This is a genomic window from Sphingobacterium sp. Ag1 (genome assembly GCF_000988325.1).
Classification (GTDB): Bacteria; Bacteroidota; Bacteroidia; order Sphingobacteriales; family Sphingobacteriaceae; genus Sphingobacterium.
In genome coordinates this window covers 1-230686 of the sequence record NZ_LBGU01000043.1, presented here as the reverse complement: position 1 = coordinate 230686, position 230686 = coordinate 1, and the positions used below count along the sequence as shown (strand labels likewise).

Annotated in this window: 190 protein-coding genes, 1 tRNA gene and 1 riboswitch (1 of these 192 cut by a window edge); of the genes, 92 read left to right on the top strand and 99 right to left on the bottom strand. The window is 40.5% G+C overall.

Features of this window, described 5'->3' with window-relative positions:
• The 4 genes from AAW12_RS18595 to AAW12_RS18580 form a co-directional block, all read right to left on the bottom strand.
• Positions 1–394, bottom strand: partial view of a sterol desaturase family protein gene (locus AAW12_RS18595; RefSeq protein ID WP_046675143.1) — the 5' portion only. Its footprint begins 65 nt before the window's first position; the window shows 394 of its 459 coding nt (coding positions 1–394); the start codon lies at positions 392–394; its stop codon lies beyond the left edge, outside the window.
• Positions 395–403: 9 nt separating this feature from the next.
• Positions 404–1240, bottom strand: a complete 837-nt coding sequence (locus AAW12_RS18590) for a phytoene/squalene synthase family protein (RefSeq protein WP_046675142.1) — start codon at positions 1238–1240, stop codon at positions 404–406.
• Positions 1241–1244: 4 nt separating this feature from the next.
• Positions 1245–2723, bottom strand: a complete 1479-nt coding sequence (locus tag AAW12_RS18585) for a phytoene desaturase family protein (protein WP_046675141.1) — start codon at positions 2721–2723, stop codon at positions 1245–1247.
• A 112-nt stretch (positions 2724–2835) separates the two neighbouring features.
• Positions 2836–3477, bottom strand: coding sequence for a MarR family winged helix-turn-helix transcriptional regulator (locus tag AAW12_RS18580; protein WP_046675140.1), 642 nt, complete (start codon positions 3475–3477; stop codon positions 2836–2838).
• A 275-nt stretch (positions 3478–3752) separates the two neighbouring features.
• Here AAW12_RS18580 and AAW12_RS18575 point away from each other — a divergent pair, with 275 nt between their 5' ends.
• From AAW12_RS18575 to AAW12_RS18560, 4 genes are all read left to right on the top strand, one after another.
• Positions 3753–6215 (top strand): outer membrane beta-barrel protein, encoded by a 2463-nt coding sequence (locus AAW12_RS18575; protein ID WP_046675139.1) that lies wholly within the window; start codon positions 3753–3755, stop codon positions 6213–6215.
• A 201-nt stretch (positions 6216–6416) separates the two neighbouring features.
• Complete coding sequence (locus AAW12_RS18570) at positions 6417–6923, top strand: STM3941 family protein (RefSeq protein ID WP_046675138.1); 507 nt, start codon at positions 6417–6419, stop codon at positions 6921–6923.
• 178 nt (positions 6924–7101) lie between these two features.
• Positions 7102–8121 (top strand): SDR family NAD(P)-dependent oxidoreductase, encoded by a 1020-nt coding sequence (locus AAW12_RS18565; protein WP_046675137.1) that lies wholly within the window; start codon positions 7102–7104, stop codon positions 8119–8121.
• A gap of 92 nt (positions 8122–8213) precedes the next feature.
• On the top strand, positions 8214–9026 hold the full coding sequence (locus AAW12_RS18560) for a helix-turn-helix domain-containing protein (protein WP_046675136.1): 813 nt from the start codon (positions 8214–8216) through the stop codon (positions 9024–9026).
• Positions 9027–9237: 211 nt separating this feature from the next.
• Here the strand turns inward: AAW12_RS18560 and AAW12_RS18555 are convergent, their stop codons facing one another.
• The 6 genes from AAW12_RS18555 to AAW12_RS18530 form a co-directional block, all read right to left on the bottom strand.
• Complete coding sequence (locus AAW12_RS18555) at positions 9238–11127, bottom strand: GxGYxYP domain-containing protein (RefSeq protein ID WP_084823234.1); 1890 nt, start codon at positions 11125–11127, stop codon at positions 9238–9240.
• Positions 11128–11139: 12 nt separating this feature from the next.
• Positions 11140–12792, bottom strand: a complete 1653-nt coding sequence (locus AAW12_RS18550; RefSeq protein WP_046675520.1) for a RagB/SusD family nutrient uptake outer membrane protein — start codon at positions 12790–12792, stop codon at positions 11140–11142.
• A 10-nt stretch (positions 12793–12802) separates the two neighbouring features.
• Positions 12803–15775 carry a SusC/RagA family TonB-linked outer membrane protein gene (locus AAW12_RS18545; RefSeq protein ID WP_046675135.1) on the bottom strand — a complete coding sequence of 991 codons (2973 nt, stop codon included), beginning with the start codon at positions 15773–15775 and terminating at the stop codon, positions 12803–12805.
• Positions 15776–15812: 37 nt separating this feature from the next.
• Positions 15813–16874, bottom strand: coding sequence for a LamG domain-containing protein (locus AAW12_RS18540; RefSeq protein ID WP_156167697.1), 1062 nt, complete (start codon positions 16872–16874; stop codon positions 15813–15815).
• 150 nt (positions 16875–17024) lie between these two features.
• Complete coding sequence (locus AAW12_RS18535; protein WP_046675134.1) at positions 17025–19595, bottom strand: hypothetical protein; 2571 nt, start codon at positions 19593–19595, stop codon at positions 17025–17027.
• 210 nt (positions 19596–19805) lie between these two features.
• Positions 19806–22154 (bottom strand): TonB-dependent receptor, encoded by a 2349-nt coding sequence (locus tag AAW12_RS18530; RefSeq protein ID WP_084823233.1) that lies wholly within the window; start codon positions 22152–22154, stop codon positions 19806–19808.
• 410 nt (positions 22155–22564) lie between these two features.
• Here AAW12_RS18530 and AAW12_RS18520 point away from each other — a divergent pair, with 410 nt between their 5' ends.
• Complete coding sequence (locus AAW12_RS18520) at positions 22565–23203, top strand: isochorismatase family protein (protein ID WP_046675132.1); 639 nt, start codon at positions 22565–22567, stop codon at positions 23201–23203.
• A gap of 209 nt (positions 23204–23412) precedes the next feature.
• Here AAW12_RS18520 and AAW12_RS18515 read toward each other — a convergent pair whose 3' ends face one another.
• Positions 23413–23754: a DUF4377 domain-containing protein gene (locus AAW12_RS18515; RefSeq protein ID WP_084823232.1), complete on the bottom strand. Its 342-nt coding sequence runs from the start codon at positions 23752–23754 to the stop codon at positions 23413–23415.
• Between the two features lie 238 nt (positions 23755–23992).
• Between AAW12_RS18515 and AAW12_RS18510 the strand changes: the two genes are divergently transcribed.
• Positions 23993–24172: a lmo0937 family membrane protein gene (locus tag AAW12_RS18510; protein WP_046675131.1), complete on the top strand. Its 180-nt coding sequence runs from the start codon at positions 23993–23995 to the stop codon at positions 24170–24172.
• Between the two features lie 35 nt (positions 24173–24207).
• Positions 24208–25377 carry a GAF domain-containing sensor histidine kinase gene (locus AAW12_RS18505; protein WP_046675130.1) on the top strand — a complete coding sequence of 390 codons (1170 nt, stop codon included), beginning with the start codon at positions 24208–24210 and terminating at the stop codon, positions 25375–25377.
• A 182-nt stretch (positions 25378–25559) separates the two neighbouring features.
• On the opposite strand, the gene surE is transcribed toward AAW12_RS18505, so the two are convergent.
• Positions 25560–26288: a 5'/3'-nucleotidase SurE gene (gene surE, locus AAW12_RS18500; RefSeq protein ID WP_046675129.1), complete on the bottom strand. Its 729-nt coding sequence runs from the start codon at positions 26286–26288 to the stop codon at positions 25560–25562.
• A gap of 51 nt (positions 26289–26339) precedes the next feature.
• Here surE and AAW12_RS18495 point away from each other — a divergent pair, with 51 nt between their 5' ends.
• On the top strand, positions 26340–27248 hold the full coding sequence (locus tag AAW12_RS18495) for a diacylglycerol/lipid kinase family protein (RefSeq protein WP_046675128.1): 909 nt from the start codon (positions 26340–26342) through the stop codon (positions 27246–27248).
• Between the two features lie 61 nt (positions 27249–27309).
• Positions 27310–27576, top strand: a complete 267-nt coding sequence (locus AAW12_RS18490) for a hypothetical protein (protein ID WP_156167696.1) — start codon at positions 27310–27312, stop codon at positions 27574–27576.
• Positions 27577–27668: 92 nt separating this feature from the next.
• Here the strand turns inward: AAW12_RS18490 and AAW12_RS18485 are convergent, their stop codons facing one another.
• Positions 27669–29687 carry a recombinase gene (locus AAW12_RS18485; RefSeq protein WP_046675126.1) on the bottom strand — a complete coding sequence of 673 codons (2019 nt, stop codon included), beginning with the start codon at positions 29685–29687 and terminating at the stop codon, positions 27669–27671.
• A gap of 194 nt (positions 29688–29881) precedes the next feature.
• Between AAW12_RS18485 and AAW12_RS18480 the strand changes: the two genes are divergently transcribed.
• The 4 genes from AAW12_RS18480 to AAW12_RS18465 all read left to right on the top strand — a co-directional run bounded on the left by AAW12_RS18480 (position 29882) and on the right by AAW12_RS18465 (position 32211).
• Entirely contained in the window at positions 29882–30085 is a 204-nt protein-coding gene (locus tag AAW12_RS18480; RefSeq protein ID WP_046675125.1) for a hypothetical protein, read from the top strand.
• A gap of 5 nt (positions 30086–30090) precedes the next feature.
• Complete coding sequence (locus AAW12_RS18475) at positions 30091–30453, top strand: VOC family protein (protein WP_231585302.1); 363 nt, start codon at positions 30091–30093, stop codon at positions 30451–30453.
• 133 nt (positions 30454–30586) lie between these two features.
• Positions 30587–31258: a hypothetical protein gene (locus AAW12_RS18470; protein WP_046675124.1), complete on the top strand. Its 672-nt coding sequence runs from the start codon at positions 30587–30589 to the stop codon at positions 31256–31258.
• 152 nt (positions 31259–31410) lie between these two features.
• Positions 31411–32211 carry a DUF1080 domain-containing protein gene (locus AAW12_RS18465; protein ID WP_046675123.1) on the top strand — a complete coding sequence of 267 codons (801 nt, stop codon included), beginning with the start codon at positions 31411–31413 and terminating at the stop codon, positions 32209–32211.
• Between the two features lie 177 nt (positions 32212–32388).
• Here AAW12_RS18465 and AAW12_RS18460 read toward each other — a convergent pair whose 3' ends face one another.
• The 7 genes from AAW12_RS18460 to AAW12_RS18430 all read right to left on the bottom strand — a co-directional run bounded on the left by AAW12_RS18460 (position 32389) and on the right by AAW12_RS18430 (position 41451).
• Complete coding sequence (locus tag AAW12_RS18460; protein WP_197084090.1) at positions 32389–33627, bottom strand: Ca2+-dependent phosphoinositide-specific phospholipase C; 1239 nt, start codon at positions 33625–33627, stop codon at positions 32389–32391.
• A 10-nt stretch (positions 33628–33637) separates the two neighbouring features.
• Entirely contained in the window at positions 33638–36442 is a 2805-nt protein-coding gene (locus AAW12_RS18455; protein WP_046675121.1) for a TonB-dependent receptor, read from the bottom strand.
• 247 nt (positions 36443–36689) lie between these two features.
• Positions 36690–37862 carry a helix-turn-helix domain-containing protein gene (locus AAW12_RS18450; RefSeq protein WP_046675120.1) on the bottom strand — a complete coding sequence of 391 codons (1173 nt, stop codon included), beginning with the start codon at positions 37860–37862 and terminating at the stop codon, positions 36690–36692.
• A gap of 103 nt (positions 37863–37965) precedes the next feature.
• Entirely contained in the window at positions 37966–38148 is a 183-nt protein-coding gene (locus tag AAW12_RS18445) for a hypothetical protein (RefSeq protein WP_046675119.1), read from the bottom strand.
• Positions 38149–38347: 199 nt separating this feature from the next.
• Positions 38348–40012, bottom strand: a complete 1665-nt coding sequence (locus tag AAW12_RS18440) for a hypothetical protein (protein ID WP_046675118.1) — start codon at positions 40010–40012, stop codon at positions 38348–38350.
• Positions 40013–40044: 32 nt separating this feature from the next.
• A complete protein-coding gene (locus AAW12_RS26745) occupies positions 40045–40170 on the bottom strand; it encodes a hypothetical protein (protein WP_262506884.1) in 126 nt (41 codons plus the stop codon).
• A gap of 438 nt (positions 40171–40608) precedes the next feature.
• Positions 40609–41451 carry a helix-turn-helix transcriptional regulator gene (locus tag AAW12_RS18430; protein ID WP_156167695.1) on the bottom strand — a complete coding sequence of 281 codons (843 nt, stop codon included), beginning with the start codon at positions 41449–41451 and terminating at the stop codon, positions 40609–40611.
• A gap of 862 nt (positions 41452–42313) precedes the next feature.
• On the opposite strand from AAW12_RS18430, the gene AAW12_RS18425 reads away from it, so the two are divergent.
• The 3 genes from AAW12_RS18425 to AAW12_RS18415 all read left to right on the top strand — a co-directional run bounded on the left by AAW12_RS18425 (position 42314) and on the right by AAW12_RS18415 (position 45199).
• Positions 42314–42691, top strand: coding sequence for a nuclear transport factor 2 family protein (locus AAW12_RS18425; RefSeq protein WP_046675115.1), 378 nt, complete (start codon positions 42314–42316; stop codon positions 42689–42691).
• 31 nt (positions 42692–42722) lie between these two features.
• Positions 42723–43799, top strand: coding sequence for a DKNYY domain-containing protein (locus AAW12_RS18420; RefSeq protein ID WP_197084089.1), 1077 nt, complete (start codon positions 42723–42725; stop codon positions 43797–43799).
• A gap of 218 nt (positions 43800–44017) precedes the next feature.
• Positions 44018–45199, top strand: a complete 1182-nt coding sequence (locus AAW12_RS18415; protein WP_046675114.1) for an MFS transporter — start codon at positions 44018–44020, stop codon at positions 45197–45199.
• Between the two features lie 99 nt (positions 45200–45298).
• On the opposite strand, the gene AAW12_RS18410 is transcribed toward AAW12_RS18415, so the two are convergent.
• Positions 45299–45679, bottom strand: coding sequence for a YidH family protein (locus AAW12_RS18410; RefSeq protein ID WP_046675113.1), 381 nt, complete (start codon positions 45677–45679; stop codon positions 45299–45301).
• A 268-nt stretch (positions 45680–45947) separates the two neighbouring features.
• Here AAW12_RS18410 and AAW12_RS18405 point away from each other — a divergent pair, with 268 nt between their 5' ends.
• The 4 genes from AAW12_RS18405 to AAW12_RS18390 all read left to right on the top strand — a co-directional run bounded on the left by AAW12_RS18405 (position 45948) and on the right by AAW12_RS18390 (position 52983).
• On the top strand, positions 45948–46796 hold the full coding sequence (locus AAW12_RS18405; protein ID WP_197084088.1) for an NAD-dependent epimerase/dehydratase family protein: 849 nt from the start codon (positions 45948–45950) through the stop codon (positions 46794–46796).
• 124 nt (positions 46797–46920) lie between these two features.
• On the top strand, positions 46921–47316 hold the full coding sequence (locus AAW12_RS18400; RefSeq protein WP_046675112.1) for a hypothetical protein: 396 nt from the start codon (positions 46921–46923) through the stop codon (positions 47314–47316).
• A 172-nt stretch (positions 47317–47488) separates the two neighbouring features.
• Positions 47489–51832 (top strand): CusA/CzcA family heavy metal efflux RND transporter, encoded by a 4344-nt coding sequence (locus tag AAW12_RS18395; protein ID WP_046675111.1) that lies wholly within the window; start codon positions 47489–47491, stop codon positions 51830–51832.
• A 2-nt stretch (positions 51833–51834) separates the two neighbouring features.
• Complete coding sequence (locus AAW12_RS18390) at positions 51835–52983, top strand: efflux RND transporter periplasmic adaptor subunit (RefSeq protein ID WP_046675110.1); 1149 nt, start codon at positions 51835–51837, stop codon at positions 52981–52983.
• Between the two features lie 77 nt (positions 52984–53060).
• Here AAW12_RS18390 and AAW12_RS18385 read toward each other — a convergent pair whose 3' ends face one another.
• Together AAW12_RS18385 and AAW12_RS18380 are read right to left on the bottom strand one after the other, a co-directional pair.
• A complete protein-coding gene (locus AAW12_RS18385) occupies positions 53061–54170 on the bottom strand; it encodes a TlpA disulfide reductase family protein (RefSeq protein ID WP_197084087.1) in 1110 nt (369 codons plus the stop codon).
• Positions 54171–54190: 20 nt separating this feature from the next.
• Positions 54191–55489, bottom strand: a complete 1299-nt coding sequence (locus AAW12_RS18380; RefSeq protein WP_046675108.1) for a hypothetical protein — start codon at positions 55487–55489, stop codon at positions 54191–54193.
• A gap of 125 nt (positions 55490–55614) precedes the next feature.
• Between AAW12_RS18380 and AAW12_RS18375 the strand changes: the two genes are divergently transcribed.
• Both AAW12_RS18375 and AAW12_RS18370 read left to right on the top strand, forming a co-directional pair.
• Positions 55615–57021 (top strand): hypothetical protein, encoded by a 1407-nt coding sequence (locus tag AAW12_RS18375; protein ID WP_046675107.1) that lies wholly within the window; start codon positions 55615–55617, stop codon positions 57019–57021.
• 255 nt (positions 57022–57276) lie between these two features.
• A complete protein-coding gene (locus tag AAW12_RS18370) occupies positions 57277–58356 on the top strand; it encodes a fatty acid desaturase (RefSeq protein ID WP_231585301.1) in 1080 nt (359 codons plus the stop codon).
• A gap of 175 nt (positions 58357–58531) precedes the next feature.
• Here AAW12_RS18370 and AAW12_RS18365 read toward each other — a convergent pair whose 3' ends face one another.
• Together AAW12_RS18365 and AAW12_RS18360 are read right to left on the bottom strand one after the other, a co-directional pair.
• Positions 58532–59266, bottom strand: coding sequence for an SDR family NAD(P)-dependent oxidoreductase (locus AAW12_RS18365; protein ID WP_046675106.1), 735 nt, complete (start codon positions 59264–59266; stop codon positions 58532–58534).
• 227 nt (positions 59267–59493) lie between these two features.
• Positions 59494–62307 carry a PAS domain S-box protein gene (locus AAW12_RS18360; protein WP_053003804.1) on the bottom strand — a complete coding sequence of 938 codons (2814 nt, stop codon included), beginning with the start codon at positions 62305–62307 and terminating at the stop codon, positions 59494–59496.
• Between the two features lie 442 nt (positions 62308–62749).
• On the opposite strand from AAW12_RS18360, the gene AAW12_RS18355 reads away from it, so the two are divergent.
• Both AAW12_RS18355 and AAW12_RS18350 read left to right on the top strand, forming a co-directional pair.
• Entirely contained in the window at positions 62750–63472 is a 723-nt protein-coding gene (locus AAW12_RS18355) for a ferritin-like domain-containing protein (protein ID WP_046675105.1), read from the top strand.
• 120 nt (positions 63473–63592) lie between these two features.
• Entirely contained in the window at positions 63593–64327 is a 735-nt protein-coding gene (locus tag AAW12_RS18350) for a ferritin-like domain-containing protein (protein WP_312440498.1), read from the top strand.
• 65 nt (positions 64328–64392) lie between these two features.
• Here AAW12_RS18350 and AAW12_RS18345 read toward each other — a convergent pair whose 3' ends face one another.
• The 3 genes from AAW12_RS18345 to AAW12_RS18335 all read right to left on the bottom strand — a co-directional run bounded on the left by AAW12_RS18345 (position 64393) and on the right by AAW12_RS18335 (position 66405).
• Entirely contained in the window at positions 64393–65229 is an 837-nt protein-coding gene (locus AAW12_RS18345) for an anti-sigma factor domain-containing protein (RefSeq protein ID WP_046675103.1), read from the bottom strand.
• 2 nt (positions 65230–65231) lie between these two features.
• Entirely contained in the window at positions 65232–65798 is a 567-nt protein-coding gene (locus tag AAW12_RS18340; RefSeq protein ID WP_046675102.1) for an RNA polymerase sigma factor, read from the bottom strand.
• Positions 65799–66093: 295 nt separating this feature from the next.
• The gene (locus AAW12_RS18335; protein ID WP_156167694.1) at positions 66094–66405 is read right to left on the bottom strand and encodes a hypothetical protein; all 312 of its coding nucleotides are present in this window, start codon (positions 66403–66405) and stop codon (positions 66094–66096) included.
• A 439-nt stretch (positions 66406–66844) separates the two neighbouring features.
• Here AAW12_RS18335 and AAW12_RS18330 point away from each other — a divergent pair, with 439 nt between their 5' ends.
• The 4 genes from AAW12_RS18330 (at position 66845) to AAW12_RS18315 (ending at position 69940) form a co-directional block, all read left to right on the top strand.
• Complete coding sequence (locus tag AAW12_RS18330; RefSeq protein WP_156167693.1) at positions 66845–67834, top strand: preprotein translocase subunit SecD; 990 nt, start codon at positions 66845–66847, stop codon at positions 67832–67834.
• A 147-nt stretch (positions 67835–67981) separates the two neighbouring features.
• Positions 67982–68425: a hypothetical protein gene (locus tag AAW12_RS18325; RefSeq protein WP_084823231.1), complete on the top strand. Its 444-nt coding sequence runs from the start codon at positions 67982–67984 to the stop codon at positions 68423–68425.
• Between the two features lie 180 nt (positions 68426–68605).
• The gene (locus tag AAW12_RS18320; protein WP_046675509.1) at positions 68606–69664 is read left to right on the top strand and encodes a hypothetical protein; all 1059 of its coding nucleotides are present in this window, start codon (positions 68606–68608) and stop codon (positions 69662–69664) included.
• Positions 69665–69858: 194 nt separating this feature from the next.
• Positions 69859–69940: transfer RNA gene (locus tag AAW12_RS18315), tRNA-Leu, on the top strand.
• Between the two features lie 133 nt (positions 69941–70073).
• Here AAW12_RS18315 and AAW12_RS18310 read toward each other — a convergent pair.
• Positions 70074–70457 carry a hypothetical protein gene (locus AAW12_RS18310; protein ID WP_046675100.1) on the bottom strand — a complete coding sequence of 128 codons (384 nt, stop codon included), beginning with the start codon at positions 70455–70457 and terminating at the stop codon, positions 70074–70076.
• 239 nt (positions 70458–70696) lie between these two features.
• The gene (locus AAW12_RS18305; protein WP_046675099.1) at positions 70697–71665 is read right to left on the bottom strand and encodes an ROK family protein; all 969 of its coding nucleotides are present in this window, start codon (positions 71663–71665) and stop codon (positions 70697–70699) included.
• 396 nt (positions 71666–72061) lie between these two features.
• Here AAW12_RS18305 and AAW12_RS18300 point away from each other — a divergent pair, with 396 nt between their 5' ends.
• Positions 72062–73354: a TIGR00341 family protein gene (locus AAW12_RS18300; protein ID WP_046675098.1), complete on the top strand. Its 1293-nt coding sequence runs from the start codon at positions 72062–72064 to the stop codon at positions 73352–73354.
• A gap of 71 nt (positions 73355–73425) precedes the next feature.
• Here the strand turns inward: AAW12_RS18300 and AAW12_RS18295 are convergent, their stop codons facing one another.
• Positions 73426–74118: a CPBP family intramembrane glutamic endopeptidase gene (locus tag AAW12_RS18295; protein ID WP_053003802.1), complete on the bottom strand. Its 693-nt coding sequence runs from the start codon at positions 74116–74118 to the stop codon at positions 73426–73428.
• A 75-nt stretch (positions 74119–74193) separates the two neighbouring features.
• On the opposite strand from AAW12_RS18295, the gene AAW12_RS25685 reads away from it, so the two are divergent.
• Positions 74194–74631 carry a multiprotein-bridging factor 1 family protein gene (locus AAW12_RS25685; RefSeq protein WP_053003801.1) on the top strand — a complete coding sequence of 146 codons (438 nt, stop codon included), beginning with the start codon at positions 74194–74196 and terminating at the stop codon, positions 74629–74631.
• Positions 74632–74638: 7 nt separating this feature from the next.
• Here the strand turns inward: AAW12_RS25685 and AAW12_RS18285 are convergent, their stop codons facing one another.
• Positions 74639–75127 carry a hypothetical protein gene (locus tag AAW12_RS18285; protein ID WP_046675097.1) on the bottom strand — a complete coding sequence of 163 codons (489 nt, stop codon included), beginning with the start codon at positions 75125–75127 and terminating at the stop codon, positions 74639–74641.
• A 161-nt stretch (positions 75128–75288) separates the two neighbouring features.
• Between AAW12_RS18285 and folE the strand changes: the two genes are divergently transcribed.
• The 5 genes from folE to AAW12_RS26520 all read left to right on the top strand — a co-directional run bounded on the left by folE (position 75289) and on the right by AAW12_RS26520 (position 81843).
• Complete coding sequence (gene folE, locus AAW12_RS18280; protein WP_046675096.1) at positions 75289–75960, top strand: GTP cyclohydrolase I FolE; 672 nt, start codon at positions 75289–75291, stop codon at positions 75958–75960.
• Positions 75961–76026: 66 nt separating this feature from the next.
• Positions 76027–77034 carry a CobW family GTP-binding protein gene (locus AAW12_RS25680; RefSeq protein WP_084823230.1) on the top strand — a complete coding sequence of 336 codons (1008 nt, stop codon included), beginning with the start codon at positions 76027–76029 and terminating at the stop codon, positions 77032–77034.
• A 488-nt stretch (positions 77035–77522) separates the two neighbouring features.
• The gene (locus tag AAW12_RS18270; protein WP_046675095.1) at positions 77523–79562 is read left to right on the top strand and encodes a M13 family metallopeptidase; all 2040 of its coding nucleotides are present in this window, start codon (positions 77523–77525) and stop codon (positions 79560–79562) included.
• 185 nt (positions 79563–79747) lie between these two features.
• The gene (locus AAW12_RS18265; protein ID WP_084823229.1) at positions 79748–81556 is read left to right on the top strand and encodes a glycoside hydrolase family 2 protein; all 1809 of its coding nucleotides are present in this window, start codon (positions 79748–79750) and stop codon (positions 81554–81556) included.
• Positions 81557–81666: 110 nt separating this feature from the next.
• Positions 81667–81843: a DUF6496 domain-containing protein gene (locus tag AAW12_RS26520; protein WP_197084086.1), complete on the top strand. Its 177-nt coding sequence runs from the start codon at positions 81667–81669 to the stop codon at positions 81841–81843.
• A 58-nt stretch (positions 81844–81901) separates the two neighbouring features.
• Here the strand turns inward: AAW12_RS26520 and AAW12_RS18260 are convergent, their stop codons facing one another.
• The 7 genes from AAW12_RS18260 to AAW12_RS18230 all read right to left on the bottom strand — a co-directional run bounded on the left by AAW12_RS18260 (position 81902) and on the right by AAW12_RS18230 (position 87926).
• A complete protein-coding gene (locus tag AAW12_RS18260) occupies positions 81902–82309 on the bottom strand; it encodes a hypothetical protein (protein WP_139145018.1) in 408 nt (135 codons plus the stop codon).
• Positions 82310–82475: 166 nt separating this feature from the next.
• Positions 82476–83090: a DUF417 family protein gene (locus AAW12_RS18255; RefSeq protein WP_046675093.1), complete on the bottom strand. Its 615-nt coding sequence runs from the start codon at positions 83088–83090 to the stop codon at positions 82476–82478.
• 67 nt (positions 83091–83157) lie between these two features.
• Positions 83158–83997 carry a helix-turn-helix domain-containing protein gene (locus tag AAW12_RS18250; protein WP_053003799.1) on the bottom strand — a complete coding sequence of 280 codons (840 nt, stop codon included), beginning with the start codon at positions 83995–83997 and terminating at the stop codon, positions 83158–83160.
• A 32-nt stretch (positions 83998–84029) separates the two neighbouring features.
• Positions 84030–84764, bottom strand: a complete 735-nt coding sequence (locus AAW12_RS18245; RefSeq protein WP_046675092.1) for a YoaK family protein — start codon at positions 84762–84764, stop codon at positions 84030–84032.
• A 48-nt stretch (positions 84765–84812) separates the two neighbouring features.
• On the bottom strand, positions 84813–85625 hold the full coding sequence (locus AAW12_RS18240; protein ID WP_046675091.1) for a family 16 glycosylhydrolase: 813 nt from the start codon (positions 85623–85625) through the stop codon (positions 84813–84815).
• 197 nt (positions 85626–85822) lie between these two features.
• Positions 85823–86674 carry a universal stress protein gene (locus tag AAW12_RS18235; RefSeq protein WP_046675090.1) on the bottom strand — a complete coding sequence of 284 codons (852 nt, stop codon included), beginning with the start codon at positions 86672–86674 and terminating at the stop codon, positions 85823–85825.
• 226 nt (positions 86675–86900) lie between these two features.
• Positions 86901–87926 (bottom strand): NAD(P)-dependent alcohol dehydrogenase, encoded by a 1026-nt coding sequence (locus AAW12_RS18230; protein ID WP_046675089.1) that lies wholly within the window; start codon positions 87924–87926, stop codon positions 86901–86903.
• A gap of 218 nt (positions 87927–88144) precedes the next feature.
• Between AAW12_RS18230 and AAW12_RS18225 the strand changes: the two genes are divergently transcribed.
• The 5 genes from AAW12_RS18225 to AAW12_RS18205 all read left to right on the top strand — a co-directional run bounded on the left by AAW12_RS18225 (position 88145) and on the right by AAW12_RS18205 (position 94799).
• Positions 88145–88369, top strand: a complete 225-nt coding sequence (locus AAW12_RS18225) for a YdeI/OmpD-associated family protein (protein ID WP_053003798.1) — start codon at positions 88145–88147, stop codon at positions 88367–88369.
• A 209-nt stretch (positions 88370–88578) separates the two neighbouring features.
• Positions 88579–89001 (top strand): hypothetical protein, encoded by a 423-nt coding sequence (locus AAW12_RS18220; RefSeq protein ID WP_046675088.1) that lies wholly within the window; start codon positions 88579–88581, stop codon positions 88999–89001.
• A 105-nt stretch (positions 89002–89106) separates the two neighbouring features.
• On the top strand, positions 89107–90192 hold the full coding sequence (locus AAW12_RS18215) for an efflux RND transporter periplasmic adaptor subunit (protein WP_046675087.1): 1086 nt from the start codon (positions 89107–89109) through the stop codon (positions 90190–90192).
• Positions 90193–90208: 16 nt separating this feature from the next.
• The gene (locus tag AAW12_RS18210) at positions 90209–93370 is read left to right on the top strand and encodes an efflux RND transporter permease subunit (protein WP_046675086.1); all 3162 of its coding nucleotides are present in this window, start codon (positions 90209–90211) and stop codon (positions 93368–93370) included.
• Complete coding sequence (locus tag AAW12_RS18205) at positions 93363–94799, top strand: TolC family protein (protein WP_046675085.1); 1437 nt, start codon at positions 93363–93365, stop codon at positions 94797–94799. The genes AAW12_RS18210 and AAW12_RS18205 overlap by 8 nt, the downstream gene beginning before the upstream one ends.
• A 77-nt stretch (positions 94800–94876) precedes the next feature.
• On the opposite strand, the gene AAW12_RS18200 is transcribed toward AAW12_RS18205, so the two are convergent.
• The 3 genes from AAW12_RS18200 to AAW12_RS18190 form a co-directional block, all read right to left on the bottom strand.
• Positions 94877–95410 (bottom strand): hypothetical protein, encoded by a 534-nt coding sequence (locus tag AAW12_RS18200; protein ID WP_046675084.1) that lies wholly within the window; start codon positions 95408–95410, stop codon positions 94877–94879.
• 72 nt (positions 95411–95482) lie between these two features.
• Positions 95483–96424, bottom strand: a complete 942-nt coding sequence (locus tag AAW12_RS18195; protein ID WP_046675083.1) for a hypothetical protein — start codon at positions 96422–96424, stop codon at positions 95483–95485.
• A gap of 59 nt (positions 96425–96483) precedes the next feature.
• Entirely contained in the window at positions 96484–97056 is a 573-nt protein-coding gene (locus AAW12_RS18190) for a hypothetical protein (protein WP_046675082.1), read from the bottom strand.
• A 364-nt stretch (positions 97057–97420) separates the two neighbouring features.
• On the opposite strand from AAW12_RS18190, the gene AAW12_RS18185 reads away from it, so the two are divergent.
• Positions 97421–97918, top strand: a complete 498-nt coding sequence (locus AAW12_RS18185; protein ID WP_046675081.1) for a DinB family protein — start codon at positions 97421–97423, stop codon at positions 97916–97918.
• Positions 97919–97969: 51 nt separating this feature from the next.
• Here AAW12_RS18185 and AAW12_RS18180 read toward each other — a convergent pair whose 3' ends face one another.
• From AAW12_RS18180 to AAW12_RS18170, 3 genes are all read right to left on the bottom strand, one after another.
• Positions 97970–98560: a dihydrofolate reductase family protein gene (locus tag AAW12_RS18180; RefSeq protein WP_046675080.1), complete on the bottom strand. Its 591-nt coding sequence runs from the start codon at positions 98558–98560 to the stop codon at positions 97970–97972.
• 118 nt (positions 98561–98678) lie between these two features.
• Complete coding sequence (locus tag AAW12_RS18175; protein ID WP_046675079.1) at positions 98679–100748, bottom strand: M48 family metalloprotease; 2070 nt, start codon at positions 100746–100748, stop codon at positions 98679–98681.
• A gap of 151 nt (positions 100749–100899) precedes the next feature.
• A complete protein-coding gene (locus AAW12_RS18170; RefSeq protein WP_046675078.1) occupies positions 100900–101826 on the bottom strand; it encodes a 2-hydroxyacid dehydrogenase in 927 nt (308 codons plus the stop codon).
• A 232-nt stretch (positions 101827–102058) separates the two neighbouring features.
• On the opposite strand from AAW12_RS18170, the gene AAW12_RS18165 reads away from it, so the two are divergent.
• From AAW12_RS18165 to AAW12_RS18150, 4 genes are all read left to right on the top strand, one after another.
• The gene (locus tag AAW12_RS18165) at positions 102059–103597 is read left to right on the top strand and encodes an ArnT family glycosyltransferase (RefSeq protein WP_046675077.1); all 1539 of its coding nucleotides are present in this window, start codon (positions 102059–102061) and stop codon (positions 103595–103597) included.
• A 167-nt stretch (positions 103598–103764) separates the two neighbouring features.
• The gene (locus tag AAW12_RS18160) at positions 103765–104322 is read left to right on the top strand and encodes a hypothetical protein (RefSeq protein WP_046675076.1); all 558 of its coding nucleotides are present in this window, start codon (positions 103765–103767) and stop codon (positions 104320–104322) included.
• Positions 104323–104402: 80 nt separating this feature from the next.
• Positions 104403–105197, top strand: coding sequence for a helix-turn-helix domain-containing protein (locus AAW12_RS18155; protein WP_046675502.1), 795 nt, complete (start codon positions 104403–104405; stop codon positions 105195–105197).
• Positions 105198–105387: 190 nt separating this feature from the next.
• Positions 105388–105789: a hypothetical protein gene (locus tag AAW12_RS18150; protein WP_046675075.1), complete on the top strand. Its 402-nt coding sequence runs from the start codon at positions 105388–105390 to the stop codon at positions 105787–105789.
• Between the two features lie 13 nt (positions 105790–105802).
• Here AAW12_RS18150 and AAW12_RS18145 read toward each other — a convergent pair whose 3' ends face one another.
• The gene (locus AAW12_RS18145; protein ID WP_231585300.1) at positions 105803–106594 is read right to left on the bottom strand and encodes an NIPSNAP family protein; all 792 of its coding nucleotides are present in this window, start codon (positions 106592–106594) and stop codon (positions 105803–105805) included.
• Between the two features lie 210 nt (positions 106595–106804).
• Here AAW12_RS18145 and AAW12_RS18140 point away from each other — a divergent pair, with 210 nt between their 5' ends.
• Positions 106805–107164 carry a response regulator gene (locus tag AAW12_RS18140; protein WP_046675074.1) on the top strand — a complete coding sequence of 120 codons (360 nt, stop codon included), beginning with the start codon at positions 106805–106807 and terminating at the stop codon, positions 107162–107164.
• 305 nt (positions 107165–107469) lie between these two features.
• Positions 107470–107982: a GNAT family N-acetyltransferase gene (locus AAW12_RS18135; protein WP_046675073.1), complete on the top strand. Its 513-nt coding sequence runs from the start codon at positions 107470–107472 to the stop codon at positions 107980–107982.
• Positions 107983–108087: 105 nt separating this feature from the next.
• Here the strand turns inward: AAW12_RS18135 and AAW12_RS18130 are convergent, their stop codons facing one another.
• From AAW12_RS18130 to AAW12_RS18120, 3 genes are all read right to left on the bottom strand, one after another.
• Positions 108088–109920: a cytochrome-c peroxidase gene (locus tag AAW12_RS18130; RefSeq protein WP_053003797.1), complete on the bottom strand. Its 1833-nt coding sequence runs from the start codon at positions 109918–109920 to the stop codon at positions 108088–108090.
• A gap of 34 nt (positions 109921–109954) precedes the next feature.
• On the bottom strand, positions 109955–111301 hold the full coding sequence (acpA, locus tag AAW12_RS18125; protein WP_053003796.1) for an acid phosphatase: 1347 nt from the start codon (positions 111299–111301) through the stop codon (positions 109955–109957).
• 158 nt (positions 111302–111459) lie between these two features.
• Positions 111460–111843: a winged helix-turn-helix transcriptional regulator gene (locus AAW12_RS18120; protein ID WP_046675072.1), complete on the bottom strand. Its 384-nt coding sequence runs from the start codon at positions 111841–111843 to the stop codon at positions 111460–111462.
• 311 nt (positions 111844–112154) lie between these two features.
• Between AAW12_RS18120 and AAW12_RS18115 the strand changes: the two genes are divergently transcribed.
• A complete protein-coding gene (locus tag AAW12_RS18115) occupies positions 112155–112838 on the top strand; it encodes a YceI family protein (protein ID WP_046675071.1) in 684 nt (227 codons plus the stop codon).
• A 58-nt stretch (positions 112839–112896) separates the two neighbouring features.
• Here the strand turns inward: AAW12_RS18115 and AAW12_RS18110 are convergent, their stop codons facing one another.
• Together AAW12_RS18110 and AAW12_RS18105 are read right to left on the bottom strand one after the other, a co-directional pair.
• Positions 112897–113574 carry an ATP-binding cassette domain-containing protein gene (locus AAW12_RS18110; RefSeq protein ID WP_046675070.1) on the bottom strand — a complete coding sequence of 226 codons (678 nt, stop codon included), beginning with the start codon at positions 113572–113574 and terminating at the stop codon, positions 112897–112899.
• 451 nt (positions 113575–114025) lie between these two features.
• Complete coding sequence (locus AAW12_RS18105; RefSeq protein ID WP_046675069.1) at positions 114026–115753, bottom strand: tetratricopeptide repeat protein; 1728 nt, start codon at positions 115751–115753, stop codon at positions 114026–114028.
• 278 nt (positions 115754–116031) lie between these two features.
• On the opposite strand from AAW12_RS18105, the gene AAW12_RS18100 reads away from it, so the two are divergent.
• On the top strand, positions 116032–116523 hold the full coding sequence (locus tag AAW12_RS18100) for a GNAT family N-acetyltransferase (RefSeq protein ID WP_046675068.1): 492 nt from the start codon (positions 116032–116034) through the stop codon (positions 116521–116523).
• Positions 116524–116538: 15 nt separating this feature from the next.
• Here AAW12_RS18100 and AAW12_RS18095 read toward each other — a convergent pair whose 3' ends face one another.
• Positions 116539–118068 carry a DUF2931 family protein gene (locus tag AAW12_RS18095; RefSeq protein WP_046675067.1) on the bottom strand — a complete coding sequence of 510 codons (1530 nt, stop codon included), beginning with the start codon at positions 118066–118068 and terminating at the stop codon, positions 116539–116541.
• Positions 118069–118434: 366 nt separating this feature from the next.
• Between AAW12_RS18095 and AAW12_RS18090 the strand changes: the two genes are divergently transcribed.
• From AAW12_RS18090 to AAW12_RS18075, 4 genes are all read left to right on the top strand, one after another.
• The gene (locus AAW12_RS18090; protein WP_197084085.1) at positions 118435–119010 is read left to right on the top strand and encodes a GNAT family N-acetyltransferase; all 576 of its coding nucleotides are present in this window, start codon (positions 118435–118437) and stop codon (positions 119008–119010) included.
• 171 nt (positions 119011–119181) lie between these two features.
• The gene (locus tag AAW12_RS18085; RefSeq protein ID WP_046675066.1) at positions 119182–119661 is read left to right on the top strand and encodes a hypothetical protein; all 480 of its coding nucleotides are present in this window, start codon (positions 119182–119184) and stop codon (positions 119659–119661) included.
• An 85-nt stretch (positions 119662–119746) separates the two neighbouring features.
• The gene (locus tag AAW12_RS18080) at positions 119747–120910 is read left to right on the top strand and encodes a PepSY-associated TM helix domain-containing protein (RefSeq protein ID WP_046675065.1); all 1164 of its coding nucleotides are present in this window, start codon (positions 119747–119749) and stop codon (positions 120908–120910) included.
• A gap of 102 nt (positions 120911–121012) precedes the next feature.
• Positions 121013–121345, top strand: coding sequence for a winged helix-turn-helix transcriptional regulator (locus tag AAW12_RS18075; RefSeq protein ID WP_046675064.1), 333 nt, complete (start codon positions 121013–121015; stop codon positions 121343–121345).
• A gap of 2 nt (positions 121346–121347) precedes the next feature.
• Here the strand turns inward: AAW12_RS18075 and AAW12_RS18070 are convergent, their stop codons facing one another.
• Positions 121348–121806 carry a VOC family protein gene (locus AAW12_RS18070; RefSeq protein ID WP_046675063.1) on the bottom strand — a complete coding sequence of 153 codons (459 nt, stop codon included), beginning with the start codon at positions 121804–121806 and terminating at the stop codon, positions 121348–121350.
• A 382-nt stretch (positions 121807–122188) separates the two neighbouring features.
• Here AAW12_RS18070 and AAW12_RS18060 point away from each other — a divergent pair, with 382 nt between their 5' ends.
• Positions 122189–122812, top strand: a complete 624-nt coding sequence (locus AAW12_RS18060; protein ID WP_046675061.1) for an HPP family protein — start codon at positions 122189–122191, stop codon at positions 122810–122812.
• Positions 122813–122893: 81 nt separating this feature from the next.
• On the opposite strand, the gene AAW12_RS18055 is transcribed toward AAW12_RS18060, so the two are convergent.
• From AAW12_RS18055 to AAW12_RS18040, 4 genes are all read right to left on the bottom strand, one after another.
• On the bottom strand, positions 122894–123157 hold the full coding sequence (locus AAW12_RS18055) for a hypothetical protein (protein ID WP_046675060.1): 264 nt from the start codon (positions 123155–123157) through the stop codon (positions 122894–122896).
• A gap of 255 nt (positions 123158–123412) precedes the next feature.
• On the bottom strand, positions 123413–123817 hold the full coding sequence (locus AAW12_RS18050; protein WP_231585299.1) for a VOC family protein: 405 nt from the start codon (positions 123815–123817) through the stop codon (positions 123413–123415).
• Between the two features lie 131 nt (positions 123818–123948).
• Positions 123949–124470: a hypothetical protein gene (locus tag AAW12_RS18045; RefSeq protein ID WP_046675058.1), complete on the bottom strand. Its 522-nt coding sequence runs from the start codon at positions 124468–124470 to the stop codon at positions 123949–123951.
• Between the two features lie 71 nt (positions 124471–124541).
• Positions 124542–125195 carry a Pr6Pr family membrane protein gene (locus AAW12_RS18040; RefSeq protein ID WP_046675497.1) on the bottom strand — a complete coding sequence of 218 codons (654 nt, stop codon included), beginning with the start codon at positions 125193–125195 and terminating at the stop codon, positions 124542–124544.
• Between the two features lie 187 nt (positions 125196–125382).
• Here AAW12_RS18040 and AAW12_RS18035 point away from each other — a divergent pair, with 187 nt between their 5' ends.
• Complete coding sequence (locus AAW12_RS18035; RefSeq protein WP_053003793.1) at positions 125383–126126, top strand: LytR/AlgR family response regulator transcription factor; 744 nt, start codon at positions 125383–125385, stop codon at positions 126124–126126.
• Positions 126123–128042, top strand: a complete 1920-nt coding sequence (locus AAW12_RS18030) for a sensor histidine kinase (RefSeq protein ID WP_046675057.1) — start codon at positions 126123–126125, stop codon at positions 128040–128042. The genes AAW12_RS18035 and AAW12_RS18030 overlap by 4 nt, the downstream gene beginning before the upstream one ends.
• A gap of 276 nt (positions 128043–128318) precedes the next feature.
• On the opposite strand, the gene AAW12_RS18025 is transcribed toward AAW12_RS18030, so the two are convergent.
• Entirely contained in the window at positions 128319–130787 is a 2469-nt protein-coding gene (locus AAW12_RS18025; RefSeq protein ID WP_046675495.1) for a glutaminase family protein, read from the bottom strand.
• A 272-nt stretch (positions 130788–131059) separates the two neighbouring features.
• Between AAW12_RS18025 and AAW12_RS18020 the strand changes: the two genes are divergently transcribed.
• Positions 131060–132880 carry a mechanosensitive ion channel family protein gene (locus tag AAW12_RS18020; RefSeq protein ID WP_084823228.1) on the top strand — a complete coding sequence of 607 codons (1821 nt, stop codon included), beginning with the start codon at positions 131060–131062 and terminating at the stop codon, positions 132878–132880.
• A gap of 102 nt (positions 132881–132982) precedes the next feature.
• On the opposite strand, the gene AAW12_RS18015 is transcribed toward AAW12_RS18020, so the two are convergent.
• Positions 132983–133477 carry a GNAT family N-acetyltransferase gene (locus AAW12_RS18015; protein ID WP_156167692.1) on the bottom strand — a complete coding sequence of 165 codons (495 nt, stop codon included), beginning with the start codon at positions 133475–133477 and terminating at the stop codon, positions 132983–132985.
• Positions 133478–133629: 152 nt separating this feature from the next.
• Between AAW12_RS18015 and AAW12_RS18010 the strand changes: the two genes are divergently transcribed.
• The 5 genes from AAW12_RS18010 (at position 133630) to AAW12_RS17990 (ending at position 136683) form a co-directional block, all read left to right on the top strand.
• Complete coding sequence (locus AAW12_RS18010; RefSeq protein WP_046675055.1) at positions 133630–134256, top strand: FMN-binding negative transcriptional regulator; 627 nt, start codon at positions 133630–133632, stop codon at positions 134254–134256.
• Positions 134253–134798, top strand: coding sequence for a GNAT family N-acetyltransferase (locus tag AAW12_RS18005; protein ID WP_046675054.1), 546 nt, complete (start codon positions 134253–134255; stop codon positions 134796–134798). The genes AAW12_RS18010 and AAW12_RS18005 overlap by 4 nt, the downstream gene beginning before the upstream one ends.
• On the top strand, positions 134791–135522 hold the full coding sequence (locus tag AAW12_RS18000) for a YggS family pyridoxal phosphate-dependent enzyme (protein ID WP_046675053.1): 732 nt from the start codon (positions 134791–134793) through the stop codon (positions 135520–135522). Before AAW12_RS18005 ends, AAW12_RS18000 begins: the two co-directional genes overlap by 8 nt.
• A 10-nt stretch (positions 135523–135532) precedes the next feature.
• On the top strand, positions 135533–136264 hold the full coding sequence (locus tag AAW12_RS17995) for a type 1 glutamine amidotransferase (RefSeq protein ID WP_046675052.1): 732 nt from the start codon (positions 135533–135535) through the stop codon (positions 136262–136264).
• Between the two features lie 95 nt (positions 136265–136359).
• Entirely contained in the window at positions 136360–136683 is a 324-nt protein-coding gene (locus tag AAW12_RS17990) for a hypothetical protein (RefSeq protein WP_046675051.1), read from the top strand.
• A gap of 143 nt (positions 136684–136826) precedes the next feature.
• Here AAW12_RS17990 and AAW12_RS17985 read toward each other — a convergent pair whose 3' ends face one another.
• On the bottom strand, positions 136827–137117 hold the full coding sequence (locus AAW12_RS17985; protein WP_046675493.1) for a putative quinol monooxygenase: 291 nt from the start codon (positions 137115–137117) through the stop codon (positions 136827–136829).
• Positions 137118–137197: 80 nt separating this feature from the next.
• Entirely contained in the window at positions 137198–137809 is a 612-nt protein-coding gene (locus AAW12_RS17980) for an NAD(P)H-dependent oxidoreductase (protein ID WP_046675050.1), read from the bottom strand.
• Positions 137810–137906: 97 nt separating this feature from the next.
• Between AAW12_RS17980 and AAW12_RS17975 the strand changes: the two genes are divergently transcribed.
• Positions 137907–138803: a LysR family transcriptional regulator gene (locus AAW12_RS17975; protein ID WP_046675049.1), complete on the top strand. Its 897-nt coding sequence runs from the start codon at positions 137907–137909 to the stop codon at positions 138801–138803.
• 37 nt (positions 138804–138840) lie between these two features.
• Here AAW12_RS17975 and AAW12_RS17970 read toward each other — a convergent pair whose 3' ends face one another.
• Both AAW12_RS17970 and lpdA read right to left on the bottom strand, forming a co-directional pair.
• Complete coding sequence (locus tag AAW12_RS17970; protein ID WP_046675048.1) at positions 138841–139410, bottom strand: Crp/Fnr family transcriptional regulator; 570 nt, start codon at positions 139408–139410, stop codon at positions 138841–138843.
• A 173-nt stretch (positions 139411–139583) separates the two neighbouring features.
• Entirely contained in the window at positions 139584–140987 is a 1404-nt protein-coding gene (gene lpdA / locus AAW12_RS17965; RefSeq protein ID WP_046675047.1) for a dihydrolipoyl dehydrogenase, read from the bottom strand.
• 381 nt (positions 140988–141368) lie between these two features.
• On the opposite strand from lpdA, the gene AAW12_RS17960 reads away from it, so the two are divergent.
• Positions 141369–141845, top strand: a complete 477-nt coding sequence (locus tag AAW12_RS17960) for an OsmC family protein (protein WP_046675046.1) — start codon at positions 141369–141371, stop codon at positions 141843–141845.
• An 83-nt stretch (positions 141846–141928) separates the two neighbouring features.
• Here the strand turns inward: AAW12_RS17960 and AAW12_RS17955 are convergent, their stop codons facing one another.
• Both AAW12_RS17955 and AAW12_RS17950 read right to left on the bottom strand, forming a co-directional pair.
• A complete protein-coding gene (locus AAW12_RS17955) occupies positions 141929–142624 on the bottom strand; it encodes a LytR/AlgR family response regulator transcription factor (protein WP_046675045.1) in 696 nt (231 codons plus the stop codon).
• A gap of 3 nt (positions 142625–142627) precedes the next feature.
• Complete coding sequence (locus AAW12_RS17950) at positions 142628–143638, bottom strand: sensor histidine kinase (protein WP_046675044.1); 1011 nt, start codon at positions 143636–143638, stop codon at positions 142628–142630.
• Between the two features lie 171 nt (positions 143639–143809).
• Between AAW12_RS17950 and AAW12_RS17945 the strand changes: the two genes are divergently transcribed.
• The 3 genes from AAW12_RS17945 to AAW12_RS17935 are packed head-to-tail and all read left to right on the top strand — an operon-like array spanning position 143810 to position 149618.
• A complete protein-coding gene (locus AAW12_RS17945) occupies positions 143810–145198 on the top strand; it encodes a TolC family protein (RefSeq protein WP_046675043.1) in 1389 nt (462 codons plus the stop codon).
• Between the two features lie 10 nt (positions 145199–145208).
• Entirely contained in the window at positions 145209–148499 is a 3291-nt protein-coding gene (locus AAW12_RS17940) for an efflux RND transporter permease subunit (RefSeq protein WP_046675042.1), read from the top strand.
• Between the two features lie 21 nt (positions 148500–148520).
• On the top strand, positions 148521–149618 hold the full coding sequence (locus tag AAW12_RS17935; RefSeq protein WP_046675041.1) for an efflux RND transporter periplasmic adaptor subunit: 1098 nt from the start codon (positions 148521–148523) through the stop codon (positions 149616–149618).
• 62 nt (positions 149619–149680) lie between these two features.
• Here the strand turns inward: AAW12_RS17935 and AAW12_RS17930 are convergent, their stop codons facing one another.
• Positions 149681–150721: a linear amide C-N hydrolase gene (locus AAW12_RS17930; protein ID WP_046675040.1), complete on the bottom strand. Its 1041-nt coding sequence runs from the start codon at positions 150719–150721 to the stop codon at positions 149681–149683.
• Positions 150722–150896: 175 nt separating this feature from the next.
• A complete protein-coding gene (locus tag AAW12_RS17925) occupies positions 150897–151730 on the bottom strand; it encodes a hypothetical protein (RefSeq protein WP_156167691.1) in 834 nt (277 codons plus the stop codon).
• Positions 151731–152226: 496 nt separating this feature from the next.
• Between AAW12_RS17925 and AAW12_RS17920 the strand changes: the two genes are divergently transcribed.
• The 5 genes from AAW12_RS17920 to AAW12_RS17900 all read left to right on the top strand — a co-directional run bounded on the left by AAW12_RS17920 (position 152227) and on the right by AAW12_RS17900 (position 155829).
• Complete coding sequence (locus AAW12_RS17920; protein ID WP_046675038.1) at positions 152227–153012, top strand: class I SAM-dependent methyltransferase; 786 nt, start codon at positions 152227–152229, stop codon at positions 153010–153012.
• Entirely contained in the window at positions 152993–153814 is an 822-nt protein-coding gene (locus tag AAW12_RS17915; RefSeq protein ID WP_046675037.1) for an alpha/beta fold hydrolase, read from the top strand. The genes AAW12_RS17920 and AAW12_RS17915 overlap by 20 nt, the downstream gene beginning before the upstream one ends.
• Positions 153815–153887: 73 nt before the next feature.
• A complete protein-coding gene (locus AAW12_RS17910) occupies positions 153888–154811 on the top strand; it encodes a Dyp-type peroxidase (RefSeq protein WP_046675036.1) in 924 nt (307 codons plus the stop codon).
• A gap of 112 nt (positions 154812–154923) precedes the next feature.
• Entirely contained in the window at positions 154924–155286 is a 363-nt protein-coding gene (locus AAW12_RS17905; RefSeq protein WP_046675035.1) for a DUF4180 domain-containing protein, read from the top strand.
• Positions 155287–155289: 3 nt separating this feature from the next.
• Complete coding sequence (locus AAW12_RS17900) at positions 155290–155829, top strand: GNAT family N-acetyltransferase (protein ID WP_046675034.1); 540 nt, start codon at positions 155290–155292, stop codon at positions 155827–155829.
• Between the two features lie 16 nt (positions 155830–155845).
• Here the strand turns inward: AAW12_RS17900 and AAW12_RS17895 are convergent, their stop codons facing one another.
• Positions 155846–156298 carry a VOC family protein gene (locus tag AAW12_RS17895; RefSeq protein ID WP_046675033.1) on the bottom strand — a complete coding sequence of 151 codons (453 nt, stop codon included), beginning with the start codon at positions 156296–156298 and terminating at the stop codon, positions 155846–155848.
• 22 nt (positions 156299–156320) lie between these two features.
• On the bottom strand, positions 156321–156773 hold the full coding sequence (locus tag AAW12_RS17890; RefSeq protein ID WP_046675032.1) for an acetyltransferase: 453 nt from the start codon (positions 156771–156773) through the stop codon (positions 156321–156323).
• A gap of 216 nt (positions 156774–156989) precedes the next feature.
• Between AAW12_RS17890 and AAW12_RS17885 the strand changes: the two genes are divergently transcribed.
• The 4 genes from AAW12_RS17885 (at position 156990) to AAW12_RS17870 (ending at position 161449) form a co-directional block, all read left to right on the top strand.
• Positions 156990–157490 (top strand): GNAT family N-acetyltransferase, encoded by a 501-nt coding sequence (locus tag AAW12_RS17885; protein WP_046675031.1) that lies wholly within the window; start codon positions 156990–156992, stop codon positions 157488–157490.
• 64 nt (positions 157491–157554) lie between these two features.
• Complete coding sequence (locus tag AAW12_RS17880) at positions 157555–158451, top strand: helix-turn-helix domain-containing protein (RefSeq protein ID WP_046675492.1); 897 nt, start codon at positions 157555–157557, stop codon at positions 158449–158451.
• Between the two features lie 96 nt (positions 158452–158547).
• Positions 158548–160488 (top strand): oleate hydratase, encoded by a 1941-nt coding sequence (locus tag AAW12_RS17875; protein WP_046675030.1) that lies wholly within the window; start codon positions 158548–158550, stop codon positions 160486–160488.
• A 64-nt stretch (positions 160489–160552) separates the two neighbouring features.
• On the top strand, positions 160553–161449 hold the full coding sequence (locus AAW12_RS17870; protein WP_046675029.1) for a 3-hydroxyacyl-CoA dehydrogenase: 897 nt from the start codon (positions 160553–160555) through the stop codon (positions 161447–161449).
• A gap of 106 nt (positions 161450–161555) precedes the next feature.
• Here AAW12_RS17870 and AAW12_RS17865 read toward each other — a convergent pair whose 3' ends face one another.
• Positions 161556–162677 (bottom strand): serine hydrolase domain-containing protein, encoded by a 1122-nt coding sequence (locus tag AAW12_RS17865; RefSeq protein ID WP_084823227.1) that lies wholly within the window; start codon positions 162675–162677, stop codon positions 161556–161558.
• Positions 162678–162908: 231 nt separating this feature from the next.
• Here AAW12_RS17865 and AAW12_RS17860 point away from each other — a divergent pair, with 231 nt between their 5' ends.
• A complete protein-coding gene (locus AAW12_RS17860; protein ID WP_156167690.1) occupies positions 162909–163658 on the top strand; it encodes a hypothetical protein in 750 nt (249 codons plus the stop codon).
• 122 nt (positions 163659–163780) lie between these two features.
• On the opposite strand, the gene AAW12_RS17855 is transcribed toward AAW12_RS17860, so the two are convergent.
• Complete coding sequence (locus AAW12_RS17855; RefSeq protein WP_046675027.1) at positions 163781–164305, bottom strand: DinB family protein; 525 nt, start codon at positions 164303–164305, stop codon at positions 163781–163783.
• 162 nt (positions 164306–164467) lie between these two features.
• Between AAW12_RS17855 and AAW12_RS17850 the strand changes: the two genes are divergently transcribed.
• The 8 genes from AAW12_RS17850 to AAW12_RS17815 all read left to right on the top strand — a co-directional run bounded on the left by AAW12_RS17850 (position 164468) and on the right by AAW12_RS17815 (position 175697).
• Complete coding sequence (locus AAW12_RS17850; RefSeq protein ID WP_046675026.1) at positions 164468–165142, top strand: response regulator transcription factor; 675 nt, start codon at positions 164468–164470, stop codon at positions 165140–165142.
• A gap of 9 nt (positions 165143–165151) precedes the next feature.
• Positions 165152–166438, top strand: a complete 1287-nt coding sequence (locus AAW12_RS17845) for a sensor histidine kinase (protein ID WP_046675025.1) — start codon at positions 165152–165154, stop codon at positions 166436–166438.
• A 49-nt stretch (positions 166439–166487) separates the two neighbouring features.
• Entirely contained in the window at positions 166488–167450 is a 963-nt protein-coding gene (locus AAW12_RS17840) for a phosphatase PAP2 family protein (protein ID WP_053003790.1), read from the top strand.
• Between the two features lie 273 nt (positions 167451–167723).
• Complete coding sequence (locus AAW12_RS17835; protein WP_046675024.1) at positions 167724–168404, top strand: response regulator transcription factor; 681 nt, start codon at positions 167724–167726, stop codon at positions 168402–168404.
• A complete protein-coding gene (locus AAW12_RS17830; RefSeq protein WP_046675023.1) occupies positions 168404–169780 on the top strand; it encodes a sensor histidine kinase in 1377 nt (458 codons plus the stop codon). The genes AAW12_RS17835 and AAW12_RS17830 overlap by 1 nt, the downstream gene beginning before the upstream one ends.
• A 68-nt stretch (positions 169781–169848) precedes the next feature.
• Positions 169849–170994: an efflux RND transporter periplasmic adaptor subunit gene (locus AAW12_RS17825; RefSeq protein WP_046675022.1), complete on the top strand. Its 1146-nt coding sequence runs from the start codon at positions 169849–169851 to the stop codon at positions 170992–170994.
• A gap of 35 nt (positions 170995–171029) precedes the next feature.
• Positions 171030–174128, top strand: a complete 3099-nt coding sequence (locus tag AAW12_RS17820; RefSeq protein ID WP_046675021.1) for an efflux RND transporter permease subunit — start codon at positions 171030–171032, stop codon at positions 174126–174128.
• 252 nt (positions 174129–174380) lie between these two features.
• Positions 174381–175697: a TolC family protein gene (locus AAW12_RS17815; RefSeq protein WP_197084084.1), complete on the top strand. Its 1317-nt coding sequence runs from the start codon at positions 174381–174383 to the stop codon at positions 175695–175697.
• Here the strand turns inward: AAW12_RS17815 and AAW12_RS17810 are convergent.
• The 4 genes from AAW12_RS17810 to AAW12_RS17795 all read right to left on the bottom strand — a co-directional run bounded on the left by AAW12_RS17810 (position 175694) and on the right by AAW12_RS17795 (position 180645).
• Entirely contained in the window at positions 175694–177271 is a 1578-nt protein-coding gene (locus AAW12_RS17810) for a beta-carotene 15,15'-monooxygenase (protein ID WP_156167689.1), read from the bottom strand. The two genes, AAW12_RS17815 and AAW12_RS17810, sit on opposite strands and share 4 nt — an antisense overlap.
• Positions 177271–178332: an HlyD family secretion protein gene (locus tag AAW12_RS17805; protein WP_046675019.1), complete on the bottom strand. Its 1062-nt coding sequence runs from the start codon at positions 178330–178332 to the stop codon at positions 177271–177273. Before AAW12_RS17805 ends, AAW12_RS17810 begins: the two co-directional genes overlap by 1 nt.
• Complete coding sequence (locus AAW12_RS17800) at positions 178332–179609, bottom strand: TolC family protein (RefSeq protein ID WP_046675018.1); 1278 nt, start codon at positions 179607–179609, stop codon at positions 178332–178334. Before AAW12_RS17800 ends, AAW12_RS17805 begins: the two co-directional genes overlap by 1 nt.
• Positions 179610–179874: 265 nt before the next feature.
• Positions 179875–180645, bottom strand: coding sequence for a DUF3050 domain-containing protein (locus AAW12_RS17795; RefSeq protein ID WP_046675017.1), 771 nt, complete (start codon positions 180643–180645; stop codon positions 179875–179877).
• 210 nt (positions 180646–180855) lie between these two features.
• A riboswitch (SAM-I-IV-variant riboswitch) is annotated at positions 180856–180949 on the top strand.
• Between the two features lie 66 nt (positions 180950–181015).
• Between AAW12_RS17795 and AAW12_RS17790 the strand changes: the two genes are divergently transcribed.
• Positions 181016–181279 (top strand): hypothetical protein, encoded by a 264-nt coding sequence (locus tag AAW12_RS17790; RefSeq protein WP_046675016.1) that lies wholly within the window; start codon positions 181016–181018, stop codon positions 181277–181279.
• Between the two features lie 100 nt (positions 181280–181379).
• On the opposite strand, the gene AAW12_RS17785 is transcribed toward AAW12_RS17790, so the two are convergent.
• From AAW12_RS17785 to AAW12_RS17725, 13 genes are all read right to left on the bottom strand, one after another.
• Positions 181380–182897, bottom strand: coding sequence for a RagB/SusD family nutrient uptake outer membrane protein (locus AAW12_RS17785; protein WP_046675015.1), 1518 nt, complete (start codon positions 182895–182897; stop codon positions 181380–181382).
• A 5-nt stretch (positions 182898–182902) separates the two neighbouring features.
• A complete protein-coding gene (locus AAW12_RS17780) occupies positions 182903–186073 on the bottom strand; it encodes a SusC/RagA family TonB-linked outer membrane protein (RefSeq protein WP_053003787.1) in 3171 nt (1056 codons plus the stop codon).
• Between the two features lie 177 nt (positions 186074–186250).
• Positions 186251–188233, bottom strand: a complete 1983-nt coding sequence (locus tag AAW12_RS17775) for a sialate O-acetylesterase (RefSeq protein ID WP_046675487.1) — start codon at positions 188231–188233, stop codon at positions 186251–186253.
• Between the two features lie 98 nt (positions 188234–188331).
• Complete coding sequence (locus tag AAW12_RS17770; protein ID WP_084823226.1) at positions 188332–190530, bottom strand: alpha-galactosidase; 2199 nt, start codon at positions 190528–190530, stop codon at positions 188332–188334.
• A gap of 12 nt (positions 190531–190542) precedes the next feature.
• Positions 190543–192771, bottom strand: a complete 2229-nt coding sequence (locus tag AAW12_RS17765) for a glycosyl hydrolase family 95 catalytic domain-containing protein (RefSeq protein WP_197084083.1) — start codon at positions 192769–192771, stop codon at positions 190543–190545.
• A 34-nt stretch (positions 192772–192805) separates the two neighbouring features.
• The gene (locus AAW12_RS17760) at positions 192806–194401 is read right to left on the bottom strand and encodes a solute:sodium symporter family transporter (protein ID WP_046675014.1); all 1596 of its coding nucleotides are present in this window, start codon (positions 194399–194401) and stop codon (positions 192806–192808) included.
• A gap of 15 nt (positions 194402–194416) precedes the next feature.
• The gene (locus AAW12_RS17755) at positions 194417–195457 is read right to left on the bottom strand and encodes a GntR family transcriptional regulator (RefSeq protein ID WP_046675013.1); all 1041 of its coding nucleotides are present in this window, start codon (positions 195455–195457) and stop codon (positions 194417–194419) included.
• Positions 195458–195470: 13 nt separating this feature from the next.
• Positions 195471–197492 (bottom strand): hypothetical protein, encoded by a 2022-nt coding sequence (locus tag AAW12_RS17750; protein WP_084823225.1) that lies wholly within the window; start codon positions 197490–197492, stop codon positions 195471–195473.
• A gap of 11 nt (positions 197493–197503) precedes the next feature.
• A complete protein-coding gene (locus AAW12_RS17745; protein ID WP_046675011.1) occupies positions 197504–198682 on the bottom strand; it encodes a DUF4998 domain-containing protein in 1179 nt (392 codons plus the stop codon).
• 21 nt (positions 198683–198703) lie between these two features.
• A complete protein-coding gene (locus AAW12_RS17740; protein WP_046675010.1) occupies positions 198704–199891 on the bottom strand; it encodes a DUF5000 domain-containing lipoprotein in 1188 nt (395 codons plus the stop codon).
• Between the two features lie 25 nt (positions 199892–199916).
• Positions 199917–201815: a RagB/SusD family nutrient uptake outer membrane protein gene (locus AAW12_RS17735; protein ID WP_046675484.1), complete on the bottom strand. Its 1899-nt coding sequence runs from the start codon at positions 201813–201815 to the stop codon at positions 199917–199919.
• Between the two features lie 13 nt (positions 201816–201828).
• The gene (locus tag AAW12_RS17730; RefSeq protein WP_231585296.1) at positions 201829–205020 is read right to left on the bottom strand and encodes a SusC/RagA family TonB-linked outer membrane protein; all 3192 of its coding nucleotides are present in this window, start codon (positions 205018–205020) and stop codon (positions 201829–201831) included.
• A 276-nt stretch (positions 205021–205296) separates the two neighbouring features.
• Positions 205297–205602 (bottom strand): hypothetical protein, encoded by a 306-nt coding sequence (locus AAW12_RS17725; RefSeq protein WP_046675008.1) that lies wholly within the window; start codon positions 205600–205602, stop codon positions 205297–205299.
• Between the two features lie 196 nt (positions 205603–205798).
• On the opposite strand from AAW12_RS17725, the gene AAW12_RS17720 reads away from it, so the two are divergent.
• A complete protein-coding gene (locus AAW12_RS17720) occupies positions 205799–206677 on the top strand; it encodes a DKNYY domain-containing protein (protein ID WP_046675007.1) in 879 nt (292 codons plus the stop codon).
• Between the two features lie 411 nt (positions 206678–207088).
• Here AAW12_RS17720 and AAW12_RS17715 read toward each other — a convergent pair whose 3' ends face one another.
• From AAW12_RS17715 to AAW12_RS17685, 7 genes are all read right to left on the bottom strand, one after another.
• The gene (locus tag AAW12_RS17715; protein ID WP_053003785.1) at positions 207089–208552 is read right to left on the bottom strand and encodes a polysaccharide lyase 6 family protein; all 1464 of its coding nucleotides are present in this window, start codon (positions 208550–208552) and stop codon (positions 207089–207091) included.
• Positions 208553–208580: 28 nt separating this feature from the next.
• Positions 208581–209348 carry a hypothetical protein gene (locus AAW12_RS17710; protein WP_156167688.1) on the bottom strand — a complete coding sequence of 256 codons (768 nt, stop codon included), beginning with the start codon at positions 209346–209348 and terminating at the stop codon, positions 208581–208583.
• Positions 209349–209372: 24 nt separating this feature from the next.
• On the bottom strand, positions 209373–210935 hold the full coding sequence (locus tag AAW12_RS17705; RefSeq protein WP_046675005.1) for a RagB/SusD family nutrient uptake outer membrane protein: 1563 nt from the start codon (positions 210933–210935) through the stop codon (positions 209373–209375).
• Positions 210936–210993: 58 nt separating this feature from the next.
• On the bottom strand, positions 210994–214092 hold the full coding sequence (locus AAW12_RS17700) for a SusC/RagA family TonB-linked outer membrane protein (RefSeq protein ID WP_046675004.1): 3099 nt from the start codon (positions 214090–214092) through the stop codon (positions 210994–210996).
• Positions 214093–214296: 204 nt separating this feature from the next.
• Positions 214297–216432, bottom strand: a complete 2136-nt coding sequence (locus AAW12_RS17695; protein ID WP_046675003.1) for a TIM-barrel domain-containing protein — start codon at positions 216430–216432, stop codon at positions 214297–214299.
• A gap of 6 nt (positions 216433–216438) precedes the next feature.
• Complete coding sequence (locus tag AAW12_RS17690; RefSeq protein WP_231585295.1) at positions 216439–217578, bottom strand: glycoside hydrolase family 105 protein; 1140 nt, start codon at positions 217576–217578, stop codon at positions 216439–216441.
• Between the two features lie 410 nt (positions 217579–217988).
• Positions 217989–221207, bottom strand: a complete 3219-nt coding sequence (locus AAW12_RS17685) for a TonB-dependent receptor (protein ID WP_046675001.1) — start codon at positions 221205–221207, stop codon at positions 217989–217991.
• Positions 221208–221672: 465 nt separating this feature from the next.
• Between AAW12_RS17685 and AAW12_RS17680 the strand changes: the two genes are divergently transcribed.
• Positions 221673–222149: a hypothetical protein gene (locus AAW12_RS17680; protein WP_046675000.1), complete on the top strand. Its 477-nt coding sequence runs from the start codon at positions 221673–221675 to the stop codon at positions 222147–222149.
• Positions 222150–222228: 79 nt separating this feature from the next.
• Here the strand turns inward: AAW12_RS17680 and AAW12_RS17675 are convergent, their stop codons facing one another.
• From AAW12_RS17675 to AAW12_RS17660, 4 genes are all read right to left on the bottom strand, one after another.
• Positions 222229–223041, bottom strand: coding sequence for a M48 family metallopeptidase (locus AAW12_RS17675; RefSeq protein ID WP_046674999.1), 813 nt, complete (start codon positions 223039–223041; stop codon positions 222229–222231).
• 126 nt (positions 223042–223167) lie between these two features.
• Positions 223168–223818 (bottom strand): glycerol-3-phosphate 1-O-acyltransferase PlsY, encoded by a 651-nt coding sequence (plsY, locus tag AAW12_RS17670; RefSeq protein ID WP_046674998.1) that lies wholly within the window; start codon positions 223816–223818, stop codon positions 223168–223170.
• A gap of 15 nt (positions 223819–223833) precedes the next feature.
• Positions 223834–224691: a carboxylating nicotinate-nucleotide diphosphorylase gene (gene nadC, locus AAW12_RS17665; RefSeq protein ID WP_046674997.1), complete on the bottom strand. Its 858-nt coding sequence runs from the start codon at positions 224689–224691 to the stop codon at positions 223834–223836.
• A 77-nt stretch (positions 224692–224768) separates the two neighbouring features.
• Positions 224769–225227, bottom strand: coding sequence for a DUF4783 domain-containing protein (locus AAW12_RS17660; protein WP_197084082.1), 459 nt, complete (start codon positions 225225–225227; stop codon positions 224769–224771).
• Positions 225228–225399: 172 nt separating this feature from the next.
• On the opposite strand from AAW12_RS17660, the gene gpmI reads away from it, so the two are divergent.
• The 4 genes from gpmI (at position 225400) to AAW12_RS17645 (ending at position 230482) form a co-directional block, all read left to right on the top strand.
• On the top strand, positions 225400–226932 hold the full coding sequence (gpmI, locus tag AAW12_RS17655) for a 2,3-bisphosphoglycerate-independent phosphoglycerate mutase (RefSeq protein ID WP_046674995.1): 1533 nt from the start codon (positions 225400–225402) through the stop codon (positions 226930–226932).
• Positions 226913–227500, top strand: coding sequence for a hypothetical protein (locus AAW12_RS17650; RefSeq protein ID WP_046674994.1), 588 nt, complete (start codon positions 226913–226915; stop codon positions 227498–227500). Before gpmI ends, AAW12_RS17650 begins: the two co-directional genes overlap by 20 nt.
• Before the next feature lie 211 nt (positions 227501–227711).
• Positions 227712–228026: a hypothetical protein gene (locus AAW12_RS26320; RefSeq protein ID WP_156167687.1), complete on the top strand. Its 315-nt coding sequence runs from the start codon at positions 227712–227714 to the stop codon at positions 228024–228026.
• 161 nt (positions 228027–228187) lie between these two features.
• Complete coding sequence (locus AAW12_RS17645) at positions 228188–230482, top strand: TonB-dependent receptor (protein WP_046674993.1); 2295 nt, start codon at positions 228188–228190, stop codon at positions 230480–230482.
• Positions 230483–230686 lie beyond the last annotated feature (204 nt).

The window sequence follows — 230686 nt, the reverse complement described above, 5'->3', positions numbered from 1 at the left end:
ACTCGCCCTCCTCTTTGCCTAAATGTTTATGATGTTGTTTATGGGCGCGACGAAGCGCCAAAAAGTAACGGTTATTCGTTTTACTCAACCATTTGAAACGTTGATGGATAAATATATCATGCACAAAGAAATATGCCATACCATAGAGCATAATTCCCAATCCAATATAAAACAGATAATTGTACCCCTTTAACGACCCGAAATACATCAACGCGATCGTGGGAAGGGCAAAAATGATAAAAAAGTAATCATTTTTTTCCAGAAACCCCACATTGCTGTGATCATGGTGATCGCGATGTAATATCCAGAGAAAGCCGTGCATAATGTATTTATGGATAAGCCAGGTGGCGCCCTCCATAGCAATAAAAGTGACCAATACTGTAATAAAATTCATAACTCTATTTTATAAGTAAGCAGCTTTGTAACGTAGATAACTTTTAAAAGCTACATAGGCTTTTTGCGCATTAGGTATCCTAATCCTGCTTTCCAGAATTTCTTTGGAGGATTTTTTCCGAATCTTCGCAAATAATGAAAGATAATATTTATAAGCCAGATAAACGCCAAATTTTGCCGATGCAGGCAATTTTTTGATTCCCAAAAGCGCTTCCTTAAATTCGCTGTGTATCTCATCCTCAATCTGGCTTTTGAGTGCATTGTCAAACACCGCCATATCCAGGTTTGGAAAATAGGTACGTCCAAGCACCTGATAATCGTCCTTGAGGTCACGCAAGAAGTTTATTTTTTGAAATGCAGAACCCAGTTTCATGGCGTAAGGTTTTAACTCCTCATAGCGCTCTCTATTACCTTCTGTAAAAACCTGTAAACACATCAGCCCCACCACTTCAGCCGAACCATAAATATATTCTTTATAACGTTCGGAATTATAGTCGACCTTATTCAGATCCATTTCCATGCTATGCAGAAATTGTCGGATCAGCTCGATGTCGATAGCATACTTATGCACCGTCTCCTGAAAAGACTGTAATATCGGATTTAATGAGATACCTTCCTCTAAAGCACAGTTAGTCTCGAGGTACAACCGCGCCAAAAGTCGCTGCTTATCATAACCATGAAAACTATCGACTATTTCATCAGCCAACCTTACGTAGCCATAGATTGCATAAATACTAGCCCTAATGCTTGGCTTGAGGGCCAATATACCAAGCGAGAAACTTGTACTATACTTTTCAGTTGTTTTTTTGCTTACTTCATAAGCGAGTTCATCAAATAGCTTTTTCATGGTCTTATGTTTTACGATATAAATCAATGGCTTCTTTGGCAACAATTTTCCCCGATAAGATGGATGGAGGTACTCCGGGACCAGGAACTGTCAGCTGACCTGAATAAAAAAGATTATGGACTTTCTTATTTCTAATCTTGGGTTTCCATACCGCTGTCTGTTTTAATGTATTTGCTAGCCCATAAGCATTTCCAGCGTAAGCATTGTAATCGCTGATAAAGTCGCTTACGCAGTAACTTCTCTTGTATGTAATCTGCTCGTATAGGTTTTTTGTACCAGTATGCTTTTCCAAACGCTCTAACATCTTAATTAGGTATTTTTCACGTGTTTCATCATCGTCTGAGATAGCTGTCGCCAATGGCATCAACAAGAAGAGGTTCTCACTGCCTGCAGGAGCCACATGAGGATCCGTTTTGGATGGACAACATACATAGAACAGTGGATTTTGGGGCCATTTTTTTTCACCATATATACAGTCAATATGATCGTCCAACGGATGCTCAAAGAACAGTGTGTGGTGTGTTAGATTTGGGATGGAGGATTTCATCCCCAGATAATATATCAAACTCGAAGGGGCAAAGGTCCTACTCTTCCAATAATCTTCATCATAGTTTCTCAACTCCTTGGTAAGTAGTGTTTCGATATGATGATAATCAGCGGATGCAACCACAAGATCAAATGCGTAATCTACGCCATTAACACCTAATGAAGTGATCTTATTCTTTTCAATTTTTAATGTATCAACATTATGATCGAAATGAAAAGTGACACCTTGCCTCTCCGCTACTTGCTGCATCGCCAGTACTAATTGAAAAAAACCTCCTTTCGGATAATGAGTGCCAAGTGCGTAACCGCCGTAGTTCATCAGGCTATATAATGCCGGAATATCCTTGGGTGAGGCGCCCAGAAATATGACCGGAAATTCCATTAATGTCCGCAATCGTTGGTCCTTAAAATATTTGGCAACATAGGATCGGAAATTGGAAAGCAAATCCAGCTTAAAAGCGCTAAGTGCAATTTTTGGAGAGAGAAATTCGCCCCAATTGTGACAGGGTTTATTGACGAAATCCCGCATCCCCACTTCATACTTAAATTTTGCAGCTTCCATAAATCGATCTAATTGCGTACCCGCCCCAGGTTCGATCTGTTCAAATAATAGTTTTAATTGCTGATAGGATTCCGGAACACGAACTTGTCCGGAGTCAAATATCATTTCAAATTGAGGATTGAGCGATACAAGCTCAAAAAAATCAGCTGTGCTGCATCCAAAATCCGAAAAAAAGGACTCAATGATATCGGGCATCCAGTACCAGCTCGGTCCCATATCAAATTTAAATCCTTCTGTCGTACTGAATTGTCTCGCCCTTCCACCGGGCTGCGTATGTTTCTCAAAAACATGCACATCGTACCCTGCTTTAGCAAGATACGCTGCCGCTGAAAGACCCGAAAAACCTGCGCCAATAACGGCTACCTTCTTTTTCATTTGTTTTTTTAGCTAAACTACTTGGGCAATTCCCAATCGAGTTATTGGCACCGCAACTAGTAATGTACACATCCTATTGCCTTTTGTCATTTCTATCGCATCCCGATGTGGATTATAACTTCACTTGCTCCAGCAATTTTTCCGGTGCAATATTTCTATCATAGATTAATTGATGAAATTTGCTCAGTTTATCCAATAAACTTATCAATGTTATTTTTTCGTGGTAGGTCAAATCGCCTGAAACAATCTGCGTCGCATGACGTATTTTTCCCATTTGCCGGTCCAATGCCGACAAGCCTTTTTCCGTGATGTACAGCAACTTACTCCGGCGGTCCAGTTTTGAATCGTGTTGACGTATCCAACCTTGTTTGATCAAACGGTTTATAATGGCCATGCCGGTTGGTTTTTCATGAATATTCCTTCTGATCAATTCCATTTTTGTCATCTCACCAAAGGACCGTAGTGTAATAAGATAGATAAACTCCTCTTGTGTGGAAAAATCAGATTCCCAAATAGCAGCCTTTGAATAACTTTTTGCGAACCTATTCATATGCACTATTAACGTGCTGATGACACTTTCCGGACTACGCCCATTTTCCTTACCGTCCCAATTGGGTTCTTCGAGAACATCGGTTTCCTTTGTTACTATCCAACGTTTAAATCCATTTGCGTCAGTGCTATAGATTCCGTCTACGTTTTCCTGTTCAAACTCTTCAACTAATCCAATGATTTCTTTTAAAAGCTGATATTTCATACACTTTATTTAGAACATAAATATACCATATTTGTTTTAATTATTTTAAAAATAATATTTTTTAGAATAAAAATAAACCAACATCATAGCCTTAATAGTGGCAAACTGTAACCCATCGAGGATAGAGACTTGCTTTAACTATAACAAGACCAAGGTTCTAAAGTTATGTTCGTTTTTATTATTACACGTGCAACATTTTTTCCGTGAGCTCGACTAACCTATAGTCACTAACCACAAAAAATCGTCATCAAGCTTTGCACAAGAACCTTAAATACATGAAAGAGTTAAAAAAAAATGCCCTACTTCTCCCATACCTGTTGTTTTTCGCTATATCTCATGCTTCGTCTAACACGACGATCATTTCATTCATCGATTCAACCTTTACTGTTACGGGCAAAGTAGTTGATTCTATTACTAACGAACCTGTTCATTTAGTTTCCATATCCTTACTGGATCATCAAAGTGGCAGTAATCCTGTCAGAACAGTGGTGACAAATGAAAGTGGGGACTTCCAATTGACCCATAGTCAGCGTTCATTTTACCTAAAAATCAATCATATGGGCTTTCAGTCTCAGATAAAAAGAATTGTAATACCCAACGGGAGCAATATAGATATGGGTACTATAAAGCTTCATAAGATTGACAATAAGCTTGAGGAGGTCGCAGTTTCTTCCAGAAAACCTCCCCTAGAACTTATTACCGGTGGGTATAGATTTAATGCGGAAAACAATATACTAGGCAATAGTACAAATATAGCAGAACTGCTCAAGCAGGTTCCGGGATTAACAGTTGATGAAATGGAAGGCAAATTACAATTGCTTGGAAAAGGAGCTACTGTATTGATCAATGGTCGGAAAGCCAATTTGGGTGGTCAAGATTTATTGAACTACCTGAAATCTCTACCGAGCAATGAGGTCTCGTCCGTTAACGTGCTTACAAGTCCAGGTGCGGCATATGATTCCGCCGGAGATGGAGGTGTGCTCGATATCAGACTTAAGAAAAATTCCAATTTGGGGTTCTTTGGGTCGGTAAGTACAAGTGTTTCCACCCTTTGGGGGACCGACCAATCGCTCAATTTGAATCTTAAAAAAAGTAAGTTTGAAATTTCAGTGGGTTATAATTTTTCATATAGTGAAAACCTACATAAACGAAACGATCTAATAAAAAACTATTACTTACCCGATTCTAGTTATCTCTATAGACAAGAACAGGCCAGCGAAAGATCCCAAAGAACACATTCCATGAAAACCAATACACTTTATAATATTGATTCGACGAGCACACTCTCTTTTAATTATTGGTACGCCAGCTTTTATGGCAAATTTCCTAATGAAAGAGATGCTACGATCTATAATCGGGAAGATCAATTTCAAAGGCAGCTTAAACAGCAGGACTTCATGTTTTTGGACAATAATTTTCATATCGCCGATTTCATTTATGATAAAGATTTTAAAACGAAAAGCAAGCTTTCGATCGGTATGAATTACGCGAAATACTCGAATGAGAATAACACTTCATTCTGGAGAAAGGCATATGATTTTTCTAACACGGAAATAAATTCCTCAGAAAATGATAGCAGAAATTTTATTACTTCCAGACCATATGAAATCTGGACATTCAATACAGATTACAAAACAAACATTGGAAAGGGTATTGATCTAAAATTCGGTGCAAAATATGCCCGTGCAAATACAGAAAGCTTCTTTAAGAATCTAGCCACAGATGGAATTATCGATGCAGGAGAATTAAATAGTGAAAATAAGGTTCACTATAACGAAAATATACTTGCAGCCTATTCTTCTCTGAATGGTAAATTGAAACACTTCTCCTTCGATTTAGGCTTGCGATTAGAATCATTCGACTATCAATTACGAGCCGTTTTAACTGACGAACAAATTAAAAACAACTATCTTAATTTATTTCCCAACTTTAATATACGTTATGATTTCGAAGACCTTAAAAACAGCATTGCTTTATCAGGGAACAGAAGAATCGAACGTCCCGGATATAGTATGCTCAATCCTTTTGCGGTGAACAATAATCCTATCTATTTCACCAATGGTAACACGCATTTGAAGCCATATTTTGCGAATAGGCTAGATCTGCAATATTCACATAAGTGGAATAGCAACCATTCACTGATATTTTCTTTATATGGAAACTCCTCGAAGAATATGTTTACATATATCTCCAGATATAATGAGGAAGTTGGGAGTCCAGAGTTTAACTATTATAATGATTACAATCTAAATCAAATTGGAGGTTATGTCATGTCGCAAAACAAGTTTGGAAGCAGCGTGAATGTCAGTACATATTTATCAGCACAACGCCCAACTTTCAGATCGAACAATACAGAAGATATTTTGTTACCTGGGATTGTCAACTTTAGTGGGTCGATCAATACTTTCATCTATATTCTGCCAAAGACTACTGTTCAAATACTCGGCTTTTATGCATCGAAAAAAAATAGTTTTCAAATGCAATATGGCGCAACGGGATATATCACGACGGGTTTACAGCAAAAAGTGCTTCAGGACAAGTTAAATATATCCCTCACGATTGAGGATATTTTCAACTTACAAAAAGCGCCTATTTCCAGTTTAGGCAATGTGATTAGCATTGAAACAGTGAATAAATTGAAGTCACGCTATGCAAAATTGAGTTTCAGCTACAATTTTGGAAAAACTTTTTCAGCAAAACAGACCAAAAAGCTCGAAAAGGATTCGAGGATAGATTAACCCATCAATACTTTGATCATCACAGATGATTCGTGGAGGCATCGCGCTGGATATAATTGAGTTTAGAAAATAGCTTAAATACAGATAGACATTAAAATACCGCGAATTTAAAACGGTTCACCACGAATTGGAATTCCCTTGAAAATTTGAGGAAAGTTATTCTAATTTAGTCCTATAAATACATAGAAGAAAAAGTGAATTATGAATGAGACTATCATAGAATTTGATAATAAAAAGCGCCTGAAATTAGCGCTGTTTGGTTTGCTGATGACGATAGCGGCTTTGGCATTTGCCTACTATATCTTCTTTGTCGCCGAAAAAATAAGAATTTTCCCTGGGGCACTGATGTTGACCTTAGGAGGCTTAGGGTGTTATTGTCTGATTGGTGGTATAAAGGCCCTATTTAATAAAGATCGAACCGGCCTCCTATTAAACGCAGATGGTATTCGATATAACGGTACACCAGTAGGAATAAAGGTTGGGACTGTAAAATGGACTGCGATTCAATCCGTCTCAACAGGGATGGCCCATGGTGTCCATTTTGTTTTTTTGAAGCTACACAATCCCGAAAATTATATCCAGCAGTTCGCTCCACAAGTACAACAACATGTGCTCGAAAATGGAATAGCCATTTCGGTCGATCAGTTGTCGCTTGACTTCAATGAGCTCAAAAAATTGATAGAAGAGTATTATCAGCGGTATCATTAACAGTAAAAAGAAAAAGATTGATTCCCCAACATCGTTCAAAACCTGTACAAGTCAATTGAATGAGTTGTTCGCCTTATATTTTTCATTGATCTTTTAAACAAAGTAAGTTAGGACGTCTAAACAAAACCATGCGTCAAAATCCCTCCTACCTTTGTCTTAACAAAATCAAATTTTTAAAATGAAAGCAAACAATTATCAAGGAGCATTACAGAAACCAATCGGTTCTGGCTTCACAGCAAAATCTACTTCAGAGGACGTCATTAAAGGAATTGATCTAAGCAATAAAATCGCAATTGTAACGGGAGGTAATACGGGAATCGGACTTGAAACTACCAAAACGCTCGCTTCTGCCGGTGCAACTGTTATCGTTCTTGCAAGAAACGTTGAAAAAGCAAAAGTAAATTTAGCAGGTATAGTAAATATCGAAATCGAAGAAGTGGATATGATTGAACCAGCTTCTATTGACAGATTTGCTAGAAAATTCATTTCATCAGGCAGACCACTTCATTTACTAATCAACAATGCCGGTATTATGTGGGTCCCTTTGCAGCGCGACCAACGTGGAATTGAATCGCAACTAGCGACAAATTATTTAGGGCAATTTCATCTTACAGCTAGACTGTGGCCCGCATTAAAACAGGCGGGTGCTGCACGAGTTGTCAATGTATCTTCTCTTGGACACCATAATTCTTCCTTCAATTTTGAAGATCCAAATTTTGAAAATCGCGAATATGAAACTCTTCAGGCTTATGGTCAATCAAAAACGGCAAGCAATCTTTTCACTTTAGAGCTAGATAACCGAGCCAAAGATTTTAATATAAGGGCGTATTCTTTACATCCAGGCTCGATCGGAGGTACAGAATTAGGACGGAATGCAGACCCGGAACAATGGAGGAAGTTAGGATTTTTAGATGAAAATGGAAATATACACCCAGCGATAATGGCTGCATTGAAGACCATTCCACAAGGTGCTGCGACTACGGTTTTTGCAGCGACCAGTCCGTTATTAGATGAAATAGGCGGTGTATATCTGGAAGATAACGATATCGCAGAGTTGCTACCAACAGATCCTTTAATCCCAACCCATACAAAACTGCATCAGAACGGTGTCCAACAATATTCATTGGATAAAGATTCAGCAAAACGCCTTTGGCACCTTAGTGAAGAAATGATCGGAGTAAAGTTCAATATAGACTAATATCCAAACGGCTTACGATAAAAGATTTAGCTATTAATTTTTTATATTTATGTCATCACAATGCCTTTAAAGCCGAACAGAAAATTCGAATCATGGAGTATAAAGCAAAATATATAACAGATGATATTAAGCTATCCTGTTATGAGGATAAGTTTTTCAAATCGGATATCAGTTTCGAGTGCCATATGTTAATCTGGTTTATTTCCGGTGAAACAAAAATTGTACAAGCCGATGCAACTTACTTCTTTAAAGAAGGTGATATTTTTTTAATACCAAGAAATCAGTTAGCAACAATTATCAACTACCCAAAAGATGGACAGCCTCACAAAACGGTCGTGATGCACTTAACGAGTGAGAAGCTAAAAAATTTCTATGCAAATCTGACCATAAAGCCTTCTGCTCGAAAATCGGAAAAGATATACAGCTTTAACAATCATCCTTTACTGGAAAGCTGTCTTTCCTCATTGATTCCTTATTTTGAACTACAGAAACTGCCCGAGAACATTGCCTCCCTGAAAATCACGGAAGCAATCAGTATCCTCCGGGCGATAGATAAAGAAATAGATCCTATTTTGGCTAACTTTGAAGAACCCGGCAAAATTGACCTGGCAGGCTATATGGAAAAGAACTTTATGTTCAATTTATCGCTGGAAAAATTCGGTTATCTGACAGGACGAAGTTTAACCACCTTCAAAAGGGATTTTAGCAAGATTTTCAACCTCACACCGCAGCGATGGTTAACAAAAAAACGATTGGAGCTAGCACACTATCAATTTGTTGAAAAAAGAATGAAACCAATCGAAGTTTGTTACGCGGTAGGATTCGAAAATCTTTCACATTTCTCCTATGCGTTTAAAAAGCATTTTGGTTACACGCCTACCGATCTGCTAGCATCGCGACTTTGAAAAAATGTTGAATAGGTCTAATAGCGAATTTCATTCCGGATACATATTAAGCATTTGAAAACGTTGAATACAAATCTTAGCGAGCGCAAGCTTATCTCAAAGGCCACCTATCATCGTGCAGACTTCCAATACATCCGCCGCGAGCCCATGCAATGGCAGAATGACTCAACGGAAGATGTATTGTTTTATCGACTGTATGTTAGATCCGTGCTTAGTAATAGGATTTCAAGTATCGTTCTGTTTCCTCTTTATTGTGGCTCATACGTATGCGCCAAATCAATTCCTGGACGTTGACGGTCTCGAAATCTATTCCCAAATGGTTTCGCATAAGTTTTGCCGCCGAAGCTCCGTCCAACTCTCCGCCCGTATTTTCCGCGATAGGATCTGCCCCTTTGCCAATATCTCTAAACTTACTCCACGCGTGCACCCCGATTACGGAGAACTTATTTTCGGTGTCTGCTGTAAGTTTTTGGGCAATATAAGCTGGGGTTCCCTCCCGTTCATGATTAACATTTCCAAAATTCCAAAGCGTATAACGAATGCTAATGACCGGAATCTCATACCCTTGTTTATTTTTCAACCAAATAATATCTCCCTTTCCGCCTGCATAAGGACTGTATTGTAAGACAACAAGTCCCTCGAGCTGATCATTAGCATCAATAAATGCTTGATACCCTTCTTTGGCAGCTGCCGACTTCACATCTTTAGCCATCAGTCCAAGCACTTTAATGCGATGTTGCCGCATATGCTGTGCAACATCTTTGGCCAAATTGGCCAGACGTGTGGTACGGTTATCTTCGATCCCAAAATTATCAACATATTGATAACCACCTCCAAGGGCTTCAATCAAAGTATAATCACGATGCTGCTTATTAAAGACGTTACTAAATTGACTTGGTGCCATTTGCAAAAGATTGCTCGCAGAAATACCAAACCCCATTTTCATGTTCGCGGCATCGCTGTTTTGATAGTAATCAGAAACAAAATCGTTCATCATCCACTGTACATTGTCACCATCCGAAAGATAATAAGCAACGAATTTCTTATCCTTCGACCAGTCGATAAACTGCGGATTGACAACCTTAGCCAATACACCTGTCTGACGCTGTTTGTATGTCAATGAAGTCAATGGAATATTATACGTCCAATCGCTAGGGACCCAGACATGCCCCTTGGCAGATGCCCTGCTTACGAATACCGACTCATCCACGCCTTGCTCCCATCCATAGATTGGGGCGCCAGGCGCCAGCCACGATAATATTTCCTCATACACCTGTAAATTCTGGCCGGCAGTTGCGTTCTCTTTTTGCTTATTAATGTTGAGGACAAATAAGTTGTTGGCAATTGCGAAGTCGCGCAATTCTCCAGTCTGTACGGGCATAACCACCAACGCTTTGTTGCTAACTTTCGTTTTAAATTCTTTCCAGGCATCTGCCGTGGATTTATTACGCGCATCATATTTCATCGCATATCCGGCCGCATCATATTTGGCCTTGTCGCGTACATCAACAATCAACGCATTGTACACGGAAGAAGCCACTGAAGCCACGATATTACTTTCTGGATTATTTGTTACATCCGTGAGTACATAACCGTCGAATAGATCTTTTATCTGCAACTTGATCCCATCGGACGGGCCATAATTATTCCGCGCCAGCTCAATGGCACTTTGCATCCCTTGTTCGCTAACCCCAAGATCACCCAACGCCTGCTTAGACAGGCTGTAGGATTCCCGCCCCGCATGATCATGCAACCAGACAGCGATCTGGCTCTTTCCCTGCTGTACAGCACGGTTGGTCAACCCAGCGAGCGATTGCGCCAATAAATGATACTGTAAGCCTCGTATTTCATTGCTTTCACCAATATTGTTTCTAGAACCAACGTTAAGAACCTCCACGACAGACCAGTATCGTTTGGGTTTTACCGTCATCTCTAATAAATTATACTGCCCGTTATCTTTAATGGGCTCGTAAAGCTCTTCATATAGTTGTGGAACGGTATCATTCATACCTTGATTGATATCGGGACTTTTATATTTTGAGCAGCTCAAAAATAGACTGCATAGGGCAAGCATTATTCCAGTAATCATAGCGTATTTCATAAAGCATTCAATTTAATTATAACCATTATTTTGGGTCAATCCTTCGGTTTTATTGATTTCATCCTGTGGAATAGGCCTCAATAGGTGAACGGGGTTTAGGTTGTTGTATTTTTGAACCAATGGATTGTTGGCCTTCGCCCGCACAATAAGTTTACCGGTCCGTTTTAGATCAAACCAGCGATCGTGCTCGCCCATAAGTTCGCGTGCTCTTTCATCGAGCAGTACATCCAAGCTAAGAGCCGACAGTTTGAGCTGATCGTTGAAAGCAGTCTCGGATAGCGCAGCGCGTTTGCGGAGCTCATTGACAAGATGGAGTGCTTCTTGATTTTGATGCATGCCCAAATAGGCCTCTGCTGCTAATAAATATGCATCCGATAGACGGTATATAACATCTTCTCGTGTACCTGCCCCACCCCAGGGCATTTTGGTATCTTTGAATTTTTGGATAATGGGCATCCGGTCTATCGCATTGGTCAGTACAGGCAATGCAGTAGACTGCGGATACCAATTGTAGTCATTTCCATTTTTAAAGGGGTAAAAACGTAACGCTCCAACAACATTCCCCGAATGGTCATTCCAGCGTGGAAAATAGATCCCCAATTTGCCAAAATCTTCACTTGCTGGATTATTCACTATAAATGAACGTTTGAAGGTTACGTCGTAACGTGTATCCACATCGGGATTGTCAAAATATTCATGAACACGCGGTATAACCCAATATTGCCTACTCATAGCGCTATAGTCAGCTTGATTACGAACAAAAAGGTCAGGCTCCAATGCAGTTATGTTAAAGCCAAATAGCTGCTGCTGTGGATTCCCCCCACCGACATAGTTCTTGTCCGTGCCATATTGCATCGCCCAGATTACTTCGCTATTATTTTGATTATTTTCGTCATACACACTCGCATATGATCCCAATAAGCGATATTGACCCGATTGACTGATACTCATAAAATTTTGTGCCGCATCTTTAAAATCTGTCGTCACCGCATAAGATTTATATGCCCGCGTTAGATAAAGCTTCCCCAACAAAAATCGAATTGCAGCGTCATTTACTTCTCCTAGCTCAGCATTTCCGAATGGAAGGGTCCCTTTTGCACTTTCCAGATCTTCAATCAATTGTTTATAGATCTGCGTTTCGGAGGCACGGTGCACACTTTTCAGCACCTCTTTCTGTTCTTCCAGATAAAGTGGGACGTCCCCGAATGTTTCCACTAAATAATAATATGCAAGGGCACGGAAGAATTTACCTTTCGCTACCATTTTTGGATAGTCTGTTCCAGCAATGTCTGCAGTTGTTCGAGTTAGCAGAATGTTGGACTCTTGTACAATCTTATATAAATTGTTCCAATATCCGCCTACAACTGGCGCTGTACCATTGAAGGTCTTATCATAACCGTTGAACATCCGCTCCGATTCACCTTCGGTAATTGCCATGTAGAGGTCCGTTCCGAAATATTGCATTTCACCTGTATTAAAAACAGCTCTACTCTTCACATATAAGTCGACTAGCAACTTTTGCTGACCTTCTTTGCTATCGTAAAATTTATCGGTTACTACAGAAGGCGAATCGACATCGAGAAAGCTGGAACAACCGACCATACCAACCATCAGCGAAACGCCCAGCACGAAAAGGTTTATTTGATTTTTAAATATATTCTTCATGTCGTAATAATTAAAATGAAACATTCACCCCAACATTAAATATGCGAGGATAGATGGAAAGTTGAGTGTAAAGATTTTCGCCGATAATCTCTGGATCGGGCCCCAGGTACTTTGTAAATGTAAATGGATTAATAACGGATGCATAGGCCCTAAAAGATTTACTTTTTAACCGTTTAGCCAACGCGGCAGGCAATGTGTACCCTAAGGTAATATTCTGTACTTTTACAAAAGTGCCGCTCACTTTTCCCAATACTTGGGTATAATAGGACTGTGCCCCGATCTGTGGATAGCTGTTACTTCTGTTTTCCGGTGTCCAATAGGCAACATTCAATTTATTCCAGTGCTCGTTGTCCCAAGCGGTGAATGTATAGGTGAAATCATCGTTATATAAACCTCCAATTCGTCCATACACATAGGCTGTAAGATCAAAATTTTTGTAGCTAAAGGTATTTGTCAAGCCAAAGGTATAGTCAGGAGAAGGCGTGCCGAGGACCTTGTAGTCACGCTCGTCCAAAACACCGTCGCCATTGAGATCCGCAACTTTGATATGCCCCGGGGCCTGCCCGTATTTTGTTGCCATGTCCTTTTCTTCTTCTTGCCAGATTCCCAAACGTTCGAAATCGTAGATAACCCGAATAGGTTGACCAATAAACCACCTATTCGCCAGGTCATCTTTACCGTCGCCAAAAATATCCTTAATACGGTTCCTATTCAGCGAAAAAACTGCGTTTGTTTTCCAGGAGAAATTGCCATGTTGTACGTTGATACTTTTCAGATTGAGTTCTATTCCACGGTTACCCGTTGTTCCGACATTACGAAGAATAGAAGTAAAACCATTGAGACCAGCCACGGATTGTCTGAAAATTAAATCTTTGGTCGTCCGGTCATAGATATCTATTGTCCCAGACAGACGGTTGTTCAATAGCGCAAAATCCAATCCAAGGTTCCATTCTGAAGTCATCTCCCAAGTGAGAGCAGGATTACCCTTTGTCCCGCCGATGCCATAACCATTTTGTCCTTTACCATTGATCACATATTTAGAAAGATCCAATACGCTATTGACCACATTGTAGTCCATATTATTGTTACCACTCTTACCCCAGCTCAGCCGTAGTTTTAGATCGTTAAAAAGGTGTTGTCTTTTCATAAACTCTTCGTTGGATATACGCCAAGCTATCGCGGCGGAAGGCATAAATCCCCACCTATTCTGCGGTGCTAACCGTGAGGTTCCATCCCTACGCCCTGTCAGTGTCAAGAGGTAACGATCTTTATACCCGTAATTAAAGCGCATCATATAGGATAACATGGCTGCTTCCCAATAGTAGCTCGAAACATCGGTAATTTCGTCTGCTGATTGGATTGCATGCCAATCTGAATCAAAAGGCATACCTACACCACGCATCTGTGATCCCTGATGAGTTTCTTTCTGCATACTAAATAAACCGACGACGTTAATTTTATGTATATCAGCCCAGTTTTTATCATAGGTTAAGGTATTATCCCAAACATAATTTAGGTTTTTGCTTTCCCGACGGAAGGCATCCGGTGCATTGACACCGCTTTTAGCCTGCGTATATCGACCAATCCATTCCCCATATGTATCATTATCCAGCTGGATCGCAAATTGCGATTTGAAGGTGAGCTCCTGTAAAGGTTTGAATTCCGTAAATCCAGCTAGATTGATAAAGTTCGCTTCTGTAACTTTCTTATTGTTCTCTATTTGAACAAAAGGGTTTATTTTACTTGATGTGGGCTGTACTTCGAATGCATAGTTCCCATCTTTGTCATATGGACTTGCAATCGGCGGGATGAAATAAGCATTGATAAGTGCATCATCAGCCCCATGATTGGTTCTATTAAACGAAAAATAGTTGTTCATCCCGACTTTGAAGCGTCCTGAAATACGATGCTGCAGCCCCATATTGACCGTGTAACGCTTAAAATTTTCGTTACCGACCAGTCCTTCGTCATTATTATACCCTGCAGAAAAAGCATAATTGCTCTTTTCGGATTGTCCGTTGGCACTGAGGTATTGTGTATTTCCTAAGCTATTTGAGGTCACTTCGCGTAGCCAATCATAATATTCACCATATTTAATACGACGTTTTTCATCAGTGGTTAGGAAATCAGAGCGGCCTAATGAGCTTTCACCATATTTCTTTTTCCAAAGCGCAATTTTATAATTTACGTATTCAAGTCCGTTACCCATATTGCCGATCATATCAGGAATACGAGTTGGTGTTTTAAGATTGAGCGAGCCCGCGTATTCTAATTGAAAACCCTGTTTTTTTCCCGCTGCCTTCGTCGTAATAATCACCACTCCATTAGCTCCTCTGGAACCGTAAATAGCAGATGAAGATGCATCCTTTAAAATATCGATAGACTCAATATCTGCGGCATTTAAGTGTCTCATCCCTGAGTAAGATGGAATACCATCAATGACATAAAGAGGTTCGTTGGAATAATTGAATGAATTCGTTCCCCTGATTTGAACACTCATATCGGCTCCAGGTCTATTGTTGGTTTTGGTAACCAAAACTCCACTTACCCTACCATTTAGCGCTTCGGTTACATTGGTGGCTTGCGCTTGAACCAACTCCGAATTTTGAATATTGGCAATTGAGCCTGTCAAATCCTTTTTTTGCACTTTTCCATAACCATAAACAACGACTTCATCGAGGTTTTCGTCCTTACTCATCATCGTTACTTCTAGACTTCCGCTGGCAGGAACAGTCGTAATAACCGATTCATATCCCAATAAAGTAAATGTCAACGAATTGCCCACTTGAAGGTTCAAATCAAAGGTTCCATCAGACTTACTTGATGCCAGCGATCTTGAATTAGTTGAAATAGATACTCCCGTCAAAGGAGTGCCAGACTTGTCTTTCACCCGACCTTTCACTTGACGCTGCTGTCCAATAACAACAATGGAAAACAGCATAAGCACTGCCATAGTGAAAATAGATTTATAATAAATTTTCATCCTTATCTTTTTATAAATTGATACTATATTGATCTCCTTATTTGATTTTGTGCCATTTATGCTGGCCTACAATTTTTGCATGGAACTTATTGGTTTTATCTGGGATCGACTGGCTGTTTTCGGGTACCTTCACGAAATCCCAAGCGCATATCAAATCCGATTCCGTTCCAGACACTTCAGCAGTCATCAACTGGTCTATTTCTACAGCTGATTTAGCGCTACTCCATAATCGAAATTTCTTTATATATCCCGTCATACCACGATTATTGTCCTCGGGCTCTACAAAAGCCCACATCTTAAGATTGCGGCTATTCGGCTGATATTTTTGTAATACACCCGCTGGATCCTTGATATCGTTAGATTTGGAGAATAATAATTTACCATTGATATACATCTTTAACTGATCCGAGGCCAAGGATTCGTCATAAACAGCTACAAGATGATTCCATTGCCCATAATTGGTTGGATAGGCTGCGCCCCACTCCAATACACGGTCTTGCTGAGGTCCCATTCCAAGCGTCGTACGGAGGTTACTTCCCATAAAATTAACCATCCAACCTTGTTTTACACCTTTACCATCATGACTAAAAGTGGCGACAAAATCTCCAATGGCAAACTCAAAAAAACCAGGGTCATATTTGATCCAGGATTCTACGGTAAATTGTCTGGAAGAGCTGAACAAATTAGACTCACCAAAATCGATGTATCCCTTTTTATCAATCCCAAATACCTGTAATTCACCAACAGTACCAGACGACAATGTTTCCTGATAGGAATTTCGAAATGTTTGAATGGCTTTACTAGCGTCGATACAAAAGCTATTCACCTCAAAAGGTAAGACAAAATAGCCGGCCTTTGCTTTGGAAATCCCCTCTTTGAGATGGCCTAATGCCTGTTCTAATTCAATGGCATTCGCTTTAGGATAAGTTCCATCGACTTCACCTATTTTGGCTGTATCCAAAAGAACTTGCATGGTATCCAGATAATTGTTCAGGCAGGAAAGATCAAGCTCCATTGGCCCCTGCTTTTCCTGAACACAGGCGGTAAACAATAACGTACCGCAAAAAATAAGAAGCAGTTTGTTTTTAATCCATTTCATAATCAGATTGGTTATTTTAATATCATTAGAATATGCACATTGCTAAATTGATTTACTGGATTTAGCTTAATTGGCTTTATTCGAAAACAATATTAATGCAAGCTGATTAATTTAGGGGTTAATCAAAGGGTTAATCATTAGAAAAACGCACTAATCCTGATCTAAAAGGGATTCGAAAGATATACTGTAATTAACCTCCATCCATTTATGATATCTCTTTTGAAATTTTTGATATGCCTTTTTAGCTTTGGCCATATCCCCGATTCTCTTCCAAATGTTAATTTCGATTTTCAGTGCTTCAGTGGAAGTTGGATCCGTTTCATAAAGGAAATGGATGAGCTGCAACGCCATCCTCAATTCATTTATAACAATGGCATGTTGAATCTGACGCATTAGAAAATCGCAAATATCTTGTTCCATTTGAGATTTTAGCATATCTAATCCATCAGCGCTTTCCTTGGACAGAAATTGTCCACGGCTCAAGATTGTCCACAATTCATTGCTTATTGAATTGCTCTCCATAATGGATTTAAAGTGATAACTATCGATATAAGTTCCGTCTAATTCTATTTTATAATAGGATTGAGCATATACCAATTTAATTCCATTCAGATATTCTAAAGATTTGCGAAGGTGGTTTAGCGTAACGCCTCGAATATTTTTGGCAGCACCATGTTCCTTCTCAGGCCAAAGCAAGCTGCTCAATAGTTCAGATTTGATTCCTTTTTGGGGGTTGTGTAAAAGGAGCAATATCAATAAATGCTTTATTTTTCCTTTGAAAAGATGTGTAATATCCACTCCTTTCGCATCAATAACCTGAAAATCGCCAAAGAGATGGATGCAATTTACTGATGGAAACAGAAAATCATTGGTCAAAAGCAATTCGGCTGAATGCGGTTTATTGGCTGGACGGTCAATGGGTATTTGATAGGATGACAAGGGTGTTAAAACAGCCTTATTACCTATTTTTCTCTTCCACTTCCAATATAATCCTCCTAGAATAAGAATCACACAACCTATTATCCAAGGGAGAAAGGATATCCGTTTTGATTCTTGTTCACTATTCCAATCACTCGCTGTTAAAACAGGAAGTCTTAATCTATAGATTGTGATCTCTGACCTCACTTCTTCATTATCATAGACCTCAGTCACAGCGTAAAATCTATTCAATGGTTCAAATTGAAAAAGGTTTGCATTGGTTTTTATTTTATCGGACCTAATCGGAATAGAATCGCCCAAAGGCTGATAGGTCGGTTTATTCAATGAAAATTGGTACAACTGGAGAGAAGAACTGGATTCGTATTCGGAATACATCAGGCTGTAGAAGTTCCGTTTGCCATCATAAACCAGTTGTCGTACAGGGATCTTGTTTCTCTCTTCCCATTGAAGCTGCCAGATTTTTTTAATCGACTGCTGGTTGACATCAAATTGATACAGATCATAATAATAGCTACGCCCAAGATTGTTATCTCCTTGTGGATTTCCCATTCCGCCAAAAATGTATAAATGATCGGAACTATCGAGAAAAGAAGAAGTAAAATAGCGGGGATGAATTTTATCACCTTTAACCGACAGCGTGTCCCATGTTCCATTTTGGATATTTAACTTTAGAAAATTTCCATTATAACGTTCGTTTCCAAAACCTCCAAAAATAAGGTAATCTTTTTGCGACAGGAGCTGCCCGGTATGGTGGTGGAGCTGCATCGGTAACTGCTTTTTGCTTACGCAAACAAGCTGTGGGTTATCCAGATCTATGCGTACAATGGAACAGCTATCTTGAGGCAAATTATTGACTTCATAGATGTAAAGCTTATTATCGTGAAGGAAGCTATTTCCTAACTGAATCCGAAGTGGAAGATTATGCGGCATTGGATGGACTGATTCCTTGCCAGAATACAGGTCAATAGTGCGAAGGCTGTCCTGTGAAAAAACAATTAGCCGGCCACCACGCTGATCAATTTGATAACCTCCAATAGATTTGAGTTTTATCGTCTTCCATTTTTCCCAGAAAAAGGATTCCGTTGTCATCCAGTTCGGATTCAGCACTTTTCCAATGGCATTGCCACGGCTATCATGAATAATATCTCCCTGCCGTTCCTTCAATGGGATACTGCAATGTACATCTCCACCAGATAAATAAATATCTTTAATGGTATAATCGGCTACATCTATTGCATAGCCATTCTTTCCGAAGATTAGCTGGCGGGGACCTGCATTGGCTTTCAAACCCGTGATTTCAGAGAGGACGATGCTTTGATCCAACACTTTCCACAATAATTTTTTCCTAGACAGGTCGATATGCAAGTTTACTGAAAACCACTGTTGAATTTTAAGCTGACTTTTATCAAAGACAAGGTGTCCCAAACTACTTGAACCTTCCAAATTAAGGCTAAATTCAATCTTATCGCCACGAATACTTCGGAGATTCATTGAAATGGCCTGTTCTGAATTGACAAAATTCAATTTAAATATTCCACCTTGATTTGATTTTTCATCAAGCGCCAGGTTAAAAGACAGCTGAAAAGTCCCTTTATTAAATGATTCCAATCCTTTGATTTGGCCGAAAGATATCGCTGCAGCTGATCGATCGTTAATCGGATATGCGTTTCCTTTTATTCTCAGTCCATTTCCCCATGTCTCCGTAAAAAGAAGCGCGAAACAAATCGCTAAAATATAGTTGAAAAATCCATGGTCTATACTCCTTGAAAAACACCCTTTCATGTGGCAAATGGTCAGAGAAATTAATATTAATATCGAAATCGATAATTCAGTTATGCTAATCTAATAACAAAAACTGAAAACTCATATATATCACCCAACACAGATGAATCCAATTCTTATACGTCTAATGGGAACAGTTTATAATACCTTCGAAACAATTCTATTTTTTGAATTTTATTCCAGTTGCAATATAGAAATTACGATAAATAATTACAGATCCAATTGAATACCTAAATTTGCTATTGTCCCGCTTCCTTTTACATAATAACGGCCTTCATTGGTGGCTCCTCTCACCTCTGCGTGCAGCGGGAAGTAATCATTATTTAGGATATTATTAACTGAAAAAATGAAAGCTAGATTCTTTAATTTATAGCGCGTTTGGAAATCCATCAGCCCATAGCCCGAAATCGGGTATTTGCCATAATTATATTCAGAAGGTTGAAAAACATCGCGTTTACCCAAATGTAAATATTGGAGATAGACGTTCCACCGATCTGTCAATTTGAAATCGGCATTAATATTTATTTTAAAAGGCGAAATAATGGAGTTGTCCAACTTATCCTTATACTTTCCCTCATTTTTCAAATCTTGCCTACCATCCATGTACCCGAGTATAGTACCAAACTTGAACCAGTCAACAGGAGTTATATCGACAACAAATTCCAAACCGTATATACGTTGCGGCACTTGAATCAATTCATAATTACCAGGTGTTGACGTTTCTGCGAATGTACTGCCTTTTTTGGAGGAGCTATAATACCCTGTCAATTGGTAGCTCAACATAGAATAGGTCCCGTTTAGACCCAACTCAACGTTATTGACAACTACTGGCTTCGGATCGATTTGACTCAAAGGTACTCCATTTCGCAATACAAGCCCCACATCGCCGATAGAATATCCTTGCGAAAATGAAGCAAAGGGCTGTAGGTATTTCAATTTATTATACCTTCCTGCCAAATTGAATACAAATGCATTTGAATTGCTCTTGTCTCCAGGAGTGACTTTCCCTGCTTTTGTCAGATCCCCTACCTTAAAATCCAAGTTTTCGTACCGCACACCACCTTTCACTATCCAGTAATCGGCGAGATTAAATTTACTTTGAAGATATAAAGCCCCACTTTTCATGTTCATATCGGGTGTCACTAATCCATCGCTCAACGTTTTTTGAACCGTGTGATCTTTTAAAAGATCTACGCCATAAATTAAGGTTACTTTATTGTTGTTGGATAGATCAAAGGGCGTACTAAAATTTAGTCTAGCTCCCTTATGATCTGAATAGGTTTGGTTGTAGGTTTCAAATACCGTGTTCATATCTTCATAATACAGACTCATATTTGCTGAAGTCCGACCAAAGTTGCCATCATACTTTACATGAAAAGCTTTATTGTAAGGTGTTCCGCCATTAATCACTGTGTCTGAAGGGACCCCTATAGCTGGTTTACTTCCAAACTCACCCTTAGTGCCGACGTATTTACTATCCTGAACACTTCTATAATAGTTACCCATCAATTCAATGCGATGATTATCGTTAATCTGATAACCGATCTTCGCTAAGGTATTATAACTTTTTGTCTCGCCAAGACCATAGAATGGACTTACAATGGTACCATCAGAGCTGCGGACCACGCCGGTTCGCGCAATCTTTCCTTGCACGACATAATCAAACTTGTTTTGCGATCCCGAAAATACTTGTGCCAAATTATACCCATATGTTTCACTTGGTTTGACCAAGCTTAGGGAATTATTTAAAGAGGTTGACGAATGAAAACTCTTGTCTGTCTTTGGCTTCTTTGTAATGTAATTAATTATACCACCAGCGGCACCATTTCCATACATTGCAGAGGCACCGTTGATGACTTCAATATGGTCAATTGCGCTAGCGTCAATCGTCTTCATATCTCTTCCGCCATTTCTTAAAGGAGTAGATTGAGGAATCCCATCAATAAGTACCAAAAAATTCCGACCACGTATTTTAGCGATGAAGTTATTTTGGCTTTCCTCACTTGGAGAGATACTTGGCACTTTCTGCATTAAGATATTAGGTAAGTTATCATTTATCAGACGCTGATCTTCTAAGGTCTTACCTCCGATATAGGTAATTGACGATGGTACTTCGTCGATGCTTTCAGCCAATCTGCTCGCCGTCACGACAACTTCATTCAAATGATTACTTGTTTGTTCCATGACAAAGTCCGGAAGCTTCAGAATTTCCCCTTCCAGTGCGATCTGCGATCTGATTTCTTGAAAACCAATATGCTTTACGGTCATGGAGTGAATTCCTTTAGGAATCTTTGAAAAAATAAAATTCCCCTCATTATCAGTCTTGGTACTATTTATCCCGTCAATATTGATATGCACATTGGACAAACCTTTCCCCACTGAATTTTTCACTTTGCCCTTAATTATCCCTGGTTCTTGACCATGACCATTTTTCTTAACAGTCATCGGTTTTTCCATGGAAAAACTTATTGCTGGAATTATAGAAAAACTTAAAACCAATAGACTACTAGCCAATATTGTATTCTGGGTAATAAACCAAGATCTTGTTGTTTTTTTCATGTATTTAAGGTGTTTAAAAAATCATTTGCCCTGTCTGCATATTGATATCTTTCTATTTCCAAACCTTGCTATCCTGGAAATACTGCTCTGCAAAAAGACATAATTACTATTTAGACTAATTATTATTAGCGGCAAATATAGTAAAGTTGGGAAATACTTAAAGCTAAAAATTTAGAATAATAAGCGATCGAATAACTCCATCGATATTCCTTTAGGATGCAGAATGATAATAGCGGCAATAAATCTTAATGTACATTATGTTTTACGCTTATTGTACTCCATTTTTTGCTGCTTCAACAGTCCCTAACTTTATCAAACAAAAGAAACAGGTTCCTCTAGGTTAGATTTCATGAATACCGGAACCATTGACATTATAAAAAATTAGTATTAACATTTTAAATCTTAAAGTCATGGCACTTACAACAAGAATCAACGCGGACGATGTAGCATTTTTATTGATCGATCACCAAAGTGGTCTATTCCAGACAGTAAAAGATATTGAAGTACCTATATTGAGAAGTAATGTAGTCGCTCTTTCACAGGTCGCCGCTATTGAAAACATTCCTGTTATTACAACTGCTTCAGAACCAAAGGGTCCGAATGGTCCATTGATGCCAGAAATCCACGAAAATGCCCCACATGCACAATATGTCGGACGTACTGGTGAAGTAAATGCATGGGATACTCCTGCATTTGTTGAAGCTGTTAAAGCTACTGGTAAGAAAAAATTGGTTATTGCAGGTGTATTAACAAGTGTTTGTGTGGCGTTTCCTGCCATTTCAGCAATTTCGGAAGGTTATGAAGTTTTTGCGGTCATTGATGCTTCAGGCGATATGAGTCCATTATCAACACAAGTAACAATTTCTCGATTACAGTTGGCAGGCGTTATTCCCATTACGACCACAGCTGTAATTAGTGAAATATTAAAAAGTTGGAAACATACGGACGCTGCGAAATATGCACATGCACTTTCCTTGGTGATGCCTAATTATCAAGCTTTAATAGAAAGCTATTATAAAGCACAGGAAGTCGCACTAGAAAGCAAATAAGTACTTTTATTTTGTTTAACCATCTGCGGGATCGCTTTTACATAAGCTTATCCCGTAGATTACCTTCCGTTAAAAAAAGCGTATCATCCGTTTTCATCACTTTTACCCTTTTCCTAAAGGAATAAAGGTCTTTTTCGTTTGGCAGTCTGGATAAGAAAATAAAAAAGTCCCAATTTCTCAAAAAGGGACTTTCTTAGTATATAATCAAATTACTTTTTTGTTTTTGACACTTGAGTTATCAGTGTATATTGCTGAGATGAACCATCAGCAGGAGGGTTTTTGACCTCTTCTACCTTTACTTTGATCACATATTCATATCCTGATTCATAGTTAAATCCCTGGATATTCCCATAAAAATATTCCCAGTTATCTGATTCTTTCGCCTTGACCTGCATGCACTTCATTGGGCTGACACCTTCGCAATCAACCAACTGCGGTCCCACAATCATTATTTTCTCATTGCTTTCAGCAGAATTTTTGCTACACTGGATAAAAAAGAATAAAGTGAAGACGGCAAGAAGCCCCTTGAGTAATTGGTTTATACGTTTCATACAAGAAATTTTAATAATAACTAATATAACCATTATATGTATTCTTTACTATACCTATTTTACGCACTTCAGTATTGGTTATAACAACAATATTCAATATCTCCAAACCTGATGATTCTTCTTAAAGCGTTTGACTTCACTTAACACAGCTTCTTTTTAGTAACTTTTCCTATCGCATTATAAAATTACGAAACGATTCACTGATAATATTGTTCTTCAATAAACAATCGTATTTAATATGGAAGATCTATTATATTTGGCAGGTATCGGTATGGTGATCATGTGGGCGGTCACTTTTTTAGGCGGATTCATAACTGAAGATTTTATTCATATACTTTTAGTTTTTGCGATGATAGTGTTTATATTTCGTGCAATTAAGGGTTTTAACAACTATGAAGTACACCAATCTCAACAATAAGTCAACTGCTATTATTTATCAAATCGACCTACATAATGATAAGCCCAAATCAATTAAATGAACACTATGCTAAGGGGAGCGATTTCGATTCCTGTCAAAAAATTTTAGAGGTATTATGCAGCCACACGAAAATGAGATATGGCTTGATACGCAAGAAAGATGGCCTGAAATGGGGGAATTGGTGTGTTTACGATTATCAGTCTCGGACAATCGTCAATAAAAATAGCGAAACCTATGTTAAAATATATCAGGAGATCCGTAGGGGTTTTTCACCTATTTACATTGCCGATAGCGAACAATGTTCTGTCGGCCGATGGGCACTCCTTCTTCAGGAATTCGGTCTAAAAAGTTATATTTCTTACCCGATAATTAACAATAGTGATTCTATTGTAGGACACCTGAGTTTCATGAACACCGAACCTGTGCATTTTGACCGAAGTAAATTGGAAATGCTGCTCCCAGTCTGTGGTGATTTGATTGCAATAGACTTTAAATCTGTAATTGAATATAGAAGTACGAGAAAAAAATTAGAACAGGAGATTAATTACTCCAAAAACAGAGAACTCGTTTTAGCTTCCTTAGCTCATGATTTAAATAATCCAGTCAGCATCGTAAAGGTGATATCGCAGTATCTTTTGGAGAATATAAGTGACGAAAACCATAAAAATTTACTAAAGAAAATAGAAGAAGCCTCTTTCCGGATGAAAGGGATGATAGATGACATTTTGGATTTCAGCAGCATACGTTTTGAAAATAGACGAATAAGATTGATTGAGCAAAAGTGCATGGACTCACTGATAAGGCAAATCTTAGCAGAATTTGAGCTGTTGCATCATAGGAAATTATTAGCCAATATCAATCTTTCAGCTAAAATACATTGTGATCAGCACAAATTGGGCCGAGTTTTCGCGAATTTGATTGGAAATGCAATAAAACATGGCAATCCCAATGAAGATATAAAGATAAATGCCTTTATTCGAAACGAAAATTTCATTTTTAGTGTCACAAATGAAGTCATGAATTCTGAATCTTTAGATTTTACAGATCTATTTGAGCCTTTTGTCAGAGGAACCAATAGCAAAGGACTTGGATTAGGATTGTTTATTACGCGTGAAATAGTGAAAATTCACAAGGGAAAGATAGTGGTAGATTTGAAGGGCAGTAAAATTACTTTTAAAATGATCATTCCCATTGATGCTTTATAGGTCTGTTAAATAGTATCTCAGGATTAAAGCTAGAGTTACCTATCTGATAGGAAAATACGCTTAGCATTATCAACTATGCCAGGTACTAAACAAATTTGACTGCTTGAAAGCTATTAAATTTGTGCTGTGCTGAAAATCCTCCCCTGCCAGCCGAACACATCATTACGCCTTCCCTATTATGGCTATTCACTGGTTACTCTAACAGCAAGTTCATCATGTGCAGTAAGATCAAGACGTAAAGGCGTAATAGAGACCAAATTGTGTTCTACTGCCCAGCGGTCCGTGCCCTTTTCTGCAGGTTCTAATGGCACCACGGTGATCCAATAATTTTTCCTTCCCATGGGATCCTCTCCGGGCACCACACGGCCATCATATAAACGTACTGATTGTCTTGTCCAGGAAAGCCCCTCCGGATTGGCTGGAAAATTCACATTATAGAGAGCAGGGCCTTTATTTTTCAGTAAAATCTTCAGCACATCGCTTGTCCACGGATACAATCCTTCAAAGTCCGGCTCGGTCTTTCCTACGGGTGTGCTCAATGCGATACCTGTAATACCGAGCAGTGTCGCCTGCTTTGCCGCAGCCAAAGTTCCGGAATGCCACATGGAATTGCCTAAATTTGGTCCCATGTTAATACCCGAAAGTACAACCTGCGTATCGGGAAACATATGTAGACCCAACGCCACACAGTCTGCTGGAGTGCCATTTACCCTAAACGCTTCAATATCCTCAAAAGTTATCGGTGCACGTCGGTAGCTTAGGGGCCGGGAATGCGTAATAGCATGTCCCATAGAAGATTGCTCCACATCGGGCGCAACAATCTTTACCGTCCCAAACTCTTTTGCCGCATTTGCCAGTGCCGCAATCCCCGGTGAATAAATGCCATCATCATTGGTAATAAGTATATTCATAACTGTCCTTTTCTATGAAAACCAATCTCAAGCAGGCTTTGTTCAGCTTTTATGAAAGAACATGGCAAAAACATAAGGTTAGTACATAATCCTGCTGCTGGGGATGACTCAAACGGAGACAAAGATGAACTATGCCAATTGATTGAAGATCTTGGCCACAATTGCATTGTAGTAACCAAAAAAGATGCTGTCAAAAAAATCGATCCGCAGACAGACATCATTGCCCTTGCTGGCGGTGATGGGACTATAAGAATGGTAATTATGGCGCTATTGGAAAAAAAACTACGATTTAAAAGGCCAATCGCCATACTCCCACAAGGCACTGCAAACAATATTGCTATTTCTCTTGGTATTCCTTTGAACATTGAAAAAGCTATCGATCTCTGGAAAAATTGCCAACTTAAAAAATTCGATGTAGGAATGGTTATAGGGCTAGAAAGAAAGCCGTTGTATTTTATTGAATCCATTGGCTTTGGTGTATTTCCTTTACTGATGAAGAAAATGGATAAAAAAAATACAGAAGAGCTGAGCGCAGAAGATGAAATCAAAACCGCACTAAGACAGCTTCGCAAACTGGTAGAAACATTCCGAGCTACCACACTAAGACTCACAGTGGCTGGAAATAACTATGAAAAAGATTGCATACTTGTTGAGATCATGAATATATCAAGTATGGGACCGCGGCTAGTTCTTGCTGCTGACGCTGACCCTGGAGATGGACAATTTGATATCATCATTATCACTGTCGATCAACGCCAGGAACTTATTAGCTATATCGATGGACTATTGAATGGAACCAACGTCGAATTTAAAATAAAACCTATCCGGGCTAGTCGATTGGCGATGGAATGGGAAGGCAACGAAATACACATCGATGATGAGCACAAGAGTTACTTCGGCCAACAATTGAAGCTTACCTCGCTCGAAGGTATAGTTGAAATTGTCACTGGCAATAAATAAAATATGATTTGAACCAACGATAATGGATCAAAAAATGTTCTTTTTTAAAAAACTCGTTAAAATGAACAGATCTAAAAACACCAAAGAAACGCATGTTGGCATGCTTGTTCTTATCATCGCAGCCATTCCAAACCCAGATCCACGGGAGCCAAGCCCAGACTTATCCGAAGCTCAACAAGATGGCACTTCCAAAGAAGATAGAGATCCCAATACCAATCAATCGGGTATTAAAGATGATCGTACCCATGACAGGGAGGAAGCGCAAGCCGAGCAGAAAGAAAAAGATGATGAAGATAAACCTGATCTTTCGGGTGATATCAATGTCTAGATAGGGCCACATCTTCTGCTAGCTGTATAGGTGTTGCGCCGACCTTAAAATAGCAAGATTGCTCAGCTAACACTGGAAGAAGCTTCCCATTTTTAATTTTTTTGTGGTGGAAAGAAAAATAGTTTTGGATTTATTTTGAAATAGATCCAAACCGCCTTTCCCATTTTAATCAATTCTTTTGATGGAAGGTTCCTCGAGCGAAACGCTAACAGTAAGGAAAGGGAAAAGCTGACCATAAAATTAAAGAATCCTATGATACCAATCCCTAAAATGCCCCAAATCCATATATCAGTAGATAGCTCCATCCCATGACCAAATAGTCCCAATGCCAGATTCCCACTGGCGAATGTAATGTGCCTTATATCCAGATTTAAACCTAAAAAAAGTCCAACGGAAGCTGTCGTTCCCATAAAGATCCCAAACCAAATATTGGATACGATACCAGCCCATTTTTTTTCATAAAACGAAGCTATTTTGTTTGTTTTTGCCTGGCCGAATATTTTTTTCAATAGGGGATGTTCTTGAATGCGGTAGTACACGGAGTTGTGTTTGTCTCGGTTTGAAATACTGCCGGCAATAATCCCGGAAAGAAATAGAAAAATACCGGCGATAGACGCATGCAAGATCAGCGGTGTTTTTATTGGATTAAGATCATTGACCAGATGTAACCACTTGGCGCTCGCAATATTGACCTGAAACAATTGTTGAATTACCCAGACAAGAAAAAGGCTCATCGGAAAAGCCATCACAACATTACCAATAAAGGCAATAAACTGAGACCGAAATAATCGGGCAAACAATTCAGCAAATTTCCAATAACGATGTTTGCTGTCCCCCTGTTCGGAAATCCCTTGCTCAATAGCGTTCACCAATGCAGAAGCTGTCATCGCAGGCTGTTTGGTTGCCAAAGTTGCACCAAGAAGATAAATAAGCGTAAAGCCAATCGCATAATTCATGCTGTAAAGAAATGCGTGACCAAATTCACTGCTGTGTATCTTACCTAACAATAATTTAACGATGCACATAACGCCGACAATGAGGCCTCCTCCACAGGCTGAACGGAACATTTTCCAATATTCCTGTTTACTTGAGGTAATATAATGCTCACCGGTCTGCGCAGTATGATGCGTAATTTCGTAGGCCAAGAGCTGTGTACTCTGTCCAACCAATTTGCGAATATTGCTTTTCCGGGAATTATAACCAATAAGTGTAGTGCCCAGCGCAATCGTCTTTTGCCTCTTTTCATCTGCATGATCGATGACTAAAAACGACAAGATTTCTCGGATCCTTTCCAGTTGTTGCCGCATACGTAAGAGCGATTGATTCACTTTGATGGAAATTCCAAAACGATGTGAATTATCGAAAGCCGTTTCAATATACGATTCGCATTGCTTATGAAGTACCAAGATTTGTTTATAAGAAAGATCATCCGAGGAAATAAACTTATATTCTGATTGTAAAATACGATCATTCAATTCGGTAAACTCCCGCATAATAGCAATAAATGGGCTATCAAAATTTTGAAACTCGGGTACCATCTTGTTTACGTCTGTTTCCATTGCACGCCCGGTAATACGTTGAACCAACAATTCCAACCCATACAATATTTCGGTCATTCCAAAACCCGTTTTGTCATCGTAAATCGTTTCAAATTGAGATACACGAAACAGCTCATCGAACTGATGTTGCGGAATCGCGGCAACCCAGTCCGCATCCCCAGGTCTATAAAAAACCTGATTTAACAGATATTGTAAAGTAGACTTTGGTGGTTGAAAAGGCAAATACCGCTCGGTGATTCTTTTTTTTAGTTCATAAAAAAAATCTGCATAACTAATTATACCAGTATCAGAAATCAATTGATCAAAATCTTTTTCAGCCAAGATTCTTTTGAGATAAAGCTGAAAGCCTTCCAACTCCTGCGGTGCGGCATTGAGATAATCCAGTAAAAATTGAATATCGACCTGATAAAGTATATGAACATGCTTTGGTCGGATGATGTCCACGAGTAAAACCAAAAAATCAACGTTTACATAAGCAGGATCCCTTAATTCACCTTTAAATCGTCCAAACAAACTTTTTACCTGCTGCTCTTTATCCTGTTCTTTTCTCATAAATTATAAAATCCCTACTCTAGATACCAAATTTGCATACATTTTGTTTTCCTACTCACAAAGATTGGCTCGCTGAATTGTGTCAAATAGCCACTTGAATCAATGATTTTGGTCATTTAGCTTCCACTTGAAGTTTTATACTTTTACAGGTAAGAAATTATAAATCAACGATTAACTTGATATAAGAGACGAAAATGAAAAATAACAATAAAATGAAGCCTGCAAAATTATGTTACGAACATATCGGCGGAAAACTCGGCCAACTTTTACTAGAGGCTCTGATTGTAAAAGGCTGGTTAGCAAAAGCAGATCCTAGTGATAAAAATTTCTATATCACTGAATTTGGAGCATCTCAATTGACGGCTTTTGGTATTGACCTATCGCAAATTAAATCCTGAACAAAATGAGTTTAATATTGGATTACGACAATTTCTTTCTACCCGTAGAAAATCTCGAGAATGCAAAGGAATTTTATGGAAATCTACTTGGCCTAGAAACTAAATTCGATTTTTCGGATAAGGGAATGACGGCTTTCAAGATAGGTGACAATGAACCTGCAATCATTCTTAGTACAATACAACATACCAAACCGACGATTTGGTTTACCGTTGCCGATGTCAAGACAACATATGAACGGCTTAAGGAAAAAGGGATCGTATTTTTAAGCGAGCCATTTGAGATCATGACAGGTTTAGCAGTTGAATTTAACGATCCATCCGGAAACAAACTTGGAATAACAGATTATTCCAAATCAAATAAGGTTTAATGAGTAGACATTCCAGCTGAACGTTTTTAATTCATAAATAGGGCTCTAATTTTTCAAAGCGGAATACCATGAGTATACAAATGAACATTTTAAGTATATTAGTATAATAAAATGAATTCATACAACGAATGTGATGACAGATTGTGAACTCCAAAATATAGATCCGGACGATATTGGCGATGTGCTCGTTATAGTCGAAAAATCATTTGACATTAAGTTTAGGAGTAAAGAACTTATGCATATCTCGACGTTTGGCGAGCTCTGCGATCACATCACGAATAAGATACAACTTGATCATTCGAGCGACTGTACAAATCAGCAGGCTTTTTATAAGTTACGTGAAGCAATTGCTTCGACAGCTCAAATCGATCATCAAATGATCACGATAAAGTCTCCACTTGCGAACATTTTACCCAAACATGATCGACGGTTAAAGGTAGAAAAACTCGAAAGACATTTAGGCTTTAAACTTGACATCCTACGCCCACCCTACTGGGTAACTCTAATACTCGCGATTTTTTATGTTTCTTCCTTGGCTGTTATTTACTTTAATTGGCCAATTGGAATCACAGGCCTGGTATCCGCCCATTTTGCACTTTGGCTTGCACAAAAAACCGGCAAGGTGCTTGACTTGCAAACGGTAGGACAATTGGCAAAAAAAATGACAGCGGAAAATTATTTAAAATCGAGACGAAACCCTACAACATGCAATAAAATCGAGATTGAAAAAGTATTGACAGACCTGTTCAGTAATGAGCTATATCTTGACAAAAGTAAATTAACAAGAGACGCGAAACTTGCTTAATATACACTGATTCTTCGTTTAAATTGTCCTATTATTATCTACTCAACGCTTAACTGGAATGAGCTACTACTGTCCCTGATATTCCCTAGATCGTAAAATTTAGTGTAATATATCGTATCTTGCTATCCAATTTTAAACCAAACATCAATGTTATGCGAAGAATCCTTTACTCCATATTAGCTACCGGCCTTATTTTTGCAGGATGCGCAGGAATGAAAAGCCAGGGAGATAATACTGGCTGGAAATCATTATTTGACGGAAAAGACATCAATGATTGGTTTGTTAAAATTCATCATCATGATGTCGGTGTGAACTACGGAAATACGTTTAGAGTCGAAGATGGAATAATTAAGGTCAGATATGATCAGTATGATAATTTTAATGATCAATTTGGCCATTTATATTATAAAACACCCTTTTCTTATTATCATTTAAAGTTTGAATATCGATTTGTAGGCGCGCTCCATAAAGGTGCCCCCTCCTATACGCTTCGTAACAGCGGCGTGATGTTCCATTCGCAGGACCCCAGAACAATGTTGAAAGAACAGGACTGGCCTATTTCTGTCGAAATGCAACTTTTAGGAGGATTGAGCGATGGTCAACCCCGTCCTACAGGAAATATGTGTTCCCCTGGAACCAATGTGGTCTATCAGGGCAAAATAGCTTCCTCACATTGTTTAAATTCTACTTCGAAGACCTATGATGGTGATCAATGGGTTAAAGGGGAATTGATTGTATTGGGAGATTCGTTAATCAAACACATCATTAACGGAGATACCGTACTAGAATATTCAAAACCTCAGATTGGAGGTGGAACGGCCAATGGGTATGACCCCAAAATGAAGATCGATGGTAAGTTGCTCAGCAGTGGATTTATCGCTTTACAGAGTGAAGGTCAACCCGTAGATTTTAAGAATATATGGATTAAGGAGCTGCCTAAACCAAAGAAGTAAAAAGAGGCTAACGTAAGGAAAAAAGTACAACAATAGCGTTTTTGAAGAGAAAACGACCGTGTATATTATTTCAATTGCTGAACAAGCTTGAGTGAACAAGTAAGATCATTCAGAAAATTTCTGAACGACCTTACCTGTTCATTTATTCAAGTGTATTTGCAATAGCGACCGACAGACCTACCGTTTTGTAGATATCATATCCTTAGATTTTTTCTTCATGCTATTCACCGGATTCCGACGGGCCACCTTACCACTAGGTAGCTTTACATAGTAAGAAGTATTATAACCATTTCCAGGTCGAAAAAAATCTGTTGAAATGATCTGAGCTCCACTGCTGAAAGCAGCATTAGCCCTACTGTAATCATTGATTTTTGCTTCAAAGGTTTCAATATCAGACCTACTACGTACGATATACCCCTCCCTCACCAAACGTCGAATTTCTTCCTGACGAACCAAAGCATTGTCCAATAGTATAAATGAAGCAAAACTATCATTGGGTTCCGACTGGACAAACATGATACGCTTCTCAAGATTAGGCCTATCTTTAACATACGCTGATTCAAGGTTCATTCCTGCTGTTGCCGGCAACAGCAGGAAGATAAATTTACCACGAGCGGATTTAACAGTGGGCCAATGACCAGAACGTATTGCCTCACGTAAAGTGCTGTAGTTTCCACGTACATCGTCAGGTGTAACAAGCTTTTCTCTTCCCAATACCGCAACAACTTCAGCATCCAACTGATCAAAAGCCTTATCATCAAATGGAAGTACTTCAGCACTATTAGGAAAAATCGGAATCCCTTTGTCTTTGGCCTCGACCATAATAAAAATAGGGAGATGTCCGGGATGCTTTTCAGACCATTCCCGTAGCGCTGTAAGACCAGCACGGAATGTCGTATAATGTGATCGAAAATCAAAATCAGCAATATGAAGCATCTTGAAACCAGGCTTTTCCAAATCCTCTTTTTGATACGGAGCAAGATCCGAAACCCCCATTTTATTGAGGAGCTCATAGCCCGCAGGTTTATCAAAGCGATGTCCAGTAGGGTCATAATATACATCCATTTCTAAGCTACGGATTCCACTATCAAGTTGCACATCGAAAGGTGGATGGTCGTACTTTAATCCTTCACTCATGGACATCGCATTAGGGTGAAACTCCTTAAAGGAATTAAGTTTATCTAGAGGGAATAGCGTTGACATCTTTTCCATCATCTTTGAAAAAATAGGATCTGCATAAGCCGAAAGACGAGGATCCACGGGTTTAGCGTAGCTATTGTGTGTCCCAAGGACTTGAATCTGGTTGATCTTTAGTTGGTCCAGCTCTGCCAGTTCGGTTTGTTGGCCAAAGCTCGTTCCAATACCCATTATAAGCAGGGATATTGCGGTTAAAGTGATTTGTTTCAATTTCATCATTGTTGTCATTTTAAAAAAGTTTTGCACTGATACCAATTTGACCACGGACAGAATACCATTCAGCCTGCTCAGCACGATCGTATACACCATGGTAATAGCGTACCGGGGCACCAGTAATATTGTTTAACTCGGCAAATAGCCTAAACTTGGCGTTAATAGCGTAAGAAGAAGAAAAGTCAACTGAAAAATTACTCGAATACCATCGGTAATGTTCTGGTCCGGCGATTTGACGAATAGCATCAAGATATTTCCCCTTATAATTCCCGGCAATACGAGCCATAAATTTGCTATTTTCATAGATTAGAGAAACGTTGAAAAGATGTTTGGCCTGTTTAGGAATCGTACTCTTATCTTCCATTAATTTTCCATTGTCGAAGCGCGGAACTGTAGCTTTTGAATCTGTAAACGTATAATTCGCATCGATTCCAAATCCTTTCCATATTCCGGGAAATTCGGTAAACCTCTTTGATATGCCGGCTTCGAAGCCTGCGAGCCACGCATTTTTGAGGTTATCCGGTTCATTGACATTGAACATGATACCATTGATATTTTGCGTAGACTGATTGGAATAAATCAGGTTAGAAAGCTTTTTATAAAAAGCGCCTGCTGAAACCATGCCTATTCCACCGAAATAATGTTCGACCATTAGATCAAAGTTGCTGGCAAAAGTGGGTTTCAAATTAGGGTTTCCGCGTGTGATCACACGATTGATATCATCCTGGACCGTACCTGGATTGAGATTTCCAAAATCAGGGCGCGCAAAACTTCGTGTGAATGCAAGTCTAATAATATCGTTTTTTGTTGCATTGATCTTTACATGCACCATAGGCAGAAAGGCATTGTAGCTATTGTCCTGATTGATAGCTTCAACATGCGTAGATTTATCGGCAAGCGTTGATACTTTGTTACCCGAAAAAGTGACTTTGTTATATTCGTTTCGTAAACCAGCAATAAGGGTAAACTGCTCAGTCAGTTTGTACTCCGCGGAGCCATAAATAGCGTAGACATTTTCCCTTCCGCTGTAATAGTTGGCCGCTCCGGAGGCATTTGTAGCGGAATCGACTCGGAAGGGGTACAACTTGTTATCTGCAATTCCTGCTGGTGAAGCAAGCTGCTTTACGGATTCCACGGAAATCTGGTCAATGAGTACATTGTTATAAGGTGATCCTATTTCCGTCAAAAAACCGCCACGATACGGATAGGATTCAGTCCCTAAACGAGCTAAGCTCGGAGCAGGTCCTGAGACACCGGCCACATAAATACTATACGGATTCTCTACCTTCTTGTCTTTGTGAATAAATTTGCCACCAAATTTAACGGTCAATGAATTGCTCGGTGTATATTTTAAATTGACGCCAGCACGTTTGTTGCTCTCCTCGTTTTTACTTCTAATATTGACGACTTGTGTCAACTTCATAGCCTCTGCACTAATTGGAGAGGAAGGTGAAAGATGTGGCAGGATTCGATCAATATTGTCCCCTACTCCGTCGGGTGAATCCATCGCCAAGTATTTCTTTCCATCTGTAGCCATGCCTTCGTAGGACACCTTCTGGGAGAAAGTAGCCATCGGGTAGTAGTCGGGATCCTTAAATTTAAATGAAGAATGATCGACACTAAGTGCCCAGTCCAAGCCTAATTTTTCTGAAAAAACAGACTGCCCGCTCAGCTCTCCGGAATACAGATTGGTATGATAATCTGCCGTCCTTGTTGTAATCGTTGCTGTCTTAGTATTAAAATAGAAATAGTTTTCCCGCACACGCTGAGCATCTAGATATTCACTATATAAGCCCTTGACCATAATTTTGTGTTTCTCGTTGAAGGCATATTCCAGCCCTCCATTAAACCCAACAGTACGCCTATGGGCAATATAATCGCGCAGTTGAAGATCTGTAATGGAAAAAGCTTGGCGCTTGTCGCTGTTTCCAAAATCATAGTTTAGATTGTATCGATCTTGGGCAGCTGTTCGGTCCCAGATTACTGCAGAAAGAATGTACCCTAATTTACCTTTGGCAATACGATCTCCAAAAAGGACAGAACCATTGTATGAACCTCGTTGAGATTGCCCATTATATCCACCAGCGGCATTGATGTTGAGTGTACGTTTAAGAGGGGCCGCTTTGGTAATAAAATTGATGGATCCACCAATAGCATCTCCTTCCATATCGGGAGTAATAGCTTTTGACAATTGTACATATTGAATCATTTCCGATGGGAAAATATCCATCTGAATTCTCCTATCAGCATAATCAAGACTAGCTGAAGGAAGTCTATTTCCATTTAACAACGAAGCGCTCCACTGGATTGGTGTACCCCGTACGGAAACATAGCGTCCTTCTCCTTGATCCCGCTCAATGGAGACCCCTTGAACACGTTGTACAGCTTCGGCGGCATTTCGATCGGGCAATTTACCAATGGCGTCTGCCGCCAACACTTCCATAATGGCATTTGCCCCTTTCTTGATGTTCAATGCTTTGACTTGAGAGCCCGCAGAAGAACCAACAACAACAACTTCACCGAGACTATTATTGGAAGGCACCAATTTAATATTCCCTAAATGGATCCCTTCTTGGGAAACTACTGTATCAAGTGTGAACACCTGATAGCCCGTGTAGAAAATAGAAAGCCTAATATGTCCCTTTTCTTTTAAAATCAATGTAAATCTACCATCTAAATTGGTTTGTGCCGCCAGCGTTCCAACTTGTACTGTTGCTCCGGGCAATACTTCATCAATAGTTGAAGTAACAGTTCCCGTAATTTGTTGTGCCTGTATAAAAAAAGGCATCAACACAATCAAAAAGAGTAACGTCCTTTTCATATCATGTAATCAATTTTTGTTATTTGATACGAAATTGATGTTTCATAAACTACAGATCGTCTTCCTCGATAAAGAAGTACCTATCGCTTACGACAAACAACACAACAAACTGTATATATGTTATTTACAAAAATTAATTTTGTATTAAGCTTAGGTTATCGATAAATTGGCACCGGGTTAACGACGTAGAAATACGCCTTTTCCATAGAGAAAAGTAAACGTAACTCGGAAATGCTGCAGTAAGCCATTAGGCCTTGAGTAGATTGAAATGCGCTGCGTCCTTGAGATAGGCCGATGGGGTGCAACCCTGGACTCTTTTAAAATATTGATTAAATGAAGATTTGGAATGGAAGCCGGCCTGAAATGCTAACGAGAGAATATGAATACTTTCGCCTTTCTTTCTGCACTTATCCATCAGCATCACCACCTCCTTAATCCTATATTCATTGATATACTGATAAAAAGACTTTTCTTTGTATTGATTTAAGGTTTCTGAAAGGTGATGGCGCGATACATCCGCTTTTGCCGCTAGACTTTCCAATGTCAGATCGGGATCCAAAAAAACTTTATGATTGGACATCAAATACTCTACCTTAGCCAAAATACCTGCATAGTCCAAGCTGCTATTCTTTTCATTTTCCTCCACAGGAAAAGAGCGCTGTTTTTTACTTTCGACACCGATCGGTTCTTTCTCATTATTGACAGATAGCTGTTCCTTGGCTTCCTCCAGCTGATAAACATGGACATAGAGGAAAGAGCTTATTTTTACATAAATAATCGAGATACAGATAATCGACAATATCAAATAGATAACGACGCGAAGCCACAAATGGATAAAAGAAAAATAAGGGGTTACATCAAACAGCTGAGTCCAGATCGTGATGATAAGAAATGCAAGACCTATTAGTAAGAGTAAAAATGCAGCCAACCTAACCATCCCTTTTTCCAATTTCCAGAACACCGATATCGACTTTATCTGAGCCAAAATCTTTAAAGGGTAAGCAATATATAATATCGTATATGCATAACCTGACGTCGAATTGTATTTTCTTATAAATGGCGGTAGCTCCCCAGCATTCTTAATTACATAAGCAGCAATCCAAAAATAACCGATTGAAGCACCTATAGACGGAAGCATAGCAAGGAGAACATCAATGGGTTTCCCGCGATGTTCGAGATAGCGCACATAACACCATAGTAACCCTGGATAAGCTAAAGCAATAAATGTGTTAAACTGTTGGTGGATTTTTGAATGGGGCCAAAAAACATTCAGAGCAAAACTGATTGCCAAATGCAAAAATATGGAGGCTAATAAATAAGAAAGAATATTATCATGCTGTCCATTATTTTTTCTATTCTTTAATAAAACACCCAATGCCAATAATGCCTGGGTGGCCCCTACAATAATAATATAATTCACGTCCTTAATCTGACTAAGCTGTTTCGCGAAGTTAAGAATCAGGTATTATCAAATTGTTAAATATGCTATCCGCTACCTATTCAATATTTGACATAACAAAGTATTAAGTAAGTTTATTACTATCGCGCAAATATTTTCTTAGCCAGATGATGACTGTCCTCCTATCCTGTACATTATATTTTTCCATGGCTTCTTCAAGCCACAACTCGCCATTAACAATTGCATTGATGACGTCCGTCTTCACTTCTTTTGTAAATCGAGGTCTAGCTTTATTATTTTCATTCATTAAACTGGTTTTTATAACTGGCTATTCATTACGCTCATATCGCGTACGCAATCGGGCGTTTTTAATTAAAGATAGGGGAACATAACAGGTCACTATGATTGTAAAAAGCAACCTGTAAAACAGGTCGCTTTTATCGCTATTTAAACGAAAATCCAAAATTCTAATTAAATAGCTCATTAATCATCATAAGAACGCGATGTTAATTCCTTACACAACGCACATTTTTCATCTGTGTCTCAATCAAATCTATACCAATGACAGATATGTTGAGTAGATTTGCTGTCAGATCTGCACTATTATTCCCGAAGATTCCTTTTTCACCGTGGTAATACCAGGCACCCAACCCAAGTAGTCCTCCAATTTTAATACCCGAGGAACCGGTCCAGATTTCTGCGCGTGTTCCAAAATTGCCCAGATTGATCTGTACAAGACCATTCACCACAGCGAAAGAGGTACTACCTCCATTGAAGTTAAAGTGAAGTTTGTTATTTGGATATGGTGCAGCTGTTCCACTTGCGTTATATTCAAAATAACCTCTACCGTTACTTGTCCCGTATGTAGGACTCTGACCACCAATTCCCAAAAAGCCGGTCAGCTTCCGAAAATCGCTTTCACTGGCTTGGCGCCACACACCTTTTGGGTAAACTTCGTTACAAGGATCACTATTGACCCCGAATCGATCTGGCACTAGCCCTTTGAATGAAAAGTAGGTATTTCTGGCATTTGAATGCGCATAGGTATGGTGAAAACGATAGGGATTATGTCCTGCCTGATAATAAATATTCTGTCTCGCCCATCTTACCCCGTCGACAGTTAAAGGTGATTCTAACAAATTGACCAATAAACGATGGCTGTTTCCTAATACTGGTGTAATATTGAACGCAAAATTCGCTGGAGTCGATGAGAATTGGCGCGTTGAATTATCATCTATTTTCAAAGCCAAGTTTGAAACATTTACTTTTATCCCACCAGACACCGCTGCCGGGTCCGCAGTATACACATAAGCGATTTTTGCATCTTGGTAAGCCGGGTCAATATCCGCAAAACTTGAAAAGGCTATTTCTTGATCGGCAGAAATTAAGTTTGAAAGTGTACCGTTAACAACATCGATTGTGGCAGTTTTTATTCCTGCGATCTCTACCTTAGCCCCCGTCATATTAGCGAACATCCCCATCGAATTTAGTTCTACCCCCAAGCGGGCAAATTTATGTTTAAATAGAATGTTGATCGGAACATTCACATTTGCACTCCCCGTGGGCACAGCAACCTCACCCATTGCATACAACACATCTTTTCCCGCTGGAAGCGCAATGGTTGTATTGCCCGTATTTATGTTAGGGATATCTTCACCATTATTGTAAGATAAAGCTACCCATTTATAGGTTTGGCCTTGCGTTACATCAATTGCTCCTTGGCTACCTGTTGTAAATTGGGTAGATGATATCAATTGGCTGCCGTCTTGTGAAAACAAGAATAAACGATAAGTAATGCCATTGTCCATCGCGGCGGCACGTGCCCCTTGTGCAGATGCTGCTGCGGCCTTGGTTGTAAACTGGGCCGCCTTAAATGGAATATTATTATCTACTTCAATCAATGCGTCAAATTCTGGAAACTCCAACAGTTTTGGACCATTCAAATTGGTCGAATTTGTACTGGCTTTACCTTTGATAGATGCTGTCTGCTGTGTCTCATCTATGCCCGATACTTTGAGAACCAGCTTCGTACCATCCAGTTTTGTCCCTTCCTCAGTCTGATCAATACGACCGTCTTCCTTAGAACATCCAAAGAATGTAACTGTACTTCCCAACAATAAGGCAATAGATGTAACGCTCCAACTTAAACGCTTTAAACGTGATATTTTCATAAAATTGTTAATTTAAATAAATAGATGTTAGTTTATAAATCACCGTTTCCTTCGCCTCCAGAACCATTTCCCCAATCGCCAACACCAGGATTTGGAGTTCCCGTACCGCCCGAACCGGCAGCAATCCCTTGTTCCAGCTCAATTGTTTGCACCTCCATAGTAGGTGCTTCGTAGATTTTCTTTTCTTTTTTCATTTTTTTTTAAAATTTGGTTTAATTAAGTCGATACTTAATTGAGTTAAGCCTAAAAATGACCTAAACAACATTACCAACAACATTTACGCAAACTTACACACGTAAGAAGAAAATTATTTAAAAACAAAGATTACATTTTGACCACAAACGTGACTACAATTTGACCACACAAGACACAACAACCTAATAATCAACCAAGTAAAACAGAAGAATACGGTATAATGCGATACAAACGTAGTCCACCTCAGAATATAACAAACTATAAAACAAATAGATAAAAACGTAAAGAAAAATACAAAACATAAAATCAAACAAATTAACCCAAATAAACAACCTATCGGCTTCAGCGGAAAGCAATAAAAAATGTGCCCTAAAAAATAAATCACAGCTTATCATCTCGGTCTAAACTAGACTTTGCAAATAGGCTTCGAGATCCACCTGTTTTTCTAATTTCAGCTTTTGTTTTATTCGATACTTCGTCACACGAACACTTTTGGGTTCAATATGAAATGCAGTCGCAATATCAAGTGTACTGTGCTGCAGGTACATGTATGCGCAATGCTTTAATTCGAGTGCAGTGATCTTGTTTTCAGACAGCATTCTTAGCTTTAGAAAAAAATCAGGGTTGATGGTTTGAAATTCGCGAATAGGTTGTCCCGTTACTTCATCAAATCGCAGTTCATCTTTTATCATCCGTTCAAATACACCAGCATGTTCATTGCCCTCAGTTTCTACGAGTACGACCTTCAAATGATCAAGGAGTTTATTTTTGCGTTCGATCTGCAATGCATCAAAAAGAGCAGCCTTTTGCATCTGTTCATTTTGTGATTGTAGTACTTGTATTTGAGAAAGCAATTTCATCCGATCGTCTTTTTGATAGTCAAGCTCAGCATTTAGTCGGTTTTCTAAATCATCATTCCGTATTCTTAGTTTTATACATTCATCTGTCTGAGCTTTATATTTTATCCTGAAGAAGAAACTTAACGTAAGAATCATAAGAAATAGGATGACACTCATGCTTCCCCAAAATATACTATGATATTGTCGATGTTTAAGATCTCTTTCAATTGTGTTCAACACTTCAACAATTTCAGTTCCCTGTCCATTTTGACTTAATTGAATATCCTTGGCGCCACTTCCTAACAATCCTTTCGTTCTCCATTGGTAGGTCACATGCAATAACGGCGTAACATATCCTTTACTTAAATATGTCTTTTCCAACGAATAAAAGAGCTTTTTTTTCATCTTTATGGCATATACTGGAATATATCCTGACCTTGTAATATCTCTAGAAATTTTTTGATTAAAAAATAAACCCTTTACCATGATAAGACCTTTAATTATTAGTTTCTTGATTTCAAATAAGATTCATATAACAGCTTTTGATCAATGTAAACGACCGATAAGTGGTGTACAACAACTAATTGAGCATCTGTATCTTGTTACTTTTCGGCAGGAACCTTTCATTGGCAGTTGATTTATGGCTGAAATCTTTCTCAAACAAATAAGCCAAAAATTCAAAACTTAATCAAGGGTTAAAAGGCTTCAATTTGACCACAAAAACACACTAGAATGACAACAAATCGACTACAACATGCTACAAATTCGTAACTCAAAATATAAAACAATCCATTGTAACGTAACACACGCGCTGTAAAAGAACATCATAAATTAAAATATTTTCGACCCTACCTTCAATAAAACTCTCCCATTATCCAAAAATTTCGAAGACAGAAATAATGCCATAACCAATCACCCTTGTAGCTAGACAGCTACAACTATATCCCCTGAAAATTATATTACTGCAACCGACACGAAAAGCATGAACCAGTAACCTTTTTTTTTTGCCGCTTTTCTCCGTATAGTACTAACAGCGTGCAGACTATGAAAATATCTGGCTAAAAAGCTACTTACACTAAATAAATAAGGAGCTAAAAGAAGGTGTAATTAATTATCTCAAATTGTCATAAGGAACTTAAACAGTTACTGTTCTCGTGGAACATAGCGCGCAAAAAAGAAATTGTCAAATGGCGAAAGCTCAACAATGATTTAGTATTTTTAAAATAATAAACACTTAAAACAAAGATGGTAATCATCAGATTTAACTATGGACAAAATAACAAAAGAAGATATTGTCGAAGCTGAGAATCAGCTTTTTGCGGCTCAGTTAGCAAGTGATGTAGATGCTCTTGACCTCCTTCTGTACGATAGCCTGGTAGCAATTGCGCCAGATGGCCAAATGCTAACAAAAGAAATGGATCTAAATGCGCATAGGTCAAAGGCAATGATTATTGAACAAGCCACAACAGAAATCGATGCGATCAAGCTCGTGGGAGATACCGCACTTTCAGTCGTTACGATGACGGCCAAAGGTCAGGTTATGGGGGCACCACTCGAAGGAAAATTCCGGTATTTTAGAACCTGGAAACGCATTGACAACTCATTAAAGGTTATTGGGGCAAGTTTTATGCAATTACCCTCATAAATAATTGGTAATAACTAATTAAAAAAAGAATATGTTAGCACATATCTGCATTACAAAAATTATAAAACTTGCTTTTTTTGTAGCTTGTATTTTTTCTTGTTTTCTTATCTCTTGTCGAAATATTGGCCAACCCGTCAATAAACAAAAATCGGGTTCCTATTTTATTGATTCGAAAGGGCAGATCGCTTATTGTCAGAATGGAAATTGGTTTAGCTTGGGTATTTCACAAATGCAGGCTGACGCCAAATCGTTTGAAGTCCTGTCAGAAGATATCGCCAAAGACAAAAATGCGGTCTATTTTCGTGGGATGCCCCAAAAACTTGTGGACAAAAGTTCCTTTTATGTTGACCAGCAGATTCCAAAAGATCGTTTTCACGTTTATTATATCGATCAGGTCCTGGGCTTCCATATTATCGAAGGCGCAGATCCGAAGACATATGAAGCGGTTGCGGGTCATATAAACTGGGCACGCGACAAGGATCATTACTTCTATTCGAATGATCCCATAAAAGTCGACAGGAACACCTTTTCGTTCATCAACGATTACTTTCTAAAGGATAAAGACTCCGTATATATTTCACCTAATATCGGTACTTTTAAGGCAATTTTAGCCAATACTGGAAACGTTGAAGCGATTAACAAATATTACATAAAAATTTATGACACGATTTATTATCCGCCATTTCAACAGGGGTTAGCTATTGTAAAGAGGCCATTTAACACCATTCACAAAATTCGTGTGCTTGATCAGGACCATATCAATATCGACAATAAAACTATCCTATTCAGAGGAAAAGATTTTAAATATGCGCATGTTGATGCCCCCTCTTTTAAATTATATCCTATTGATGAAGAAATTGACTCTTACAGAAGCAACTCCTATTCAAAAGACAAAAGTCACGTGTTCTATAATCAGGAAATAATCCCAGGTGCCGATGTAAAAACATTTATACCCTTGGGCAATGATTTTGGAAAAGACACAAAAAATGTGTTTTATAAAAACCAGTTGCTTGAAGAAGTAGATGCAAGAAGCTTTAAGAAGGAAGGCGATTTTTATAAGGACAAACTTGGCAATAAGTTTAGTAGCCTTACAGGAAATAAGGTATAAAATCCATCATGGAAGCAATTAGTCAGACTTTAAGCGCTATACATCAAACAACATTCTCTTCCTTCCTTGGGTTCGCCACAATCCGACCAATATAACAATTTCTTTTTCCATTACTTACAAATTTGTTAGTAACACACAAATAGCTGCTTGACACCCAGAAGCAAGTATTTGCCTTTACATTTGCTCGTATAATTAATCATACACAACAGTTTTTATTTATGAAAAAATACGCATATATAGGCGCTTTGGGTTTTCTCGCAGTAATCACAACAGAGTTTGGCATTATTGGCATCTTACCGCAACTAGCCGATCATTATCATATCAGTATCGATAAAGCAGGTTATTTATTGAGTGCTTTTGCTTTGATCATTGCAATAACTGGGCCATTTATGACATTACTCGCTTCGGGATTCGACCGCAAGAAAGTCATGTTAACTGCCATCGCTATTTTCTTAGTCACAGCGATTGTCTCTTCATTATCCCCTCCTTTTTGGTTACTGCTTATTGTAAGAATTCTTCCGGCCTTTCTCCAACCTGTCTATATTGCAACAGCATTGTCTGTCGCCATTTTAAAAGGGGGGAAACAAAATGAAAATGAGCTTATGAGTATTGTTTTCAGTGGTGTTGCGATAGCCATGGTAACAACCGTCCCCTTCGCCACCTACATTGCCAGTCTCTCTTCCTGGACATATTCTTTCACAATACAGGCAGTTGTCAGTATAATCGCGCTATTGGCGATCTATCTTACCATTCCTCCGTTGCCCGTGAAAGAAAAAAAAACCTATGGAAGTCAAATGAAAATATTAACCAAGCCCATCTTTTTGGTCAGCACCGCCATGAATTTCTTTATGGTATCAGCTTGGTTTTCTACCTATAGTTACTTCGCCGAGTATTTAAACAAAGCAAAGAATATGGACAGTACCATGGTTAGTTATATGTTATTTGTATTTGGTATTATCGGAGTGATTGCTAACTGGGTTGCAGGGAAAATGCTCAACCGAAATATTACGTTTACCACGGCCTTTTTCTTATCGGGTACACTTATTATCCCCTTACTACTGTATTTTTCCGATGGCAATCTATTCGCCACGGTCTGTACGATTGCCTTGTGGGGATTTCTTTATTCTCCTAGCTTCTTAAACGCATCTACCTATATGATTTCCTCTGCACCCGAGGCGCTAGAATTTGCCAATAGTCTAGCGACTTCATTTGGCAATCTTGGGGTAACCTTGGGAACTACCGTAGGTGGCTGGATTATCGTTTCGAAAGGTGTAGAATTTTCGCCATGGCTTACGATGGGCTTTGGTTTTCTTGCTTTTTTGATGATCGCCCTACGACAGTTTCTAGAAAAACGTAGCGCAATAAAGCAAATAACGGTCGCGCAGTGTACATCGCAATAATATATTTTGCCCGTATCGTAAATAGCGAATGCACGGTCAATTTAGATCTAGTTAGCGTGAATAATCATTCCAGCGCGAACTAGATCTAACGCTTTCTCCTTAAAGACCATCGATAAGATACCAGCTCAGAATAATACCTATGACAAAAATTAACACAGCCACAATCGTGATGCTATTTGAAGTTTGAGTAAAGTTTTCCGCTTCAATTTGTTTGTTCGTTTTACGATATTTAAAGAAAGCGACAATAACTGTCAATGCACCTATGACTACAATGGAAACGCCAACAGCGCCAGAATGTTCATGCTGCGAGCCTGCAACTACATCTTTTTTTAAAATGAGCTCAATCTGACGAATAAATAATGAAAATTTAACAACTACAAAACCGAATCCCATAATCCCTAGGCTCGTCCGGATCCAAGCAAGGAAAGTTCGTTCATTAGCAAGATGGTCATTTACCTTTTGTGGGGTATTTTTAGTCATTCGAAATAAATTTTGATCAACAAATACGTTAAAAGAATTGTAAAATTTATACCTAGCCTTAAGCAACCTGTTATGGCTGTGACTATGCTTTAGCACATATCGTTCACAGGTTAGTCAATTTTTTAAGGTTCAGCAATCATTTTGTTTGTTTTTCAATAAAACGCTGCAGAACGTTGAAAAGTTTGATTAATATTTTAATGTTTCATCTTTCAGCTCTTTTTTATTAATGGAATACCAAAACCTGCAAATTTTGCTTTATTTTGTCTATATGCGCATATTGGTAACAGGATCTTCGGGGAAATTGGGAAGTATAACAGTTCGGAATCTTCGTCGGGCAGGGCATAATGTTACAGGAATTGATTTATTAGCAAGTGACACCACCGAACATTTTTTAGATATACAGCAAACTGAGGCAGTGGTTGAATTCACACGTAGTTATGATGCCATTGTTCATACGGCAGCACTGCATGGTAGACATATGGATTTGAATTATAGCCGGCAAAGTTTTATAGATACCAATATAACAGGAACATTAAATCTGTTAAATGCCTGTGTAACGAACGGAGTAAAACGTTTTCTTTTTACCTCTACAACCTCCATATACGGAAAGGCTCTTGTCGATTCGGAAAAAGCGGTATGGGTAACAGAAGAACTTACAATACAACCCCGTGATATTTATGACATTACTAAACAGGCCTGTGAAGAGCTCTGTAGAGACTTTTTCGAAAAAGAACAGCTCATGACCAGCGTTTATCGAGTCGGCAGATTTCTTCCAGAACCCGATAACCTCATGCTAAACCATCGTTTGTATCGGGGACTGGATCAAAGAGATGGCGCTGAAGCCCTTCGACTCGGTATTGAAACCGACTTCACATCGTTTCAGATTTTTAATATTTCGAGCGGTTCACCTTTTGAAATTGAAGATCTAATTGAACTAAAATTCAATCCATTGAATGTTATTGCTACGCGTGTTCCAAAAGCGATTGAAATATACCGACAGAAAGGCTGGAGTTTCCCTGCATCGATAGATAGAGTGTACCGCAGTGATAAAGCAATGCAATTACTTGGATATAAACCGAAGTATACTTTCGAATTTCTTCTCGATCAGCTTCCATAAATCGCTCGCTGGATGTTGTTCGCTGTACCTTTCCAGTTAAAAATGTGGAATCCCGAAAAGAAAAGTCAAAAAACTTTTGGAAGTAATCGACAGTGGATGGTATTTTTTTATAGCTTTGTTTAGGATGAAAAAGCTGCTGGCTATATGCTTCTTGACGATTTACATCGCGTCGGCAACCGAAATTTCACAATTATTGAGATTTCCGTTGTTGATTGAGCATTATTTTGAGCACAAAGTAAAAAATCCAAGCCTCTCTGTCGTCGATTTTCTGAACGTACACTACAGTGGGTACCACCTAGAGAATCACCCACATGACGATGACTATGAGAAAGATCAAAAACTTCCTTTTATGATGCATACAACCTCATACAACGCTGTTTTTGTGTGCCCCCAAATTGCTGCTATCAAAATTAAAAATAGATCCTTACCCGAAAAAAATAACAATACCGCTGTTTGGAATGATCAGTTTATAGAGGATACATTCATAACTTCCATTTGGCAGCCGCCCAAATTCTGTTAATACATCATACTTCTTATTATTTCGGTTGAAGACTTCCACCCGACCATAACTTTCACGTCAGTAAAAGTTTAAGTTTTGTCATGTCACAATTGCATCCTTTTTTATCGCTGCGATTCTACGCTTGGCTGAAGTCTTCCGCTATTATTTTACGATTTAACAGAATCTATTTATTATGCTTACGAAAATCATTGAGTTCTCTGTAAAGAACAAACTCATTGTAGCACTACTGATGTTGGCATTAATCGGGATAGGCACATATCAGGTGACCAAACTTCCTATTGATGCTGTACCTGATATTACCAACAATCAGGTGCAGGTCATCACTATTGCCCCTTCTTTTGGTGCAACGGATATTGAACGATTAATCACCTTTCCAATCGAACAGGCCAACAGTAATATTTCTGGATTACAGGAAATCCGGAGTTTTTCGCGATTTGGGCTATCCCTTGTAACCATTGTCTTCGATGACAACATTGATGTCTATTGGGCCCGGCAACAAGTCGCTGAACGTCTGCAACAGGTACAGCAAGAAATTCCTCCAGGCATAGGTTCTCCCCAGCTGGGCCCTATTTCTACAGGTCTTGGAGAAATTTATCAATATGTCGTTCGACCCCAGTCGGGATACGAGCACAAGTATAATGTAACCGAACTGCGTACTATCCAAGATTGGATTGTCAGAAGGCAGCTGCTAGGCGTCAAAGGCGTAGCTGAAGTCAGTAGTTTCGGAGGAAAGCTGAAACAATATGAGATCGCTGTCAGCCCTGACAGACTCAATGCCTATGGGATTACAATCAACGATGTCTTTGACGCACTAAATGCCAATAACCAAAACACCGGCGGCGCATACATTGAGAAAGGACCAACAGTCCTTTATATCCGAAGCGAAGGACTGGTCGGCAACATTGACGACATCCAAAATATTGCGATTGCGGGTAAGCAAAACGACCTGCCGATTTTCCTTCGGGACATTGCTCAAGTACAACCTGGCTATGCAACCCGCTACGGCGCAATGACCTACAACGACAATGGTGAAGTTGCTGGAGCCGTCGTGATGATGCTAAAAGGCGCCAATAGCAGCCAAGTCATTGCAGATGTAAAGGCCAAAGTAGAGGAAATCCGAAAAACATTGCCTAAAGGTGTCCTTATTGAACCTTTTCTTGATCGTACCAAAATGGTCAATAATGCCATCAGTACGGTGCAGACAAATCTCTTGGAAGGAGCATTAATTGTCGTCTTTGTACTAGTACTCTTCCTAGGCAATATACGGGCTGGATTGCTCGTGGCCTCCGTCATTCCCTTAGCCATGCTATTTGCAATCTGCATGATGAACCTCTTTGGAGTGAGTGGTAACCTGATGAGTCTCGGTGCACTCGATTTCGGATTAATCATTGATGGGGCTGTCATTATTGTCGAGTCTGTGATGCATCAGCTTATGCAGCAGCAACGATTCAAAGAATTGCTCAAGGTGCCCGCTTCTGAAATGGATGATATGGTGACAGCATCAGCCGGTCGTATGATGAACAGTGCTGTTTTTGGACAGATCATTATCCTGATCGTTTACCTCCCCATCTTAACATTGGAAGGAATCGAAGGTAAAATGTTCAAACCCATGGCCGAAACAGTTGCATTTGCTTTATTAGGCGCGTTCCTTTTATCGCTCACCTATATACCGATGATGAGTTCAATATTACTCCGTGCGAGAAATAGCAAACCTTCGCTTTCGGATCGGCTGATGAAAAGACTTGAAAAATTTTATGTCCATGTATTACTCAAAGTACTCCGACTTCCAATGACTATTCTTGCATTGGTTATCTCACTTTTTATACTTGCCGTAGTTACACTAAGTCACCTCGGCGGGGAATTTATTCCTTCACTAGAGGAAGGAGATTTTGCAGTCGACACGCGGGTTCTTCCGGGCAGTAACCTGACTACGACTATTGAAAGCACTCAAAAGGCTGCCCATATTCTGAAAAGCAGATTTCCTGAGGTCGAAAAAGTAGTCACCAAAATTGGCAGCGGCGAGGTGCCAACCGATCCTATGCCAATGGAAGCATCAGACATGATGGTTATCCTAAAAGACAAAAAAGAATGGACTTCGGCCCATACATTTCCAGAACTTGCTTCAAAAATGAGTATCGCCTTGACGGATGTACCCGGTATTACGGCCGGCTTTCAGTACCCCGTCCAAATGCGGTTCAACGAGCTGATGACGGGGGCGCGGCAGGATGTTGTCCTCAAAATATTTGGAGACAACCTCGATTCTCTGGCCTTACATGCTCAGCAAATAGGTAAAATCATTGAAACGGTCCAAGGAGCCCAAAATCTTTACGTCGAACCTATTGGCGGACTTCCACAAGTCGTCATAACCTATAACCGTCCAATGATCGCCCAGCATCGACTCTCCATTGCTGACGTAAATAGAACCATAAATGCTGCTTTTGCTGGACAGAATACAGGTCTGGTATTCGAAGGAGAGAAACGCTTTGACATGGTCGTCCGTCTAGCCGCCAAGGACCGAAAGAATATTACCGATATCCGTAACCTCTTAATCCCAACGCCTACGGGCAACCAAATTCCACTTTCCCAATTGGCACGTGTGGCCATTGAGCAAGGGCCAAATCAGATCCAACGTGAAAACGCACAACGCCGGATTGTCGTCGGATTTAATATCAAAGACCGCGACGTACAAAGTATCGTCCATGAACTACAAGCTAAAATTGATAAGGAAATCAAACTTCCAACAGGATACTCCATCAAATATGGCGGTTCTTTTGAAAATCTCAATAATGCCAAACAACGCCTCCTGATTGCTGTCCCTATTGCTTTAGCCTTAATCTTTATACTTCTATTCCTTGCGTTTAAATCTGTTAAAGAAAGTTTATTGATCTATAGTGCTATCCCATTATCGATTATAGGTGGGGTTTTCCTGTTGGCACTAAGGGGAATGCCTTTTAGTATCAGTGCCGGGGTTGGATTTATAGCCTTATTTGGCGTGGCTGTCCTCAATGGTATCGTATTGATCTCCGAATTTAACAGGCTTCAAAAAAGTGGCATTCGCAATATTGTACGCATTGTTGTCGATGGCGGAGAAAATCGTTTGCGCCCCGTTTTGATGACCGCATCGGTTGCCTCACTGGGGTTTATCCCCATGGCACTGAGCAATGGCGCTGGAGCTGAGGTACAACGCCCATTGGCAACTGTTGTCATTGGTGGCCTGCTTATAGCAACGTTATTAACATTATTCGTTCTCCCTTTGCTTTATGTAACTATAGAACGGGGATTTAAACTCAATAAATTAAAAGGACGACATGTTGCACCTCTTTTGATTGCATTTATTTTTTTAACAACAAACAATTCAACAGCACAGACTGTGGTTACTTTGGATCAATCTATTGAACTCGCTCTCCAAAACAACCGTAACATAAAAATTGAAAAACTAAGAGCTGCCTATGCCAAAGCGCTAATAGGGTCATCCACTGCCGATATTCCGCAGATGGATATCAGTTTGGATTATGGCCAGATCAATAGCGCCTATCAGGATACAAAGGTCAGTATCAGTCAACGTTTTGGTTTTCCTGCGGTCTACAAAAGGCAACGGGCCCGCTATACCGAAGAATGGAAAAGAAGTCAACTACAAGTCTCTCTCAAAGAGTTTGAGCTTAAAAAGGCTGTCAGTCTTACCTATTACAACATACTGTATTGGCAACAAAAGGAACAGCTTTTGACTAAAGCACTGTCATTGTATAGCAGCTTTCTCGACAAAACCATTCTACGTCAAAAAGCAGGTGAAAGTGATGCCCTTGAAAGTGTAACCGCGAAGAATCAAAAAGCAGCTATCACGATCCAATTGAGACAGGTACGTGATGAGATAAAGGGACTTCAATTGCAATTCCAGTGGCTGCTAAATACGGAAGAGACCTACACCCTAAGTTCTATGGAAAAGATCGAATTTCGTCAGTTATCAATAGCCGATCATCCTTTGCTCAAGGTATTGGAACAAGAAAAAATAGTCTCGGAACAAGCAACAAGGGTTGAAAAATCTAAATTGCTCCCCGAGTTGCTATTAGGCTATAATCTAAATAGTTTTAAAGGTACCGGTCCAGATAACAGGACCTACGACGCAAGTCCGCGATTCCATTCTGTACAGTTAGGTGTTGCCGTACCGGTATTTTCCAAAGGACAGAGAGCTCGGATCGAGACTGCACGTCTAGCGGAAACCATCGCGAGCGACGAATTGCAAAATGCACAATTTGAGCTTAAAAAAAGAGTACAAGAGCTTTCTCAACGCTATCAGACCAGTCTCGATATTGTCGATCAATATGAAACCGAAGGACTCAAGAATGCTGAAATCGTCTTTGAAACCGTACAGAAAAAATTCTCAAACGGCGCCATAGATTATCTCGAATTTGTCACTTTGGTCAACCAAGCAATCCTACTGAAAAGTAATTATACGGATGCGTTGTGGCAGCTCAATGAAAATGCCATTCTGCTTCATTACATTATGATAAATCGATAAAAATGAAAACGAAAAATCTTTTATCCCACTATATGGTTTATGTGTTGGCTGTACTCTGTATTTCCTGCCATCGAAATACGGAAAGTGCAGCCTCCACGCCACCAGGCCCTAAAGACGAAAACCTGGTTTCGCTAACAGATGCCCAGTTGCGAAATGTGCATTTAGAAATAGTAACGCTTGCGGACGAACCGATAACCAACATCTTAAAAGTCAATGGAAAAATAGATGTTCCGCCTCAAAACTTCGTGTCGGTAAGCATTCCTTTAGGAGGATACTTAAAAAGTACCAAGCTGCTTCCTGGTATGAAGGTTTCAAAAGGAGATGTTATAGCAGTTGTGGAAAATCCACAGTTTGTGCAGCTTCAGCAAGATTATCTCTCGGCCCAATCAAAGTTACATTTTGCCCAGCTTGACTTCAGACGTCAAAAGGAACTCAACCAGAATCAGGCGAGTAGCGATAAAGTAATGCAGCAAGCTCAGGCCGAAATGAACAGTCAACAGATTATAATGAATGCCATTGCAAAACAGCTAGAGCTCATACATATTCAGCCCAGTACAGTTTCTGCTGAAAATATTCGAAAAAGTGCTCCCGTATACAGCACTATAGATGGGTATGTGAGCAAGGTTAATGTCAACATCGGGAAATATGTGAATCCTTCAGATATCCTCTTCGAATTGATCAATCCAACGGATATCCATCTGAACCTCAAAGTCTATGAAAAGGATCTTGAACAGCTTCGCCCTGGACAGCTTCTATTGGCGTACTCCAATGCTAACCCAAGTAAAAAGTACAATGGAAAAATCTATTTGATCGGCAAAGATGTCGATCCCTCCGGCATGACAGATGTGCATTGTCATTTGGACAAATATGATCAGAATATGATACCTGGTGTATACATGAATGCTGAAATACAAACAACGGCTACGTTGGGGCACGCTCTGCCTGAAGAAAGTATCGTAGACTTTGAAGGAAAAAATTATGTATTCATATCGGAAGGAAACAGCAATTATCGCCTGGCGGAAATAGCAGTTGAGGAGCCTCAAAAAGGACTAGTGAAGGTATTGAATTACCGCGATTTTGAAGGGAAGAAAATCGTTAGCAAAAATGCCTACACGCTCTTAATGCAACTAAAGAACACATCAGAAGAATAAAACATACGTCATTGGAGAAAGACCTTTCCTGCATTTAGGAAAGGTCATAACCTCCCCCTCTGCTCCTACTCTATTTTTTATACTGGATCTTGAAGCAAAGGATCGAGAGATTCTTCTATAGTACGTTCTAGGTCCACCCCAGATCCTCCGGTATCTATGATAAAACCATTTCGATCAATGATATAAACCTTTGGTAATCCCTGCACCCGATAGTTAATTGCTGTTTTGCTATACAGCGCTTGCTGATCGCCCACATTGGTCCAGGATATGCCGTCTTCGACCGCTGCTTTCTTCCAAATCTCCCTATTTGTGTCTAGGTTAAAAGATAGGATCTCTAGACCTCGTTTTTTATATTTAGCATACAACATCGGTAGCTTCTTATTACTTTTTCTACAAGGCACACACCAAGCAGCCCAAAAATCGAGAACAACAATCTTTCCCCGAAAATCAGTCAAATTCACATCATTATTATTAAGGTCTTTGACAATAAAACCTGGAGCCAGATCCCCTCTTCTAAGTTCCTTTGCTTGGAGAAATTCCTTTAAGAACCGTCCTGTTCTACTTTTTTTCATATTCTGAGGGAACCTATCAAAAGCCAACTGCAAGGAATCTCTTGTTAATGATGTCCTTAAGAAATAGAGTTCCTGCATAAGTGGATAAGACGGTGTTTTATCAAAAATATTGTGGACTCTCAACTGTCTGATGGACCGATAATAATGGTCCGATGCTATTTTCAACTCCACCAGTTGGACCGAATCGGTTTCAATTTCAATTTTTCGGTCAAGCTCAGCTGCTCCTTTCCACATGGGATCCAGTTGCCTATTGATTGGGATGGCATCAGCCTGTGATCTGGAATTCAGCACCGCTATATCCGAAAAATGTAAACTATCGCCTAATATCTTCATGCGAGCCGGTTCAATCCAGATGACTGCCCTCAAATTGGGCTTTGCCGTTAGTACATATAAAGAAGGCTCCTCTAGAGTTCCTTTTATGGCACATTTTCCATCCTTAAGTATGACGTCATAGGACCGACCACCTTCCTGGAAGCTATTCAATTGAAGCTTTGCGCCATTGGAAAGTCCCGAGATATCAAATTGTATTTCGAAAGGCTTTCCTTTTTCTTGCTGAGCCAAGCAAGCTAGCGGTAAGAAAAATAAAAAAGGAAATATCTTTTTTAGTATCATCATATGCATAATTGGTTTACCTATCAAAAACTAATATCCTTCCTCTCCGACCCACTTAAACGGGTATTTCTAACAAAACCTGCCCCTTTAAAACGATATTGCAGACCAACTATTTCAGTTGGTGCATTTTTAATCATCGTAGTGTATGTAGGTTTATCATTGATCCAAAATTTAACCTGCTGATTTTTACAAACTATTTTAAGCTTGGTCCACTTGGAAAGATCGCAGCCAAATCCACTGAGGTCATCTTGTTTGCTATCCGTATAAAAGCCACCAGCTGTAAGAGCTATGTCACCGATACAGGCTGTATTTACTAAAGGTACAATGATGATATCGTTTTTAGCCTGTAAGAGTACTTCCACACGCTGGCAATTATTACCATTATTGCTCGCTCCTGTTTTGATGTCTGTTTCAAAACTAAAGTTGTCGGTCATAACTCCTGTCGTATCCTTTTGATTGTAAAGTCTTACCAGTGGAGCATCAGGGAGGAGGTCGACGTTATAGCTATTCAACAATTCCTGAGTAATGGCAGTTTCATGGGGTAACACGATTTCAGTTTTTTTGAAATACAAAGGCTCCTTTCCCGAGGCTGCTTCTACTAATCCTAGCCAGCCATTGGTTTTAATCTGTATATCATGTTCTCGAACAATTTTATTCCCAATAATCAGTTTAGCTCTAAAGTAACCTGGATAATAATAAATCGCAGAATGGTGTTTGCCCTTTCTATCCACCTGTATCTTACGGCTGGTGTCCCAACTTTGTGCAATAAATACCGAATCGTTTTCATTTGCAGCAGAAGCATCGTAATTAAAAACGACCGAATTTGGCAAGCCTTCTGTCAGCATTGTCTTGGACGAGAAGTGGAAGGCACTATTATTAATAGGCTTCTTATTTGGAATAAACCTATTACCGAAAAGTCCGACCAAGACAAGGACGAAAACAGATGAAATAGCGATAATAAATATAGGACCGTGCTGTTTTCTTTTCTTCACCTTTGGTTCAAAAGCGGATTTATGCAATAACTGCTCCTGCGGTATATATTTCTGTGCATAAGCATTCCGAAAAGCCCGCCAGTCCTCATGATCAACGTAGCGCGCCAATGTATTTAATGTCGTGAGGGCTGGTTTGCTCTGGTAATCAATCCTACCAAAAATCCGCTTCAACGTAGAAACACTAAGTATTACTCCCGTTTTCTCCTGTATCTTTTCCGAAAGTTTTTCAAAATCAGCTGTACTCCAATGAGCGGTTTCACCCCATTCAAGTTGATTTTCAATGGAATTCTTAAGATGCAGAAACAATTCGGGATCACTCAACTTAACCATAATTTATTATATATCAACATTTTAAAAACAAACAATCTGCTTGAACAAACTTGACTAAACTTGCCGCAAGGTTGAGCGAGTTGAAATAAGGTCTATCCGTTAAATTTATCAAAAATTTAATTAACATGAAAAAGATATTTTTGACACTAGCCTTCATATGGGTCATTCTATTACAAAGTTATACTCAAGAAAAAAATAGCAAAGCATCAATAAGCAAGAGCATTCCATTAAGCGCAGAACAATGGTCCTTCCAGCACGGAAAAGTTGATTTTCTAAACTTTAAAGGTCGTAAAGCAATGAAAATCGCTCCAGCATCTGGTCCGGTCGTGATTAAAGACTTAATTTTTAAAGACGGAACCATCGAGTATGATGTGATACCTTCAAAAACAGAGTTCGCCAGCGCCATTTATTTTCATCGAAAAAATGAAAAAGAACAGGAGATTGTCTATCTCCGAGTTCCTAAAATGGCCAACCCATTCGCTAATGAAGGCATTCAGTACTGTCCCATCTTAGACGGTGTCAACATGTGGGACATCTATCCCCAATATCAGGCACCTGCGGCTGCTAAAACAGAAGAATGGAATCATATTAAACTCGTCATATCAGGTGTGCAAATGCAGGTTTTTGTCAATAACAGCTTGAGATTGACCGTACCAAAACTCGAGGGACGAGAAAATACGGGAAGCATTGCCTTCGACGGGGATGCATACATCAGTAATATCGAGATTAAACCTAATGAAATTGAGAACCTACCGCAAGCCGAAGGTGTGGACCTGACCCGACATGAGGCCAATTATATCCGAAGCTGGTCGATAACCCAACCCACGACTTTGGAAGAAGGGCGAGAACCAACTACTTTTCGTGACCTGCCGAAAGACGAAGCCTTCACGGAAAAAATAGCAACCGAGCGGTATGGATTGGTAAACCTTACAAGACGCTTCGGTAGTGCCGAAAAGCGTCGGATAATATGGCTAAAAACTATTATTACAGCACAAGAACCTACATTAGCTAATCTTCAGCTCGGATTCTCAGATGAAATATGGCTTTACCTAAATGATCAGATTACCTACACAGACAAAAATATCTTTAGGCAGAATATGAAAAGGTATCCCGACGGAAGGATATCTGTACAGAACGGGAATACCCGCTTAAAACTTAAAAAAGGTGAAAACCAATTGCTCATTGGGGTATCCAATGATTTTTATGGCTGGGGATTGATGGCACGTTTAGAAAATATGGAAAATATTACCGCCATAGAACCTTATGAGGTAAAAAAACGGGCTATCGAACACATCGAGCGCTATTTGGGCACCTATGCTGCTGAGATATCGCCCGCATTTAAGCTCACCTTTGTACAGAAAGACAGTATGCTTATTTTAGAGGCCTCCAGTCAAGAAAATGTAGCGCTCGATTATCTTGGAAATGATCTCTTCAAAATGGGGCTTGGAATAGAACTTCAATTTACGCCTGACCTGAAACAAGTCGTAAGAAAAGAGAATGGGTTTGAGATGAAATTCATTAAAGAACAATAGTATAAAAAGTGTTAGAATATGGCCCTTAAAACTTTAAAAATAACAGGGACCTTATAGGGACTTTATAGGGACCTCATTCGGATGAATAGCTATAAACTCCCTTTAAATTCCGTATCACTTTATGGTAAAATAAGCATTAATCGTGATGCCTTTGCTTATTAATATTATAGCTTCCAGCAAGCTATTTCATCCTTCTCGAATTGCTTGATACATCTTAAGGATATGTTAAACTTTTAACATTAACACTTTTTAACCATGGAATATGATACCTTTAGCAAAAATTATAATTTACATCAACCACAAATGCCCTTTTTAGACCATGTTCTGCAAGTTCCAACCTACGGATGGAAAGACGCCGATGGAAATCTCGTAAAGCCAAGCAAAAAAGAAATTTTCACTGAATTCTTCAAACGCCTTAATATTTTTAAGGATAAACGAAATTGGTTACCCTTTTTTAGCTGGTTAAAAGTAGCTTGCCTCATCCCCTTTTTTATCATCTTTTTGGTTTACCATTTCAGTTGGTGGACTGTGTTAGCCGCGTTCCTGTACAGTATGATCGTTATGGGGACCCATGGAACGATATGGCATCATCGATTTGCGACACACGGCGCATTTAAATTCCGCAACGGTTTCTGGCGTTTTTTCACGCAGAATTTGACCATCAATGTAATTCCCGAAGAAATATATGTTATTTCACATCATGTTCACCACGCAAAATCCGATAAACCGGGTGATCCCTATAATGCCCAAGCTGGCTTTCTATACTGTTTTTTAGCCGATGTAAATCACCAGCCTATTGCTAAGAACCTTACGGAAAATTCCTATAACCGCGTCAAATTGCTTATGCGACACGCGGGTGTAACAGCTAATAGTTATGCGCAATATCAAAAGTGGGGGTCGTATGTCAATCCTTCACATGCAATAGGATCCTGGATATTAAACTGGGCTTTTTGGTATGCCGCCTTTTATTTAATCGGTGGTCACGCACTTGCCTGTACACTCTTTGGAGCCGCCGGCTTTTGGGCAGTCGGTGTGCGCACATTCAACTATGAAGGGCATGCAAAAGGTGAAGACAAACAACGTGAAGGTATCGATTTCAATGAGAGAGACAAATCCATAAACCAGTTATGGCCTGGCATTGTAGCAGGCGAATGGCACAACAACCACCATTTATATCCAAAGAGTGCGCGGAGTGGCTTTAAGCCTTATCAGATAGATCTCGCATGGTGCTATATTAAAATGATGCATAAATTTGGAGCCGTCAGCAGCTATCGGGATGATAAGAAAAGATTTGATGAACAATATCGTATCCCATACCTAAAATCAAAAGAATAGTCAATCGTTGCATTTCGAAGCGATCTTGGTCCTTTTCCATTTAATGTAATAAAGTTTCAAATTTTATTTGGATCCGAATTGTAAAATCGACTTTGGAGACAGCGTCTTCTTTGATCGTCAGCATACTGTTCGGCGCTACTCATAAACATCGATAGCGCCGAACAATAGTGAACATCTAATTTTCTTGATGATAGAGATCAGAAAATATTTTTGATAATTTCGCAGGCTCTTCTCGCCATGCGGCATACATACCTTGTCCCATTTCATCCGGGACTATATCGAGGTTTCCGGCTGCGACACTTTCTACTATCTTTATTGCGATACGATCTGGATCTGGCATATCCCAATCACTTCCCTTGTTCATATCGGTATCAATTGCTCCCGGATTAACAGCATATACTGTCACATCCTTTTTAGCCAGTTCAATTCGAACAGATTGTGTAGCAGAATAAAGTGCTGCTTTGGAAGCAGCGTACCCAGCAATAGAAGGTAAAGGCGAATAGGCGGCAATCGAAACAATGTTGATCATGATAGATGGCCTATTCTTTATCAGAATTGGAGCAAATGCACGCATCATGTTTATTGTTCCAAAATAATTTACCTTCAGATCATTTTCCATCGCCAATACTTCTCCTTGTAGCATATTCCCTGGATTTAAGGTTCCTGCATTGTTAATCAGAATCTCAGTATCTGGGGCTGCTAGCGCACTCATTTCTACTTGTTTAACATCGGTAATGTCTAGTTGCAGCGGTACGATTCGATGATCGTTGAATGCTGGCATATTTTTTAAATCCCGGCAGGTTGCATATATCTTCCCTGCACCGTTATTGAGCAATGCACTTACCAGTGACTTTCCTATCCCCCTATTAGCCCCTGTAATCAGGATGACTTTATCTTTAAAAATTTGCATGGTGTTTTATTTATTATCCAACACAAAGCTATCCAGAAAGATAATGCTGTAAAATCCGAAACTTGCGATAATAAACATGCTCTTGATACGCTAGAAATCAAAAAAATCATATTCAAAGGAAATCAGACACTTCATCATCGCCCTATCAAGAGAACCTATTAACTGTGCATAAATGGATAACTTAGGTCGTAAATACGGCTCATGCAACTTTGAGAGCTTACTTCAAACTAAGAAACGTTCACCTTTACTAAAGCTGTATACAGCTCCTCCGGCGTAAAGGGTTTGACTAACCATCTACTTATGGCCACGGAATGACATAGCTGTTCTATATCCTGCTGATTCGAACTAAAAATAGGAATAATGGTCGGCTCAGTATTGTTATCGAAATTTTTTTCACGAATATTCTGTATCGTTTCAATACCGCTGATGATAGGCAATTGATGATCGATCAAAATTGCATCAAAATGATGTCCCTTTTTTAATATCTGTAATACCTCAAATCCAGTTTTTGCATGCACGGTATTAATCTTCTTTAACGATAACATCCGATCCAAATCATTTCGCTCCGACTCTTCCTCTGCAACAATTAGTACATCCTTTATTTTTTTTAATCCATCCCACGCATTAATTTCCCAAACGGCGGGAACATTAATAGTGAAAAAGAAACGACTACCGGCACCAAAGGTACTCTCCAATTTCAATTCACTGCCCATCATTTTAAGCAATTTATTCGATATTGTTAGTCCAAGGCCAGTTCCCCCATAACGTTTAGTCATCGAGTTATCTTCCTGTGTGAATGCATCAAATATCCGTTCCACATTGTCCTCTTTAATACCTATGCCTGTATCTTTGACGCTAAAGCACAGAACAGCCTGGGTGGCATCATGTGATTCTACTGTAATGCTGAGTTCAATGGTTCCCTTCTCGGTAAATTTTGTGGCGTTGCTCAATAAATTCATCAATACTTGCTTGATACGGAGGGCATCAACCCAAATATAATGTGGCACATCGGCCGCGATATTCAGATAAAACTCTAAATTTTTGGCTTTGATCTGCATATTGAGAAAGTTTGTCAGTTGAATAACCAAGTCCTGAAGATCCGTCTGTTCAACGTCCAGTTCTAGTTTGCCAGCCTCAATTTTAGAGAAATCTAGAATGTCGTTTACAATTCCAAGCAATAAATTGGCTGATTGATCAACGATACTCAGATATTCCCGTTGAGTATCTTCAAGTGCTGTCCCAAGCAACAAATCGGTAAAGCCAACAATCCCATTCAAAGGTGTACGAAGCTCATGGCTCATATTTGCCAAAAATTGTGATTTTGCTGCACTTGCCTGTTCAGCTACTAATTTCGCCTTTTCCAGCTCTTCCCGTTGATGAATAATCCGGCTAATATCAGTTGCAATCGCAAGATAACCGATAACATTTTCGTTAATATCCCGAATAAATGTAACGGCTAAGGAAACATACAATCTAGATCCATCTTTTCGACAATAGGTCCACTCTCGCTGTTCAGCACCATGCAGCTCTGCCATATCTACAAAGAAACGAAGTTTATCTACCGAACGTCCTAATTCAACTTCCAGTTCCTTAGCTCTCAACACGAGCTCCTCTTTCAAATGAAAATGTTCAAGCCCCAATTTCCCAATGACCTCTTCACTGCGGTATCCCAAAAGGTTTTCCGCTCCTGTATTAAACAATGTGACTACACCAGTCGTATCGGTCGCGATAATAGCTACAGCGGAGGTTGCATCCAATACTTCTGAAAGCAGTTTTTTTGAATTCGAAGACTCTGCTTCGATACGTTTACGCTTATCAATATCCTGAAAGGTACCGTATAAACGAACGCAATGGCCATTTTCAAAATCAGCATTTCCCAATGCACGTATCCACAGTTCATGACCAGCGAAGGTGACAATCTCAAGCTCCAAATCCCAAGCTTCTCCCGTAGCGAGTGCATGTTCAATGGCAGTCCGTATTTTATTCCTACTTGATCCCGCTTTATAGAACTGTAAAGCAGTTGTTAGCTCTGGTTCATAGTCTTCGGGTACTTCATGAATTTCTCGCGTAATTTCGGACCAAACAATCTTCCCATCAGCAGGCGTATATTCCCAGCCTCCAATTCTAGCTACCCTTCCAGTCCGCATCAATGTTGCTTGAGCATGCTTCAGTTCCTTTTCTAGAAAATGCTGTTCCGTAATATCCACGGCATTGCCAATCACATAGGGTATTTTGTTCCCATTGGTCTGCAAAATATTATTAAACATCCAGATACGCGTCTCACCCGAGCATGTCAAGGTTCGCATTTCTCCTTTGATTGTTCCGCGTTGAACAATTGCGCCCAGATAGTCCTGTAAATTCTTGTGCCCCTCCGATGGGACAATATCAAAAAGTGATCGTAACTGAATCTCCTCCCGTGTATAGCCCAAAGTCTTGGCTCCAGCTTCATTGACGGCTATAAAATTGCCCTTCAGATCATGCGTACACATAAGTCCCTGAGAGTTATCGAAAAATGCTTTCAGTTTTTGTTCACTTTCTTTATACTTTTCTTTTTCTTTTCTGTTGACAATAAGCGCGACAACCTCATCCCGAAGAAGGGTTAGGATCTCTTTTTGATGCTGATCGAGCTGCCTTGGAACACGATCAATAACACATAAGGCCCCTAAGGCATATCCGTTGGGATCGATTAATGGTAATCCAGCATAATAACGAATGTTTGGTTCTAAGGTAACGAGTTCATTCGATTTGAAGCGATCGTCTTTTTTAGCGTCCTCAACTTCCATCAGCTGATCTTCTTCCAGCGTATATTGGCAAAAAGAAACATCGCGCGTTGTTTCGTCTATCTCCAAGCCAACCCGCGATTTAAACCACTGCATATCCTTATCCACTAGTGAAATCAATGAGATGGGTGTACCGCAGACTAGTGATGCAATTTTCGTAATGCGGTCAAACTCTTCCTCGGCTGCTGTGTTTAAAATTTCGTATTCATGCAACACGCGTATCCGATCTGATTCATTCTTTGGCGATAATTTAGCGTTCATTCAAAAGCCTGTATTGTTAATAATTTTATCTTCGAAGTCTTTATAGGTCCAAATGTATAGCATGCGCTAACGTACAAATAATATTTCACTAATCTTTAACGATTGATTTGAATCATTCCAATGCCCAATTAATATCGATTTGGTTTTAACTTTTCTTAGTCTATCGTAAAAAGTAGAAAACCAGCGGTAATAGCATGATAAAATATAATCATGAACAGCGCTGTGTTAAAATAGTTTTAAATAAAAAACAAACTATTAGATTAAAAGATCACCGATAATAAGCGCCGTGCTGCCTTCGGTTCCCAAGAGGGCGAAGATTATATCGGTTTTTCAATGCCAAAAATATATTTTAAAAAAAAAGAATTTATGAAATCCAAGCTTTCCAAAAAGTCGTAAATGGGTATAAGTACAGAAAAAAATTATAAACTAAAAGACTTTTGTTATGGAAAAGATAACCTCCCACAACGAAACACTATTGAACTCCAATAGTGACATGGACAAAAGAGATCTCAGACGAAGAGATTTTTTAAAATATGCAGGAGCCAGTGCTGCTACATTAGCCATCCTGGGTATGTCGAGTTGCAAAAAAGACCACGATGATGGCATGGATAACGGTGGTAAGGGCATGTACTTTGGTAGCGGCGACATTGCCATCCTAAATTATGCCTATGCACTTGAACAACTTGAAGCTGCATTTTATATCCAGTTAGTCAACAACCCCTATAGTGGCATGACGGACATGGAAAAAACTTTTTTTACGGATATCCGTGATCATGAAATTGCTCATCGTGAGTTTTTCAAGGTAGCCCTAGGGGCCAAAGCCATTTCAAGTCTTGAATTTAATTTAGGCGGTATCAATTTCAGCAGTCGCGAAACGGTACTGGCAACAGCAAAAACATTTGAAGATCTTGGCGTTTCGGCCTACAATGGTGCTGGATGGTTAATAAAAGATGTCAATTATTTACTGTTGGCTGGCAAGATCGTGTCTGTTGAAGCTAGACATGCCGCCTGGGTCAGGGATATGATCGACAATGGTAGTTTTGCCAATCAGGAAGTAGTGGATTCAAATGGCCTTGATGTCGCAAAGAGTCCAAGCGTCGTCCTTAGTGCCGCAGCGCCATTTATTAAATCCAAGATTGATGTGAGCGATCTACCAACTTATTAATTCACCTAAAAACTGATTATCATGAATCTCTTAAACGTTTTTGAACAAATAAATGCTGTAGATCCTGAATTCAGCGATCGCATCAGCCCTCGTCGCGAAGCAATTAAAAGTTTGGCTTCAATGAGCAAAAAAATAACTTTGGCTGCCCTGCCCTTTATGATAGGTGAGCTCTTTAAAAAAGCTTATGGTGCTACGGCTCCCACAGATGTCAATGGAGTACTCAACTATGCGTTGACTTTGGAATATCTCGAAGCAGAATACTACACTATGGCTGTTGCCAAAGCAGGTCTTATCCCCACAGGTAAACCACTCGGTGCGATAACCACCATTCGTGACCATGAAATTGCACATGTGAATTTTCTTAAACAGGTATTAGGCAATAAAGCTGTTTCAAAACCAACCTTTGATTTCACCGCTGGGGGGACTTTCGGCAATGTTTTCAGTGACTACGACACATTTTTAGCTATCGCACAAGCATTTGAAGACACCGGGGTAAGAGCTTATAAAGGGCAAGCGGGAATTTTACTCGGCAATCGTGTTGTACTGACTGCGGCGCTTCAGATCCATTCTGTTGAGGCACGACATGCCTCTCATATCCGCCAAATGCGTCGTGCTCGCGGAGGTGGAGCTGCCAATCAAAAACCTTGGATTACAGGAAGTAATGACAGTGGTATTGGCGCAGTTGTCGATCCGGTATATGCAGGCGAAAATAATATAACACAAGCGGGAGTGGATATTACAACATTGGCAGGTGCCATGGGGAAAATTTCGACCAATGCAGCAACCCAGTCTTTCGATGAACCTCTAACTGCAGAAGCTGTACTTAATATTGCAGGTCTTTTTATAAAATCCTAACAAAAGACGTAGTTTACCTGTTTTTAGCATGTCCTGATCGGTTTATCCCATCAGGGCATTGTTTTTTATATACTCCCCATTACACATAATGCAGTGAGTGTCGGTACATCTTTGCCGCCTTCATCTTCGAGGGTAATAGCAAAAGCCTGGGCCTTTGGAATATCCAGCATCTTACTTGCTGTATCTCCTTTTAAGTCAAGTGGAAAAACACCGGCATTAACAGGTTTACCATCGACCATTGCCCACAGTTGATATTGCTTACCTTTGGGTGCAACAGGCATGTGCTCAATACTCAGATAAACGGTCTTTGATACCTGATCCCAGAATACCAAAGCAAGGTAATCGGGTTTAGTTTCTACCCCCTTCAGAGGGATTGTTTTTATTGCTGGATTTTGAACGAGAGCCCATTTATCCTGTAGGGTAGCAAGTTTTGCCTGCTCAGCATCAAGTAAGGACGTCGTCTGATTTAGCTTATTCGCTGTATCTTGTTTACGTTGATATAGGAAGATATTAGCACCAATACTAACGGCTAACAATAGGCTTGCAGCAATAGTCCACTTGTATGATCGAGCAACAAGCGTTTTCTTTTCGGCATCCATAACAATTACGTCGTTATGGTCCGTAGAAGAAGGTACTAGTGTTTCATCAATTTTATGATCTTCGTTTGGTACTAGATTTTCTGCAATGAGTTTATTCCATATATCCTGTTTTAATTGCATAGGCATCTCTATCGCTTGGCTATCGGCCAAATCTTCGAGTGCAATCTCTGCTTCGATGATGGCTTGTTCCACTTCGCTATTATTTTTTCGAATACAATTCAAGATGCTCACTTCCTCTTCAGAAGCAAGTCCCAAAACGTACGATTCAATAATCCCCGACGATATGTATGCTCTAATATCCAAAACTAGCGGTACTCTTTTAGTAATTGTTGTAATTGTATAAAAGCTGCCCTGGTACGTGTTTTTACTGTTCCTAGCGGCACATCAAGCTGTTCAGCGATTTCTTGTTGTGTATATCCTTCATAGTAGGCCATCTCAATCAAGATTCGCCATTCCGGCTTCAATTTATCTAAAATATTTTTAAATCCAATAAAATCTGCTTTCGTGTGTTGTTCGCCCTGACTTAGATCTTGTTCTTCCTCCCTATTTACGATATTTGAGAGCGGTTGGTTTTTCTGCTCGTTTACGATAGCTTTTGATTTTTGATGATCGAGGGCTGTATTGCGGGCAATGTTAATCATCCAGGTATAAAGGCGGCCTTTTTCTGCATCGAAAACATCGATATATCGCCAAATTTTGACGAATACATCTTGGATGACTTCTTCCGCATGCTCCGTTGAGACCACGATACGACAAACCACACCAAAGAGTGCATCGGCATAGTGATCATAAAGATAACTAAAAGCCTGTTGATTCTTTTTTTTCAATAAAAGAATCAATGTTTCTTCAGAAAGGTTGTGTAATGGACTCAAATTTTACGTTTATAATACGCTAAAGATGAAAATTAAAAATTTAAAAAAAAAGCAGCAAAGACAAAACAAGTTAAAGTACCTATAAAACAGGTTAAAATACCTAATATAAGTTAGCCTATTTTCCGTTAATCCTCATTATTATTTATATTTCAATACGCAATGCATGATTTGCTTCCACCATATCGTACTAATTTACTCTTTTTTGTATTTCTAATTTTCAATGCTAGTTTTTCATGATTTGATTCCGCCTGGGAGGACGAATCACATTTAAATCTATTAAAATCTGTCTAAAGCTTTATTTTGTCGGGCGAATTCCCTTAGAAATTGGATTTATCGATAGCATATCACATGTCGCCAGATAAAATTCATCAATTAACTGGATAATCAAATCATCTCTTTGGTTATTAACAGCTAGTCCCACCCAATTTTTGGAGGGAAGATACTTACTCCGAGTCCATTGAACAGGCTGCACTATTTGTTTTTCTGAACGCAACCATTCTAATCCACTATCATTGAAATATATCTTTTCATTTGACAAATCCATCACGATGAAAGGTCTTTTCTTAAAATAGAAAATACTCATATCAAGATCTGCAATTACATTCATTCGAATATGTTTTTTGAGATGCATATATGCATTTATACGGGTTAGTGTTGACATCTATTTATCTTATTGGCTATAATAAAATCATCATAAATTTCCATGAACATTCAAAGCAGGCGAAGTGTTCATCAGACGAGAATCAAAGATATTCGAACCAGCGGTCTAAGTAGGGGTATATTTTGTTCTAATAGGTAGAAAAAAATGTTAATGTAAGTTGAAAATACGACGGATAAAACCACTAATTTACTAAGCGAATGAATATGTGTTAGTTTGCCCCATTATTGGTTTCGGCGAATCGTAAAATGCCTGCACGGATTGTAAATACCACCATTGAACCAGTGTTGCAATGGTTTAAATTTGATAAATAACAAAAGATATGCGGAAAGAAAGTAAAAGCACGTCATTCATTAAAAAAATTCTAGGCTTAATTAGTCTTATCCTTATGGTAACAAATAGTAAAGCACAGCAAGTCACGCACTATTTTCCAAGCGGAAAAGATAAGGCAAAGACCATCAGTGGACAGTATGGTGGTAATAGCGGGATTTGTCTTTTTGAAGATGGCAGATTTCTGTTATATGGTTATGCTACATCTGTTTTCGGCTCCTATGTTTTTGAAAAAGACTACCTGCTTTTCTATCCAGATGAAGCCCCTTTATTTCAACTATATGGGCGTCACAAGCCTAATTTCACAGACAGTACTTGTATCAATTTGGCAGGTTTTGAAGAAGGTAAAACCTATGTACAATTTGATAATGACAGTACACATCGGGTTTTCAATGACAAGGCAAACTGTTTCAGCCCCCCTTTTGTTCATCAGGAATCCAAACCGGTTCAATCGCTTAAATTTATTGTACAAAACCAGCTTATGGAACATGACAGTACTTATCAAGTCTTTCAGTATAGCAATGAAGAAAAATTCAATGATTTTATAGCTGTTTATAACAGACCCCAACGTGCACGTCAACATTTCAGCGCTTTCCTATATTTGGCTGAAGGGAATAAATTAGCCATCAGACTCTCCAATTACGGTGGAGAAAGAGGTTTTTTAAGAGAAAATCAAGACGGTTCAAATCAAGAACACTGGCACGAAATATTGACCATGAAGAAGGATTATGATCAGGCAAATTATATTGCCCCCCTAGCAATATTTAGTAACGCATATTATACCCTATTTTATCCTGACCTCGAACAGTACGTCTTGGATACCGTCAACAATCGATATGTAAGTAAGTTTGCATCAGACAATGAGGCCTATTTTGCGGGCAATCCTGAGCAAGACGATCGATACTTAAATAAATACATCCGTCAGAATCTGTTGCTTCTAAAAGACGAACAATTCGATCCATCAAAACTGTCAATTACCAGTCTATTTTTTTCGCGCTGTGAAGAATCTGAAAAGCCAGATCATGATGAAAATGGATCACAGCAATAATCGCTCAAAATCCATAGCAATGATTCAAGTGGGAGCTTAGAGCTATTAAGAGTCGAAAGATTAGCACGTTTTCTTAAATATGGCTTAATTTTGGTAGTAATGACTAGATAACTGGATAACATTTATACTAGTTTTATTTCGGTGAAGATGATGAATTATAAAACGCTTATTATTGGGCTAGGATTCTGTTCGCTAGCGGGTTGTGCAACGCAAAAGGAAAATATTGGAAATAGAACAGAGAGAGAAAGTGTATCCTTAGCTGAGGGACAAAGAAAATCATTGCGAGAATATCCGATCAAGATCAAATTTAATGGTATTTCAGAAGATAGCCGTTGCCCTGAAGGCGTCAACTGTATTTGGTCTGGAGTTGCAGTAGCAGAAATTGAGATCGCAGAAAAAGCAACTAAACCCACGACAATAAAGCTCGCAACAATAGACCTACAGGATAGAGGTTACCAAAGAACTGCCAACACCAACGGATATACCATTTCATTACAGGATATCGCCCCTTACCCGAACAAGGAACAAGGGACACAAACGCTACGGGGTAACTACAAAATCGCTGTTATTGTACAAAAAACTTTAAAATAAGCCCGCAGCGGTTCACTGTGCGCCAACAATCGTCCTATGGAAATAGTCATTGAAAAATGACCCGATTCTATTAAAGAATGACCCAATTTTTAAAAACACCAATACATATATTTTAATTATATGCATGGATACTTATTGGTTCATTCCTTGAAAAATAATACCTTTGCCAAAACCTCATTTATGAAAAAGTTTTTTAAATTTATTAAGATTACATTTTTTTCTATACTGGCTATTATTGGGCTATTATTCCTCTATTTTTTCATTTCCAATCGGATATTTATAGGAAATACCAACGCGGAAAATATAGCGTACCTCAAGCTTCATAAAACGGAGATTAAGGATCGTATTGTAGATTCTCTATTCGATAATAGTTTCTATAATTCGGATATTTTCTTACTTGGGGAAATTCATGGCTACGCAGACAATCAAAAGTTGGACAAGGAGCTGTTATTTTATTTGAACAAAAAGCTTGGTGTTAAATATTACATTGCTGAGATGGATAGTACAAATGCCAACAAACTAAACAGCTTTTTATCCAAGCCGCTAAAAGATAACGCCCTACTGAAAGATGTGGTTCGCTCCATTCGCAAACGTATCCCGCAACAGTCTAGTTTAGAGCTATATCAAAAATGGATCGAAATTTATGATTATAACCGCCACCTTGCCGATTCGGCAAAAATCACTGTTATTGGCATAGACAAAAGCTTTACAGCGGATAAATCTGACGTATCCAGGGATTCAGCTATGCTGTTAAATTTGGAAAATTATATTAAAAATCACCATATTGATGGTCAAAAACTATATGGACTATTTGGTTTTTTTCATGTTTTACAAAAAGGAAAGGATGCAACCAATGATCCTTTTGCTACACGCTTGAAAAGTAGCGGCTATAAAGTATCTAGCTTTGTTAGTTATACCGTTGCTAGTGAAATGTATCTTCCAAAGAATCCTCAATTTCCAACCCCTGCAGATGAAAAAGTAGATTGGGTAAATGCAGATGGCCCACTTATGCTCGTGAAAGGCATTCAGGATCTAAAAGAATTAAGTCGACCAAATAGTATATCGTTATTTAAACTCAATGCAGCACATTCACCTTATGCTACTTCTCAAGATTTAATAACTGTAAAATCACGGCTTTTTGGCGAAAATATCATACCTGCTGAAACGAATCATACAACAGACTTCTTTCAATATGTATTTTTGTTACGAAATTCAAAGGCCTTAACAAAACTTGATTAGGACAGCAAGCATTTCATCAAAAAATTGGATAAACAAGCCGTCTGCTGATCACATGATTAAAGAAACAAGGATCCTATTGAAAAATATTCCATTCATAAACAGGATGATCCGTATTTAGGAGGAGGAATCTCGCTTATCGATTTGCAAGATATCACTTTGGTTTTTATATTTGCGACATCATAAGAAATCCTAATGCGGAAGTGGCGTAATTGGTAGCCGCACCAGACTTAGGATCTGGCGCCGCAAGGCGTGGGGGTTCGAGTCCCTTCTTCCGCACTTATCAATATCCCAAGCTTTCAGCTTGGGATTTTTTTTGACCAGTACTTTTTGATGCTAAGTTATCACCATTGAGGGTATAATTTCTTGAAGCAAACAGAATAGATTAGCGATAATATGCCGCGTCAAGAATTTAAGCCGCCCAGTCAAATGGTTTTGTACAAGGGTCACACTCATATTTCAACACTTTTCCTAAGCTTTTAGCTTTTTTACCTTTTTTTACGAACACATAAGCCAAGTCTACATATTCCTCTACTTCGGCCCCACTTTCATCCCGTCCTTTTACAACCACAGAATAATATTTTCCATCCGGATATGCCTTGAAATATACTTCTTGAACAGTAATCTTTTTGGGTATTTGATTATCACAACAGCTACACCATAAAATAACGATGGGTTCTTTTTTAAGGTATGCAACGGCCGTTTCGGCTTGCTTTTGTGTCAAGGCCTGAAGTTGATCTGCTTTTGAGAATAAAGCTGTACACAGCAACAGAAGGAGAAAAATGGTCTTTTTCATTTGGAATAGTGTTAAGTTTAAAGGAACTTATTAGCAAAGACTATGCCTTTAGCTTCTAAAAAAAAGATAACAGTCGCTATAATAAATTAAATGGTCAGTTATTTCTCCATAAATCCCCGACAACAAGATCATATATATTCTGTGAAAGTGCCGTTGTATTTTAGCGATTTAACCAAGTTGTTCTCAAAACACAACAGTCCCGATAAGCGGTAATTCTGCCTTGAGAACAAATTAATATATTATTTTTCCCAGACCAATGCGCTTGCACCAAGAATAGCAGCATCAGCCTCTTCCAATTCACTAAAGACCAGTTTAACTTTGTTTCTAAACAAAGGAAAAAGGTTTCTTTCCATATGGAGTTTCGCGGGTTTTAAGATAAAATCACCGGCCTTAATTACTCCTCCAAAAAGTAGAATTGCTTCAGGAGAAGAAAACATCACAAAATTTGCTAATGCTTCACCTAGTTTCTGCCCAGTATACCTAAATACCTCAATTGCTATCGCATCCCCTTTGAGCGCACATTCATGAACTGTCTTCGAATTGATCGCGTCCTCAGGGAATTGATTCAACATCGATTCCGGAAATTCGGCCCGCATTTTCTTGGCTGTAATGGTGATCCCTGTAGCAGATGCATAAGCCTCTAAACTTCCTTCAGAACCCGTACTCCAATGTTTTCGTCCTCCTGGTTTGACAATGGTATGGCCCAATTCGCCAGCAAAGCCATCGTGTCCATAAATAAGCTTCCCTCCGGCCACTATGCCGCTTCCTACTCCCGTGCCTAAGGTAATCATAATAAAATCTTTCATGCCGCGTGCCGCACCAAAAAGCATTTCACCATAAGCAGCGGCATTTGCATCATTGGTAATGGTGCAGGGAATCTTAAATTTGGCCGTCATTAAATCGCTAAATCGAATCACACCTTTCCAAGGGAGATTGGGAGCGTGGTCTATTGTCCCAGTGTAATAATTAGCATCAGGCGCGCCGACACCAATTCCATCAAAGCTTTGTTCACCACCAAATGCTTCAATTAAGGGATAAGCTTTCTCGTACAACGCATCAATAAACTCTTCCACCGTTTGATAAGCATCTGTTTTTATGCTTCCTTTTTCAAGTACTTCGCCCCGATGATTGACCACACCAAATTTTGTATTGGTTCCACCGATATCTATTCCCAACGCCACGCGTTTTGATAAATCTATTAATGACATTTCTCTTCCGTGTTTCTAAGTTCTAAAATTACTAAAAGATAATATTTTATAAGGAATCAACAAAATCTTCTTCACAATTATCCATAAATAGCATGCTAATCCCCTTTGAAAAGCCGATCTACCGATCACCAGATCAACCTAACTTAAAAAATTTAAATGTGCTAAATACCCGATAAATATGAGGTAAAATAAAGTATCAGCAACCTAAAGCAGACAACGATATCTGCCGGTCACCCAGGATTTCAGCCAAATGAAAAATAGATTTCACGTTATTGACGAGTGTTTTTGTCCGTAAAGACTTTGTATAGCAGAATTACGACAAAGGACTAAAATCGGCATAATTTTAGCGTCTTAATAATTGCTGAATAATTGCTGAGCCGCTATATTAATAAGCTAATGAATAAAATATTGAGATTTTTCGATCTACATCAGGGAGAAGACCGAAAGGAGACTGTTCTAGAAAATGTTGTGAGCAATATCTCTTTTCGCGGTGCTAATGCATGGATTCTAGCATGTGCAATTGTGGTTGCATCTGTAGGGCTAAATGTAAATTCTACAGCGGTAATTATCGGTGCTATGCTTATATCTCCATTAATGGGCCCGATTGTTGGAGCTGGATTTGCGTTGGGGACATTTGATTTCCCCCTCTTAAAAAAATCATTAAAAAATCTATTGATAGCAACTTTAATAAGCTTAGTTGTTTCTTTTATTTATTTTCTTTTAAGCCCCTTCAAGGAAGCGCAATCCGAATTATTAGCGCGTACATCGCCCAATATCTATGACGTAATGATTGCACTATTTGGTGGTTTAGTAGGGGTTATCGCTATTACTAGGGTAGACAAAGGTAATCCTATTCCTGGCGTTGCCATAGCAACAGCCTTGATGCCCCCACTTTGTACTGCAGGCTACGGATTAGCTATCGGTAATCTCAGTTATTTTGCGGGTGCTTTATTTCTATACATCATCAATTGTGTTTTTATCTGCATTGCTACATTTATCATTGTTAAATATTTGCGTTACCCCAAAACTCATTATATCGATAAAAAACGCGAAAAAAGAATTACTCAAAGTATTACCATCATCACGATTATTCTTGTATTGCCAAGTGTCTATTTTGCATACAATCTACTGCAAGAAAAAAAATACACCAGCAAGGTAAACCAATTTGTTCAACAGGAACTCAGCAACAAAGGTTACACCGTTATCTATGAAAAGCTGGAGATGAATAGTGATCCAAAGAAACTTGAACTTGCCTTTTTATCAAAAAAATTCAGTGACAAAGAGGTAGAATCTTTACAGCGTGTAATGGAATCATTTGGTATTACCAATACTAACCTTGTCATTCATCAGGATAGTTTAGATTTAAAATCGAGTATTCTAAGCGAAATAGACAGACGTACAGCAGCTGTAAGTGAAAAGGATCTCACGTTACGCGCCCTAAACAATGAATTAGCGAAATACCAGTTGGCCAGTCCGCAACTTGATCGCGATATCGCTGTATTATTCCCCGAACTGAATTCCTATAGCATTGGTGTCCAACAACATTATGCAAAGGCCGATAGCGTCGCCAGGATCGTAGCATTTATATACGCTACCAAGACCCCACTTCCATTAGCGCAACACGAAAAATTACAACAATGGTTGCAAAATCATTTTCCTAAAGATAGTGTAGCGATTATTAGTCAATAGTAGGCAATCCATCGGAAAATATATTTTTAATAGCATCTGCTCAACAAGCAAGTAATGGAAAAATTAAAAGATCAGGACCAGCCATTCGTGTTTTTTAACGATTTAAGGAAAATATAACACAATACTGGAAAGCCTACATAGTAAATAACGACAATGAACAGCGGAAATATTCCTTCAGGTCTAACCGGATCGACGGCATGAGCTTTTACCAAAAGTTGCAATCCAATATTTTTTTCCTTTGAGAATACGACCATTGTTGTGAAATTATAAGCAAAATGCAAAGCAATTGGAAATATTATTTTACCTGTTTTTATACATATACGTGCTAGTAAATAACCAAATACACCCGTCGACATAAAAACTCTTGACATTTCAAACACATGTCCGATTATGCCATATGAAAACCAGTGATAAACTCCAAAAGCTATGGCTGTTATGAATGCAGCTTTTGTCTTCCCAAAGCGACTGACTAGTATATACAATAGAGCTCCTCTAAAGATCAATTCTTCAAATATAACTGCTTTTGATACATAATAAAGACTTCGAAAAAAATCTCCAAGTGTATACTCTGGGTTAAACTTATAAGGATTTTCTACCAAATAGGCTATTCCTAAATAGAGGATAACCAAATAAAACATTGGTACAACCAAACTTAAAAATAACGGTTTGCCTTTCGCATAAAAGCCCAATACCTTAAGGTCCTGGTGACAGAAGTGTTTTAGTAAAAACCAAGAAACCAACAATTCAATAACAATAGCAATCATACTTTTTTTCTACAAAGCTATAGCCTTAAATCATTTAATTTTACGACATTTGAATACGTCGCAAAATGCCGTAAGATGACCAATAAATCAAGTAAAGAAAAAATTGCACTTCTGATCAAAAATGCACGTATAAACCGAGGCTACTCACAACAGCAACTTGCTGATCTGGTCAAGCTTAATCTGCGATCCGTACAGCGTATTGAAAATGCTGAAGTCCTTCCAAGGGCCTATAACCTAAATCTTATAGCAAGGGAACTTGAGCTGGATATAGCAGTACTGAAAGAGGAAAGCAATATTTCAGATACAGCAGAACCTGACCAAATCAATAATTCATTTAATAAACCTCGAAAACTCATACTAAGTATCGGTATCGGATTGATTGGTATTTTATTAATAGCCGCCTTTCTATCACAATCAAGTGGTTTCCCGGAAACGAGCTTTGAACTGTTTTTGTTGCTTGCTTTGGTTGTTGTGGTTTATGGGATCATACTTTGGACCATTTGGCGTAGTTAACAATCTACTACTTTACGATAGATGCATCTTGTATAAAAATTTCAACCCGAGTCCTGTCTTTTTCGTTAAGCTTGACATATCCTTTTAAAGTAATAGGGTTCTCCTTCAACCAAATTTTATCGTTGTTAGCCAACGTAATCTCTACCATCGGTGGAATTCCATTTTGCCCACAAAACATGCATTGTAAAACAGGTAAAACGGACAATAGGAATCTGTTATGTCGGAGACCTGCCTTGAGCGGCACCATATACCCCTGAAGTTCCACCTTCATGCCATCCATTTTTGCAAGCTTACTGGGAAAAAATGGCGTGTATATCGTTTTCCCATTTTTCTTGTTCACTTTATACAACATGGTATCAAAGGTTTTCCAAACTTCATTCATGAGTGGCTTATGGTCTGCTAGATGCTGAGATTCCAACCCCGTTTGTGCCAAGACTGAATAACACTCTCCACCTAAAAAAATGAGTAAAAAAACAAGAGTAAATTTCTTAAACATAGCCTATTAAAGATGTGACAATCAAATATAGTGAAAAAACATTACATGCAACTAAATTGCATTTACTACTTTTTCACTATATTTATAAAAATAAGTTAACAACTCCTAATTGCAGGAGCCTTCGTATATCTAATCAGCGTACACTAACAAAACAATTATTTATGAACACATCATTAAAAAGAGACATCTCCTCCCCTATCGAAAATCTAGGCGATCTTCATATCATGACTTCGATTGATACACCTATGCGACATGATGCATTTACACGAACCGACAGCGAGAAAATTAAAAAGATAGCGCAGCTTTTTCAGGATATCATGCATGAACTAGGCCTTGACCTCCAGGATGATAGTCTCAGTGGAACCCCCTATCGTGTGGCTAAAATGTATATCAATGAATTGTTCTATGGCCTCAATCCAGCCAATAAGCCCCAACTTTCCACATTCGAAAATCGATATGGTTACAACAAACTATTGGTTGAGAAAAATATACGTGTAAATTCAGCCTGCGAGCATCATTTTCTGCCAATTGTGGGGCGAGCGCACATTGGTTATGTAGCAAAGAAAAAAGTAATCGGATTATCAAAGATAAATCGTGTAGTAGATTATTACGCACACCGCCCACAGGTACAGGAACGGCTTACGTTACAGATTTTTAATGAACTTAAATCGACCTTAGAAACGGATGATATTATTGTGCTCATTGACGCAGATCATCTCTGTGTATCAGCACGGGGAGTTAAAGATACGACCAGTAGTACAACTACCATGGAGTATAGTGGGATATTCGCATCGGAAAGTCAAAGAAATGACTTCTTTAATTTATTGAAATAAGATACCATATGGAATAATTTTCCATGTACTTCTGATAATTATAGATCGCATATTTAATCATAAAAAATGAATAAAAGTCATGCTCGCCCTGTCACGATACTGACAGGCTTTTTAGGTGCCGGAAAGACTACTTATCTAAACGCCCTAATGAAATCATATCCGAACAAACGTTTTGCTATTATCGAAAATGAAATCGGCCAACTCAACGTTGACAGCATGTTACTGACTGAAAATTACGGACAACTTGTTCCACTTCAGGAAGGCTGTCTCTGCTGTACGCTAAATGACGAGCTCTATAGTTCGCTTGAATTACTTTATAAAAAACAAGATAGTTTTGACGAGTTGGTTATCGAATGTACTGGTTTAGCCATACCGACTGCAATTATAGAGCCCTTTACGACGCACCCGATATTCCATAACTACTTCCCTTTAAAAAAAATTATTTGTCTCGTAGATGCCGCTCTTGTCGAAGATCAGATCAAGGAAAGAGATGAAGTACTCAGACAAATTATGGCGGCTGACGCCATCATCATTAATAAAACCAACGATGTACACCCAACTTATCTAGATTCGCTATACAATTATTTAGCGAACCTAAATCCACTTGCAAAAACTTTATATTCGAAAGGAACAATGGAATTTCCTTTTGAAATAATTGAAGATATAGTGTACACAAAGAAAATAGAAACGTTTTCTTTTCTCAAAAACCTGTCTCGCAATAAGACGACAATATTAGGTCAATCGAGTTTCGGAAAATCACATCTCAATGATATTTCGACACGAATCTACACCTTTGCCGAAGAGTTTAATTTCGTCAATTTATTCCTTGGTTTGAGCAAGCTTGTCGGAAAATATACAAACAGAATCTATAGGGTAAAAGGAATCGCATTTAAAAAAGATAGCGACAAAAAAATCATTATTCAAGCTGTAGGTTCTCGTATCGAAATGAGTTATGGCAGCCAATGGAAACAGGAGGATAAAAAGTTGAATACGATGGTTTTTATCGGGAAAGAACTGGACAGTCTGTATATAGAGCGCCTTCTCACAAGACTACTGGAAAATCATTCCAATTAATAAGAGGTAAATACCATCATCGATGTACGATGTCTTAGAATTGCTGCGCTCGATAGTGAATTCGCGCCCGGCTTTTCTAAATTCCACTGTGGAAGCTTTAAGGTGATTAATTAATCTATCAATTTATGTAGATTTATATTTCAGCCGCGCTCCAAAGAAATGCAATCATTTCCTGCCGAACCAGCATACGATACTTGCATTCGGAAAGAAATTTGGATTCTATTGAGGTAGCAGTTAACAGATCGCATTAAAAATCATAGGTCAATGTATAATAAAATTATAGATTATGCACAGATTTACTTGTTGCTGAATTAGAATTTTCCGTCATTTGTGTAAATGATTTTTTAGCTTTAAAAAAATCACAGCTAATTATTGACATGGCTGCTACAAATCGAATTACACGGAGCAAATAACATAACCTATTTTATCCGTAATTTGTGCGTACTCCCAGATTGAATTATTGAAAATCATACAACATTAAAACAACAATGAAAAAATTAACACTCGCCCTAATTTTCTTGGCTGGAGTCTACACACAGCATGCGGAAGCACAGACAGCAGGTACAGTACCCGACAAAGGACTTGATCTGAGCTTAATGGACAAATCTGTACGTCCACAGGATGACTTTTACAACTACGTAAGCGGAACCTGGATGAAAACGGCTAAAATTCCTTCCGACAAACCCACTTGGGGAAGCTTCAATAAATTGGCAGAAGATACGGACAACAATTCGATGAATATTCTGAACTCACTTTTAAAAGATAAATTTCCTGAAGGAAGTGAGGGCAAAAAAATACAGGACCTGTATGCTTCTTACATGAACTTACAGAAAAGAAATGCAGACGGTATTAAGCCGATTCAGGGAAATTTAAACAAAATTGACGCGATTAAAAACCTAAAAGATCTTCAGAATTATTTAACTTCCGTAACCAAAGAAGGTGAGAATAATTTCTACGGCTGGGGGGTCGGTGCTGATTTAAAAGACTCTAAAATGAACGCGGTTTATTTAGGAGAAGCGTCCTTAGGTTTGGGAAGAGATTATTATCAAAAAGAAAATGAAAAAAATACCGAAGCAATTGCGGAATACCAAAAGTATGTAGCTTCCATGTTAAAGGAGTTGGGGTATAAAAATGCTGAAACTGCTGCAAAAGGGATTGTTGACTACGAAAAAAGCATTGCAAAAACCTACCTGACCAATGAACAAAGCCGGGATAATACATTACAATACAACCCGCAGACTATGGCTGAGCTATCTGCTCTAGTCAAAAATGTAAATCTACCTGAGTACCTCAAAAAAGTTGGCGTCAATACAGAAAAAGTAATCATCGGAGAATTAGGTTATTATAAGAACTTTGACAAATTGATCAGCAACCAGAACCTTCCTGTCATTAAAGATTACCTTAAGTTTCATCTTATTAATGGGAGTGCCTCTTATTTGAGTGAAGAACTGGGAGATATGCGATTTGCTTTTTATGGGAAATATTTAAGAGGCCAGCAAGAGCAAAGAGCACTAAACAAAAGAGGATTTGAACTAATCAACTCCACTTTAGGTGAAGCTTTTGGGAAGTTATATGTTGAAAAATATTTTCCCGCAGAAGCCAAAGCGCAAATGGTGGAATTAATTGACTATTTAAAGAAAAGTTTCGCACTTCATATCAATGATTTAACATGGATGTCCTCTGTCACCAAAGTTAAAGCGCTTGAAAAACTAAATAAATTTACCGTAAAAGTTGCCTATCCTGACAAATGGAAGGACTATTCTAAATTAAATATTCTATCGGAAAGCAAAGGTGGAAACCTGTATGCTAACTTGCAAAGTATCACCACATGGCGATATGAAAGAGATTTGGCGAAAATCGGAAAAGCAGTAGACAAATCAGAATGGGGAATGACTCCACAAACAGTAAATGCCTATTACAATCCTGTAAACAATGAGATCGTGTTTCCAGCAGCAATTCTCCAACCTCCATTTTTCAATCCACAAGCTGACGCCGCGGTTAATTTCGGTGGTATAGGTGCTGTAATTGGCCACGAAATGAGCCATGGATTTGACGATTCCGGAGCGCAATTTGATGCGGATGGAAACTTGGTCGACTGGTGGACACCAGAAGACAAAGCTAATTTTGAAAAAGCAACAAAAGCACTCGCAGCTCAATACGATAAATATGAACCTGTAAAAGGCACTTTCGTCAACGGAACATTTACAAACGGTGAAAATATCGCGGATTTAGGAGGTGTAAACATTGCTTATGATGCACTTCAACTATATTTAAAAGATAAGGGAAACCCAGGTGAAATAAGTGGATACACACAAGACCAACGTTTTTTCCTAAGCTGGGCAACGGTATGGAGAACCCTATCCAGTGAAAAATATATGGTCAACCAAGTTAAAACTGATCCACACTCTCCAGGATATTTCAGAAGTTTTGGTCCATTGATCAATGTTGACGCTTTTTATAAAGCTTTCGATGTTAAACAAGGTGACAAACTTTACAAAAGTCCAGAAGAGAGAATTAAAATCTGGTAATAAGCATTATACGGGAGCTGTCTCAAAAAAGGCAGCTCCTGTTATTTTCTTTAATCCAATATCTATTTCTCTTGTGAACCAACCAACCCCAATATCGAAAGCCCCACTAGTAACATTTCGTTTATAATTCACTAAATCATTTTAGTATACTTATATTCATATTCTGAAAAACCAAGAAGTATACCATGATTAAAACCAAAACCTCAATTTTTGTGCTGGCACTATCGCTCTTCGGTTGGCTTAATGCTTTGGCACAACAGCCACAGCTTTCAACTCCATGGACAGCAATAGCCAAGCAAACAGAAATCCCACTTTCCGAATATCCACGTCCCCAAATGGAAAGGAATGAATGGCTATGTCTCAACGGTAAATGGGATTATATAGGTGGAAAGGATGCTCCGAACGCACTAAATCCTGCTGTCCCCATTTCCTTTGACCACAGCCGAGAAAGCATTCTTGTCCCCTATTGTCCAGAGTCCTATTTATCCGGAATACAACGCAAACAAGAAATTAATCTGTGGTATCGTAAAAATTTCGAGCTACCTAATCATTGGAAAGGGAAAGATATTATACTCCATTTTGGTGCAGTGGATCACGATGCAACTATATTTGTAAATGGTAGAAAAGCTGGTACTCATTCAGGTGGCTACGACTCCTTCTGGATCAACATCACTGAGTTTTTAAAGGCCGGTCCAAATAACATTGTCGTCGCAGTGCATGACAAGAACGACGGTAAGTATCCTTCGGGCAAAAATGGACCTCGAGGCGACTATACATTTTCTTCTGGCATATGGCAAACTGTGTGGATGGAACCAGTAAGCAAAAACCATATACAGGGAATCAAATTGTTGCCTCAAGTAGCAGAAAAACAACTAAAAATACAGGTCACTAGCACAGCGAAGGCAAAAGTTACGGCCATCGTTTCTTCAGAGGGAAAAGAAATTTCAAAAACGGTAATTCAGTCGGGCATGGAATTTAATATCCCGGTAGAAAATCCAAAACTTTGGTCTCCTGACTCCCCCTTTTTATACGATTTAAAATTAAGTATACATGGGAAGAATGGAGAAATCATTGACGAGGTTAAGAGCTATTTTGGTATGCGTGATATTAAACTTGGTAAGGTAAACGGAATTGTAAGGCCGCTCTTGAATGACAAATTTGTGATGCAGCTCGGTCTCCTGGATCAGGGGTATTGGCCCGATGGTATTCTAACAGCACCTACGGAAGAAGCTCTCAAATATGATATCGAGTTTACCAAAAATGCTGGTTATAACCTTATTCGTAAGCATATGAAAACCGAACCCCAACGGTTCTATTATTGGGCAGATAAAATGGGACTGCTCGTGTGGCAAGATATGCCCTGCCTTTGGTATCCCGATGAAGATACTACGATTTATCGAAAAGCATTTCGTGATGAATACAAGGCCATCGTTGACGACCACTACAACTCGCCATCCATTATCGCCTGGGTTCCTTTTAACGAAAATTGGGGCGCTTTCGATGTACGCAATATTACCGACTGGACCAAACAATATGACCCTTCACGTTTAGTGAACGGTAATTCGGGATTTAACAACAATCCATCTTACCAAAAAGCTTATGGTGACCCCGGAAATGGAGATTTTGTTGACACCCATATCTATGTTGGCCCTAAGGGTGCCTCAGAACCTGATTCGAAACGGGCAGCTTCCCTTGGAGAGTTTGGTGGCGTAGGCTTATTTGTCCGCGGTCACATGTGGCCTGTCGAAAACAATGCCTATGCCTACGAACCCACTATAGAGGCACTCACAGACCGTTATATATTCCTAATGGACAATGTCGAACAATTGCTCCGATACAAAGGATTGAGTGTTGCTATTTATACGCAAACTACCGATGTGGAACATGAAGTCAATGGCCTATTGACTTACGACCGTAAAATACAAAAAATGGATCTTGAAAGAATAAAAGCAGTCAACCAAGCCGTGATTAAAGCTGGAAATGAATTGAATTAGCCGATACAGATGTTCGCTATTTCGCTCTCAAAGAATTTTCAAACGATTCAACTGAAACAGCTGTTCTTTTTGCAGAAGTGTTTAATAACAGATCAACGGGTAACACTATTATGGCAAAATATTCAGAAAAAGCATCTGAGAAAGTTGAAAAGACGATGCACGAAATGAAAGAAGGAAAATTAAAATCTGGTAGCGGGAAAAAGGTAACATCACGAAAACAGGCGATTGCTATCGGCCTCTCCGAAGCAAAAAAAGAAGGTGCCAAAGTACCCCAAAAAAAATCCTAGCAAGTAAACTTGCTAGGATTTTCTCTTTAGCCCAAATTATGCTTTTTCATGCGGCAATCTACAGTAGGGATTTTTTCTTGTCTGTACCATCATAAGGATCTGACAAAACATTTTGACTATCCTCGACATCTATAAAATTTTGATTTACATCTACGGGTGTATAAATATGAACACTGCTTCCATTTCTTTTTTTGAGATAATATTGAATCTTTGTTGTATCAATATTGGTCACATCTGAAGCTGTCCATATCATTTTATGACCTGCACCATCAATCGTTATTACTGTATCATTGCCACGAGCGATGATACGCTGCAGTCCCAATTCTCCTTTTCGATCACCTTCTCTTGTCAACAAATGTGTGTTACCATCTTTATCAATCATCCTGATCTGTTGATTATTGTTGCATCCAACTAAAAGGATGAAACTAAACAGAAGAAATGGAAGGGTCGTTCGTATTATTTTCATATCGTTCGTGGTATAACTCAATATAGTTTAACGACGAGACACAAAGATGCTGCCAAAATACAGCTGGCATGAAAGATACCTTCCAAAAGTTGGTGGATTTACCCCGAGTAGTGATCGCCTCCAGCAAACAACCTGCTGCTAATTCACATACAAAAACTATCTGTCTCTATTTTATATTCGTTTTTTTTATCAGACGGCTGGCACTTTCTGCTGCAATGATCAATGCTGCTGCAAGCATAATTACATCTTTCAGGACTAATCTACCGGCCGCGGATAAATAAGGAAAACCATAATTAGGTGACGGGAAATCTCCATCTAGCTTTGGCACAAACGCCTCTGGAGTTGTTATCAGGAAAGAAAGTGTAACCAATGACATAAGCACGGTACACAATGCCCCAAAAATTCCGATTTTAGGATACCAGATACCTAAAAATATCATCAGACCAATTGAAACAATTACAAAGCCAAGTATATAAGAAAAAATATAAGTTCCATTTTCTTGGTGCCATGCAATATTTTTCTTTACGACACGACCCTCCGGATTTTTAAACAACTGGTATTCCGGTATTAGCTCTCCGTTTTTATCCAACACCCGTTTTTCCGTATTATGATAAAAAAAACGCATTGCCGGACTATTAATAACAAAAGGAACTATACCATCAGCTTCATATTGAAATGCTTTTAATCCTCCAATCCATGCCATCACAATAAAAATTGAAATTCTAGCAAAGTTTGTAAAGATATATTGTGACTTTGCCAATAGCTTTATTATTTTCTCCATAACGTAGTTTGTTTAATACCATGCAAAACTAAACAATGGCTTAAATCCACAACATGGACAAATAGATCTATAACATAGACTTTTCGGCAACAATTGATAAACCGACCCGCTTCCGAAATACCTTAGGAGATACGCCTACCATCTTCTTAAAAAATCTACTGAAATAAAACTCGTCTTTGTACTGCAAATTGGCTGCTATTTCTTTAATACTTTTGGCCGTCAAATGGAGCTGTCTTTTACTTTCCAATACGAGGCGTTCCTGGATCAACTTTGAAGGGGATTTTCCCCATTTCAATTTTATTTTTTTCGTAAAAACGGCTGGACTTAAACCATAGTTCGCTGCATAAAAGGTAACTTCTTTATGCGCTTTATAATTCTTTTCCAAAAACTGCTCAAAGTCATCAATAGTATCTCTATGAGCCCAATACGGTTTTTGTAGGTCGTTAAAAAGTAGCTTTTGTCTACTCGCCAGCGCTAAAATCAGCTGTAAATAGGTTCTGCTCAATGACTGATCATAGGATTCCGACGACATTTTGAGCAGATCTATTTTTTCCATGATAGTTGATATCTCATGATAAATAGCTGCGGAGAGCAACACATGAGGTTGCTGGTAGATGTTGTTGAATAGAATTCCATTACAGGCAACTTCATCTTTATGATATTCTATACAATAGAAATCGCCGTGAAATTTTAGCACACTAAAGGTACTTTTCTGCACCACATCCATCGTAAACAACTGATAGGGAGACAAAAACAAAACACTTTTAGGATCCGCATGGTATGTCACCAAATCAACCGAAAAACTCGTCGCTTTCTCAAATAAAAGAATGCAGTACAATGGTTCACTAATGTTGAATCTACCGGCAGATAATACTAATTTTTCAAACAGGATATGGGAATAGTTCATGTTATTAAGATAAAATATGAATTTAATCGAACCTATTCATCCGGTCTTAAGCTTCGCTTCAAATGATAAAACTTAAGTAGAATATGGTCATACCATAAGGCAAATAAAAGCATACTAGCCGGTAACAATAATGTTTTCAGTTTAAAATATTGAAACATAAAACCGCCTATAACTCCCCCAATAAAAAAGCCTCCAATAATCATCAACTTAAGAAAAATACTTTTGTGTAATTTCACTTTTTCAGCAATTTCTCTATAAAAAAGTAACTGCGAGATTTCAATACCAAGATCAGTAAACAATCCCGTCAAATGCGTCGTTCTGACAACTGATTGTGACACCTTCGTTACCAGGGCATTCTGAAGTCCCATAGCAAAAAGCAGGGCAAATGAAATTATTGTTGGTAACGTTGGCCCTGCTTTAAATAAAGCTGGGAGCAGTCCTACATTAATTAAGATAATAGACTCCATACAAATTGGAATGATATAAGCGTTATGTGATTTCTTTTTTGAAGCTAATTCTACAATAAAACCTGAAACGGTAGCTCCCATTAAAAAGAAAGCAATGTATAACAGATAAATCAAAGCCATCTTATAATTCATTAAAATCAACTGTTCTGAAAAAAATGCGAAGTGACCTGTGACATTCGTTGTTAAAGTGCTAACGGCAAGAACACCTGTAATATTGACCAAACCCGCAACACAAGATAAAATAGAGGCTAACTTTAAATTATGAATATAATTCCTTCCTCTCCCTTGATGCCTAAACATTTGAATTAATCTTTATAAATTAGAGAAATAGATGAAAACAAGATTCATTTAAGGTTTCAGTAAATCATATACCCTGACATAATCCACCTCCATCTCTGCAGGAAATGCGCTGCTATCAACGCCTTGCACACCGCCCCAATCTCCACCAACGGCCAGATTCAATAGTAAATGGAATCTTTTATCAAATGGCCACACGCCATTGCCTTTTCCTTCATTTGGAAAACTGTAGATCTGTACATCATCCACGAAACCACGAATATACTCGGGGGTCCAGTCTATCCGATAATTATGAAACTCCGATGTTGCCTGATCAATTCGTTTCATCACTCCTTTTTGAGTTCCGATAGAATGATTATAATCCTTTGTATGAACGGTAATATGTATTGCATTCTCGTCATAACCGACATGCTCCATGATATCTATTTCTCCCGAATGTGGCCATCCTCCGTAAACCCAATCTGTCGGTAACATCCAAGCGGCTGCCCACGTACCTTTCCCTTTCGGCACCTTGGCTCGGACTACAAATCGACCATATAGAAAATCGCCCTTGTTTTTACTCACCAGCCTGGCAGAAGTATAGTTCAACCCTTCATATTGTTCTTTTATTGCAGTAATACGTAAAACACCATTTGCAACACTTGCATTTTTTCTGTTTGCATCTGTATAGTATTGAAGTTCATGATTTCCCCAACCATTATGCAAGGAGCCTACATCATATCCCCATTTTTTTGCGTCCGGAAGACCATTGTAATCGAACTCATCACTCCAACTGGGCATTTCAGCAAACTTATATTCTCCTACATGTTTACTATCGGGACTTGCGGAAAGTATTGCGATCAAAGGAAGTATCCAAAGGCTCATTATGTTTATATTTTATACAATTATTGATAAAACTAATGAAAAATATGAATAGATTACCTCACATCGGAGACGCAATTTAAAGCTCAGTTAGTAATTATAAAACCGCGGCTACTAACTTTAGTTTAATCATTTTCACTTTACTAAAACGTGCACTATCAACCAATGGAAAGTGATAAGCAGGAGGAGATTACCCGCAATTAATATAAATTACGCTTAAAAAAGGTAGGTACAGTCAGGTTGCGATAAATTGCTTTCGTAAGATTTCGGGAAAATATACTTTTGAAAAAACTTTTAGGACTGTACGACACAAGTAAAAGATCAATAGCTTCAATTTCCACCATGTAGTCGATACAACGTGGTATAGGCATATTGTAATCTAAACGATTGACCGCATTTTTTTCCACATAATCAATTTTATTAAACGAAAATTGGGCGGATAGCTTTTGTTTCCAGTCTTCAATATCTTCTTGTTTTGGAGAGATATACTTTTGTGTTACGTGCAACAGGCTGAGATTAAATTTCTCCGGTACACGTAAGATGAAACTGTCGAGTAGATCATATTCGGACGCTTTAAAATTGCTCAGTAATCCGATATTTTGCAACCTAAATTTTTGGAAAGTGATGGGTACTGCCAAGACACCGATTGGACTCTTTTTTATCAGGGCGAAGGTATTGCTTCCCAAGACAGCTTTCTGTATCATACCTTTACCTTTAGCTCCCATGACGATAAAATGATATTCCTTTTCTTGTAATAAGTTTAGTACCGTTTTTTCCAAGTTGCCGGCCAAACTTACGGTTTTACAGCGGAGATCAGGAAATTCATCGTCGATACGTATCTGCCAGTCCTTGAGCATGCTTTCAGCCTCTTCCTTCTGAGGCTTCAAAAACATATTCTCCATTTTCGCATGGACACTGTCTTTTATTGGGATGGTATAAGTATGCAGAAGTTCTACTGTCCAATTAAATTTTTTAGCCAGATTCGCCGCATATCGAATAGCAGTCCATGAGTTTTCAGAAAAATCGGTGAGTACGAGAATTGTTTTGTCCATAAATATTTTGCAGATAAATCAGCGCGGATTATTAGTATTACAACAGTAAAGAAGGCAGAAGGTTTTTAATAATCAATCAAAAGAGAGACTTTAAAAAAAAGGTTTTCAAACGGGGAGAATGAAAACCTTAAATAACCAATTATAAACCTAAATTATGATACAACAAAGATAAACATCAAAAAGATAAAAACCAAAATAAACTACTAAAAAGATAGACTTTTTTTTACTAAGGAATCAGTACAGCCCTTCCTTTGATCTTACCGTTGCGCATTCGATCATAAACCTCGTTAGCCTGATCAAGCTTAAACTGCTCAATTTCAATATGAATCTTCCTTTGCCTAGCCAAACCTACAACTTCCATAAGCTCAACCCGCGAGCCCCAATATGGGTTTGTCATACTCACACCAAAAGGAAGCCCCGACATATTGTACTGGTAGTGTCCCCCACCTAATCCAACAATTGTCAGGTCACCATCCAAACCAACAACCTTTGTTCCTAGATCTATAGTCGATGTCGCGCCTACAAAGTCAATCACTACTTTAGCTTTTTTAATGCCAGTAATCTTATTGATTTGTTCGGCTGCATTTACATCCTTCGAATTAACCACATAGGCTGCGCCCAGTTCTTTAGCAAAGGCTAGTTTTTCTTCGGTGACATCACAGGCAATAATTGAACTCGCACTTACTTCATTTAGTATTTGTAAGGCAACATGGCCCAAACCTCCAACTCCGATCACAACCACATACTCATCCGCTGTCAATTTGCCTATCGAACGTTTTATCGCCGAATAAGGAGTAAGTGCCGCATCCGTTAATGGCGCAGCAATGACTGGATCTAAGTCATAAATTGGGACCAGTAAACGCGAAGAAGGGACAAGCATATATTCCGCCATCCCACCATCAAGGCCTAGCCCACCACCATAGGCCATTTCAGACTGGTGATCACAATAATTTTCCTTTGATTGCTGACAGGGCTTACAGTGCCCACAACCCCAAGGGCCATACACCAGTACCGCGTCTCCTTTTTTATAGTCTTTTACATCCGATCCAACTTCTTCAATCCAGCCCGCATTTTCGTGTCCCAAGGTAAATACCGTACCTACAACGGTCCCCTCATCTATAATGTGGAGATCAGAATGACAAACACCTGCACCACCAATTTTTAGTAATACTTCATCGCCCTTAGGAACGGGCTTCACAAGATCATTCACAACGCGGACATCTTTATGCCCAAAAAAACGTACTGCTTTCATATTGAATTTTTTTTGTTGACTAATAGAAGAACAAATAAGAACGATATATGTTTCAACACATATAAAGACAGCGGCAACATGTAAGTCTTATTTCAAGAAAAAGTATTGCAATCCCCTGATCGTATTACCTAACGGCAAGTCAAAAGTATTCATGCAATAAAGGCCGGCAACTCGAAGATATTTATGTATTTTTATCAGGAATCAAATGATAAAAATACATGCTAAAAAAAGGTGAACATATTGAAGGCGTTCCTATGGAACTCCAACAATTGTTGGATATGGACGAAAAAGCCAATGCTTTTTTTGAAACACTCTCCAAATCGTACAAACAGGGATATTGTGATTGGGTAGGCTCAGCTAAACAGGAACAAACTAGAAAAACAAGAGCAGAAAAAGCAATTCAGATGCTAAGAAATAATCAAAAAACGCTTAAAACCCTTTAAAAAAGGGCCATTAACTCCTAGAAAAGAGTTATAAATTAACGACAAGAATAAATTTGATAGGCAAAGGTATTCAGAATAACATCGCAGACCTTTTTACATTTCAGCAATGTCAATTTTCAATAATTGTAACAATACTAAATAAACTTTAAAATTTCGATACCCAAATCACTTGTATCATTTTTAAAGTTTAATTACATTTGCTTTCAAGGATGCAAGGAAAATTCCATCAATATCTGTTCGGCGTAGTTTGCGCAATACTTATCAGTTTTGGCTGGTATCATGTGCCAACACCAAATAATATCCCCTCCTGCAATCTTCACGCTGTCAATCACTTCAACAAGCAAGTAAAAAGCGAAGATTATGACACCAAAGTTATTCGCAAAACTAAACGTCCTCGGCATGAAAAATTAAGGGCATATTTTTCAGAAAATGACAATGAAAATGATGACGCGGGAAGTGATTCCAATAGCCCTAACTTATTTGCACTTACCGGGGATGATTTTGGGAATATAATATCGTATATCCATCCTCAATTTCAAAATACACGCACAGCAGTTTCGCTTGCAAATTCCAACCAGCTTACTTCTAGAAAAAACGCTCTCTATATCCATTACAGTGTATTCAGGCTGTGATTTTTTAATAATTTCTTAAAAAAACATCGAAATAGCTTTCAAAATCACTTGGAAGCAGGTCACACTATTGTTCAATTTTTCGGAAATAATTAAAAAACTATTATCATGGTCATGAGAAGCTTTATGTATATAAGCCTGTGCCTTATTATTCTATCTACAAGCTGTCAGTCAGAAAAAAAAGACAAAAAAGAAGCTGCAGTTTTCAACGTCACTACTCCTTTGGTCAAGGATACAATCGTCAATAAAGACTATGTCGCCCAAATCCGTTCGATCAACCATATTGAATTGCGCGCGCAGGAAAAAGGCTACATTCAATCGATATTTGTCGATGAAGGTCAATTTGTACAAAAAGGACAACCCCTCTTTAAAATCATGCCCAACCTCTATGAGTCCGATGTTAATCGTGCTAAAGCAGAGGTAAAATATGCTGAAATCGAATATCAGAACACCAAAAATCTGTCCGAAAAAGATATTGTCGCTCCGCAGGAAACTGAAATGGCAAAAGCAAAATATGAAAAAGCCAAAGCTGAGCTAGCCGCGATGAATACTCATCTCAAATTTACGGACATCGTAGCACCGTTTTCCGGAATCGTTGGTAAGCTTCACGTCCGTAAAGGAAGTCTTGTCGACGAAGGCGAGTTGATCACGGAATTGTCCGATAACAGTAAAATGTGGGTTTATTTCAATGTACCCGAAGTGGAATACCTCAATCAAATGGACGCAAAACAAGACAATGGCCCGCTGCATGTACGGTTAAACATGGCCAATGGAAAAGAATTCGGTCATGAGGGTATTGTTGAAACAATTGAATCAGACTTCAATAATGAAACTGGAAATATTGCCTACAGAGCGACTTTTCCAAATCCAAAGGGATTACTGCGTTATGGTGAGACAGGCAATATCGTCATTACATCGCCCTATAACAATGCGCTTATGATACCGCAGAAAGCAACATTTGAGGAGCTTGAAAAAAAATATGTTTACGTTATTACAAAAGATAATAAAGTAAAAGCAAGAGAAATAAAAGTTGCTGCCGAACTGCCGCATATCTATGTTGTTTCTTCCGGATTGGGCAAGGATGAAAAGATTCTGCTCAATGGACTTCGCATGGTACAGGAAAACCAGACCATTGAATCCAAATATCAGACTCCGGAGAAAGTCATGTCAAACTTAGATTTATATGCAGAGTAATTAAAAAAGCAGCATTATGTTTAAAAAAGTAATACATCGACCGGTATTTGCTATTGTCATATCGGTTGTCATCCTATTTATCGGAGGTTTGGCCATAAAGCAGCTTCCTACAGAGCAATTTCCAAAAATCGCACCGACTACAGTGGCGGTCTCCATTGCCTATCCTGGTGCAAGTGCCGATGTACTTGTAAAATCCTCCCTGATTACACTGGAGAATGCAATCAATGGTGTACAGGGAATGCGCTATATCGCTACCGATGCAACCAGCGCCGGTGAAGCGACCGTAAACGTCGTATTTGACCCCGGAACGGATCCCAACGATGCCGTAGTACTGGTCAAAACCCGGGTGGATCAAGTCATGCCACTATTGCCTGAACTTGTTCAAAAGGAAGGAGTCGTCGTCAATCCCATTCAGCCCAGTATGCTGATGTACGTGAATCTTTACAGTACAAATAAAAGCATGGATGAAAAGTTCTTGTACAACTATGCAACGGTAAACATCATTCCTGAAATCAATCGTATTCATGGTATCGCCAAATCACAAATCTTAGGTAGCCGTAAATATGCCATGCGCGTCTGGTTAAATCCCGATCGTATGCGTGCCTATAGCTTATCAGTTGATGAAGTGATGAAAGCGATAGGAGAACAAAGTATCATCGGCCGTCCCGGTCGACTGGGACAAAGCTCGGGTATTGCAGCGCAATCCCTCGAATATGTCCTAACTTATAAAGGACAATACAATACACCTGAAGAATACGACAATATTATCGTTCGCGCAAACGGCGACGGTGAAAACATCAAGTTAAAAGACGTGGCTAAAGTCGAACTGGGAAGTGAATTCTTTGACATCTATTCCAATTTAGACGGTCATCCCTCGGCTTCAATTGTGTTGAAACAGAATTATGGTAGTAATGCTAATGACGTTATTAAAGATGTGAAGGCAAAACTTGCTGAGATGAAAGGTAACTTTCCTCCAGGTATAGACTATAAAATCAGTTATGACGTATCCCAATTCTTGGATGCTTCTATCGAACAGGTGATGCATACCCTACGCGATGCTTTTATTTTAGTTGCCATTGTTGTGTTTATTTTCCTTGGCGATTGGCGTTCGACTTTGATTCCAATCATCGCCGTGCCCGTTTCGCTGATAGGTACATTCTTCGTCATCCAATGGTTCGGTATGTCGATCAACTTAGTGACCTTGTTTGCATTGGTGCTTGCCATCGGGATTGTAATAGACAATGCCATTGTGGTCATTGAAGCAGTACATGCCAAAATGGAAGAAAGTGCTATATCGCCGTACAGTGCTGTAAAAGAAGTCATGGCCGAAATCGCAGGTGCTATTATCGCTATTACAGCTGTTATGGTGGCCGTTTTTATCCCCATTTCATTTATGACAGGCCCTGTGGGAACATTTTACCGTCAGTTTTCAATTACTATGGCGAGTTCCATCGTGATATCTGCAGTAGTCGCATTAACCCTTACTCCTGTGCTTGCCGCGATGCTCCTTAAAAATAACCATGGTAAACCAAAAAAATCAAACGTATTCACTAAATCGCTCGACCTTTTTAACCGTACTTTTGACAAAATAACGGGCAAATATGCCTCCTTACTTCGTAAAATTGCCAGCCGAAGAGTGATTACATGGGGTATCTTAATAGCATTCTGTGTCGGAATTTTCGTCATTAACAAAACGCTTCCAGGAGGTTTTATACCGAGTGAGGACCAAGGTACAATATATGCCATTATTCAGACTCCTCCAGGATCAACATTGGAACAGACCAATAAGCTTTCCAGAGAGCTCCAAAAGATCTGTCAAGGGGTAGATGGGGTTGAATCCGTCTCATCACTGGCAGGTTATGAAATCATGACCGAAGGCCGTGGATCGAATGCCGGAACCTGTCTTATCAACCTCAAAACCTGGGGTGAACGTGAACACTCCGTTAAAGAGATCATGGAAGAACTTGAAGAAAAATCAAAAAATCTAGGTGCAACAGTTGAATTCTTCGAACCTCCGGCTGTTCCGGGTTTTGGTTCTTCAGGAGGTTTCTCCATGCGCCTGCTGGACCTCAATAGGACAACCGATTACCAAGATTTCGATAAAGTCAATAAAGCTTTTATTGCTAATCTCAAAAAGCGCAAAGAGTTAACTGGTGTATTCACTTTCTTCGCTGCCAATTACCCGCAATACGAATTGGTATTTGACAATAACGCCGCCATGCAAAAAGGCGTTTCCATTGGTAAAGCCATGGACAACCTCAATATCCTTATCGGTAGTACCTATGAGCAGGGTTTTATCCGTTTCGGTCAATTCTTCAAGGTCTATGTACAATCTTCACCAGAATTTAGAAGGCTACCTTCCGATATCATGAACCTTTACGTCAAAAACGATCATGACCAGATGGTTCCTTATTCGGCCTTTATGACCTTAAAAAAAACACAGGGACCAAATGAAATCACGCGCTACAACATGTACAATTCGGCCGCCATCCGTGGACTTCCGGCAAATGGGTATACAACAGCCGACGCCATTCAGGCAATCAACGAAACCGCAGTTCAAACATTACCGCACGGCTATAAAGTTGCCTGGGAGGGCTTGTCCTATGATGAGGCTCAACGCGGAAACGAAGCCGTTTATGTCTTTTTGGTTGTCTTAGTCTTCGTATATCTTGTACTTGCTGCGCAGTACGAAAGCTTCATTATTCCATTTGCGGTATTGTTGTCGCTACCCGTGGGTGTATTTGGATCATTCTTTTTATTAAAGGCAATGGGTCTTGAAAATGACATCTACGCACAGGTCGGGCTGATCATGATTATTGGTTTATTGGGTAAAAATGCGGTGCTTATCGTAGAATTTGCCGTGAAAAGGCGCCAAGCTGGCGATAGCATATTGGAAGCAGCTATTGAGGGCTCAAGAGCGCGTTTCAGACCAATTCTCATGACCTCATTTGCATTTATCGCGGGACTTGTACCACTTGTCTTTGCCAGCGGCGCGGGAGCTATCGGTAACCAAACCATAGGTGCCTCAGCACTGGGAGGTATGCTTGTCGGAACAATCTTTGGCGTTATTGTCATTCCCGGACTTTACTACATTTTTGCAAAATTGGCTGACGGAAGAAAAATGATCCAAGCCGAAGACGAATCACCATTAAGCGAAGACATGATACATTATGAATAAGAATAGATTATATCACTATACAGGTTTTGCACTTTTCTTGCTCAGTCTCGCAGCCTGCAAACCACTGGAAATAAAACAACGTGCCGAAAATAGAACCGTTCCTTATAAATATGGCGATGCTGACAGCGACACCGCGAATACAGGAAAAATAAAATGGAACAGCTATTTCAGCGATCCCAATTTACAAGGGCTGATCGGTCAGGCACTAGCAAACAACCAGGAGCTACATATTATGCTTCAGGAAATTGAAATAGCCAAAAATGAGGTAAGCGCCAAAAAAGGTGAATATCTACCTTCCGTAGGCGTAAAAGTTGGCGCGGGGGTCGACAAAGTAAGTCGCTACACAAACATTGGAGCGATGGAAAAGAATACAGAAATCGAACCCGGACGTGAAATGCCTGAACCGCTATTTGATTTTGGAGTTGGTGTACAGGCACAATGGGAAACAGATATCTGGGGTAAACTTCACAATGCGACCAAAGCGCAGCTGCAACGGTATTTTGCCAGCGTGGAAGGCAAAAACTTTATGGTAACTCACCTAATATCCGAAATTGCAGATTCTTATTATGAACTCCTAGCGCTGGACAACGAACTCTTGGTTATCAATGAGAATGTAAAGATTCAAAACGACGCCCTTGTCGTCGTGAATGACCTGAAGAAAAATGCGCGATCCAATAAATTAGCGGTCAAAAGATTCGAAGCCCAAATATTGAAAACCCAGGGTATGCAATATGATATCAAGCAGAAGATCACAGAAACAGAAAATAGAATAAACTACCTTGTTGGAAGATTCCCGCAGCCGGTTCAAAGAGACCAAGCCTCTTTTGACAAGCTTGTTCCTCAAACCGTCTACACAGGTATTCCCTCGGAGCTATTAGAAAACAGACCCGATATTAAGCAGGCGGAGTATGAACTTGCAGCTTCCAAACTGGATATAAAATCGGCTAAAGCCCGCTTTTACCCATCCTTGGATATTGCTGCTGGTGTAGGGTTTCAGGCCTTTGATCCAACTTATCTCGTTAAGCCGGAATCATTTCTGGCTTCGCTCGTTGGAGAACTTACTGCGCCCCTGATTAACAAACGAGCGATCAAGGCGGCTTACTATAATGCCAATGCACGACAGGTTCAGGCTGTTTACCATTATGAACAGACCATATTGGCTGCATATATTGAAGTTGCAAACCAGCTCTCCAAAATTAAAAATCTGGAGAATGGCCTACAAATTAAGACCAAGGAAGTCGATGCATTAAATGAGTCTATCGGTATTTCCAACGACCTCTTTAAATACGCTCGCGCAGATTATATGGAAGTTCTGCTAACGCAACGCGATGCCCTGGAATCTAAATTTGAGCTCGTTGAGAAGAAGGTCAACCAACTCAAAGCAAGCGTAGCGATATACAGATCCCTAGGAGGCGGATGGGATCATTAATAGCGCACTTTTAATTTTAGTTTTTATATGTTGGGGACTTATCATGTGATAAGTCCCTTTTTATTTTAACAATACACTTACTCCACCACGATTTCTTTCATTTTCTCGTTTCCATAATATGTCGGGAAATACATTAATTCAGCCTTCGCGGGGTTGACAGTATAAGTCCCGGTATAACGAGGTAAAAGTTCGATCTCAAAGGTATGTGTACCTTTCCCCAGTTTGTTGCAAAAAATGACAACACGATCTTTGAAATGCTCTCGGTGCGCCTCGATTCTATAGTATCCATTGGTTTTTGTTTCATAAGAACATCCCGCCGGTATCGGAACTTCAATCTGCACATACTCAGCTTCACCAGTTAATGTTACGCTTGCTTCAAGTTTTACAGGCTTCCCTTCCTTGAGTGCCGCTACCGTAGCACCATTGTCCTTAAATCGCGTTGCCACGGCAAAGCCCTTTTCTTTTTCTACAGCTGGATTGGGATTCCAAAAATTTTGATAAGCCGTCACAAAAGCCGGCCCCGTCCCTTCTTTCCTCACTTTAATCTGCTCATCCGACTTAAAGCTTTGCGTATACGGAAATGCAGTGACGCGTTTGCCATTGATGACCATTACCGGTGCCTGGAAAGATTCACCCTCTTTCAGTACATCAGGAAGAATACTTCGTATGATACGGGAAGATTCTTAGATATTATACCATTGGTTTTGCTGCCGCTGCGCGAAAAAGTAATTACGGATATTTTCTAAATCTGAATCATGACCACCAATTGATTTTAAGACACCATAAGCCAACAATGTATTCTCGGTATTGGTTTCCGTTGGGCGCATAAAAAATCCGCCTTTCTGATCTGTTGTAGTTCCAGAAGTCCAATACAGCCCACCTAAGACAGCCTTTGACGCGTATTTAAGAACGGTATCTGCAGCATGTGAATCCTTAAGACTCAGTTTTGAAATCAATAGATATTTCAACAGTTTATCCTTAATGGTTTTACTTTTCAGTTTTGTGTCGATTTCGAAGAAATAATCTTTGTAATCAGCTTTAGGATCCAACCGGAGTAGATATATCAAGGAGCTAAACAAATTCTCCTTGGCCCCGTGAAGCTTATCTTTATCCAATAGAACATCCAGCGAAGCCAAGCTGCTTTTCAACATGGTCTTTTCACGTTCTGCATAAATCTCCGTATCGATCTCAACCTGGTAGCCGGCTTCTCGGGCATCCAACAGTACCCCGATCACATAGTTGCTGATCCAGGTCACAGTTTCACTTTTGTTCCACCAACCCCAGCCCTGATTGGAATTTTTGTTTTTCTGTAACTCCTTCAAAAGATCCTTTATTTTCTTATCCTCTGTAAAGGGCTTTCCGATCAATTTTGTCAGCTCTTTTTTAGAAAGTAATGCGCTCAATTTGGAAGCCATCTGTTCATTGCATAGAAATTTATAACGATCGATCGATTCAATTTCCCGTTGTAAAAATTCCAGCGAATTTGCTTCGGCATGCAAGGTGATTTCGCCTAGTGCTGGAGAAGTTTTTAGTAAATATTCTGCGGTACTGTTGAGTACTTTAAAATCTCCTTCATGTTGTTCAAGCCCCTTTTCAAAAATTGGGATGATTCTTTCATCCGGCACTTCAACTTTCGTGCAGGGATGCGAAGAATATCAAAATTCCATAAACGAAGAAAAAAAAATTATAACTTCAACCTACTTTTGACCGAATTTACAACTTCTGTTTCCGAGGGGAAGTCACCAGCTCCCGAACCGGAGGAACGATTCACCAAAGGCGGCTCCTCACCATATAGGGTATCGCGGGCAATGACTACCTTCTTGTCGAGATCTACATAGCTAATGATATAATTGCGCTGATAAGCTTTATCTCTTTGGCCGATTTTATTAACATACTCACCTTTTTCCTGCATGTCCATCGCTATCATAACAATGCCTTTGACAGCATCACCGGGATAATTATCTATTGTTCCCAATGCCTCGTTCCATTTTTCCTTATAAGTTATTCCCAAATCACCGGCACCGCCATTTTCAAGAATTAGACAGCTCTTCCCCCAGTCTACTGTGGACAATTGTACTGGATATTTATAAATAGCGGTATGATCGCCAAAACCTGCTAAAATTCGGAAAGATAATTGTTCTGTTTTTTCCTGATCCGCCTCCATATTTCCCAAAAGACGGTAAGCCCATATACCGATACCAATTGCTGCAACCAATACCAGGCCTACAAAAGTGAATATTGCTTTCTTATTTCCCATAGTTCTATTTTATTTAATTAATTACCAATCAAATATACTTAGTCTATATGCTCATTTTCACCCTTTTTACAATTCGCTTGACCTGCTTTATTATTTGCTGCGCTTGCGTAAATAAACGTTATAAAAAAAACAAATACTCGAACCTTTGCAGTCCAAGTTTTCAACAACATGAGATAATAAGAACTGCCACTATTTTATTTTTATCATAAATCGATAATTCATACTGACACATAGCTGTCACCCTGTGATTATATCTTTGTTTAACCTTAGTAGGAAAAGAAAAATATTAAACGAAAAAACAATTCCAGTGCGAAGGCTATTAGTAGGATAACTAATCGAATTTTAAATTATTACAGTAAAAAACATGGAAACATTACCACAATTAAAAGAAGAATTAGCGAATGAATATCAAATTACAAAAAACTTTATTGCACTTTTCCCTGAAGGCAAGAATGAATATGTCCCACATGAAAAAAGCATGAAAATGATGCGTCTGGCAACCCACTTAGTCGAAGTTTTCGAATGGCCAAGTACCATTTTAAAGACTTCAGAACTTGACTTTGCCAAAAGTGCTTATGTGCCAACAAGTCTATTGACCCGGGATGATCTCTTAAAAAAATTAGACGAAGATTACGAAGCCGGAAAAAAGGCTTTAGAAACAGCTAAGGAGGAAGACTTAATTCCAAGCTGGACCATTAAAAATGACGGCCATGAACTGGCAAGCTGGAGCAAATACGGTGCTATTCGTCACTCATTAAACCAGATTACACATCACAGGGCACAATTAGGTGTTTACTATAGACTCAATGATATTCCCCTTCCAGCAAGTTATGGCCCCTCTGCCGATTCACTGAATTTCTAAAAAGCTAGCTGCTGGAATGAACATACGACATCTAGATGTCGTATGTTCATTCTACGCCGGACAATAGGTATGTGCGACAACACCACCTGGAAAAACCTGCGCGTGCATAAGCTTTAGTTCACAGGGTTTGGAAAGACCGTCAAAGATGGGCAGCCCAGTACCCAATGCAATTGGATGTGTGATCAAATGATACTCGTCAATTAATCCGGTTTCAATTAAACTTCGCATAAATTCAGCTCCGCCATGCGCCAATATTGGCTTCCCAGATTCTGCTTTTAGTGCTTTAATTCCTTCAATGAGACCTGCATCAAAAACCCGGGCATTCATCCAAGAGGAATTCGCAGGAAGCTTTGTATTGTCTGCGAAATCTTTTGTTTTGGGATGATAGCCCTCTTTTGTAAAGACAGCTTTAGGGATTTCATTCATTGCTGCCGCAAAAGGATTTGTCGAAGCAGGCCAATAGGAAGCCATTACTTCAAAGGTCTTTCGACCCATTAGATGAATGCCGGCAGATTCACAAATATTTAAAACCCATGCGCTAGAATGATCGTCGCCACTTTTAAACATCCAATCAAGTTCACCGTGGATGCCCGCAACAAATCCATCGATGGAAATAGACATTTTCATTATTAATTTCCGCATAACAAAAGCTTTAGTTTTTAATAAAACAAATCCAATTTAAAATTGGGTTACTGTCTCTCAAAATTAAACCATTTCATTCGACGTACAGCGGGGACAAACCGTCAATATAGAAGGGCAATTACGACAGTTCTTTTTTCTGCCCCTTACCCTCCTCAAGGATAAGCATAAAATCTAAATAGTGCTTTTTCTTCGCGAAATGCTGATCATCCAATAACTTTTTATAGACCGAGATGGCATTAAAAAGAATTTGAAGATTATCCTCATTATAACGATCTACATTAAAATATATTAATTCCCTATTGATATAGGTGTCCAATGACATAAGCAACGTATCATCCAATTCGTCTTTGCTTCCAGGAAGTGCCATAAGTGTTGCCAGTTTCTTTTTTAACTCCCCTTCCATAGGTTTGACGTCTCGCAACCTAGCCTCAATATCTGCGAAAGGCAAAGTCTGAAATATAAACCGGGTGTTCTCCGTCATGTCAGCATAAAGTTTTTGTGCCTCTTCATAATTTTTATCGAAAAAAGCAAAATCATAATATCTCCGTTCAAACTCTTCACACATCCCCTGGTTATCCGCTAAGCGTGCAAAATAAGAGTGGATCTGTTGGTTATAGAGGGTAATTTTATGCTCCGTAGCTACAATATTGTCTTCAATTTTCCCCAGTAATTCGAAGGCATCCGCAGCACGATATTTTATACCATCGTAGTCAAACGACTTTAACTTTAATTCGCCTTTGCCGATTGCTTCAACGACATACTTATCATTTTTCAGGCTATTAAGTTCATATAATGCGTCAACTCTACTATCGGCAAATAATTCATCAAAAGTCGGCTTTGGCTGTTCCTGAAAAATTGGCGTTTCACCTTTTCGCACAGGATGATTGTAGTCATAGAAATCATTGAATCTTTGATCAACAGCATACTTGTTCATCCGATTTTCAAAATCCGCACTGAAAGATGCTATTTCTAACAGCGAAGGAGGATGTTGATACTGTACCTGCGCAAACAACTTGTCCGAAATCTTGTTTGTTACCGCAGCACGATTAGCTAGCAATTCAATAGCAGGTGCGTTGTTGATTTCTTTCTTGACAATATTAAGCTGCTGTAATGCCTTTACCCGATCTTCATCCGACGGATGAGACGACCATTGATCTTCAAGATTTAATTTCGATTTATCATATTTTTTTAAAGTCGCTAATTCGATCTGGGGAAAGCCATTTCGCACTTGATATCTATTGCGTTCCGCAAACAGGAGCATGACATAGCGATGCTCGGGATAAATATTGCGACTACGGATATTTTCAGAAAATTTGCTATCATAGAAGGTAAGCACATTATTTAGTGCATGATTTGCAAAACTCAAGCGCAGCAGCGAATCAGCCAAAGCCTGGGAACCGGCAACATGTGCCGCAATCTCATCCGCATGAAATTCCATCTCTCTCGATAATGCCAAATAATTGAGATTTACATATTCGTAAAGATGCTTCAAAATATGCTGAATCTGTTGGATAATAAACACTGATATGCCAATAAAAATCGCAGTGTATCCACTGATGTTGCCCCATTTATCAAACATATTATCCAGCGATTCATTCTTATACAGCATATTGTAGATAATCTGATTAACATGGTAAACATAGCTACCCACTTTCATGCTCTTTTGCGAGAAGTGTCCAAACTCGTGTGCAAGAATAGCCTTTAATTCCTGTTGAGTAACTGCATTCACCAGCCCCACACCAATCTGAAGATTTTTCTTAATGGGTAAAAACATACTCCAAAAACTAGAGTCATAGAATACAGATGCATTGACCTCATGCGATAGAAAAACTTTCTTTGGAAAGCTGGTATCAACTTCTTTTACGACCTCATGAATGAGTGCGAATAATTGTGGTTCGTCTCGCTCATATATCTGCGTAAGATGTCCCGTATCAACTTTTGTTGACGCAAAAACAAATTTTAATAAAAAGAACAGTATAGTCAGACCTGTAGCGAGTAAGCCCAAACATAAAATTGCAGTGTAAAACATGGGCTTGGCGGTGAAAATCATTATTCCAAGTATGGTAAAACCAACAGTAATACCTATTGCCAAGAGCAGTAGAATAACGTAAGTAATCGCAAACACAACAATAGATAAAATTGTTTTACGCGCGTGTTTCCTAAAGTTTGTAGATACTTGTACCTTCATAAATTGTTGATAAAGCAAGGATAATTGACTATATAAATCTAAAAAATAAAATCCACTTGCCTATAAGTTTACAGCAAACCAACTTTGCAAACTTATCCGATAAAATACCAATCAATGCATTATGCCGCAAACCCACGTACATCTTAAATTGCTAATAACCTTTTTGTAAAGAAACCTCATTGAGCAAAGGTCGCCCGTCAACCATTCTTCGATAGTTATCCACCACTTGTAAGACGGAAGAGCCAATATTTGTCCTACTCGCAACATGCGGGGTTATCACAATGGATGGGCAATCCCAAAAGGGATGATCTTGCGGTAATGGTTCTTGATGAAATACATCCAGATATGCTTCGGCAATTTTCTTTCCATCAATTGCATCCAACAAATCACTTTCCACGAGATGTTCCCCTCGACCAACGTTCACGAGTACAGTTTCTTTTGGGCACAAATTGAACAAATCACAACTTAGAATTCCCTTTGTTGCATCGGTCAATGGTAGGATATTAACCATAAAATCCGTGTCTTCAAGGGCAGAACGAAGTCTTTTCATTCCAGTAAACGAATTCACTCCCTTAAGATTTTTAGGTGAATTAGCCCACCCATTTACGTTGAATCCCAATTGGACCAACCTTTCAGCCACATAACCACCAATTTCGCCTAATCCTAAGATAGTAACCCTGGTTTCACCAATTGATTTGTATAGCAAGGGCTGCCAATGTTTCTTTTCTTTTTCGTTTATATAAGCCGAAAACTTCTTCATCGAATGCATCAAGCAAGTCAAAACATGTTCAAACATATCGCTTTTCAACATGGGATCGATAATCCTACAAATGCGGAGATGGGATGAAATACTCTTGGGAAAAAGGTGGTCTATTCCGGCGCCCCCAGACTGGATAACTTTTAAGTTTGGAAAATGAGTGTAATAATCTGCTTCAGGTTTCCAGCAAAGCGCAAATTCGACCGCATCATAATTTTCAATCTCAGGAAAGATCTCCACCTTTATTTCAGGTAAATATTTATTGATTTCGACCTTCCACTCCTCGGCCCTGGCCCTATTCAGTATTAATGCTATACTCATGTTTTGTTGGTTTACACGAAAATAACATTTTATGCCGATCTATCGTTTGCTTTCTTGGGGATTCTTAGTCTTACGTTTTTAAAAAATTTTGTGATGATTTCCTTTATTTAGACAAAACAGTGGGCTAGCTGTCTGCCCAAATTAGCTGAAACAATCGATTCTATTAAAAAACAAAGTTTAGAATCTATTTTAATCGTAAATTGGTGGAGGACATCCATAAACACAGATTCAGATGGCACTCAAAAACCGAATTATCCTAATAAGCCTAATCATTTTTAAATTCATCATGCAATACCAGTTGATTAGCCCAACCTACGAATTGCAGCGCGATGAATTCTTACATATAGATCAAGCAAACCATTTAGCTTGGGGCTACCTTTCCGTACCACCATTAACATCGTGGATTTCCTATCTCATCAAAATACTGGGCAATTCTGTCTTTTGGATCAAGTTTTTCCCGGCACTTTTCGGAGCCTTAACGATTCTTATCGTTTGGAAAACAATAGAATCGCTGAAAGGAAATCTATTTGCACAGCTCTTCGGAAGCTGTTGTATTATGTTTTCTGTACTATTCCGTTTGAATGGTTTATATCAACCTAATTCATTTGATGTCTTATGTTGGACCTCCATATATTACTGTATAATAAAATACTTAAACAACAGACAATCCAAGTGGTTATTTTATATGGCTATTGTTTTTGCGCTTGGATTTCTAAATAAATATAACATCGTATTTCTCATCTTGGGCTTGATCCCCGCAGTCGCATTGGTTCCGGAGCGAAAAATATTTACAGAAAAAAAGCTATATTACGGAATACTCATCGCCATACTAATTATCCTTCCCAATCTAATATGGCAATACAAAAATAACTTTCCTGTATTTGTTCATTTCAAAGAACTTCAAGATACGCAACTTGTCCATGTTAACCGATGGAGCTTCATACGTTCTCAATTTTTATTTTTTTTCGGAACCTTTCCCGTCCTCATTTTTGGATTATATGCACTGCTGAAATATCCTGTATTTAAAGCATATCGCCTATTCTTCTATTCGTTCTTTGTCACCCTCGGAATCCTCTTATTTTTAAGAGCGAAAGACTATTATGCTATAGGTCTTTACCCTATATATTTTGCATTTGGCGCAGTTTATATTTCATCACTTTTGGAAAATAAAACTGGTCAGATTTTAAAGCCTATTTTGATCGCTTTAACTGCGATCCTATTTCTTCCGGTCTATAATATTGCATTTCCCAATAGAAATCCGGCATATTTTGTGGACCATCCTGATAAATACAGGAAATATGGTATGTTAACATGGGAAGACGGCAAAGAGCATCCGCTCCCGCAAGATTTTGCGGATATGTTGGGATGGCAAGAACTTGCACGCAAAGTCGATAGTCTCTATGACCAAATACCTAGATCGGAAAATACGCTGGTACTTTGCGACAATTATGGGCAGGCCGGCGCCATAAACTACTATTCCAAACGCGGAATTAAGGCTGTTTCATTCAATGCTGACTACATCAATTGGTTTGATTTGAATAAAGCATACCGCAATGTTATTCGAATTAAAGACCGCTGGGAAAGAGAAAGAGAACTAGCAATAACAAGTCCTTTCTTCGGCAAATCAATATTGGCCGACTCCATTACAAATAGCTACGCCAGGGAATATGGCACAGTAATCTTCACTTTTATTCATGCAAAAATCAATATCAATGAACGTATCTCCAAAGAGATCACATCAGAAAAAACAGCGAAGAAACTTCCTTTGTAAATAAATCATTTTTTAAGCGATTAAGCTAATTCCAGTCTATTTTTTTATTAAAAAAATAGTATATTTAATTCAATAGCCAAAGGCTTCCAGCGCAAATGATACTTATCGTATATCTTCTGGTATCATAACTACGCCATGGAGCTTAACACCAAATTAACAGGATAATTATGCGCTTTTTGAATTTCTTGAAAGGACAAAGTAATTTGAGACAGATTGACGTTAGTGAAGACGATGATTTTGTAGATTTACAGCTGACCGTCACAAAATACTGGAAAGATGACGACGAACATCATATTGTCCAAGCTAAGGGGCTTTGGGGTAGAGAGATAGTTGGTTTGGCAATCGCCTTTCGTCCCGACATGAAATTGGGCATTGTCGATACCGAAGTCGATAAACAAAGGTTTTATCGCGAAGGGATCAATTTCTATTCGATTGGCAAATTAAGTGACAATTTTACCAAAGCCTTAAATAGCCTCTTTAAAATTGATGGTACATCCTTTAAAATGCACGATAATATTGGATCGACCGCCTTTATCGTCAGTGGGCACCCGGAATATTTTGATGAAGAATATATTAAAGCTAAAGTTTTCTTTGACGACGGAAATGAAAAACATCATTACGCGGAATGGTATGTCAACATCGATTTAAAACACAATATTCTCGAACTTCGAGAAAAAGACCCCGGATATAGAAAAAACATCATTAGTATCTTGACAAATGTTTAAATTTGAGCGTGAATCCCTCAGCCTCAAAAAAAAATAATACCATCCCATTAAATTCATTTCCTAATGAGTTTAATTCGGGAATGGCTATAAAAAGGAATGCTGTCAGAAATTTAGAGTTAGCTAAGATAAGTCAGGCACATCGTGATGATTTCTACTTGTTTTTTATTCTTGAAGAGGGAAATGGAATATTTGAGGTAGATTTTCAGCGCTATCAATTAGGCTCCTCCGCCGTAATGATCATCCAGCCTTACCAAGTACATCGGGGTTTAGCTATGGATTACAGCGCTTTTAGTGTCTTAATGATCAGTGTAGAAAACCTAAACTCAGACTACGTAAACGCGCTAAAGGATATTACGACGATTGCTCCCATCGAAATCGATCAGGATACAATGGCGGTCTTATCCCAGACTGTAGACACCTGTTTAAAAATCAACGAAAGAAGACATGAAAAACTATATACTGCACTAATGAAAGATAGCTGCAATACCATCGCGGCACTTATTATCTCGCAGTATTTAATCCAATCAACTAAAAGTGATGCACAGTCTAGATTCGAACTGATCAGCAAACAGTTCAGTTCACTGTTAGATAAAGATTTTATTGACATTAAACAGCCTAGAGTATATGCAGAGAAAATGAAAATATCAACGGCCTATCTCAATGAATGTCTCAAAAAAACAACCGGAAAACCCGTTACTTATCATATTCAGCAACGTATTGTATTAGAAGCAAAACGTTTGCTCTACCATTCAAATAAATCTGTAAAAGAAATTGCAGTAGAGCTAGGTTATGATGACTATCCATATTTTTCACGTCTATTTTCAAAAGTAACCGGTATGACAGCTCTTACCTTTCGAAATAGAAACCTTGAATAGTCCAATATTTACCACTTTTTATCTCTTTTAAACTAGAGCGAATTGGTATTTCTTTGTGTTAGAAAGCTTGGTTCAGCCCGTCGTTAGCGACAACTCGAACAGCGTCTTTAATGATTATCTAAATCCGACAGAAAGGAGATCGTAGTCCATTAAATATCAAGAAGAACACCACAAATAAAAGAGAAAAGGAATGAGATATTTTATCGCTGAGCCCGTCGGGCATATCAAAAACGATTTATTTTTTGAAGTCGCAAATTTTCTTTGGGACAGTGGAAATGAAGTTGCTTTAGGAAAAAACAGGATATGCGACTGTGAAAAAATGCAACATGATGACTATGATTACACCATTTCATTAGTCCCTAATAACGAAACTGTTGAGTCCTTATTTAAAACACACTACACCATCCTAGGCAAATATTTTGACAAAATTAATAACAGCAATCCGATGCTAATATTAGCAAATACCGGCATTTATACGAATGCCCTTCCCTATCCCCATAAGATTTACAGTTTTGAAAAATTGGACAAACAGGCGTTAGGCAGCTTTTTTGACTGGTGCAAAAAATTCAATTTGTTTGTTAGGAGAAGATAAACAAGGTCAACCACTAAATATCAGAATATGCAGTGGGATATAACAATACTTTTATACTCTTGGAAACGTTATTCTGATATTGCGGTAAATCCTGCATTGGTTTGTATAAAGGTCCAAAATCTTTCCAATGTATATTCCGATCCTCCATGTTTTCAAATGCCGTCAGATACATCAGGTTGGGCATTGTGCTACCGGCAATCACCTGTCCATAAAAAACAGCATTAAAATTCAGTTTTTTGAAAATATCGATCTCTCCATTGTTAAACATCGCTATCTTATTTGCAGAAAGCTGCTCGGTTGCGGCCTCATAACTGCGTAGTTCATAAATGCGTTTATTTTTTTCAGCAGATAATTTAGGAAGCGCCGATTTGGGCATTCCTTCAAATGCTTTCATCCATATTGTCTCCAACCTTTTGAAAGGAGGATTACTATAACCTGCCTCAATATAAGCCTTTCCAGCCTCCAGGTATTTTTGATCTTTGGCAAGCCGCTGATCCAAATTAACCAGTAAATTGAGATCAGAAGCACTGATGAACACATAAACCAATCTATCTTGACCAGCAGCATTTTCTAAGGGCTTAAATACCCCGACCTCTTTAAATCCCAATTTATGCAATGCCGGCAAATACGCCGATTCAAGATACTGATCAATGACTTTCTCCTGCTCATCGTTCTCATAATGATATACTTTCAATTGAAAATACGCTTGTTTCGATTTCTCAAAAGCGAACAGGCAATTTCCTGCCATGATAAATAATAGCGGCAATATGAAATGCCAATTGGGAATAAAAATGTATTTTTTCATTAGAATTCAGGACAACATTGGATATTAATTAAAAAATAAAGATAATACTATTTTTGAAAGTTCAAAATTAGACTAACCCAGCAAATTAACTCCCTTTTTCATCTTTATATATCGAAAATACGGGTTTATACTTATTAGAATCGGTATTTTAACCTTATTCTCGCAATAGCTTTTTATTTAATTTAGCTCCACCTTTTTTAAAGCTGCAACATGTCAAACAAAACAATACTTATGTTGGACGATGATAAACATGTCCTTGAAATATGTACTATAATCCTCGAAACAAATGGCTATAATATGGCGGTCTCTGAAACGTCTCATGATATTATCGAAAAAGTAGAAGAGGTACATCCTGATTTAATTTTGATGGACAACTGGATACCCAAAATAGGCGGTGTAGAAGCCACACGGTTGCTCAAAAATCATCCCTTATATTGCAATATCCCTGTCATCTATCTATCCGCTAATACCGATATCGAAACACTAGCCCAGCAAGCCGGAGCAGACAGCTATCTCGCCAAGCCTTTTGATTTAGAAGACTTAGAAAATAGAATAGCCGAACTACTGTAGTTCTATTCTTATAATTCAGCACCTTTACATATTTTAGCACCATTACGGAAATGCTACTCGTGAAACTTATATTTTGATGTCCTAATTGCGCATAAGGCCACATTGAAACGAATAGGATCATGTGTTCCTTTAATATAATTGCGGCTTGCTCAATTGCAGGCATATATCGTCGTAGTTGTCGCGCCATAATCATCGGGAATCAGCAATTGAGAAGGAATGCTATACCACATTTGAAGTATAAATAATAATACATACTTTCGCGTTATAGTATTAGAAATAATCATTAAGACAGCATTAATTACGTTATGTCAGAGCCCGTTTTAGCATTTCAATCAGGTTCATTCCATATCCGTCAGCTTGCAGAGAACGAATCTCCACTTTACAAAGCGATGCGTATCGAGTCAATTCAAACCGAACCTACACTTTTTAGACGGAGCACTCCTCCTGAAATAGAACTATCTGATTTGGATTGGGCAGAACGCATAAGATACCCACGCATTGTTTTTGGTCTTTTCGAAAATGAAAAAATGATTGGGATAACCAGCATGCTGCTGTTGAATAAAGAAGAGGCCTACTTTGGTCAGTCCTTCATACAGCCGCTGTACAGAAAATTAGGTCTATCGAGTCTTTTGTATAAAATAAGAATGGCGTGGGCCACCGAGAATCAATTAAGAAAACTGACGATAAGCCATCGTGAAATAAATATGATTTCGAAAGCCGCTATCCAAAAAGCCGGTTTTCATTATAGTCATAAAGAACTTGTGCAATGGCTCGACGGAACGACTGGTTACTCCATGTATTATAGTTTATTCCTATAGTCAGTAAGGCTAACTAACTTGACTGTTGATCAATCCCGGCAAACCAAGATAGGGTAAAAATAATAGCTTTTCCATCTTGAATGCGTATATTGAATCGTAGTCATTTTATTGGCTTTCGAGACTTTCCATAAACGCAATAATATCTTTCATTTCCTTTTCACTCAGATGCAAATTTTCATCTGACAATGTCTGATTGGATAATTTGATCCCCAATCCTGCCCCACCCCCATTATTATAAAATTCCATGACCTCATCCAACGTCCGATAGATCCCATTGTGCATATAGGGAGCAGTTTTCTTTACATTCCGGACAGAAGGTATTTTAAAAGCATATTTATACGAATCAACACCAATGATATCATAGTAGCCTAAATCCGAATCCAGCACAGAATCTTTCATGGATTTTGGAACTCCTAGGACTTCGACTTCGCTCTGAATAAATTTGGGCGGTGTAACACCGTTGAATAAAGGAAGGAAATGACAGGTCGCACATTTTCCCTTGCCCATAAATAAATTAAACCCATTCACTTCCGATTTGGACAATGCGTTCTTATCCCCACGCATATAATCATCAAATCGGCTATTGATTTTGGTCAGGCCACGAATATAGGAAGCAAGTGCATTGCTTACCTGCTCTGCTGAGATTGGGCCATCCGCTGTATTGAATGCTTTATTAAATAATGACCGATAGATTTTATCCGAAGAGACATATTGAACGATATCAGTTACCGAGCCGTCCATTTCCTGCTTATTACCAATGACATCGTATATCTGATCTTCCAGCGTCAACGAACGCATATCATAGAAGTAGTTGGACTGTAAGGCCGCATTGAGCAAAGTAGGCGTATTACGTTTGAGCAAACGTCCCGAACCGTGAATGTCCACTTGCAAGTTCAACCCATCTGTAAATGCGAGGTCCGGATGATGGCATGAAGCGCAACTTCTCGTATGTGTTCCTGACAAAGCAACATCATAAAATAATTTCTCTCCCAGTACGGCCTTTTCATTGCTGAAGTGAAATTTCGGTCCCGGGCTAAAGGCATCTACATTAAATGCATTCAGATCAAACATCGTATTGACGTCTTGCCGAAGCATTCGATTGTATCTGATTTTAGGGCCAGGCAGATTACGTTCCAACTGTGCTATCTCTGTACTGATGTTGTTGGCAAATTGGGTAATGAATTGCGCTCTATCGAACGATTCAAATTCCGCGTGTTGTTGCAAATATTTGATCGCCCCTTTAAGCATCAATGGTAGCGTTTCTTTTCTACCTTCATATTGCAAAAGAATTTGCTGTAGACTGCCTAACGCCATAGAAGACTCGATCATACTATTTCGAGAAAGTGCATTATCAAATCCGGTAATCCCCAAAGATATAATCCGAAATACTTCAAGTTTCGAAGCATCCAAAATGCGCCAATCCTCCAATTGATGATCTTCAAAATAGGAAATCAAATAATCCGTATTGGTTATCAAATGTTCGATTTCACGAATTAGCTTTTGCCTATTGCTATTATCGTAAGTGGGATAGATAAGCTCTTCAATCACCTGCAATCCAATAGGCTCCACCCCTCTAGCCAAAGAGGGATCCAACAAATCCGCATTTTCAACTTCCTCCACCGGAGGTCCATTTAACCTTCTGGATAGATCTGCAGTAAAATACTCCGAAGCCCATTCAAACTTTTTAAAAAGTAGCCTTGTCGTCAAAAAGGCTCTTCTGAGACGTAGCGTATCCACCGTACCTTTCTGTACTTCGGCCTGCAGCGTATCCTTGATATATTTCTTAAAAGAAAGCATCTGACCCAGTACTTCTTTCTGAATCAGATGCTCACGGGCATTACCCTCTTTTTGTTTTGTATAAACAGGCTGCCCTGTAGTAAATCCGAGGGTAAATACTATTGCAACCAATAAGATAAAAACGACAACCTTTTTACACATAGTTCAATTTCCTATCTCTCGATATAAAAACCGACTATTTGAAAACGAGCGCATTTCTAAAGGGATTTGCTTTTTTATCCCTTTCAGCAAGAGGGTCTATTCCCCAGCGTTTTTCTATAAATGAAAGGATGCTCACTGTCTCATACGGCGTATGATCCACTACACCACGCTTAGCAAATGGTCCAATGACAATTGCCGGGATTCGGCTACCAGGTCCCCAGCGGTCAACGACGGGTGGGTTAACATGGTCAAAAAAGCCACCAAATTCATCGTAGGTCAAAATCACCAACGCATCTTTTGCATTCGGTCCCTCCAATACAGCATTGATCAAATTAACAGCAAGTTGCTCTGATGAATAGACTGCCGAACTTCCAGGATGCTCATCATTGCCCCCACCTGGTTTAACAAAAGATACACTAGGAAGCGTTCCTTCTTTTGCGGCCTTGATAAAATCGTTTTGATCCTTCATGTGTTGTCGTCCTTCCTTACCATCCTCATAATTAGCAAAATATAAAAAAGGCTCATGATTGTAGGCAAAATTATTTTTACGTTCGGCAACAGCGTCATCCCAGCCTTCTGAATACCAAGCCCAACTTACATTTTTCGCTGTCAAGCGATCGCCAATGGTCGGCATAGTCTGAGAAGGTAATAATTTGGAAGTATCAGATTTCGCAGGATAAGGTTTGTTGCGAGAAAGCACATGATTGATTGCATAACCATCTGGCGTAACTACACCATCTTTAATCATCTTTCCATTTGCATCGAGTTTAGCAACCATTGAGCTTGGTGCATCAGGCCAAACAGGAATAGCCGCAGAAATCATATAAATATGATTTAAATAGGATCCGCCGAATACACTCTGAAAGAAATTATCACATAATGTATAGGCTTTGGCAAACGGATACAAAGGTAGCTTCTCTGTATTGTAATAGCCCATCGCTAAACCTTTGGAATCATTATAGAGTGCAAATTTATCCATCTTTCCACCATTGATCTGCAATTGATTATGATAAAACCGATGTGTAACATCGGGCGTCGCCTTATCCGAAGGTACATATTGGTCTATATTAAAAAATTGATTGGGTAGATTGGTTGGAAAGGAATTGTTACGTGGAATTTCGGGGAGGTATTGGTAGGCTTTACCATTCTCGTCTACCTGTAAAAAATCACCCTTTCTGACATTCGCTATGCCATTGGCTCCCTTGAATTCGCCATAAAGATTGTCAAAACTATGGTTTTCCATATAAATAACAACCACATGGTTAATTTTTTTGATACCTTCATCAAAGGGAATCTCTTGGTGTCGGGCGTTTTTGGTAACTCCGCAACTGCTGATACTCAAAACTCCAAGAGACAAATAAAGTAAGTGTTGTAACCGCATCCTGTCTTCTTTTTAGTAGGTTAGACTGTAATTTCTAGAACAAACTTACAATTATTATCGTTTTCATAACCTATAATCAAAGGGATTTGCTACCAACGTATCAGGTTCTTTACAGGCATCCTCCCTCTTATCACTAAAAGTAAAGGCGTGTTTACATACTAGGTCGTTGCTTCCAGTTCCCCATTCTTGGTATAAAGCTTACTTCGGTAAGTTATACCCCATTTAGTAATCTCATCGATGATTGGGCCCAAAGTTTTTCCGCATTCGGTCAATTCATACTCCACCGTCAGAGGTTTGGTATTTAATACTGTTCTTCTGATCAGCTGGTTCATTTCTAAATCCTGCAGTTCTTTAGACAACATCTTCGCACCTATCCCCTCAACTTCGCGCAGCAGTTCCATAAAACGTAATTTCTCAACCAACAATAAGGTACCTATAATATGAAATTTCCATTTTCCGGCCAAAATCTCCATGGTATCGTTAATGGCCAACACACGTGTTTTGCATGCACCTGACGACGTTAAAGTTGCTTCCTTTTTCATTACATTATTTTTTTATTCATGTACGCTCTACCCTCACAGGCTTCCTTATCCCCGATACGATCAACGATAAATGAACACACAAGCAAAGCTTGGTGCCACTGACATGATTTCTTTATTCTTACAAAAATACGCATTTATAAAGTTACAGACCACTATCTTTTTGGAAAGTAGTTTCTTTAAGGAAACTGATACCAAAAATAAACTATCTATCATCTACCTTTGTATCGACAACATCAGGAGCTGCAAATTGGCACAGTTGATGCGGCAAAATATAAAGTGTAAAAAACATATAAAAAATAAAACGATTAAAAATGAAAAAGCAATTAATCTCGGGTTTAGCCCTTATCCTGTTGTTAGCTTCTTGTCAAAATACAAATGGCGACAAAGCAACAACAACAACTGCTCAGGAAGTAACTGAACAAAAAGGACAGACTTACACTGTTGAGGCAGATAAAAGCTCATTAAAATGGACTGGTTACCATAAAGGCGGTTTAAACCCAAGATATGGTGTTTTGAAAAGCGAAGGAACACTTTCAGCTGAAAATAATACAGTTACTGGTGGTACTTTCACTATTGATGTCAATTCTATTCTGACAGATACAGCTTCTGTAGATCCTGCAACATCTGGTGGTAAAAAATCATCAGATTTGGATGCACATTTAAAAAGTGCTGATTTCTTTGACGTAGCAAAATATCCGACTGCAAAATTCGAAATCACCAAAGTTGGCCCATTCGATGCAGCGCAAGGAAAAAGTGTTGTTGCTGATGCGACAAATACAGTTAGTGGTAACTTAACCATCAAAGATAAAACGGTGAATGTAACTTTCCCTGCAAAAATCACTTTCAATGGTGATGAAGTAACATTCTATTCTAAATTTACGATCCAAAGACAAGATTGGGGTCTTACATACGGTACAGAAGGTAACCCTCAAGATTGGATGATCGCACAAAACGTTGACATTGAACTTAATGTCACTGCAAAAAATGCGAAATAGATTTCGATAGCGCTTCGTCGCTCTTAGCAAATAGATTAATCGGGTAAACTCTACTTGATTAATCTATTTGATTTAAATAACCTCCAAATACGAGCTCGTCTTCATTCAGGACATGAATCAAATGTGAATCTTTTAGGAGGTATAATCGGTCACTTAATTCCATTACCTGCCTAAAATAATGATCTGATATCAATATTCCTTTTCGATGTTTTACTAGCTTAATATGTTCTTTAATAAGCTCAATATAAATAGGGCTAAGACCGACAAAGGGTTCGTCAAGTAAAGCGATGGATTCTTTGGTATAAACGATCAATAGCGTTTCAAACAAACGAATCATCCCCAAAGATAGGCTGCTCAATCGCCTATTTAAATTCTCTTGAGTCAATGGAAGCTCCAGTAAATTAAGATCATCTATTTGAAAAAATTGAAGGGCTTCAGAAAGCAATAAATTTCTAGGCAAAAAACCTTCCTGAGGGAGATAGGTAATCTCTCCTGTCTTGTAGCCTTTTTCAAATTTAACACCCTTGCAACGCATGAAAGCAAAATCCGCTTTAATACGTCCAAATATGACGTTCATCAGGGTAGATTTCCCACTGCCATTTCTGCCCAAAATTCCGACTACTTCGTTCTGTGCACATGTCAAATAAAGCCCATTAAGGATGCTTCCCCCACTGCGACTAATCGATAAACTATCTATGTATAATAGCTCATTAGATAAATTTTCAGACTCCAACATAAAATTATAAATAACAAAAAGTCGATTACAGAAAGTCTTATTAGCAAACTTGTAGGAGATATATGCAAATTTTTCAGAAAAACTTCCTTCTTAGGAAGATGAAAAGTATATTCGGCAATAAAAGAAGTAATAGAGCCAATGACTTTAAGCCAAAAAATGAACATATAGAATGACACCAAACCAATGGAATTCAGTATAAAATGTGGCGATTGCAAAAGAATACAGCCTGTCACAAATAAATTAAAGAGGACAATGAATCTAAAAAATTTTAAACTCAACTGTATCGTCTTGATGGAGTTCAATAGGAAATATATTAGCTACTTTATTATCGGCGTTATCGTAATAAACAGGTTTTAAACGCTGAAATGAATATAGCCAAAAAAAAATAACTGTACATCATTTTTAACATTCCTTAACTTCAGCAGATACACCTGACCGTACTTCAAGATCCTTACACTTCAGTGTGCTCTAATTTTTTCTTCAACCGTTGTTTTGCCTTACGAACGGCTTCCACCGAAACACACAGCAATTCACTCATACTCGCATTACTTAAATCCAATTTGAGCAGCGCTAATATCTTAAGATCATTCTCGGTAACCTTTGGATAAGTTTGCCGCATTTGTGTCAGATAAGCTGGATACACTTTGTTAAAAACATGTTTGAATTTTTGCCACCGCTCATCTGTCATAATGTGTTGCTGCAAAAGCGCATTCAAATTATCCGTAACCTGCGTGATGTACGCCGGATCAGATTCGGAAATCGTCGCCACCTCCTGCCTAAGTTGCTGGATAACGACATCATTCTGCCGGATGGTGGCTGTAAATTCAGTCAAAGAGTTTCGTAAAATCATTAGCTCCTGATCTAGCAATTGTTTTTCATAGGCAAGCGCAAGTTGGTCTTTTTCTAGTAAAGTATTCCGCATCTGAATTTTAATTTTCGACTTATTGACCAACAACACAATTATGGCAAAAATCAAGATAAGAACAATGCCTATAAACTGATACATCCGTTTTGTCCGAATCCGTTTTTCTTCAGTAGCCTGTATAGTCCGATTGTATTTTTCAGACTCCCTTTGCCACAGCATTTTCTGTATCTCTTTATCATTCATCCTTTTTTCCAACGAATCTTTCAATATCAGATACAAATGCAATTGCTTAAGCTCCTCCCCTCCACGTCCTAACCCCCGCATGATGTTAGACTTGGATTTTGCTAATTCTACTTTATATTTTAAAAAATAGGGCTTATCTTCCATCAAACGCTCACAGGTCATCACATATTGCTCGGCCAATTTCCACTCTTTTCGTTCGATATACCAATTTGCTAAATTGAGATTTGCACGCATCGCATCTTTCCGCTCATTATAACGCATAGAAAGCTCAATATTTTTCTTAACTAACGCAATAGCTTTTTCCTTTTCACCTTTTCGCCATGCATGATCTGCTAGATTACCCGAAATGATACCAATCCAAACCGAATCTTTCGCCAATTTAGCCTCACCCATTGCGTGATTCAAATAGGTAAAAGCTTGGTGATTGAGCGAGTCCTTTGCCAGATATACCGCAATGGAATTGATCAGATCGATACGCTCCCGTGAAGCAGACTTTGTAAAAGGTAGCGCTTCCTTTAAATAAACAACAGCATTTGCATGTTCACCAATGTAGCTGTAGAAACTCGCCATAAATTGGTAATGCTTGACTACCAAAGGGATTTTTTTGATAGTAACTTTAGATTTTAAATCATTCGCTCGTAAAAAGAACGGAAATGCTTCCTTTACCCGTCTATAGATAAAGTTGTAATATCCTTCACGGGCACAACCCAACATTTCTAATTCAGGATCCGGATGTACACGGAGCAACTGCTCAGCCAAACGATAATAGCGCTCAGATGATGAATTTATGCGATCAAACGCAATTGAGAAACCGTCAGCCATACGCATATAATAAGCCCATTTTAAAGCAACACTTCTTTTTTTGTCTGCCAATTCCAAAAACGGCGCCAAGGCATTTTTCAATTTTATCGTATCACCATCAAACCTAATAGGCAACTGAAGAGCAGCCTCCAGTTGGACAACAGGGTTTTTAATTGCAGCTATTTCCACTACAGATTGCCCACATACATGATTAAAGTTGCTTGACAATACCAAAGAAACGAATACAAAAAAATAAAATATGGTCTTCATGCTTGAAAAAGGTCAATTTCAACGTTCTGTCTGCCTATTGGCATAACCGATAAATTAATTTCAACAATTCTGTGAAATTAATACGCAAAATCCTCCGAGAAAATGGTTAATACTGACTTGTTGTTCGTAAATCGGATCGCCGACTTGCGGTTATAAATATAATATTTATAACTTTAACATAATTACACGTTTTCATTAAAATTTCGCCTTTTTTTGATACCACTGCAACCCATTAGGTTTGGCATATCAGGCCTTTTATCTAACACTTTTTCCAAAAGATGAACAAAATCCAAACAAAAACAATGGGATTGACTCTCCGAAAAGGAGTATTGCAAGATCTGCAAGAAATGTTAATCCTATTTTCTGAAACTATTGCGACTGTATGCGCAGATGATTATAATAACGAGCAAATTGCAGCATGGGTATCGTCCGTCAATAATCATGGCCGTTGGCATCGGCTAATCGAAGATCAGTATTTTATTGTAGCTATGCTAAATCAGAAAATGGTCGGGTTCGCTTCCCTCAATCATGGAAACTATGTTGATGTCATGTATGTCCATAAAGATTTTCAACGCCAAGGGATTGCTCAAAAACTTTATACTACATTGGAAGATGAAGCAAGAAGACAAGAAAGAACTTTGGTGACTGCTGATGTAAGTAAAACCGCGAAACCCTTTTTTGAGGCAAATGGATTTAAAGTTATCGCTGAGCAGATACAAATAAGAACTGAAGTCGAAATACCAAATTATACCATGAAAAAAGATCTTTAGATTCACTTCCAAATTTTAGAAATGCTCCCCATAGTCGATTACCTCAGTTTTCAAAAGCAGCTTACTTTCACTATCAGTTCTTAATGTCGCTGTTGCTATGTTAGTCTTTGTGTCAACACTGAACTCCAGCATAGCCCCAACGTCCTTTTTGTCATTAAAAAATGAAGCGAAATTCTTAAATGTCTCAGTTTCATCAAACAAAAACCGCGCAGCACATCGGTTATTATGCTGATCATACCATTTGATGTACACATCTTTGGGAATACCTCGAGATGCCATGTCCATATCCCGAAGACGCTCATCAAAGACAAAACGTTCGGAATTATAAAATTCAAAGTCCGCATCAAATGCTTTTATGTCAGAAGACAATACAAATTTAGGCTGTACAGGATAACGTTGCCGTAATTTATCCCAGTAGCCATAGGGAATAGGTTTATTTGCAATGGCTTGTTGAACATCCGAAGGAATAATCGATGTATCGGACAATACTTGATCGCGCCATTCCTGATTAAAGACATTACCGTACGCTCCATTATCTTTGGATGTATTCGTAGCATGGATCACTACTTTTTCGGCTTGATAACGACCGATTTCGACCTGACGACGTCCTGTCCCACCGGCCCATACTACAAGTACACCGCCAGGAGCAAAACCCAAAATAATCTTATTATAATGTTCATCATTAGTTTTGATCGCTCCTTTTTCTTGGTATGGTGTACTGAACAACCTCCGCAATTTACTATAATCAATCGGACCGTTCATGCGATAAAAAACATCTTCAGCAAAGGAATACCAAGTAATGTCTAATGCCTTAGGCAATGACATCACCTGCTCATATGTACCGCCTCCAGCTTGTCCCCACACGGCGTGATAATTCACGATATTGCCTTCACTAAATGTAAATTCATAATCTTCATCTTTCGGAAAGATAAAACGGCCACTATATAACTGGACGGGATAAGCTGCTGGATTACTCATCGCACAGAACCATTTATAGCGCCCTTCTCTGATATTATCTTCTTGTGTTAGGCGTTCTTCCCTGAGGTCATTAAACTCACGTATTGTCGTTGAGAACGCGAATATAATCGGTAGTAAAATAAGATATCCAAGCAAAGTCGGAACCAAATATTTCCAGGATTTTATTGCCCATGTGATAATCACGCTACTAAAGAATGTCAGGAAAATACTGAGTGTTAAAATCAAAGGAAACATTTCCTTAATCACTCCCCCTAAATCTGCATAAAGCCGATGCTCGTATTCATCACCCAAGGTTGATAAAAAAAGAAGTACCGGAAGCAATAAAGAAAATAAGCAATAAAAAAGAAAACCGTAGCCAAGTTCAAAAGCGAATCTTGGTTTCTCTAAGACCTTTAACTTCTTCCGAAAGAAATTAAAATGGAAATAAACCAAGGCGATAACAATAAAATAAGGCGAACAACAAAATGCGGCATAAACCATATTTAGATCTGCATTCTGTACAAGTAAGGTCGCAATTAGGCTGATGATAGCAACCAAAAAAGCAGAAACTGTCGCTCTTATAATCATTGTAATTTGTTTTTAATCCAAAAAAAGCTGCCGAAAGACGTACAACTGACAACAACACGATTCAAAAATAACAAGAAATGTCTTATGAATATAAGCCGATCAATATTCAAATACATTGATCAAATATTCGATCCAACGTGGACAATATATTTTTTTCACAAGAAGTATTTAATTAACTGTTATCCGTTTTCGTCAGGATCGATACATTGAGCCATTTCATATTACATTCAATAAACGCTCGACTTTATCCCCTCTTCAGCGAGATATCGCTCGTTATAGTAAAATTTCTTCGAAAAAAAATACGATCAAAAGCCCTTTGACGAAAATCATTTAAGTTTGCTAACTTCGCTTTTATTCTTCAAAAAAATGGATATACATCATAACATTAGAAGTGCCCAGGAAAGTGACGCACATCATGTCCCTGAAATTATGCTCCAGGCAATGGAAGACATTATATTTCGCTTTATCAAAAAAGAAGATCGAAGCGAGGCTGTAAATTTCTTAACGCAGCTCTTCAAGCAAAAAGGTAATCTCTATAGTTATGAGCATACGTTTGTCGCAATTGACCACAATGGACATATTTTAGGCTCATTAACCGGTTACGATGGTGATCGGTTTATTGAATTAAGACAGCCTATTTTGGATCATATGAAGGAACTGTACAATAATAATTTGATTCCAGAAGCCGAAACAATTGGCGACGAATTTTATATCGATTCAATTGCGGTTGCTCCCATTGCACGGGGCAAAGGTATCGGAACAGAACTTTTAAATTATGCGATTACACATGCCAAGCAAAATGGTTTTAAGAAAGTTGGCCTGCTCGTCGACCTAGAGAATCCCAATGCACAAAAACTCTATGAAAGGATTGGTTTCAAACTCGGCAAAAAAACTCCTTTAGTAGGGGGCGAATATTATCACATGTATATTCAACTTGATTAGATACGGCTTTTACTAGTTTATCGCCATTTCAGGCCTTATCCCGCTAATCAGTATCTTTTGAGAAGAAGTCCAAGCAGCTCTGGCAGACAACACCAATTAGATCAGACATAACCATTGATCAATTGGCAAGGATTTTGTATTCTAGAAAATAACTATGAAAATTTGGGAATAATGAAAAAGCTAATTTCAATTGCGGTGGGCTGTCTAAGCCTAGTTCTGGCGACGCCAGCTTTAACACAAGCACAACACAGAGGACATGGTGACCATGGCTGGCATGGCAACAAGGACCGGGAAAAATACATTCGAAAACGGGAAAAAGAGTACGACAAATATGTGCGCGAACGCGATAAGCAAGATCGCAAATACTGGAAACATGCATACGAACATGATCATGGGCGTCCCAGATGGGCTAGTGCACATCACTACGACATGAGACATCATGTGTACTTTAGCGATTACAAAACGTTCTATGATCCTTATCGGGGCGGATATGTTTATATGACCAATGGCCGATGGAACTTTTCTGTGAATGTGCCTTCTTTTCTCGTGAATGTCAACTTAGGAAATGCTGCGATTCGTGTGGTCAAAGATGTACCTCTTGACAGAAGACCAGAAGAGTATTACGACGATAATGAGGATTGGGACGATTAACGGTACGATTAAACTTTACGTTTATTTAGAATAATTACTGATAATACTGTATTTTTGCGCTGTTCATCCAATTGACAGCGCATCTATGACAAATAAAAGAGCTAAACAAAAAAGCCTAAAAAATATACTTAGAAAATTGCATCTTTATTTGGGCTTATTATTTGGTATAATCTTTTTTACTGTTTGCGTGACAGGGATGTTATTGAGCTTTGAAAAAGAGCTTACCCCACTTTTATGGCCGAAAGAACAGCAGGTAACCGTACAAAGCAATCGGCTTTCCCTTGCACATATTTCCCAAAAAGCCGAAGCTATATTTCCGGACAAGAAGTTGTTTCGCATCGAAATTCCAGCAGATCCTTCCCGTAGTTTCCGTATTCAGTATGGACAAAAAAAGACCGGATACTGGTATGCATATATAAATCCTTATACAGGAGCACTATTATCCAAAGGTCGGCAGAGTGACCGTTTTTTTCAAAAGACTTTGGATATCCATCGTTTTCTTCTCGTCGAAAAAATCGGAAGTACCCTAACTGGAATCTCAGCTCTAGCGGCTTTCTTTCTTACCCTAAGTGGTATTTACCTTTGGTGGCCAAAAAATAAATCCATGCTCAAACAACGTGTAACGATGAAAATGGCAGCCTCTCTCAAAAGAAAAATCTGGGATTTTCACGCAGTGGGCGGTTTTTACGCATCTTTGTTTTTAATTATTTTTACCTTAACGGGATTGACCTGGAGTTTCGATTGGTACAATAAACAATTCTATAAAGTATTGGGTTCACCCCAAAAATCAACAAAAGAGAAGATCGGCAACATCAACAATCAGGCTTTTTCAGATTACCTCGTGCTGGATACGATCTATCAGCAGCTAAACAGCCTATATCCCAGCTCTGGAAATATAATTATCACGTTTCCTGAAAAGAAGGACTTAGCTTTTGCACTAACTAAGGAAAATTTTTCAAATGCAACTTTACAGATCAACCAGGCTTTCTTTGACAGTAAATCCGGACAACTACTTAAAAATAACCCTTTAGAAAAATTACCTTTGGCGCAACAGGCTCAACGTATGATGAAATCTATTCATATGGGGTCGATATTTGGATTACCTTCTAAAATTATTGTATTCTTAGCCGTTACACTGGCCACTTCTCTCCCCATCACAGGGATATGGATATGGTTAAACAAAAGAAGAAAGAAGAAACCGTCAAAAAGCCAAAAGAAGAAAGCAATTCAACTTCAAACCATAGCATAGCATACCATGCGTATTATCCTTACTTTTAAACTTATTCAAATGGATTCTTATATCAGACACACGACTAGATAATATTAGAAGAAATGATCGATATTAGCTGCTATGAAAGACCGCAAAGAAAATTCGACGAATGCAATCAATGAAAAAGCATTACAACAGTTCTGTAACGCCTCCAAGACGCTGGCATTATTCAGTGGCCGATGGAAGCTTTCGATTCTATTCAAACTCCTGGAGCAGGATACGAACTACTCGGAATTCAAAATTCTCCTCCCCCAAGTCAGCGATCGTACACTTGCAAAACAATTGAAAGAATTACAACTGGACGGACTCATTCAAAAAGACCGAAGTAAAACAGCATCAATCTATTCGCTGACCGATAAAAGTCGTAAACTAAAACCCCTATTGGCGGCGCTTTCTGGGTTTAACAACGACTAACCTTAACTAAAATCAACACGCTCCAAAAACTCAATCACTTCCCCATTCGGACTGTAAACGAGGCTATTTCGCACAAAAACATCTTTTTTACCTTGGCTGAGTATGAGTTGAAATACTCCATCACTCAAATCTTGAGCACCATGGGCGATAGCCTGTATTCGGGCATCTTCGGCGTCTTCTACCGTAAAACACATATGAAGTAGCGCATTCTCGACATATTCCTCCCCTTCTATACGCCTTCTTCCCTGCGTTGGAATAGTAGCATTCTTATCACAAATTTCCAAATAATAGCCAATAGAGGCATTAAAAAGCATAGCACAACGTTCTAAATTAAACTCGGGTAATGACCATTCATGCACAATAATAAAACCGAGATTTTCATAAAATCCAATTGTCTTATCAAAATCCTGAGCCTTAATCGACAGGTGGTGAAAACCCACAATATTATCTTTCAATTCCATAAAGTATATTTTTTGAACAAAACTAATGTGTTTTTCTGGAGACTGGAACAACTTACAAAATTGTAAGTTGCGCTGGTGGCCATAAAAGAGTATACGTCAAAACTAGCAGTATCAGAGGGAGATTTTAAATTATAGGAGATAGATTTTATTATTTTAATGTACTTTTGCCCATTAAATTTCTCGATCTGAACAAGGAATAAAAGCTTTGTAACGACCATGAGTCTATAAATATGAGGTATTCATTAGACATCATTTCGATGGACTTTACTGTCCAAAGTATCGTGACATCCAACATAAGAAATCGGATGTTATAAATTCTTCAAAAATCGAGATAGAATGCGCAAAGTTTAAAGCCCTTAGTCTATATATATTTGCAAATAAAATGAAACAGCATCTTCACCGACAATTACGGATCTATAGATATGTAATCTATAGAGAGACGTTAGTCGATCCTTGGGAACATTTTTGGTCATTTATTGGCGCCTTTGTAGGAATATTTATTATCGCTTATATCCAATCTCTTCATTTACCTTCGCTGGAAAATATCTTTTTGATAGGCTCCTTCGGAGCTTCCTCGGTTTTGGTTTATGGTGCCATACAAAGTCCACTTGCCCAACCCCGCAACTTAATTGGTGGGCATGTTGTTTCTGCAATCGCCGGTGTTACCGTTGCACAGCTCCTTCCCGATATTATCTGGCTGACCGCTCCCTTCGCCGTGGCCTTGTCCATTGTTTGTATGCAGCATACACGCACGCTACACCCTCCTGGTGGAGCAACAGCACTCATTGCCGTCAGCAGCGGAACAAAAATTTCATCGATGGGATATTGGTATGTATTAAGTCCAGTACTATCGGGTTGCATAATTTTATTCCTGGTGGCTCTGATCTTTAACAATATCACGAAAAAGAGACATTATCCTGTAAAAAAATCACGTTTGCGCCGCTCAAGAAGACAGCATTTAAAAACCCGTTTTGAAACAAGTAGGAGCCCATCGAGTCTTGATTAAAAGTCTTTATGATCTATTGAATAATACGATCTAAAACTAATAAAGGATAGCGTTTTGGGTAGACGCCCAAACGCTATCCTTTTATGATCGCTTCTTCCCGTCATCTAAAACAGTTATTATAGCCCGATAAATTCCATACAGAAGGAATAGTAAACTCGTAATTGTAAGCCCCAAATACTCCACCACCCAAGCAATAAGTATGGCGACCAAATGGATTTTACCATTCTCCGGTTTAAATGCGGCACCTGAATAAACGTAATAAGCGATGGAACCAAATAAAAGAATCCATATTATCGCATAAACATAATGAAGCGGATTTTTGCTGAGCTTTCTATTTCTAAACATATGTCAAGTTTTATGATCTAATACTGATCCGCTTATCTAACACGAACGAGCATTTCGTCAAATGTAGGGTGCACATCCGTTTTTGACAAGCTATAACTATAATTCGCTTACCCTGATTTAATATTCGTACTTCCTATAAAAAATCGCCCGCGGCAATGGTCGGCATACACTTGCTTCGCTACGTTAAAATCAAAAGAAAAAGTCCCTTACATTACTGCAGGGACCTTGCTTTCACCGATTATTCCGTTGTGATTTTTATGCGGTTGGAAATTTGCTCATATCCATGTAAAATATCTCCCAGGTATGCCCATCAAAATCTTCAATACTTCGCTGCTGCATAAAACCATAGTCTTTCATTGGCGTGGGCTCTATACCACCAGCTTTCAGTCCTTTATCAACAATTTCGTTCACACGATCCAGACCTGAGACAGCAAGTGAAAATAGTCCTGCGATCTGTTTTTTTGTATCTGCAAGCGGTTTCTCCGTAAATGTTTTAAACTTATCCGGAGATAAAAGCATAACAAAAATATGCTCACTCCAAACCATACATTTACCTTGCTCATCCGAAAACTGAGGATTGTTCGTAAAGCCCAATTGTGTATAAAAATCCATTGACTTATTCACATCTGCTACTGCGAGATTTATAAATATCTGTTTCATCATTTAAAGTTTAATTGCTACTGATCTAACAAAGATGAAAATTTCCGTCCATAAAAAACTTGGCCTATGCGAAGATTTTTATTCAGCATCAATAAACTGGTGGAATAGCCAAATCTTGTTTGGCAAGCTCGTTACTTGGAGAGCTCATTCAATTCGGCCTGCGAAAACACATGCTCGCCTTTTAGATAACCATTCGCTTCTTTCAGATAGGTATATATTACTTCTCGGCCCTTTGGATTGGGCAATTTATGTAAATTTTTGACCAAGAAATCTTTATCACGCAATCTATCTTTACCATAGCTTAAAAAAGATGGTGCATGCGTCTGCACGCTCCAACGGATAAAACGTAAATCGATATTGTCAGGGTATTTCATGATCATTTCTTCGAGGAGCTTTTTTCCTTTCTTGAATTGCCCCAATTTTGTAAACGGGTTGCCCATATGTTTTGCCCATAATATCTCATAAGCAGCAAGATACCCCTTTTCCGTGGCGGAATTGGCAGCTTTTTCCAATAGTTTCAGATTCGTTTCACAGAGCTTCTTGTTTTGAACAGCAGTCGCGTACTCGGCTCTCATTTTATCAACATCCACTTGACCAAAACAACAAATCCCACATAATACCAAAGAGACACAGATAAAAAATCGTATAGCCATTTTCAATTCAATTAAAGTAAAAAATAAACGCTGTTTTGTGATATAACAATATCGAAGAGCTTTGAGTTTTCTTATTTTTTAATCCGCTGAGAACGCTGTTTGTTTTGCCACCTTCCCAATACAATGAGCAATGCACCAATGACGATGAAAACCAACGTTACTCCAAAGCTGTTCAAAATAACCCTGTCCATCCCCAATTCGGAAACATTGACAAAAGGATAGGGATAAAATCCAGAAAACGAACCATGCCACAACGTATAAAAAAGATAGACTAATGGGAAGATCAACCAATAAAAAATATGACTCCACCGGATTGTTCCCTTGTCCAAAAAACGCCACCAAAAAAGGAAAAAACTCAAAGGAGCGAGCACATGCAATAATTCGTCAACCACCATTGATAAACCCTGCGGATGCGACAGAAAGCGAAGTATGGTATTATAGATAATTCCGACAATAAGAATATATAATGTTACGGCAGTAATTGTTTCGGGTCTAGTAAAAAATAGGCCCATTCGACTTTTTGACCAGCAAATAGTAAAAAGACAGCATAACATAACCATTACATTACTCAGAATCGTAAAATAACTAAAAAACTGAATAATATAGTCGACCCCGTCAAGCTTGGAGGTATGAGCACTTAAGATAAACTGTCCAACAATTGCAAACAAGGTAATCATACCAAGGCTACCAGCAAAAACTGATTTTAATGATTTTTGATTCTCCATAGTCCTATCGGCTTTTACCATACTAAAGATAAAAATTTCAACTGCTATTTGGAATTTTAAATGATCAAATCCAATTCACCCCTACTCGAATCTTAAATCCAGATTGTAAATAATTGCAACGAATTGTAAATGGATTCAGTTTCCTTACTTACAATTATTATTTTTATAGGCTATAAAGTATTGATAAATGATCAGAGTAGCCATTATCGAGGATGAACCCGCGGTACGCAAAGAAATCAGCTATTTAATCCAACAGGAAACTGATGTTGAACTTGTTGGCTGGAGTGATACGGTGACAAATGCTGTAAAATTGATTGAAGAGAAACAACCCGACGTTATACTCATGGATATTCAACTCCGTGATGGTACAGCATTTGACATCCTAAAAAAGCTAATCGCTATTCCACAGAATATTATTTTCATTACGGCCTACAATCATTTTGCAATCAAAGCCATCAAATATGGTGCTTTGGATTATCTCTTAAAGCCGGTCGACCAAACCGAATTAAACGAAGCATTAGAACGTTATCGGCGTAAAAGCGAAAACAATCCCCAATGGATGCAGCGTTTATCTATGGCAAAGGAGGCTTTACATGCCAGCGAGCTTCCCGAAAGCATCGCCTTGTCTTCCATACACCATGTACGTATCGTCCCCGTTCACAACATTGTTTACTGCAAGGGAGACGGTCCCTATACTTTTTTCTTTTTAAACGATGGTACCAAAGAGTTAATCTCTAAACCGCTCAAGTATTATGAAGAATTATTGCCTCCGCCCTATTTCTTACGCACCCATCAATCGTATCTTGTCAATCGTTCGCATATTTCTGGTGTCAATCGTTCCGAGTATATTGTCTTAAAAAACAAAGAGGAAATTCCAATTTCATCACGCAGAAAAAACTCGATCTTAAATCAGCTTTTCCCTGAAAAATGAGCATACTGAACCGCATTTTCCCTTGGCTGCTACTGCCTTTGTTTTCGATCGCTTGCGCTCGAAAGAATGACGCACTGTCGCCCGATCATGATGCTATTGCCGCAGAGATTAAAACGCTCGAAGACCAAAAGTTAAATGCAGCAAATGGAGATTCCATTAAACAGGCCTGGTTAAAGTTAGACCAGCATGCCACCGTAAGAAAAGACACGATGCTCGCTGCCCGTGTAAAATATTGCCTGGCACGACTCTACGCCATGAGCGGTCAAGACTCGGCTCTTTTTTTTGTTCAACAGGCGCTCGAACTCATTGAACCCACCACCGGAAACGCTAAATACAAAGCGCTTATTTACAATGGCATAGGAAATATTCGCAGCATAGAAGCAAAACAACGCGAAGCGGGCTATTATTACAACAAAGCCGCCACGATTGTTTTGTCGGATACCGCATCAGGATTGTCAACCGAAGCGAAATCAGCGATATTACTGTCCGCTGCCCAAAACAACTTGAGCTCCTTCCAGTATAACCTTGCAGAAAAAATGAATCGATCGGTATTACCCCTAGTTGATTCACTGCCTGAAGGACACATTAACCGGCAACGCGTATTGGTACAAATGATACAGACGCTGAATACTTTACAGCGGCCAGCAAAAGATATTGCCCCCTTCCTTCATCAACTCGAAGAATTACATGCTAAAAATCCAGACAAATACAACATTAGTTTTCTATATGACTCGAAGATCCAATACTATGAAACGGCTAAAAAACCGGACTCCATTTTACATTATGAGTTGCTAAAAATAGCGATAGATGAACGTTTGCACCAACAAACAGCGTCCTCTATATTGATGAACAATTTATTCGTAGACTACAGTAATGTTGCCGCAATCTATGTTTCATTAAATAAGCCGGCCTTGGGAGAAAAATTCATCCGAAAAGCCAGCAAACTTAAAGCGCAGTTTCCAAAATTAATCTTTCCCAACAACGAAATTACATTTCAAAACAGTCTAGCAGCCGTCTATCGCTTGCAAGGAAAAAATAAAGCCGCAATAGACGTATTGAATCATCTTGTACAATTACAAAGGGGTATTTACCAATCGGAGAATACACAGGCGATCGCAGAAATGAATGCCCTATATCAACTCCAGGCGAAGGATCAATCTATTCGAATACTGAACGAAAATATCAAGATCAATAAACTCCAGCTACAAAAAAATCGTTTAGGGCTGATCATATCCTCGCTCGCGGTTATTTTATTGATCATCATACTTTTCTTCCTATTTTACAGTTTTCGCCAGCGCCGTTCCATACAAGAGAAAGAAAAGATCTTGTTGCAGCAGCAGTTGTTGCGCACACAGATGGAACCGCACTTTATTTTCAATACCCTTTCCGCTGTACAGAGTTTCATGCGCCTGGATAAGAAGGAAAATGCCATCAAATATTTAAATCGTTTCAGTCGGCTACTACGCAGCAATCTCGAATTAAGCCGTGAAAACCTTGTTCCATTAAATGAGGAACTGGAAACCTTAGAAAACTATTTGATCTTGCAGCAAATGCGTTTTGAAGATGCTTTTCATTACCATATCACACAACCTGAAGATCAAGATTTAAGCGCGGTCATGCTGCCACCAATGCTCATACAACCCTATGTTGAAAATGCGATTCTGCATGGCATAAACCTCGAAACGGGCGATGGCAGTATCGACATCGAGTTTACGTTATCTGAAGATATCCTTCAGGTGACGATTAAAGATAGCGGTAAAGTAAATCCAGACATTCCTGAAATTACCCATCGTTCACTCTCTGGGACCATCAGTCGTGAACGCATGCAGCTGTTGGGCAAGAAAGCAAGTGTACAGATCACCAAAAACCCCACTGCTGGTACCACAGTCATCCTGCATATACCAGTGACATATTAATGGCAAACAAAGGAATATTTAACGTCCTTTCTAGGTTCTACTGCAGTGAAAATTTCAGAAAAACAATACAGAACTTGCAAGACAACACGTATTTCAACAGAAATCAGAAAAAAGAACCATGTTGAGCCAAATTTCGATACCGTAAAATAAGAGATATTGAAACGCATAACCCTATAAACAAACGGCGAGCAATTCTTTAATTGCCCGCCGTCTTATTAACTAAACACAAACTAAATACTTCATTATCGGCTCCTGCCCCCTACTCATTTTCCTCATTTATTTCTGTTTCATGATATCCGCTAAAAGTTTCATGTAAAACCCTCCAACAACACTACGGGCCTTGAAGTTTTCACGGATCCCCGTAGTCGAATCATAAAAATCATTTAATGGGACACGGGATTCCGTTTGAATCGCATGATTATAGACTGGTTTTATCAAAGCTTCAAATGCTTCTCTGGATGGAGCAAATGATGCTGTCCAAAGAATCCAGTCATTTTTTGTGTATGCTTTACGGCTATCCAATGGTATGCCGAATCTATTTTGCTTGGTCAGATAATACTTAATTTCTGTATCATACACTTTTTGCGGAAACAGATTCAATCCCAATACTTTGTCCCAGATCAAATTATATTTTTGACTCCAGGTATTTTTATCATCAAATGTCAATGCATAATGATCACCGGCATCTGCCATTTCCATCCATTTCGGAACCATTTCCTCGGCAATTGCACGGTATTTTTTTGCTATCGCAGTTTCACCAATGGCCTCCGCGAGCTGCGCATAACAAGCAATACCAACGATAGCCTTAACAGATAAATTGGCATTTCGTGCAAGGTGACCGGCAAAATCATCTGTACAGAGCTGCGTTTTAGGGTCAAAACCATCTTTAACCAGATAATCTACCCATGTTGTCAATGTTTTCCAATGCTTCCTGGCATAGTCAGCATTCCCTTGCACTTTTGCGATTGCAGCAGTTAAAATAATCATATTGCCCGATTCCTCCACAGGCATAGGTTCACCATAGGTTTGACCATTGGCCAATGGATACGTACCCAAATCGTGCGCTGCCCAAGGATAGGGATATTTACCGCTCTCACTAAAATAAAATATTCCACTTAACATCCCTTTCAACAACTCCGGATTATAGATCAGATACAATGGCGCTGAAGGATAAGTGACATCGACCGTATTGATGAATCCGCCACTATTATTTTCTTTGGAAAGCCATAATAGTTCGTTTTGTGGACTTTTCACCAAGGTATGTGCTGCAATACTTTGACGATAAGCGAGAACGCTAAGGTGTGCATACTCTTTTCCACCCGATTTTGGCGCATCTGCATACACTTTTTTGTCGAATGCCACGCACTTATCGAGTACCTTACGATACTCATCTGCAGCCAAAGTCAGCTGATTTTCCATCGTTTCTTTACCGGAGTTGTTCCACCATGGTCTCAGGTTATTTTTGAAATACTGAATCGCATAAATTTCATCGTACCCAACCTCTACAAAACGTTCCTCCGCTTTCGCCCCCACATTGCCAAATGGAATGACCGTGTTCAGCGCAAGTGATGTCCCCTTAACAGTTTTTACCGATGTCGTTGTTCCCTTTCTAAAGCCGTCTACAGCTCGGCCCCTCGGACTAATAAACTGTTGCGTTTTATCCCGCTTCGGTGAAGCAACATAAAAATACCCCCAGTCTATCCGCATATCATCGGCCCCTTTCTGCAGAATAGGCTGTTCGACGGTTCCCGTTTTTAGTACAGACAATTTTGCAGTCTCATATTTTTCGGCGATCACCTCCTGTGAAGGTTTATACACCGCAATATTTGTGGATGCACTTAGAAAAACTTTAACCGCATGCTGCTTGCCATCGTTTGCTTTGACGTTATACGTGATATAGCTTACCGGTCGAGCCAATAAATTCAGATCATCCATAAGCAAAGGCGACGTAAAGGTTAATTTTAGATCAACCTTACCTGCCTGAAAGTTATAAACCGTACGCGTCGCTGTTATTTCTACATCGTTTTGCACGGCTTCTTCAATCCGTGCCCCACGCTCTTTAAGCCTGTCAACCAAACCAAAATCGAGATAACGACCGCCAGCACTATTCTTCAAATGGATGGCAATATTATTTTGCCCAGCCTTCAAATTCGCCTTGTCAATCGGTATATACTGAAAGTTGTTGGTCCAACCTACTTTTTCGTAAACCTTCTTCCCATTCAAAAATACGTCTATATTATCATCATGATTGAGTTTTAAAAACAACTCATTAATACCCTTCGGATCCGCTACGGAAAACTCACGTCTCACCCAGATATCGTCCGATTTCCAAAGGGTTTTTACCTGCTTCTCGTCATCACCTATGGGTGCAAGTCCCGATTTCCACGTATCCGTATTATAAGCGGAAGATTCCCATCCACCTTGAGGTTTTGATTCTGTATACTGTACCGTAAAAGATTTATCTTCGGCAGTCGGTAAAATAATCGCATAACTCGGTTCCTCTTTGCCAAGAAAACGATAAATATGACCATCAACATCAATTAAGCCCAACAGCGAATGATCAGCGTCTGTCCAGTGCTTTGTTGTCGATGCATGAAGCTGATCTGTCATTGACCATATACTAAAATTGGGGTTGTGTGTAATCAATGGATAAGCCGGAGCTTTGCGTTCTTGGGCTTGTCCATCTAAAACAGTGGAAACACAGGCTACAATAACACAGAGACCTATCTTCCCAAGTTTGTTCATTGCATAAATAGATTTTTGAAAAGGTTTAATCATATTTTTTAGATAAAATTAGCTATACAGTTTTTCGTATTGAGCATATGCTCAATCGTTTTAACAAAGAAAGTCGGAATAAGTTAAATTCAGCTGTCGCATCGTATCATTTTACCTTCAATTTATATCATATTTGACGATCTGCCGTCTAATCGAGATAATTATTATCTTTGAGAACCTGTCCGATCGTTATGCGCAAAGTAACCTAGTAAACATCGGCATTCAATTTTACCAATAACACGATGAGAAGTATTTACGTTTATTTCTTAATGACTATATCTTGTCTATTTTCAACGAGCGCACCGCTTTATGCACAAGAAACAGATTCGGTCAATAAAAAAGAATTGGATCTAAGTTCCCTACTGAACGGAATTAGACAACAGCAAATTAATGATTCTCTTGAACGGGTAAAGCTTCAGCATGAAATTGCCGATCTTAAAAGTCAAAATAGCCCCAAAAAAGAAAATTTAAAACAGCAGCTGAATGAGTTTGACGAAGAAAATAATCTTCGGAAGCAGCAGCTGAAAGTTAAAGTAGACTCCATCAAAAAAAACACAAAAAGATATGCGGTCGCGCCATTTCAGGATACGCTATTCTATATCTATAATAAACTTGGATCATCATTAGCCAAAGACCGCGCCTACAATGTGGTCAGCAGAATTCATAATCTATATGAAGACGATTTTGTGAAAGTAGATTCCTTTAAAATCGAAAACAGCGAAATAAGTGCCGACATCGTTTATAAAGATCTCGTCATAACTTCCGTCACAGAACTCGATGCCCTTCTTGAAGGAAAAAGCAAAGAAGAGATTGCGGCAAACTACCTAAAAAGAATTCAGGATTCAATCAAAACGGAACGTGCTGATAACAGCATTACAAAACTTCTTACCCGTATTGGGCTTGTATTTCTCATTCTAGTCGTTTTTTCGATATTGATTCTATTGATAAACAAATTGAAAAAATATGGTACACGACGTATATTGACAGAAAGAACACAGCGGATCAAAGACATTAAGATCAAAAATTACGTCCTTGTCACCTCTGTACAAAAAACACGGATGTTTATTAATGCCATAAATATCTTACGTTGGGGCTTGATCGTACTCATTGCCTTTATCATGCTGCCGATTGTCTTCAGTGTTTTTCCATTTACACAGAGCTGGGCATCCAATCTCATTGGACTTTTTACAAAGCCCCTGAAGACTGCAGTTTTGGCAATTTGGGATTATATTCCCAATCTGATTACTGTATTTGTCATACTCGTTGTCATGCGGTATGCCGTTCGATTCATAAAGTATATTTTTAGCGAAATTGACAAAGGCAAATTGGAGGTCAATGGTTTTCATCGCGATTTTGCCATGCCAACCTTTACTATTGTTCGTTTTCTGCTCCAAGCCTTCACGCTGGTGCTCATATTCCCTTACTTACCCGGCGCAAATTCAGATATATTTAAAGGAATATCCGTATTTATTGGTGTCCTGTTCTCTTTAGGGTCATCTTCTGCGATTTCCAATATCATAGCGGGGCTTGTGATCACCTATATGCGTCCTTTCCGGATCGGAGACCGTATCACTATCGCCGACAAAACGGGCGTTGTTATCGAAAAATCCCCGCTGGTAACCAGGCTTCGAACGATAAAAAATGAAGAAATTACCATTCCCAATTCCTCTGTACTTTCGGGAAATACCGTCAATTATTCGACATTCTCTGAAGAGGGAATCTGTTTTCAGGTGGAATTGACAGTCGGTTATGAAGAACCTTGGCAACGTATCCACGAATTGCTGCTGAACATACCGCCGCGAATAAAAAGAGTCAACCTTAATCCTGCCCCATTCGTCTTGCAAAAAAAATTAGACGACTTTTATGTTTTATATGAACTGAATGTCTACATCGCTAGATCCGCGGAAATTGAACTGGCAAAATCTGAAATTTTTCAATTGATCCTCGATGATTTTTTAGCGGCAGGAATTGAAATGAATGGTCCACACCTATTTGCCAAAGTTGATCATGTCCAGCAATATAATCCAAAAGCACCCAACAATTCGCACGAAAACGAAATTTAAAGCTTGTTTCCATGCGTTGTATTTTGCTGTATTTTATAGATCAATTGCTGCGTTCAGACCGGACTGAAAGCAGCAATTGATCAACAGCGGGAAGCAGGTTAACTAAAGATTCAAAACATAGATCAGCTCTTCTGCTTTGACCCCATCAGGCCAAACGACATCCCTTGAATGTGTATACTCAAAGTTAAACGATTGATTTGCAGCTCGCGAGGCTTCGTTACCAACCCGATGAGATACCGTAATCCGGAGGCAGCCTTGTTCACGCGCCCATGTTATACGCGCTTTATAAAACAAGCGGGATAAACCCCAGCCTCTATGGCCTTCCTGAATGAAAGACGCGATCAAAATCGCATTTGATTCATCCGCCCGATCCAACACGACACCGGTCAGCCCAATCAATAAATCTTGGTTATACAAACCGAATATCGCACACTTGGGATTGCCCAGTAAGGCCATCCACTCGGCATCACTATAAGCCGCTTCCTTTTGATAATTGCTACCGAACACCTCAGGAGCAGAAGATAAGGCCTCCAGTCTTATCTTTTTGTATTGCTGCCATTCTCCTATTTCTAAACGTCTTAGCTCATATTTCTCCATTTTTGGCGCCTTTTTTTGCTTATCTTTCAACGTAAATATACTTAAGCAAGCGCAATAAATGAACACTGGACCAGCTACATTATACAATTTGGACTAGCTCATTTGCACCCATTGACCGTAATTTTGACTTATATCAAGAAATAGCTATTTGCATGTATGTACCCAAACATTTCCAGTTCGAAGATTACGCAGAAAAGGTTGAATTTATGCAAAAATATAGTTTTGCCACCATCGTATCGGTTAAAGAGGGGATTCCAATAGCCACACAGCTCCCCTTCCACATCCGTACGGATAAAGATCAGCTGCTTTTAACATCACACTTCGCTCGCGCAAACGAGCAGGCAAATTATATCGAAAATACGCCGTCATTGGTTATTTTCTCCGAACCACATGCTTATATCTCGCCACAACACTACGACAAGGAGGAAAGTGTACCAACCTGGGATTACATTGCGGTTCATGCCTATGGTCTTGCATCTATCCTTACGGAGGAAAAAGCAATAAACAAGGCTTTAGAGCAAATGATCCTCAGTTACGACGAAGCTTATCTAACACAATGGAACAATCTCTCCGATCGCTTCAAAAGTGGCATGATGCGAGGTATCACCGCCTTCGAACTTGTCGTTACGGATTTACAGGGCCAAAAAAAATTAAGTCAAAATAAAAGTGAAACAGAAAGACAGCGTATCCGCGATTTTCTGAAAAATAGCGACAATGAGCTCGAAAGAAATATTGCCGCAGCAATGAAAAATAGATCAATAAATAATGAAAAAAAATGAACAAAAATAACACCGAAATAGCAATCACTAAAGTAAAACTAACAGATATTGACCTGCTGCAGCAAATTGGAAAAGAAACATTTATCCAGACCTTTTCAGACACAAACACTGAAGATAATATGAGAACCTACCTGACTGAAGGATTTTCAAGAGAAAAATTATTGGCCGAGCTCTGCCACGATGAGTCTGAATTTTACTTCGCCGTGTTGGAAAATAATGTTATTGGTTACTTAAAAGTAAATACTGGGCAAGCGCAGACCGAAAACCAATACCCAGAGGCATTGGAAATTGAACGCATCTATGTTCTACAGGAATTTCACGGTAGAAAAGTGGGGCAGCTATTGTTCGAGAAAGCACTAGCCTTAGCTCAAAAAAAAGCAGTTTCATTTATCTGGCTTGGTGTTTGGGAAAAAAATTCCCGCGCGATCAATTTCTATCGGAAAAATGGCTTTGTGGCATTCGACAAGCATATATTTCAACTGGGCGACGATAAGCAAATCGATATTATGATGAAAAAAACAATACAACCGCAACATGGATGAGTTTATTACAGAAAATATACGCATTATACAACAGCGTATCGACAAAGCGTGCAAAGCAAATCAGCGCGTTCCACGCGAAGTAAAATTATTGCTAGCGACTAAAACCGTACCTGCCGAACGTATCGAAATCGCACTGCAAACTGGTCAAACCTTAATTGCCGAAAATAAAGTACAGGAATTAAAAGACAAATTTGAGTATTTAAATACTATTCCGCATGTTAATCATTTTATTGGCCACCTGCAAACCAATAAAATCAAGGATCTGCTTAAATACAACGTATCCTGCATCCATTCAATCGATCGTATAGATCTTGCCGAAAAATTGCATCAACGACTTTTAAAAGAAGATAAAACCATAGAGGTGCTCATTCAGGTGAATACTTCCTTTGAAGAGAGCAAGTACGGCGCTGCTCCAGAGGAAGTGATCGATCTGGTTCAGCAAATAGCAACATTAAACACACTAAAGATTAAAGGATTGATGACGATAGGTCTATTGAGTGCCGAGGCCGAACAGGTGCGAGCCTGTTTCAAATTGCTTAAACATATTCAACAACAAATTATAGCCCTAGCTATTCCTGATGTATCGATGAAAGAACTGTCTATGGGCATGAGCGGGGATTTAGAAATAGCGATAGCGGAAGGCGCGACGATTGTCAGGGTAGGAACGGCAATTTTTGGACAGCGTCCTACTCCAGATAGTTATTACTGGAACGAAAACCGATAACATAAAACCAATGCGGATACATTTTATACAACACGAAGTTTTTGAAGCACCCGGAGCCTATTTAGCCTGGGCAGAAAAACAACAGCATGAGGTCACCTTTTCCCAGGTCTACCAACAGGACCTTCTGCCAGACGAAATTGATTCCGTCGATGTATTGATCATTATGGGCGGACCGCAAAGCCCAGATTCATCCCCGTCCGAATACCCTTATTTTGACGCTAAGGCCGAAATCGCCTTTATCCGCCGATGTATTGATGCAGGCAAGGCAGTTGTTGGTATATGCCTGGGCGCACAACTGATTGGCGAAGCGCTATTGGCAAAGTATGAACATAGTCCGCAAAAAGAAATTGGGGTTTTCCCCATCACGCTTACAGCGGCAGGAATAAACGACTCCAAAATAGCACATTTTGGCAGCCCGTTATCGGTTGGACATTGGCACAACGATATGCCTGGACTTACCCCTGAAAGTGAAATCTTAGCAAGTAGCGCCGGCTGCCCTAGGCAAATTGTGCGTTATACAAATCTCGTTTACGGATTTCAATGCCATATGGAACTCACAGCTGAAGTCGTCCGGCTATTGATAGCTTCAGAAGAAGATCTCCTTCTCCAAAGCCAATTGCACCAATTTGTGCAATTACCCGACGTAATTCAGGCTTATGATTACAACGAAATGAACAATAAACTTCATACATTTTTAGATTTACTTGAATGTGCATACAGGAGAAGTCTGGTCAATAAATGAGCATAACTGTTTAAATGAGGCCATAAAAATTCGTAGAGGTAATTCATTAGTTGGATAAAAAATCGTAGATTTGATATTAAGACAAAGAACTATTGATGGACCTAAGACGCAGTAAACTTCAAAAAATGGGCTATGTCGCCCTTCTGGCATTTCTCCTGTACGGCTGTGTTTCCCAAAAAGAAAACAAAAAACTGACCTGGTATCAACATCAGATTATCGAGCAGCTTGTTCCGGAAACTGATTCCAGTTACAGAGTGCAAATTGGTATCATGGCTGCTACCTTCTGGCTAGATAATCAAGATGGTCAGCTGACCAAAAAATTGAATCTCCTGCAACAGAGCTACACACAACGAAATAAAGTCGATGTCGCTGTTCAGCAAGGTACCAACAAAATCATTCGCGTCACCAAATCAGAATAGAGCACGCTCTATCTAGGCAACACAAATGATTTTGGCACCACCAATACTTCAATTATAGTTCATATCCTAGGCCCACACAAATCATCCACTACACATGTTGTTTGCTATCTTCTCAATAAGGTCCGGACAGACCACATGGTAAATTAAGCAATCTTATTCATTGCTATAATTTGAGGCGTTTCCTGTAATTTTTCACCAGCCACTTTTCCAAATGCCACAATATAAGGTTGTTGATTATGCGCATCCAAGCCCGCTTGATCTTCCCAGATTTCATAAAATATAAATTGATTTTCATCACTGTTTACCTGGTGCAGATCATACTGTATACACGCTTCTTCTTTCCTACTTGCCTCGACCATTTCTAACAATAATGCCAATACTTCTTCCCGATGTGCAGGAACTACTTTTAAAATTGCGGTTAAATATACCTTCATGTTATTGATTTTATTTTGGTAATTTACTCTTTTCATCGCAATAACGCCATGGATAAAGCGATTTATCGATCAATAAATTTTTAGTTCAACGTAGTTTCCAAATGGAAGACTTCTTCCAAATATTGTTTATATTCCTTTTCGTAATTGTCGACACGTTCTTGAGATGCCCCCTTTTCCATATCATGAAAATGGAAACTTCCCAGGTGTTCCAATCCTGCAAACTGATTCATCTTATGAAAACCGAATAAAACACCGGCATCAACTGAATGCTGATCAAAAAACTCATTTTCCATTGTAAATGCTGTCTCAGGGGCATTCCAGCTCGAAGTCACCATGTATTTTTTACCTTGCATCAAACCTCCGGTGCCATAATTAATTGCCGGATTCTTACGCGATCGACCATCACTCTTATAGATACCGTTGTTGTGGCCGGCCGTAAAGACTTCATCGATATAAAGTTTCAGACGATTCGGAACCTGGAACCACCATACAGGAAAATGGTAAACGATAATGTCTGCCCATTTAAAATTTTCAACTTCAACCATTGGATCAAAATCATCATTGATATTGGTAACCCTTGTTTCAAATCCATTTTCAGCCAATGTTTCAATGGTCCAATTTGTTATCGTAGTATTAAAAGAACCTCCCGAGTGTGCGAATTTCTGTCCGCCATTGATAATAAATATTTTCATTTCTATAATTTTTATTATTGATAACACAAATTTCTATCATATTTTTAAATCATACAAATAATTTAAATTGTATATTTGTATCATAAAAATAATAACTATGAAATGGAACTTAGAATGGCTTCGTACATTTAAGGCAATCTATGAAACCGGAACATTATCTGCAGCTGCACAGGAATTATTTATTTCTCAGCCGGGGGTAAGCTTACATCTGAATTCCCTGGAAGCATTTACGGGGCACAAGCTTTTTGATCGCTCTGCGCGAAGAATGGTGCCGACCGAAAAGGGGAAAATCTTGTATAACTATGTTATTGATCCGCTTAAAAAACTAGAAACTGGTGAACAGCATTTTCACAAACGGGCATTGGACGAACGTATAACGATCAGTATCGGAATGTGTTTTGAGACCTTTCAGTACACCCTGGAAGAACATATTGCCCAGCTCCCCTTCAATTTAATTATCAAATTTGGAGAATATCCGCAGATGCAACAGGATCTTGATAATGGTTTATTGGACCTTATTATTACGCCTCAAAAAGGAAACCAGCAGAACCTGCAATACGAAGCGTTCTCAAAAGAACGTATTGTCTTGATTGCAGGGTGTCAGACGGATACATCCACACTGGAAGCACTGCTGAGCGCCAATAAAATTAAAGAAGCAGCTCAACTCCTTAAAAAACAATTATGGTATAGCACGGCTGCCGATATGGATCATTTAAAAAACTACTGGTCAACACACTTTGGCGAACATCCAGACTTTAGCCCCAATTATATTGTTCCCAATATTAGCTCCATCATACGCTGTTTGAGCAACAATACAGGCTTTTCGATTGTTCCGGACTTCCTATGTGCTGAAGCAATTGCATCCGGGAAAATAAAACTAATCTGGGAAGGGACATCGCCTGTCGAAAATATCCTTTACTTCGGAACTAGAAAGAAAACCATGTATCAGGAAGAAATTGGGCAGTTGGAAACGCTGTTAAAAGAGAAATGGTAGTTCACCGGGCTATTTCTTGCCGATGGCCCGATTTACCCTACTGGTGGAGCATTTTACTTAAAAACTCGGGCGTAACGCCAATATATGCAGCAACTTGTTTCTGCGGAAGCCAGTCGATCAATGTAGGATAACGTGTACAGAACTTTTCGTAACGTTCTCTGGCAGCTAGACGGAGATTCTCCATCGATCGACTTTGATAATAAACCAATGCATTTTCGGCAAGTATCCGAAAATAGACATTCAGTTTCGGAATCTCCTGATAGAGTCGATGCAGATCGACTTTGGAAATCATCCATACTTCAGATTCAAATACCGCATCGATGTATAAACTTCCGGGTTTTCCAGTCACCAAACTATACATATCGCCGATCCACCAACCCTCGGGAGCAAACTGTTGAATATACTGAAAGCCGTTTTCATCCACGCAATAACTTCTTAGACAACCCGAAGCGACAAAAATAGCATACCTGCTCAGATCGCCCTCCAACAGCAAATATTGTTTCTTCTTCACTTTTTTTGATTTCACAACAGCCAATAGGCGTACGATTTCATCTTCCGTTAGGTCGATCTCTTTCTGAATACTGTCTAACAATACCTGCTTGTCCATAAATTAAAGGATGATACACAACAAACATAGATAAATTGATTTTTGTATCCAAAAAAATAGACCAGCAGCGCCTTTTCTTGGACGGAAACCCGTTTAGTTCTTCTGAAAGAAATACATTGAGCTCTTTCAAAAGAAATACGCGTTGCCCTTCTCTGAAAAGGCGCATAGGATACTTATATATTTACAGATGGACGCCCCGAAGCAATGGTATGCGCTTCCTTCAAGACTTCTGAATAAGTAGGATGTGCATACGACACCCTTGACATACTATCGGCGGTGATTTCATATTCCAAGCCCAAAACACCTTGAGCAATCAGATCGGCCGCACGTGCTCCAATGATATGAACCCCCAATAATTCGCCATATTTAGGATCGGCTAACACCTTTACAAACCCTTGCGTATCCATCCCCGCGCGGGCACGGGCGTTTGCGGAAAATGGGAATTTCCCAACCGTATACGCTACACCCCTTGCGTTGAGGTCCTCTTCTGTCGCACCAACTGAAGCGACTTCAGGCCAGGTATAAACCACACTTGGAATGCGATCATAATGCACCTTTGGTTTTTGGCCGTCTATATGTTCAACAACAAAAATTGCTTCCTCTTCAGCTTTATGCGCCAGCATTGCTCCACCGATCACATCGCCAATAGCGTAAATATGGGGAACCGCCGTCTGTAGCTGCTCGTTGGTAACGATCATACCTCTGGCATCCAATTGAACAGCTGTATTCTCCAACCCAAGCCCCGCTGTAAAGGCTTTCCGTCCGACAGCAACCAAAACGTAATCCGCTCGTAACTGCTGCTCCTGACCATCGCTATCCCGAAAGAATACGCTTGCCGAACTGCCTTCATTTTCTGTTTTGTAGACAGCCTGTTTAAGCAGAATTTTAATGCCATCATGGAGTAGTATTTTTTTCAATGCATCCCCCAATTCATGATCCATATTGGCAAGGAGGCGATCGGCATATTCTATGATAGTGACCTCACAACCCATCCTGTTGAATATGGATGCCATCTCTACCCCAATCACACCACCACCGATGATAACTATTTTACCCGGCTTCTCTGGCAAAGACAACGCCTCCGTTGAGCTGATGATACGTTTTTTATCTATGGTTATTCCCGGAATTGTCGCCGGCTTTGAGCCGGTGGCAATGATGAATTTATTTGCACCAAGGGATAGTCGTTCCCCAGCTGATGTAGCGATCTCAACAGTAGAATTATTGACAAAAGAAGCTGTTCCGTGGATCACCGTTACCTTATTCTTTTTCATCAGGAAATTCAGCCCCTGTGTATTTTGCAAAACCACTTTGTCTTTACACTCATACAGCCGGCCAAAGTCTATCGACAGCCCTGCTACCTGAATCCCATGTGCAGCAAAATGATGCTGCGCGTCATGATAGTGATGTGTACTATCCAAAATTGCCTTTGTGGGAATACAGCCGACATTGGTACAGGTACCACCCAATGTATCATATTTCTCTACAAGAGCAGTTTTATACCCCAATTGAGCACTGCGAATCGCCGCTACATAGCCGCCTGGGCCAGACCCAATGACAACCAAATCATATTGTTCCATATACGAACTATTTTTAGTTAACAGAATTATTCACGACCAAAACAGGTCTTACAAATACGCCCCGCATAGTTGACACCATCCAAAAGGCTACTATAAAAATTTCACGATATACGCCAATCATAGCACAAAATAAAATACCAAAAGGTATATTTAAAGACAATAGAAAACATGGTATTATTCACAAAAAATATATTTAATTAAAATCACAACAAACTTACGAATAAAATACCAATCAGTATATTATAAACAAAAAAATAAATCAAAAAACATAATGTGAAAGTCAATTCTACCCAAAAGACATTGCGCTTATGTTGAGGATAAAGGGATATTCTTTAACTTGCTTACAGATTAGCACCAACAGCGTCAAACGATCATTTTCAAATGAAACAGCATAACTACACAGCCACAATTGCGTGGACAGGAAATCGCGGCAGCGGAACCGATCATTATAAAAACTACGAAAGAAGCCACCGCATTCGTATTGACGGCAAAGCTGAGATTGAAGGTTCTTCGGATCCAGCGTTCCTGGGAGACCCCAGTAAGCACAATCCCGAAGAATTATTGCTTGCATCCCTATCCTCTTGCCATATGTTATGGTACCTTCATTTCTGCTCCGTCAATAAAATTATTGTAGAAGAATATGTAGACCACGCAACGGCGATCATGCTTGAAGAAGAAAGTGGAAAGGGCTATTTTAAAGAAGTTACGCTAAATCCTTCAGTCCGGGTAAAAGATTCTGCGATGATTGCACAGGCCATTGAATTGCACAAAAAAGCAAGTGAATATTGTTTTATTGCCAATTCAGTCAACTTTCCCGTATTGCACAAGCCCAACGTCAGTATCAGCACATCCAGCTAAATGAATAAACTTTCTTCTTCAAATGATATGCTGTGAATTGACAAGAACGGCGATACCTGGTCGAATTACTTCATAGCTTGGCGCTATTTATTGGCTAGCCGCTCCTGCAATTCCCGACGAAAAGTTATACCGACAGGTAAAGACGTATTATTGATCTGCACCATGCCATGCTCATATTTGATCACCTTATTGATCGAAGCAATATAGGATTTGTGGATACGGACAAACTTTGATGCTGGCACCTGTGTGAGAATTTGTTGGGTGGTGCTTGCTGTTAAAAAAGTTTGTCCCGGGGTAACAATTTTTACGTAATTGCCAAAGCTCTGAATAAAATCAATCTGCGATAATTTAACCTCAATAATGCGGCCATCCATGCGTATACTAATCGATTTGGGTTCTTCTTCCTGAGGTGACAGGACCGTATTATACGACAAAAAACGTTGAACAGCCTTAAAAAAACGGGGGAATGAAATAGGTTTTAATAAATAATCGACAACGCCATAGTCATAACTCTCCAATGCGTATTCGGAATAGGCTGTTGTCAAAATCGTTTTGGGTGGATTATCCAGCATCTTCAAAAACTCCATCCCATTAATTTCGGGCATTTCAATATCCAGGAAGATTAAATCTACTTTGTTCTCCCGAAGAAACTCCAATGCCTCAAAAGCATTATAACATTGAGCAACTAACTGTAGATCAGTACTTCTTTCAATATAATTTACCAGAACATAATGCGCGGCAGGTTCATCATCAACCACGATACAGCTTTTTTTATTCATTGTTTAAAGATTGATAACCAATGACACCTCATACTCTTCTTTCTTGGAATTTGTCGTTAGTTTATACCGATTAGGATACAAAAGCTTCAATCGAGCCACTGTATTTTCCAAACCTATTTTTGCTGAAAACACATTCCTTTTCTTGACCGGAACAGAATTTCGGACATGCAAATATAAGTTCCCTTTTTCAATCTTGATTGAAATATGTACAAAACAATCTTCAATACTGCAGGTTCCGTGTTTAAAAGCATTTTCCACAAAAGTAATCAATAACATTGGCGCTATCTGATAATTGATATCTTCCTCTTTTTGATAGTCAAATTCAATTTTTGTTCGGTATCCTAATCGTTCGCGCTCCAGTTCGATATAACTTGAGATAAAATCGATCTCATCATCCATCGCAACAAATTCCCGATCACTGCTCTCCATCTGATAACGCAGCAGCTGGGAAACTTTGATGATCAATTCGGATGTGCGTTCCGGATACTTCAAATTAATGCCATAGATAGTATTCAACGTATTGAATAGGAAATGTGGATTGAGCTGTTTTTTCAAATGCGATAACTGCGTCTGATTCGAAAGCAGTTCACGTCGCGTCTTCACCCGTTGGAAGCGATAAAATTCTATAAATTGAATACTGCCCAATATGCAGATCAAGGATCCCAACAATACACCAAACTGATAATGGAACGTTTTCTGAACCAGATTCTTGTAGAGAAAACAATTCTTGTAAATGACGTTATCCGTCAGCTCTTTTAATATCAATGCAAAAATCAGCAGCGTTGCCACCGAAGCCAGAATATACAACAGGGGTTTATTCTTTTTAAGCAGTAATGGCAATAGAAAAAAGCGATTTAGTTGCGCATGTGCATAAAGGATCAGGAAATAGAGCACCCCCATCAAAAATCCCTTCCAACTCAGGATCAAAATCCAGTCGTTCAACGTAAAGAGGATAAACGAAAAGATCAATAGGACGACTTCCTGTATCATCTTGTTCTCCAAAACCTTTCTCATAATCCTTTTTTTTGTTAAAATTCTGTTACAAAGTAAGAGTTTTAAGTTTATAACAGCAGAAAAATAAATGACGAATTAAATTGGTCACTTTTAAACACGATAGATCATTTAAAAGGGGCCTTACAGCCTAGCTCATCGCTATCTTCGTGTCCATAAAATGATAGATAACCTATGCTGAAATTGAATTTAGTGCTGTCATTGGCTGTGTCACTTGCGACATCCTCCTCCTTCGCTCAGACGCTTACACTGCGCGACGCCGTAGAACAGGGTCTTGCAAATTATGGAAATATCAAGGCAAAGGAATATTATCTCCAGTCTTCCCTGCAGACCAATGAACAAGTCAAACGCGACTTTTGGCCCAATCTGAACATCGTAGCGCAACAGGACTTTGGAACAGTCAATGGACAAAATGGTCCACTGTATGGATTCGGCGGACTAGGGGTAGCTTCTTCAGGAGCCGCTCTTCCCGAACAAAATTGGAATGCCGCATTTGGTGCGCTTTACTTAGCCAACGTCAATTGGGACATTTACACCTTTGGACGAAAAAAAGAACGGATCGAATTGGCCAAATCTGATACCAAACGAATACAGGCCGATCTCGGCCAGGAACAGTTCCAGCATAAAGTCAAGATTGCTGCAGCTTACCTCAATTTATTGGCGAGTCAGCGCTTGGAAAAAAATCAACAGATGAACCTCGACCGTGCACTGGTATTTTTAAATATCGCTGCCACGAAAGTAAAAAACGGCATATTGCCCGGCGTAGATTCAACGCTAGCTTCTGCCGAAGTCTCACGCGCAAAGATCAGCCTCAACCAAGCCAGCGAAAATGTTAAAGAGCAAAACAACAAATTAACAGTACTGATGGGAATACCAGCAAAAAACCTGCAAATAGATACCTTGCTCGTCCAGAAAACACCAGTACAGCTAACTCCCCTTTCAGACAACTTGATTGAAAGTAATCCTATTCTGCAATTTTATAAAAGTAAAATTGAATTGGGTGAACAACAATTAAAATTATCAACCAAAGAATATTTTCCCACTGTAAGCGCCTTTGGTGTTTTTCAGACAAGAGGATCAGGTTTTAAGAGCGACTACATTACGGATCTACAAGCTTATAGCACAAATTATTGGCAAGGCGTTCGTCCCAGTAGGCAAAATTATCTCTTGGGATTGGGCATAAACTGGAATCTGACTTCTATTGCACGCATTAATAAAAAAATCAGTGCACAGCGCTTTACGAATGATGCCCTAAGAGAAGAATACCAAACCGCCGAAGCTCAATTGGCAGCACAGCTGGATGCTGCTGATGTTAAAATTCAATTGGCCCGAAAAAGTGATTTAGAAGCTCCCCGACAAGTATCGGCAGCCCAGCAAGCTTACAATCAAAAAATGACGATGTATAAAAACGGCCTAGCTACGCTTGTCGACGTTACACAGACCCTTTATACACTCAATAGAGCCGAAACCGATCGTGAGATCGTCCACATCAACCTTTGGCAGTCGCTTTTATTAAAAGCCGCAGCTGCGGGAGATTTTGATATTTTCAACAAAGAACTATAAATAACATTACATGAATTTAATACGTTTTGCCTTACGCAAGCCGATATCCATCCTCGTACTCGTATTGGGACTTATTGTCTTTGGCATAGGTGCCGTTCGATCGATCAAGGTGGATATCCTGCCAAAAATGAACCTTCCGGTTATTTATATTGCCCATCCATTTGGTGGCTATTCGCCGGATCAAATGGAATCTTATTTTGCTAAAAACTACGTTAATATCCTTCTTTTTGCCAATGGGGTCAAGTCTATTGAGACCAAGAATATTCAAGGTCTGACCTTAATGAAAGTTTCGTATTACGAAGACACCAACATGGCACAGGCTGCAGCCGAGCTAAGTGCCCTGGCCAATCGGATCCAGGCCTCCTTTCCTCCAGGCTCGCAACCGCCGTTCATCATTCGCTTTGATGCCTCGTCGCTTCCTGTAGGTCAACTGGTATTGAGCAGTAGCAAACGATCCAATAATGAACTGCAAGATCTGGCCAACGTCTATGTCCGGGCATCATTTACATCAATCCCCGGCTTATTGTCCCCACCTCCTTTTGGGGGAAGTCCACGCACAATTGAGGTTAACGTTGATCCCGATTTAATGCGTAGCCACAATATGACACCCGACCAAGTCGTAGAAGCGCTACGACTGAACAATCAAACTGCCCCGGCAGGAAACGTACGCATTCAGGATAAAAACTACATTACGCCGACCAATAATACCATTAAAGAGGTCAAAGATTTTGAAAAAATCCCGCTTTTTAAAGGTGGGGTACAAAATCTTTACCTTGGAGATATCGCTACGGTAAAGGACGGAGCTGATGTTACTGCAGGCTACGCCTTGGTCAACGGCAAGCGCTCCGTATACGTCAGTATTGCCAAAGCTGGCGATGCCTCCACATGGGAAGTCGTCCAGAACTTAAAAGCAGCTTTACCAAAAATTCAGGAGAATTTGCCCGACGACGTCAAGTTATCGTATGAATTTGATCAATCCGTTTATGTCATCAATTCGGTAAAGAGTCTGATTACCGAAGGTGCCATCGGAGCTATCCTGACCGGACTTATGGTGCTCCTATTTTTAGGTGATCGAAGAGCCGCGCTGATCGTTATCCTGACCATACCGATATCCGTGATATCCGGAGTGCTCTTTCTGAAACTCTTCGGGCAGACCATCAACCTCATGTCCCTCAGCGGACTAGCCCTGGCTATTGGTATCTTGGTCGACGAAAGTACGGTAACGATCGAGAATATACACCAGCATCTGGATATGGGGAAACCCAAAGCCTTGGCTATCTGGGATGCCTGTAAGGAGATCGCCTTACCAAAATTATTGATCCTGCTCTGTATATTAGCCGTATTTGCACCTGCATTTACCATGACGGGAATTCCGGGCTCGCTATTTCTTCCCTTGGCCCTGTCCATTGGATTTTCGATGATCATATCCTTTCTTCTTTCGCAGACATTCGTTCCCATCATGGCAAACTGGTTTATGAAAGATCATGCCCATAAGGCTCCACATGCGACCAAATCCGAGGGTTTAAATGCAGATGAAGCCCAGTTTGCAGCATCTGGACTGACCGTAGAATCCGAACAGGATACCTTGAATCAGAAGAAACTATTGGTGGAACGTGACGACTTTAACAACGATGGAAAGATCAGTATTTTTGAACGGTTCAGAAACAGATTCATGAAAATGATCGATCGCTTGTTCAAAAGAAAGAAAACCATTACGGTGATCTATCTGCTTGGAGCGCTAAGTCTTGTTGTCATTTTACTTTCCACGATAGGCCAGGATGTATTTCCGAAAGTCAACTCCAGCCAGTTTCAAATGCGCCTTCGTGCCGCTGAAGGTACACGTATCGAACGCACCGAAGAAAAAGCAAAACTGGCGCTGGCCGAACTGGAAAAACTGGTTGGCAAAGAACATATCAGCATATCTTCTGTCTATATCGGTCAGCACCCCGGGCAGTTTTCAGTATCGCCGATCTATCTTTTCATGGCCGGTCCACATGAAGCTGTTTTCCAAATAGCACTGAAAGACTACCATCATGATATGGACAGTTTCCGTGATGAATACCGAAAACGCCTGAAAGCAGCAGTTCCCGATGTACAGGTATCCTTTGAACCGATCGAACTTACGGATAAAGTATTAAGCCAGGGGTCGCCTACCCCTATTGAAGTTCGAATAGCAGGAAAAAACAAAAAGAACAACGAAAAGTACGCCGGAAAATTGATCGAGGAACTAAAAGCCATCCCTTACTTTAGAGATGTACAATTAGCACAATCCATTAAATATCCTTCGTACGATATTAAAATAGATCGCATTAGAGCTGCACAATTGGGTATCGATCTCAGCGAAGTAACACGATCGCTCATCGCGTCCACCTCATCTTCGCGTTATACCGAAAAAAACACCTGGATCGATGAAAAAGCAGGACTCTCGTATAATGTCCAAGTTCAGGTGCCCATCGATAAAATGAAAGATGAGAAAGAAATCGGTGAAATCCCTTTATTGAAAAATTCGGCGCGACCAATACTGAGCGACGTTGCAACCATCACACCGTCCTTCACTTATGGAGAAAATGACAATTTGGGCGCGATGCCCTATGTATCAGTTACAGCAAATATCGATCATACCGATTTGAAAACAGCCTCCAAAGATGTAAAACGTAGTATCAAAGCCCTTGGTGAACTCCCGCGTGGGTTATCCATGGAGCAAATAGGGCTCGGAAAAGTATTGGAAGAAACCATGAGCAGCCTTGAATCTGGTTTGGCTGTAGCCATTATCGTTATATTCCTGATGCTATCAGCCAATTTCCAATCGTTCAAAGTTTCTATGGTTGTACTCACCACAGTTCCTGCGGTGGTGCTGGGGTCATTACTTCTATTGTTGTTAACCGGATCTACCCTCAACTTACAATCCTACATGGGGATTATCATGTCGGTGGGTGTATCCATTGCGAACGCTGTTCTACTCATCACCAATGCCGAACATATCCGTCGGCATCATGGAGATGCGCTGGCTGCAGCTCGTGAGGCAGCATCCTTACGGCTTAGACCCATTATCATGACCAGTTTGGCCATGATTGTAGGCATGCTCCCTATGGCCATTGGCCATGGCGAAGGTGGTGAACAAGTTTCACCACTCGGTAGAGCCGTCATTGGCGGATTACTATTTTCAACATTTGCCGTACTCGTCATCTTACCGCTCATATTTGCTTGGGCGCAAGAAAAAAGCAGTACACAATCGATCTCATTAGATCCTGAAGACAAAGAAAGTAAACACTATATTGCCGCATTAAAACCTTTATCGTAAAAGCAGTATAATCTATAAAATATGAAAAATAATTTGTTCAAAATATTATCTATCGCCGGCCTGATCGCATCCTTAACAGGATGCCATTCGGCAGCCGAGGAAAATGTCAAAAAAGAAAGTCCCGAAGCTGCAGCTCCGGCAATGGAGACATTTGTACCTTCCAAACAGAAATTAACCAATAAAATGCAGATCCCTGGGGAAATCACGGGATTCCAGCAGGTCGAAATTTACGCCAAGGTCAGCAGCTATGTCAAAAGCCTCAATGTGGACATCGGCAGTAAAGTGCATGCAGGCCAGTTGTTGGCTGTCTTGGAAGCTCCCGAATTGAGTTCACAGCTATCTGCTGCAAAATCGCGGCTCAAATCGCAAGAAGCAGTCTATATGGCTACAAAGAGCACTTACGATAGACTCTTCGAAACCAGCAAGGTGGAAGGAACTGTGGCTAGACTCGATCTTGAGGTTGCTGAGTCAAAAAAGAATGCTGATTTTGCCCAGTACCAAGCCGCTAAATCAGCCTATGCAGAAGTACAAAACCTCTTGAATTATTTGGAAATCAGAGCACCCTTCGACGGTGTCATCGCAACAAGAAATGTCAATCAAGGCGCCTATGTTGGTCCAGCTGGCCGTGGTTCGGAAATGCCCATCATGACCATTCAACAACAACGTAAACTCCGGTTAGCCGTTGCTGTTCCAGAACAATATTCGGGTTTTCTAGCTGAAAACCAGCCCTTGCAATTTACCGTCAAATCATTGCCTGGAGAAACCTTCTCCGGTAAGATCGCACGTAAATCGGGTGCCTTGGACAGTAGATTAAGATCCGAACGGGTAGAAATTGATATTAACAATACCGACAACAAGCTATTGCCCGGCATGGTTGCAGAGGTCGAATTACCTTTAACATCGCAAGACAGTACTTTCGTTGTGCCAAAATCAGCGGTATTTACTTCGGGCGAAGGAAGCTTTGTGATTGCTGTCGTTGCTGGCAAAACCCAACGTATCCCTGTACAGAAAGGACGCAGCATCGATGGTCAGATCGAAATATTTGGTGACGTAAAACAAGATACTAAATTGGTCAGCAAAGCGGATGAAGAGATTATAGACGGAACCTCAGTCAACTAGGATCGCTATAAAATCGCATAAAAACGGGCTTGTCCAATCTTTTTGGACAAGCCCGTTCTAATTTAAATACCCATAAATTTAAAAGGTTGGGCAGCCTTAAACAGCGTATTTGAAATGCCATTTATTGCCATCCCTTGCTTCATATCCAACTTCATCGTTGGAGCACCTTTCTTTAAATCAAATTTAGCCAGATCCACCCACAACGTTCCCGGAACCAATACATTCTCAAAATAATAGACTTTATTCTTCTGATCAGCTACAGATCGCCACCGCGTAGAGGAAATATTGGGCTCCGTTTCGGAACTTATTCCAAATGGAACCGAACAGTTTCTGATCACACTGAAAACGCTCGCAACAGAAAGCCGCAAATCATCGGTCTGCGGAATCGCATTAATGTAATAAGAAGCCCTCACAAAACGATCAGCAGCGCGGTTTGTTCCCGGAAGCATAATGGTTCCCGGAATTCCCTGCCAATACCTGTTTAGCGCAAGTTGATCTTCGAAGACAGGAGAATTTGTCATGACGGTATAAGCCGCATCGTGATGAATAACCAATTTCCCATTGATGTATTCAAATATAGCGTTATCGCCTGTGGCATCTGAAAGCGATAAATGCACCGTCGTAAATTTGGTATTGCCCGGGATATAATCACTTACAATCACAAATGGTTCATCCTTTAAGGCAGATACGGCTTCATTGACGGTCGCAAAATTATCCAAAACATATTGGGCCCAAGCCGAGATTGCAAGACCTTTTTTTGGTCCTGCTGGATCAAATTTAGGATAAGTAGATTCGACAAGCCAGAGTACATTGGCCACCAATCCCTTTTCATTTAAACCATCGACCGTAGCAATGTCCCACGCACTGGAAACAACACTACCATATTGTGAAGTCCACTGCAATGACTGCGGCCCTACCTCCCCGCTTCTTGCTACGCCGCGCGGAAATACCCATAGATTGGCCGCGATATCATCTCTCCAGTCCATACTTCTAGCCGTAATAACGGTTTGATTAGGCCCCTTATAAACAACGCGTGTGCAGGATCGGCCTTCTTTAACAGTAAAAAGGAATACGATCAACATAAATTGTGCAAGATACTTCATATGTGTAGATTTTTTTTAATAAATGATACAGCTTTTTTGCCTTTGAGGACAAAAGGAATCTAATATCTTAAACAATAATTCGAACTTATTGTTTGTCTAAGCTGTGCCGGATTAAATCATGCCGGTTACAGCTTAGACGAGCATAACCTACAGCCGTAGTAGATGGCTTTGGGTACTATTCAGTTACTTTCGGGTCAATTGCTGCGGCCGCTGCAGTTAATGCCAAAGCACCCCCAACGATCATAGCCTCCTGTCCTTTTTTTTCCTTAACAGCTAGCACGTCTCCGCGCTTATTATACAGTTCTAGAATATTATTAAGTGCTACTGCACCGGTCTGCCAAAGCTGGGCTGCATAAAATTTTTGCTCCGTAGTTTTAACAATAGCTTTACCATCTTCTAAAATCGAATAAGTCAAATAGCTACGTAAACTGTAAGGTGAATCAGCACCTTCAAATCGGGCAAGTTTTACCGCAAAACTTTCGCCACTCATATCATACATATACACTTTTTCTTTTTGGGACGATCGTACAATGGATTTAACATCGTTTTTAAAATTAAAATAATGCCCATCCACATAGGCATGCGGTGGGATAAGTACCACATCTTTAGGCAAATTTACCGACCCCGTGATATAACCGTTCACCCAAGTTTCGTTGAATATAGTGGATTTACTGGCGTTTATATCGGAAACCGAAGCATTCATCTTTCCATTAAAAGCAGCTTGTTCAGCAGAATAGCTTTGCGTTTTACCATTAATAACCATAGCCGAACTCTTAAGATCCCATAAAATCGGTTTATCGATTTTATTTTCTATCCGAAGGTAAATTCGACCATCTCTGTCGGCGAAGGAATAATCAATCTGTACCGTATCATTTTTAAATGAAAACGTTCCCTTGTCTTCGTCTTTTTTTACGTTCTCCCCATTGAACGTCATGAGATAGTTGGAAGAACAGGCTGAAAGAAAAACAGCACAATAGATTAGCAGGAGAACTTTACATACTTTTCGCATAATATCAGGATATCTTTGTGTAATTACACAGCACTAGTGCTGTTGTATAACAATATAAAAAACTATTATTAAAAAAACAGCGAACCGCCATAAAATAATTTCCTAATTAGGGTATTAATCGCAAAGTATCGCTGTTGCTATAAAATAGAAAATGATCCTCATAAAGCAGTAAAAGATCTTCTTTTATCGCCCGATACAGGTTTGAAATTGCTTAACATCAGTTCCGATAATAACAGGGATATTACAGGGGGTTAACAGGGGTATAACAGGGTTTTGCAGGGGTAAAACCCCTGTTAAACCCTTGTTAATACCTTGCAAAAAGACTATTATACCCTTCTTAATGGAAAATATGGTATTCGATTGATCGTAATCATAAACAAAGCAAGGAATATTCTCAACTGTTGGTCAGATTAGCGCGACAAAAACGATTAAACGAATAGAAGTTTTTTTAACCGGAAGGCAAAAGCTATATTTACAGTCAACTAAACCCAATTCAATGAAAGAGAAATTTATCGACAGAAAGGATCAACAGGCCAATAAGATATTTGAGAGAAGAACACTATCCTCCGATTACAGAACGCTTATTCCCTTACTGTCTCCTGGCATGGAAATCTTGGATGTGGGCTGTGGTACCGGAACACTCACGAATGAGGTCGCGACTTATATCGGTGACGGAACCATAATCGGGCTCGATAATACACAGTCCTTTATAGATAGTGGCAATGAACTATACGGCAACACCAAAAATCTGAACCTGGTCTGCAGCAATATTTTTGATTATCAGCCTTCACATCCGTTCGACCTGATTATAACGGCGCGCACCATGCAATGGTTAAGTGATATTCCCAGAGCATTAGGCTTATTTAAATCCTGGTTAAAACCTGGCGGACAAATCTCTATTTTAGACTACAATCATACCGCCATTGAATGGACCCCGGCTCCGCCAGAAAGCATGCGCACATTTTACCATACTTTCCTGCAATGGAGAGCAGATGCAGGGATGAACAATCGTGTTGCTGATGAGGTCGCTGCACTGCTCCAGGAAGCAGGTTTCCATTCGGTTCAGGTTATCAATGCCGATCAGACCTACAAAAAAGGAGAAGCTAACTTTGATACCAATCTGGCCATCTGGAACAAAGTCGCCCAGTCGCGACAAATGGTTACGGAAGGGTATATCTCGGACGAACTTCGCTTACAGGCTATCGCCGAATACAGCCAATGGATCGAAACAGAAGCGAAAAGCATGACACTTAAAATGAACGATGTACGGGCTAAAGTATAATCTCCTTTTATCCGTTTTCCTCCTACTGACACTCCCCGGGCTGGCCGTAAAAGCACAGCTCAGGGATACCATGATCAATGTAGGCAACCACAACCTTCATTTTACTTTAATGGAGGGAAAAGGTATCCCCATTGTCTTTGAATCTGGAGGGGGAAATGATGCTTCCGTTTGGAGAAAGCTATTGGAACCCCTGTCCAGCAAATTGGGCGCACCGTTAATTACTTATGACCGGGCGGGCTTTGGAAAAAGTGAAATAGACACCGTTAACATTAGCTTGACAAATGAAGTAAAGGATATTAAAACTGCCTTGCAGCAATTGGGCTATCGTGATCGGTACTTTTTTGTTGCCCAGTCCTTCGGTGGTAACTATACGATGAAATTTATAGCGACCAATCCCGGTCAGGTTGTCGGCACCGTAATGATCGATATTGTCTCCCCTTATTTCATGACTATGGAGCGATCCAAATTATTGAAGAGAGAATATGCCAGTGAGCTTGATCTCATCAAAAAAGAAAGCTTAGGGTTCTATCACCTCGTTTTAAACTACGAAGCGTCAACGGCTGTTTTACATGAGGTTGCTGAAAAAATCAATGTCCCTATGACTGTCATTGGTTCGGGAAAATCACCTTTTGAAGAACCCGATCGCAGTTTATTTATTGCTGCCCTTAAAAAATTTGCTGATCAAAAAAGCAATAGACGTTATATTTTAGCCGAAAATGCGGAGCATCATGTCTTTTACGATGAACCTGATTTAGTTATTGATGAAATCGTCAAACTATATCAACAAACCGCATTCGAGTAATCGAAAAGTCTATCGCTAAAACCGATTTTATTTGTAGCTTAGCAAGGCTGTACAACACACAACAACTTATCTTATGGATCATCAGGCCCAAAATGTCATCGATACACCGAGCAACAATACGGTGTTTATGGTATGGAATTTCCACGAAAATGGGATCGTCAAGGATGTCTTCCAACGCTTATGTGCATTGGTTGTCAATCTCAACAATTCGGCGCAGGTACGTTCAAATCTCGTGAAGGCCAGCGTGGTATTGGGCATAAGCCACCATGCGTGGAAAAAGCTGGAACTCAACGAACCTATGCCAAAGGAATTGGTTCCTTTCGAACCCATCATTGGTCAAAAACATGTTGCTGTAGCTACCCCCGGCGATGTACATTTCCATATTCGCGCTTATGAAAAAAGCTATTGCATTGACATAGCGACCGAAATAGCAGCCTTATTAAGTCCCGTTGCGGATTGCAAGGAGGAAGTTCATGGGTTCAGATATTGGGATGGCCGAAGTATCTTGGGCTTCGTCGACGGAACGGAAAATCCCCTTGGTGAGGATCGTGCTTTCTTTGGTATCGTAGGTGATGAGGATGTAGCCTATAGGGGTGGAAGCTATTTATTTGTACAAAAATATATTCATGACATGAACGCCTGGCGTTCTTTATCCGTCGCCGATCAGGAAAAGGTCATCGGCAGAAGCAAAGCAAACGATATTGAGATGGGCGACGATGAAAAACCGGCCAATTCTCATTCGGCCCTGGCCAATGTCGGTGACGATTTAAAGATTGTTCGCGACAATATGCCTTTTGGGCAAATCGCAACAAATGAAATGGGAACCTACTTTATCGCTTACGCCAGCACATTCAGTACCGTACAATTGATGCTGAACAGAATGTTTATTGGTGAACCCGAAGGAAATTACGATAGAATACTAGACTTTAGTACAGCACATACCGGCTCCCTGTTCTTCTGTCCAACAATCAATATGCTGAAAGAATTTGCAGGTTAAAACCTATTTATCCGCTATCTCGGATCATTTTCAACAGCATATCCCAACGAAGTGCAATGGATCATGGAATCTGGTCCCACAAATATATTTTTCAAACGACACAACAAAAAAAATGGAAATCACTATTATTCAGCTAGGTGACGAAAACATTGCTGAAGTTAAAGGTTCAGGCGTATTTATCCATAATCTCGATGATGGTCTACAGATTATGGTCGACTGTGGCGCGCAAGAAGCATACAAAGCAATTATTTATCAAGAGAACATCACAGACGATTTCTTCGAACTTAAAACAAAACTTGCCGGTGAAATACTTCAAAAATATACGCAGTATGGCTTTGACATTGCCATCGTTGGCGATTTCTCCAAATACAACAGCAAAAGTTTAAACGATTTTATCTACGAAAGCAATAAATCAAAAAAAATCAATTTTGTAGGTACGCGTGAAGAAGCGATAGCCAGATTTTCAAAACGTTAAACCATGCGCATTGATTCAGAAAGATTAGCGATTCGGCCCATCATGCCGGAAGACAGTCGGGCAATATTCGGGTATCGTTCAGATAAAGAAACCAATAAATACCAAGGTTGGATTCCAGACTCTTTGGCAGAAGTCGATGAATTTATAGCAAAAAACCCAAACACGTTCAATCTTCCAGAGTCCTGGTTTCAGCTCGTTATGACCGACAAAATAGCAAAGGCTGTAATCGGCGATATTGGCATTCATTTTTTTGGTACTGAACACCTGCAGGTGGAATTGGGCTGTACGATAAAAAAAGAATTCCAGCAACAGGGATATGCCAAAGAAGGGCTGAAAACAGTTATAGAGGCCCTGTTCCGTCAGTATCATAAACATCGGATCACGGCCTCGGTAGCTCCAGAAAACAAGGCATCCAGGCAGCTCTTAACAAGTCTGGGATTTCGTCAGGAAGCTCATTTTGTAAAAAGCTATTTCCATAACGGTCAATGGGAAGATGATGTGGTCTTTGCTATCCTTGCCGAAGAGTGGAAATCAGCAAAATAAGTCGCCCTTTCGCGACTTATTTTGCTGTACGATCGATCCAATCGGCATAAGAAAGCACGCCCAATTCGGGCCTGCCCTCCCCTTCCAAAACTGCGATAAACTCCAATTGGTTGCCATCCGGATCATTAAAGTATATGGCCAATGCAGGCATCCATGCGAAGACCATCGGTGCTTCGATACCATCTTTTAAAAAATTGTAGGGTGTCAGATCCCGTTTTTTCAGATAATCCACGGCATAATTTAATATATCCGCTTTATTTGCGCTAAAAGCAAAATGTCTGGGTTGAAAGTTTGTTTCTTCCTGCCACAGGCCCAACATATAGTCTTTCCCGGTTCCAATCCATAGAAAAACAATGGGACGTGTCGGATCACGATGTGCCACACGTAATCCCAGTACCTCCGTATAAAATGCGACAGACTTAGCTAAATCCCGCACCTGAATATGCGTTTCGTATAAACCTTGTATCATGAGTTATTTCATTTTATTAAAATTATTTCAATCCATTAATAGCGCTCTCGTGATGTAAATGCAAGATCGGATAGGGTTTCCCCATACCATCTACAGCTGATCGCCCAGTAAGCTGGTACCCTTTCTTCAGATAAAAATCAACCGCCTGCTGGTTTTGCTCATTGACATCAACTTTATATACCTGAAGCTTTTCCAGCACATGCTGTAGTGCCACAGTCCCGAGACCTTTCCCTCTGTATGCTGAATCTACAAATAACATTTCCAGATTATCGTCGGAGACAGCGAAAAAAGCTGTAGGCTGTCCGTTGTCATCTATGACATATACCTTTAATTGTGGTAAATACTCGGTTGGGATCAGCCTCTTATATAACTGAAGATCCTCCTCCTTCAAAAAATCATGTGTCGCCCGAACCGAATTTTCCCAAATGTGCAGAATTGCTGCATAATCAGCTTCGCTTGCCGCTCTTATTTCCATAACTATTATCTCGCTCTAAAAAAAATGTTTACACGGTATAGCAGCAGAAAAGCATTCTTATAAAAACTTCCCGTCCGCTTTACAGAAAGGCAATGTAAGTTAAATTGGAGAACTAAAATCATGAAAAAGTTAAATAAGACAGAAAGATGATGATTTAAGTTCCGATAATTTGATTTAAGAGAAAACAACCTTATCTTGTAAATAAACACATTAGCCATGCACAATACGTTACGATTTGAAAAATACCTATTGGAAGATTTTGATGCTTTCCACGACCTGGTGAAAGCGGATGACGTCATGAAATATATTACCGGCAAAGGATTAACTGAAGAACAGGCCCGCAGAAAATTCGATTCGATTCTCGCGATCAACCAGGATCCTGATTTAGGCTACTTTAAAGTCATTGAAGCCGATACACAAAGACTTTTGGGGGACTGCAAACTGGTTAACTATAAAAAAGATCCGACAGTATTCGAAATTGGTTATTTGCTCCGCAAAGAACATTGGGGAAAGGGGCTGGGAACACAGATTTGTGAGTCGATGCTAGCCCTTGCCACAACATTAAATCCAGATAAAGATGTGATTGGTATTATTGATCCCGATAACACCGCATCGAGACGACTACTGAGCAAATTCGGATTCAAAAGTTTCTTCGTTGGGATAGAAGACGATATTGCCACAGAAAAACTGCTGGTCAAACGGACAGCATCCGAATAAACAAAACCCATTCGAATATTAAAAACAATAGGAACTGTATATGCCCAAACCGAACAAAAAGTCAATGAAGTTTAAGGTAAAAACAACTTACAATACACACGAAAGTCTTCAAGATACCTTATCATTCTTTGGCGTAAATTGCCACCGCCCCTATTATATTTCTTCTGGAAATCCAATTTTTGAATACCCAAGCAATGCTTTTCGTATTGATTATTATGCCATCTGTATCTGTACGGCGGGCGATATTGATATTCAGGTAGACAATCAGGAATACCATATCTCGACAAATCATATCCTCGTATCCGCTCCAACAACGATTATCCGCTTTTCGCAGGTCAGTCCCGACTTTAGAATGAAGCTACTCTTTTTTGACAAAGCGTTCCTGCTTAAACATATTGTCAATCCATTCTTTATTGAGCAACTGGGGCTTTTCAAAAATTCGACCTTTACCATTGTCAGCTACCAAGACAAACAAATTGACAAGCTATTAAAACTAATAGACTACCTTAAAGAAGTTACCTTAAGGACAACGCATTTTACAGCAGATATTATCCGCACGATCATCTTTAACCTACTGCTAGAGATCGCCGACGAATTGGCCTCTAAAGACCAAAATACGACGGAAAGTGGACAAGAGACCAACAACCTGTTCTATAAGTTTACAGACCTGGTGCAGCGACATAGCAATCAATACAAAGAGGTACAATATTACGCCGACCAGTTATTTATTTCAAACAAATACCTTATTCAGGTTGTTAAAAGAGCATCAGGTAAAACGCCACATGAAATTATTGATGAGCATGTACTTAAAGAAGCCTATGTGCTGCTCGGGAATCCCGAAAAGACAATCTCAGAAATTTCTTATGAAATCGGATTTAATTCCATCTCAGCATTTGGTCGTTTTTTCAAAAAATACGCCACCTTATCGCCATCTGAATACCGAAAGCGACAAAATATGTAGATAGAGGAAATTCGGTAGAACAATAGCGAATTTGAGGGCACAAATGATTAAGGTGGTCTTAGTAACTTTACTCAAGAATTAAAAAACATAAGAATCATGAAAGAAATCACCTCAAAATTCGACAAAGTATTAAATGCATCTGCTGAATATGGAAATGTAAATCATGAACCTGATTCAAGCAAAGAACAACAACGTAATACGCCGAAAAAATCGATGCCCTTTTCTGATCAGATCGGAAACTATCAACGTAATAAAGGTATTCCACCAAAATCATATAAAGACAGTAAAATCTACATCGTCGGAAGTGGTATAGCAGGGATGTCTGCGGCCTACTATTTTATCCGGGATGGCCATGTTCCTGCTGAAAACATCACCTTCCTTGAACAGCTCCATGTGGAAGGCGGCTCGTTAGATGGCGCCGGAAATGCAACCGACGGCTATGTTATCCGTGGGGGCCGGGAAATGGATATGACCTACGAAAATCTTTGGGACATGTTTCAGGACATTCCTGCATTGGAGATGCCTGCGCCCTACAGTGTCCTGGATGAGTACCGTTTGATTAATGACAACGACTCCAACTATTCCAAAGCAAGGCTTATTCATAAACTGGGTGAGATAAAAGACTTCAGTAAGTTTGGCCTAGGTAAGCTAGATCAACTGGCCATCATTCGATTGCTGCTCAAAAACAAAGAAGATTTAGATGATCTAACCATCGAAGATTACTTCAGCGAGTCATTTTTATCCAGCAATTTCTGGACTTTCTGGCGGACCATGTTTGCTTTCGAAAACTGGCATAGTTTACTCGAACTAAAACTGTACATGCATCGTTTTCTACATGCGATCGATGGATTGAACGATCTTTCATCACTTGTATTCCCAAAATACAACCAGTACGATACCTTTGTGACCCCTTTGCGCAAAGTACTCCAAAGCAAAGGGGTAAACATTCGATTCAATGTGTTAGTCAAAGACCTGGATATCCAAAGCAATACCGATGGAAAAGTTGTGGAAGCCCTGATTACAGAACAAGATGGCAAAGAAGTGAAAATACCGGTCGGAAAAGAAGATTTCGTCATTGTGACCACCGGATCAATGACAGAAGATACTTTCTACGGGGACAACAAAAATGCGCCGATCATCGGTATCGACAACAGCAGCAGCGGTCAGAGTGCAGGCTGGAAACTCTGGAAAAATCTCGCCGCGAAATCGGCCATATTCGGCAAACCCGAAAAGTTCTGCAGTAACATCGAAAAATCGGCCTGGGAATCTGCAACCCTTACCTGTAGACCTTCGGCGTTGGTCGAAAAACTCAAAGAATATTCGGTTAATGACCCTTATTCTGGAAAAACCGTTACGGGCGGTATTATTACCATTACCGACTCCGATTGGCTGATGAGTTTCACCTGTAATAGACAACCCCATTTCCCCGGCCAACCGGATGATGTTCTTGTCTTGTGGGTATATGCCTTATTCATGGATAAAGAAGGAAATTACATCAAAAAGCCAATGCCACAATGTACCGGAGATGAAATTCTGGCTGAACTATGTTACCATTTGGGCATTATCGATCAACTGGACGATGTCATCAACAATACGATTGTACGTACGGCATTTATGCCCTACATTACCTCTATGTTTATGCCAAGAGCAAAGGGTGACCGTCCGAGAGTGGTACCTGAGGGATGTAAAAACCTGGGCTTAATCGGTCAGTTTGTTGAAACCAACAATGATGTGGTCTTTACGATGGAAAGCTCGGTACGTACCGCACGTATTGCCGTTTACGAACTGTTAAATTTAAACAAACAGGTTCCGGATATCAATCCGTTACAATATGATATCCGCCATCTTTTAAAAGCGGCCAAAACATTAAACGATGACAAACCGTTTGTGGGTGAAGGTTTGCTGCGCAAAGTACTTAAAGGTACTTACTTCGAACATATCTTACCGATCGGTTCAGAGGAACAGGAAGAACATGAATCGTTCTTGACTGAACAGATCACCAAATTCAAAGATTGGTTAAAAGGAATTAAAGGATAAGGATTACAACCTGCGCCATGGCTCCGTGGTGCAGGTTTTTACGAATTAAAAAAACAATAACATCATGGACTTTAAAAATATAACGATAGCTGGAAGTGGCGTTTTAGGTTATCAAATCGCTTTCCAAACAGCCTTTCATGGCTATCATGTTACCGTGTATGACATCAGCGACGATGTATTAAAAAAAGCTGCCGCAAAATTTGATATTTTAGCGCAGGCATTCGAGAAAGATCTACAGGCGAGTAAAGAACAACTGGCTGCGACTTTCGATAGACTCAGCTATAGTTCAGATCTTGCATCGGCTGTAGCAAAAGCAGACCTTCTGATCGAAGCCGTTCCCGAAAACCCCGCTATTAAAATTGGCTTCTACCAAGAGCTGGCCAAAGTCGCACCGGAGAAAACCATTTTCGCCACAAACTCCTCAACCCTACTACCAAGTCAATTTGCCCAAGAGACCGGTCGTCCCGAGAAGTTCCTGGCATTGCACTTTGCCAACGAAATCTGGAAGCACAATACGGCCGAAATTATGGGCCATCCAGGGACAGACAAAGCGGTATTTGAACAGGTTGTAAATTTTGCAAAATCGATTGGCATGGTTGCACTCCCGCTGCATAAAGAACAGCCTGGTTATATTGTAAACTCCTTGCTTGTTCCCTTACTTTCCGCAGCAACGGATCTTTTGGTCAACGAAGTAGCTGATGCAGAGACAATCGACAAAACCTGGATGGTTGCCACCGGAGCTCCAACTGGCCCCTTTGGGATACTCGATATTGTAGGAATCACGACAGCGTATAATATCAACAAAATGAGTGCTGAGGCAACAAATGACCCTGTAAAGATTAAAACAGTGGCCTATCTAAAAGAACATTTTATAGACAAAAACAAATTAGGCGTCGCTACTGGAGAGGGGTTCTATACCTACCCCAACCCCACTTATCAATCGCCTGACTTCTTAAAGTAAGTCGGCTATAAGCAACAAATCGTCCCAACATACATCTGGGGCGATTTGTTGGTTCTAACGTCCGTTATAGTGCCTGCGATTAACGGATGGGACATGGACTCCTCTGCTAATTGGCATAAACAGCATTCAGCCATGCAAAAGTTGAGCGATGCTGTTCATTCAATACCGGTTTATTGATGCCCATTGTTTTAAGAATGGCGTCGAAGGCTTCACCGATCATAAAATCATCGCGGTTACTAAAAAACGAAATCACCAGATCTTTCTGAACGTCAATATAGACCATATTGTGAAATCCGGTAGATTCACCCGAATGAAACAAGATTGTATGATCGCCAAGATGCTGTATAAACCATCCCAAATGATAGGATATTCCATCCTTTACCGGCATCGCGTTTTGGGCTAACAATTGTTTCAGTTCCGGCTGTTGTAACCTGTCTTTTATTAAAAAATTCGCCCATGCATGATACTCATCGGCAGATAAGTAAACACCACCATCACCCTGTGTCGCACTGGTCACACTCTGATCGGCAAACAGATAGGAATTTTTCCCTGGATGATAACCATATGCTCGCTCTTCCACTGTATCACCGGGTGTATAAACCATTCCCTTGATAATGCCTACGGGTTCAAACAATTGGCCTTTGACAAAGGATGCAAAGGACTGTTTAGCCACCCGTTCAACAATTAGAGACAATAGACAATATCCCGTATTGCTATAGCGAAATTGACTTCCCGAAGGAAAATACAAACGATCAGTCTGCCTGACATACTTCAGCACATCTTTATCCGACACTTGGTCTTTCCTTTCTTTTGGTATCAATTCCTCATAATCCCAAATACCCGATGTATGTTGCAGAAGTTGGGCAACCGTAATATCTTTCAACGCAATGGGGAGATCTTCAAAAAAAAGGGACAATTGATCCTCCAGTTTTAAACGCTTTTGAAGCACTAAAGCATAGATCGCCTGCGCAGTTATTTGCTTGCTCACAGAGGCCAAACGAAAATGCGAACTGGCTGTAATCGCACGTTTTTCGGTCAAATCAGCCTGCCCAATGGCATAGCGATAGACGATAGCACCATGTTGACTAATGGCACAAGCGACGCCCGGCGCAGTCTGTTCGTTGTAATAGCCTGCAATGCTGTTATCCAATTTTGACTTATCAATTTTTTGTCCCATAACCATACTTGTTACACAGATCAAAATAAAGCTCAATTTTAAGTTCCTCATATTTTTTAAGGCACATTTCGGTTTATATTGTTAGCAGCTCGAAAAAGGTACATCCGTCAATGTGAAGTCCAGCTCGCTGATCTTCAAAAATCGCTATTTTACAGCAATGCTTGGCTCTTTTTTGTACATTTTTATTTATTTCTTTTATTTTTGCTTTCAAGCTTCATTTCTCATGAAGTCCAATTGGCCCAGGATCCTTCCGCCAGTTTTTTATTAAAATCACAACAGACTATGTTTTTTATTTACAGTATCTACGACTTTGTATTAGCAGAAAAAAGTGTTACAACAACATTAAAAAAAGAAAACGCGCCAAGAACCTTCACCTTAAAGATTATTACCCCAGCCCGGCGGTTTATTGGCTTACCTTTCGGTGGTGGATTTGTCAAACTTTCTCGACTGTATGACGAGCAGGGTAAATTGATTCACGCGCGCAATTATTCAGATGAATTAAAAGCGGAGATCAAATCGTTCAAAAGTCAGTATAGCATCCCCTATTTCCAGTTATGGAAGGGATTCCTAATTGTCGCTGCGGCAATTCTAATCTGGGCAGTCATCTATGGCGTCAAAAATAAATTGGGAAATCAACAGCGGGAAAAAGAGGTCGGCCAAATGATTGATCAGTTGAAGCAATTAAAAGCCGGCCAGCTTTATGGTGCAACATTTTTTACCGATCAGGAAGGCAACAGCATCGACGGACTTCCAGCGCGTTGGATCAAGATCGATAAAATAATAGGGGATACGGTTTTTATACATCGGTCAAAGCAGCTCGATACCTCCTCTGCACTCTTTGACATGAAGAATATCGCTTCATTCAAGCCTCAATCGACCGACGAGTGGCAGGAAAAAACTGAAAAAATGGATTTTAATCTATTGAAAAAACAGCTTCAGGACGCTGCGACAAAAAAAGTCGATCTGCTCTATATCGGTAAAGACCACGATACATATTCGGGTGTTATCTTAACGATAAAAGGTAGTGAATAGTTCTTATCTTCGGGCATGCTTACCGCATTAACCTTTCAGCTCATACAAGCTATACGATGGTGTTAATGCATAGCAAACTCAAGATCGATCGCATCAATTGAGATCGATCTTGAGTTTAATTTTTAATACTTGATCTCTTCGTCAACGTCATATTTCATACCCGGATAGTGCAGTAATCTTCGCATCAAGGCAATCTGTCCGGCAAGATAATCTTCCCTCCCGACACACATGCCAATAAAATTCAATTTATTCTCCTCAATAAAAGGAATATTCATATTGATCGTAAAGATTTCAGCCAGCTTCGCATCATCCACTTGAAGCAACGCAGCATAGACCTTTGGTGATATCGCTTTAAAATTTTCTTTTAATTCCTGCACACTGGGATAGTGATAACTTTCATCGAGTGTCTTTCCCATAAAAAACAGATCATGGTATGGATCGTTTTCCTGAAGGCCAAGCACATGCGCCATGGCATAGCGCACATTCACAAAATTACCCGCCATCCATACGATATGGTTGGTCTGGCCATCAATTCGTTTTAATGCATCCTCTTCCGAAATGCCATCCAACGCATTCAAAAAAATTTGACTGTGCATTCGATAAGCAGGAATGATGATTTCCAATTTTAATGATTTCGGTGTATCCATTTCGTTTTGATTTTTATATTAAACATCTGATTTAGAATAAAATTACACGTTTTAAAAGAGCTTACACTTGTCGTATGGCAAGAAATAAAAATGATCAAAATTGATAGATCATTGCGAAATAAATTCTAAATTTCTACTAAATTGAAATTCTATCTTTACGATATGAAGATTTTGATCATAGAAGACGAATTGGAGCTGGCCAAAAGCATCGCAACATATCTTAGTGAACAACACTATTTATGCGAATTTGCGCCAACTTTGCAGGATGCTCTGGACAAAATTCAGCTATACCAGTACGATTGTATCTTACTGGACATCGGTCTACCAGATGGAAATGGTTTAAAATTGCTGGAAGAATTAAAGGCGCAGCGAAAGCAAGATGGTGTGATCATCATTTCTGCAAAAAATGCCTTGGACGACAAAATACACGGACTACAATTGGGAGCCGACGATTATCTAACCAAGCCTTTTCACTTATCTGAACTTACAGCACGAATCTATTCGCTGATACGTCGCAAACAATTCAACAGCGCAAATATTGTTGTGCAAAATGAAATACAGATTGATCTCCTCGCAAAAACGGTGATCGTCAATGAGCTGCCCATTGTACTGACGAAAAAAGAATTCGATCTACTCATGTTTTTTATCGGCAACAAAAATAAAGTGATTTCCAAAAGCACCTTGGCCGAACACCTGTCTGGCGACATTGCTGATATGCTCGACAACCATGACTTTGTGTATGCCCATGTCAAAAATCTAAAGAAGAAATTGCAGGACGCCGGAAGCCAACCCTATATTAAGACAGTATACGGTACGGGTTACAAGTGGGAAAATTAAATCAAAAAGATGAAACCCCTACTCCGCAAAATAACGACCCCCTTTCTACTCTATGTATTGATCGTACTTGGTGTCAGTATTCCCGTTTATTATTTTGTGATCGACGGTATATGGAAAAGTGAGCTGGACGAACATAACGAAATTATTGTCAAAAAAACAGCTTACGAACTCAACAGATTACAGCTGTCTGAAGATAGGCTCCAAGCCAGCATTGCTTTATGGAATAGCATACAACCTGAAACGAACATACAGAAAGTGAGGCCGGGTGATTTATTACAAGATAGTGTTTATACCATTGAAAAACCACAGCGTTTTGTCGAACCAAAGACAATTGACCGATTTAGATGCCTGTCTTCTGTTATTCAGATCAACGGTGTATCCTATCGCTTTACTGTACAAACAAATATTGAAGAATCTGTAGAGACTATCGCCGCTATCGCGGCGACGACCCTATTTTTCTTTGTTATCTTAGTCATTGGATTACTTATTCTTTCCCGAAGAATATCACTTCGCCTCTGGAAACCATTTCGCGATACGGTAAACAAGTTAAAGGCCTTTAATCTCAATAGTCAACAACAGATTAGCTTTCAGCAAACGGATACGATAGAATTCCACGAACTCAACCAATCCCTGTCCAAGCTTCTTGAACAAAACCTGGCCGTATACCGATCACAAAAGGAATTCACCGAAAACGCTTCACATGAATTGCAAACACCGTTGGCCATCTTAAAAAATAAGTTAGATATCTTATTGCAATCTCCGGATCTAAGCAATGAGCAGTACCAACTTTTTGAAGATATGCATAAAGCGCTTTCGCGCAGTAGCCGAATCAACCGCAATCTGCTGCTGCTTGCCAAGATAGATAATAGTCAATTCGATCACTCAGAAAGTATTCCTATGCACAGGCTGGTTTCACAGTGTATTGAAGTCATGCAAGAGCACTTTGAGCTAAAAAACCTACTGCTGCTACAAGATATACAGCCTTCGGTCCTGCTTACAGGAAATAGTAGCCTGACCGAAATCCTGATCAACAACCTACTCCTAAACGCCATACGTTATAGTGATGCCAACGACACCATTGCGATAAACCTGACTCAAGCAGCTTTAAGGGTACATAACCCCGGTTCAACAGCCTTAGATAAAAAACTTCTCTTTAAGAGATTTTCCAAGCTTTCAAAAAACAGCCAAGGCAGTGGTTTAGGGCTGGCAATTATAACTGAAATCGCCAGGTATCAGGGCTGGACTGTAGATTATCATTTTGAAAATAATCAGCATATTTTTTCCATTCATTTTTAAAATTCCAAAAGTATTCTAATTTGGATAACAGTTTTGCTTTATGATCCACATGAAGCAAAACCAGAAAACACACTTATATGCATTTCAGCTATTTATAAGTGTATTATTTCTTTTGGATGCCACCATCGCCAAAAGTCAGACTACAATATCAAGGGAAGCACCGACAAATAGCATTCAATCTGAGCATAATCCTACTATCTTTAAATCGAACATCGCCACAATAGGGACAACCGATGGCATGGCGAGCAGCAGCACATTACTGACGCCGGACAGCACAGGACTGTCTTCAGTAATCAATCATCCAGGAAAAAAAATGAATTTAAACCGTTTCTTCCAAACATCAATTGATGAAACGCCTTACAGACCACATTTAACGAGCTTTATCGTACCAACAGCCTTTATCGGCTTCGGGGTCGCGAGTTTAAGCATCAATGGTTTAAAAAATCTTAATTTATCGACCAAGGACGAGATCAGCGAACATCAGTTAAAACACAGCAACCTCGACAACTACAGTCAATATGTTCCTGCAGTTATGGTATATGGACTAAATGCGTTGGGGGTGCAGGGCAAACACAATTTTAAGGACAGAACGGTCATTTATTTAACATCACAGTTGATCTCAGGAGCCATGGTTCTTCCATTGAAACATATCGTCAAAGAAGTCCGTCCAGATAGCTCCAATAACCTTTCCTTTCCCTCAGGACACACCGCTACAGCCTTCTCTTCTGCACAATTTATGTTTCATGAATATCATGACAGCAACTTTTGGTTAAGCATTTCGGGCTATCCATTTGCGATTTTTACAGGTACCTACCGCGCCATCAATAATAAACATTGGGTCGGAGATATTGTTGCTGGAGCTGGATTTGGCATTCTGGCAACAGAACTAGCCTATTGGGTACATCCCCGGATCAATCATCTGTTATTCAACGACAACAAAACAACTTCTGCTACGCTAATGCCCTTCTATCAGCACAAGCAATTTGGTTTAAGTTATGCCAAACAATTTTAAGCGTCCCAATTTTTCAAAGCGTATGCAGTCAGAAATCACCAAACATATTTTTCATCTCGAATAGCCCTGTCCTACCAAGCAAGCACTTGCGCAAACCATTTGGTTTTCAGCTTATCCGTATGTGCTGCTTGATGAAATCCAGAAACTTTTATTTGCATATCCGTGTAAATTTAGTTTAGTTTGATACTTTTGTTTGAACGATGCATGGATAGCCCATGATTTGGTGTAACAGGTAAACTTCGATGCGTCGAAGCCCTTAACATTTTTCTTTATATGAACATTCTCCTAGTCGAAGATGACCTACGTGTCGCAGGATTGATCAAACGCGGACTTGATGAAAATGAATTTCAGACAGCTATTGCCTACGACGGCATATCTGGGAAGAAAATGGCCCTACAACACGACTTTGATCTTATCATAACCGATATCGTGCTCCCTAAGATGGATGGATTGGATCTCTGCAAGGAAATTCGTCATATCAAACCCGATGTTCCCATTATCATGTTAACGGCATTAGGAACTACAGATGATAAAATTGAGGGTTTTGACGCCGGAGCGGATGACTATCTGGTCAAGCCTTTTGAAATGCGCGAACTGCTCGCCCGCATCAGGGTCCTGCTCAAAAGATATCAAAAACAAGATACCCTCACGGGAACAATCTTGCGTTATGGTGATCTGGAAATGAACCTCCATACCAAAAATGTCAAAAGGAATAATACCGAAATCCATTTGACACCCAAGGAGTTCAAATTACTCCATTATTTATTACAACATCCCGAACGCGTGCTTTCGAGAACAGAAATTGCAGAAAAAGTGTGGGAAACTCATTTTGATACCGGGACGAATTTCATTGATGTCTACATCAACTATCTACGTAAAAAAATCGACAAAGATTTTGCGACAAAATATATCCATACCAAATCTGGAATGGGCTTTATGTTAAAACAAGACTAATGCGAATCAGAACCCGAATCTCTATATTATACACGCTGATTACAGCGACAATATTGCTGATATTCGCCAGCACAATCTATTTCTCAGCGGTGGAGAATCGGGAAAAAGAATTTTACGCTCTTTTAAAAAAAGAAGCTTACACCAAAGCAAACCTTTTTTTGAATGCAAAAGTTGACAAAAAGACCTTAGAAGATATCTACCACAACAACCGCAAAATTCTCAACGAAGTCGAGGTTGCAATTTACGACACCCGTTTTGACCTCTTATATCATGATGCCGTAGATATTGATTTTGTCAAAGAGACACCAGCCATGCTGCAGAATATTCTAAAAAATAAGGAAATAAAATTCTATCAGGATAAATGGCAAGTCATTGGCATGACCTTTCCGTATAAAAACAAAACTTACCTCATTACTGCAGCTGCCTATGACCAATATGGTTACAATAAACTAAACAGTCTGTTGTCGACTATTCTTCTGGTTTTCATCTTGGCTATATTTCTGATCTATGCAGCAGGAATATTCTTTTCCAAAAAGGTCTTTCAACCTATCCTGGAAATGACACAACGCGTAAAAACCATTTCTGCGACAAGCTTAGATGCCCGGCTTACGAGTAGCGGAAATAAAGACGAGCTTGCCGAGTTGGCCAGTACATTCAATGCGATGCTCGACCGCCTCGAGAACTCCTTTGATGCCCAAAAGCATTTTGTTTCCAATATCTCACATGAACTCAGAACCCCATTGGCCGCAATGATTGCAGAGCTCGAGATTTCTGCCAATAAGGACCGTAGTATAGTGGAGTATAAAACAGTCATCGAAAATACACTAAATGATGCCCAGAAGCTTAAGAAACTATTTAATAGTTTGCTTGATTTTGCCAAAGCAAGTTACGACAGTTCCGAAATAGCGTTTAAGACCTTACGCATTGACGAAATACTAATTGATGCATGCCAACAGGTTCTTCAGTTAAATCCACATTATAAACTTGACGTTTTCGTCGATCCAGCGATTGAAGATGAAAAACTCCTATCCATCAATGCAAATGAATATCTATTGCAGGTCGCCTTTGTCAACCTCATTGAAAACGCCTGTAAATTTTCGTCCAATCAAAAATGTCTAATCGCCATCAAATCGGATGAAAGTAGGATTCACCTCGAATTTAAAGATGACGGAATAGGCATTGACCCGGTCGATCTTCCCCAAATATTTACGCCTTTTTATCGCGGCAACAACAAAGACTATAGCGAAGGAAATGGTATTGGTCTTTCACTCACCCGAAAAATTGTCCTTCTTCACCAAGGCGAGATCGGTGTCCGGTCGACAAAAGGTATTGGAAGTGTTTTTAGCATTGATATCCCACATCGCTCCCTATTCTAATAAAATTCTAATTTTTTTCTAAAGCCTCTCTAACCGGCATATCGGGAGCAGGTGGATAGTTTTGCGGTATGATTAACCGTACAATCAACTATTCGATCCAATCCTTGAAATACATGAATTGGATCCCTGTTCTGCTGTTGCTGCATGCGTGCAACAGCCAGTCTTCCGAAGGTCCCAGCCAATCGCCGACCATCAGCGCAGCTGGAGACACCGTGACCGTCAGTGAAAATACGTCCCTGTTATCGAAGCTCAAATTTGTTACGACGACCAATGCACAACATGCGCTGAAACTAAATGCAGCTGCTACAGTGAAGATTATTCCCAGCAGCTATGTGGAGATTCCCGTACCTTTTGCTGGACGGATAATCAAGTCGCATACGACTCTTGGTCAAAAAGTAGCCATCAACACGCCTTTATTTTCAATTAGTTCATCCGACTATTTTGAGGCGCAAAGGGCCTATCTCGATGCCAAACAAGCCTATATGCTTGCTGAACATATGTTAAAGCGCCAAAAAGATTTAATCACGCATGGTGTTGGCACCAAAAAAGAACTCGAAGAAGCGGAAACAAATTTTGCAATGAGCGACGCTGCCCTTGGAAATGCCAGGGCTGCATTAAAAATATTCGACAGCAACCTGACCAATATTGTTCTCGGCCAGCCCCTCCTCGTCCGTTCACCTATTCAAGGGGAAATTTTAAGTAGTTCAATTGTCCTTGGTCAATACACGAAAGAAGACGCTTCAGCATTGCTCCGCATTGCTGAATTGTCAAAGGTCTGGGTATCGGCCTACATCAAAGAAAAAGACCTGCCGGCCATCAATCAACTTGCGCATGTTGACATTCGTACAGATGCTATCCCCGATAAAAAAATACAGGGGAAAATTATTCATATCAATCAATTTGTCGACGAATCAAGCCGAAATATTGAAGTCCTCATTGCATGCGAAAATACCGACCGTACATTAAAACCAGGGATGTATGTCAATGCCGAATTCGAACAGCGTATGACTTCAACACTTTTTATTCCGGCAAAAGCTGTATTTCAATTTAACGATAAGAGTTTTGTTTGGGTCAAAACATCCTCCAATACCTTCGTCAAGCGCTATGTCACCACTGGGGTAACAGAAGGTGATGCAATCCAGATTTTAACCGGCCTGCTTCCGCAGGAACAGATTGTTGGTGAAGGTGCCTTTTATTTAACACCCAGCCTGTAATGGGCTCAGGCTTTCAACTTTTAAAATAGAAACACATGAATATTAAACAATTCATTGGCCATATCATTGCAAAGAGATGGGTAATCGCCGCATCCTTTCTATTGATCGGGTTCTTCGGTTATTATGCCTGGCGACAACTTTCGATTGAAGCCTATCCCGATATAGCTGATGTATCGTCACAGATCGTAACCCAGGTACCGGGCTTGGCTGCCGAAGAAATGGAACAACAGATCACCATCCCCATCGAGCAGGCCATCAATGGTTTGCCCGGAATGGAAGTGATGCGCAGTAAAACGACTTTTGGCTTATCCATGGTCACGATTGTCTTCAAAGATGGTGTTGAAGATTATTGGGCGAGAGCCCGCATACAGGAGCGTCTTGCTGATTTAGCCCTTCCCTATGGTGCCAGTCCTGGATTGGACCCCCTGACTTCACCTACAGGTGAGATCTTCCGTTATATTCTTGAAAGTAAAACCCACGATTTACGACAGTTGACGGATCTCCAAAATTTTGTCATTATTCCCAAAATTAAACAAGTTTCGGGCGTTGCTGATGTAACCAATTTTGGTGGAATTACAACACAGTTCCAGGTGGAACTGGATCCTAAAAAGCTTGATCAATACGAAATTTCGCTTGCCGAAGTTGTCGCCAAGATCGAAAGCAATAATGCCAATGCCGGCGGCAGTGTGATGAACCGTGGGGATCAGTCGTACGTCATCCGTGGCATCGGTCTGGTCAAGACATTGGATGATTTGGGCAACATCGTCGTAAAATCCACCGACGGAAATCGCATATACATGCGTGACATCGGTCAGATCAAACTTGGAAATCTAGCGCGTAAAGGTGCCCTAGGATACTCGGATAAACGTGGGGTCAATTACTCGGATAACATCGAAGGGATTGTCCTGCTATTAAAAAATGAGAATCCTTCTGCTGTTTTGGCGGGTGTAAATGCAACGGTCCGCGAACTAAATGACAACATTCTTCCTGAGGGTGTAAAAATACATGTTGTGCTTGATAGAACAAGCTTAGTTGACAACACACTACATACTGTTTCCAAAACCCTCCTGGAAGGTATGATCTTGGTTATTTTTGTCCTTATTATTTTTCTGGGCAGCTGGCGCGGCGCACTCCTGGTGGCCATCACAATTCCATTGTCCCTGCTGATTGCCTTTATTCTGATGCATTTCACCCATATTCCCGCCAATTTGCTTTCCTTAGGGGCAATTGATTTTGGGATTATTGTAGACGGAGCCATCGTTATACTCGAAACCATTCTTAAAAAAAGGGAGGATGAACCGGAAGGTCTCCTGCAGGAAAAAACCGTCGCACAGAAAATTGCTGAAGTTGCCAAACCCATATTCTTTGCGACTCTGATTATTATTACAGCCTACCTTCCTTTATTTGCATTTGAACGTGTCGAGAAGAAACTTTTTACGCCGATGGCCTATACCGTAGGCTATGCCCTCTTCGGTGCCTTGGCTGTCGCTCTTGTACTTATACCCGGGTTGGCCTATTTGATCTATCGCAAACCTCAAAAAATAGTCCACATCAAATGGTTGGCAAAATTGACTGTTGCTTATCAATCCGCGATAGAAAAGGTTATGCGGGCTCCCAAAAGAGTTTTTATTCCATTGGTCATCGTATTACTGGCCACAGGTTTGCTCACCGCCTCCGTTGGCAAGGACTTTCTTCCCACATTGGATGAAGGTTCAATCTGGCTTCAGGTTTCGCTGCCCCCAGGCATCACGGTTGAAAAGTCCAAAGAAATGAGTGATACCCTACGTGCTCGCACACTTCAATACGAAGAGATCTCCTATGTCATGGTTCAGGCGGGACGTAATGACGATGGTACCGACGCCTGGACGCCCTCTCATTTCGAAGTTAGTGTGGGATTAAAACCTTATAAAACATGGAAATGGGGCAAAACCAAGGAAGACCTGATCAATGAACTTGCCGCAGAATATGCGAAAATGCCAGGCTTCAATGTTGCTTTTTCCCAACCCATGATCGACGGTGTCATGGATAAAATCGCTGGCGCCCATAGTGAGCTCGTTGTCAAAATATTCGGTGATGATTTAAGAGAAAACCGCAGGGTCGCCGAGGAACTTATCACAACGCTCCAACACGTGAAGGGGGCTGTCGATCTGGCCATTGATCAGGAGCCACCACTCCCCCAATTGCAAATTATCGCCGATCGCGATAAAATAGCACAATATGGACTGAACATTGCTGACGTGACCGACCTAATCCAGATTGCTATCGGCGGAAAAGCCGTAGCCCAGGTCTATCAAGGCATCAAAGTGTATGATATTACCTGTCAATATCCGGAGGAAAACAGGAATTCGCCCGAAAAAATTGGCAACTTAATGCTGTATCCCGAAAATGGAAACCGTATCCCGCTAGCTCAGGTGGCAACCATTAAACTTAATACGGGAGAAAGTATGATTTCGCGCGAGCGTAACAACCGACAGTTGACAGTTCGTCTAAATGTTCGCGGTCGCGATCTAGGGACATTCCTCACTGAAGCACAGCAGGCCATTGCCAAGAATATATCCTATGACCCACATAAAATCAGGTTAAAATGGGGCGGACAATTTGAAAATCAGCAGCGCGCTTACAGCCGGCTTGCCATTATCGTCCCATTGACATTGGCCATTATATTTATCTTATTGTACGGCACATTTGGTTCATTTAGACAGGCAGGTCTTTTAATGGGCATCGTACCGTTGGCACTTTTTGGCGGCATGCTCGCGCTCCATGTTCGTGGCATGACGCTCAACGTGTCGTCGGCAGTCGGTTTTATTGCCTTATTCGGTGTCGCCATACAAAACGGTGTCTTGATGCTTTCGCAGATGAATGTATTACGCAAAAATGGATTATCCCTACATAAAGCTGTAACACAAGGCGCTTTTAGTCGTTTTCGTCCCGTTTTGATGACCGCCACAGTGGCCATACTTGGTTTGCTTCCGGCTTCGCTGGCAACAGGGATCGGATCGGATGTACAGCGCCCTTTGGCAACAGTAATTGTCTACGGTCTGCTATTTTCGACCATTCTTACCCTATTTGTGCTTCCCCCGCTCTATTATCTTTTAGAACGTAACAGCACCACACAAAAAAAACCAGTAGAATAAATACAAATTCAACCATTCGAAACAGCAGAAAGCAAGCTGTTTCGAATGGATTCAACCTGAACATTAAAAAGGTTTCAGCCAACCCTATACAGCAATCACATCCGCTGAGGGTCCACGCTAGTCAGGAAGCAGGGGGGCCAAACGGAATGCGCTTACGAATAGCCCGGGCTACTTATTTCATGTGTCAAGGAGCGCCCTCGTACTTTAATAAAAGAATCATTAAAACAGAACATTCAAAACACGTCGATGATCATGAACAAGCAACATATTTTAACAAAGAAAAGCTTTACCTTTTTTCTTTTTATACTCGCGCTATACCATACAGCAATCGCTCAGGATAGGAATAGCAGCGTGTCAGAAGTGACAGGGCAGCAACTCGACTATTCAAAATTCATCCATATAGTCGCTAAAAATAATCTGGGCTACGCCGCCGAAAAATTCAACCTCAGCATTGCTGAAGCCAATATCATTAGCGCCAGGGTATTTCCGGATCCTGAATTTAGTATGGGTATTTTTGATAATAGTGAACGTACAAAACAACTTGGCCGGGGCTATAATGCGGGAATTGCATGGACACTGGAGCTGGGGGCTAAACGAAAAGCACGGATAAACCTGGCCAAAGATGAAGCCGAAGTAACCCGTTTACTGCTCGCAGACTATTTCCGAAATTTACGTGCCGACGCTACACTTGCATTTTTAACAGCAAAGCAGCAGGCATTCCTGCTGAAAATAAACCAAAATTCCTATCAGCAACTTCGGCAATTGGCCATATCGGATAGTATTCGGTATCAATTGGGGAGCATCCCTGAAATTAATTTCCGTCAATCTAAACTGGAAGCCGCCAATATGCACAATACGTTGCTGGCAACAGAAGCTACCTGGAAATCCGCCCTTGCAAACCTCTCCCTGTTTATGGCAGATAGCTCCGTCACGACAACGGTGTTATCCCTGGATGCTTTCAACCATTTGGACCGTACCTACCACTTAGATGAACTGGTTAGAGTAGCCCAAAATGACCGCAGCGACCTAAAAGTTGCCCTGCAAAATAAACAGCTTTCAAAACGCCTGCTCCAATTGGCCCAAGCCAATCGGATAATAGATCTCGGGCTTTCAGTCGGCGTCACCTATAATGGTGAAGCGCGAAATGAAACCGCCCCAACGCCCCAGTTTACAGCTGTAAATGCAGGCATCTCCATTCCGCTCAAGTTCTCGAATTTTAACACAGGTGATCTGAAAGCTGCAAAATTTAAGATCGATCAAGATGAGATTGCCTATCAGGAAGTCCTTCTACGCATTCAGATCGAAGTTACACAAGCGTTCCTCTCCTACCAGGCCGCTCAAAAACAGGTACAGCTATTTGACAGCGCTATGCTATCGGAAGCAAAGGCAATTTTAGCAGGAAAGGTTTACAGCTATAAAAGAGGCGATACATCCCTACTGGAAGTTTTAAATGCCCAACGGACCTACAATGAAACCCAGCTTAGCTATTATGAAGCCCGTTACAATTATGCGATCGCCTTGGTCGAACTCCAACGTACAGCTGGAATATGGGATATTCAGGAGATCTAAGCTGGAGAAATTCTGTTTTTTCTTAGTTTCTTATACATGCTTTTCAAGGAAGGTGAAATCAGTATCAGCAAAAGTATGCTGATACTGATCATGGACATGATCTCATAATAATCCATGGCAAAACGCACAAAAGATTGGATCTTGATCCGCTCAGCAACGAGCTTTAAAGCCGCGGTATGTTCCTTATACTGCAGTCCATGCTGCAAAATGCTGACAGATTCCTGCTGCAGGTACTCCCGAAACAAAGGATTGTCCACTTCCGTTCGATCCCTAAACACCTGCTGGTGCTGGGCATGTTCAAACAGCTTGAAAAAATTCTGTAAACCGATACTACTCGTGTAGCCCAAGTACCGGATAGCGAGACAGATCGCTGCTGCAGAAGCCCCCAATTGAGGACTAACACTGGTAATGCAAAATAAGATGGTCGGTACCATGATAAGCCCTACTCCTAGTCCGTGTAAAACCAAAGGTATCCAAAAATGTGCGTCATTACCCTGCCCCTCAAAGGAGAAAAACATCCATTGGTGAAACAGCAGCAAGCAACAGAAGCCCAGAATCCAAATCCATTTTACGGGACGTTGCCCAAGCATCCAATACAATGAGCCCAGTACACCGGCGACAATACCAGCAATATTAAACCATTGGATATAGGACAAATGAATGGGATCAAGTTGAATAACCTGTACGAGATATTGATTTGAGATGGTCAGGGAGAAGCGCTCGATATACATCATATACAAAATCAACAGTCCCAAGAGAAAATTTCTGTTTTTAAAAATCGTCAAATGCACATAAACACGTTTGAGAACCATTTGTCGAACAATAAAAAGAATAAGCAGCGTCATCCCCAGCGCGAATACAATAAGTAGCTGCTGATCGTTAAACCAATACACTTCCTGTCCATACACCATTAGATAGCCAAAACTGACGATCACAAGGCTATAGAAAATACAGCTCGCCCAGTCTAATGAAAACAGGGGGTAAGGACGTATATGCCGTATGGAGCGCATCGTTAGCATAATGAGCAATAAACCCGGTACAAATGATAATGCAGCGTATAGATAGAGCTGATCAAAATTGAATGAATCGATAAATTCAGCCGTAACGAATGTATTAAAAGGTGAGCTACATAATAGTAAGCCGAAAAAGACAGCGTAACTCACTTCCTTGGCCCGATCACTTTTCAACCTGGAAAATATCATGGAGATCGATAAGTTTACGGCAGAAGCAAACAACATTCCTTGAAAAAAACGCAGCCCATATACCCAGCTGATATCCCTGATACTGTACATCAAAAAGCAATTCAATAGCTGTAGCAGATGAAAGATAATATAGTACAGCTTAATGGGAAAGTATAAAAAAAAGCGTCGTTCCAACACGTAGAATCCGACAAAACCTGCATAAAACAAAATGATCAGAAACTGGATGTCACTGGGTTGCGCCCCATAAAATCCAGCAGAGACATTTGTGTTGGCCCCCGGCAGGAAAAATAAGACCATACTCGGCATTAAACTGCTGAACAGGATAAGCTTGATCAACCACTCCGGCACCCACTCCTTAAAAATACCTTTCACTATTGCTGTTTTTTTGATACCGAGACATTTACATTCATTCCCGAAAGAAGCTGTTGAGCTCCCCTTTGCTTATCCAGCTCAATGCGAACAGGTACGCGTTGTACAATCTTCACAAAGTTGCCCGTTGCATTATCTGGCGGTAAAAGGGAGAAAGCTGATCCTGTAGCCGGGGAGATGGAAATAATTTTGCCATAAAATTTCTGATCCGGATAGGCATCCGCCACCACCTCCACCCTATTGCCAAGATGCAAATAGCGCAACTGTGTTTCCTTAAAATTAGCCGTCACCCAGGTTGGGGTTTCTCTATTGACGATAAAGCCCAAAACTTCACCAGCACTTATCATTTGACCTTTTTCAATGGTGCGTTTGCCAATCTGCCCATCGTAGGGTGCGCGAATAACGGTATACCCAACATCAAGCCGCTTGCGACCAACGGCTGCAGTCAAACGAACGCGCTCGGCATCAACGACACCTTTTTTCATGTCCACGTCGTGCACCCTTTCCTGTGAAGCCTGCAATTTATGTTTTAACGAAGCCAGTTCACTCTTGTAGACATCCAAAGTCGCTTTTACATCCTCCAGTTGCTGTGCTGTTGCAGACTTTTCTTGAAACAGGTAATTGTATCGATCATACTCCAATTGTTGTTTCGTTACACGTGCCTCACCAGCAGCAATGGATGTCCGCAAAGATTCGTGCTCTGCCTGGAGGATTTCTTTTTGACTATGAAGAACATTGATCTCTGCTGCTTCCTTATTGACGGATGCAGCTACCTGATCCGCCTCATATTTATATTCCTTATTATCAATAAGCAATAGGGTATCACCTCGTTTAACCAATTGGTGATCGTGATAATGCACGGAAACCACATAACCTCCTACGCGGGAAACAATGGGATTGATGTACTGTGTTACTTGCGCATCATTGGTGTAGGTATACCGCACGCGCATCCATAAGGTGTTAGCGCCCCATAACAATAATGCCAACAAGACAATTGCGGCCAACCAGTTGGTGATTCGAGTGAGTTGTGCTTCCACAACTGTTCTGCGTGATTTAGGTTTCATTAGATAGTACCCTTCAAAAATTCGATAAAATAATAATGTTTCTGTAGCGCAATATGTGCGGTTTCAAGATCAAAAAGTGTTTTTAAGTATTGCATATCCGCGTCTAGAAGATCTGTAATCAGCGCCGATGATTTAAAATACCTGTTCTTTATAATCCGTGCATTTTCCAGTGCCAGTGCCTTATTGTTTTGGCAGACGTCCTGCTGCTTGATCGCCAATTGATAATCCAAGAGGGCCTGTAACAACTGATTTTCCAGAATTTCCTCCTCATGATGGTGTTTCACCTGTTGCCGGTCCAGGGCTATTTGTGCTCCGCGCACCACATTCCTATTGAGATAAATAGCTGATATTGGTATGTTTAATTTAAGCCCTGTAATACTCAGATTATACCAGCTGGGGTTATAGGGATAAAGGAAAACCTGGGGATTGGCAAAGGTAAATGTGCTGGTCAACCCCAATTCAGGAAGATAATTTGATCGGGCCTGTTTGACTGATAATTTCTTCAAAACAACTTCCTGTTCGGATTTTTGGAGGGAAAAAGCATGGCTTCGCGCTTCGGCAACAAGCGTTTCATAACTGGGGCTTTCCACTTTAAAAGGCTCGCTCAAGGGGATAATCTCCGCTGTAATGCCTCCAATAAGCTGCAGTTTCTGATTTGCAGCCTGAATATCATGACCGATCTGAACGAGCAACAGTTCCCGTTTCGAAAGTTCTAACGAAATACGCAAAACGTCACTGTGCAAGACAACACCCGCCGTATACAGATGTTCAATCTCCTGGAGTTGCACCCGTTGATCAGCAATATCCTGCTCGATTAGAGATTTATTACTATACGACAGTTCCAAGTCCAAAAAAAGATTGCAAACCTCCAATTTCGTCTGCGCCGCCGCATTCTTCCAATCGATCCGGGCCAGCTCATTTTCCAATTTTTTGGACTCAATTTTCATCAGATCGCGATGCCCATTGTAGAGATTCAGATAAAAATCCAAACCGCTATCGTACAAGTAGTGAATGATATCATGCTGGGAGGGTTTATTTAAAAGACCTTGATCATAAACAGGCATATTACTCGCATAACTGGCAGAAGCTCTGGCGAAGATTTTGGGCAGCAGCTCCATGCGTTGCTGCTGGACTGCCACCTCACTTTCTTTGAGCTGCAAATAGGACTGCTCGACGTATTTACTGTTCTGGAGTGCTTTGTCGATCATGTCTTTCAGGGACATACGCAAAGAATCGAGGGCGAAGGTGTCCGAAATAGTGAATACTAACAATCCCATAGTTAGTATTCCTTTTGCCCAATAGGGAGGAAAAAAGTTCACGTGTGCTCTATTATTTTTTTGCGTTGCAAACTTAGACACTTATTACAACTTGGATTTCTTCACAAACGCCAATATGTTATGGAAAAAAGACATTTTTTCATCAATTCAAAGAAAAAGACCAATATCTGCCAAATAGGGTTTGCGCTACTCTTTTTTACAGCCTATAAAAAAAGCCTCTCAAATGTTGATTTGAGAGGCCTTTCGGGGATGGTATAAAACCAGATTATCCGTATAAAGAATCTTCTATTGCATTCCACAATTGTATTCTTTTTTGTAGCGCGATTTTACTGATCTCCTTCATTTCTGCCCATTTAACGTCATCGTCCTTCGCAAGATCTGTGATCATCTGCATGGCCAAAGGTCCGTGCTCGTCGCCGTCCAGATCAATATGACGCTGGAAATAATAAATAAAGCTATCCAGATTGGCTGTAGGGAAATTTGTTTTAATTTCTTCCAAGATAGAGGTAAACATTCCCGGAATAAGATCTTCACGCCCGAACGTAAAGGCGGCAGCAATTTTATGCACCTCACCTTCAGCAATCACTTCAAATGTAAAATTCAAAAAGTCTTTGATCCGCTTATCCAATGTCGTCGTCGCGATGACATCGAATATGTCGCTCGATTTTTTGGCATGACCGATAAATTTATTGACCAGATGAAGATCGGCACCCATGGCATCCATGGCGTCCAGATACATTTCAAAATGGCTCAAACGGCGGCCATCAATGTATTCGTCCGACTCCTCTGCCAATACAATTTCGTTGATCAGATAGCGTGTTGATGGATGCTCGCTCGCAAACCAGGGTAAAGTCGTACAGGTCAATTTAATCTGTAAAGCTTTTAGTAAAGACATAAAATCCCATACAGCGTAAACATGCCCTTCTGTAAAAGAACGTAGATTCTTGATCGTTTTGATCTTACGATACAAAGGGTGTTGCAATAATACCTCGCGTTCGGCAGCAATGTATTCATTAATTTCCGCAATTCTATTCATGGCGCAAAAGTATCGTCTTATCTTTATTTTTTAAAGTATTTTAAATGAGATTACAGTAGCATGATAAATTTACCGTCCAGCTATCCGCTTCATAACCAAATCAAAAACAACAACCTGCCCCCACTTTGACCTCCCTTGTACTGATTTTAACGCTCATTTACCCGTAAAAACAAAAATATTTTTTATAATAAAAAATAATCTACTATATTTGTAGAGTATTCAGAATTGCATGATGCAATACCAACCGAGTGCAGGCACCGCGGTGGTAAATTAATACGGGTTTCGACCAAAATAAACGTTGCAGAACGATTATTTTCCCACAAAGATCTGGATACAGTTTATGGTTTAATCCTTTAAATTTTTAAATTGTATGGCTACTACAACAAATCTTTACCAACACTTACTGGAAAAATTCAGTTATTATTCAACGGATGAACTCATACAGCTTAACAATGACACCATCTTAGGACAAGGCTGGGGATCATCAAAAGCTACCTTTAGAACAGCTTTGATCAGTACGTTCTCCAAAAGAGGACTGGATCTTTCCAACATCGTTTCTAAGGAAGACGGTTTTACCTCGGTGAAGCATGTCCCTGTACGCTTGGAACAGAATGTGTTGATCCCTTTACAGTAATCGTTATCACCGCCAAAAATAGCGCGCATCGAAAAGATTTCGTGCGCGCTGCTGTGGTTGGTTTAGGAAATTGCCGATCAGAAGAAGGCAAAAAGTCTTGTTATTTATAGTTTGGATTCTGAATCAGTATCCCTGCGCTTTTTTCAATTTCTGTTTGTGGTAATGGCCAGCGATAGAATTTATCTTCGAAATGATAGGGCACTTTACTGTCTTTGACCCCATTGAGTACTTCACCCGCGATATGCCAACGAATCAGGTCGTAATGCCGTAGTCCTTCAAAAGCAAGTTCGACTCTTCTTTCGTGGCGGATACGCTCGCGCATCTTTTCCTTGGTATAACCGGCAGGGAACCCTGGCATCTGAACCCGACTCCGCAAAGTATTCATGGTATCATAAACCGATTGATCTGGCCCGGCTATTTCATTTTGTGCTTCGGCGTACATCAACAACACCTCGCCAAACCGCAGTATAACCGCATCTTGTTGGCTCAATGTTGAAAAACCAAAAGGTAGGTTGGCCGGATCCAAAAATTTCAACACCCCATAACCTGTAGGCCGCGGATTGGACGGTGTATGGATCTTACCGCCGCCAAAATCAGGATGATCCACAAAAATTGTTTTGCTCAGGCGCGGATCCCTATCTTTGAACGGGTTGGTTCGGTCGGTCAACGGTGATTCACCAAAAGGCAAACCATCTTTGCATTCATAGGTATCCACCAGGTTTTGTAAAGGCGAAGCAGCAATCCAATCGCCTAGGTACATGTCCCAAGGGGCAGTATTATTCGGTGCCAGAAAATTGACCGAAAAGATAATCTCGGTATTATTCTTTTGTGTCGCATCGCGAAAGACATTTTCAAAAGCCGTACTCAGGGTATACTCTTTCATGATATCGGTACATAAGTCTTTTACCTCTTTCAAAATTGCTAAATCGGGCACTCCTTTGTCACCATAAGCCGCAAACAATAAAACCCGTGCTTTCAAGGCTTTTGCTGAACTGGCGGCCGCATGCCCCCCATTATTGAAATAAGGTTTAGGCGCTAAGTTGGCGATCCCAAAATCCAGATCAGCTCGAATCTGTTTTAGTATATTCTCTGCACTTTCCTTTGGCTGACGCTGATTCTCCAGATTCAATGAAACCAATACAAGCGGCACTTCGCCATAGATACTGTACAATTGGAAATAAACGAAAGCACGGATAAAGCGGGCTTCAGCTTCCATTTTCTTTTTCTCTGCATCGTTTATGTCTGCCCCTGCATAGCTTTGTAATTTCTCGATCAAACGATTTGCTCTGCCTATCGCTACGTATGCATCATTATAGATACCGGTTTCGTAGCCACCCGTTGTTGGATTTAAATTGCCGCCAACGATTTCGTTGACGCTACCTGAATTGAACTGATTATAGCCATTGTCGGTCAGACAGTCCCGAAAAGGCATCCCATAAGAGAACGTCTCACTCTGCAACGACGCGTATACACCGGCCAAGGCATTATCAAAATCCGATTTTTTGCTAAAATAGTTGTCCGAAGCAATCTGATCCAAAGGATTGAGGTCCAAGGCACTGTTACAGGAACCCAAAAATAGTCCGGATAATAGCAACGCTGTTATAAATTTCTTTTTCATAGCACTTAAAAATTAACTTGTACACCAAATGAATAAATCTTGTTTTGCGGATATTGCACGAGGTCACCATTTCCATAGCGCTCAGGATCCAGGCCCTTAAATTTGGTTGCAGTCACAAGGTTATCACCCGAAAAATAAACCCGTAGGCGGTCAATTTTATATTTTTTCAATAGCCCATCAGGTAAAGTGTATCCCAATACAAGGTTTTTCAACCGGAAGTATGAAGCATCCTGTATAAAATAGCTGGAAGCTCGACTGAATTTCTCCGGAGCGCTCCAACCCCAATAAATACGGGGCATTGTAGTCGAAGGATTTTCAGGTGTCCAACGGTCTAACCAATCTTTTGTCGGTGGGCTACCCTGTACAAAAGGAGTTACACCCCAGCCCGAAACATAAGATTTGACACCATATACCCCTTGTAATAGGGCCGAAAAGTCAAAGCCCTTAAAACTTGCACTTAGATTAAAACTATAGTTCAACTTTGGATCTACACCCGCAATAATTGTTCTGTCGTTCGCATCTATTTTTCCGTCCCCATTGACATCCCGGTACTTGAGATCTCCTGGCAATGTATTGTCATTAAACTGCTTAGGCGAACTAGCGACTTCTTGTTCCGATTGGAATATACCCATGACTTCGTAGGTATAAAAACTGTCCATCGCGTAGCCGTTTTTCTTGACTGTATAGCCCCCGATTTCCGGTTCGCCAAATTTCACCAGCTTGTTTTTGAAACGATCGAGGTTTGCACCTAGCTGATAGCGTAACCCTTCCAATGCTCCCGTAGTAATCTGACTACGATAAGTAATTCCCAATTCAAGACCTTTATTCTCGACAATTCCATCATTGACGTAAGGTGCTCCCAAACCAACGATTGCAGTAATCTGTGACTGCCTAAGGATATCAGTCGTTCTCTTTTTGTACCAGTCAAAGGTGATATCTAAATTTTTAAACAGACTTAAGTCCAACCCCACATCGGTCATCGTTGTTGTTTCCCATTTGATAATCGGGTTGTTTAATCCCTGTTGAGCAACACCGGAATTTAGCGTACTATTGTCAAAAGAGTAATTTCCGGTAAGTCCCAATACGGGTTGATACGGATAGTTACCGGTATTCTGATTTCCAAGTTGGCCCCAGGATCCACGGATCTTCAAATTATCCAGCCAACCCGACGCAAATTCCTTGACAAACGATTCCTCAGATACACGCCAGCCTGCAGAGAAAGAAGGGAATACTGCCCAGCGATTCTTACCATAGAATTTCGAACTACCATCGTAACGCATATTGGCTTCTAAGAGGTATTTTCCTTGGTAATCATAGTTCAATCGGCCGAAATAAGAAATCAATGCCCATTGGTTGGCTGTTCCGTTTGCCCGTTGAATATCCGATCCACCGGCATTTAATTCCGTTAAGGTATCATCGACAAAATTCTGTCTGAAACCCTGGAGGTAGGTATACTTACTTTTTTCAATACTATATCCGGCCTGCGCTTTGAGGTGGTGGGCCCCAAACGCACGATCGTAGTTCAGGTAAGTAAATAAATTGGTGTATATCGTTTGCTGATCCTGATCTGTAAGGCCCTTGCCAAGATCCAATGTTGTTCCCAGCGTACCCGTGTGGTAGTAATATTCATCCAAGGTCGATTTATAATCCTTGTACTTGTCCATATTGAAATTATAGGCACCTTTGGTGTACCAGGAAAGACCTTTAAACAGTTGTACTTCCATCCAGGCCTGCAAATTAGCCGCATAATCATCGGTATTGTAGGTGAATTTCCGATCCAATACGGCCATAGGATTTTTATTGTTGTACTCCCAGTCGTAAGCTTTGTACGTATATCGCCCGCTACCATCCGGCAAAAATGGCCCATAAGTTGGCGCCTGCGACATGGCCGACAGGAACAAGTCTTTGGATCCACCCGGAATAGATTCGGTATGTCCTGTTTTGAGCAAGATATTTGTTCCGAATTTAATCCCGTCCGAGATTTTGGTCGTCAGATTGAGCCGGGCGGAATAACGGTCGTAGTTAAAACCTTTGATCATTCCATCCTGATTGACGTAGCCCAAACCAACATTAAAGGTTGTCTTCTCGTTTCCGCCCTGGATACCAAGATTATGCGTGTAGGTCGGTTTAGTTTGGAAAATAAGCCCCAGCCAGTCCGTATTTGGATATTTTACAGGATCGTTGCTATTGCGATAGGCAGCGATCACATCGGCGGGATATAGGCCATCGTTGAGATTGGAATTCTTACGCGCTTCATTGTATAATTCCATATACTGCGCCGAATTAGTGATCAGATCAAACATTTTCGTAGGCTTATAGATACCCACATTACCGTCATACTGCACGGTTGTTTTCCCTGATTTCCCCTGTTTTGTGGTGATCAAAATAACACCATTTGCCGCGCGGGATCCATAAATCGCTGCAGATGCCGCATCCTTAAGTACACTGACATTTTCGATATCATTGGGATTGACATCCGAAAATTTGCCTTGTACACCGTCGATCAACACCAAAGGATCCGATCCGGCACCACTAAAAGTTCCCTTACCACGAATGCGGATGGATACACCTTCATTGCCTGGTTCTCCCGAGCCCTGGTTGATTTGTACGCCCGGTATTGCGCCCTGCAGCATGGAAGCTGTATTGACAACGGGCCGTTTGATCATATCTTTGCCGCTCACTGTAGCCACGGCACCTGTTAGGTTTACTTTCTTTTGCGTACCATAACCAACGACAACGACTTCCTCTAAACTTGAAGATGAGTTATTTAGCACAACATCCAATTGTTGGCCGTTGCCATTGAAAACGACCTCCCTTGTTTCAAAACCCACGGATGAAAACAGCAGGACGGCTCCGACATCGACGGACTTGAATTCATAGTCGCCCAACCCGTTTGTTTTTGTTTCTACAGCCGAATTTTTAACCTTTACTGTAACGCCTTCAATCGGTTTTCCATCGCTATCCTTTACCTTTCCTTTCACAGCATGCTGGAACATGCCTAATTTATTATATGCCGCATGCGGTGTGTTCTCCGGTAATCGGCCAGCTGTTGTCCATAACGATTTTGCAGACCCCGCAGTTGGTACCGCAATCGAAAGACAAAGTGCCATAATACTGACTTCTGGAACAAATGACACCCGTTTTTCGGGCCACTGTCTTGTCTTTTTTGTGTTCATTGTTTACTGTAGTTATGTATAAAATAGTTCTTGATTAATATTTTAGGGGCAAAGAGATCCCTTATCATGCAAAAAATTGCATAATCATAATTCGTTTAGACGCGATATTTTCTAATTACTTCTTACGTATACGATAGGCTCTCCAATTATGGTTCATAAGGGGATGGTTTACATCGGTTATTTATCCCAGCTATCGGTACGGAACGGAGAAGCGGGTAATCCAGCATCGTTATAGAGTACCAAATCCGGGTTATCGGCCCATCCGTAACGCACTGCGACGGGTGACGGTACTTCTTTGGCAGATACGATCAACTTATTTCCGACCTGTTTGAGTTCTGCAGGATAAAAGACCTGATCGGCACCAGCAATAGTAAAGCTAGCATTGCGTTTATCCGCTCCTTTCAGCACAAGCTTTTTGCCCATGGGATTAAAGCTAAGTTGCATTTCTGCAGCTTTTGTCGTCCAATGCGCGAGAACCGGGCCCGAATAAGGGATTTTTTTGCCATACAGCTGCGCTGTTGCGATCCAGCCAAGCCTTCTACCGACATCCTGCTTATTTTTGGGGTGAATATCCTGAGCATCGCCGATATCCGTTATAACAGCCATACCTGTGTAAGGCAATTTGAGTGTTTGGCGCTGCGCTTCCCGTAATCTCGCCCAGGAAGAAGGCTGCGGTGTTAAACTTTTCGCCTTAAAGTTGGCCAGTTGAACAAAATAAAAAGGCATCTTTTCATTGTTCCATTGCTTGCGCCAGTCCTGAATCAGTGCGGGCAGCAGTTGCTGATAGGGAGCGTCTTTTGAATCCGCGTTACTTTCTCCCTGGTACCAAATGGCACCTTTTATCTTAAAATCCACAAAAGGCTTCACCATGGCGTTGTAGAGCACAGTAGGCCTATTAGGGCCTTCCATGGCGTTAGGTTTTGTGGGCAGCTTCGCCAGATCATAACCCACTTTGCATTTCCAGTCTCCCACGAGAGATAGTTGTTCGCCATTTGGTCCTTCCAGTCGCGGCTGCTCTGTACCGCCATATATTCCGCCATCGCCGGCTCCGTCAAATACGCGAACAGCAATATGCAATAGGCTGCCATTGTTGGCTGTTGCAGGAACAGTATATTTCCGAATCTGATCGTAGCCGACAGTTTCGCCCACCTTTGTACCATTGACATAGGTGATGTCGTTGTCATCAATTGCTCCCAAAATCAACTTAAGAGGTTTACCTTCCCAATGTGCCGGTAGTTCAACGTCTTTGCCAAAATAAACGACACCATCCATTCCTGGAAATAGGTTACAGTCAAAAAAGCTCGGAATTGTAATCGTAGACCAGCTGCTTTTATCCAATTGTGGCGCAAACCACTCGCCCTGCGTTGCTGTCTTCACCTGATCCTGCTGTTCGGCGACGCGATTCCATTCGGCCAGCTCTTTCGCATAGATTTCCTGTGCATCCGGACGTTGGATTTTCTCAATGGCCGCCGTATAGGTTGAAAAAGGTGAAAGTGCCTCCCGGCTCATCCAGGCTTCAATGATTGTTCCGCCCCAGGAAGAGTGGATCAGCCCAATGGGAATGCCTGTTTTCTCGTAGATTTCCCGTGCAAAAAAATAGGCCGTAGCCGAAAACTCCGGAATACGTTCTGGTGTCACCGCATTCCATCCACCAGACTCCACCTTCACTGCTGTGGTAGGTTGATTGGCCGTAGCTTTTGGAATCTGCACAATACGAATATTGGGAAAGTTGGCTGCTTTGATTTCCTGCTCAAAATTATTGATCTTACCCCAGCCCGCTAGCGGCATTTCCATATTTGACTGTCCTGAACAAAACCAGACTTCACCGATCAAAATATTCTTTAGGATCAATTGATCACCATCGTTGATGGTAATTTGGTAGGGTCCACCGTATTTTGGCGTCTCCAGATAGACTTGCCAGCCTCCTTGCTGATCGACCTCAACCTGATAGCTCTTGTTGTTCCAGCTGCTATTTACGCTAAGTTGCTTGCCCGCTGCGGTACTAGTTCCCCAGATCTTGACCTTTTCTTTCTGCTGTAGTACCATATTGTCGCCAATAAAAGCAGGCAGCAATACTTTGGCCTGTAGGACAGAAAATCCACTGGCAACGCTGAGTAGCAGGGCCAACAAAGTCCGTTTATACTGTTTAGGTTTTATCATGATTTTTGAATTTGTTGCTCCATTGGGTTTATACATTTGGCGCATCCGAAGTCCAGACTGTTGAAGTCAGCGCTTCGGATATGCCACTCTTATTTTTTTTAAAGTGCCGATATTTTCAGTAAAACACTGGGACGGTTGCTATTCAGGTCTGGATTTACGCCAACTTTCATCAGGTAGTCGCCCGAATAGGTTTGTCCCTGGCCTAAGCTCGACTTGGTTCCCGGATACAAGTTGATTTCCTCCACCCGATATTGCTTTTGGGCATCCAGTCCTTTTAGACGGACAGGATCGGTTGTTCCGATACCATAGCGGTTATTGACCAGGTAGTTGAAGACGACAGCTTCTGTTTTTTGGCTATTCACGTAGCTAAGGGCGGCAAAGTCACCTTCACGTGGATCGGCCAGACGATACTGCTCTCCGTGCCATATTGTCCCTTTAAGCGCGTCGTAATTCTTTACCGCCTGCTGGCAGAATAACAGATCCTGTTCTTTCAGGTGGCTCACCACAATATCAAAACCCAGTTTGCCCATCATGGCTACATCCGTGCGGAATTTGAGGGACTGTTTTCCCCAGTCAGTCACATGGTTTGAAGTGCTGATTGCCGGGAAAAAGTACGAATACTCGTACTGCATAAAAATACGCTCCAAAGGGTCTGTATTGTCCGAAGGCCAAAATTCGGTAAAGTACCGAAGTGCCGCATAGTCCACACGACCACCCCCGCCTGAACATAACATCATCGGCACTTTCGGATATTTCGAACGTATACGTTCAAGGACTTTATACAGTCCTTCCACATACGAGATATAGAATGCCCCCTGATCCTTTAAAAATGCAGAATGCGCATTGTAAATAACCGCATTGCAGTCCCATTTGATATATGCCAAAGATGGATTCTTGGTAAAAAGATCATCCAGAATATTAAAAACAAAATCCTGTACCTTGGGGTTCGTCAGATCCAGGATCAACTGGTTGCGGAAGTAATGTTCTTCACGCAGTGGTTGTTTGACGACCCAATCTGGATGTTGTTCGTAGAGTTCGGATTTGGGGCTCACCATTTCAGGTTCTACCCAGATACCGAGTTTAACCCCCTGCTTGGTTGCTTCTTCCACGAGTGTCGCGATACCATTGGGCAGTTTTGTCCGGTTTGGTTGCCAGTCTCCCAGACTGGAGTGATCGCTGTTACGCGGATATTTATTTCCAAACCAGCCGTCATCCAATAAAAATAGATCTACGCCTAATTTCTTGGTATCCTGGAGTAAACCTTTTAATTTTTGTTCATTAAAATCAAAGTAGGTCGCCTCCCAATTGTTGAGTAAAGTCAGGCGTTCGCCATTTCCATCCAGCAGCTGATATTTACGGGCCCAATTGTGCAGATTTCGGGAGGCGGTGCCTTTTCCCTTTGTCGATAAGGTATAAATCAACTTGGGTGTTGTAAACTCCTGGTTGCTGGCTAATTTTACATTGGAAGCATAGTTATTTATTCCGGCGATGATACGTAGGTTATTGAGGTAATCCACTTCAAAATCCACCTTAAAATTTCCACTATACCCCAGGCTTGCCATCAATACTGTTCCTTCATCTTCGGATGCAGCCTTACCCAGTGACACCATAAAGGAAGGTGGCTGGAATAAATTCGCCCGTGTTCCGAGCTTACTGTCCAGCACTTTAATGCCATGTGTTAACGGAGCCTCGTCCACCTGCATTTCTTTTGCCCAGTCGCCATGGTACTGCCGTAGCCAATACGCGTTGGAGCGTAGGGTGAGGTTGGCCGAAGCAAATTTTTCCAGCGTGACGACTTTCTTTTCCTTATTTTGGATGGTTGCCCACTGCTCAATGATATCCTCATTCAAAAACGATTTGTAGTGTAAAACGACATAAATATCGTATACCGGATCTTTTAGGGTAATATCAAGCTGTTTGACATTCGCATCAACGTTTTTCACCGCATGCTTTTCATAGCGTAGGTCCAGGGAGCGGTTACCATCGGCATGAACGACAATGATGGCGGGTTCCAGTAGGTTTTTTGAACCTGAAGGGGTATAAGCTGCGTTGGAGAGGCCACTATAATCTGTCAATTGCCTATAACCGCTTGCAATGGTCGAGTACTCTTTTGAATCAGTCAATTTTTCACCGTAATAGAGCATTTTCAGTGTTTTCGTGGAATCGTACTCCAACACAAGGGCATTCGATCTGGTTTCAATAGGAATCTGTTTGGACTGCGCCTGTGCCTCCAGATGGACAAGCCCCTGGGTCATCAAAAGCCCGAGTACAACATGTTTAAAATGATGGGTTGGCATATATAAATAGATTTAGGATTTGTTTACGAACTTGACTATTTTGTTTGCTTTCAATTGAATCTTGTAAAGGTATTTACCATTGATTTCCTGCTGTGGGCTGAGACCTGCCAATTGGGAAGGACTCAATACCTGAATCGTTTGATCTTGCGGCGAAGAAAGGCTGAGCTGCGTAATGCTGCTGTTATTCCATTCCATCTTTTCGATGTGTACATTGCCCCGGGCTTTGAGCCCCTTGACCGTTCCGGCCGACCAGCGATCAGGCAGAGCAGGAAGTAATTCCAGCACATCCGTTTGCGATTGCAGCAATAGTTCACTCACAGCAGCCACATAGCCCAGGTTACCATCGATCTGAAAGGGTGGATGGGCGCATAAAAGATTGGCATAAACGCCGCCGCCATTGTTGTAATCAATACCATCGCCGCCAACGAGGTTAATGAAATTGGTCAGGATTTTATAGGCATGATTCCCATCCTGCAAGCGGGCCCAAAAAGCCACCTTCCAGGCCATAGACCAACCCGTGGATTCATCGCCACGCGCGGTGAGGGTAACTCGTGCAGCTTTGGCCAGTTCCGGTGTTTTTAAAACAGAGAATTGATTACCGGGATAAAGACCAAAGAGATGGGACACATGGCGATGCTTGTCCTGCGGATCATCACGATCCGTTTCCCACTCCTGCAGCTGTCCCCATTTGCCGATTTTGGGTTTGAGCAGCGCATCGCGAAGTGCCGTGATATGTTTACGGTAATCGGCGTCCAACTTCAAAATTGTGCTTGCCTGGATGTAGTTGCTAAAGAGATCGTAAATAATTTGGTGGTCATAGCTCACGGCATCCTCGGTCGGACCATGTTCCGGCGACCAGCCCTTTGGCGCCACCACAGTTCCGTCTGCTCTTCGAACCAGACGATCATCCCAAAACTCACTTATTTCTTTTAAAATCGGATACGCAAATTCGCGTAGGTATTTCTCGTCTTTGTTAAAGGCATAATGTTCCCACAGTGCCTGCGCATACCAGGCACTTCCCGGCGTATTCCAAAGAAAGCTCTCCCCACCAAAAATATTATTTTCGGTCTTTACAGTCCAGCCCCTGACGCCCGGAAATTCCTTTTGTGTATTTATTTTTTTCACGGCACGCATGCTATTGATATAATCGAGGTAAGGCCAGGCCGACTCACTCAGATTGGCCACTTCCGCAGGCCAATAATTCATCTGCACATTGATATTGGAATGGTAATCAGAGCGCCATGGTGGATTGTTGCTGTTGTTCCACAATCCTTGCAGGTTTGCAGGCAAACCGCCTTTTCGGGAAGAGCTGATCAGGAGATAACGTCCATATTGGTAGACCAGTGCTTCAAGAGCTGGGATCGGCTGTTTTTTATAGGCCTCCAACAGCACTTTTGTTGTTTGCTTACTGTCCAGCTGGCTATGGTCGAGATCAAGCGCCACCCGGTTAAACAGCGCTGTATAGTCTGCAAGGTGCCGTGCCAGCAGCTTATTTACGCCATATTTTTCCGCTTGCTGCAGATTACGCTCGTTAACCTTCATCGGTTCTTCGGCCGACTTCCATTTGGTGGCCCGAGTATTGGCATAATCAGTTGCGGCACTCAGCAGCAGAACAAGGCGATCGGCAGATTTTACGCTAAGGACAGCCCGTCCTTTTTCATCTGTTGTTCTGGAAAGTGAACCACCTACGATCTGCACACGTACCTGCGCGGCATAGCGCATACCATTGTCGAGCATTCCCTGAAACGCAAGCTTACCATCCGCCACCTCTACCGCCTGCCCATGTGCATCCTGAAGTACAATCTGGGCATTGAGTTTACCTTTTTTACTGTTTGTATACTCAAATACCATAACCTGGTCGGGCTGGCTGGCAAAATAGCGCCGGTTGATCTGCTGTCCATCCTGCTGATAGGCTATTTCATGCAGCCCTTTATCTAAGTTTAACTTTCGGCTGTAAGAAGAATACGATGAATCGGCCCCTTGTTCAAAGCGAACAAAAAGATCACCAAAAGCCTGGTAGGCCCCTGTTTCCTGTTCATCACCTGTCCAAAGGCTATTTTCATTAAATTGAATATGTTCTTGCTGAACACCGCCAAAGATCATGGCTCCTATTCGTCCATTTCCGATCGGATAAGCTTCGGTCATCCAATCTTTTGCAGGTCGATCATCCCATAGATAATACCGTTGGGCGTAGGAAGTGCCAAAACAAATGGTCAAAAGTATTAAGAGAACGTATTTCATTTTTGTGTGCATCAACATAGCGGTTTATACGATTTTATTGAGCAATGCCCAAGGGTGAAAAAATAAGATAGATGACAATCATCAGGACAATCAGCATTGCCCCCACGCCATAGCGGCCTTTCCAATAGGCTTCTTTATGCTGGCCGGAAAATTCAAATTGATACGTTGACCGATAATCGGGTTGGCTCAATTTACTTCCTCCCCAGATAAGCAGTGAAATCAGCAAAAAAAGCACAGCGAATAGATGGAGATAATGCAATTCTGTTTTCCAGACAAACACCAGAAAAAAATAACTGAACATGTACAAAAACAGCCCAATTTGTGCCATGCGCGGTGTCACACGGCGGGATAAGATCCCCAAGATCATAATGGTGAAAATGGGCATATTAAATAAACCCGATACGGTCTGCAAATAGGTATAAAATCCATCGTGGGCAAAAAGGATAAAAGGGGCAATAAACATTGCTGAAATTGAAATGATCAATTCGAACAATTTCCCTTTTCGCACCAATTCCTTTTCACTGTATGGTCTCTTTTTATAAGCCAGATAGGGTTTGTAAATATTAAAAATAAATAAACTGCCGCAGCTTTGCAGCCCGGCGGTGTACGTTGTCATCGCCGCACCAAAGACCAAGGCCAAGGAAAAACCAATCAGGATATCGGGGAAAATTAAAACAATAAGTTTCGGAAAAACAGAAGCCGTAGGCTGTACATGCGGCAACAGATGCACAGCCAAAAGCCCCGGCAGATTGATCAGCAAGGGCATAAGGAGCTTACCACCCGCAGCCAAGGTCATCCCTTTTTGGGCCTCCTTTAAATTCTTAGCACTTAGGGCCTGCTGTGCAATATAGGGTTCCATCCCCCAGTAATAGAAATTGATCAGCAGCATCCCGGTAAATAAGGTCGAAAATGGGACCGCATCCTGCTTTCCGCCAACCGCATTGAGGTGTTCCTTTTTTTCATGCAGTAGCTGCGTCAGGCCAAACCAGACATCCCCAGCACCTAGGTGCCAAAGCGCAAAGACAGGAATGAGCACCGCAAGTAAAAACAGACATAAACCCAAACTTAAATCCGATAAGGAGATCAGCTTGAGACCACCCAAAATACTGTATAAACTACCGATCACGCCTAAGGCCCATACCAGCAGCCAGATGCTCTGCCAGTACGTAATATGCAAGAGCGCCGGAACATCAAACATGGTCGCCAGGCTCAAGGCTCCACCGTACAATACAGGAGGCAGCAAATTGACGATATAACCAATCAAGATGAGGATCGAAACCAATATTTTTGTTTTGCTGTCAAATCGCAGTGCCAAGAAATCCGGAACCGTCCGAAAGCCATGCTTAAAATAAATAGGCAGCAGAAATTCCGACACCAAAAGCATGGCCACAACCGAACTAACGCCCCAGCCGATGACTGAAAGATTATTGATATAAACCGATTCGTTTTCACCGATAAACTGGTTGGCGCTCAAGTTTGTCAACAGCAAGGCCGAACCTACCATCCAAAAGCTATTGCTCTTTCCGGCCAGAAAGAAACCATTAAGCGTGGTGGAATAGGTGGTCTTAAATTTCCATAAAGACCATAACGCAACCAAGCCAGTAAAAAGACAAAAACTAAAAATTATCATCGTAAAACTTCCTTTTTATACCGAGCCTCGATCCGCCAAGGTTGTCGGCACCACTTCCCGAATCACTGTTCTTTCGAGCACAAACTTGGCGGCTTCGGAACCAATCCGTGCAAAACTCGTCGAAAAGGTCGTGATACCACCGCTGATAATCTCCTTAATGACATCATCATTATGGGATAAAATCCCCAGATCCTCACCCAAAATCCAGCCCTTTTGAAGCACCTCTTTTAACATCTGATAGAGCTCCGGATTATGAATGGTAAAATACAGTTTCCCCTTTTTTAGATCGCCCACATGGTATTGCTTTTCGATACGTCCTTTTAGCTTATAGTCTTTCAGAAAGCGTAAGAAAGCATTTTTGATTTCATTGGGTTCGGCTGTATTCTCCCTAAAATAGAAGATCACTTCCTTATACTTTTTGATCTTTGGATGGAGCTCTTGAAACACGGCGTAAGTCGCTTCTTCAAATTCCTGAGCGACATAAGAATATTCTGCACCCAGATCCATCAGCCGATCGATAATCAATAGTTTTGATACCGGAATATTGCGTAACAAACGCTCAGAATCGGCATTTTCAATCGGCGCGACAATATATACTGTATAGCGACCTTGTATGCGGTTAAAGATATCCTCAAAGGTTTCCATATTGTTGTGATGGAAAAAAAGATCGACCGTCACTTCTTCCGGAAGATTGGCCCGTAATTCAGACACCAAGGTATCCTGAAAAGTATCGTAAGCATATAGCAACACGGCAACTTTCTGTTTCAACTGGGTGTTATTGCTGACGACAAAATATCCTTTTCTATTTTTGGATTCCACCACGCCATGGGCGATCAGGTCGCGGTAAGCTTTGGCGAAAGTTTCCCGAGCGTAGCCGAGGTATTGAATCAGGTTATTGACGGATGGTAAACTGGAATGTACCTCCAATTCACTGGCGTCAATGGCATCCAATACGCCCTGCACAATACATTCATGTTTCGAAAGCCCGTTTAAAGCTTCCAATCGTTTGATCCGATCGATCAACGCTTTAAACTGTTCTTCTTTGGTTATCTTCATATGTTATTATTAACTAAAGAGCAATCTTAAGTAATTTTGCTCCTGCTTGCTCAAAGGCAATGGAATTTTTAGCAGTAAATTCCTGCGCTGTTTTTTCAAATAGCTCCACGGCCTTATATGTTGTATTTGGCATCAGGCCAATCTGTTTAAAATCTATATTTATCGTTGCTGGGGCTGTATGGTAATTAAATACCGCCACATACAGCGTTTTTCCTATCTTTTTGTAATAATACGTATTTGCCGCTTTTCCTTCGACAAATCCTGCAGGACGGAAGCTTTTACCATCGGCTATAATTTTTAAAATTTCGGGATCCTGCAGATAGTGATTCATCTTAGGCTGCCAGTTTTCTTTCTTGGAGAGATCGTCGCCAAGGATAATGGTGCCCGTTACCACACCTGAAAGCAATCTGGCCTTATTCACTTCTGGGCTTTCATCATGAAAGACAAGATGGTCGGCATCGATAAAATCATAAAGATAAGTTTGCCACCAACCGTAGCTCACACTATTTAAAGTATACTGTGTTTGGTCGATCGTCTTCCAGGCGTCGCAGGCTATCCTGCGCATGTGTGCAAATTGAGCTGTCGCCAAGGAAGGTGAAATCGCAGCATAGATCAACATTTTACCTTGGAGTACGTCGACGAGATGTTTCATCCCCACAGCATAAGCCTGCATACCCGTCTGAATTTTTTGATCGTAAAAACCTGTGGATTCGATTGCTGCGTGAGAAAGGAAATCAACTTTGATCATACGGAAACCACAGTCGACCAATTTCCCTAAGATTACATCCATACGAGCCAACGTACCGGGATGCGTCGGATCAAGAGCCCGACCGCCATCTAAATTGTGGTAGCCTTTTTGGGTTTTGGTCCAGAGCTGTCCGAAGGTAAACTGGCTCCCCTCGGCTTTGCGGTCGGGGCCACTTCCATGCCCCCAATCCGTGAAGGGTGCCCAATAAACACCTGGTTTAAGTCCCAGGGAGTCACAATAACGTACAAATTGTTTCAATTGTGTATAATCTCCAGACATCCCTCCCGGCGTCATATTGTCCCAAAAGGAATCCAAATCAATAAAGGCTTCACCATCAGCGTTGCGGAAATAAGGAATGTCCTTGGCAAAATAGTCTGCGGTGCCCGTAGCATTCTTAAAATTCAGTTTTTCCTGGATTACACCCCAGCTGTTCCAACCAACAGGTGTTGCTCCTTGCCAAGATTTCACATAGGCCGGCGATAGTTTCCGATGGATCTTGGCAAAGTTTTCCAGTCCAGTACGCCAATCCTTGTCACAGGATACCAGGTATTTTGGGGAACGGATCACATCGCCTTTGACGGCCCCATGCGCCATGGAATCACGTGTGATATTCACATCCGTAAAGCCTGCCCTTACAGCGAGGTGACTGTATTGTCCTTGTGCCCCTTGGATAGCAATGCCCGATTTCCAAACAGATTGATCCAATGAACCAATCAAAAGACCTTTGCCGCTGTCCTTATCGTACACAACGCCGACCTCGGCACTATGCTTACTATCCCTTGCAAGGGCATTGTTCTCATAGGAAATAAAGGTATCGTTATCAAAAGGAACCGCCAGCTGATACAAGGATTTTCCCAGGCCGCCAACCGAAGCATTTGACCAGATAGGCACAAGTTCATTGCTAGCCAAGTTTTTACCCTTAACTTCCAGTTCCAGGATAACACCATCTATCCCGTCGTAGAAATAAAAACGCTGCAGCAATGTGATGCCCTGCTGGGTCTTAACCGAAATGGTATACTGCATACCTTTGCCCAAATTGTCCTGGATGGGCTTTTCGGTCACGCTGCGGGGCCCTGTCAATTTATCCGTACTAATTTTTTGTCCATTAGCAAGCGCCAAATAGGCACTTGCTTGTTGTATATAGGCGACTTGATCTTTACTTAAGGAATACGTTCCATGCGCTTTATTGTACGTTAATGTTATCCCGTTTTTCCTGACCTGAAAAGGCTGCGCGGATACCATGAAAGTACATAACATAAAACTTAGTGCGAAAATAACTGTCTTCATTCTGCTTGATATTATTGTAAATTGATTTGAAACGCGTTAATCTTCATGTAATGGTCGGGTTGAAAATTGACCAGCATCCCTATATTGACCGTCACCTTTTCTTTGATTTCAAAATAAACACCATCTGATTTAACATCAGCATGGGCCATTGCCTGTTGAATCTGCTCAAGATCTGGAATGCCGCTGTTTGCTTTGCTAACAACCAGTTTTGCTGGCGGTTGATCATAATTTGTCCAGGATAAGTTACAAAAAAAACGATATTTACCGGGCAATAAGGTTACTTTTTGCTCTATTTTTCCATTTACGATAGCCGGAGCTCCCCAGCCGGCTTCAATGTTGACTACACCGCCATCGTCCGATCCAAAACCACCGTAACCGTTGTGGTTTTTCATGGCGGCATTGGTGATCCAATTGTCCAAAACTCCCCAGCGGTTACCGTCATAGACCGTCGCTGTAAATGGTGTTTTGTAATTCTGCAGGTACCAAGGCGTAATATTATCCTTTTTTATAGCCAATTTGGTCGATTTGACCATAAAGGTATCAATCGCCGAACTATCTGGTCTGAACACCGTGCGATAGGAAACTTCGGCACCCGGAAGATAGCGTTGAAGACCTATCTTTTCATCCTGATTTTTAGCGCGCACGACGGTATCTGTGGTGCCACCATCCCAATTTCTATACGCTATACGCAGTCCATCAAAGCCCATGGTTTCTGATACATTTTGCAAACCCAATTGCAGTTGCTGTCCAACAATAAAATTCTGTTCGAGTACCACACGTTGGTAAAGTCCTTCCCGATAACGATCGCCATACACATTCCCCACCACATAGGTCGGAACAGAAAAGCGTCCTGCGGCATCCACACTACGAATTTCTAAATTTATGGGTCCTTCAGGCAGTTTGTCGATTAAATAACGCACGGTATCGACCTTACCCGTCAGTTTGACCGGTATTTTCATCGAATCTTGCTTACTGTTCCAATAGATACGTAGCTCAGAAACACCCGAGGAAGCCCTATAGACCCCTTCTACCTGGATACGGTATTTTCCCGAACGAACTCTAATCGAATCCAACTTTGCCGGGTAGATAATTGCTTTCCCATCCGTGTGCTCGGTAAACTCATCCATTTTGGAACAAGCTGCCAACAGCGCCACGATAAATAAGGACAGCAATACGATATATCTTTTCATAACTTTTGCTTTTTAAATTGATTAATAAACGCCCCAAACCTGAATCTGGTTAATCTGCATAAAATAACTTCCCCGCCAATTGCGCAGATTGCGAATGCGCAGGTACTTGTATTTCGGAGCATCTTCCGGTAGATCAAATGACCAGCCAGCGGTACCATACACTTCGTCGGCATTGGTATTTGTTCCCGACGGTGTTCCCGATGGCTTACGGACTGTACAGGTAGCCAATTTGGTCCATGACTCCCAAGAGCCATCCAGATTCGGCGTATTGCTTCCCCAAATCTCAAAATCACGTAAATTGCCCTTATCGTAGAATCCGTTTTCCCTTCTCGGAAAGATTACAACACGACTTAGTTTTGCTTCTCTCCCGATCGAGAAAGTCACCGATTGTGGTATCCCGGCATTCTCTACCGTATAAAAGCTTGGCCATTTGCTCGTATTGAGATTGCCATCCCATAGATTGTCCATGGAGCCATAGAGGATTTGCGCATCCCCCGGCAAACGTAATGGCGTAAACAATTGCCGGTTAAACAGATTTTCCTCCAATGGCGTAATCGAAGTGTAGAGCGTATCGGACTTATTTAACCAACGATCACGGACATAAAATGCGAACTTCATTTCTTTGGATTTCAATCCACGGACATTATAAAGAATAATGGAATCCTGTCCATAATAATTGTCCAGGGGTAAGTACTCCCCATTGTTGAGTGAGTCTACCATCGGTACGATCACCACATTTCCTTTTTCCTTATTGGTTGAGGTAATGCGGATACCGCCAAAGGCAGCCGTTACCTTCATCTCCCCAAACACCAGGTTAAAGATCGGCGTCTTCGGTTCAACAATGACATCTACGGGATCCGACACCACCTCAGCTTTACTCACTGCATACAGTTTAACGGTTTGCGGTTTGGTATCCGGAAACCCATCGATTAAGATTTCATTGGTATAGGTAGACGATTTGACGACACGGGTGGCACCACTCGCCATCACGTATTCGGCTTTGACATAGAGTATATTGTCATTTTCCGGAAGGCTGTAATGTATCGTTGCCTGTCCATAGCCATTGACCACCGACGGATGCTGTACCGTTCCAGGTTTGGTCTGGTCGTCCTCCATTAAGGTCCAGCCTTTTTCCTCTTTACAGCCGAGCAACAGAAAAAGCAAACCGGCCATGACATAGATACTATTGCGATATATTCGTTTTTTCATGATTTTCTTCAATTTAATACGCTAATTACCAACCTGGATTTTGTACCAAATTTGGATTGACCAACAGATCGCTTTCTTTAATCGGCCAAAAATAGTCTCTCGGTGCCACGAATCGTTGTTGATAGAAGGTTTGTTCCTGATAAAAAAGTTCTGGATGATCCTTATCCTGATTGCGGTCCCAGCCCGTGATATTTTTGTTGAGCTCCTGCGCAGCAAGTTTCCAGCGCCGCAGATCCCAAAAGCGGGAACCTTCGAAGCTCATCTCAATATTACGTTCACGTTGTATGATTGCACGGAGCCCTTCTTTTGTCGTCGGTTTGGCGCTATTGAATGCATATTTTGCCCAAGATTCTTTCACCCCTTCTAGACCGGCGCGCTTGCGAATTTTATCGAGATAGAGGAATACATCTGCTGTCGGTCCTTCACTTTCGTTTAAGGCCTCGGCATACATCAGATACAGGTCGGCAAGCCGCAGCATAGGCCAAGGATACTCTTCGATATGTGAGCTGTTTCCATCTTTAAAGGCAAATTTCCAGTTGACCAGCTTTTTTGGATAATAAGTTGTGATCGGCACAGAAACCCCACTGCCAAATAGGCCCAGGCGAAGCTGCGTCGTCCAGGTATTTTCGTCTGTCTGACTTGGGCTATTTTCCATGTACCAAACCCCACCATCAAAGCCTACATTGGCGTAGAAACGATTTTCACGGTCAAAATGCAAACGCGCTGTTCGGTAGTTTTCGATGTTGTTGAAGCGTTCGTCATGCGTTCCGGTACGCAATTGATTTTTATTGCTAAAATCCAGGGTTTTGTCTTCATCCATCGGCACCCCATTTTTCGTATAAAACTGTTCAATGATTTTGATCGTTGGAGCCAGCGTACCATTGACACTGTTATTACCGGCATTATTTGGGTCGATGTGGGCCATGGACGAGTACTGCAACTGCCAGGTCCGCGAATTCGAATTCCCCCAGATGATCTCACGGTTCCATTTTTCCGTCACAGCGTTACGGATGCTCATCTGAATCATTGTGGTATTGGACAGCGGACGTACCGGTGTTGGAAATTCATACAACGTCATACCAAGCTCTTCACAGGCGGCAATCGCTTCTTTTGCGGCCTGCGCTGCTTTACGCCACTTCTCTGCCTGAAAGCTCGGATTAAAAAATAAGGTGCCGTCCACATTTTTAAAGGTCGCATAGTCTGTATTGCCATTAAATAATGGACTAGCTGCATATAATAGGACTTTCGCCTTGATGCCTAAGGCAATCGGTTTGGTAATATGCCCCAGATCAGTTACAGGCGACTGCACGACACTAGGCAATTTAGCTGCCGCAGCATCAAGTACTTTCACAATATAATCCACAACTTCGTCAACGGACTTACGTTTGACCTGCGTCTCCTCAATTGGTGCTGTGACAGGCACATTGACATCCATAATGGGGATAGGACCATAATGCCGCATCAGCATAAAATGGTAATACGCTTTTAAGAATAGGACCTCCCCTTCCCAGGTGGTACGTTCGTCTTGCGTCATATCGCGTACTTTCTCGGGATTTTGAATATTCTCCAAAAAGATATTGCAGTCCCGAATGGCATTGTACATATATCCATCCCAATAATTGACATAAGGATTGGTTACATTTTGATTGCCACGGGCGATGTTCCAGTTCGTCCCGTTGATACTGCGCGTTGGGTAATCCAACCAAAACTCGTCTCCTGCCATAAAAGCGGGATTTATAGTCGGTTCGCCATCATTGGGCAAATAAGAGTAGCAGGTTGCCAAATATTTGATGGCTTCACTGCGCATGGTAAAGGCATTATCTATTGTCGGGGCATTGTCGGGTACAACATCCAGATAGTTGCAGGATTGAAAAAACAATAGACCTGACACCATCATCGCTTTAAATACAGTTAATTTTTTCATGATACATTGTTTTTTATAATCCCACATTGATACCGATATTGTACACCGCCTGAACCGGGTAACCCAAACCATCACCACCCATTTCAGGATCCCACATTTTAAATTTGCTCCATACAGCGAGGTTCAGGGCATTGGTATAAATGCGGATATTGGACATCTTCCAGCGATCCAGGACCTTCTTTGGTACCGTATAGCCCAATTCAACAGATTTTAGGCGAAGGAACGCACCATTGCGCATCCACCAGGTCGAAAATTGATTGTTGTTGTTATTGAATCCGTCGGTCAATCGTGGCCAAAATGCACGGATATCCTGATTATCTTCCGACCAGTGACTATCGGCCACCTGTTTTAACAGCCCATTTTGATAGGGGCCATTGATGGCGAAAGGCGTGATATTTCCGGGATTTATAAAGAAAGAAGAGCGTGCAGAACCCTGTAAGAAAGCACTCACATCAAACCCTTTGAAGCCGACCGTGAATCCCATACCGTAGATAATTTCAGGATCGGTAGGAAAACCGATAGGCACTTTGTCCAGATCAGTTATTTTGCCATCGCCGTTAATGTCACGGTATTTGATATCACCGCCCATTGTTTTCAATGCGCCACCAAAATTTTGCAATGGCGAGTTATCGGCTTCAATATCATCCACAAATAAGCGTTCGGCGATCAATCCATATTGCTGTTTAATCGGATAGCCCAAATGCGTTAGGTAAGATAAATTAGCTGGATAATTTGGTTCCTCATTAGTCAATAAACGATTGGTCGCATAAGTCATGTTGCCGCGCAACTGCGTCCACCAGGTGTTTGCAAATGATTTGTTATAGTCCAAGGCCAGGTCAAATCCCTTACTCTCCGCTTTACCCATATTGGATTGAATATCAGCCTGAAAACCTGAAGTCGTCGGAATGGTGGAGCGCACCATTAAGATATCACTTCGCTTGGAGTTATAATAATCAAAGACAACTCCCAATCCATTTTTAAGGTTCAGGTCAAAACCAGCATCAAATGTTTTGGCACGCTCCCAGGTAATATTGGGATTGGCATAACGTGATATGGAGTAACCTGGCCGGGTATAATCCCAAAGGTTTCCCCAGGAAAAACCTTTCCCAGGATCGTTGGGATTGACCTGCGATAGATAGAAAAACCGATCACGCTCATTACCGATCTGATCGTTACCCACCAAACCATAGGTTGCGCGCAATTTCAGACGAGATACCACCGGTGTGATAAACTCAAACATCGGCTCTTCCTGTAGATTCCAGCCTAGCCCAAAAGAGGGGAAAAAGCCAAATCGTTTATCTTTAGAAAAGCGCTCGGAACCATTGTAACCAAAGTTTGCTTCAAACAGGTATTTATTTTTATACGCATAAGTTGCCCGTCCGGACACACCGATGTTACGTGCCGGCAGGGAGGCCTGTAAATTACCTCCATTTGCTGTCTGGTAATTACGCATGATACCGATCAGCATCCCCGTGATGTCGTGATCCTCTCCAATGGTCCGGTTATAATTGACTGCGAACTCGCCATAGGTCGTTGTATTCTGTATCCGATCCCCTTGACTGTAGTCGAGGTATTCCGTTCCCTGGTTTTCATTCAGTAAGCTCAATACGGTATTGTTTGTACCCGGTATTTTCAGCAGATTATAGTAGAAGGGTTCAAAGCTTCTGCGCACCGAAAAATACGAGTACCGTTGTGTATAAGCCATTAGACGTGCTGAGAGGCCTTTTGTGATAAAGTCAAAGTTCTGTTTCAGCTCCAGTTGCACATTGACTGTCGAACTATTGTATTCCTGAAAGCCGTTGACCATCTTGGCATAGGGGTTATTGTACAAGGTCTTTGTCGTCGGTATAAAGTTATTTCCGAAAAGTGGATGTGTTGTGAAAGGCGCATAAGAAGCTGGATAAACTGCGGGAAACATCACGGGATTGGACCAGATCGCTTCTTTGAATACCCGTTGCCCCCCATTGATCAAATTGCCCCAATCGTCATAGCCACCGATCGGCCCTTTATAATCGTCAAACTGTGCTGAAGTACGGATAATTCCAATGGTTGTCGGCGTAATATTTAAGGTAATATTGGATCGTATCGAATAATTTTTGAGGTTAATATTATTATCAAAATTATTACCACTTTCCGATTTCAAAATTCCCCTGTCATTGTTAAAAGTACCCGCAACATAGTATTGCGCTAAGTTACCGCCCCCGGTGACGTTGAAATTGAAACGCTGATTGTTGGTATAATCTTTAATCAATTGATCGATCCAGTTATTGTTTGGATAAAGTAAGGGATCGTCTCCCCTTGCGGTATGATCGATTTTATTTTGGTCATACGGTAATGTTCCTCTCGGGTTACGTGTCAAAACAGCTTCATTGGCCAGGTTCATGTAAGTTATGTTATCGGCAAATTGGAAGTTTCGGGTATTGGTAGAAATCGAGTTTTCAAAACGTGCATTAAATTTTGCTTTTCCCACGATACCACTTTTGGTATTGACCAGCACCACACCATTTGCACCTCTGGCACCATACAATGCAGAGGCCGCCGCATCTTTCAGCACCGAAAAACCAGCAATATCATCGGGCTGAAGCCGCGCCAAAGCTGTTGTATTCGATTCCATCCCATCGATAAGGATCAGGGGGTCTTTCTTTCCGGCGCCGAAGGTCCCGACACCGCGAATAAAGAACGAGGCATTGTCGTTGCCGGGTTCACCACTGCGCTGATACGCAATTAAACCCGCTACCCGACCCGCCAGCATGGTGGTCAGATTGGAGGTAGGGCCTTTAATTTCTTTTGGATTGATCGAGGTGATCGAAGCGACCATACTCGTTTTCTTTTGCGTGCCGTATGCGACAACGGTCACCTCATCCAGGTTCGAACTTGATGAGGACAGAAAGATGGTCATACGATTGGTGCTGGTGACCTGAACAGTCTTGCGGTCGAATCCGACCGAAGTCAGGACAAGCTGATCGTTGAGGTGCACATCTTTGATCAGGAACTGTCCCTGAGCATCCGTTGATACAGCAGTACTTTTTCCCACAAAAGCGACTGTAACATTGGAAATAGGTAAATGTCCGACGCTATCCAATACAACTCCTCTTAATTCAAATGATTTGGACTGCGCATTTGCGAAGCCCGCTAACAGAAGAAAAAGGAAGACAAGACTACATCGCTGCCATTTACAGATTTGGTAATACATGTGGTAGATCATAAATTGGTCTTCTTATAGATTGGTTATTTGTTTGTAGTACAGCGGCTAGTAATCTATACTATTCTATACTACTATACAATAGTAGAAACATTTTCCGACATCCACAAATATTTTTTCAAATAGTAGGTTCTTATCCTGCTAGCTATCTTATTGAGCCGCTAGTCACTAGGCGGAAATCGAAAAAAAATAAAGCGGGATGTACTATCATGGTTGATAACACATCCCGCTTCGTCAATAATTTAGAAAATTTTGATCACAAAAAAAGGTAGGCCTAGCCTACCCTTTTGTCAATGAGTGATGATATTTTAACGTATGATTGAGTGAATGTGCGGTCTGCCGGGCATCGTCCTGATAGGACGATAAATCTTGGCAGGCGCTGATATCTGTTACATCCACCTTGTTTCTTACTTTGCTGATGACCTGATTTAATTCCGATTTCCAGTTGCCCGGATCGCCAAAATCGTCCACCCAATTTTTGTTGATAAACTTTTTGTAGTTCAAAAGCAAAATATACAATTCCTCACCACTACCGGCGCGATTGATTGACGTGCGCCAGTTCTCTAATTTTTCTTTAAAACTCATAACCAGCAATATACAAAAAATATACTGCTTTACCAAATAACAGGGCTTACATCACCGATCATTGACCTCGGTATGACAGAATACGTATTTTTTATTTGTTTCAATAATGCAACTAAACTTTTACCCTTATATTGCAGTCTCATCAACAACATACACTAGCAAGAATACTTACATTTCATTTTAGACCGAACGCGATATGATACTAGCTATTTCTTTTAAAACAATGCTCGCCCTTCTTCTGCTTGGCTCTGCCAGCGATGTCTATGTTGATAATAGCAAATACGAAAATAGCAGTGCCTATATCCATCAAGACCAGTTGGGAGACGGCTATGCCAAAATTGGCGGTCGTATTTACTATCGTGGTAAAGAAATTGTCAATGCCAATGCCGGTTCTTTTCAGTTTTTAGGTGATGGTTATGCAAAAGACACCTGGAAAGTCTATTTTCGGGGGGCAGCTGTAGCCGATGCAAGTCCTTCTACTTTTCAGTCACTGGGTGACGGTTACGCTAGTGATGCCTGGAAGGTCTATTTTTATGGCAGATCCTTATCGAATGTGACAGCCTCTTCCTTCAAGACGCTGGGAAATGGTTACAGCAAAGACGCATGGAAAGTCTACTATTTGGGCAAAGAAATTGCAGGAGCCAACTCCTCCAGCTTTGAAAACCTCGGTCGGGGTTATGCAAAAGATAATTGGTCAAGCTATTATCGGGGCGAAAAGAATGATAAGCCTACAGCGACTTCCTTGCAGTCTCTCGGAGGGCAATATGCGAAGGACGATTGGTCTGTTTTTTACCGAAATCAGAAAGTGGAAGAGGCTTCTGTTTCAACCTTTGAATACCTCGATGACGGTTATGGCAGGGATGCCTGGAATGTGTACTATCGAGGAGTAAAAGTTAAGGATGCCTCGCCATCTACATTTAAAGCGCTTGCGGGAGGTTATGCAAAAGACTCCTGGACCGTTTTCTATCGCGGTCAGGAGTTAAAAGGGGCAAGTGCTTCTACTTTTGAATACGTAGACAATGGCTATGCACGCGATGCTTGGAGTAAGTTTTATCGTGGAGAAAAAATGGATTAATTTTATTTAATAATGGTATTCATACCGACCATTCCGGCCTTGGATTTAATCTTTTCAATAAGACCATAATAGCTCCAGTTGCGCAACAAGAATTCATTGAACATCAGCCATTCCGCTGAAAGATAATATAGCTGCGGCAAACTATGATCAGATAGCGGTCAAGTTCTACTTTTAGACAGTGCTTGTTCAGTGATTGTTCAGTGCTCGTTCAGTGCTTGTTCAGTGAAGACTGAATAAACACTGACTGATTACTGTCTAAAAACCGATTGAAAATTGTTTTTAGGTATACGTTGGTAGTCGTATGTTTCCATGGATCTCATAATTATATGCGGTAAATACAAGCATTATTTATCACAAAGAAAACGGGGAATAAATCGTTTATTCCCCGCATAAAATATGCTTTACATTCGTTTAAGGATTAATGACCAAACTGCTCCCCAGACCGGACATAAATACAGGCCCAATATTTTGGGCTTTCAGCAGATCACGATGCTTCGTATCTAATTTAGGAGCTCCCGCATCCGTGGCAGCCGCAAAAGGATAATTTCCCACAAAAGCACCCAATACGGGGCTGCTGTTTGATGGCTCATAGATGCCATCTGTTGTCAGTGTGTACTGTGGATTAACTCGGGTAAATCCAGTTGGAAGTTGCTGACTTGTGGGTACATCGAAAACAATGTTTCCCTGATAAACAAAATTGACCGGTTGATCGGTAAAGGTTAACATCGTTGATTGAGCCGATTGGGACACCACATTATTTGCAATATGCCCATCCGTTGGCGCTAATGTCCGGTTATTTCCGCCTTTTCCCGAACCAATATCAAATGACTGCTTACATTTAATCATTGTATTGGCCACAACTTTCACCCGCTTGACTTGAAAGTACCCGCTTAAGGGCGAATTTGGTACGCCGTCCATAATCGCCAACGCGGCTTTTTGCCCCGTACCGGCCATATTCTGGAAGTAATTGTTATAGACCAAATGGTCTTCACCTATGATACGAATACCACCGGCAGCACTATTGCCATTACCGACAAAATAATTTCCATAAACGGCAGATCCATTACCATGTCGCAGGCATAAGGTTCCCTGACTTTCATAAAAATAGTTGTTGCGGATCGTATCGGCCCCCATCTTATTGGATATGATTTCCGTTTCGCCGTTACAGCGCTGAAAGATATTATCTTCAATGGTTGTCAGCGCACTGGTCATCGACCAGTCGCTGGTGCCAATGCGGATGGTTTCACCGCCATTGTCCTGTACCGCAGCACGCTCGCCAAAAAAGTTATGATCGATGCGGTGTTTCATTGGTTTACTGGTCCCCCATACAACCATGGTCGGGCCCTGATGGATTTTTCCTTTTAAATAGCAGTGGTCGACCCGATGGTAGGAACCATTGATCGATACCCAACGATAGTCGGTCGTCGCTGCCGGCGGATTATAGTCCACAATCGATGTATTGGTAAGGCGACAGTTTGAAGAGGAAGAAGTAAAATCCACCACATTTTTGCCTGTTGTATACCCTTCCTGGAATACGAGTCCGTCCACAACAAGCCACTGTCCTGTGATACTAACGGAAGAAGTACCTTTCATAATAACAGCTCCACGCTGCTCTGCCATCAGTACAATGGGTTGCTGTTTTGTTCCCTGCGCACTGAAGGTTAATTCCTGATCTGTCCATTGCCCGGACTTCATAATAACCGTGTCTCCGGGCTGTAAGCTCAATGCCTGAAGATCTGCTGCCGACTGAATGGTGTGGCATTGCACACAGGCAATACTGTTTAAAGTGAGTTTTTCGGCGGGCGATTTCTCACAGCTAGTTCCTACCGCCAATAGCAGCAGAAGTGAAGCAATAACTGAATTCTTTTTGATCATATTTAAATTTGTTTAAAAGGTTCTTTTGTTAAAGTGCTCCCGCAAATGGATAAACTGTGGTATTTCCTTTGCTGCCAAAGACATGAACCACGCCGTTGGTTACAATGTATCCCCCGGACCGATTGGTTGTCTTATTGTTAATTTGAATCGGCGCCAAATCACTGTTATTGACCAAGCGTAAGACCATCATCCCCTCCTGATCAAAACCTTTACCTTCATTCATGTAGCCCAGCAGCGAACTTTTACTGGCAACAGTATTGGCAGGAAGCATGGTCTTTGCTTTGGTGTTTTCAATGGTCAGCTTATCAAAGTTGTAATTCCCTTCCAGCATGAGGTAAAGGAAATAATTACGAACATCATCTTTACTGTAGTCTTCCCATTTTGTCGCCGGTCTCGTCATTGGCTTGCCTGTTCCGTCCACCCCGGTCACAATTGGAAAGTCAAAAAAGAGGCCTGCAGTCACTTTTTTCGTTTTTACATCCCAGGTCTTTATGCCATCATTATGCAAAAAAATAAAGGTTCGATCTGTCTTTTCAAATTCTTCCAAAGGGATACCAGCATATTCTAAGCCCTTCCGCATCCATTTGAAAACCGTATCTGTTGGATTTTCCACTGTTTCGTAAGATCGGCTCTCCAGAAATTTTCGTGCACTTATCCCGATATTGGGATCTAAAGTTTTATGTTGGTAGTCGTAATCTTTTTGCAGTTCCAAATCGAAAAGTGAACAACTTGTCATTAATAGACTTACCACGATGATAGCGTTATAGGTCCATTTGGTCTTAAACATTCTTTTCATGACGCTCTGATTTAAATTCTTCTATTAATCTGTATATCCGGGATTTTGAACCAATGATTTATTGGAGTTTAGAACATTCCGGTGAATAGGCCAATACACTCTGTTTGTTGGATCTAAAAATCCAGGTTTTTCCAAATTACCCGCTTCTTCCTGTCTACGTTTTAAGATGGGATCCATCACGTCCTTTACACGTCCGGTGCGCACCAGATCAAACCACCTTTTACCTTCACCAAAAAGTTCCAGACGACGCTCCTCCAAAATCGCCGTTTCCAGCTGGTAGCTTGTCGCAATAGTGGCATCATTTGCATCATATTGTGGCAGGCGCGCACGCTTGCGGACAAAGTTTAAATATTTCAGGGCATTGGCGCGATCACCCAAGCCATTCAACGCTTCAGCATATAAAAGATACATGTCACTCAGGCGGTACATGGTTAAATAAACTGGAAGTGCCTGATTTGTCACAGGCCATGGATCCGCTTTGGTTGGGTTCGCATCCGTAGGATACCACTTGATAAATCGATCTCGCTTGTTGCTTGGCAACCCAAAATAGACATCTAAAGTCTGCTGTGGCCTGATATCAGGACTCGGCGAAGTGGTCGTCTGCGGCTGAAACCAGGTTGCCCACACCCCTTCATCGACGACAATCTGCTTGTTGTTAGGCGACCATGAGGTCTGCATACAGGCACAGCCATTTTTTAAGTAGTCCCAATGGATGCTCCAAATCGTTTCTTTACTGGAAGTTGGATTGACAAAAATAGTTTTCCAGCTTGCGCCATCCTGCAAATTGCTTTCATTGGTTCCGGCATAACCTACACCCGTAGGAGACTTTGTTAAAAAAAGACGTGTTATCCATTTTGTCGCATTTTGATAATCCTTTTTCCACATATATACATCCGACATGATTGCACATATTCCTGCCCCTCCGATGGTCCATAGGGGGTTTTTCGCGTCTTTATCGACCAGGGAATAGGCTTTTTCCAGATCCGGTATAATGACCTCGTTCAATAGCTTATCTTTCGGTTCACGTGGACTGGCAGCGGGCTGCTGCACATCCTCATAGGGTTCAAGCCATATCGGAGCATCGCCCCACACACGGACGAGGTAGAAATAACACATGGCTCGAAGGGCATAACACTGCGCGAGATAATCCTTCAGCATCTCCGGAGTGATACGGCTATCCAGTTCTGCTGCCTTTGGAATATACTTGATATTGTTATTGATACGCCCGATGGCGGTATAGAGCCCGCTCCAGTCTGAAAACTGATTGGTTGGCGTAAGGCTATTTAATACGATCTCATCCACATAGTCTTTGGTGTAGCTGATTGCGCGGTCAAAGTTATCGGCACGATACTCGCCCCAATACAGGTATTTTTCGAGGTAATTGTCTTTGTTATCCTGATAATTACCCTTACCAACCATTTCGAGCTGAAAGGCGCTATACATTCCGGCTATTGCGGCCTGCACATCGTATAAGTTTTTATAATGCTGATCCAGTGCAACTTCGGCCAGCGGTTTCTCTTCCAAGAATTTGTTACAGCTTCCCAACGTAGCTGATAGCAGTAACAGTGCTAAGATCTTTGTTTTCATGTCAAAAATATTTTATCTGCCCCATCCTTCAGACGGGACTCACCCTAAAAGATATATGCTAAAAATTGATGTTTACGCCAAATCCAAACTCCCGTCTCCTCGGGTAACGGCCATCGTCCTCACCCGGTGTCAGCGGATTGTTTGTACTAAATTCGGGATCGTAACCCCGGTAATTGGTCCATGTCAACAGGTTGCTTCCATAAACGAAGGCAGTAAGTCCTTTCATTTTCAACCTATTGATCAACTGTGGATCGAAGGTGTAGGCTAAGCGCGCGCTTGACAACCGAACAAATGTCGCATCTTCGATATAGAGGCTATTCTGGTTTGTTTTCATATTTCCACGGTTGTTTCGCTCCACGTAATTTGGGTATTTGGCCACATCCCCGGGTTTGCGCCATACATTATAAACCATGTCCGGTGAACCTGCCCCGGTATTGGTCGGGTAATTTTGACGTTGCAGCAAGGCATTGTAGACTTCACCGCCGAAGGAACCATTAAAGAGTACATTTAGGGTAAATCTTTTGTATCTAAAGGTCTGCATAAAACCAAAATAGAAATCAGGTGTCGCGTTGCCGAGGATCATGCGATCTTCGTCATTGATCAAACTATCCTTTTTGTTGTTCAGCCATTCAGCATCCCCCCCTTTGAGTTTACCATCTGGCGCATAAAGCTGGTGTACTGTTCCATGATAATCGTTACCATTGAATGTATATACCGCTTTTCCATCACGATACATCGGTTTCCCCTGATCGTCTAGGACAAGTGTCAATTTCTCCCAATTGTCGTTGTAAGCGTTAGATTCATCCCAGGCGTAAACCCCTAAATTGCGCCAGCCGTAGAAATTTCCGATACGGCCACCTTCTTCCGCGTACCATTTATTACCCGGAAAAAATGGTATTCCATCTGCCAGCTTCACAATCTTACCCCGTTCAAAGGAAATATTACCATTCACCTCCCAGCTGAAATCACGCGTCATTATTGGTTTTCCACTGATCACAAATTCCATCCCGCGGTTGCGGATTGTCCCTAAATTGACATTCACTTTGGCATAACCGGTTTCTTTGGCAAGCTCTCGCGGATACAATAAATCGGTTGTCGTTTTAACATAATAGTCTGCCGTAAATCCCAATCGACCATTTAAGAAGGTCAGATCTAGCCCCACATTATTCTGAGTGGTTGTTTCCCACTTGATCCGATTATTGCCAAATGTACTGGTCAATGCAGCTCCGCCGACACCGTTATACGAACCGCCAAAGGCCACTTTGGTGTACGATTCATAATCGCCTACTTTATCATTTCCAAGTTGACCGATACTGTACCGTAGTTTAGCATCTACCAATGCCGGCTTGGCCCATTTCATGAAATTCTCGTCCGAAAACCGCCATGCAGCAGATGCCGAGAGGAAGTTCCCCCATTTATTTGTCGCACCGAACCGCGATGAACCATCTCTCCGATAGGATCCCTGAACGAGATAGCGTCCTTTGTAATTGTAGCCAATCCGGCTAAAAATAGAAGCAGAAGCATTGGCTGTTGCCGTGGTATAGGTTTTTGAAGGCGTCAGGTAATCCGGAAAGGTCACCAAAACCTCCTCGTTGACGCTATTCATATATTCGGAGTGAAAACGATCATAACGTCTGCGATCCGAACTGAAGCCCAATAAAGCCGTGACATTATGATCCTGCGCAAAAGTTTTATTATAATTCAGATAGGATTGAAACTCCCAGGTAAACGTTTTATTAAACTCATTTGTTCCGCTATTCTGGTCCTTGTTTGCCGAAAGAAAACGCGGTGAGAATTGGGTATTCTGTAAATTGTCTAACCGTGCATTGAACAAGGTTGTGAACTTTAAGTCATCCCTGATCTGATAATCCAACTGATTGTTAAATTGCCCAGAATAGGTTTCATCCAGATTTTTCTCAAACAAAGCGTTGGCTACAGGATTACGTTTCGAACCGATGTAGCTTGTTAAAGAACCATCGGGATAGTAAATCAAGGAATAGGCTGGACGGTCCATTACAACCCTTATCGTATTGCCGATCGGAATTGTATTGCCTTTCTGCCAGGAAAAGGAAATATTGTTGGAATACTTCAACTTGGATGAAAACTGATATTCCACATTGATGCGTGATTGCAAACGTTTGGCGTAACTATTCAAGATAATAGATTTATCATCCAGATAATTCAAACTGCTGTAGTAACGCAGATTTTTCTGACCACCGGAAACACTCACCTTGATTTCCTTCTTCTGTGCCAGATTCCCCAATAAGAGTCTTTGTAAATCGTTATCGGAATTGAAACTTGGGTTGATGGAATCCGTATTGGTATTGAGGCCTTGGATATATCGGAAAGCCCTCACTTCTGCAGAGTTGCTTACAGGGATGTAATGAGCTAGACGTCCAAAAAGATGGTTGTAGTTAACATTAACCATGGGTTTTCCTTCTGATCCGCGCTTGGTTGTGATGAGGATAACGCCATTGGCTGCACGCGATCCATAAATGGATGCAGAAGCCGCATCTTTGAGCACTTCGATATTCTCGATATCTGTCGGATTTATGGTTGCACCATCAGGGTTAATTACCCCATCGACCAGATATAAGGGGCCATTTCCACCATTCAAAGTCGAAGTTCCCCGCACTTGAATAGATCCTGTCGCTCCGGGTGCCCCACCACCGTCATTGACAATAAGCACCCCGGCAGCCTGCCCTTGTAAGGCATCGAAAAGGTTAATGGGCTGACGCTCTTCGATTTTCTTGGCATTGACGGAAGAGATGGCTCCCGTGAGGTCACGTTTCTTTGCGACACCACCATAGCCCGTGACAACAATCTCGTCCAGCGCATTGTCACTATCTTCCAGCGTGACATCAAGTTGCCGCTGGTTACCGACGGCGCGCTCCTGCTCTTTCATCCCCACCTGACTAAAGACAAGGGTGCTGGATGGGGCAACCTCCAGCTGATACTTCCCCGCAGCATCTGTACTTGTGCCCTGGCTTTTCCCTTTGATACGAACAGTGACTCCCTGCAGTGCATCTCCCTTTTTGTTGGTCACCTTTCCTGAAAGCCGTATGTTTTGTTGGGCAAAGACCGGTAAACCTATACTCCCCAAGGCTAGAAATAGGAAGAGTACAAAGCACCCCATTTTTGTGATACTTTTTATCATAATAAATCAGTTTTTATGGCGATTATCTATCATGAGAAGATGATCGATAACTCGGCCACGCATTTAATAAATTGGTTATTTTTTATAATCAGTTACCTCAAATATCAGTGAATCCACGAGGTTAAACAGTGTATTTTTTGGTCTTTTTAGCGGTAAAAAATGGTTTTCAGAAGCTTAAAACAGGGATTACTGTTTAAAACAGCATCATTGCCCCATCAATTCAAATGCTACAGTACCGACCGTATTTGGTTTGTTTTTGCTTGCCGCTGAGATATCCCCTTCCAATTTGCCAAGCGCATTTCTTTTAAAACGTATCCGCCGCCAGGAATAAGCACCCTTGTCATAGTCGAAACTTACGCCATCATCATCATATAGGTTGTACAACCCTTCCTTTTCGCCGTAATGCCGAATGATCAAATTGACTTTTTCACCAACTGTGGGCGCATGAAGCCTTGCCGTTGTCATCGGGATGATGCCACCATCTTTCACATACACAGGTATCCGATCGTCTTTGGGTTTGGCGACGATTTCCTCGCCATTGCCGACATAACGTCCCGAATAGAAATCGTACCAGTTGCCCTTGGGCAGCAGCACCTTTCTAGAAGATTCTCCCGTAAACAAGGGAGCAACCAATAGATATTCACCACACATATATTGATCTTTTACCTCCCTGTTTACCGCTTCCAAATAGGGGTTCGTTTCCAGGTCTTGGTTTCCCACTGTCAAATTTGTCTGCCCCTGGAATCCATCTTCCAGTACCATGGCCCGGAAGGGGGGCGTACCTTCAAAATGGTATTTTGCAAATTCAGAGTAGAGATAAGGCATCAATTCCATCCGCAGCTGCGCATAGTATTTCACTTTTTCGGCCACTTCGGGGAAAGACCATGGTTTTGTTCCACTGGACCAGGCATTGATCATGGCCATTGGTGAAAACACAACCGTCTGGAAACGGCGCAACCATTCTTCTCCCGTCTTGGAACCCCTAACTTCTGGCGTCCACAGCAGGCCACAAAAGCCACTATTGACCAGCGCGGTAATAAAATCCTGATGGCTATAGTAGTCATTATAGATCACATAGGGCATGTTGTTGGCGCCGGCATTGGATGCCCGTACAAGTCCAAACGTTCGTTTGTTCTGCTGACGGTATAGACTGTCGGTCAATTTCTGTGCAAGCACGCCATAGGTTTGCCGCATTTGAATTCCACTGATCCCCGAGGGAAATTTGGCCATATCTGGCCACAGGTAGTAATCGTAACCATCGACCTCATCAATCTTATAGCCGCTGATTCCGATATTGATTTGTGATCGGCTCAGCTGGTCTGCGAGGATACGCTTTGCATCCGGATGATTTAAATCAGGAACAGTCCCATTCCACACCGTATGAGATCCTGTAAAAGGCTCAATAGATTTGCTAATGGGAGCGTCGGGTGAGACATACGGATTAGTCCAGAGGTTTAGCCGAACACCTTTATCAGCCAGCGTTTTTACCAAGGCTGCCGGATTTGGAAAACGTCCTTTATCCCATTCAAACGAACAGGGATAAGCCTTGGACTGCCAGCCCGGTTCGAGCCCGATAAAATCAAGTGGGAAGCCATGTTCCTCAAATTCGGCCACTTCTTTAACAACATCCGCCGCTGTATAAAGCTTTTGCACACGTTGTGTAAAACCAAGCCCCCACTTCGGTGGCAAGGCACCACCACCACAAAAGAGGTTATAGCGCTTTATTGCATCAAGCGCGTTGACACCGGCAAAGACATACACTTCGGCCCCTTCCGTAGGCACATACACCTCTACAGCATCCGAGTAAGGTCGGGAATTCCAGCTTTTATCGGTATTGCGGTCTTTTACTTCTGCGGGGACTTTGACATCTTTCCGTACGCCTGTTCCAACATAATAGGTTAAATATTGAGCGGAATTGATCAATACACCATAACCTCTGGAAGAGACGTAGAACGGAACGGGTGCATGAGTTCGCCCATTATCTTTACCACCGTAATGGTCGACATGCAGGTTAAGAATCTTGCCCCGCTGATGTACCGTCTGAAAGTTAAGTCCCAATCCGTAGATCTGTTCGTTTTTTTCCAGTGGGAACCGTAGGTAGGTTTTGCCATCTATAAGTTCGGCATGCACCTCCATCTTGGGTAAGGGAAAGTCAACAGACTGCAGCTGTTCAAGCGTTTCCGCTCGGGGAGTCGGCGCTGCTGCTGAAAGCAGTGTATATTTATCCGGCTTTCCAAATATACCTTTCCATACGCCGGGGTATTGCTCCTGAAAGCGAATGCTTTGTGCTGGCGCCTTTATCGCAAACAATACCAGCAAAATTGTCCATAATCTCATCATAGCTGATTATTTTTTTAGTAAAGCATACACGCACCAAAGTATGGGTGCCTGCCCATGCATATCCCCTGTTTTCTGTTGTCGATCGAGGTAATACTGGTAATCATTTTTTCGGTTGGTACCCTCACAGACATTGCTGATATCACCGTCTTTGTTGATGTAGCCTGTCAAAGCAATCCATGCCTTGCGTGCGATCGGCGTATACTCCTTTGCGTCGAGCCAGCCATTTTTTATGCCCATGATAATCGCATAAGTGAACATGGCTGAACCCGAAGTTTCCACCCAAGATTCAGGTTTATCAATCAATTGCCCCCAAAGGCCATCTGGTCGCTGATATTGCTTTAGGCTCGTGATCATCTTTTGATATGAAGCCAATATTTTGGGCCTATTGGGATTGTCCTTCTTTAATGAAGAGAGCAGTTCGCTCATTCCCGCAGCCATCCAGCCATTGCCGCGCCCCCAAAAGAAAGGCGCATCAGGTGCGTGATAAAAAAGGCCATTTTCTTTTTGAATGGTATCGAGGTAGACCACCATTTCATGTGCTGCCCGATCCATATACTGTTGATCTCCCGTCACCTGAAAAGCTTTGGATTGAATCATGGTAATCATATACATATCGTCGATCCAGTAGCGGGTCTGCCAGGTAAGACCTTTATCGAGAAATTTCTGGTAACTGTCTTTGACCACCTGCGAGGAGTCAATCGGAATAGTCCATTGCGCATTTGCAAAACGCATTCCCATCGTCTTGAATTGCTGGTCTTTTGTTTGTAAGTAGAGTTCCAGTGGCACCGTCCCAAAAACGGAGAAGTCCACATGCCAAGGACGTGGAACAAGGTGTTTTTCGGCGCCGAACAAAGGCATAAAGCGTTGGGTCAATTGTTCCAATAAGGTCTTATTGTTGCTCACTTCGGCGTATTTCAATGCCCCATACCAGGCACAGACTTCGGGATACGTAATGTTTCTGGGCGGAGCTGGCGGTTTAAAACTGTTATGCGGACTTGCCACAAAACGTTGAGCCACGAGATCACCTATTAATCTGGGATCAGCCTGCCTTGGCCAATTGACCAGGTCTGTGCTTTGTGCGAAAGCACAAAGAGATATGCAGACGCCAATACCCACAAGTATGGACATACAGAACTGCTTCATCATCAGTTGGGTTTATAATTAAGTTATAACCCAAATATCAGCATGCCAGTCTGTTTGAAGGGGGTAGTTTTTGATCGTTTAGGTGGAGAAATTGGTAGGCATTATTTTATAGAGAAATATTTAGGTACGATTGATAACAATATTCTATTATGAAATATATAATTCTAATAACGTATCTCAAAATACTCTTTATATCGATAAAAAATTTTAAAAAAATAAATATTAAAAATTATTATTATCTTTTGTTTTTATCAAACGATTTATTCGAGATACTTAATACCTATTTGGATGTTGCGCAATCAATTTACAATTAGAAAATATAATAGGATTCAAAAAGAAGGGAGCCTCGTTGATAACAAAAAAAGGTCGCTATATTAAATACAGCGACCTCTTTTTCTAAAGACGTATTCGGGCTAGTTGAAGATATAACGAATTCCCACTTGTGCAGACCATCTTGAATATATGTCTTGCACATAATAAGGTACATTATTATTTAAGTTACCTAAACGATACGTTGGCTTCTTAGTTGTTCCTTCATAGCCTGCAAATGTAACAGGAATAAAACTATTATCCCAGAAGCTGCCAGCTCCTGTATATTGTTTACCCCAATTACCGTTTAACAAGTTACCAACGTTCATGATATCAACAGAAAGTTGAAGTTTGTTTTTAGTGTTTCCGATATTGGTAAACAAATCTTGAACGATTTTCAAATCAAACTTATGAGAGAACGGTGTTCTTGCCCCATTTCTTTCCGCATATTGACCTCTACGAGATTTTAAATAATCATTTCCTTCAATAAAGTTATTCAAGGCTAACCATTGATCTTGAGGAGTCTGCGTTCCATTTTGAATAAAAGTTATTTCAGACTGATCTTTAGGGATATACATCAAATTGTACTGATTGCTTGATGAAGTCGCATAACCTGTTAAGTTACCGCCAGCTAAATAAGAAAATCTTGCTCCAGATTGGCCGGTGTAAACAAGGGATACAGAAGTTCCTAAATGCTTAAGATATTCTTTCGAGAATGATAAAAATCCAATTACACGACTTCCTGTACTGAATGGATTATGAGCAAGAGTTACGTTATTAGAACCATTTACAGAAGCAACTCTATACCAATTTGATTGGTTCTGAGAAGAAGTACCTGAAATTAAGTCTTTAGCTGCCGTATAGGTATAGGCAACAGATGCATCGAGACCAAACAAGAAGCTTTTAGATAGCGAGGCCGTGGTTGACCAAGAATAACCTTTGTTAACATTGTTAACATAAATAACTTCTGTATAGTTATCTAATACACGGCGGTTGTTATTATTCGCATCATAAACCAACCGATTATCAGCCCCTTCTAACGTACCAATTGGGCGCTCTAAGTTTAAATCTCTAAAATTAAAAGCACTTAAATTCCTTGAGTAAAGGAATTCTAATGTCCCCTTAATTCCATATGGTAATACTTGATCTACCCCACCGGAGAAACGTGCGATTTGAGGTAATTTCAAATTCTTATCAAGTACTGTAATATTTCCTGATGGAGTTACTGCTCCGCTATATTTAGGCAATTTGTTGACGTCGCTAATAAAAGGAACATTAGCATCTGTTCCATTACCCAAGTTATTTCCTCCTAATAGTGCACCGCTTTGTGTAAATGCTCCAGCAGCCCATACAAAAGGAACCCTAGAAGTAAATATTCCCATTCCTCCACGTACTACGGTTGAACGATCTCTATTCACATCCCAGTTGAATCCAATTCGAGGAGAGAACATCAATGCAGGGCTTGGCATACGATTAGTTTTTACGTTATACTGCTTTGCCAAAATTGAGTTGTTAAAGTCAGTATTTTCCATTGGTTTATCCAAATAGATAGGAACATCCACCCGAACACCTGCCGTAATTTTCAAATTGTCTTGCATTTGATACTCATCTTGAACATAGAATCCAAGTTGTAATGCATTAAATTTAGCCCCTTGGCGAGGATCATCCGTATTGCTATAACCATATTGCATGCTGTTAGCCATTCCTCGATCAAAGTTTTCGATCGCTGTATAAGCTTTTCCAGTAGCTGGGTTTATATCAGTGGCTTTGGAATCACTAAATACAAATGCCCCGTTTGAATTCCCTGTATACGCATTATACATTTTGTAAAACTCATTATGCGTACCAAAAGTTAGTGTGTGAAGACCTTTATACCATGTTAAATTATTTGACAAAGTATAGACATCTTGATCCAATTGATTAATATTAGTGAATGGGTCAACACCTAGATAATATGTCCCATTTTTTGCTGTATTAATTCGAACATTTGGAAACAATTGTCCTTTATAACTTCTAGCATCTCTTACTCTAGTATATCCTGCAATAAAACTATTGGCCAATGAATTATTAATACGACTACTTAATTCTAAAGTTAAAGTATTCGATTTAAAATCCTTTAATATTGCACCATTACCAAAAGTCAAAGAAGATTGTGTTCTTGTGTTGCTCACATCAACCCCATCGACATAGTTGTACCGCAATGAAAGCTTATTTTTTTCATTAATATTCCAATCTAGGCGGGTCATCACTTTATTCGATGTATTTTCATCTGCAAGATCAGTGTAAGAGCCCGCATCATAATTATATTTACTTAACGCGATATCATAGATACGTTGAGCATCAGCTTCTAACAAATTTGAACTTGAAGATCCTACAGGATAATTTTCTGGCGTATTATTTTTTGTATGTTCGTAATTTACAAAGAAAAACAACTTATCTTTTACAATAGGCCCGCCCAAACGTACACCGTATGTTTTTTCAGAAAAGTTTGCCAATTTAGTTCTCTCTTCACCATCTTTAACCAAAGATTTTGGGGTTTTTCCTGTAAAATCCTGATTTCTAAAATAATGATAAACCGAGCCCTGAAATTGATTTGTACCTGATTTTGTTACTGCCGAAATACCACCTCCAGCAAATCCACTAGAGCGAACATCGAACGGTGCAACTTGAACAGACATCTGTTCGATAGCATCTAACGATATTGGATTTGTACCACTACCACCACCGTTCAAACCATTTGCATTAAGACCAAACACATCATTTGTAACAGCTCCATCAATAGTGAACTGATTGAATCTATTATTCATACCGCCAATTGAAACAGACTGTCCTTTCACATCAGCTTGCGGAGTCAATCTAGTAAAATCTTCAATTGAACGAGAAACAGTTGGTAAATTTTCCATCTGTTTTCTTGAAATAGAAGTTTCAGCACCAGTCTTCAAGTTTTTAGAACCGCCTGTTCTAGTTACAGTGACCTCATCTAAAACTGTCTCATTACTTCCAAAAGTACTATTTAAGACATAAGGCTGACCTAATTGTATATAAACATCATTATAAACAATAGGATTTTGTCCAACATAGGTTACTTCAATTTTGTAAGGTCCACCGACACGCATCGCTGGTAGGTTAAAACGACCTGCAGCATTCGAGGATCCAGAATAGACAGTTCCTGACGGCACGTGCGTTGCCTTAATTGTTGCTCCCGAAGTTACACTGCCGTTTGCTTCTTTTACAATACCTGTAACGCTACTTGTCGTAACCTGAGCTTGTACAGCACCATAGCTGGCCATAACAAGAGCGAAAAAGAGTAAAGATCTTTTCATATAATGTGATTTGTTAAAAAATGTTAAGCAAAATTACTAAGAGATTTTAAATTACAAAGGACTTAATATAAACTTAACACACTAAACCACACATACTTCATGAAATACAGTCCTAAATTACTATATTAACATACAATTTATTAGCGAAAAAAACGTTATAACATGTTTTAAACCAGCATATCCCCTTATACGGACCTACCTAAAATAGTTTTCCACATCAAATCGCTAAAATTCTTTTGTAACAACATTCTTCCAATTGCGATTTAAGTTTTTAAAAAAAATTAGCTAATTTCCAGTCAATCGAGAATTTTATTAAATAACTCAGTTCCTTGTCAAATTTGAGCCACTGTAACCTATTCTGACCAAAAAAATCTAAACGATTCTATAGGCCTGATGGTTTCTATAAAAAATGTTTCAAAAACCGAGAACTTTTCAGAAATTCGCACACCTATTAATTTATGCTTCATGGAAGACGGTATTCAAAATTCTTCTTTTCAAGAACCTGCAGACATTAAACTGTCTCCAGCAGGACTCTCCTTCTTGGCTTCAGCGGCCAAATGGGCCAACTTTCTGGCCATTGTCTGTTTTATTTTCATCGGCATTTCTGCCATAACCATGGTCAGCCTGATCTTCGGAGCCAGTGCATTATCACTCGGTGCCGACGAATATGTAACAGCAGGAGCTTTATCCACCTTTGGTGTACTTTATCTTTTATTTCTTGCTTTCTTCTGCCTACCCATCTATTTCCTGTATAATTTTGGATCCAAAGCAAAAAAAGCAATAGCAAACCGTGACAGCATCCAATTGGAATTATGCTTAGATGCGCTCAAAAAACACTATAAATTTATTGGAATCATGGTCATTATTACCATTGCGTTCAATTTTATGGGATTGGTCGTTGGAGTCGTACTCGGAATCAGTGACGCTTTTGCTGGGGTATAATACAGCCATAAATAAAGTAAAAAAAAAGCGGAGTATCTCATTCATTTGGATACTCCGCTTTTTTTATCGTATTGACTCCTTATTTTTTATAATATTTCATTGCGTTTGGAATCAATTTCTGAATATCCGCAATCCGTCGCTCATCACTCGGGTGGGTACTCAAAAACTCTGGCTGCCCTTTTTGACTACCCGATGCCATACGCTTCCAGAAATCTACAGCTTCATTGGGATTGTAACCCGCCAAAGCCATAATGATCAAACCTGCTGCATCCGCATCAGATTCGTCGCTTCGCGAAAATTTCAGTTGCGCCAAGTTGCCTCCTAATCCATAAAGATTGTTAAAAACACCAAGCGTACTGTTTCCAGATACGCCTGCAGCTGAACCTAAAATCTGTCCACCCAATTGCAGCGCTATCTGATTCGAAGCCTGAGCCACAGAATGTTCTTCAATAGCATGTGCTATCTCGTGTCCCATCACGGTTGCCAAACCTGCTTCCGTACGTGTTACTGGTAATATTCCAGTATATACCGCAACTTTACCCCCAGGCATACACCAGGCATTCACGTCATCACTCTTCACCAAATTAAATTCCCAATTGAAGTTAAATTGATTTGCGCGACCTGTACTCTGCAAATACTGATTAACCGCTGTTGCCAACTTGTTACCAACACGTTTTACCATCGCCGCATCCGCAGTTCCAGTGACCACTTTAGCGCCATTCTTCGATAAAAAATCTTTATAAGCTAATGCTGCTTGCTGGTTAACCTGATCAGCACTCACTAATTTTAAATATTTTTTGCCGGTAACAGCTGAAGTTGCACAGCCTGACAGCCCCGATGCCAGTGTTACGCATGCTAATACGATAGCCGAATACTTTAACATTCCGTTCATATGTCTATATTTTTCTTTCCATGGTCATATGGAATATCCAAACGATGTTCATCGCGTTTCCGCTCTTCCCATATGGATATTTCACAATAATTATTAAATCGTACTTAGCAAATACAATTATTGTGCCTATTCTTTTTCCTTAGCCTTTTTCTTGAAGAGATAAATCTTGGATTCGTGCCCCTTTAACAGGCGCTCAATATTCTTTTGGTGGGTAATTAACAACAGAATACAGATGGCTATGCCGTAAAGCAGCACAGAGGGTATGGTTGTTTTAAAAATAAAGGCCAAACTAAAGGGAAATGCAAATCCCGCTGAAATGGACCCCAGCGAAACATAATGTGTTGTCAGCAAAATAATGATAAACACCGATACACATACTAAGGCTGCAGGTGTATGAATGGCGAGGATCATCCCACAAAGCGTTGCTACCCCTTTACCGCCCCTAAATCCGGCAAATACCGGAAATAAATGCCCTAATACCGCAATAACGCCTAAGGCCAACTGAAAGTTTACAAATTGGACATCGCTCGTATTTTGCCCCAATTCGATTAAATAAGCCAGGTTTGTTGCTGTCCAGCCTTTAAATATATCTACAAACATCACGATCGATCCCGCTTTGGGGCCCAATACGCGAAAGGTGTTAGTTGCTCCAGCATTACCGCTACCATACTCACGCACATCCACGCCATAAAATGCCTGTCCCAACCATACTGCTGTAGGTATGGACCCAAACAAATAAGCTAGTAATACTGCAGTTACTAAATAAATCGATATCATTAATTAAATCAGTTCTTATATTAATTTGGCTTTCAGACTAAGATCCAAGCTCTTTACACTATGTGTCAAAGCGCCTACTGAAATATAATCTACCCCGGCCTCCGCATACGATCGAATCGTGTCAAAAGTTATCCCCCCAGAGGCCTCTGTCTTGAATCGATGGTCAATAATCTGAACAGCTTTGGCTACATCTTGCGGTGAAAAATTATCTAACATGATCCGGTCCACTTCGCCAAAGTTAAGAACTTCATCAAGCTCCGCAAAATTTCGGACTTCAATTTCTATTTCTATTGGTTTATTTAGGTTCTTTCTGTAATCATTTGCGCGCTTTAGAGCCGGTACAATACCGCCACTATAGTCCACATGATTGTCCTTAATTAAAATCATATCAAAAAGGCCAAATCGATGATTGGTACCGCCGCCTATCCGAACAGCTTCTTTCTCCAATACACGCAACAATGGTGTCGTTTTCCGTGTATCCAAAACTTTCGTATCTGTACCTTTGAGAAGGTCTACATATTTTCGGGTTGTCGTCGCAATGCCACTCATACGCTGCATAACATTCAGCACCAAACGCTCGGCCAACAAAATACTTTGAATATTTCCTTTAACATAAAAAGCAATATCACCCACTTTAACCTGACTTCCATCTTGGATAAACACCTCACAGGTCAAACTATCATCAACATAGGCAATAATCGCCTGTGCTACTTCAACCCCGGCCAAAATACCATTATCCTTAACAATCAATTTGGCTTCACCTTGTGCTCCAGTTTCAATCGTAGAAAGTGAGGTATGATCTCCATCACCCAAATCTTCTGCGACAGCCTGTTTTACAAAATGGGCCAAATAATCCTTGATTTCCTTCTCCATAAATACTATTTATTGGGCTAAGATGTGGAATAATTTTTTAATCGAAAAATAGATTTATAAAAAAAACGTGGCCCGCTTTAATTTTTGTCGATTCTTAGCTCTTCAATCGAATGGTTATTATTTCCTACGCCGATCTTAATGAAGACACGGTAGTTGGCTTGTTCCGTTGATAATGTAAATGTAAAATATTGATAGCCATTGTTGGCATTGCTGGCTTGCGTTAATTTTACAGTTTTGGGTTTGTGCTGATTGAAAAATGTACCCAACATGATTTCAGACTGATATTTTGTATAAACCCCATTCTCCCCCAAAATAGACAAGGTTAAGTTTGAACCAAAATACTTGGCCATATTTTTTGCATTGCCTTCTTTCAAATATGATTTCAGTTCCTCTGAAATACTTCCTAAAGAATCATCATCGCCTGGTAAAACGACCTTTACCTCCCTATTCACTTCTCTTAAATAATGACCCAAGGCCGCAGTGTGTACAAAAAGACTAGTAATAAGTATAAATGCGCAATAGCTTAAAAATTTCATATAGCTCAACATATTATAGAACAGCTTCTATCATCCATATCAATCATTAGGTAGCTCCGGTTTTTACCGAACATAAACTATGCCACAAACCTATAAAATTATTGGGGATTAACAAGGGAACTTTTTAAGATGCGTTGATAGATTCTAAAATTAAGATTATCTTTGTTATACGATGAATAAGAAAAAAGTTGCACTCATGATCCTAGACGGACTGGGATATGGAAAACATGATAAATCAAATGCAGTTGAAGCTGCAAACACCCCATTTTTAGATCATTTATTAGAAGCTTATCCAAACTCGAGCTTAGAGGCTTCTGGTGAAGCTGTTGGACTGCCTGCAGGACAAATGGGTAACTCGGAGGTTGGTCACATGAATCTTGGCGCCGGAAGAATCGTCTACCAAGAATTGGGACGTATTCACAAAGCTGTCAATGACGGCGTATTCAATTCGGATCCGATCATTCAAGACGCCTTTAAATATGCATTAGAAAATAACAAAAAGGTACATTTTATCGGATTGCTTTCCGACGGTGGTGTACACGCACATACAAAGCACTTAAAAGGCTTATGTGATGCCGCAAAACATGCTGGCTTGACAAGTGACCAGGTATTTGTACATGCATTTTTAGATGGCCGTGATACAGATCCAAACTCCGGTATTGGCTATGTCAGGGACCTACAAGACTATTTAAAAACGACAACGGGCACTTTTGCATCTGCAATAGGCCGATATTATGCCATGGACCGCGACAACAGATGGGAACGTGTAAAATTAGCATACGATCTTTTAGTAAAAGCGGAAGGTGAAAAATCCAATGACCTTGTTGCATCGATCCAAAAATCATACGACGAAGGTGTAACCGATGAGTTTGTGAAACCAATCGCATTGGTTGACGCCAATGGTACGCCGGTAGCTACAATCCAAGAAGGTGATGTGGTCTTCTGTTATAACTTCAGAACAGATCGTGGCCGCGAGATTACCATCGCTTTAACACAAAAGGCTTTTCCAGAATATGATCTACAACCCTTGGATGTATATTATGTGACTATGACATCTTACGATGAAACATTCCAAAATGTCCGGGTGGTCTTCCAAAAAGATAACTTGTCCAATACCTTGGGTGAAGTATTGGAGGCAAACCATAAAACACAAACGCGTATCGCCGAAACAGAGAAATATCCGCACGTGACATTTTTCTTTTCGGGAGGTCGTGAACAACAGTTTGAAGGTGAAAACCGCTTGTTGGTTCCCTCCCCAAAAGTAGCGACTTACGATCTTCAACCGGAGATGTCTGCTCAAGGAATTACTGAAGCTATCGTTAACGATATGGAAACACTTCAACCTGATTTTATCTGCCTGAATTTTGCGAATCCAGACATGGTAGGTCACACGGGTGTTTTTGAGGCTGTTATAAAAGCGGTAGAAACTGTTGATCAATGTACCAAAACGGTTGTTGAAACAGGCCTTAAAAATGGTTACTCCTTTATTATTTTGGCCGACCACGGTAACTCCGAGTTTATGGTCAATGAAGATGGATCGCCAAATACGGCACATACAACCAATTTGGTTCCATGTATCTTGATTGACGATCATTATAAGAAAATAGCAGATGGTAAATTAGGTGATATTGCCCCAACCGTCTTACAACTTTTAGGCGTCAATATCCCCGTTGAAATGACAGGAAATGTATTGGTATCAGAATAATAATTTACTTATAAATAGTGGCAGAGCACTTTCCCTTGTTATGGGCAGTGCGCTGCTTTTTTGGAGCTGTGGATCTCCATCCGCGACAAAAGATCCTCAAAAATCTTCAGACATATTTTCTGTTGATTCATTCTTTACTGCCGAGGTCAATCGCCTTCAGCAACTCAACCCCTCGGTTCTAAAATCTGTCAACAAAGATGGAGAAAAAGAACAAAAGGAACTGAAAATTAGCAACTGGAAAAATGAACTTTCCGCCTTTCAAGCTGCCGACATCAGCAAAAACTTCGATCCATCACTGTATGAAGTTAAAGCTGTAGACTGTGTAACAGAATTTACAGCTAAAAAGAAAGAACTACAAATACAAAAGTTACGCATCGAGTTTGATAACAACGAAAAGGTAAAACACATCCATATCGATAAAAAGATAACAAATACCTTATACGATAGTCAAGAAAAATTAGACTATTATACGGACTCGCTTTATTGCATTGTCAAATTGCAGGATGTCCAAGGCTTGGATGCCAATCAATATGAAATTGAAGGCAAGTTTATTCCTTCCAAAAAATAAACAACCTTATCGATCATATGCAAAGTGTCTATCCAAAGATTGGATAGACACTTTTTTTTGTTCCGACGGGTATCCCCTATCACATCCTTTCGATAATCGGTTCAAAATAATAAATGCAACACAATTGCTTTGTATTATATTTTCCTTACCTTTGATCTGATTAACAAAATAACTCAAGAGAAAACGTGGGTTTAAACATAGTGGTTTTAGCGTGAAAGGTATCTCATTGAACAAATTCGCAGCATTAATGCTCTTATTGACCTTCTTAATTGGTCAGTTCATTGTGTATACCCATGCGCATACGCAAACTGCACTCAGTATCATAGACAGTCCTGCAAAAAAACACCACACGGATCATCCCAAGTGCTCCATTTGTGATCAAAACTCACACCCACAAATTCTTTTCCATTTTACGCTGCATGAATTAATACTTCCGACACAGCAGATTGAATTTGGCCTGTTTATCACCGGAGATCAAATTATTCGATCACTGCTTTCTGGCAATCGTGGTCCCCCCATCGCTTAATTTTTACATAAGTCCAATAATGTCATTCATATACTCTTCTCATTATTGCGACAAACGACTTCATACAAGTTTTTAGAACTCGACAGTCTCAAGAATTCATACGATGAGTTATTGGGCTGCTGTTTTGCTTGATGTTATACACGTAAAAATTATTCGTACAGATGAAACTTAAAATTATAGGCTGCATTTTTATGCTTGCCACTTATTTCTCCATATTTCCCGCTCTCGCCGCAACAATCAGCGGTAAAGTAACGGATGCAAAAACGAATCTTCCTATTGCTGGCGCTACAATAGCGCTGCAGCAGCTTCGTTCGAGCACCGCATCAGACCAGCAAGGTCACTACAGCTTCAAATCACTTCCTTCAAGTGGACGCTATTTGGTTGAAGTCCGTTTCTTGGGCTATCAGTCCGTTGTCAAGGCCGTTGATCTTACTTCGGAAAATCTTTCCCTTGATTTCGCTCTAACAGAAAGTATTATTGAAACCAATGAAGTCGTCGTTACGGGCACATTGGTTACCTCACAGAGCCGTCGCAATAGTACTTCAGTAGCTGTCATTTCCAAAGATGAACTGCAGGGAAATGCAACGAACCTGATTGATGCATTAGCCCGACAAGTTCCCGGGCTAAGCCAGATCACAACAGGACAAGGTATTTCAAAACCTGTTATACGGGGACTCGGTTATAATCGAGTCGTCACCGTGAGTGATGGTGTTAAACAGATGGGACAGCAATGGGGTGATGAACATGGTATCGAGATCGACCAAAATCAACCGGATCGTGTGGAGGTCTTACGTGGTGCAGCCTCTTTGATGTACGGCTCTGATGCTATTGGCGGGGTCATCAATGTGCTTGAACCAAATGTTCCTACTGCAGGGCAAATTAAAGGTGAAGTACTGAGCAGCTACTCCACCAACAACGGATTAACCAATAGTTCGGTTATGCTTACCGGTAATGAAAATGGCTTTGTATGGCGGGGCCGTGGTTCTTATCAAAATGCCTATTCGTATAATACGCCAGCAGGCCGATATGGCAATAGTGGTTTTAACAACAGTAATTTCAGTGGTATGCTCGGGCTAAACAAACAATGGGGCTACTCTCACCTGAATTTCTCATACCTGAAAAATAATATCGGCTTTTACGATGCCGAACCTGGTGATCCGCTTTACATCAACTCAAAAAGCCGTACCTTGGACTTCCCCAAGCAGGACATCCGTCATTACAAACTGGCTCTTAACAATAACTTTGTCATCGGTTCCGGTAGTTTAAAACTTGATCTGGGCTATCAAAAAAATCAACGTCGGGAACTCGAAGAAGCAACGCCTTCCTTATTCTTTGACCTGAATACGTATTCACTTGACGCAAAATATTCGTTAAGTGAAAAAAATGGCTGGCAACATGTATTTGGCATCAGTGCTAGCCAGGAACATAGTCTAAATAAAGGTGTTGAATTCTTAATTCCGGCCTATGATCAGTTGGAATTGGGCGCTTTTGGCTATGCAAAGAAAACCTGGGGCGAAAATACCTTTAACGTCGGATTACGCTATGACTACGTCAACAACAAAGGCAAACAGCTCTTTATTGAAGACGAAGAGCAGTTCGCCGGTTTTAAAAATAGTTTCAGCAATGTGAGCGGAGCGCTTGGATATACCCATATTTTCAGCGAAGACCTCAATTTCAAAGCAAATGCGGGTTCGGCTTTCAGAGCCCCTAATCCCGCTGAACTCGGCTCCAACGGGGTACACGAAGGGACTTACCGCTATGAAGTGGGAAATGAAAACCTGAAACCTGAACGAAGCTACCAAGCGGATGCAACGCTGGAGTTTGGACATAGCATCGTCACAGGAAGTATCGGAATCTATGAAAATTATATCCACAACTTTATCTATGCCTCAACAACAAAAGGCGATACCAAAACTGTGGTGGGTGAAGATGGCGATTCGCATACCTACGACGTATACCGCTATGGCCAGGTCAACGCCAATCTTTACGGTGTCGAAGGAAGCCTAAATTTTCACTTGTTGAACTGGATACACCTGGATAATACATTTAGCTATACCCATGCACAGAACAATACATTTAACAGACCGCTTGCATTGATTCCAGCTGGTGTTGTACACAATACCTTGCGGCTTGAGCCTAAGATTAGCGGCTTGAATGCTTTCTACGTTTCTGTGGGTCTGGACAATTATTTCAAACAGAACCGCATTGATGAAACCTTCGAAACCCCAGCAAACTCGTATTCCTTATTGAACGCAGGGATCGGTACAACATTACATCTCGGATCGCAACAGCTCAAAGTATTTGCAGCAGCGTCAAACTTGACCAACAAACGTTATTACGATGCACTGAGCCGATTGCGCCCAGGACGTCTTTCACAGGAAGACACGAGCTTTGGTGTCTATAATATGGGTAGAAATATCACTTTCGGCGTGTATATGCCATTGAGCATAAAGTAAATTTAGCTTAGCACAAACGAGTCGATTAAGATTAGTACAAAGTATAATAGAAGCAGGCAGGATCGTAGATCCTGCATTCTTCTATTTTAAAATTATTTGGGATCATCTGCCGTTGCTTCCCTTGCCAAAGCCACTTCGTCGGGCATCGCTTCCAACGAGGAATCCAACGCGAACAAGGATTCATCTGATGCGCGGTCACCACCG

Excerpts from the sequence above, each read along its gene's own strand:
- AAW12_RS18590 (WP_046675142.1), bottom strand. The coding sequence starts at position 1,240 with ATGAAAAAGCTATTTGATGAACTCGCTTATGAAGTAAGCAAAAAAACA.
- AAW12_RS18585 (WP_046675141.1), bottom strand. The coding sequence starts at position 2,723 with ATGAAAAAGAAGGTAGCCGTTATTGGCGCAGGTTTTTCGGGTCTTTCA.
- AAW12_RS18580 (WP_046675140.1), bottom strand. The coding sequence starts at position 3,477 with ATGAAATATCAGCTTTTAAAAGAAATCATTGGATTAGTTGAAGAGTTT.
- AAW12_RS18575 (WP_046675139.1), top strand. The coding sequence starts at position 3,753 with ATGAAAGAGTTAAAAAAAAATGCCCTACTTCTCCCATACCTGTTGTTT.
- AAW12_RS18570 (WP_046675138.1), top strand. The coding sequence starts at position 6,417 with ATGAATGAGACTATCATAGAATTTGATAATAAAAAGCGCCTGAAATTA.
- AAW12_RS18565 (WP_046675137.1), top strand. The coding sequence starts at position 7,102 with ATGAAAGCAAACAATTATCAAGGAGCATTACAGAAACCAATCGGTTCT.
- AAW12_RS18560 (WP_046675136.1), top strand. The coding sequence starts at position 8,214 with ATGGAGTATAAAGCAAAATATATAACAGATGATATTAAGCTATCCTGT.
- AAW12_RS18555 (WP_084823234.1), bottom strand. The coding sequence starts at position 11,127 with ATGAAATACGCTATGATTACTGGAATAATGCTTGCCCTATGCAGTCTA.
- AAW12_RS18550 (WP_046675520.1), bottom strand. The coding sequence starts at position 12,792 with ATGAAGAATATATTTAAAAATCAAATAAACCTTTTCGTGCTGGGCGTT.
- AAW12_RS18545 (WP_046675135.1), bottom strand. The coding sequence starts at position 15,775 with ATGAAAATTTATTATAAATCTATTTTCACTATGGCAGTGCTTATGCTG.
- AAW12_RS18540 (WP_156167697.1), bottom strand. The coding sequence starts at position 16,874 with ATGAAATGGATTAAAAACAAACTGCTTCTTATTTTTTGCGGTACGTTA.
- AAW12_RS18535 (WP_046675134.1), bottom strand. The coding sequence starts at position 19,595 with ATGAAAGGGTGTTTTTCAAGGAGTATAGACCATGGATTTTTCAACTAT.
- AAW12_RS18530 (WP_084823233.1), bottom strand. The coding sequence starts at position 22,154 with ATGAAAAAAACAACAAGATCTTGGTTTATTACCCAGAATACAATATTG.
- AAW12_RS18520 (WP_046675132.1), top strand. The coding sequence starts at position 22,565 with ATGGCACTTACAACAAGAATCAACGCGGACGATGTAGCATTTTTATTG.
- AAW12_RS18515 (WP_084823232.1), bottom strand. The coding sequence starts at position 23,754 with ATGAAACGTATAAACCAATTACTCAAGGGGCTTCTTGCCGTCTTCACT.
- AAW12_RS18510 (WP_046675131.1), top strand. The coding sequence starts at position 23,993 with ATGGAAGATCTATTATATTTGGCAGGTATCGGTATGGTGATCATGTGG.
- AAW12_RS18505 (WP_046675130.1), top strand. The coding sequence starts at position 24,208 with ATGATAAGCCCAAATCAATTAAATGAACACTATGCTAAGGGGAGCGAT.
- surE (WP_046675129.1), bottom strand. The coding sequence starts at position 26,288 with ATGAATATACTTATTACCAATGATGATGGCATTTATTCACCGGGGATT.
- AAW12_RS18495 (WP_046675128.1), top strand. The coding sequence starts at position 26,340 with ATGAAAGAACATGGCAAAAACATAAGGTTAGTACATAATCCTGCTGCT.
- AAW12_RS18490 (WP_156167696.1), top strand. The coding sequence starts at position 27,310 with ATGAACAGATCTAAAAACACCAAAGAAACGCATGTTGGCATGCTTGTT.
- AAW12_RS18485 (WP_046675126.1), bottom strand. The coding sequence starts at position 29,687 with ATGAGAAAAGAACAGGATAAAGAGCAGCAGGTAAAAAGTTTGTTTGGA.
- AAW12_RS18480 (WP_046675125.1), top strand. The coding sequence starts at position 29,882 with ATGAAAAATAACAATAAAATGAAGCCTGCAAAATTATGTTACGAACAT.
- AAW12_RS18475 (WP_231585302.1), top strand. The coding sequence starts at position 30,091 with ATGAGTTTAATATTGGATTACGACAATTTCTTTCTACCCGTAGAAAAT.
- AAW12_RS18470 (WP_046675124.1), top strand. The coding sequence starts at position 30,587 with ATGACAGATTGTGAACTCCAAAATATAGATCCGGACGATATTGGCGAT.
- AAW12_RS18465 (WP_046675123.1), top strand. The coding sequence starts at position 31,411 with ATGCGAAGAATCCTTTACTCCATATTAGCTACCGGCCTTATTTTTGCA.
- AAW12_RS18460 (WP_197084090.1), bottom strand. The coding sequence starts at position 33,627 with ATGATGAAATTGAAACAAATCACTTTAACCGCAATATCCCTGCTTATA.
- AAW12_RS18455 (WP_046675121.1), bottom strand. The coding sequence starts at position 36,442 with ATGAAAAGGACGTTACTCTTTTTGATTGTGTTGATGCCTTTTTTTATA.
- AAW12_RS18445 (WP_046675119.1), bottom strand. The coding sequence starts at position 38,148 with ATGAATGAAAATAATAAAGCTAGACCTCGATTTACAAAAGAAGTGAAG.
- AAW12_RS18440 (WP_046675118.1), bottom strand. The coding sequence starts at position 40,012 with ATGAAAATATCACGTTTAAAGCGTTTAAGTTGGAGCGTTACATCTATT.
- AAW12_RS26745 (WP_262506884.1), bottom strand. The coding sequence starts at position 40,170 with ATGGAGGTGCAAACAATTGAGCTGGAACAAGGGATTGCTGCCGGTTCG.
- AAW12_RS18430 (WP_156167695.1), bottom strand. The coding sequence starts at position 41,451 with ATGAAAAAAAAGCTCTTTTATTCGTTGGAAAAGACATATTTAAGTAAA.
- AAW12_RS18425 (WP_046675115.1), top strand. The coding sequence starts at position 42,314 with ATGGACAAAATAACAAAAGAAGATATTGTCGAAGCTGAGAATCAGCTT.
- AAW12_RS18420 (WP_197084089.1), top strand. The coding sequence starts at position 42,723 with ATGTTAGCACATATCTGCATTACAAAAATTATAAAACTTGCTTTTTTT.
- AAW12_RS18415 (WP_046675114.1), top strand. The coding sequence starts at position 44,018 with ATGAAAAAATACGCATATATAGGCGCTTTGGGTTTTCTCGCAGTAATC.
- AAW12_RS18410 (WP_046675113.1), bottom strand. The coding sequence starts at position 45,679 with ATGACTAAAAATACCCCACAAAAGGTAAATGACCATCTTGCTAATGAA.
- AAW12_RS18405 (WP_197084088.1), top strand. The coding sequence starts at position 45,948 with ATGCGCATATTGGTAACAGGATCTTCGGGGAAATTGGGAAGTATAACA.
- AAW12_RS18400 (WP_046675112.1), top strand. The coding sequence starts at position 46,921 with ATGAAAAAGCTGCTGGCTATATGCTTCTTGACGATTTACATCGCGTCG.
- AAW12_RS18395 (WP_046675111.1), top strand. The coding sequence starts at position 47,489 with ATGCTTACGAAAATCATTGAGTTCTCTGTAAAGAACAAACTCATTGTA.
- AAW12_RS18390 (WP_046675110.1), top strand. The coding sequence starts at position 51,835 with ATGAAAACGAAAAATCTTTTATCCCACTATATGGTTTATGTGTTGGCT.
- AAW12_RS18385 (WP_197084087.1), bottom strand. The coding sequence starts at position 54,170 with ATGATGATACTAAAAAAGATATTTCCTTTTTTATTTTTCTTACCGCTA.
- AAW12_RS18380 (WP_046675108.1), bottom strand. The coding sequence starts at position 55,489 with ATGGTTAAGTTGAGTGATCCCGAATTGTTTCTGCATCTTAAGAATTCC.
- AAW12_RS18375 (WP_046675107.1), top strand. The coding sequence starts at position 55,615 with ATGAAAAAGATATTTTTGACACTAGCCTTCATATGGGTCATTCTATTA.
- AAW12_RS18370 (WP_231585301.1), top strand. The coding sequence starts at position 57,277 with ATGGAATATGATACCTTTAGCAAAAATTATAATTTACATCAACCACAA.
- AAW12_RS18365 (WP_046675106.1), bottom strand. The coding sequence starts at position 59,266 with ATGCAAATTTTTAAAGATAAAGTCATCCTGATTACAGGGGCTAATAGG.
- AAW12_RS18360 (WP_053003804.1), bottom strand. The coding sequence starts at position 62,307 with ATGAACGCTAAATTATCGCCAAAGAATGAATCAGATCGGATACGCGTG.
- AAW12_RS18355 (WP_046675105.1), top strand. The coding sequence starts at position 62,750 with ATGGAAAAGATAACCTCCCACAACGAAACACTATTGAACTCCAATAGT.
- AAW12_RS18350 (WP_312440498.1), top strand. The coding sequence starts at position 63,593 with ATGAGCAAAAAAATAACTTTGGCTGCCCTGCCCTTTATGATAGGTGAG.
- AAW12_RS18335 (WP_156167694.1), bottom strand. The coding sequence starts at position 66,405 with ATGAATGTAATTGCAGATCTTGATATGAGTATTTTCTATTTTAAGAAA.
- AAW12_RS18330 (WP_156167693.1), top strand. The coding sequence starts at position 66,845 with ATGGTAACAAATAGTAAAGCACAGCAAGTCACGCACTATTTTCCAAGC.
- AAW12_RS18325 (WP_084823231.1), top strand. The coding sequence starts at position 67,982 with ATGATGAATTATAAAACGCTTATTATTGGGCTAGGATTCTGTTCGCTA.
- AAW12_RS18320 (WP_046675509.1), top strand. The coding sequence starts at position 68,606 with ATGAAAAAGTTTTTTAAATTTATTAAGATTACATTTTTTTCTATACTG.
- AAW12_RS18310 (WP_046675100.1), bottom strand. The coding sequence starts at position 70,457 with ATGAAAAAGACCATTTTTCTCCTTCTGTTGCTGTGTACAGCTTTATTC.
- AAW12_RS18305 (WP_046675099.1), bottom strand. The coding sequence starts at position 71,665 with ATGTCATTAATAGATTTATCAAAACGCGTGGCGTTGGGAATAGATATC.
- AAW12_RS18300 (WP_046675098.1), top strand. The coding sequence starts at position 72,062 with ATGAATAAAATATTGAGATTTTTCGATCTACATCAGGGAGAAGACCGA.
- AAW12_RS18295 (WP_053003802.1), bottom strand. The coding sequence starts at position 74,118 with ATGATTGCTATTGTTATTGAATTGTTGGTTTCTTGGTTTTTACTAAAA.
- AAW12_RS25685 (WP_053003801.1), top strand. The coding sequence starts at position 74,194 with ATGACCAATAAATCAAGTAAAGAAAAAATTGCACTTCTGATCAAAAAT.
- AAW12_RS18285 (WP_046675097.1), bottom strand. The coding sequence starts at position 75,127 with ATGTTTAAGAAATTTACTCTTGTTTTTTTACTCATTTTTTTAGGTGGA.
- folE (WP_046675096.1), top strand. The coding sequence starts at position 75,289 with ATGAACACATCATTAAAAAGAGACATCTCCTCCCCTATCGAAAATCTA.
- AAW12_RS25680 (WP_084823230.1), top strand. The coding sequence starts at position 76,027 with ATGAATAAAAGTCATGCTCGCCCTGTCACGATACTGACAGGCTTTTTA.
- AAW12_RS18270 (WP_046675095.1), top strand. The coding sequence starts at position 77,523 with ATGAAAAAATTAACACTCGCCCTAATTTTCTTGGCTGGAGTCTACACA.
- AAW12_RS18265 (WP_084823229.1), top strand. The coding sequence starts at position 79,748 with ATGATTAAAACCAAAACCTCAATTTTTGTGCTGGCACTATCGCTCTTC.
- AAW12_RS26520 (WP_197084086.1), top strand. The coding sequence starts at position 81,667 with ATGGCAAAATATTCAGAAAAAGCATCTGAGAAAGTTGAAAAGACGATG.
- AAW12_RS18260 (WP_139145018.1), bottom strand. The coding sequence starts at position 82,309 with ATGAAAATAATACGAACGACCCTTCCATTTCTTCTGTTTAGTTTCATC.
- AAW12_RS18255 (WP_046675093.1), bottom strand. The coding sequence starts at position 83,090 with ATGGAGAAAATAATAAAGCTATTGGCAAAGTCACAATATATCTTTACA.
- AAW12_RS18250 (WP_053003799.1), bottom strand. The coding sequence starts at position 83,997 with ATGAACTATTCCCATATCCTGTTTGAAAAATTAGTATTATCTGCCGGT.
- AAW12_RS18245 (WP_046675092.1), bottom strand. The coding sequence starts at position 84,764 with ATGTTTAGGCATCAAGGGAGAGGAAGGAATTATATTCATAATTTAAAG.
- AAW12_RS18240 (WP_046675091.1), bottom strand. The coding sequence starts at position 85,625 with ATGAGCCTTTGGATACTTCCTTTGATCGCAATACTTTCCGCAAGTCCC.
- AAW12_RS18235 (WP_046675090.1), bottom strand. The coding sequence starts at position 86,674 with ATGGACAAAACAATTCTCGTACTCACCGATTTTTCTGAAAACTCATGG.
- AAW12_RS18230 (WP_046675089.1), bottom strand. The coding sequence starts at position 87,926 with ATGAAAGCAGTACGTTTTTTTGGGCATAAAGATGTCCGCGTTGTGAAT.
- AAW12_RS18225 (WP_053003798.1), top strand. The coding sequence starts at position 88,145 with ATGCTAAAAAAAGGTGAACATATTGAAGGCGTTCCTATGGAACTCCAA.
- AAW12_RS18220 (WP_046675088.1), top strand. The coding sequence starts at position 88,579 with ATGCAAGGAAAATTCCATCAATATCTGTTCGGCGTAGTTTGCGCAATA.
- AAW12_RS18215 (WP_046675087.1), top strand. The coding sequence starts at position 89,107 with ATGGTCATGAGAAGCTTTATGTATATAAGCCTGTGCCTTATTATTCTA.
- AAW12_RS18210 (WP_046675086.1), top strand. The coding sequence starts at position 90,209 with ATGTTTAAAAAAGTAATACATCGACCGGTATTTGCTATTGTCATATCG.
- AAW12_RS18205 (WP_046675085.1), top strand. The coding sequence starts at position 93,363 with ATGAATAAGAATAGATTATATCACTATACAGGTTTTGCACTTTTCTTG.
- AAW12_RS18200 (WP_046675084.1), bottom strand. The coding sequence starts at position 95,410 with ATGGTCATCAATGGCAAACGCGTCACTGCATTTCCGTATACGCAAAGC.
- AAW12_RS18190 (WP_046675082.1), bottom strand. The coding sequence starts at position 97,056 with ATGGGAAATAAGAAAGCAATATTCACTTTTGTAGGCCTGGTATTGGTT.
- AAW12_RS18185 (WP_046675081.1), top strand. The coding sequence starts at position 97,421 with ATGGAAACATTACCACAATTAAAAGAAGAATTAGCGAATGAATATCAA.
- AAW12_RS18180 (WP_046675080.1), bottom strand. The coding sequence starts at position 98,560 with ATGCGGAAATTAATAATGAAAATGTCTATTTCCATCGATGGATTTGTT.
- AAW12_RS18175 (WP_046675079.1), bottom strand. The coding sequence starts at position 100,748 with ATGAAGGTACAAGTATCTACAAACTTTAGGAAACACGCGCGTAAAACA.
- AAW12_RS18170 (WP_046675078.1), bottom strand. The coding sequence starts at position 101,826 with ATGAGTATAGCATTAATACTGAATAGGGCCAGGGCCGAGGAGTGGAAG.
- AAW12_RS18165 (WP_046675077.1), top strand. The coding sequence starts at position 102,059 with ATGGCACTCAAAAACCGAATTATCCTAATAAGCCTAATCATTTTTAAA.
- AAW12_RS18160 (WP_046675076.1), top strand. The coding sequence starts at position 103,765 with ATGCGCTTTTTGAATTTCTTGAAAGGACAAAGTAATTTGAGACAGATT.
- AAW12_RS18155 (WP_046675502.1), top strand. The coding sequence starts at position 104,403 with ATGGCTATAAAAAGGAATGCTGTCAGAAATTTAGAGTTAGCTAAGATA.
- AAW12_RS18150 (WP_046675075.1), top strand. The coding sequence starts at position 105,388 with ATGAGATATTTTATCGCTGAGCCCGTCGGGCATATCAAAAACGATTTA.
- AAW12_RS18145 (WP_231585300.1), bottom strand. The coding sequence starts at position 106,594 with ATGAAAAAATACATTTTTATTCCCAATTGGCATTTCATATTGCCGCTA.
- AAW12_RS18140 (WP_046675074.1), top strand. The coding sequence starts at position 106,805 with ATGTCAAACAAAACAATACTTATGTTGGACGATGATAAACATGTCCTT.
- AAW12_RS18135 (WP_046675073.1), top strand. The coding sequence starts at position 107,470 with ATGTCAGAGCCCGTTTTAGCATTTCAATCAGGTTCATTCCATATCCGT.
- AAW12_RS18130 (WP_053003797.1), bottom strand. The coding sequence starts at position 109,920 with ATGTGTAAAAAGGTTGTCGTTTTTATCTTATTGGTTGCAATAGTATTT.
- acpA (WP_053003796.1), bottom strand. The coding sequence starts at position 111,301 with ATGCGGTTACAACACTTACTTTATTTGTCTCTTGGAGTTTTGAGTATC.
- AAW12_RS18120 (WP_046675072.1), bottom strand. The coding sequence starts at position 111,843 with ATGAAAAAGGAAGCAACTTTAACGTCGTCAGGTGCATGCAAAACACGT.
- AAW12_RS18115 (WP_046675071.1), top strand. The coding sequence starts at position 112,155 with ATGAAAAAGCAATTAATCTCGGGTTTAGCCCTTATCCTGTTGTTAGCT.
- AAW12_RS18110 (WP_046675070.1), bottom strand. The coding sequence starts at position 113,574 with ATGTTGGAGTCTGAAAATTTATCTAATGAGCTATTATACATAGATAGT.
- AAW12_RS18105 (WP_046675069.1), bottom strand. The coding sequence starts at position 115,753 with ATGAAGACCATATTTTATTTTTTTGTATTCGTTTCTTTGGTATTGTCA.
- AAW12_RS18100 (WP_046675068.1), top strand. The coding sequence starts at position 116,032 with ATGAACAAAATCCAAACAAAAACAATGGGATTGACTCTCCGAAAAGGA.
- AAW12_RS18095 (WP_046675067.1), bottom strand. The coding sequence starts at position 118,068 with ATGATTATAAGAGCGACAGTTTCTGCTTTTTTGGTTGCTATCATCAGC.
- AAW12_RS18090 (WP_197084085.1), top strand. The coding sequence starts at position 118,435 with ATGGATATACATCATAACATTAGAAGTGCCCAGGAAAGTGACGCACAT.
- AAW12_RS18085 (WP_046675066.1), top strand. The coding sequence starts at position 119,182 with ATGAAAAAGCTAATTTCAATTGCGGTGGGCTGTCTAAGCCTAGTTCTG.
- AAW12_RS18080 (WP_046675065.1), top strand. The coding sequence starts at position 119,747 with ATGACAAATAAAAGAGCTAAACAAAAAAGCCTAAAAAATATACTTAGA.
- AAW12_RS18075 (WP_046675064.1), top strand. The coding sequence starts at position 121,013 with ATGAAAGACCGCAAAGAAAATTCGACGAATGCAATCAATGAAAAAGCA.
- AAW12_RS18070 (WP_046675063.1), bottom strand. The coding sequence starts at position 121,806 with ATGGAATTGAAAGATAATATTGTGGGTTTTCACCACCTGTCGATTAAG.
- AAW12_RS18060 (WP_046675061.1), top strand. The coding sequence starts at position 122,189 with ATGAAACAGCATCTTCACCGACAATTACGGATCTATAGATATGTAATC.
- AAW12_RS18055 (WP_046675060.1), bottom strand. The coding sequence starts at position 123,157 with ATGTTTAGAAATAGAAAGCTCAGCAAAAATCCGCTTCATTATGTTTAT.
- AAW12_RS18050 (WP_231585299.1), bottom strand. The coding sequence starts at position 123,817 with ATGAAACAGATATTTATAAATCTCGCAGTAGCAGATGTGAATAAGTCA.
- AAW12_RS18045 (WP_046675058.1), bottom strand. The coding sequence starts at position 124,470 with ATGGCTATACGATTTTTTATCTGTGTCTCTTTGGTATTATGTGGGATT.
- AAW12_RS18040 (WP_046675497.1), bottom strand. The coding sequence starts at position 125,195 with ATGGAGAATCAAAAATCATTAAAATCAGTTTTTGCTGGTAGCCTTGGT.
- AAW12_RS18035 (WP_053003793.1), top strand. The coding sequence starts at position 125,383 with ATGATCAGAGTAGCCATTATCGAGGATGAACCCGCGGTACGCAAAGAA.
- AAW12_RS18030 (WP_046675057.1), top strand. The coding sequence starts at position 126,123 with ATGAGCATACTGAACCGCATTTTCCCTTGGCTGCTACTGCCTTTGTTT.
- AAW12_RS18025 (WP_046675495.1), bottom strand. The coding sequence starts at position 130,787 with ATGAACAAACTTGGGAAGATAGGTCTCTGTGTTATTGTAGCCTGTGTT.
- AAW12_RS18020 (WP_084823228.1), top strand. The coding sequence starts at position 131,060 with ATGAGAAGTATTTACGTTTATTTCTTAATGACTATATCTTGTCTATTT.
- AAW12_RS18015 (WP_156167692.1), bottom strand. The coding sequence starts at position 133,477 with ATGGAGAAATATGAGCTAAGACGTTTAGAAATAGGAGAATGGCAGCAA.
- AAW12_RS18010 (WP_046675055.1), top strand. The coding sequence starts at position 133,630 with ATGTATGTACCCAAACATTTCCAGTTCGAAGATTACGCAGAAAAGGTT.
- AAW12_RS18005 (WP_046675054.1), top strand. The coding sequence starts at position 134,253 with ATGAACAAAAATAACACCGAAATAGCAATCACTAAAGTAAAACTAACA.
- AAW12_RS18000 (WP_046675053.1), top strand. The coding sequence starts at position 134,791 with ATGGATGAGTTTATTACAGAAAATATACGCATTATACAACAGCGTATC.
- AAW12_RS17995 (WP_046675052.1), top strand. The coding sequence starts at position 135,533 with ATGCGGATACATTTTATACAACACGAAGTTTTTGAAGCACCCGGAGCC.
- AAW12_RS17990 (WP_046675051.1), top strand. The coding sequence starts at position 136,360 with ATGGACCTAAGACGCAGTAAACTTCAAAAAATGGGCTATGTCGCCCTT.
- AAW12_RS17985 (WP_046675493.1), bottom strand. The coding sequence starts at position 137,117 with ATGAAGGTATATTTAACCGCAATTTTAAAAGTAGTTCCTGCACATCGG.
- AAW12_RS17980 (WP_046675050.1), bottom strand. The coding sequence starts at position 137,809 with ATGAAAATATTTATTATCAATGGCGGACAGAAATTCGCACACTCGGGA.
- AAW12_RS17975 (WP_046675049.1), top strand. The coding sequence starts at position 137,907 with ATGAAATGGAACTTAGAATGGCTTCGTACATTTAAGGCAATCTATGAA.
- AAW12_RS17970 (WP_046675048.1), bottom strand. The coding sequence starts at position 139,410 with ATGGACAAGCAGGTATTGTTAGACAGTATTCAGAAAGAGATCGACCTA.
- lpdA (WP_046675047.1), bottom strand. The coding sequence starts at position 140,987 with ATGGAACAATATGATTTGGTTGTCATTGGGTCTGGCCCAGGCGGCTAT.
- AAW12_RS17960 (WP_046675046.1), top strand. The coding sequence starts at position 141,369 with ATGAAACAGCATAACTACACAGCCACAATTGCGTGGACAGGAAATCGC.
- AAW12_RS17955 (WP_046675045.1), bottom strand. The coding sequence starts at position 142,624 with ATGAATAAAAAAAGCTGTATCGTGGTTGATGATGAACCTGCCGCGCAT.
- AAW12_RS17950 (WP_046675044.1), bottom strand. The coding sequence starts at position 143,638 with ATGAGAAAGGTTTTGGAGAACAAGATGATACAGGAAGTCGTCCTATTG.
- AAW12_RS17945 (WP_046675043.1), top strand. The coding sequence starts at position 143,810 with ATGCTGAAATTGAATTTAGTGCTGTCATTGGCTGTGTCACTTGCGACA.
- AAW12_RS17940 (WP_046675042.1), top strand. The coding sequence starts at position 145,209 with ATGAATTTAATACGTTTTGCCTTACGCAAGCCGATATCCATCCTCGTA.
- AAW12_RS17935 (WP_046675041.1), top strand. The coding sequence starts at position 148,521 with ATGAAAAATAATTTGTTCAAAATATTATCTATCGCCGGCCTGATCGCA.
- AAW12_RS17930 (WP_046675040.1), bottom strand. The coding sequence starts at position 150,721 with ATGAAGTATCTTGCACAATTTATGTTGATCGTATTCCTTTTTACTGTT.
- AAW12_RS17925 (WP_156167691.1), bottom strand. The coding sequence starts at position 151,730 with ATGCGAAAAGTATGTAAAGTTCTCCTGCTAATCTATTGTGCTGTTTTT.
- AAW12_RS17920 (WP_046675038.1), top strand. The coding sequence starts at position 152,227 with ATGAAAGAGAAATTTATCGACAGAAAGGATCAACAGGCCAATAAGATA.
- AAW12_RS17915 (WP_046675037.1), top strand. The coding sequence starts at position 152,993 with ATGTACGGGCTAAAGTATAATCTCCTTTTATCCGTTTTCCTCCTACTG.
- AAW12_RS17910 (WP_046675036.1), top strand. The coding sequence starts at position 153,888 with ATGGATCATCAGGCCCAAAATGTCATCGATACACCGAGCAACAATACG.
- AAW12_RS17905 (WP_046675035.1), top strand. The coding sequence starts at position 154,924 with ATGGAAATCACTATTATTCAGCTAGGTGACGAAAACATTGCTGAAGTT.
- AAW12_RS17900 (WP_046675034.1), top strand. The coding sequence starts at position 155,290 with ATGCGCATTGATTCAGAAAGATTAGCGATTCGGCCCATCATGCCGGAA.
- AAW12_RS17895 (WP_046675033.1), bottom strand. The coding sequence starts at position 156,298 with ATGATACAAGGTTTATACGAAACGCATATTCAGGTGCGGGATTTAGCT.
- AAW12_RS17890 (WP_046675032.1), bottom strand. The coding sequence starts at position 156,773 with ATGGAAATAAGAGCGGCAAGCGAAGCTGATTATGCAGCAATTCTGCAC.
- AAW12_RS17885 (WP_046675031.1), top strand. The coding sequence starts at position 156,990 with ATGCACAATACGTTACGATTTGAAAAATACCTATTGGAAGATTTTGAT.
- AAW12_RS17880 (WP_046675492.1), top strand. The coding sequence starts at position 157,555 with ATGAAGTTTAAGGTAAAAACAACTTACAATACACACGAAAGTCTTCAA.
- AAW12_RS17875 (WP_046675030.1), top strand. The coding sequence starts at position 158,548 with ATGAAAGAAATCACCTCAAAATTCGACAAAGTATTAAATGCATCTGCT.
- AAW12_RS17870 (WP_046675029.1), top strand. The coding sequence starts at position 160,553 with ATGGACTTTAAAAATATAACGATAGCTGGAAGTGGCGTTTTAGGTTAT.
- AAW12_RS17865 (WP_084823227.1), bottom strand. The coding sequence starts at position 162,677 with ATGAGGAACTTAAAATTGAGCTTTATTTTGATCTGTGTAACAAGTATG.
- AAW12_RS17860 (WP_156167690.1), top strand. The coding sequence starts at position 162,909 with ATGTTTTTTATTTACAGTATCTACGACTTTGTATTAGCAGAAAAAAGT.
- AAW12_RS17855 (WP_046675027.1), bottom strand. The coding sequence starts at position 164,305 with ATGGATACACCGAAATCATTAAAATTGGAAATCATCATTCCTGCTTAT.
- AAW12_RS17850 (WP_046675026.1), top strand. The coding sequence starts at position 164,468 with ATGAAGATTTTGATCATAGAAGACGAATTGGAGCTGGCCAAAAGCATC.
- AAW12_RS17845 (WP_046675025.1), top strand. The coding sequence starts at position 165,152 with ATGAAACCCCTACTCCGCAAAATAACGACCCCCTTTCTACTCTATGTA.
- AAW12_RS17840 (WP_053003790.1), top strand. The coding sequence starts at position 166,488 with ATGAAGCAAAACCAGAAAACACACTTATATGCATTTCAGCTATTTATA.
- AAW12_RS17835 (WP_046675024.1), top strand. The coding sequence starts at position 167,724 with ATGAACATTCTCCTAGTCGAAGATGACCTACGTGTCGCAGGATTGATC.
- AAW12_RS17830 (WP_046675023.1), top strand. The coding sequence starts at position 168,404 with ATGCGAATCAGAACCCGAATCTCTATATTATACACGCTGATTACAGCG.
- AAW12_RS17825 (WP_046675022.1), top strand. The coding sequence starts at position 169,849 with ATGATTAACCGTACAATCAACTATTCGATCCAATCCTTGAAATACATG.
- AAW12_RS17820 (WP_046675021.1), top strand. The coding sequence starts at position 171,030 with ATGAATATTAAACAATTCATTGGCCATATCATTGCAAAGAGATGGGTA.
- AAW12_RS17815 (WP_197084084.1), top strand. The coding sequence starts at position 174,381 with ATGAACAAGCAACATATTTTAACAAAGAAAAGCTTTACCTTTTTTCTT.
- AAW12_RS17805 (WP_046675019.1), bottom strand. The coding sequence starts at position 178,332 with ATGAAACCTAAATCACGCAGAACAGTTGTGGAAGCACAACTCACTCGA.
- AAW12_RS17800 (WP_046675018.1), bottom strand. The coding sequence starts at position 179,609 with ATGGGATTGTTAGTATTCACTATTTCGGACACCTTCGCCCTCGATTCT.
- AAW12_RS17795 (WP_046675017.1), bottom strand. The coding sequence starts at position 180,645 with ATGAATAGAATTGCGGAAATTAATGAATACATTGCTGCCGAACGCGAG.
- AAW12_RS17790 (WP_046675016.1), top strand. The coding sequence starts at position 181,016 with ATGGCTACTACAACAAATCTTTACCAACACTTACTGGAAAAATTCAGT.
- AAW12_RS17785 (WP_046675015.1), bottom strand. The coding sequence starts at position 182,897 with ATGAAAAAGAAATTTATAACAGCGTTGCTATTATCCGGACTATTTTTG.
- AAW12_RS17780 (WP_053003787.1), bottom strand. The coding sequence starts at position 186,073 with ATGAACACAAAAAAGACAAGACAGTGGCCCGAAAAACGGGTGTCATTT.
- AAW12_RS17775 (WP_046675487.1), bottom strand. The coding sequence starts at position 188,233 with ATGATAAAACCTAAACAGTATAAACGGACTTTGTTGGCCCTGCTACTC.
- AAW12_RS17770 (WP_084823226.1), bottom strand. The coding sequence starts at position 190,530 with ATGCCAACCCATCATTTTAAACATGTTGTACTCGGGCTTTTGATGACC.
- AAW12_RS17765 (WP_197084083.1), bottom strand. The coding sequence starts at position 192,771 with ATGAAATACGTTCTCTTAATACTTTTGACCATTTGTTTTGGCACTTCC.
- AAW12_RS17760 (WP_046675014.1), bottom strand. The coding sequence starts at position 194,401 with ATGATAATTTTTAGTTTTTGTCTTTTTACTGGCTTGGTTGCGTTATGG.
- AAW12_RS17755 (WP_046675013.1), bottom strand. The coding sequence starts at position 195,457 with ATGAAGATAACCAAAGAAGAACAGTTTAAAGCGTTGATCGATCGGATC.
- AAW12_RS17750 (WP_084823225.1), bottom strand. The coding sequence starts at position 197,492 with ATGAAGACAGTTATTTTCGCACTAAGTTTTATGTTATGTACTTTCATG.
- AAW12_RS17745 (WP_046675011.1), bottom strand. The coding sequence starts at position 198,682 with ATGAAAAGATATATCGTATTGCTGTCCTTATTTATCGTGGCGCTGTTG.
- AAW12_RS17740 (WP_046675010.1), bottom strand. The coding sequence starts at position 199,891 with ATGAAAAAACGAATATATCGCAATAGTATCTATGTCATGGCCGGTTTG.
- AAW12_RS17735 (WP_046675484.1), bottom strand. The coding sequence starts at position 201,815 with ATGAAAAAATTAACTGTATTTAAAGCGATGATGGTGTCAGGTCTATTG.
- AAW12_RS17730 (WP_231585296.1), bottom strand. The coding sequence starts at position 205,020 with ATGATCTACCACATGTATTACCAAATCTGTAAATGGCAGCGATGTAGT.
- AAW12_RS17725 (WP_046675008.1), bottom strand. The coding sequence starts at position 205,602 with ATGAGTTTTAAAGAAAAATTAGAGAACTGGCGCACGTCAATCAATCGC.
- AAW12_RS17720 (WP_046675007.1), top strand. The coding sequence starts at position 205,799 with ATGATACTAGCTATTTCTTTTAAAACAATGCTCGCCCTTCTTCTGCTT.
- AAW12_RS17715 (WP_053003785.1), bottom strand. The coding sequence starts at position 208,552 with ATGATCAAAAAGAATTCAGTTATTGCTTCACTTCTGCTGCTATTGGCG.
- AAW12_RS17710 (WP_156167688.1), bottom strand. The coding sequence starts at position 209,348 with ATGAAAAGAATGTTTAAGACCAAATGGACCTATAACGCTATCATCGTG.
- AAW12_RS17705 (WP_046675005.1), bottom strand. The coding sequence starts at position 210,935 with ATGAAAACAAAGATCTTAGCACTGTTACTGCTATCAGCTACGTTGGGA.
- AAW12_RS17700 (WP_046675004.1), bottom strand. The coding sequence starts at position 214,092 with ATGATAAAAAGTATCACAAAAATGGGGTGCTTTGTACTCTTCCTATTT.
- AAW12_RS17695 (WP_046675003.1), bottom strand. The coding sequence starts at position 216,432 with ATGATGAGATTATGGACAATTTTGCTGGTATTGTTTGCGATAAAGGCG.
- AAW12_RS17690 (WP_231585295.1), bottom strand. The coding sequence starts at position 217,578 with ATGATGAAGCAGTTCTGTATGTCCATACTTGTGGGTATTGGCGTCTGC.
- AAW12_RS17685 (WP_046675001.1), bottom strand. The coding sequence starts at position 221,207 with ATGAAAAGATCTTTACTCTTTTTCGCTCTTGTTATGGCCAGCTATGGT.
- AAW12_RS17680 (WP_046675000.1), top strand. The coding sequence starts at position 221,673 with ATGGAAGACGGTATTCAAAATTCTTCTTTTCAAGAACCTGCAGACATT.
- AAW12_RS17675 (WP_046674999.1), bottom strand. The coding sequence starts at position 223,041 with ATGAACGGAATGTTAAAGTATTCGGCTATCGTATTAGCATGCGTAACA.
- plsY (WP_046674998.1), bottom strand. The coding sequence starts at position 223,818 with ATGATATCGATTTATTTAGTAACTGCAGTATTACTAGCTTATTTGTTT.
- nadC (WP_046674997.1), bottom strand. The coding sequence starts at position 224,691 with ATGGAGAAGGAAATCAAGGATTATTTGGCCCATTTTGTAAAACAGGCT.
- AAW12_RS17660 (WP_197084082.1), bottom strand. The coding sequence starts at position 225,227 with ATGAAATTTTTAAGCTATTGCGCATTTATACTTATTACTAGTCTTTTT.
- gpmI (WP_046674995.1), top strand. The coding sequence starts at position 225,400 with ATGAATAAGAAAAAAGTTGCACTCATGATCCTAGACGGACTGGGATAT.
- AAW12_RS17650 (WP_046674994.1), top strand. The coding sequence starts at position 226,913 with ATGTATTGGTATCAGAATAATAATTTACTTATAAATAGTGGCAGAGCA.
- AAW12_RS17645 (WP_046674993.1), top strand. The coding sequence starts at position 228,188 with ATGAAACTTAAAATTATAGGCTGCATTTTTATGCTTGCCACTTATTTC.